The sequence below is a fragment of the Stenotrophomonas sp. genome, from assembly GCF_050737575.1.
GTDB lineage: Bacteria > Pseudomonadota > Gammaproteobacteria > Xanthomonadales > Xanthomonadaceae > Stenotrophomonas.
Window position 1 is genome coordinate 1 of the sequence record NZ_JBOHXW010000001.1, and the last position, 230,686, is coordinate 230,686.

Annotated in this window: 198 protein-coding genes, 1 tRNA gene and 3 pseudogenes (1 of these 202 cut by a window edge); 136 read left to right on the forward strand and 66 right to left on the reverse strand. The window is 63.6% G+C overall.

Annotation, left to right across the window (positions count from 1 at the left end):
• Positions 1–228 precede the first annotated feature (228 nt).
• From ACREP4_RS00005 to ACREP4_RS00085, 17 genes and pseudogenes are all read left to right on the forward strand, one after another.
• Positions 229–900: pseudogene (locus ACREP4_RS00005) on the forward strand (flagellin); the annotation flags it as partial.
• Positions 901–1,080: 180 nt separating this feature from the next.
• Entirely contained in the window at positions 1,081–1,809 is a 729-nt protein-coding gene (locus ACREP4_RS00010; RefSeq protein ID WP_431594751.1) for a flagellin, read from the forward strand.
• A 350-nt stretch (positions 1,810–2,159) separates the two neighbouring features.
• Positions 2,160–3,512, forward strand: a complete 1,353-nt coding sequence (gene fliD / locus ACREP4_RS00015) for a flagellar filament capping protein FliD (RefSeq protein ID WP_431594166.1) — start codon at positions 2,160–2,162, stop codon at positions 3,510–3,512.
• A 110-nt stretch (positions 3,513–3,622) separates the two neighbouring features.
• Positions 3,623–4,042: a flagellar export chaperone FliS gene (fliS, locus tag ACREP4_RS00020; protein WP_431594167.1), complete on the forward strand. Its 420-nt coding sequence runs from the start codon at positions 3,623–3,625 to the stop codon at positions 4,040–4,042.
• A gap of 1 nt (position 4,043) precedes the next feature.
• Positions 4,044–4,355 carry a hypothetical protein gene (locus ACREP4_RS00025; RefSeq protein ID WP_431594168.1) on the forward strand — a complete coding sequence of 104 codons (312 nt, stop codon included), beginning with the start codon at positions 4,044–4,046 and terminating at the stop codon, positions 4,353–4,355.
• Positions 4,352–4,921 (forward strand): PilZ domain-containing protein, encoded by a 570-nt coding sequence (locus ACREP4_RS00030; protein ID WP_431594169.1) that lies wholly within the window; start codon positions 4,352–4,354, stop codon positions 4,919–4,921. Before ACREP4_RS00025 ends, ACREP4_RS00030 begins: the two co-directional genes overlap by 4 nt.
• Positions 4,922–5,001: 80 nt before the next feature.
• The gene (locus ACREP4_RS00035; protein WP_431594170.1) at positions 5,002–5,634 is read left to right on the forward strand and encodes a response regulator; all 633 of its coding nucleotides are present in this window, start codon (positions 5,002–5,004) and stop codon (positions 5,632–5,634) included.
• Positions 5,635–5,897: 263 nt separating this feature from the next.
• Positions 5,898–7,307, forward strand: coding sequence for an RNA polymerase factor sigma-54 (gene rpoN, locus ACREP4_RS00040; protein WP_431594171.1), 1,410 nt, complete (start codon positions 5,898–5,900; stop codon positions 7,305–7,307).
• 14 nt (positions 7,308–7,321) lie between these two features.
• Positions 7,322–7,702, forward strand: coding sequence for a response regulator (locus ACREP4_RS00045; RefSeq protein ID WP_431594172.1), 381 nt, complete (start codon positions 7,322–7,324; stop codon positions 7,700–7,702).
• Positions 7,695–9,173: a sigma-54 dependent transcriptional regulator gene (locus tag ACREP4_RS00050; protein ID WP_431594173.1), complete on the forward strand. Its 1,479-nt coding sequence runs from the start codon at positions 7,695–7,697 to the stop codon at positions 9,171–9,173. The genes ACREP4_RS00045 and ACREP4_RS00050 overlap by 8 nt, the downstream gene beginning before the upstream one ends.
• A 449-nt stretch (positions 9,174–9,622) precedes the next feature.
• Positions 9,623–9,979, forward strand: coding sequence for a flagellar hook-basal body complex protein FliE (fliE, locus tag ACREP4_RS00055; RefSeq protein WP_431594174.1), 357 nt, complete (start codon positions 9,623–9,625; stop codon positions 9,977–9,979).
• 12 nt (positions 9,980–9,991) lie between these two features.
• Positions 9,992–11,641: a flagellar basal-body MS-ring/collar protein FliF gene (fliF, locus tag ACREP4_RS00060; protein WP_431594175.1), complete on the forward strand. Its 1,650-nt coding sequence runs from the start codon at positions 9,992–9,994 to the stop codon at positions 11,639–11,641.
• Between the two features lie 10 nt (positions 11,642–11,651).
• Positions 11,652–12,638, forward strand: a complete 987-nt coding sequence (fliG, locus tag ACREP4_RS00065) for a flagellar motor switch protein FliG (RefSeq protein ID WP_431594752.1) — start codon at positions 11,652–11,654, stop codon at positions 12,636–12,638.
• The gene (locus ACREP4_RS00070) at positions 12,635–13,285 is read left to right on the forward strand and encodes a FliH/SctL family protein (RefSeq protein ID WP_431594176.1); all 651 of its coding nucleotides are present in this window, start codon (positions 12,635–12,637) and stop codon (positions 13,283–13,285) included. Before fliG ends, ACREP4_RS00070 begins: the two co-directional genes overlap by 4 nt.
• A complete protein-coding gene (fliI, locus tag ACREP4_RS00075) occupies positions 13,282–14,673 on the forward strand; it encodes a flagellar protein export ATPase FliI (RefSeq protein ID WP_431594177.1) in 1,392 nt (463 codons plus the stop codon). Before ACREP4_RS00070 ends, fliI begins: the two co-directional genes overlap by 4 nt.
• A complete protein-coding gene (gene fliJ / locus ACREP4_RS00080; protein ID WP_431594178.1) occupies positions 14,670–15,128 on the forward strand; it encodes a flagellar export protein FliJ in 459 nt (152 codons plus the stop codon). Before fliI ends, fliJ begins: the two co-directional genes overlap by 4 nt.
• Entirely contained in the window at positions 15,125–16,189 is a 1,065-nt protein-coding gene (locus ACREP4_RS00085) for a flagellar hook-length control protein FliK (protein ID WP_431594179.1), read from the forward strand. The genes fliJ and ACREP4_RS00085 overlap by 4 nt, the downstream gene beginning before the upstream one ends.
• Positions 16,190–16,558: 369 nt before the next feature.
• Here the strand turns inward: ACREP4_RS00085 and ACREP4_RS00090 are convergent, their stop codons facing one another.
• The 4 genes from ACREP4_RS00090 to ACREP4_RS00105 all read right to left on the reverse strand — a co-directional run bounded on the left by ACREP4_RS00090 (position 16,559) and on the right by ACREP4_RS00105 (position 21,337).
• Positions 16,559–18,829, reverse strand: coding sequence for a thiamine pyrophosphate-dependent enzyme (locus ACREP4_RS00090; RefSeq protein ID WP_431594180.1), 2,271 nt, complete (start codon positions 18,827–18,829; stop codon positions 16,559–16,561).
• Positions 18,830–18,873: 44 nt separating this feature from the next.
• On the reverse strand, positions 18,874–19,533 hold the full coding sequence (locus ACREP4_RS00095; RefSeq protein WP_431594181.1) for a glutathione S-transferase family protein: 660 nt from the start codon (positions 19,531–19,533) through the stop codon (positions 18,874–18,876).
• A gap of 187 nt (positions 19,534–19,720) precedes the next feature.
• Positions 19,721–20,260: a GNAT family N-acetyltransferase gene (locus ACREP4_RS00100; RefSeq protein WP_431594182.1), complete on the reverse strand. Its 540-nt coding sequence runs from the start codon at positions 20,258–20,260 to the stop codon at positions 19,721–19,723.
• 249 nt (positions 20,261–20,509) lie between these two features.
• Positions 20,510–21,337, reverse strand: coding sequence for a glycine zipper 2TM domain-containing protein (locus ACREP4_RS00105; RefSeq protein ID WP_431594183.1), 828 nt, complete (start codon positions 21,335–21,337; stop codon positions 20,510–20,512).
• A 154-nt stretch (positions 21,338–21,491) separates the two neighbouring features.
• Here ACREP4_RS00105 and ACREP4_RS00110 point away from each other — a divergent pair, with 154 nt between their 5' ends.
• A complete protein-coding gene (locus tag ACREP4_RS00110) occupies positions 21,492–21,716 on the forward strand; it encodes a DUF6116 family protein (RefSeq protein WP_431594184.1) in 225 nt (74 codons plus the stop codon).
• A gap of 3 nt (positions 21,717–21,719) precedes the next feature.
• Entirely contained in the window at positions 21,720–22,490 is a 771-nt protein-coding gene (locus ACREP4_RS00115; RefSeq protein ID WP_431594185.1) for a TatD family hydrolase, read from the forward strand.
• A 154-nt stretch (positions 22,491–22,644) separates the two neighbouring features.
• On the opposite strand, the gene ACREP4_RS00120 is transcribed toward ACREP4_RS00115, so the two are convergent.
• Complete coding sequence (locus ACREP4_RS00120; RefSeq protein ID WP_431594186.1) at positions 22,645–23,451, reverse strand: tRNA threonylcarbamoyladenosine dehydratase; 807 nt, start codon at positions 23,449–23,451, stop codon at positions 22,645–22,647.
• Between the two features lie 76 nt (positions 23,452–23,527).
• Between ACREP4_RS00120 and ACREP4_RS00125 the strand changes: the two genes are divergently transcribed.
• Positions 23,528–23,959 (forward strand): hypothetical protein, encoded by a 432-nt coding sequence (locus tag ACREP4_RS00125; protein WP_431594187.1) that lies wholly within the window; start codon positions 23,528–23,530, stop codon positions 23,957–23,959.
• Positions 23,960–24,068: 109 nt separating this feature from the next.
• Positions 24,069–24,569 carry a glycine zipper 2TM domain-containing protein gene (locus ACREP4_RS00130; RefSeq protein ID WP_431594188.1) on the forward strand — a complete coding sequence of 167 codons (501 nt, stop codon included), beginning with the start codon at positions 24,069–24,071 and terminating at the stop codon, positions 24,567–24,569.
• A 75-nt stretch (positions 24,570–24,644) separates the two neighbouring features.
• On the opposite strand, the gene ACREP4_RS00135 is transcribed toward ACREP4_RS00130, so the two are convergent.
• Positions 24,645–24,854, reverse strand: a complete 210-nt coding sequence (locus ACREP4_RS00135) for a cold-shock protein (protein ID WP_431594189.1) — start codon at positions 24,852–24,854, stop codon at positions 24,645–24,647.
• 232 nt (positions 24,855–25,086) lie between these two features.
• Between ACREP4_RS00135 and ACREP4_RS00140 the strand changes: the two genes are divergently transcribed.
• From ACREP4_RS00140 to arsC, 3 genes are all read left to right on the forward strand, one after another.
• Complete coding sequence (locus ACREP4_RS00140; protein WP_431594190.1) at positions 25,087–25,572, forward strand: DUF456 domain-containing protein; 486 nt, start codon at positions 25,087–25,089, stop codon at positions 25,570–25,572.
• A 118-nt stretch (positions 25,573–25,690) separates the two neighbouring features.
• Positions 25,691–26,839: a phospholipase A gene (locus tag ACREP4_RS00145; protein WP_431594191.1), complete on the forward strand. Its 1,149-nt coding sequence runs from the start codon at positions 25,691–25,693 to the stop codon at positions 26,837–26,839.
• 4 nt (positions 26,840–26,843) lie between these two features.
• A complete protein-coding gene (gene arsC / locus ACREP4_RS00150; RefSeq protein ID WP_431594192.1) occupies positions 26,844–27,194 on the forward strand; it encodes an arsenate reductase (glutaredoxin) in 351 nt (116 codons plus the stop codon).
• Between the two features lie 40 nt (positions 27,195–27,234).
• Here the strand turns inward: arsC and ACREP4_RS00155 are convergent, their stop codons facing one another.
• Positions 27,235–27,768, reverse strand: coding sequence for a DsbA family protein (locus tag ACREP4_RS00155; protein WP_431594193.1), 534 nt, complete (start codon positions 27,766–27,768; stop codon positions 27,235–27,237).
• Positions 27,769–27,954: 186 nt separating this feature from the next.
• Between ACREP4_RS00155 and ACREP4_RS00160 the strand changes: the two genes are divergently transcribed.
• Positions 27,955–29,064: a sterol desaturase family protein gene (locus tag ACREP4_RS00160; RefSeq protein ID WP_431594194.1), complete on the forward strand. Its 1,110-nt coding sequence runs from the start codon at positions 27,955–27,957 to the stop codon at positions 29,062–29,064.
• Positions 29,065–29,302: 238 nt separating this feature from the next.
• Here the strand turns inward: ACREP4_RS00160 and ACREP4_RS00165 are convergent, their stop codons facing one another.
• From ACREP4_RS00165 to ACREP4_RS00175, 3 genes are all read right to left on the reverse strand, one after another.
• Positions 29,303–29,938 carry a glutathione S-transferase family protein gene (locus ACREP4_RS00165; RefSeq protein ID WP_431594195.1) on the reverse strand — a complete coding sequence of 212 codons (636 nt, stop codon included), beginning with the start codon at positions 29,936–29,938 and terminating at the stop codon, positions 29,303–29,305.
• 151 nt (positions 29,939–30,089) lie between these two features.
• Complete coding sequence (locus ACREP4_RS00170) at positions 30,090–30,410, reverse strand: hypothetical protein (protein WP_431594196.1); 321 nt, start codon at positions 30,408–30,410, stop codon at positions 30,090–30,092.
• A 70-nt stretch (positions 30,411–30,480) separates the two neighbouring features.
• The gene (locus ACREP4_RS00175; RefSeq protein WP_431594197.1) at positions 30,481–31,998 is read right to left on the reverse strand and encodes a fumarate hydratase; all 1,518 of its coding nucleotides are present in this window, start codon (positions 31,996–31,998) and stop codon (positions 30,481–30,483) included.
• Between the two features lie 224 nt (positions 31,999–32,222).
• On the opposite strand from ACREP4_RS00175, the gene sigJ reads away from it, so the two are divergent.
• The 8 genes from sigJ (at position 32,223) to ACREP4_RS00215 (ending at position 38,364) form a co-directional block, all read left to right on the forward strand.
• Positions 32,223–33,125, forward strand: a complete 903-nt coding sequence (gene sigJ, locus ACREP4_RS00180; RefSeq protein ID WP_431594198.1) for an RNA polymerase sigma factor SigJ — start codon at positions 32,223–32,225, stop codon at positions 33,123–33,125.
• A gap of 35 nt (positions 33,126–33,160) precedes the next feature.
• Positions 33,161–33,607, forward strand: a complete 447-nt coding sequence (locus tag ACREP4_RS00185; protein ID WP_431594199.1) for a carboxymuconolactone decarboxylase family protein — start codon at positions 33,161–33,163, stop codon at positions 33,605–33,607.
• 80 nt (positions 33,608–33,687) lie between these two features.
• Positions 33,688–34,332 (forward strand): trimeric intracellular cation channel family protein, encoded by a 645-nt coding sequence (locus ACREP4_RS00190; protein WP_431594200.1) that lies wholly within the window; start codon positions 33,688–33,690, stop codon positions 34,330–34,332.
• Positions 34,333–34,431: 99 nt separating this feature from the next.
• On the forward strand, positions 34,432–34,749 hold the full coding sequence (locus ACREP4_RS00195; protein WP_431594201.1) for a BON domain-containing protein: 318 nt from the start codon (positions 34,432–34,434) through the stop codon (positions 34,747–34,749).
• Positions 34,750–34,819: 70 nt separating this feature from the next.
• Positions 34,820–36,682, forward strand: coding sequence for an ABC transporter ATP-binding protein (locus ACREP4_RS00200; RefSeq protein ID WP_431594202.1), 1,863 nt, complete (start codon positions 34,820–34,822; stop codon positions 36,680–36,682).
• A gap of 156 nt (positions 36,683–36,838) precedes the next feature.
• Positions 36,839–37,621 carry a ferredoxin--NADP reductase gene (locus ACREP4_RS00205; protein ID WP_431594203.1) on the forward strand — a complete coding sequence of 261 codons (783 nt, stop codon included), beginning with the start codon at positions 36,839–36,841 and terminating at the stop codon, positions 37,619–37,621.
• A gap of 171 nt (positions 37,622–37,792) precedes the next feature.
• The gene (locus ACREP4_RS00210; RefSeq protein WP_431594204.1) at positions 37,793–38,071 is read left to right on the forward strand and encodes a type II toxin-antitoxin system RelE/ParE family toxin; all 279 of its coding nucleotides are present in this window, start codon (positions 37,793–37,795) and stop codon (positions 38,069–38,071) included.
• Positions 38,071–38,364 carry a HigA family addiction module antitoxin gene (locus tag ACREP4_RS00215; protein WP_431594205.1) on the forward strand — a complete coding sequence of 98 codons (294 nt, stop codon included), beginning with the start codon at positions 38,071–38,073 and terminating at the stop codon, positions 38,362–38,364. The genes ACREP4_RS00210 and ACREP4_RS00215 overlap by 1 nt, the downstream gene beginning before the upstream one ends.
• Before the next feature lie 145 nt (positions 38,365–38,509).
• On the opposite strand, the gene ACREP4_RS00220 is transcribed toward ACREP4_RS00215, so the two are convergent.
• Positions 38,510–38,995 carry a glutathione peroxidase gene (locus ACREP4_RS00220; protein WP_431594206.1) on the reverse strand — a complete coding sequence of 162 codons (486 nt, stop codon included), beginning with the start codon at positions 38,993–38,995 and terminating at the stop codon, positions 38,510–38,512.
• Between the two features lie 147 nt (positions 38,996–39,142).
• Here ACREP4_RS00220 and ACREP4_RS00225 point away from each other — a divergent pair, with 147 nt between their 5' ends.
• Positions 39,143–41,314, forward strand: a complete 2,172-nt coding sequence (locus ACREP4_RS00225; protein ID WP_431594207.1) for a M3 family metallopeptidase — start codon at positions 39,143–39,145, stop codon at positions 41,312–41,314.
• A gap of 363 nt (positions 41,315–41,677) precedes the next feature.
• Here ACREP4_RS00225 and ACREP4_RS00230 read toward each other — a convergent pair whose 3' ends face one another.
• From ACREP4_RS00230 to ACREP4_RS00245, 4 genes are read right to left on the reverse strand one after another with little or no spacing between them, the layout of a single operon-like run.
• Positions 41,678–42,679, reverse strand: a complete 1,002-nt coding sequence (locus tag ACREP4_RS00230) for a biotin/lipoyl-binding protein (RefSeq protein ID WP_431594208.1) — start codon at positions 42,677–42,679, stop codon at positions 41,678–41,680.
• A 9-nt stretch (positions 42,680–42,688) separates the two neighbouring features.
• Positions 42,689–42,886 carry a DUF1656 domain-containing protein gene (locus ACREP4_RS00235; protein ID WP_431594209.1) on the reverse strand — a complete coding sequence of 66 codons (198 nt, stop codon included), beginning with the start codon at positions 42,884–42,886 and terminating at the stop codon, positions 42,689–42,691.
• Entirely contained in the window at positions 42,876–45,029 is a 2,154-nt protein-coding gene (locus tag ACREP4_RS00240) for an FUSC family protein (RefSeq protein ID WP_431594210.1), read from the reverse strand. Before ACREP4_RS00240 ends, ACREP4_RS00235 begins: the two co-directional genes overlap by 11 nt.
• Positions 45,030–45,036: 7 nt before the next feature.
• Positions 45,037–45,531 carry a MarR family winged helix-turn-helix transcriptional regulator gene (locus ACREP4_RS00245; protein ID WP_431594211.1) on the reverse strand — a complete coding sequence of 165 codons (495 nt, stop codon included), beginning with the start codon at positions 45,529–45,531 and terminating at the stop codon, positions 45,037–45,039.
• 422 nt (positions 45,532–45,953) lie between these two features.
• Here ACREP4_RS00245 and ACREP4_RS00250 point away from each other — a divergent pair, with 422 nt between their 5' ends.
• The 8 genes from ACREP4_RS00250 to ACREP4_RS00285 all read left to right on the forward strand — a co-directional run bounded on the left by ACREP4_RS00250 (position 45,954) and on the right by ACREP4_RS00285 (position 52,580).
• The gene (locus ACREP4_RS00250) at positions 45,954–46,466 is read left to right on the forward strand and encodes a flagellar basal body-associated FliL family protein (RefSeq protein WP_431594212.1); all 513 of its coding nucleotides are present in this window, start codon (positions 45,954–45,956) and stop codon (positions 46,464–46,466) included.
• 9 nt (positions 46,467–46,475) lie between these two features.
• Positions 46,476–47,492 (forward strand): flagellar motor switch protein FliM, encoded by a 1,017-nt coding sequence (gene fliM, locus ACREP4_RS00255; protein ID WP_431594213.1) that lies wholly within the window; start codon positions 46,476–46,478, stop codon positions 47,490–47,492.
• Positions 47,485–47,832, forward strand: a complete 348-nt coding sequence (gene fliN, locus ACREP4_RS00260; protein ID WP_431594214.1) for a flagellar motor switch protein FliN — start codon at positions 47,485–47,487, stop codon at positions 47,830–47,832. The genes fliM and fliN overlap by 8 nt, the downstream gene beginning before the upstream one ends.
• The gene (gene fliO, locus ACREP4_RS00265; RefSeq protein ID WP_431594215.1) at positions 47,829–48,236 is read left to right on the forward strand and encodes a flagellar biosynthetic protein FliO; all 408 of its coding nucleotides are present in this window, start codon (positions 47,829–47,831) and stop codon (positions 48,234–48,236) included. Before fliN ends, fliO begins: the two co-directional genes overlap by 4 nt.
• Positions 48,237–48,295: 59 nt before the next feature.
• Positions 48,296–49,021, forward strand: a complete 726-nt coding sequence (gene fliP / locus ACREP4_RS00270; RefSeq protein ID WP_431594753.1) for a flagellar type III secretion system pore protein FliP — start codon at positions 48,296–48,298, stop codon at positions 49,019–49,021.
• Positions 49,022–49,223: 202 nt separating this feature from the next.
• On the forward strand, positions 49,224–49,493 hold the full coding sequence (locus tag ACREP4_RS00275; protein ID WP_431594216.1) for a flagellar biosynthetic protein FliQ: 270 nt from the start codon (positions 49,224–49,226) through the stop codon (positions 49,491–49,493).
• Positions 49,494–49,500: 7 nt separating this feature from the next.
• Positions 49,501–50,292 carry a flagellar biosynthetic protein FliR gene (gene fliR / locus ACREP4_RS00280; RefSeq protein ID WP_431594217.1) on the forward strand — a complete coding sequence of 264 codons (792 nt, stop codon included), beginning with the start codon at positions 49,501–49,503 and terminating at the stop codon, positions 50,290–50,292.
• Between the two features lie 167 nt (positions 50,293–50,459).
• On the forward strand, positions 50,460–52,580 hold the full coding sequence (locus tag ACREP4_RS00285) for a putative bifunctional diguanylate cyclase/phosphodiesterase (protein ID WP_431594218.1): 2,121 nt from the start codon (positions 50,460–50,462) through the stop codon (positions 52,578–52,580).
• Positions 52,581–52,861: 281 nt separating this feature from the next.
• Here the strand turns inward: ACREP4_RS00285 and ACREP4_RS00290 are convergent.
• The 3 genes from ACREP4_RS00290 to serS all read right to left on the reverse strand — a co-directional run bounded on the left by ACREP4_RS00290 (position 52,862) and on the right by serS (position 55,504).
• Positions 52,862–52,951 (reverse strand) — tRNA-Ser (locus tag ACREP4_RS00290).
• A 71-nt stretch (positions 52,952–53,022) separates the two neighbouring features.
• The gene (locus tag ACREP4_RS00295) at positions 53,023–54,015 is read right to left on the reverse strand and encodes a LysR substrate-binding domain-containing protein (protein WP_431594754.1); all 993 of its coding nucleotides are present in this window, start codon (positions 54,013–54,015) and stop codon (positions 53,023–53,025) included.
• A gap of 211 nt (positions 54,016–54,226) precedes the next feature.
• Positions 54,227–55,504 (reverse strand): serine--tRNA ligase, encoded by a 1,278-nt coding sequence (gene serS, locus ACREP4_RS00300; RefSeq protein WP_431594219.1) that lies wholly within the window; start codon positions 55,502–55,504, stop codon positions 54,227–54,229.
• A 110-nt stretch (positions 55,505–55,614) separates the two neighbouring features.
• Here serS and ACREP4_RS00305 point away from each other — a divergent pair, with 110 nt between their 5' ends.
• Positions 55,615–56,262 (forward strand): energy transducer TonB, encoded by a 648-nt coding sequence (locus ACREP4_RS00305; RefSeq protein ID WP_431594220.1) that lies wholly within the window; start codon positions 55,615–55,617, stop codon positions 56,260–56,262.
• A 99-nt stretch (positions 56,263–56,361) separates the two neighbouring features.
• On the forward strand, positions 56,362–56,877 hold the full coding sequence (locus ACREP4_RS00310; RefSeq protein WP_431594221.1) for an energy transducer TonB: 516 nt from the start codon (positions 56,362–56,364) through the stop codon (positions 56,875–56,877).
• Here ACREP4_RS00310 and aroA read toward each other — a convergent pair.
• From aroA to ACREP4_RS00330, 4 genes are all read right to left on the reverse strand, one after another.
• Complete coding sequence (gene aroA / locus ACREP4_RS00315; RefSeq protein WP_431594222.1) at positions 56,861–58,174, reverse strand: 3-phosphoshikimate 1-carboxyvinyltransferase; 1,314 nt, start codon at positions 58,172–58,174, stop codon at positions 56,861–56,863. The two genes, ACREP4_RS00310 and aroA, sit on opposite strands and share 17 nt — an antisense overlap.
• A gap of 181 nt (positions 58,175–58,355) precedes the next feature.
• Entirely contained in the window at positions 58,356–59,540 is a 1,185-nt protein-coding gene (pheA, locus tag ACREP4_RS00320) for a prephenate dehydratase (RefSeq protein ID WP_431594223.1), read from the reverse strand.
• A gap of 53 nt (positions 59,541–59,593) precedes the next feature.
• Positions 59,594–60,679: a 3-phosphoserine/phosphohydroxythreonine transaminase gene (gene serC / locus ACREP4_RS00325; RefSeq protein ID WP_431594224.1), complete on the reverse strand. Its 1,086-nt coding sequence runs from the start codon at positions 60,677–60,679 to the stop codon at positions 59,594–59,596.
• Positions 60,680–60,820: 141 nt separating this feature from the next.
• A complete protein-coding gene (locus ACREP4_RS00330; RefSeq protein ID WP_431594225.1) occupies positions 60,821–61,624 on the reverse strand; it encodes an FHA domain-containing protein in 804 nt (267 codons plus the stop codon).
• 118 nt (positions 61,625–61,742) lie between these two features.
• On the opposite strand from ACREP4_RS00330, the gene ACREP4_RS00335 reads away from it, so the two are divergent.
• The 4 genes from ACREP4_RS00335 to ACREP4_RS00350 all read left to right on the forward strand — a co-directional run bounded on the left by ACREP4_RS00335 (position 61,743) and on the right by ACREP4_RS00350 (position 64,615).
• The gene (locus ACREP4_RS00335; protein WP_431594226.1) at positions 61,743–62,018 is read left to right on the forward strand and encodes a polyhydroxyalkanoic acid system family protein; all 276 of its coding nucleotides are present in this window, start codon (positions 61,743–61,745) and stop codon (positions 62,016–62,018) included.
• A gap of 82 nt (positions 62,019–62,100) precedes the next feature.
• The gene (locus ACREP4_RS00340) at positions 62,101–62,568 is read left to right on the forward strand and encodes a phasin family protein (RefSeq protein WP_431594227.1); all 468 of its coding nucleotides are present in this window, start codon (positions 62,101–62,103) and stop codon (positions 62,566–62,568) included.
• A 139-nt stretch (positions 62,569–62,707) separates the two neighbouring features.
• The gene (locus ACREP4_RS00345) at positions 62,708–63,514 is read left to right on the forward strand and encodes a YggS family pyridoxal phosphate-dependent enzyme (protein ID WP_431594228.1); all 807 of its coding nucleotides are present in this window, start codon (positions 62,708–62,710) and stop codon (positions 63,512–63,514) included.
• A 99-nt stretch (positions 63,515–63,613) separates the two neighbouring features.
• Complete coding sequence (locus tag ACREP4_RS00350; RefSeq protein ID WP_431594229.1) at positions 63,614–64,615, forward strand: restriction endonuclease; 1,002 nt, start codon at positions 63,614–63,616, stop codon at positions 64,613–64,615.
• Between the two features lie 164 nt (positions 64,616–64,779).
• On the opposite strand, the gene hutC is transcribed toward ACREP4_RS00350, so the two are convergent.
• Both hutC and ACREP4_RS00360 read right to left on the reverse strand, forming a co-directional pair.
• On the reverse strand, positions 64,780–65,508 hold the full coding sequence (gene hutC / locus ACREP4_RS00355) for a histidine utilization repressor (protein WP_431594230.1): 729 nt from the start codon (positions 65,506–65,508) through the stop codon (positions 64,780–64,782).
• A gap of 41 nt (positions 65,509–65,549) precedes the next feature.
• Positions 65,550–66,920 (reverse strand): formimidoylglutamate deiminase, encoded by a 1,371-nt coding sequence (locus ACREP4_RS00360; RefSeq protein WP_431594231.1) that lies wholly within the window; start codon positions 66,918–66,920, stop codon positions 65,550–65,552.
• A gap of 60 nt (positions 66,921–66,980) precedes the next feature.
• Here ACREP4_RS00360 and hutI point away from each other — a divergent pair, with 60 nt between their 5' ends.
• The 30 genes from hutI (at position 66,981) to ACREP4_RS00510 (ending at position 104,023) form a co-directional block, all read left to right on the forward strand.
• Entirely contained in the window at positions 66,981–68,186 is a 1,206-nt protein-coding gene (gene hutI / locus ACREP4_RS00365) for an imidazolonepropionase (RefSeq protein WP_431594232.1), read from the forward strand.
• Positions 68,187–68,209: 23 nt separating this feature from the next.
• A complete protein-coding gene (gene hutH, locus ACREP4_RS00370) occupies positions 68,210–69,754 on the forward strand; it encodes a histidine ammonia-lyase (RefSeq protein WP_431594233.1) in 1,545 nt (514 codons plus the stop codon).
• Between the two features lie 395 nt (positions 69,755–70,149).
• Positions 70,150–71,004 (forward strand): N-formylglutamate deformylase, encoded by an 855-nt coding sequence (gene hutG, locus ACREP4_RS00375; RefSeq protein WP_431594234.1) that lies wholly within the window; start codon positions 70,150–70,152, stop codon positions 71,002–71,004.
• Positions 71,001–72,668, forward strand: a complete 1,668-nt coding sequence (hutU, locus tag ACREP4_RS00380) for a urocanate hydratase (RefSeq protein WP_431594235.1) — start codon at positions 71,001–71,003, stop codon at positions 72,666–72,668. Before hutG ends, hutU begins: the two co-directional genes overlap by 4 nt.
• Before the next feature lie 272 nt (positions 72,669–72,940).
• Positions 72,941–74,071: a flagellar biosynthesis protein FlhB gene (gene flhB / locus ACREP4_RS00385; protein ID WP_431594236.1), complete on the forward strand. Its 1,131-nt coding sequence runs from the start codon at positions 72,941–72,943 to the stop codon at positions 74,069–74,071.
• A complete protein-coding gene (gene flhA, locus ACREP4_RS00390) occupies positions 74,068–76,176 on the forward strand; it encodes a flagellar biosynthesis protein FlhA (RefSeq protein ID WP_431594237.1) in 2,109 nt (702 codons plus the stop codon). Before flhB ends, flhA begins: the two co-directional genes overlap by 4 nt.
• Before the next feature lie 160 nt (positions 76,177–76,336).
• Positions 76,337–78,019: a flagellar biosynthesis protein FlhF gene (flhF, locus tag ACREP4_RS00395; RefSeq protein ID WP_431594238.1), complete on the forward strand. Its 1,683-nt coding sequence runs from the start codon at positions 76,337–76,339 to the stop codon at positions 78,017–78,019.
• Positions 78,006–78,890 (forward strand): MinD/ParA family protein, encoded by an 885-nt coding sequence (locus ACREP4_RS00400; protein WP_431594239.1) that lies wholly within the window; start codon positions 78,006–78,008, stop codon positions 78,888–78,890. The genes flhF and ACREP4_RS00400 overlap by 14 nt, the downstream gene beginning before the upstream one ends.
• Entirely contained in the window at positions 78,887–79,639 is a 753-nt protein-coding gene (locus tag ACREP4_RS00405; protein WP_431594240.1) for an RNA polymerase sigma factor FliA, read from the forward strand. Before ACREP4_RS00400 ends, ACREP4_RS00405 begins: the two co-directional genes overlap by 4 nt.
• Before the next feature lie 13 nt (positions 79,640–79,652).
• On the forward strand, positions 79,653–80,045 hold the full coding sequence (cheY, locus tag ACREP4_RS00410) for a chemotaxis response regulator CheY (protein ID WP_431594241.1): 393 nt from the start codon (positions 79,653–79,655) through the stop codon (positions 80,043–80,045).
• Entirely contained in the window at positions 80,045–80,665 is a 621-nt protein-coding gene (locus ACREP4_RS00415; RefSeq protein ID WP_431594242.1) for a protein phosphatase CheZ, read from the forward strand. The genes cheY and ACREP4_RS00415 overlap by 1 nt, the downstream gene beginning before the upstream one ends.
• A gap of 3 nt (positions 80,666–80,668) precedes the next feature.
• Complete coding sequence (locus tag ACREP4_RS00420; RefSeq protein WP_431594243.1) at positions 80,669–82,495, forward strand: chemotaxis protein CheA; 1,827 nt, start codon at positions 80,669–80,671, stop codon at positions 82,493–82,495.
• Between the two features lie 235 nt (positions 82,496–82,730).
• Positions 82,731–83,471: a flagellar motor protein gene (locus ACREP4_RS00425; RefSeq protein ID WP_431594244.1), complete on the forward strand. Its 741-nt coding sequence runs from the start codon at positions 82,731–82,733 to the stop codon at positions 83,469–83,471.
• Positions 83,472–83,474: 3 nt separating this feature from the next.
• Positions 83,475–84,419: a flagellar motor protein MotD gene (gene motD / locus ACREP4_RS00430; RefSeq protein WP_431594245.1), complete on the forward strand. Its 945-nt coding sequence runs from the start codon at positions 83,475–83,477 to the stop codon at positions 84,417–84,419.
• Entirely contained in the window at positions 84,419–85,204 is a 786-nt protein-coding gene (locus tag ACREP4_RS00435) for a ParA family protein (RefSeq protein ID WP_431594246.1), read from the forward strand. The genes motD and ACREP4_RS00435 overlap by 1 nt, the downstream gene beginning before the upstream one ends.
• Entirely contained in the window at positions 85,201–86,181 is a 981-nt protein-coding gene (locus ACREP4_RS00440) for a chemotaxis protein CheW (protein WP_431594247.1), read from the forward strand. The genes ACREP4_RS00435 and ACREP4_RS00440 overlap by 4 nt, the downstream gene beginning before the upstream one ends.
• Before the next feature lie 186 nt (positions 86,182–86,367).
• Positions 86,368–86,676: an STAS domain-containing protein gene (locus ACREP4_RS00445; RefSeq protein ID WP_431594248.1), complete on the forward strand. Its 309-nt coding sequence runs from the start codon at positions 86,368–86,370 to the stop codon at positions 86,674–86,676.
• Positions 86,673–87,038, forward strand: coding sequence for a response regulator (locus tag ACREP4_RS00450; RefSeq protein ID WP_038688521.1), 366 nt, complete (start codon positions 86,673–86,675; stop codon positions 87,036–87,038). Before ACREP4_RS00445 ends, ACREP4_RS00450 begins: the two co-directional genes overlap by 4 nt.
• Before the next feature lie 36 nt (positions 87,039–87,074).
• Positions 87,075–89,057 carry a chemotaxis protein CheA gene (locus ACREP4_RS00455; protein WP_431594249.1) on the forward strand — a complete coding sequence of 661 codons (1,983 nt, stop codon included), beginning with the start codon at positions 87,075–87,077 and terminating at the stop codon, positions 89,055–89,057.
• Between the two features lie 275 nt (positions 89,058–89,332).
• Positions 89,333–89,572, forward strand: a complete 240-nt coding sequence (locus ACREP4_RS00460) for a hypothetical protein (protein ID WP_431594250.1) — start codon at positions 89,333–89,335, stop codon at positions 89,570–89,572.
• A 57-nt stretch (positions 89,573–89,629) separates the two neighbouring features.
• Positions 89,630–91,879, forward strand: coding sequence for a methyl-accepting chemotaxis protein (locus ACREP4_RS00465; protein ID WP_431594251.1), 2,250 nt, complete (start codon positions 89,630–89,632; stop codon positions 91,877–91,879).
• 388 nt (positions 91,880–92,267) lie between these two features.
• Positions 92,268–94,499 carry a methyl-accepting chemotaxis protein gene (locus tag ACREP4_RS00470; RefSeq protein ID WP_431594252.1) on the forward strand — a complete coding sequence of 744 codons (2,232 nt, stop codon included), beginning with the start codon at positions 92,268–92,270 and terminating at the stop codon, positions 94,497–94,499.
• A gap of 314 nt (positions 94,500–94,813) precedes the next feature.
• A complete protein-coding gene (locus ACREP4_RS00475) occupies positions 94,814–95,584 on the forward strand; it encodes a flagellar brake protein (protein ID WP_431594253.1) in 771 nt (256 codons plus the stop codon).
• A gap of 169 nt (positions 95,585–95,753) precedes the next feature.
• Positions 95,754–96,248, forward strand: coding sequence for a chemotaxis protein CheW (locus ACREP4_RS00480; protein ID WP_431594254.1), 495 nt, complete (start codon positions 95,754–95,756; stop codon positions 96,246–96,248).
• 120 nt (positions 96,249–96,368) lie between these two features.
• Positions 96,369–96,755: a hypothetical protein gene (locus ACREP4_RS00485; RefSeq protein WP_431594255.1), complete on the forward strand. Its 387-nt coding sequence runs from the start codon at positions 96,369–96,371 to the stop codon at positions 96,753–96,755.
• An 85-nt stretch (positions 96,756–96,840) separates the two neighbouring features.
• The gene (locus ACREP4_RS00490; protein WP_431594256.1) at positions 96,841–99,222 is read left to right on the forward strand and encodes a methyl-accepting chemotaxis protein; all 2,382 of its coding nucleotides are present in this window, start codon (positions 96,841–96,843) and stop codon (positions 99,220–99,222) included.
• A 124-nt stretch (positions 99,223–99,346) separates the two neighbouring features.
• Positions 99,347–101,512, forward strand: a complete 2,166-nt coding sequence (locus ACREP4_RS00495) for a methyl-accepting chemotaxis protein (protein WP_431594257.1) — start codon at positions 99,347–99,349, stop codon at positions 101,510–101,512.
• Positions 101,513–101,529: 17 nt separating this feature from the next.
• Positions 101,530–102,375 carry a CheR family methyltransferase gene (locus ACREP4_RS00500; protein WP_431594258.1) on the forward strand — a complete coding sequence of 282 codons (846 nt, stop codon included), beginning with the start codon at positions 101,530–101,532 and terminating at the stop codon, positions 102,373–102,375.
• Positions 102,372–102,971: a chemoreceptor glutamine deamidase CheD gene (gene cheD / locus ACREP4_RS00505; RefSeq protein WP_431594259.1), complete on the forward strand. Its 600-nt coding sequence runs from the start codon at positions 102,372–102,374 to the stop codon at positions 102,969–102,971. Before ACREP4_RS00500 ends, cheD begins: the two co-directional genes overlap by 4 nt.
• Positions 102,968–104,023, forward strand: a complete 1,056-nt coding sequence (locus ACREP4_RS00510; RefSeq protein ID WP_431594260.1) for a protein-glutamate methylesterase/protein-glutamine glutaminase — start codon at positions 102,968–102,970, stop codon at positions 104,021–104,023. Before cheD ends, ACREP4_RS00510 begins: the two co-directional genes overlap by 4 nt.
• A gap of 39 nt (positions 104,024–104,062) precedes the next feature.
• Here ACREP4_RS00510 and ACREP4_RS00515 read toward each other — a convergent pair whose 3' ends face one another.
• Entirely contained in the window at positions 104,063–108,100 is a 4,038-nt protein-coding gene (locus ACREP4_RS00515; protein ID WP_431594261.1) for an ATP-binding protein, read from the reverse strand.
• Positions 108,101–108,787: 687 nt separating this feature from the next.
• Between ACREP4_RS00515 and ACREP4_RS00520 the strand changes: the two genes are divergently transcribed.
• From ACREP4_RS00520 to ACREP4_RS00530, 3 genes are read left to right on the forward strand one after another with little or no spacing between them, the layout of a single operon-like run.
• On the forward strand, positions 108,788–110,536 hold the full coding sequence (locus tag ACREP4_RS00520) for a TolC family protein (RefSeq protein ID WP_431594262.1): 1,749 nt from the start codon (positions 108,788–108,790) through the stop codon (positions 110,534–110,536).
• Positions 110,436–111,458, forward strand: coding sequence for an ATP-binding cassette domain-containing protein (locus ACREP4_RS00525; RefSeq protein WP_431594755.1), 1,023 nt, complete (start codon positions 110,436–110,438; stop codon positions 111,456–111,458). Before ACREP4_RS00520 ends, ACREP4_RS00525 begins: the two co-directional genes overlap by 101 nt.
• Complete coding sequence (locus ACREP4_RS00530) at positions 111,458–112,699, forward strand: HlyD family type I secretion periplasmic adaptor subunit (RefSeq protein ID WP_431594263.1); 1,242 nt, start codon at positions 111,458–111,460, stop codon at positions 112,697–112,699. The genes ACREP4_RS00525 and ACREP4_RS00530 overlap by 1 nt, the downstream gene beginning before the upstream one ends.
• A 224-nt stretch (positions 112,700–112,923) precedes the next feature.
• Here ACREP4_RS00530 and acnB read toward each other — a convergent pair whose 3' ends face one another.
• The 3 genes from acnB to ACREP4_RS00545 are packed head-to-tail and all read right to left on the reverse strand — an operon-like array spanning position 112,924 to position 116,182.
• Positions 112,924–115,515: a bifunctional aconitate hydratase 2/2-methylisocitrate dehydratase gene (gene acnB / locus ACREP4_RS00535; RefSeq protein WP_431594264.1), complete on the reverse strand. Its 2,592-nt coding sequence runs from the start codon at positions 115,513–115,515 to the stop codon at positions 112,924–112,926.
• A gap of 38 nt (positions 115,516–115,553) precedes the next feature.
• Positions 115,554–115,952, reverse strand: a complete 399-nt coding sequence (locus ACREP4_RS00540; protein WP_431594265.1) for a type II toxin-antitoxin system VapC family toxin — start codon at positions 115,950–115,952, stop codon at positions 115,554–115,556.
• The gene (locus tag ACREP4_RS00545) at positions 115,949–116,182 is read right to left on the reverse strand and encodes an AbrB/MazE/SpoVT family DNA-binding domain-containing protein (protein WP_431594266.1); all 234 of its coding nucleotides are present in this window, start codon (positions 116,180–116,182) and stop codon (positions 115,949–115,951) included. The genes ACREP4_RS00540 and ACREP4_RS00545 overlap by 4 nt, the downstream gene beginning before the upstream one ends.
• A gap of 266 nt (positions 116,183–116,448) precedes the next feature.
• Here ACREP4_RS00545 and acnA point away from each other — a divergent pair, with 266 nt between their 5' ends.
• Positions 116,449–119,211, forward strand: coding sequence for an aconitate hydratase AcnA (gene acnA, locus ACREP4_RS00550; protein WP_431594267.1), 2,763 nt, complete (start codon positions 116,449–116,451; stop codon positions 119,209–119,211).
• Positions 119,212–119,271: 60 nt separating this feature from the next.
• Here acnA and ACREP4_RS00555 read toward each other — a convergent pair whose 3' ends face one another.
• The gene (locus ACREP4_RS00555; RefSeq protein ID WP_431594268.1) at positions 119,272–119,820 is read right to left on the reverse strand and encodes an NUDIX hydrolase; all 549 of its coding nucleotides are present in this window, start codon (positions 119,818–119,820) and stop codon (positions 119,272–119,274) included.
• Between the two features lie 189 nt (positions 119,821–120,009).
• Between ACREP4_RS00555 and ACREP4_RS00560 the strand changes: the two genes are divergently transcribed.
• From ACREP4_RS00560 to mtnC, 5 genes are all read left to right on the forward strand, one after another.
• Positions 120,010–121,485: an amino acid permease gene (locus ACREP4_RS00560; RefSeq protein ID WP_431594269.1), complete on the forward strand. Its 1,476-nt coding sequence runs from the start codon at positions 120,010–120,012 to the stop codon at positions 121,483–121,485.
• 80 nt (positions 121,486–121,565) lie between these two features.
• Entirely contained in the window at positions 121,566–123,011 is a 1,446-nt protein-coding gene (locus ACREP4_RS00565) for an amino acid permease (protein ID WP_431594270.1), read from the forward strand.
• 251 nt (positions 123,012–123,262) lie between these two features.
• Positions 123,263–123,910 (forward strand): methylthioribulose 1-phosphate dehydratase, encoded by a 648-nt coding sequence (locus ACREP4_RS00570; RefSeq protein ID WP_431594271.1) that lies wholly within the window; start codon positions 123,263–123,265, stop codon positions 123,908–123,910.
• A 73-nt stretch (positions 123,911–123,983) separates the two neighbouring features.
• Positions 123,984–124,538 (forward strand): 1,2-dihydroxy-3-keto-5-methylthiopentene dioxygenase, encoded by a 555-nt coding sequence (locus ACREP4_RS00575; RefSeq protein ID WP_431594272.1) that lies wholly within the window; start codon positions 123,984–123,986, stop codon positions 124,536–124,538.
• 144 nt (positions 124,539–124,682) lie between these two features.
• Positions 124,683–125,381: an acireductone synthase gene (gene mtnC / locus ACREP4_RS00580; RefSeq protein ID WP_431594273.1), complete on the forward strand. Its 699-nt coding sequence runs from the start codon at positions 124,683–124,685 to the stop codon at positions 125,379–125,381.
• Between the two features lie 90 nt (positions 125,382–125,471).
• On the opposite strand, the gene ACREP4_RS00585 is transcribed toward mtnC, so the two are convergent.
• Together ACREP4_RS00585 and ACREP4_RS00590 are read right to left on the reverse strand one after the other, a co-directional pair.
• Positions 125,472–126,638 (reverse strand): metallophosphoesterase, encoded by a 1,167-nt coding sequence (locus ACREP4_RS00585; protein WP_431594274.1) that lies wholly within the window; start codon positions 126,636–126,638, stop codon positions 125,472–125,474.
• A gap of 418 nt (positions 126,639–127,056) precedes the next feature.
• Positions 127,057–128,874: a DUF885 domain-containing protein gene (locus ACREP4_RS00590; protein WP_431594275.1), complete on the reverse strand. Its 1,818-nt coding sequence runs from the start codon at positions 128,872–128,874 to the stop codon at positions 127,057–127,059.
• 223 nt (positions 128,875–129,097) lie between these two features.
• On the opposite strand from ACREP4_RS00590, the gene ACREP4_RS00595 reads away from it, so the two are divergent.
• Complete coding sequence (locus tag ACREP4_RS00595; protein WP_431594276.1) at positions 129,098–130,366, forward strand: amino acid permease; 1,269 nt, start codon at positions 129,098–129,100, stop codon at positions 130,364–130,366.
• 149 nt (positions 130,367–130,515) lie between these two features.
• Entirely contained in the window at positions 130,516–130,995 is a 480-nt protein-coding gene (locus ACREP4_RS00600; protein ID WP_431594277.1) for a VOC family protein, read from the forward strand.
• An 80-nt stretch (positions 130,996–131,075) separates the two neighbouring features.
• Here the strand turns inward: ACREP4_RS00600 and ACREP4_RS00605 are convergent, their stop codons facing one another.
• Both ACREP4_RS00605 and ACREP4_RS00610 read right to left on the reverse strand, forming a co-directional pair.
• Positions 131,076–132,227 (reverse strand): fatty acid desaturase family protein, encoded by a 1,152-nt coding sequence (locus ACREP4_RS00605; protein ID WP_431594278.1) that lies wholly within the window; start codon positions 132,225–132,227, stop codon positions 131,076–131,078.
• Positions 132,228–132,230: 3 nt separating this feature from the next.
• The gene (locus ACREP4_RS00610; RefSeq protein WP_431594279.1) at positions 132,231–133,292 is read right to left on the reverse strand and encodes a ferredoxin reductase; all 1,062 of its coding nucleotides are present in this window, start codon (positions 133,290–133,292) and stop codon (positions 132,231–132,233) included.
• 94 nt (positions 133,293–133,386) lie between these two features.
• Here ACREP4_RS00610 and fabR point away from each other — a divergent pair, with 94 nt between their 5' ends.
• Complete coding sequence (gene fabR / locus ACREP4_RS00615) at positions 133,387–134,052, forward strand: HTH-type transcriptional repressor FabR (RefSeq protein ID WP_431594280.1); 666 nt, start codon at positions 133,387–133,389, stop codon at positions 134,050–134,052.
• 110 nt (positions 134,053–134,162) lie between these two features.
• Here the strand turns inward: fabR and ACREP4_RS00620 are convergent, their stop codons facing one another.
• A complete protein-coding gene (locus ACREP4_RS00620) occupies positions 134,163–135,251 on the reverse strand; it encodes a DUF1615 domain-containing protein (protein WP_431594756.1) in 1,089 nt (362 codons plus the stop codon).
• An 82-nt stretch (positions 135,252–135,333) separates the two neighbouring features.
• On the opposite strand from ACREP4_RS00620, the gene ACREP4_RS00625 reads away from it, so the two are divergent.
• The 4 genes from ACREP4_RS00625 to ACREP4_RS00640 all read left to right on the forward strand — a co-directional run bounded on the left by ACREP4_RS00625 (position 135,334) and on the right by ACREP4_RS00640 (position 138,376).
• The gene (locus tag ACREP4_RS00625; RefSeq protein WP_431594281.1) at positions 135,334–136,503 is read left to right on the forward strand and encodes a diguanylate cyclase domain-containing protein; all 1,170 of its coding nucleotides are present in this window, start codon (positions 135,334–135,336) and stop codon (positions 136,501–136,503) included.
• Positions 136,504–136,578: 75 nt separating this feature from the next.
• Positions 136,579–137,133 (forward strand): GNAT family N-acetyltransferase, encoded by a 555-nt coding sequence (locus ACREP4_RS00630; RefSeq protein ID WP_431594282.1) that lies wholly within the window; start codon positions 136,579–136,581, stop codon positions 137,131–137,133.
• Between the two features lie 96 nt (positions 137,134–137,229).
• On the forward strand, positions 137,230–138,006 hold the full coding sequence (locus tag ACREP4_RS00635) for a HipA family kinase (RefSeq protein ID WP_431594283.1): 777 nt from the start codon (positions 137,230–137,232) through the stop codon (positions 138,004–138,006).
• Complete coding sequence (locus tag ACREP4_RS00640) at positions 137,984–138,376, forward strand: DUF3037 domain-containing protein (protein WP_431594284.1); 393 nt, start codon at positions 137,984–137,986, stop codon at positions 138,374–138,376. Before ACREP4_RS00635 ends, ACREP4_RS00640 begins: the two co-directional genes overlap by 23 nt.
• A gap of 231 nt (positions 138,377–138,607) precedes the next feature.
• Here the strand turns inward: ACREP4_RS00640 and ACREP4_RS00645 are convergent, their stop codons facing one another.
• The 12 genes from ACREP4_RS00645 to rpsF all read right to left on the reverse strand — a co-directional run bounded on the left by ACREP4_RS00645 (position 138,608) and on the right by rpsF (position 155,461).
• Entirely contained in the window at positions 138,608–140,227 is a 1,620-nt protein-coding gene (locus ACREP4_RS00645; protein ID WP_431594285.1) for an acyl-CoA synthetase, read from the reverse strand.
• Between the two features lie 334 nt (positions 140,228–140,561).
• Positions 140,562–143,270 (reverse strand): DNA gyrase subunit A, encoded by a 2,709-nt coding sequence (gene gyrA, locus ACREP4_RS00650; protein WP_431594286.1) that lies wholly within the window; start codon positions 143,268–143,270, stop codon positions 140,562–140,564.
• Positions 143,271–143,568: 298 nt separating this feature from the next.
• On the reverse strand, positions 143,569–144,633 hold the full coding sequence (gene mtnA / locus ACREP4_RS00655) for an S-methyl-5-thioribose-1-phosphate isomerase (protein WP_431594757.1): 1,065 nt from the start codon (positions 144,631–144,633) through the stop codon (positions 143,569–143,571).
• Between the two features lie 34 nt (positions 144,634–144,667).
• Entirely contained in the window at positions 144,668–145,351 is a 684-nt protein-coding gene (locus ACREP4_RS00660; protein ID WP_431594287.1) for a DUF3011 domain-containing protein, read from the reverse strand.
• A 199-nt stretch (positions 145,352–145,550) separates the two neighbouring features.
• Positions 145,551–146,504: an EF-P lysine aminoacylase EpmA gene (gene epmA, locus ACREP4_RS00665; RefSeq protein WP_431594758.1), complete on the reverse strand. Its 954-nt coding sequence runs from the start codon at positions 146,502–146,504 to the stop codon at positions 145,551–145,553.
• Positions 146,492–146,974 carry an N-acetyltransferase family protein gene (locus tag ACREP4_RS00670; RefSeq protein WP_431594288.1) on the reverse strand — a complete coding sequence of 161 codons (483 nt, stop codon included), beginning with the start codon at positions 146,972–146,974 and terminating at the stop codon, positions 146,492–146,494. The genes epmA and ACREP4_RS00670 overlap by 13 nt, the downstream gene beginning before the upstream one ends.
• Positions 146,971–149,448, reverse strand: a complete 2,478-nt coding sequence (gene ligA / locus ACREP4_RS00675; protein WP_431594289.1) for an NAD-dependent DNA ligase LigA — start codon at positions 149,446–149,448, stop codon at positions 146,971–146,973. Before ligA ends, ACREP4_RS00670 begins: the two co-directional genes overlap by 4 nt.
• A gap of 243 nt (positions 149,449–149,691) precedes the next feature.
• Complete coding sequence (gene zipA, locus ACREP4_RS00680; protein WP_431594290.1) at positions 149,692–150,435, reverse strand: cell division protein ZipA; 744 nt, start codon at positions 150,433–150,435, stop codon at positions 149,692–149,694.
• 47 nt (positions 150,436–150,482) lie between these two features.
• On the reverse strand, positions 150,483–153,986 hold the full coding sequence (smc, locus tag ACREP4_RS00685; protein WP_431594291.1) for a chromosome segregation protein SMC: 3,504 nt from the start codon (positions 153,984–153,986) through the stop codon (positions 150,483–150,485).
• Positions 153,987–154,216: 230 nt separating this feature from the next.
• On the reverse strand, positions 154,217–154,666 hold the full coding sequence (gene rplI / locus ACREP4_RS00690; RefSeq protein ID WP_431594292.1) for a 50S ribosomal protein L9: 450 nt from the start codon (positions 154,664–154,666) through the stop codon (positions 154,217–154,219).
• A 121-nt stretch (positions 154,667–154,787) separates the two neighbouring features.
• A complete protein-coding gene (gene rpsR, locus ACREP4_RS00695; protein WP_002804494.1) occupies positions 154,788–155,018 on the reverse strand; it encodes a 30S ribosomal protein S18 in 231 nt (76 codons plus the stop codon).
• 11 nt (positions 155,019–155,029) lie between these two features.
• Entirely contained in the window at positions 155,030–155,461 is a 432-nt protein-coding gene (gene rpsF, locus ACREP4_RS00700; protein ID WP_431594293.1) for a 30S ribosomal protein S6, read from the reverse strand.
• A gap of 246 nt (positions 155,462–155,707) precedes the next feature.
• On the opposite strand from rpsF, the gene ACREP4_RS00705 reads away from it, so the two are divergent.
• On the forward strand, positions 155,708–156,922 hold the full coding sequence (locus ACREP4_RS00705; RefSeq protein WP_431594294.1) for an MFS transporter: 1,215 nt from the start codon (positions 155,708–155,710) through the stop codon (positions 156,920–156,922).
• Positions 156,923–157,265: 343 nt separating this feature from the next.
• Here the strand turns inward: ACREP4_RS00705 and ACREP4_RS00710 are convergent, their stop codons facing one another.
• Positions 157,266–157,604 carry a HesB/IscA family protein gene (locus ACREP4_RS00710; protein ID WP_431594295.1) on the reverse strand — a complete coding sequence of 113 codons (339 nt, stop codon included), beginning with the start codon at positions 157,602–157,604 and terminating at the stop codon, positions 157,266–157,268.
• 151 nt (positions 157,605–157,755) lie between these two features.
• On the opposite strand from ACREP4_RS00710, the gene asnS reads away from it, so the two are divergent.
• From asnS to ACREP4_RS00770, 12 genes and pseudogenes are all read left to right on the forward strand, one after another.
• Positions 157,756–159,150, forward strand: a complete 1,395-nt coding sequence (gene asnS, locus ACREP4_RS00715) for an asparagine--tRNA ligase (protein WP_431594296.1) — start codon at positions 157,756–157,758, stop codon at positions 159,148–159,150.
• 111 nt (positions 159,151–159,261) lie between these two features.
• The gene (locus tag ACREP4_RS00720) at positions 159,262–159,567 is read left to right on the forward strand and encodes a hypothetical protein (protein WP_431594297.1); all 306 of its coding nucleotides are present in this window, start codon (positions 159,262–159,264) and stop codon (positions 159,565–159,567) included.
• The gene (locus ACREP4_RS00725; protein ID WP_431594298.1) at positions 159,564–159,878 is read left to right on the forward strand and encodes a hypothetical protein; all 315 of its coding nucleotides are present in this window, start codon (positions 159,564–159,566) and stop codon (positions 159,876–159,878) included. The genes ACREP4_RS00720 and ACREP4_RS00725 overlap by 4 nt, the downstream gene beginning before the upstream one ends.
• Before the next feature lie 9 nt (positions 159,879–159,887).
• The gene (locus ACREP4_RS00730; protein ID WP_431594299.1) at positions 159,888–160,526 is read left to right on the forward strand and encodes an FMN-binding negative transcriptional regulator; all 639 of its coding nucleotides are present in this window, start codon (positions 159,888–159,890) and stop codon (positions 160,524–160,526) included.
• 74 nt (positions 160,527–160,600) lie between these two features.
• A complete protein-coding gene (can, locus tag ACREP4_RS00735; protein WP_431594300.1) occupies positions 160,601–161,263 on the forward strand; it encodes a carbonate dehydratase in 663 nt (220 codons plus the stop codon).
• Between the two features lie 332 nt (positions 161,264–161,595).
• Positions 161,596–162,123 carry a 3-hydroxyanthranilate 3,4-dioxygenase gene (locus ACREP4_RS00740; protein WP_431594301.1) on the forward strand — a complete coding sequence of 176 codons (528 nt, stop codon included), beginning with the start codon at positions 161,596–161,598 and terminating at the stop codon, positions 162,121–162,123.
• 64 nt (positions 162,124–162,187) lie between these two features.
• Entirely contained in the window at positions 162,188–163,465 is a 1,278-nt protein-coding gene (gene kynU / locus ACREP4_RS00745) for a kynureninase (protein WP_431594302.1), read from the forward strand.
• A gap of 19 nt (positions 163,466–163,484) precedes the next feature.
• Positions 163,485–164,855, forward strand: coding sequence for an FAD-dependent oxidoreductase (locus ACREP4_RS00750; protein WP_431594303.1), 1,371 nt, complete (start codon positions 163,485–163,487; stop codon positions 164,853–164,855).
• Positions 164,855–166,297 carry an exodeoxyribonuclease I gene (gene sbcB, locus ACREP4_RS00755; protein ID WP_431594304.1) on the forward strand — a complete coding sequence of 481 codons (1,443 nt, stop codon included), beginning with the start codon at positions 164,855–164,857 and terminating at the stop codon, positions 166,295–166,297. Before ACREP4_RS00750 ends, sbcB begins: the two co-directional genes overlap by 1 nt.
• Positions 166,294–166,980 (forward strand): DUF2461 domain-containing protein, encoded by a 687-nt coding sequence (locus ACREP4_RS00760; RefSeq protein WP_431594305.1) that lies wholly within the window; start codon positions 166,294–166,296, stop codon positions 166,978–166,980. The genes sbcB and ACREP4_RS00760 overlap by 4 nt, the downstream gene beginning before the upstream one ends.
• 216 nt (positions 166,981–167,196) lie before the next feature.
• Positions 167,197–167,670, forward strand: coding sequence for an SRPBCC family protein (locus ACREP4_RS00765; RefSeq protein ID WP_431594306.1), 474 nt, complete (start codon positions 167,197–167,199; stop codon positions 167,668–167,670).
• 18 nt (positions 167,671–167,688) lie between these two features.
• Positions 167,689–168,228 (forward strand): annotated as a pseudogene (locus tag ACREP4_RS00770) (DUF2939 domain-containing protein).
• Positions 168,229–168,405: 177 nt separating this feature from the next.
• Here ACREP4_RS00770 and ACREP4_RS00775 read toward each other — a convergent pair.
• The 4 genes from ACREP4_RS00775 to ACREP4_RS00790 all read right to left on the reverse strand — a co-directional run bounded on the left by ACREP4_RS00775 (position 168,406) and on the right by ACREP4_RS00790 (position 177,433).
• A complete protein-coding gene (locus tag ACREP4_RS00775; RefSeq protein WP_431594307.1) occupies positions 168,406–169,782 on the reverse strand; it encodes an NAD(P)-binding domain-containing protein in 1,377 nt (458 codons plus the stop codon).
• 456 nt (positions 169,783–170,238) lie between these two features.
• On the reverse strand, positions 170,239–171,183 hold the full coding sequence (locus ACREP4_RS00780) for a 5'-nucleotidase (RefSeq protein WP_431594308.1): 945 nt from the start codon (positions 171,181–171,183) through the stop codon (positions 170,239–170,241).
• A gap of 214 nt (positions 171,184–171,397) precedes the next feature.
• Positions 171,398–172,162 carry an NAD kinase gene (locus ACREP4_RS00785; RefSeq protein WP_431594309.1) on the reverse strand — a complete coding sequence of 255 codons (765 nt, stop codon included), beginning with the start codon at positions 172,160–172,162 and terminating at the stop codon, positions 171,398–171,400.
• A gap of 357 nt (positions 172,163–172,519) precedes the next feature.
• Positions 172,520–177,433: an NAD-glutamate dehydrogenase gene (locus ACREP4_RS00790; protein ID WP_431594759.1), complete on the reverse strand. Its 4,914-nt coding sequence runs from the start codon at positions 177,431–177,433 to the stop codon at positions 172,520–172,522.
• A 466-nt stretch (positions 177,434–177,899) separates the two neighbouring features.
• Here ACREP4_RS00790 and ACREP4_RS00795 point away from each other — a divergent pair, with 466 nt between their 5' ends.
• The 3 genes and pseudogenes from ACREP4_RS00795 (at position 177,900) to ACREP4_RS00805 (ending at position 182,869) form a co-directional block, all read left to right on the forward strand.
• Entirely contained in the window at positions 177,900–178,514 is a 615-nt protein-coding gene (locus ACREP4_RS00795) for a TetR/AcrR family transcriptional regulator C-terminal domain-containing protein (protein ID WP_431594310.1), read from the forward strand.
• Positions 178,514–179,677 (forward strand): annotated as a pseudogene (locus tag ACREP4_RS00800) (efflux RND transporter periplasmic adaptor subunit); the annotation flags it as partial. The gene ACREP4_RS00795 and the pseudogene ACREP4_RS00800, both read left to right, overlap by 1 nt.
• 27 nt (positions 179,678–179,704) lie before the next feature.
• Entirely contained in the window at positions 179,705–182,869 is a 3,165-nt protein-coding gene (locus tag ACREP4_RS00805; RefSeq protein ID WP_431594311.1) for a multidrug efflux RND transporter permease subunit, read from the forward strand.
• Positions 182,870–183,258: 389 nt separating this feature from the next.
• Here ACREP4_RS00805 and ACREP4_RS00810 read toward each other — a convergent pair whose 3' ends face one another.
• Positions 183,259–184,449 carry an acyl-CoA dehydrogenase family protein gene (locus ACREP4_RS00810; RefSeq protein ID WP_431594312.1) on the reverse strand — a complete coding sequence of 397 codons (1,191 nt, stop codon included), beginning with the start codon at positions 184,447–184,449 and terminating at the stop codon, positions 183,259–183,261.
• Positions 184,450–184,534: 85 nt separating this feature from the next.
• Between ACREP4_RS00810 and ACREP4_RS00815 the strand changes: the two genes are divergently transcribed.
• From ACREP4_RS00815 to ACREP4_RS00835, 5 genes are all read left to right on the forward strand, one after another.
• Entirely contained in the window at positions 184,535–185,464 is a 930-nt protein-coding gene (locus ACREP4_RS00815) for an ArsR/SmtB family transcription factor (protein WP_431594313.1), read from the forward strand.
• Between the two features lie 22 nt (positions 185,465–185,486).
• Entirely contained in the window at positions 185,487–186,566 is a 1,080-nt protein-coding gene (locus ACREP4_RS00820) for a homocysteine S-methyltransferase family protein (RefSeq protein WP_431594314.1), read from the forward strand.
• Between the two features lie 105 nt (positions 186,567–186,671).
• A complete protein-coding gene (gene metH / locus ACREP4_RS00825) occupies positions 186,672–189,485 on the forward strand; it encodes a methionine synthase (protein ID WP_431594315.1) in 2,814 nt (937 codons plus the stop codon).
• Between the two features lie 44 nt (positions 189,486–189,529).
• Entirely contained in the window at positions 189,530–190,213 is a 684-nt protein-coding gene (locus tag ACREP4_RS00830; protein WP_431594316.1) for a hypothetical protein, read from the forward strand.
• A gap of 4 nt (positions 190,214–190,217) precedes the next feature.
• A complete protein-coding gene (locus tag ACREP4_RS00835; RefSeq protein WP_431594317.1) occupies positions 190,218–191,399 on the forward strand; it encodes an MFS transporter in 1,182 nt (393 codons plus the stop codon).
• Between the two features lie 63 nt (positions 191,400–191,462).
• On the opposite strand, the gene ACREP4_RS00840 is transcribed toward ACREP4_RS00835, so the two are convergent.
• The 5 genes from ACREP4_RS00840 to ACREP4_RS00860 form a co-directional block, all read right to left on the reverse strand.
• Positions 191,463–192,134, reverse strand: a complete 672-nt coding sequence (locus ACREP4_RS00840; RefSeq protein ID WP_431594318.1) for a DUF2058 domain-containing protein — start codon at positions 192,132–192,134, stop codon at positions 191,463–191,465.
• 19 nt (positions 192,135–192,153) lie between these two features.
• Positions 192,154–192,396, reverse strand: coding sequence for a SlyX family protein (locus tag ACREP4_RS00845; protein ID WP_431594319.1), 243 nt, complete (start codon positions 192,394–192,396; stop codon positions 192,154–192,156).
• The gene (locus ACREP4_RS00850) at positions 192,389–193,738 is read right to left on the reverse strand and encodes a UDP-glucose dehydrogenase family protein (RefSeq protein ID WP_431594320.1); all 1,350 of its coding nucleotides are present in this window, start codon (positions 193,736–193,738) and stop codon (positions 192,389–192,391) included. Before ACREP4_RS00850 ends, ACREP4_RS00845 begins: the two co-directional genes overlap by 8 nt.
• 21 nt (positions 193,739–193,759) lie before the next feature.
• On the reverse strand, positions 193,760–194,740 hold the full coding sequence (locus ACREP4_RS00855; RefSeq protein WP_431594321.1) for an FKBP-type peptidyl-prolyl cis-trans isomerase N-terminal domain-containing protein: 981 nt from the start codon (positions 194,738–194,740) through the stop codon (positions 193,760–193,762).
• An 84-nt stretch (positions 194,741–194,824) separates the two neighbouring features.
• On the reverse strand, positions 194,825–195,361 hold the full coding sequence (locus ACREP4_RS00860; RefSeq protein WP_431594760.1) for a glutathione peroxidase: 537 nt from the start codon (positions 195,359–195,361) through the stop codon (positions 194,825–194,827).
• A gap of 408 nt (positions 195,362–195,769) precedes the next feature.
• On the opposite strand from ACREP4_RS00860, the gene ACREP4_RS00865 reads away from it, so the two are divergent.
• The 7 genes from ACREP4_RS00865 to ACREP4_RS00895 all read left to right on the forward strand — a co-directional run bounded on the left by ACREP4_RS00865 (position 195,770) and on the right by ACREP4_RS00895 (position 200,713).
• A complete protein-coding gene (locus tag ACREP4_RS00865) occupies positions 195,770–196,132 on the forward strand; it encodes a GntR family transcriptional regulator (RefSeq protein ID WP_431594322.1) in 363 nt (120 codons plus the stop codon).
• Positions 196,129–197,001, forward strand: coding sequence for an ABC transporter ATP-binding protein (locus ACREP4_RS00870; RefSeq protein ID WP_431594323.1), 873 nt, complete (start codon positions 196,129–196,131; stop codon positions 196,999–197,001). Before ACREP4_RS00865 ends, ACREP4_RS00870 begins: the two co-directional genes overlap by 4 nt.
• Complete coding sequence (locus ACREP4_RS00875) at positions 196,998–198,011, forward strand: hypothetical protein (RefSeq protein ID WP_431594324.1); 1,014 nt, start codon at positions 196,998–197,000, stop codon at positions 198,009–198,011. Before ACREP4_RS00870 ends, ACREP4_RS00875 begins: the two co-directional genes overlap by 4 nt.
• A 28-nt stretch (positions 198,012–198,039) precedes the next feature.
• Positions 198,040–198,870, forward strand: a complete 831-nt coding sequence (locus ACREP4_RS00880) for a DUF4097 family beta strand repeat-containing protein (RefSeq protein ID WP_431594325.1) — start codon at positions 198,040–198,042, stop codon at positions 198,868–198,870.
• Between the two features lie 36 nt (positions 198,871–198,906).
• Positions 198,907–199,563, forward strand: coding sequence for a hypothetical protein (locus ACREP4_RS00885; protein WP_431594326.1), 657 nt, complete (start codon positions 198,907–198,909; stop codon positions 199,561–199,563).
• 29 nt (positions 199,564–199,592) lie between these two features.
• Complete coding sequence (locus ACREP4_RS00890; protein WP_431594327.1) at positions 199,593–200,177, forward strand: DUF2884 family protein; 585 nt, start codon at positions 199,593–199,595, stop codon at positions 200,175–200,177.
• Positions 200,178–200,275: 98 nt separating this feature from the next.
• Complete coding sequence (locus ACREP4_RS00895; protein WP_431594328.1) at positions 200,276–200,713, forward strand: hypothetical protein; 438 nt, start codon at positions 200,276–200,278, stop codon at positions 200,711–200,713.
• 317 nt (positions 200,714–201,030) lie between these two features.
• Here ACREP4_RS00895 and ACREP4_RS00900 read toward each other — a convergent pair whose 3' ends face one another.
• Positions 201,031–202,440 (reverse strand): class II fumarate hydratase, encoded by a 1,410-nt coding sequence (locus ACREP4_RS00900; RefSeq protein WP_431594329.1) that lies wholly within the window; start codon positions 202,438–202,440, stop codon positions 201,031–201,033.
• A gap of 203 nt (positions 202,441–202,643) precedes the next feature.
• On the opposite strand from ACREP4_RS00900, the gene purB reads away from it, so the two are divergent.
• From purB to ACREP4_RS00935, 7 genes are all read left to right on the forward strand, one after another.
• Positions 202,644–204,011 carry an adenylosuccinate lyase gene (gene purB / locus ACREP4_RS00905; protein WP_431594330.1) on the forward strand — a complete coding sequence of 456 codons (1,368 nt, stop codon included), beginning with the start codon at positions 202,644–202,646 and terminating at the stop codon, positions 204,009–204,011.
• A gap of 351 nt (positions 204,012–204,362) precedes the next feature.
• Positions 204,363–205,832, forward strand: coding sequence for a JmjC domain-containing protein (locus tag ACREP4_RS00910; RefSeq protein ID WP_431594331.1), 1,470 nt, complete (start codon positions 204,363–204,365; stop codon positions 205,830–205,832).
• On the forward strand, positions 205,829–206,734 hold the full coding sequence (locus ACREP4_RS00915) for a GNAT family N-acetyltransferase (RefSeq protein WP_431594332.1): 906 nt from the start codon (positions 205,829–205,831) through the stop codon (positions 206,732–206,734). Before ACREP4_RS00910 ends, ACREP4_RS00915 begins: the two co-directional genes overlap by 4 nt.
• A gap of 179 nt (positions 206,735–206,913) precedes the next feature.
• Positions 206,914–209,745, forward strand: coding sequence for a 2-oxoglutarate dehydrogenase E1 component (locus ACREP4_RS00920; RefSeq protein ID WP_431594333.1), 2,832 nt, complete (start codon positions 206,914–206,916; stop codon positions 209,743–209,745).
• A gap of 42 nt (positions 209,746–209,787) precedes the next feature.
• Positions 209,788–210,987 (forward strand): dihydrolipoyllysine-residue succinyltransferase, encoded by a 1,200-nt coding sequence (gene sucB / locus ACREP4_RS00925; protein WP_431594334.1) that lies wholly within the window; start codon positions 209,788–209,790, stop codon positions 210,985–210,987.
• Positions 210,988–211,116: 129 nt separating this feature from the next.
• A complete protein-coding gene (gene lpdA, locus ACREP4_RS00930; RefSeq protein WP_431594335.1) occupies positions 211,117–212,550 on the forward strand; it encodes a dihydrolipoyl dehydrogenase in 1,434 nt (477 codons plus the stop codon).
• Positions 212,551–212,723: 173 nt separating this feature from the next.
• Positions 212,724–213,317: a TIGR00730 family Rossman fold protein gene (locus ACREP4_RS00935; RefSeq protein WP_431594336.1), complete on the forward strand. Its 594-nt coding sequence runs from the start codon at positions 212,724–212,726 to the stop codon at positions 213,315–213,317.
• 306 nt (positions 213,318–213,623) lie between these two features.
• On the opposite strand, the gene ACREP4_RS00940 is transcribed toward ACREP4_RS00935, so the two are convergent.
• Positions 213,624–216,527, reverse strand: coding sequence for a bifunctional diguanylate cyclase/phosphodiesterase (locus tag ACREP4_RS00940; protein ID WP_431594337.1), 2,904 nt, complete (start codon positions 216,525–216,527; stop codon positions 213,624–213,626).
• 223 nt (positions 216,528–216,750) lie between these two features.
• Between ACREP4_RS00940 and ACREP4_RS00945 the strand changes: the two genes are divergently transcribed.
• The 5 genes from ACREP4_RS00945 to ACREP4_RS00965 all read left to right on the forward strand — a co-directional run bounded on the left by ACREP4_RS00945 (position 216,751) and on the right by ACREP4_RS00965 (position 221,158).
• On the forward strand, positions 216,751–217,269 hold the full coding sequence (locus ACREP4_RS00945; RefSeq protein WP_431594761.1) for an RNA polymerase sigma factor: 519 nt from the start codon (positions 216,751–216,753) through the stop codon (positions 217,267–217,269).
• Positions 217,266–218,231: a hypothetical protein gene (locus ACREP4_RS00950; protein WP_431594338.1), complete on the forward strand. Its 966-nt coding sequence runs from the start codon at positions 217,266–217,268 to the stop codon at positions 218,229–218,231. The genes ACREP4_RS00945 and ACREP4_RS00950 overlap by 4 nt, the downstream gene beginning before the upstream one ends.
• 270 nt (positions 218,232–218,501) lie before the next feature.
• A complete protein-coding gene (locus ACREP4_RS00955; RefSeq protein ID WP_431594339.1) occupies positions 218,502–219,098 on the forward strand; it encodes an IMPACT family protein in 597 nt (198 codons plus the stop codon).
• Positions 219,091–220,863 (forward strand): ABC transporter transmembrane domain-containing protein, encoded by a 1,773-nt coding sequence (locus ACREP4_RS00960; protein WP_431594340.1) that lies wholly within the window; start codon positions 219,091–219,093, stop codon positions 220,861–220,863. Before ACREP4_RS00955 ends, ACREP4_RS00960 begins: the two co-directional genes overlap by 8 nt.
• Before the next feature lie 94 nt (positions 220,864–220,957).
• Positions 220,958–221,158: a hypothetical protein gene (locus ACREP4_RS00965; RefSeq protein ID WP_431594341.1), complete on the forward strand. Its 201-nt coding sequence runs from the start codon at positions 220,958–220,960 to the stop codon at positions 221,156–221,158.
• Positions 221,159–221,491: 333 nt separating this feature from the next.
• Here the strand turns inward: ACREP4_RS00965 and ACREP4_RS00970 are convergent, their stop codons facing one another.
• From ACREP4_RS00970 to grpE, 5 genes are all read right to left on the reverse strand, one after another.
• Positions 221,492–222,619: a prephenate dehydrogenase gene (locus tag ACREP4_RS00970; protein WP_431594342.1), complete on the reverse strand. Its 1,128-nt coding sequence runs from the start codon at positions 222,617–222,619 to the stop codon at positions 221,492–221,494.
• Complete coding sequence (gene pdxY, locus ACREP4_RS00975; protein ID WP_431594343.1) at positions 222,616–223,524, reverse strand: pyridoxal kinase; 909 nt, start codon at positions 223,522–223,524, stop codon at positions 222,616–222,618. Before pdxY ends, ACREP4_RS00970 begins: the two co-directional genes overlap by 4 nt.
• A 153-nt stretch (positions 223,525–223,677) precedes the next feature.
• Positions 223,678–224,805, reverse strand: coding sequence for a molecular chaperone DnaJ (dnaJ, locus tag ACREP4_RS00980; protein WP_431594344.1), 1,128 nt, complete (start codon positions 224,803–224,805; stop codon positions 223,678–223,680).
• A gap of 167 nt (positions 224,806–224,972) precedes the next feature.
• On the reverse strand, positions 224,973–226,895 hold the full coding sequence (gene dnaK, locus ACREP4_RS00985; RefSeq protein WP_431594345.1) for a molecular chaperone DnaK: 1,923 nt from the start codon (positions 226,893–226,895) through the stop codon (positions 224,973–224,975).
• A gap of 141 nt (positions 226,896–227,036) precedes the next feature.
• Positions 227,037–227,552 (reverse strand): nucleotide exchange factor GrpE, encoded by a 516-nt coding sequence (gene grpE / locus ACREP4_RS00990; RefSeq protein ID WP_431594346.1) that lies wholly within the window; start codon positions 227,550–227,552, stop codon positions 227,037–227,039.
• A 183-nt stretch (positions 227,553–227,735) separates the two neighbouring features.
• Here grpE and recN point away from each other — a divergent pair, with 183 nt between their 5' ends.
• The gene (recN, locus tag ACREP4_RS00995; protein WP_431594347.1) at positions 227,736–229,403 is read left to right on the forward strand and encodes a DNA repair protein RecN; all 1,668 of its coding nucleotides are present in this window, start codon (positions 227,736–227,738) and stop codon (positions 229,401–229,403) included.
• Between the two features lie 184 nt (positions 229,404–229,587).
• Here the strand turns inward: recN and fur are convergent, their stop codons facing one another.
• On the reverse strand, positions 229,588–229,995 hold the full coding sequence (fur, locus tag ACREP4_RS01000) for a ferric iron uptake transcriptional regulator (protein WP_431594762.1): 408 nt from the start codon (positions 229,993–229,995) through the stop codon (positions 229,588–229,590).
• Between the two features lie 105 nt (positions 229,996–230,100).
• Here fur and ACREP4_RS01005 point away from each other — a divergent pair, with 105 nt between their 5' ends.
• Positions 230,101–230,496 (forward strand): outer membrane protein assembly factor BamE, encoded by a 396-nt coding sequence (locus ACREP4_RS01005; protein WP_431594348.1) that lies wholly within the window; start codon positions 230,101–230,103, stop codon positions 230,494–230,496.
• Between the two features lie 21 nt (positions 230,497–230,517).
• Here ACREP4_RS01005 and ACREP4_RS01010 read toward each other — a convergent pair whose 3' ends face one another.
• A protein-coding gene (locus ACREP4_RS01010) for an RnfH family protein (RefSeq protein ID WP_431594349.1) crosses the window boundary here: on the reverse strand, positions 230,518–230,686 show its 3' portion. 89 nt of this gene lie beyond the right edge of the window; only the last 169 of its 258 coding nucleotides appear in the window; its start codon lies off the right edge, out of view; the stop codon is at positions 230,518–230,520.

Below are 230,686 nucleotides of genomic sequence, written 5' to 3' on the forward strand. Positions count from 1 at the left end.
GAGCATGGCTCGGCACTACAGGACTGCTTGAAACAGATAAGCCCCGGGAAACCGGGGCTTATCTGTTTCTGTGGCCTTGAAATCACTTTCCGGGAATGCGCTAAAGCTCCCCGAAAACCTGCCGTTATTGGTATCAGCAGCGGTGCTACGGCTCCTACACCCGCCCCACTGCACCCAGTACCGGCCAGGTGATGTGCCGGACCAAACGCAAAACAGGAAGCCCGAATCATGGCACAAGTCATCAACACCAACATCATGTCGCTCAACGCCCAGCGTAACCTGGGTACCAGCGGCTCCAGCCTGGCCACCTCGATCCAGCGCCTGTCCTCGGGCCTGCGCATCAACAGCGCCAAGGACGACGCCGCCGGTCTGGCAATCTCCGAGCGCTTCAGCACCCAGGTCCGCGGCATGGACCAGGCTGCCCGCAACGCCAACGACGGCATCTCGATGGCACAGACCGCCGAAGGCGCGCTGACCGAAATCGGCAGCAACCTGCAGCGTATCCGCGACCTGTCGGTGCAGTCGCGCAACGCCACCAACTCTGATTCCGACCGTCAGGCACTGAACGCCGAAGTTCAGCTGCTGAAGGCTGAAATCCAGCGCGTCTCCGAGCAGACCAACTTCAACGGCACCAAGCTGCTGGATGGTTCGTTCCAGGCACAGTCGTTCCAGATTGGCGCCGACCAGGGCCAGACCATCGATATCGCCCAGATCGCCAACGCCAGCATCAAGGACTTGGGCAACTGGAATAAGGTTGATACCGCAGCAACAATGAGCGCCTCGACGGTTCTGGGCACTGGCGGCGTGGCGGGCAGTGCAGATTACAAGCCAGCCGTAGCTACCACTTCAGGTGCTTCCGGCGCCTTCACCACGGTAACCGCAGACGCAGCTGCCCAAACGTTCACGTTGACAGTCGATGGCACCGCGGTCGTCAGCAAGACCCTTGCTGCTATCGGCGATACAGTTTCCGCTGCTGACATCGACACCGCCCTTGCAGCATCCACGATGCCAACCGGCGTCACCTACACGGGTAGCGCTGCCAAGGGCGACCTCACCTTCACGAAGGCCGACGGCAGTGCCATGACGGTCGCAGTGGCCGGCACTGCCCCCAACGCAGCGGACGCATTCGCGAATACTGCGTTCAAGACTCCCGTTACCGGCTCAGCCGTGGTAGGTACCGCACCCGTGGCTGGTACTTTCAGCGCGGGTAACTTCACCCTGACTGGCGAGAAGGGCACGACGACCATCGAGTTCGGCGCCGCCGGCAGCTCCGCACAGCGTGCCAGCGACCTGGTTAAGGCCATCAACAACCAGAGCTACAACACCGGCGTCACCGCCTCGCTGGATAAAAATGGCTCCCTCGCCCTGTCTTCGTCGCTCGGTGACATCACCGTTGGCGCAGGCACCGGCGTCCTGGCAGACCAGGTCGGTCTGACCGCAGGCACTACCAAAGCCGACGCTGCAGGCACCGCATGGAAGGCCGGCGAAGCCGCAACCGGCTTCAAGGATCTGGACATCTCCACCACCGCCGGTGCCGACAACGCACTGAACGCAATGGACGCTGCCCTGAACACCATCAACTCGGCCCGTGCCGATCTGGGTGCGGTGCAGAATCGCTTCACCTCGGTGGTTGCCAACCTGAACACCTCCTCGGAGAACATGTCGGCCGCACGTAGCCGTATCCGTGACACCGACTACGCCAAGGAAACGGCAGAACTGACCCGCACGCAGATCCTGCAGCAGGCCGGTACCGCCATGCTGGCCCAGGCCAACCAGACCAGCCAGAACGTGCTGAGCCTGCTGCGCTAATCCCGCAGGCAACATCCGGCGGCGCTGCGAAAGCATCGCCGCCAACACAAACCCCGCCCTCAACAGGCGGGGTTTGTTGTTATGAAGGACCAGAAACGCACCTGTAGGAGCAGCTTCAGCCGCGAAGCAGAACAACGCCCAGATCGCCGCGCCAAAGGCACTGCAGATCACGCGGCATCATTCGTACCACGCGTTTCGCGACCAAGGTCGCTCCTACCGACACTCCCCCTACTCTGCTGGCACGCCACTTGCAGCTCCCCGCGCGACCACCCGGCTAAAGCTGTCCTGCCGCGTGCCGATATCTGGGATGACTGCGGTGCAGCCGTCCCCTTGCCGCAAGAGGAATTCACATGTCTTTATCCGCCGTCGGCTCTGGCCTCGACATCCCGACCATCGTTGCGCAGCTGGTGGCCGCCGAACGTGCGCCTTCGGCCAACCGCATCAATACCCAGGGAACTGCTGCCACCGCCAAACTTTCGGCGCTGGGCAGCATCAAAAGCTCACTCAGCGGCCTGCAGACCGCGATGGAAGCCATGGGCAAGGCGGCAGACACCCGTGCGTTCAAAACGTCGGTGCCGGAAAAAAGTGGATTCAGCGCCACCATCGTTACCGATCCGGCAACCGGCAAAACACTGGCCGCTGCGGGCAGCTACAACATTGAAGTGGTCAGCCTGGCCCAGCCACAGAAACTCAGCTCGGGCGCCTATAAAGCGGACGACGTGGTCGGCGATGGCAAGCTGTCCATCGGCTGGGGCGAAGAATCCATCTCGGTCGATATCGCATCCGGCAGCACCCTGACCAGCATCGCGGCAGCCATCAACAGCGCTGCCGGCGGCAAGGGCGTGAACGCCACGGTCATTACGGCCAATGATGGTCAGCATCTGGTGCTCAACGCCGTCAACTCCGGCACCGATGGCGCCCTCACGGTGAGCGCCAGCGGCGGCGATGGCGGCCTTTCCGCGCTCAGCTGGGACGGCACCAGTGGCGGCCTGTCCCAGACCAGCGTTCCCACCAATGCTCACGTACGCGTGGACGGCTTTGACCGCGAATCCAGCAGCAACAGCATCAGCGACATCATTGCCGGGGTAACCCTGGACCTGACCAAGGCTGAGGCGGGCACCACAACAGCGCTGACCATTACGCAGAACAACGAGCCGCTGAAAACCGCGATGCAGGCGTTTGTCACCGCGTACAACGCCTCGATCAGCCTGTTGAAGACATCCAGCGCTTACGACGCGGAGAAAGACAAGGCCTCTGTCCTCACCGGTGACTCAATGGTGCGCGGCATGCAGCAGCAGCTGCGCGGCCAGCTAAGTGCCAATGTCATTGACCTCAAGGAACTGGGCCTGACCGTCACCAAGGACGGCACGTTATCCCTGGATGCCAGCACCTTCGACAAGGCAATTGCCAAGAACCCGGCAGCCGCAGAGAGGCTGGTCGGCAAGAGCGGCAACCTCTACGAAGGCATGAACAGCATTCTCAAGAGCAACCTGGACAGTGGCACCGGCACGCTGGTGCAACGCACCGACGCGCTCAACAAAGAGATAAAGACGCTGGAAAAGCAGCTGGATGATCTGGATGCACGCATGGAAAAGATCTCAGTGCGTTACACCGCACAGTTCACCGCAATGGACGCCATGGTCGCGCGGATGCAGAGCACCAGTGATTACTTGACCCAACAACTTGCCGGGATGGCCAAGTAATCACCACTGATCGCTCAAGCCAGCGACGTTGATGGCCGATAGAGAATCAAGCGACATACACGATGTATCGGCAGTCATCTTCACTGCGCGAACACCAGGAGATTGAGTACATGTACGGCACCAACCGCAATTTCGCCGAGCAATATCGCCAGATTGGCGTCTCCACGCGGGTGGTGGATGCCGATCCGCACAAGCTGGTTTCCCTGCTGCTGGAAGGTGCCAACGAGCGCATGCGTCGCGCCGAAGCCTTTCTGGCACAAGGGGATCAGGCCCTGAAAGGCAAAGCCATCGGTGAAGCCTGCGCCATCGTCGGCCACCTCAACGGCTCACTTGACCATGCCGCCGGCGGTGAAGTTGCTGGAAATCTGTCCGCGCTCTACGACTACATCGTGCAACGTTTGACCGAAGCCAATCTCAATAACGACGTCAACGCGCTGCAGGAATCGCTTTCTTTGCTGGGCGAGATTGAATCGGCATGGAACGCAATTCCGATTGAGCAGCGCAGCCATCCGGTCGCCAACGGAGCCTGAAATGCCCATTGACCACAACGCCATGCTGCAGGCCCTGCAGGCTGATCTGGAATCGCTCAAGAACGCCATCAGCAGTGAAGATCACCCGCTGGCCGAGCGCATCGTCAATGATCATGACGCACGCCTGCGTGCCTACATCCAGGCACATGATGTGGCAGAGCAACTGCCCGCCTTGCAGCAGCTGCAGGAACAGCAGCAGACCCTGATCGCTCGCATGCGGGAACTGCGCGATGAAGCCGCCACTCATCTGCGCCACGAGCGACAGTCGGCTCGCGCCGTCAACGCCTACCAACAAGCCGGCACCCTGCCATGACTCCGGCCAGCCTCTCGCATCCTGCCGAAGCGGAGTTGTTTGACGACACGCTGAGTTGTGACGTCACGCTGCCGGTGGTGTTTGAGGCCGGCGCCAGCGTGGTGCGCCCGGGCGCGTCGGAGATGCTCCTGCGCAGTGTTGCGTTGGTGGAGGATTCGCGTGGCGGTGACGATAGCGAGGAGCGCGCCGAGAGCAGCGCGCAGCTGCAGCGTCTGGAAGCACGCATGGATCTGACCCTGGTGCTGCTTGGTCGCCTGATGCAGCAATCCAACGCCGCATTGCCGATGCGGCCGTTGCGCTGGTCGCGACACGGTCTGCGTATTGATCTGGAACAGGCCAGCGACGTGTCACCGGGCACCGCCGGTGTGGTGAAGCTGCAGCCGGCCGAATGGCTGCCCGACAACATCGAACTGCCGGTCGTGGTACTCGCACAGACAGGTACAGCCGGCGGTTTTCATCTGTGGTTGCGGCTGCACAACCCCAGCGAAGCACTCGGTTCAGCACTGGAAAAGCACCTGTTCCGCCTGCATCGCCGTCAAATTGCCGACAGCCGACGTAATCGCTGAAACAACCGGTACTTTTGGCCTGCTGGCGCCTGCCCGCCCGCTCCGTTAAGGTGCTGCATTCCATCGAGTTAACTCATTCCGTGCGCGTTCTGATCGTTGACGACCACACATTGGTGCGGGCCGGTTTAACCCGGTTGCTGCAGTCGTTCGACGGTATCGAAGTCGTCGCCGAAGCCAGCAATGCCGAGCAGGCGCTGGAGATGGCGTTGTTCCATGTGCCGGACCTGATCTTGATGGATCTGTCGCTGCCGGGACGCAGCGGACTGGAAGCACTGAGCGACATCCGTGAGCGCATCCCGCACGCACGCGCGGTAATCATGTCCATGCACGACGACGCCGCACATGTGCGCGATGCACTGGATCGCGGTGCGGTTGGCTTTCTGGTCAAGGATGCGGCGCCAGCCGAGCTGGAACTGGCGCTGCGCGCGGCCCATGCCGGCCAATTGTTCCTGAGCCCGCAGATCTCGGCCAAGATGCTGGCCCCGCTGCTGACACGCGCCCGGCCGACCGGGATCGCCGCCCTGTCGCCGCGTCAACGGGAGATCCTGCGGTATCTGGGCAATGGCCGGACCACCAAGGAAATTGCCGCCGATCTGGGCATCAGCATCAAAACCGTGGAAACCCACCGCGCCCGAATGATGGAAGCACTGGGCTGCCGTCGCGCAAATGACCTGCTGTTGCTCGCGGTACGCCACGAAAAAGACCTGGCCTGAGCCGCAAGACGCCTCCAAAGCTGCCGGGCGTCACAAAAACGGATTTCCGTCGCTGCACCTGCAGCAATTGTTATAAATCAGTGACTTGCAATAAATATCGCTGACAATAGCGTCATATAACCGTCACCATGTAGGGAAAACCCCTACACGCCGTGGGCGCGCCAACTACATCCCTCAGGGCGCCACCTATTCCGACACTGACGGCGGCCACGCAAGATGCGTTCCACAACGCACCGGCACAGCGGTGCAATCGGGAATAACGCATGAAAACCACACTGTCCGCACAGCTGGGTCAGCAGCTCCACCTGACCCCTGCACTCCTCCAATCAATCCGCCTGTTGCAGCTCAACGGCATGCAGCTGGAGCTGGAGGTGCGACAGGCGCTGGAAAACAACCCACTGCTGGAACTGAGCGAGGAGCGCGAGGATGCCGCACCGACCACAGCCGCCGACGAAGCACAGGTTGAAACTGCCGCGTTCGACGAACTGCCCGAAAGCACCATGTGGGACATGCCCGCCGCCAGCTGGAATGGCGTAGACGACGACCACATGGCCCGCATCGCCGCCGGCGAATCCAGCGATCCGCAGCTGCGCATTCTCAACACGCTGGCACTGGAACTCGACGAAGCCGATCTCACCGTTGCCCGCTATTGGCTGGAGCAATGTGACGACGCCGGCTATCTGCAGGGCGCGCTGCCCGCCCTTACCCAGTTGGCCTGCGCGCGACTGGACCGCACCAGCGCCGATGTTGAAGCAGTCCGCCAGCGCCTGCTGCATGGCGAGCCAGCCGGCATGGCGGCGGTTGATCTGCGCGAATGCCTGCTCGCACAGTTGGTCGCGTTGCCGGGCCGCGTGCCCGCCCGTCATCTGGCGGTGCGCTTGCTGGATGCCGACGTCCAGCTGCTGGCCAACCACGACCTGCCGGCGTTGGCGCAGGCGCTGGATGCCGAAGTAGACGACGTCCGTGAAGCCTTCCGCCTGGTGTTGTCGCTGCAGCCGCGTCCGGGTGAAACCCTGTTGCCGCAGCAGGAAGTGGCGGTCATTCCTGACGTGGTTGCCTGGCACGCCGATGGCCTGTGGCGGGTGGCACTCAACCCGGCGACCACGCCGCGTATCGGCATCAACGCCAGCTACGAGCGCGTGGTCGCCGACAGCGCGGGTGAAGCCGCTCAGCCGCTGCGCGAACTGCTGCAGGAAGCGCGCTGGCTGACCCGGGGTTTGTCGATGCGCTACGACACCTTGCTGCGCACCGCGCGGGTCATCATCGAACGCCAGGCCGCATTTCTGGTCAACGGCGAAGAGGCAATGGCGCCGCTGACCCTGAAAGAAGTGGCCGACATCATCGGCATGCACGAATCCACCGTCTCGCGCATCACCTCGGGCAAATACCTGCAGACCCCGCGCGGCACCTTTGAGCTGAAGCACTTCTTCGCAGTAAGGCTGGAAGGCGCCAGCGTCTCCGGGCAGGCAGTCAAGGCGATGGTCAAGCGTTTGATCGATTCCGAACCGGCGGCGCGTCCGTTGGCCGACGAAGCCATCGCCGGCTTGCTCGCACGCCAAGGGGTGAACATTGCACGTCGCACCGTCGCAAAATACCGCGAACAGCTTGATATCGCCCCGGCCCGCGAACGCCGCCGTTGCAACGCCAAGCCCCAGCTGGCCCGTGTGGGCTGAAACCAAGGATTCCCATGAGCAAGCTCACTGTTTTGCTGGTCGACGACCATGAAGGCTTCATCAACGCGGCCATGCGCCATTTCCGCAAGATCGACTGGCTGCAGGTAGTTGGTAGCGCCGCCAACGGGCTGGAAGCGATCGAGCGTTCGGAATCGCTGCGCCCACAGGTGGTGTTGATGGACCTGGCCATGCCGGAAATGGGCGGGCTGCAGGCCACGCGCCTGATCAAGAGTCAGGACGATGCGCCCTATATCGTCATCGCCAGCCACTTCGACGATTCCGAACACCGCGAGCACGCATTGCGTGCCGGTGCCGACAACTTCGTCAGCAAACTGTCGTACATCCAGGAGGTCATGCCGATCCTGGAAACACTGAAGGACCCGAGTCATGAGTGAATCGCGCATTCTGGTCATCGATGCCGATGCCATACGTGCAGAGCGCACCATCGCGCTGCTGGAGTTCATGGATTTCAATCCGCGCTGGGTCAGCGAAGCACAGGACATCGACACCCGTCGCCATCGCGCCAACGATTGGATGGCGATCGTGGTCGGCGGACTGGAAGATGCCGACCGTGCCGCCGGCTTCTTCAACTGGCTGGCTGCCGCTTCGCTGCCGCCGCCGATTCTGCTGGCCGACAGCGATCCGCTGGCGTTCTCGCGCCACTACGGCCTGCACGAAGCCAATGTCTGGCCGCTGGAACAGCCCATGCGCCACACGCAGGTGGAAGCACTGCTGCGTCGCGCCAGCCTCAAGCGTCTGGATGCCGAGCACCAGGCCGGCAACAACGACGACACCGGCCCGACCGGCCACAGCCCGGCCGTCACCGAGCTGCGCCAGTTGATCGAGCAGGTCGCCAATTTCGACACCACCGTGCTGGTGCTGGGCGAATCGGGCACCGGCAAGGAAGTGGTGTCACGCGCCATCCACCAGCGTTCGCCGCGCCGCGATGGCGCGTTTGTGGCGATCAACTGCGGTGCGATTCCGCCTGATCTCCTCGAAAGCGAACTGTTTGGCCATGAGAAAGGCGCGTTCACCGGCGCACTGAGTGCACGCAAGGGCCGCTTTGAAATGGCTGAAGGCGGCACCCTGCTGCTGGACGAAATCGGCGACATGAGCCTGCCGATGCAGGTGAAGCTGCTGCGCGTGCTGCAGGAGCGCAGCTTTGAGCGCGTGGGCGGCAACCAGACCATCCGCTGCAATGTGCGCGTCATCGCCGCGACCCACCGCGATCTGGAAAGCCGCATCGCCGAGGGCAAATTCCGCGAGGATTTGTTCTACCGCCTCAATGTGTTTCCCATCGACGTGCCCGCCCTGCGCGAGCGCACCACCGACATCCCGGCGCTGGTGGAAACCATTGCCACGCAGCTGGCGCGCACCGGTCGTGGTGAAGTGCGCTTCACCCACGAAGCCCTGCAGGCGTTGGCCGGCTACGCATGGCCGGGCAACGTGCGCGAGCTGACCAATCTGGTCGAGCGTTTGGCCGTGCTGCATCCCAATGGTCTGGTGCGGGTGCAGGATCTACCCAGCCGCTATCGCGGAGATCAACAAGCCACGCAGGCCAGCAATGGCGACGATGAACGTCCGCTGCGGGCCATCTCGGCAAGTTCCATTTCCGCCAATTCGGTGCAGGCCAGCAACGATGCACAGGCTGCATCCACACCGGATCAAACCCACCTGCCCAGCGAAGGCCTGGACCTGCGCGATCACATGGCCAGCATCGAGCTGACCTTGATCAACGAAGCATTGGAACGTACCCAGGGCGTAGTCGCACATGCCGCTCAGCTGCTCGGTCTGCGCCGCACCACCCTGGTTGAAAAGCTGCGCAAGTACGGCATTGAACGCGAACAGCTCGACGCCACCGGTTGAGGTAGTTGTCGGCTTCTACAGGAACAGTGCAAACCGCAAGGTCGGCGCTGGTTGAGCAAACGCAGTACCCAACACGTAATGAAGCGGACGCGTGAACTTCCCCGTCCGCAGCACCGGCCCGCGCTTCAAGCGCGGCAGGTATCGCAAATCCCGATCACTGAATCCCACGGCCGGGGCGTTCGATTGAACCTCCGGCCGTCGATCCAGACCGGCATGCAGCGGCCAACACACCGCAACCGACGAACCTTCACCGCGTGGCGCCCTGCACCGGGGTCATGGCAGATACCCGCCACACGCACACACCGCCTTCCGGCCCAGAGACAGAATTCCGTCGGCACGCCGCTCTGCGGACGCCGAAACCACCGCAGTGCCGGATAAATGGCCCCGGATTCGTGGCACGCCACTTGCAAGTACGGGGATTGAAAGCTCTCTCTCTGGAATCCGTTTCGATGTCTCATTCCATTACCTCCGTTCTCTCCCAGATCCGAACCCTGCAGAGCCAGGCGTCCCAGGTTGGGCCGCTTGCCGATATGCCGCGCAGCAACGCGATCCAGGGACTGAGCGAAGGGCAGAACGTCAATGCGCCGTCGTTCAGCCAAACCCTGCAGGGCGCCATCAAGGGCGTGAACGAGGCCCAGCAGAAATCCGGGCAACTGGCCGCCGCTTTCGAGCGCGGCGAACCCGGTGCTGATCTGGCCAAGGTGATGGTCGCATCACAACAGTCCCAGCTGGCGTTCCGCGCCACCGTGGAAGTCCGCAACCGTCTCGTCCAGGCTTACCAGGACGTGATGAACATGCCGCTGTAAGGATAGAAACGCATGGCTCTCGCGCTTCCCAAAGATTCGTTGAACACCCAACAGGCCGGTGCCTGGTTCGACCGCCTGCAAAGTCTGCAGATCACCCGTCGCCTGGGCTTGATGGCGATGATTGCCGTTGCCGTTGCGGCGGGCCTGCTCGTGTTCTTCTGGGCGCAGAAGCCACCGATGATGCCGCTCTATACCGGGCTGGATCAGAAGGCGACCGCCGAGGCCACCGATCTGCTGCGCGCAGCGCAGATTCCGTTTGAACTCAATGCCAGCACCGGCGCCATCAGCGTGCCGGAAAAGAACGTGCACGACGCCCGCCTGAAGCTGGCCGGCTCCGGCCTGACCGAGAGCGGCCGCCTGGGCTTTGAAATGATGGAGCGCGACCCGGGCTTCGGCGTCAGCCAGTTCGTTGAAAGTGCGCGCTATCAGCACGCACTGGAAACCGAATTGGTGCGCACCATTTCCACCCTCCGCCCGGTGCGTGACGCCCGCGTGCATCTGGCCATTCCCAAGCCCAGTGCCTTCACTCGCCAGCGCGATGTTGCCAGCGCCTCGGTGGTGCTGGAACTGCGCGGCGGCCAGCAGTTGGAACGCAATCAGGTGGACGCCATCGTGCACATGGTCGCCTCCAGCATTCCCGACCTCGCCCCCGAGCGCGTGACGGTGGTCGACCAAAGCGGCCGCATGCTCACCATTGCCGACCCCAACAGCGACGCCGCACTCAACGCTGCGCAGTTCGATCAGGTGCGTCGTCTGGAAGGCTCGTACAACCAACGCATCCGCGAACTGCTGGAGCCGATGGCCGGCGCCGGCCGGGTCAATCCCGAAGTCAGCGTGGACATGGACTTCTCCGTCGTCGAGGAAGCACGCGAGCTGTACGGCGCCGAGCCGCAGAAAGTGCGCAGCGAGCAGATCAGCGAAAACTCCAGTAGCACCGCCGGCCCGCAGGGCATCCCCGGTGCGGCCAGCAACACCCCGCCCGGCCCGGCCGCAACGCCTGCGCCGGCCACCGCAGCAACGCCGACTGAGACGTCAAAGAACGCTACCCGCAACTACGAGCTGGACCGCACCCTGCAGCACACGCGTCAGCCGGCCGGCCGGGTCAAGCGTGTATCGGTTGCCGTGCTGGTCGATCACGTGCCGCGCGCCGGTGCCAACGGCAAGGTCAGCGATCAACCGTTGAGCGCGGCCGAACTGACCCGCGTCGAAGCCCTGGTCAAGCAGGCCGTGGGCTTCAGCGCCGAGCGTGGCGACACCGTGTCGGTGATGAACGCGCCGTTCGTGCGCGAATCCATTCCGGTGGAAGCCCCCAATTGGTGGGAAAACCCGCAGCTGCGCGATGCACTGCGTCTGGTGCTCGGCGCCATCGTGGTGTTGGCCTTGCTGTTTGGCGTGCTGCGCCCGGCGCTGCGCCAGATTTCCGGCCCGCCCAAGGCATTGCCGGGCACGAGCGACGACCCACTGAGCGCCGATGTTCAGGTGATGGACGACGGCACGCAGATGCCAGAGTTGGCCGCTGACCGCTTGCGTCTGGACAACGACGCCAAGCTCGCCCTGCCGGTCGATGCCTATGAAGAACGTCTGCGCATGGCGCGTGAAGCCGTGCGCACCGATTCCAAGCGCGTGGCACAGGTAGTGAAGGGTTGGGTGGCAAATGACTGATGCAGTTCCCATGACCGGCGTGCAGCGCGCCGCCGTGTTGTTGTTGTCGCTCGGCGAAACCGATGCGGCCGAAGTGCTGCGCCATATGGAACCCAAAGAGGTGCAGAAAATCGGCATCGCCATGGCCACGCTCAGCGATGTCACCCGCGAGCAGGTGCAGCAGGTGATGGACGAATTTGGCGCGCAGCTGGGCAACAAAACCTCGCTGAGTGTTGGCTCGGACGACTACATCCGCAACATGCTGGTGCAGGCGCTGGGCACGGAGAAAGCCGGCAATCTGATCGACCGCATCCTGCTCGGCCGCAACACCACCGGTCTGGATGCACTGAAGTGGATGGACCCGCGCGCCGTGGCCGATCTGGTCCGCAACGAACATCCGCAGATCATCGCCATCGTCATGGCGCATCTGGAAACCGATCAGGCAGCCGATGCGTTGAAGCTGCTGCCTGACCGCACCCGGGTTGATGTACTGCTGCGCATCGCCACGCTGGACGGCATTCCGCCCAATGCGTTGAACGAACTCAACGAGATCATGGAGCGCCAGTTCGCAGGCAACCAGAACCTCAAGTCGTCCAACATCGGTGGCGTGCAGTGCGCGGCCAACATCCTCAACTTCATGGACGGCGGCCAGGACCAGACCATCCTCAGTGAGATCGCGCGCATCGACGCGCCGCTGGGTAACCGCATCCAGGACCTGATGTTCGTGTTCGACGACTTGGTGGACCTGGACGACCGCGAAATGCAGCTGGTGCTGCGCGAAGTCAGCGGCGAGCGGCTCGGCCTTGCGTTGCGCGGGGCTGACATCAAGGTGCGCGACAAGATCACCCGTAACATGTCGCAGCGTGCGGCCGAAATTCTGCTCGAAGACATGGAAGCGCGCGGCCCGGTTCGCCTGTCCGACGTGGAAGGCGCACAGCGCGAAATCCTCGCCATCGTCAAACGCATGGCCGATGAAGGCACGGTCACCCTCAGCGGCAGCGCGGAGGCAATGCTGTGAACAATGCCGTCCGCTGGCATGCGCCGGATCTGAATGCAGTCGTGGCGCCGGTCGAACCGAGCGCATCCACGTTTGCATCGGACTTGATCGAAACCATCACGGCGGACGAGCCTGCCCCGCCGCCGGTGCAGTTGCCGACGCTGGAAGACGTACAGGCCATCCGCGACGCCGCGCAGGAAGAAGGCTTCCAGCAAGGTCACGCCGAAGGCTATGCGCAGGGACAAGCTGAAGTGCGCCGTCTTGTTGCGCAGATTGAGGGCATCCTCGACAACTTCAGCCGGCCGCTGGTGCGGCTGGAGAACGAAGTGGTCGGTGCACTGGGTGAGTTGTCGGTGCGCATCGCCGGCTCGCTGATTGGCCGCGCTTACGAGGCGGATCCTTCGTTGCTGTCCGAGCTGGTCAACGAAGCACTGGACACCGTCAGCGGCGCCAATCGCGACGTTGAAGTGCGCCTGCATCCGGACGACATTGCCGCACTCAGCGGCTTGCTCTCGTTGCCGGAGGGCCAGCGCCTTTCTCCCGACACCAGCTTGAGCCGGGGCGATCTGCGCGTGCACGCCGAAACCGTGCGCATCGACGGCACACTCGACGCACGCCTGCGCGCCGCCTTGAGCACGGTACTGCGTCGTGCCGGAGCCAACCCATGAGCACCGTTGAAACGCCCTCGCCCGCACCGGCCGAATGGGCCGATGCGCGCAACCTGCGCCTGGCTTCGCGGTTGGATGGAATATCGCTGGATGCCTCCGGCGGTCACGGGCTCGTCCGCGAAGGCATTCTGCGCCGCGCGGTCGGCCTGACCCTGGAAGCGGTCGGCTGCGAAGCGCCGATGGGGGCCACCTGCAAAGTCGAAATCATCGACGGTGGCTGGGTGGATGCGGAAGTCGTCGGCTTCTCCGGCGACCGCTCGTATCTGATGCCCAGCGCCGAGCTGCACGGCCTGCTGCCGAATGCGCGCGTGGTGCCGTCGTACCGGCGCAGCGGTGTGGAAGTGGGCGAAGGCCTCCTTGGCCGCGTCATCGACAGCGACGGCGTGCCGCTGGATGGCAAGGGGCCGATCCGCGCTGAGGGCAACGTCAGCATGGCTGGCGTGTCGATCAATCCGCTGGCCCGCGAGCCCATCATCCAGCCACTGGATGTCGGCGTGCGCGCGATCAACGCCTTGCTGCCGATTGGTCGCGGCCAGCGTGTCGGCTTGTTCGCTGGCTCCGGTGTCGGTAAATCAACGCTGCTCGGCATGATGACCCGCTACACCTCCGCTGACGTGATCGTGGTGGGCTTGATCGGTGAACGTGGCCGCGAAGTGCGCGACTTTGTCGAAACCACGCTGGGCGAGGAAGGCCTGCGCCGCGCGGTCGTCGTCGCCAGCCCGGCCGATCGGCCGCCGCTTGCGCGTTTGCATGGTGCGTACCGCGCCACCGCCATCGCCGAGTGGTTCCGCGACCAGGGCTTGAACGTATTGCTGCTGATGGACTCGCTGACCCGCTTCGCCCAGGCCCAGCGTGAGATCGGCCTGTCCGTTGGCGAGCCGCCAACCACGCGCGGCTACCCGCCGTCGGTATTTGCCAAGCTGCCGGCCTTGGTGGAGCGCGCTGGCAACGGCGCAAAAGGCCGCGGTTCGATCACTGCGTTCTATACGGTGCTGACCGAAGGTGACGATCCGCAGGATCCCATCGCCGATGCCGCCCGCGCCATTCTTGACGGCCACATCCTGTTGTCGCGTCGTGTCGCCGACAGCGGCTTGTATCCCGCTATCGACGTGGAATCGTCGGTCAGCCGTGTGGTGCAGGACATCGCCGATGACGTGTGGCGTGCGCGCATCCGGAAACTCAAGCGCCTGGTATCGGCCTACACCGCCAACCGCGACCTGATCGCCATCGGCGCGTATCAGCGCGGCAATGACCCGGTCACCGATGAAGCGCTGGACCGTTGGCCGGAGATCATGGAATTCCTCGGTCAAGACGTACACGCCGCCGCCGACCTGGGTCACAGCCTCAACGCATTGCAACAGCTGGTAGATAAAGAGAGCGCCGCATGAGCCCTTCACGCCGCATGGATCCGCTGCTGCGCCACGCGCAGGACCGGGAAGACGAAGTTGCCAAGGAGCTGGCCGAACGCCAGCGGGCACTGGACGTTCACCAATCGCGCCTGTCCGAATTGCGCCAGTACGCCGAGGAATATGCCAACGCGCAGATGTCCACCACCAGCGCCGCGCAACTGCTCAACCGCCGCGCGTTCCTGGACCGCCTGGACAACGCCGTGGAAGCGCAGAGCAAGACCGTGGACAGCAACCGCGAACGCGTGGACGCCGAGCGCGCCCGCCTGCTGCTGGCCAGCCGCGACAAGCAGGTGCTGGAGCAGCTCGCTGCCAGCTACCGCGCCCAGGAAAAGAAAGCCGAAGACCGCCGCGACCAGCGCGAGATGGACGAGATCGGCGCCCGTCGCGTGCGGCAGGCGCAGGTGGCTGCGGCGGCAGAAGGAGACGAGGCATGAATGTGCTGAGCTCCGGCCTGTCGGTTGCTGGCAATTCCGAGGCCGGCAACGCGCCGCGTAGAAGCGGCGCCGACAGCAAGGCAAACGCCGGCTTCGACGCGCTGCTGCAGGACAAACCAGCCACGCAAAAGACCGATTCGCAGACGCAGGCAACCAACAAGGATGCGCGGCCGCCCCGCTCTTCTTCTGGCCAAAAGGAAGCCAGTCGCAGCGAGAGCGACGAGACTGCGCCGGTCGCAACAGCGAGTACGGATGAAGCAAAGCGCGTCGTTGCGGAACCGTCCGACGAAGCACCGTGGCCGCCGCTGGGTTTGTCGGCAATGCTGACGCCCGCACCGGAAGCCGCACCCACGAAGCCCACCGTGACCGCACAAGCAGCACCACAGCAGGCCAACGCCAATCTGCCAGTAGTGGGCGCCGCACTGCCGGCTTCCGCCGCCATCGCTGCGGCCAGCGAGAACGCCGAAACGGCAGCGTTGGCGTTGCCGATAGCCATCGCCCAAGCCGCCGATGAGCAGATCGGCAGCAAGCTCGATGTCGCTGAAGCACTGTCACCCAGCAACTTCGGCGCGCTGCTGCAGAACCAGACCGTACAGGATCTGCGCGCCACCGCAGCGGGCGGCAGCGCACAGGCACCGACCGCCACACCGGATATCAACAGCGGTGATTTTGACGAAACGTTTGGCGCCCGCGTCGGCTGGCTGGCAGACCAGAAGATCGGTCACGCCCACATCCGCATCACCCCGCATGACCTCGGTCTGGTGGAAGTGAAGCTGCAGTTGGACGGTGACCGCGTGCATGCCAGCTTCAGCAGCGCCAACGCCGATGTGCGCCAAGCACTGGAAAGCAGCCTGCCGCGCCTGCGCGAAATGCTGGGCGAGCAAGGCCTGCAACTGGCGCAGGCCGACGTCGGCCAGCAGCCTTCGTCGCAACAACAGAGTGGCGATGGCCAATCCACCGCTGGCAGCGGGTTCGGCAACGGCCAGGAATCCGGCGTCGATATGCCGACACCCAGCAGCCAGACCCTGCGCATGCGCGGGCTGCTGGATGCGTACGCCTGAGCGGAAGACATCCCCCTCTTCCGCCCTTCGGGCACCTTCTCCCGCAAGGGGAGAAGGGAAAGGCTCGACTGCTGCGTTGATGTAAGGCGCTCAGCCTCTGCATCGCCACATAGCGTCTTCGGTCGATCAGATGCGTGCGTCGCAAGGAAATGCGCGCTCTACCACGAAGAACAAAGCACCTCCTCTTTAGCCTTTATGGCGCTTTCTCTCGCAAAGGAAGATGCGAAGATCCGGACGCTTCATGACAGCGCCGGTCCCGAGAGCGGCTTGCGATCCAATCGCTCCTCTGCCCGCTGCCCTCTGCCCTCACTGTCCTCCTTGGGTCCTGCGAAGGCCGGCGCAAAACGGAAGAAGGGAAGCGATGAGATGTCACCCCAACTCCACCGCCGCAGCCACCACATCCGCATCTCCCGGCAGCACCAGCAACGCCGCACCGGCCAGCGGTGTGTAGGTATCGGCACCGGTCACGCGGCGCAGCGGCAGGTTACCCAGCCCGGCTTCGACCAAGGCGGTGATCACGCCCTCGCCCACGCCTGCACTGTGCCGGCCTTCGTCCACCACGATGATCCGCTTGGCGCCCTTGGCCTGTTCTGCAATCCAGGCATCGTTGAGCGGCACCAGCCAACGCAGGTCGATCACGCGCACCTTCCAGCCCTGCGTCTGCTCGATGCTGCGTGCAGCACGCAGGCTCATCGGCACGCCGTTGCCGTAGCTGAAGATCACCAGATCATCATTGCCCTCGCCGTACACGCGACCTTCGCCCAGCGCGATGCTCTGCCCGGGCGCCGGATACGGGAACAGCCATTGGCCATCACCGGCTTCATGCAGATCCTTGGTCATGTACAGCGCGATGGGCTCCAGAAAAATGCACACGCGCCCGTCCACCTTGGCCAACGCCGCAAGGGTACGCAGCATCGCTGCTGCGTCATCACCGCGCGTTGGGCAGCCGACTACCAGCCCCGGAATATCGCGGATGGCGGTGATCGAGTTGTCGTTGTGGAAGTGCCCGCCAAAGCCCTTCTGGTAACCCAGCCCGGCAATGCGGATCAGCATCGGGTTGCGGTACTGATCGTTGGAGAAGAACTGCAGTGAGCAGGCCTCGCCGCGCACCTGATCCACCGCGTTGTGCAGGTAGGCCAGATACTGGATCTCCGGCAGCGGCAGCAGGCCCATGTTGGCGAAGCCCTGGGCCATGCCGAGGATCATCGTTTCATCCAACAAGGTGTTGAACACCCGGCGCGGGCCGAACGCTTTCTGCAGGCCCTTGGTCACCGTGTAGACGCCGCCCTTCTGCGCCACGTCCTCGCCAAACAGCAACGACTCCGGGTACTTGCAGAACAGTTCGTGCAGGCCTTGGTTGATCTGGACGGCCAGATGCTTGGGCGGTTGGTTCTCTGGCAAGGCCGCTTCGCTGCCGAACACCTGCAGACGACGCTCTCTGTAGTCCGCACGATTGGCTTCGGCCTGCACCTTCTCCGGTGTGTAGGGCGCCAGCGGCGTCATCACGTCCTGCAGGCTGGTCAGACGCGGACGCTGGTCAGCCGCTTCGGCCGCCTCGAAGCATCGCTTACGCGTGTGTTCGTACAGCGCCAGCACTTCTTCGCTGTCCATCAAGCCGGATTCCACCGCAATCTGCGCCGAGCGCAGCAACGGATCGCCCGCTTCCACCGCGCACAGTTCTTCCAGTGCGCGCCATTCAATTTCGAAATCGGTGCCGGCGTGGCCCATCAAACGCGTGGTGCGCAGATGCAGAAACGTTGGCCGGCGGGTGCGACGGCAATGCTCGACGGCGCGTTGCACGTCGGCATAGCCATTGGCCAGGTCCAGGCCGTCCGCATGGAAGTAGTCCAGACCGGGACGATGGCGGAAGCTCTCGGCGATCCAACCTTCCGGCGTTTTCACCGAAATGCCGATGCCGTTGTCCTCGCACACGAACAACACCGGCGCCGGCAGTTTCTGGAAGCTGCTCCACGCGGCGGCATTGAACGCGGTCTGCGCGGTGGCGTGATTGGCCGAGGCGTCGCCAAACGAGCAGATTGCGATGCTGTCATCGGGAATCGGCAAGCCATGACCCAGCCGCTTGCCCGCTTCCACCGCCATCGCCGTGCCCAGCGCCTTGGGCAGGTGCGAGGCGATGGTCGAAGTCTGCGGCAACACCCACAACGGCTTGCTGCCCCACACCTTGTGGCGGCCGCCGCTGGCCGGGTCGTCCTTGCTGGCGGCAAACGACAGCGCCGAATCCATCACCGGGTCCATGCCCGGCAGCTTGCGGAAACGCTCGGCCATGAAACCGCCGGAGCGGTAATGCAGGAATGCCGGATCGGTATGCCGGGTGGCGCGGGCCACCATCGCATTGCCTTCGTGACCGGACGAACCAATCGTGTAGAAAACCTTGTTCTGTACCCGCAGCACGCGCGCCATCAAATCCAGGTGGCGGCTGATCAACTGCGACTCGAACAACTCACGGAACCCCTTCGCATCCAGCGCGCTACCGGGCAATACCGGCGCGGAATCCTGCGGGCCTGCATCTGGCCCCCGCCCCAAACTTTTAACGTGATCAATGAAATTGGTATCGCAGATCTCAGCGCGGTTCAGGCCTTTCATGCGGGCCGGAATGGGATGGGGTACACGAGCAAACATGCAGACAGACTCCACAAGGCAAGCGGTGATTTCAGGGATGGGATTCAGCGTGAAGCAGCAAGGCGGGCCTGCACCTCCGCAGTGGGCGTGGGCATCGGCGTATAGCCGGCCTGCTCACGCACGCGCTGCAACCAGCGCTGCAACGCGGGATAGCCCGACAACGCCAAACCTGCGTCTTCGGCCACGGCGGTATAGGCATGGAGCGCGATATCGGCGATGCCGTAATGCGGCCCGGTAAACCAGTCGTGCGCGGTCAGATGCTGTTCCATGACCGCCAATGCTTGATGGCCGCGTTCGCGCAGCCGCGGCAGCTCATCGCGACGTGGCGAATCCATCGGCGTCCAACCGCAGATGAAGCGCGCCACCGCGATATACGGCTCATGGCTGTATTGCTCGAAGAACATCCACGACAGCGCTTGCGCACGCTGCCAGCCATCAGTCGGCAGGAACGGCGTGCCTTCGGCCAGCCAGAACAGGATTGCATTGGATTCGGTGAGCACGCGGCCGTCGTTCCGCCGCACCAACGGCACCTTGCCGTTGGGATTCATCGCAAGGAATTCCGGCGTGTGGGTCTGTCCGGCGGCGCTATCTACCTCACACCATTCGTAGCGCGTGCCCAGTTGTTCCAGCAGCAATCGCACCTTGTGGCAATTGCCCGACGTGGACATGCCATACACCGTCAACGCAGCCCCAGAGTTACTCACTGAACCGGTTCTCCCGTCTGCCGCGATGGCAGATGACGGCGCCCATTTGACCGGAATCCAAGCGACGGGGTAAAGCTGCAATCGCAGCAAAACTGCGCGCTGTTACGCCGGCCCGAGGCGGTGTTCGACGGTGGCTTTCCGAGTAAAGCCATTTGCCGAGCATGGCTCGGCACTACTTATGCAGCGCTTAGCGCCGACTGGCCTGCCATTGCGCACGCGATTGCCCCCAGACATCCACCAGCACTTCATTCGGTGGCGGCAGATGCGTGCTGCGCAGGATGCTCGAACCCAACTTGCGTGCGACCACCTGTGAGTTGCCGTTATCCGGCGCGATGGTGTGAATGACCTCGTTCCAGCCCAGCGTATCGAACGCCCAGTCGATGGTTGCGCGCGCCGCCTCCGGTGCATAACCCCGGCCCCAGAATTCCGAGGCGATGCTCCAACCCACCTCGGTGCCCGGCCAACCGTAGGGCTGCCACGGACCAACGCGCCCTATCCAGCGACCGCTGCTTTTTTCGATCACCGAAAACATCGAATAGCCCAGCAGCTGCCAGCTGCCCACCAACCCGGCCAGGCTTCGCCACGCCACCGGCTTGGCCTGCACACCGCCCAGATGCTGCATCGTGACGGGATCGGCACAAAACGCCGCGAAGGCATCGAAATCCTGCAGTGCAGGCGGACGCAGCAGCAGACGTTCGGTTTCCAGCCGCAGGTCGAAGATGCTCATACGTTGCGTGCTCCGTTGTTGGGGGAAGTAACGCTAGCACTTACCGTCCAAAGCTCTACCCCTCCCCAACCCTCTCCTCCGCTGCGCGCAAGGGAGGGGGTGATTCCTGCCACCTGATAATTGGCAGCGGATGCCGCTTTCGCCCCCTCCCTTTGGCAAAGCCAAGGGGAGGCGTGCTTCTAAACACACGCCCAAAACGCAGAAGACCGGCTTTCGCCGGCCTTCCACTTACCCACCAAACACCACCAGTTACTGGCGGTTGCTATTCCCTGCAGCCGAAGCCGTCTGGGTCACGATCTGGCCGTCCAACACCGGCAGGCGATCACTGGCCGGACGGTTGTCCATGCGTACGGTCTTTTCCTGGCCGTCATAACGGTAGGTCACGTCGTAACCAATGGTCTGGTCCGCATTGCCCAACGACACACGCTCGCCCGGCTTGCTGTCCATGCGCATGGTGCCGGTGCTGCCGTCGGGCTTGCGATAGGTGACGTTGTAGCCGGTGATGCGGCTGGATTCAGCGGTGCGCTGCTCGGTATGGCATTGGCGCTCGGTACGGTTGACCACACGGCCACCGACGTGACGCTTGTCGACCTGGTTACCGATCACACCACCCGCTGCGGCACCAATGGCGGTCGCCGCCTTCTTGCCGTTGCCGCCGCCCACCTGGTTGCCCAGCAGGCCACCGATCACCGCACCGGCCACCGTGCCGCCGACGTTGCCGTCGCGCTCGGGCAGACGCTCCTGCACCACCACGTCTTCGCAGACTTCATGCGGGGTGCTGGTGCTGGAGCTTTCGCGAATCGGATCGCTGCTGGTCACGGTGCCGTAAATGCGCTCCTTCTGGGTCACGGGAGCAACCTTGAGCACGTCGGCATATTCCAGCTTGTTGCCGGTGGCCACGACCGCATCGGTCGCCGCATCGTCGGCCTGCAGCGCGCCGTCCACGACCGGCATCGGCGTATCCGTCGCTGGCAGCGTGGTGGCCTTGTCACGGCCCTGCATGAAGGCGGCAGTGGCGATACCGCCGACCAGCAATGCGCCGGTGGCCACCAAAATGGTTGTTGTTGTGCTCTTCATAAGGGGCTCCCAGCGGCCTGACCGCGTTCTGATATGGGGCGATTCCAGCACGAACAAGCTGAACAGAGGCCAGTATCTCTGGCGTACATCTATCGAAAATGGCTCGGCCGTCGCAATATCAGCGCTGTTGCTCCTCCCTTCCACAGGATTTGCCATGTCCCTGATGCTGACTCCGCTCCTGGATTGGGCTCGCAAGCTGCGCTACCCCACCTTGTTCAAGATCACTGCAGCCTTGTTTGTTATCAGCATGGTTGTTTTCCCAGATCCCGTCCCGTTCATAGACGAACTCCTGTTCGGCCTTGGCACCGTACTGCTGGCCAACTGGAAGCGTCGCAAAGACCCCATCACCGCGCCGCCCGCCCTACCCCGCAAGCGCTGATCCGTGCAGCTGGTAGACAGCCATTGCCACCTCGATGCCGACGCGTTCGACATCGACCGTGACGCAGTAGTCGCCCGTGCCCATGCGGCCGGCGTACAGCAGCAGGTCGTCCCGGCTATCACCGCGGCCAGCTGGCCCAAGCTGCAGCAGGTGTGTGCCGCCAGCCCAGGCTTGTTCCCGGCCTATGGCCTGCACCCGATGTTTCTCTCCGAACACCGCGACGAACATCTGCCGTTGCTGCGGGAATGGATCGAACGCGAGTCACCGGCCGCCATCGGTGAATGCGGGCTGGATTTCTTTGTCGAAGACCTCGACCCCGAACGGCAACGTTTCTTCTTCCAGGGCCAGCTGGATCTGGCGCGCGAGTTCCAGTTGCCACTGGTCGTGCATGCGCGTCGCGCGGTGGACGAGGTGATTCTGCGCATCCGCCAGACCGGCCAATTGCGCGGCGTGGTGCACAGTTTTTCCGGCAGCCCGGAGCAGGCCCAGCAGCTATGGAAACTGGGTTTCATGATTGGCCTGGGCGGGCCACTGACCTACCCGCGCGCCAATCGCCTGCGCACCTTGGTCGCACAGATGCCACTGGAATATCTGCTGCTGGAAACCGATGCGCCGGATCAACCCGATGCCGGCATTCGCGGTCAACGCAACGAACCCGCACGACTGGCCGCCATTCTGGAAACCGTGGCCGAGCTGCGCGGGGAAACCCCTGTCGCCATCGCCGCACAGACCAGTGCCAATGCGCGGCGCCTGTTTGGTATGCCCGCAACGTAGGGAGCGACCTTGGTCGCGAAGCCCGCAGCGCCACGGGCACCGACGCTGCAAGCAATGACACAATGCAGGCCGGCGTTGTGCATGGCCCGCTTCGCGGCTGGAGCCGCTCCTGCAGAAGCACGCAGGCAGGAACGGCGGCGCTACGCCAACAACCTCAGCCAGCCGGCGTGGTCTCGCGCTTCTTGAGCAGCATTTCCAGCGCCTTGCCAACCGCCACGAATGCAAACGCGCCGGTGATGTGCGTGGCGGCGCCCAGACCTGCGCCGCAATCGAGTTTCATCGCTTCGTCCGGGCCCAGGTTCGGCCGCACGCCGCAGACGCTGCCATCGGCCTGCGGATACTTCACGTTCTCCAGCGAGTACACCGCCGGCACGCCGAAATAGCGCGATGCGTTCTTGGGGAAATTGAACTCGCTGCGCAGCTTGCGGCGGATCAACGCCATCATCGCGTCGTGCTCGGTGCGCGATACGTCGCGCACGCGCACCAAGGTCGGGTCGGTACGGCCGCCGGCCGCGCCCACGGTGATCAAGGGCAGCTTGCGGCGGCGGCACCAAGCGATGGTTTCCACCTTCACCCGGAAGCTGTCGCAGGCGTCGATCACCAGATCGAAACCGCGATCCAGCAATTGCTCCATGTTGGACATGGTGAGGAACGACTCCACCGCGTCCACCTCCACATCCGGATTGATGGCCAAGCAGCGCTCGGCCATCGCCAGCGCCTTGTTGCGGCCGTACTGGCCGGTCATCGCCGGCAACTGGCGGTTGCTGTTGGACACACAGATATCGTCGGCATCAATCAGGGTGAGGTGGCCCACGGCCGAACGCACCAGCGCCTCGACCACCCACGAGCCCACCCCGCCCATGCCGACCACGGCCACCTTGCAGTTGGACAGGTGCTCGATGGTGCCCGCCCCGTACAGCCGGTCCACGCCGGCAAATCGCTCACGCAGTTGTTCTTTCATCGGCACATTTTAGCCTTGGCGGCATAATGCGCGAACATCATCCCCTCACTGCCACGTAGCCGCTGGAGCCAACGCAATGACCGATCCCGTCCGTCCGCCGTCCAAAGCATCCCGTTACCTGTTCGTCCTCATCGCCGGGCTGTTGATCGGCGTGGTCACCACGGTAATGGGCATGCGCGCCCTGCAGGCCCGCCAGGACCACTTCCCGAGCAGCTTGATGACCGTGATGGCCAAGCAGGCACAGTTGCTCAGCGACAGCCAGAAGCAGAACCGCTGCACCATCAACGACACCACCCCGCGCCTGCAGACCCTGCGTTCCCTGTCCAACGATCTGGAAGCCGCCTTCCCCAGTCTGCGCGATGACCAGCGCTTCCAGCTGCATGCCAGCCGCTTCCGCGCGACCTTGAATGACGCGCTCGCCAATCCGCCGGCAGACTGCGCAGCGCTGGCCGTGGTGGCGCAGAAGATCGGCACCGACTGCAAGGCCTGCCACCAGGATTTCAAGTAAGTACAGTTTTTGAACATGTGGTTGGCCCTCCATTCACATGGGAAACGACACGATCTTCGCGACGGGTATGTCCTCATACCCGCATCCTCATCTGGCAAGGACAAACACCATGAAGATTCGACTGATCGCCGTAGGCGCAATTGCCAGCCTGGCCCTGGCCGGTTGTGCCACCTCCCCGGGTTACAGCAACGGCGGCAACTATGGCGGTAATTACGGCGGCAACAGCGGCGGCAATTACGACAACGGCTACAACCAGAACCGTTGCAACGATTGCGGCATCGTCACCCGCATCAACGCCGTGGCGTCCGGCCGCACCGCACCAACGGCGACCGGCGCCATCCTCGGCGGCCTGGTGGGCGCAGTTGCCGGCCATGAAATTTCCGACCACACCGGCGGCAGCAAGGGCAACCAGAACATCGCTGCCGTGGCAGGCGCTGTTGGTGGCGCGCTGGCCGGCAACAAGATCCAGCAGAACGTGACCGGCAATTCGTACGACATCCAGGTGCGCATGGACGACGGCCGCGTGATCATGGTCAACCAGAAGGATCTGGGCGGCATCCGCGAGAACACCTACGTTCGCGTGGTGAACGGCCGCGTTGTGCTGCGCTGAGTTGGCAACCCAGCCCTCCGGCAATAAGAAAGGCCCGCTTGCGCGGGCCTTTCTTTGTTCTGCGTGCGGCAGGTCTCAGACCGGCTGCACTGCGTCGGCCTGCAGGCCCTTCTGGCCCTGGACGACGGTGAAGGTGACCTGCTGGCCTTCCTTCAGGCTCTTGAAGCCATCGGACTGGATGGCGCGGAAGTGCACAAACACGTCCTCGCCGGTTTCACGACTGATGAAGCCGAAGCCCTTGGCATCATTGAACCACTTGACGGTACCGGTTTCGCGATCAGACATCTCACTAACTCCCTGGTGCTCTCTCTCGTTTGATGGAACGCCCCTTAAGGCGGCTGATTGCAAGGAGGAAGCGAGGTGCAACGATGCAGCAAATCATGCGATCTACCGATCAGGCCACGATTCACGGTGACCTTGCCAAGCTCAGCGGCTGCAACTTAACCCGGGGCTAACCAAATTGCAATCCTGACCCGGCAACAAAGTCAACCCCTATTCGACCCTCTTCAGAGTCAACATGGACTATTCATTCATCTTCTATCTGATCGCAGCGCTGCTGGTTCTTGTCGGTATCGCCGGCATCATCCTGCCCGCCCTGCCCGGCGTGCCGCTGGTGTTCCTTGGCCTGCTGGTCGCGGCGTGGACCGAGGGGTTTGAACGGGTCGGCTGGCTGCCGCTGGTGGTGCTGGGCGTATTGACCGTCATCTCCATCGTGGTCGATATCCTGTCCACGGTAATTGGCGCGCAAAAGGTGGGCGCCAGCAAGATGGCCCTGCTCGGCGCCGCCATCGGCACCGTGGCCGGGTTGTTTTTCATGCCGATCGGCTTGTTTGTGGGTCCGTTCGCCGGCGCACTGCTCGGCGAATACCTGCACGGGCGCAAGCTGGGCCAGGCCACCAAGGTCGGTCTGGGCACGTGGTTGGGCATCGTGCTGGGCGTGGCGCTCAAGCTGGGCCTGGCGATGGCGATGATCGGCCTGTTCGCGGCGGCCTGGTTCATGTAGCCGACACCGCCACGATTTCCCCCTCTGCAGGACAATCGCCGACAATCCCCCACAGCCACTCTCGCCGCCCCTTGGCTATTCCTGCCAAGGAACCGGCCCGGCCCCTTGTAGCGACCGGATGCACACCATGCGAAACACACCCCTGCACTACGCCCTGCTGATCGCCCTGAGCGGCACCAGCGGCTCCCTTCTGGCCCAGGAATTCGTTGCCGAGGCCGCATCGCCGCAGGCCTGCTTTGCGCTGGAAACCGACGCCGCCCGCCTGGCCTGTTACGACAGTGCGCTGGGCCGCAGCACCATCGACACCCGCGCAGCCGATGCGGCTGCCAACGCCGCGCTGATGGCGCGCAAGGAAGCCAAGGCCACCGCCAAGGCACTGGACGAACAGAACCCGCGCCGCAATGAGCTGTTCGCGCATGACGAGCTGGAATCGCTGGCCGCCAACGCCGGCCGCGGCTCGCTGCTGGACAGCCGCTGGGAACTGGCCAAGGACTCCAAACTGGGTTTGTTCCAACTACGCGCTTACAAGCCGGTGTACCTGCTGCCCGCGTTCTGGAGCAGCAAGCCCAATGAGATGCCGCATTCGCCCAACCCCAACAACACCGTCACCGAGTCGGAAGAACTGGAGAGTACCGAGCTGAAGTTCCAGCTCAGCTTCAAGACCAAGGTGGCCGAGAACCTGTTCGGCGACAACGGCGACATCTGGGTTGGTTACACCCAGAGCTCGCGCTGGCAGGCGTACAACAGCGAGCTGTCGCGGCCGTTCCGTGAAACCAACTACGAACCCGAAGTGATGCTGACCTTCCGCAACGGCTATTCGCTGTTCGGCTGGAACGGACGCATGATGGGCGTCAGCCTCAACCACCAGTCCAACGGCCGCAGCGATCCGCTGTCGCGTAGCTGGAACCGGGTGATCTTCAACGTGGGCTTGGACCGCGAGAACTGGGCGATCATGCTGCGCCCTTGGTACCGCATTCCCGAAAGCCGCGGCGAAGACAACAACCCGGACATCGAGGATTACATCGGCCGTGGCGACGCCACCCTGGTCTACAACCGCAACGGCCACGAGCTGGCACTGACCGGCCGCCATTCGCTGCGCAGCGGCGACCGTGCGCACGGCTCAGTACAACTGGACTACGGTTTCCCGATCAACAACCTGCTGCGCGGCCATGTGCAGGTGTTCGATGGCTATGGCGAAAGCATGATCGACTACAACCACCGCGCCACCTACATTGGTGTCGGCGTCTCCCTGTTGGAATGGTTCTGACGCAATGAAAGCAACGATCTGGCACAACAACCGCTGCTCCAATTCACGCGGCGCCCTGGCCCTGCTGCAGGAAGCCGGCGCCGACATCGAGGTCATCAACTACCTCGACACCCCGCCCTCTGCCGCACAGCTGCGCACGCTGCTGAGCGAAATGGGCATGCCGGCCCGCGATCTGCTGCGCAGCAAGGAAGCGGCTTATGCCGAGCTTGAGCTGGCCAATCAGCTCGACGACGACGCAGCCCTGATCGCCGCAATGGCCGCGCACCCGGCATTGATCAACCGCCCGATCGTGCGCACCGCCAAAGGCACGGCACTGTGCCGCCCGCCTGAAACCGTGCTCGCACTGCTGGATTGAGAACCAGCATAGGGCGCGTCATTGGCGCGCCCTGCGTTTTTCAGCCGGCCGGAATCACGGCGGCATTGATCAACTCGTACAGCTCCTCGAAGCTGCGTTGCGGCACGAAAATCTGATCGTTGACGAAGAACGTCGGCGTGCCTTTGACGCCACTGCGCATGCCGCCCTCGATATCGTCCTGGATACGCTGCATATACACCGGCGTTTCCATCGCGATCATCATCCCGTCCTCGGACAAACCCAGCTCGCGCATCAGCTCCCGGTAAACCACTTCGCCCAACTGCTGCTGGCTGCGGAACAGCGCATCGTGTGCAGGCCAGAACTGGCCATGCGCGGCGGCATACTCGGCCACGATGGCCGCCGGCAACGCCTGCGGATGGGACTGCACCAGCGGGAAATTCCGGAATACCACGCACAGCGCATCGCCAAACCGCTGCTGCAGCCGCTGCACCAGCGAGAACGCCTCGTCGCAATGCGGGCATTGGTAGTCGGCGTATTCGACCAGCACGACCGGGGCGTCCAAGCGCCCCTGGATGTGGTCATTCTTGCTTGCAGCGACACTCAACACGGCCATCTGAACACCTCGAACGACGCGTTTCACCAGCGGTTGCAGCCACAACACGGGCGCACTCCAGCCAGTGAAACGCTACGCCGATAACCGCACAGCCAGCGTGAAGTGCCGCAAACCCGAGGCTCCCAGGGCTTTCCGCTGGCCCGCCCAGCGGGCAGAATCCGCCAGTCACCGACAGGAAGTCCTTGCATGCCCCGACAACATCGTTCGTTTTTCGCCTATGGCTCGGCATTACTCGGCCTGTTGAGCCTGATGGCGGTGGCTTGCTTCCACTTCCCGGAACTACTGACCAGCCGCGAGTTCCGCGCGGTCTACAACGAACACTTCGCCCGCCACCTGCTGCTGATCGGCCTGGCCGCGGCGTTCATCATGGGCACGATGGCCATCCTGCGCGACCGCAACAAGCGCATCGCCACGCTCGGCGTCGGCAGTGCCACCGTGGCGGTGCTGCTGGGCGGCACCAATGTGCAGTTCGACGCCGTCGGACAGACGCCTTATTCGCTGGGCCTGGATTGGTTCGTGCTGTCGCTGTTCTTCTCGGCACTGGTATTCGTGCCGCTTGAGCGCTACCTGGGCAAGCGTGAGCTGTCGCCGCTGCGGCCCGGCTGGCGGACCGACGTGGGCTACTTCTTCATGAGCCACGTGCTGGTGCAGTTCATTCTGATTCTGGTGACGGCCTCCACCTCGACCGTCGCCAGCCTTGCGGCATTTCCGTCGCTCAAGGCTGCCATCCAATCGCTGCCGGTGTGGGCGCAATTTCTGATCGCCGTGTTTGTCGCCGACATGGCGCAAGCGCTGCTGCATCGCGCGTACCACAACATCCCGTGGCTCTGGCGTTTCCACGCCGTGCACCATTCCAGCCGTCATATGGATTGGCTCGCCGGCTCGCGCATCCATCTTGTCGAGATTGTGCTGACCCGCAGCGCGGTGTTGCTGCCGCTGCTGATCCTGGGTTTCTCAACGCCAGCAGTGAACGCTTACGTGATCCTGGTCGGCCTGCAGGCAGTGCTGGCACATGCCAACCTCGGCATTCGTTTTGGCTGGCTGGAATACCTGCTGGTGCTGCCGCGCTATCACCACTGGCACCACGCAAGGCAGCAGGAATTTGTGGACGTGAACTACGCCATCCACTTGCCATTGGTGGACATGCTGATGGGCACGTTCAAGTTGCCGCGCGATCAAGCGCAATGGCCACAGGAATACGGCGTGATGAAGCTGGAGACGGTGCCGAACGGCATCATCAAACAGCACCTGATGCCATTCCAGGGCGGGCGCAAGTTTGAGGATCATGTGGATTGAGGGGAGGCTGGGTGTTGGGGCTCGGCTCGGCTGCGGAACCCAAAATGCCTGACCTCCTCCCTTCTCCCGCCTGCGGGAGAAGGTGCCCCGGAGGGGCGGATGAGGGGGCGCCTTTGATGTTGCTTTGATATCCGACGCCTACTTCGGACTGGCCGACGATCTTTCATTAGAGCTGACTTCGATATCCCCTCACCCCAACCCCTCTCCCGCTTGCGGGAGAGGGGCTTAGCCATCCGCATCACACCCAATCCGTGATGCCTTCCCGCCGATAGACCTCGGCAAACGCCGGCCGCGCTTTCATCCTCGCTGCATGTGCAGCCAATGCCGGCCAGCTGTCGCTCCGGCGCGGCATATTGCGGCTCCAGCGCATCAACATGGTCAGCATGAAATCCACCACTGACAGCTGCTCGCCGAGTACATACGGACCGTGCATTTCGAGGTGGTCTGCCATCTGCTGCCAGGCTGTTTCCAGCTGCACGCGGGCGCGCTGTTTGACCTCGTTGGCATTGTCCTGCCCAGCAGGTTCGTCCGGATAGAACCAACTGCGATACGCCGGCATCAACGTGTACACGCAGAAGCAGATCCAACGGTAGTAATCGCCACGTGCAGGTGTTCCGGTTGCGGGTGCGAAACCGACATGTGGATGCAGGTCGGCCAGATGCATTGCGATGGCGGCGGACTCGGTCAACACCTGTCCATCCATCAACAGCGTTGGCACACGACCGGCCGGATTGATCGCCAGATACGCGGCGGACTTCTGCTCGTTGCGCTCGAAATCCAGTTGATGCAGTTCATGCTCGATGCCGAGTTCAAGCAGCAGCCAATGCACGACGAACGAGGCAGTGCTTTGTGATCCATACAGGACAACGGACATGAGCAACTTCCAGATTGGGCTGGCCGGCATTCTAGCTTCCGTAGGAGCGGCCTTGGCCGCGAGGCTGACCCGCCTGACGATTGCCAGCTTCGCGCCTGAAGGCGCTCCTGCCGAGCAGCGCTGCCGAGCATGGCTCGGCACTATCGGCGGCTTAGTTGCAGCTGGCCATGCAGTTGCTCAGGCGCTCGCCACAGACTGCCGCCGCCGAGCGGTTCTGGCAGAAGGCCTGCGAGGTTTGGCAGGCACCGCGCAGCTCTGGGTTGGTGATCTTGTCACACTGATTGTTGCGGCTCGCTTCGCCGCAATCACCGTAGCTGTTTGGGTTGGCGCTGCAGGATTGATATTGGCTCTGGCAGTAATTGACGCAGGCGGCCGGGTCATTTCGCGGTGCATCGCGCCAGCCGCCGTTGCTGCAACCGGCGAGCAGCAAGCCGAGTATCGAAGCCATCATCCACTGCAATGTGCGCATCATCGACCCCTGAAAACGGCAACGGCCCGAGCATAGCCCGGGCCGTCGCGCTGTCACCAGTGACGCGTGTGACTTACTCGACGACCACCGGAATCTTGCCGATGCGAGCCTGCCATTCGCGCGGGCCGGTGGTGTGGACCGACTCGCCGGTGGAATCCACCGCCACGGTCACCGGCATGTCCTGCACGGTGAACTCGTAGATCGCTTCCATGCCCAGGTCGGCAAAGCCGACCACCTTGGAGGCCTTGATCGCCTTGGACACCAGGTAGGCCGAACCGCCCACCGCCATCAGGTAGGCCGACTTGTTGTCACGAATGGCTTCAATTGCCGCCGGGCCGCGTTCCGCCTTGCCGACCATGCCCAGCAGGCCGGTCTGCTCCAGAATCTGGCGGGTGAACTTGTCCATGCGGGTCGCGGTGGTCGGGCCAGCCGGGCCCACCACTTCGTCGCGCACCGGATCAACCGGGCCGACGTAATAGATGAAGCGGCCCTTCAGGTCCACCGGCAGCTGCTCACCCTTGTTGAGCATCTCGACCATGCGCTTGTGCGCGGCGTCGCGGCCGGTCAGCAGCTTGCCGTTGAGCAGCAGGGTCTGTCCCGGCTTCCATGCAGCCACTTCTTCCGGGGTGATGTTGTCCAGATCGACGCGGGTGCCCTTGGACGAGTCGTAGGTCAGCTTCGGCCAATCTTCCAGCGACGGTGGATCCAGCATCACCGGGCCGCTGCCATCCAGGGTGAAGTGCGCGTGGCGGGTCGCGGCGCAGTTCGGAATCATCGCCACCGGCAGGTTGGCGGCGTGGGTCGGGAAATCCTTGACCTTGATGTCCAGCACCGTGGTCAGGCCGCCCAGGCCCTGTGCGCCAATACCCAGCGCGTTGACCTTCTCGTACAGCTCCAGGCGCAGCTCTTCGGCACGATTGGAGGCGCCACGCGCCTGCAGATCGGCGATGTCGATCGGCTCCATCAGCGATTCCTTGGCCAGCAGCATCGCCTTCTCGGCGGTGCCACCGATGCCGATGCCGAGCATGCCCGGCGGGCACCAGCCCGCGCCCATGGTCGGCACGGTCTTGAGCACCCAGTCAACGATGGAATCGGACGGATTGAGCATGGCGAACTTGCTCTTGGCTTCCGAACCACCGCCCTTGGCGGCGACGATCACGTCGACCGTGTTGCCCGGCACGACCTTTACGTTGACCACACCCGGCGTGTTGTCCTTGGTGTTGGTGCGCTTGCCGGCCGGGTCAGCCAGCACCGAGGCGCGCAGCTTGTTGTCCGGGTAAGCGTAGGCGCGGCGGATGCCTTCGTTGGCCATGTCTTCCACGCCCATCGTGGCGTCGTCCCAACGCACGTTCATGCCGATTTCGAGGAACACGGTGACGATGCCGGTGTCCTGGCAGATCGGCCGATGGCCCTCGGCGCACATGCGCGAATTGATCAGGATCTGCGCGATGGCCTCTTTGGCCGCCGGCGACTCTTCGCGCTCGTAGGCGGCGGAAAGATTCTTGATGTAGTCGACCGGGTGGTAGTACGAGATGTACTGCAGTGCGTCGGCGACGGACTGGATGAGGTCTTCCTGCTTGATCGATGTCACGGCTTGCTCGCTTGCTGAAGGCTGGCGGGGGTTCAGCCGGGCATTTTACGCCTTGGCGCCGATACATGCTCCCCGGCCCACCGCGACCTTGGTAGTAGCGGCCTCGGCCGCGAAACCCGGGCTTCCCTGCCCAGAACAGCCCTGCAACCCGAAACAACCCGTGCATCGCGCCTGACGGCACTCCTACACTGTCACGCTGATTCACTGTGCTGCATCCTTGCCACATGAACGCTGAAACCCTCTTCCAGACCCACCGCCCGCGCCTGCTGGCCCTCTCCTACCGCCTGCTCGGCAGCCGCGCCGATGCCGAAGACGTGGTCCAGGACGCCTGGCTGCGCTGGGCCAATGCCGACACGAGCACCATCCGCGACGCCGAAGCGTGGCTGGTCACCGCTACCACCCGACTGGGCCTGGACCGGCTGCGCGCGCTCAAACGGGAACGATTGCACTACGTCGGGCCCTGGCTGCCGGAGCCGCTGAACGTCAGCTTGGACCAGCCCGATACCAGCCCGGATCCGGCATACGCATTCGCCTTGGCCGATGAAGTCTCCGTCGCCTTCCTGTCATTGCTTGAGCAACTGGGCCCGGAAGAACGCGCCGCTTTTCTGCTCAAAGAGGCGTTCGATCACAGCTACCAGCAGATCGGGGAGCTGATCGGCCACAGCGAGGCCAATAGCCGGCAATTGGTACACCGGGCCAAGCAACGACTGCAGGCCGGACGCCCGCGCTTCCACGCCGCCCCTGATCAGCACAAAAAGTTGCTCGCGCGCTTCATGGACGCAGCCCAGCGCGGCGATAGCGCGGCCATCCAGGCCCTGCTGCACGCCAATGCCACCTTGGTCTCCGATGGCGGTGGCGTGGTCACCGCCGCGATCCGGCCACTGCTCGGTGCCGAGCGCATCGGTCGCCTGTACTGGGCCATCGCGCGCCGGGGTGCGGCATTGCCGGCGCAGCTGGGATACGTCAATAGCGAACCAGCGATCCTGCGCTTTGCCGAGGGCAGGCTGGCCTCGTTCACCACCATCGAAATCGCTGATGGCCGCATCATCGCGCTGTCCAGCGTGCTCAATCCACATAAATTGCCCTTGCTTGTCACGCCGGCCGACGCTGGCGCGTCCTTGTCTTGAAAGGCAGCCACTCCGGCCGCCACAGGAGATCCACGATGTCAGCCACTTCTCCCCGCGTCGCCTACACCCGCCTGGCGGCCGATGCCTTCAAGGGCCTGCTGGCCACCAGCAAGGCGGTCCATGACAGTTCAATCGACCACGACTTGATGGAACTGGTGTTCCTGCGCGTGTCGCAGATCAACGGCTGCGGTTACTGCATGGACATGCACGCCACCACGCTGCGCAAGGGCGGCATTGAACCGCGCAAGCTCGACACGCTGCCGGCATGGCATGAAAGCCGCTTCTTCGATGCGCGCGAGCGCGCGGCACTGGGCTGGGCCGAAGCGCTCACCCGGCTACCCGATGGCGCCCCGTCCGATGCCGCCTTCGACGCGCTGGCACCGCATTTCGACGAAAAAGGCATCAGCGACCTGAGCATGGGCGTGGCCGTCATCAATGCGTGGAACCGCCTCGGCGCAGGTTTGCTGCCGCCGCTGCCGTAAGCGGACCCGTCCGGCCCGGCCGCACCCAGGCCGGACCGGGCCGATGGCCGCAGCCCGCGCCACACCGCACAATACGGCGCATGGCAACCCTCGTACTGATCCTCGACCTTATCGGCACCTTCGTCTTCGCCCTGTCCGGGGCGACGATGGGGGTGCGCCGTCGGCTGGATATCTTCGGCGTGCTGGTGCTGTCGTTCGCGGCGGCACTGGCTGGCGGCATCACCCGCGACCTGCTGATCGGCGCCACCCCGGTGGCGGCAATCAGCGACTGGCGCTACCCGGCGATTACCTTGGCCGCAGGCACCGTCACCTTCTTCTGGGCGCCGCTGATCGAACGCATGCAGTACCCGGTGCGGATGTTCGATGCGATGGGGCTGGCGGTGTTCGCCGTGGCCGGTACCCAGAAAGCGCTGTCCTACGGCATCGATCCGCCAATGGCCGCCGCGCTGGGCATGCTGACCGGCGTCGGCGGCGGCATTGCCCGCGACGTGTTGCTGGCGCAGGTGCCACTGGTGTTGCAGGCCGAGTTGTACGCCGTCGCCGCACTGGCTGGCGCGGCAATCGTCGCCATCGGTTACTGGCTGGGCCTGCCGCCCGTGCCCTGCGCCTTGGCTGGTGCCGGGCTGTGCTTCGGCCTGCGGATGATGGCGATGCATTTTGGCTGGCACCTGCCGGTGGCATTGCAGTCCTCCGATCCATCACCGCCGGAAGGTCCGCGCTCGTAAGCCCGGCGAACTGTCTGCAACGCAGCGTCATGCCGCGGGTAACACCACGCTCACGGCGTTTGCGCCATCGTGCAGGCACCGCTTTCGCTGGAGATTGCAATGGCCGTAGAACGCCCCGACACCCTGATCGCCGACGAAGTCGTGCATACCCTGGGACAACACAGCCAGTCCTCTCAGGTGCTGGTGCAGGTGAAGGACGGCCAAGTGACGCTGTCCGGCGACGTGCCCGATGCCGCTGCCAAGCGCGACATCGAAAAACTCATCGCCGGTATTCAAGGCGTGCACAGCGTGCGCAGTTATCTGCATGTCGATTCGGGGAATAGTTCGTTCGGTTCACCCGGCGAAGCCGTGCGTGACAACCCCGATGGCCTTGACGATGCGCAGCTGGGCAACATCGATCTGGACAAGGACGGCTGAGCCCGTTTGGATGACGAAGCGCCACGCTTTGCAGGTACCCTGAACACGCATCCTGCCGTTTGAGCCACCCATGCCGCACGCCTCCGCCTCGCCCGCCAAACCGCAACCCAGCCTTCGCGAACGCATGAACGCCATGCGCAACCTGCCGCCATTCCTGCGGCAGGTCTGGCAAACCAGCCGCGTGCTGACGATGACCAGCCTGGGCCTGCGCCTGATCCGCGCGGTGATGCCGGTGGCGATGTTGTACGTGGGCAAATTGATCATCGACGAAGCGGTGCGCCTGGCCGGTGCCGGCGGCATGCCGCCACTGGGCGAAGCGCTGTCCAGCGGCCACCTCAACACCCTGCTCGAACTGTTGTTGTTGGAACTGAGCATCGCCATCGGCTCGGACCTGCTCGGGCGCATGGTCAATTACGCCGACGCACTGCTGTCGGAATTGTTCACCAACGCCACCAGCGTGCGCCTGATGGAACACGCCGCCGAGCTGGATCTGGAAGATTTCGAGGACCCGGAACTTCAGGACAAACTCGACCGCGCGCGTCGCCAGACGATGGGCCGCATGAGCTTGATGAGCCAGCTGTTCGGCCAAGCGCAGGACATCATCACCGTCATCAGTTTTGCCGCCGGCCTGGTGATGTACGCACCGTGGCTGATGCTGCTGCTGGCGGTGGCGTTGATCCCCGCATTCGTCGGCGAATCGCACTTCAACACCTTGGGCTACACGCTCAATTTCAGCTGGACGCCCGAGCGCCGCCAGCTCGATTACCTGCGCCAGGTGGGCGCCAGTGTGGAAACGGCCAAGGAGGTGAAGATCTTCAACCTCCACCGCTTCCTGATCGACCGGTACAAGCTGCTGTCCGAGCGCTTCTATCGCGCCAATCGCGCACTGGCGCGCAAGCGCGCGGTGTGGGGCACGATGCTGGCCGCACTCGGCACGCTGGGTTATTACGCGGCCTACGCCTACATCGCATGGCGCACCATTCGCGGCGATTTCAGCATCGGCGACCTGACGTTCTTGTCGGGCAGCTTCATGCGCCTGCGGCAATTGCTGGAAGGCCTGCTGACCGGCTTTTCGCAGGTAGCGAGCCAAGCCTTGTATCTGGACGACCTGTTCTCATTCTTTGCGATCAAGCCGGAAATTCATTCGCGCGAGAATGCAGTGGCGATCCCGCGCCCCATTCGCGAAGGCTTCGTGTTCGAGAACGTCGGCTTCCGCTATCCCGATGCCGAACGCTGGGCGGTACGGCATCTCGATTTCCATCTGCAAGCCGGCGAAGTGATTGCGCTGGTCGGCGAGAACGGCGCCGGCAAAACCACGTTGGTCAAGCTGCTGGCGCGGCTGTACGACCCCGACGAAGGCCGCATCCTGCTCGATGGCCGCGACCTGCGTGATTACGATCTTGATGATCTACGCGCCAACCTCGGCGTCATCTTCCAGGACTTCGTGCGCTACCACCTGACCGCTGGCGAGAACATCGGCGTTGGTCTGGTGGAGTCGATGCAGGACAAAACCCGCATCCAGCATGCGGCCCGCCGCGCGTTGGCCGACGAAGTCATCGACGGCCTGCCCGGCGGTTACGACCAGCTGATCGGCCGCCGTTTCAAAACCGGCGTGGATCTGTCCGGCGGTCAATGGCAGAAGATCGCCATCGCCCGTGCCTACATGCGCGATGCGCAGGTGATGATCCTGGACGAGCCCACCGCCGCCTTGGACGCCCGCGCCGAGTTCGAGGTGTTCCAGCGCTTCAAGGAGCTGTCCGACAACCGCACCGCCGTGCTCATTTCGCACCGCTTCTCCTCGGTGCGCATGGCCGACCGCATCCTGGTGCTGGCCGACGGTCGCATCGAAGCCAGCGGCACGCATGAGGAACTGATGATCGGAGGCGGTCGCTACGCCGAATTGTTCGAGCTGCAGGCAGCCGGTTACCGATAAGTCACCCGTAGTGCCGAGCCACGCTCGGCAGATACCCTCCCCTACAAAGCCCCTGCCGAGCACGGCTCGGCACTACGTCAGCCCGTCAAATGCGATTCATTCCCATTTAAATGGAATCGGCTAGAATGGCGCGGTCACCCCCAATCGAATCACGGCATGTCTTCCGCTTTTGGCGCCGAAACGGTGCTTGAAGTCCGTCACTGGACGGACGCCTACTTCAGCTTCTCGACCACCCGCGACAGCGGCTTCCGCTTCGACAATGGCCAGTTCGTGATGATCGGCCTGGAAAACGAAGGCAGCCGTCCGTTGCTGCGTGCCTATTCCATCGCCAGCGCCAACTGGGAAGAAGAACTGCACTTCTTCAGCATCAAGGTGCAGGACGGTGCGCTCACCTCGCGCCTGCAGCACCTCAAGCCCGGCGACAAGGTACTCATCGGCAAGAAGCCCACCGGCACGCTGCTGATCAGCGACCTGCACCCGGGCAAGCACCTCTACCTGCTGGGCACCGGCACCGGCCTGGCGCCGTGGCTGAGCATCGTCAAAGACCCGGAAACCTACGAGCGTTTCGAGAAGGTCATCGTCTGCCACGGTGTGCGTTTCCAGAAGGACCTCGCCTACCGCGATTACTTCGAGAAGGAATTGCCGGAAGACGAAATCCTCGGCGATATCGTCCGTGACAAGCTGCTGTACTACCCGGCCGTCACCCGCGAACCGTTCCCGAACCAGGGCCGCCTGACCACGCTGATGGAAACCGGCCTGATGCAGCAGAGCCTCGGCCTGCCGCCGTTGGACCCGGCCAACGACCGCTTCATGATCTGCGGCAGCCCGCAGATGCTGGCCGACCTGCGCAGCGTGCTGGACGCCCGCGGTTTCCAGGCCTCCACACGCATCGGCACCCCCGGCCACTATGTGTTCGAGCGGGCGTTCGTCGAGAAGTAAAGCGGTTGCCCCGTGTATCGGGGCATTCGAGCAGCGTCGCATCCAACAACGGCTGGACCTCAAGGTCCGGCCGTTGTCATTGATGGGCAGCGTGCATGCACTCGAAAACTGATATTGCACCGGCCGATTTGACTAAGTGTTGCGCAATGCGCAACATGCAACACTCAGTGCATGATCAAGTCTTTTCGACACAAAGGGCTGTGCAGGCTGTTTGAGACCGGACGAACGTCGGGCATCCAGTCCAACCATGCAAAACGGCTGCGACTACAACTGTCCGCACTCGATACTGCTCACGTCATTGAAGACATGAATATTCCCGGATTTCGCCTGCATGCACTGAAAGGTGCAATGAAGAACCGCTGGTCCATTGCCGTCAGCGGCAACTGGCGCATCACATTCGAGTTCAAGGACGGCAACGCTTACGTGTTGGACTATGAGGATTATCACTAATGAAAATGCACGCTCCCCCGCATCCGGGCGAGTTCATCACCGGCATCTACCTTGAGCCAAACAACATCAGTGGGCGCGAGCTGGCGCAGAAGCTTGGCGTCGCGGCATCCACGCTCAGCCGGGTACTCAACGGCAGCAGCCGGGTCACTCCCGAAATGGCATTGCGCTTGGCCAAGTCGCTGGGCCGGAGCCCCGAAAGCTGGTTGGCCATGCAGGACACCCACGACCTGTGGGTCGCGCGCCAGCATGTCGATCTGGACAACGTCCGCAAGCTCGATTTGAAAGCTGCCTGAGCCAAGTTGGGACGCGTACCCAAGTAGCCCGGGTAAGCAAAGCGCAACCGAGGGCGCTTCGAGGTCAAACCGTGCCGCGAAGCAATTCGATTGCGCCTGTTCTGTGCGCTTCGCGGCTGAAGCCGCTCCTACGGCGGCGGCTTGATCAGCGCGCCAGCGCCGCGCGGATATCGTCTTCAATCGATTCCGGCTTTGCCGTTGGTGCGTAGCGGTCGATTACCTGCCCATCGCGGCCGATCAGGAATTTGCTGAAATTCCATTTGATCGCGCCGATGCCCAAGGCGCCCCGCTTCTGCTGCTTCAGCCACTTCCAGAGCGGATGCGCGGCGTCGCCGTTGACCTCAACCTTGGCCGACATCGGGAAACTCACCCCGTAGTTGAGCGCGCAGAACGACTGGATGTCAGCCGCCTCGCCCGGTTCCTGATGGCCGAACTGGTCGCAGGGGAAGCCAATCACCACCAGCCCTTGCGGACCCAGCTCCCGCCAGAGCCGCTCCAGCCCTTCGTATTGCGGGGTGAAACCGCACTTGGAGGCGGTATTGACCACCAGCAGCACCTTGCCGGAATAGGCCGCCAGATCCAGCGGCTGGCCATCCAGCGCTGAGGTCTTGAAGTCGAATGCAGTGGTCATGGCTGGCTCCGGAAGCAAGGTCGCAAGCGTACGCCATCAACCCGGTCGGTACGGTGTTTTCCGTTGCAACCATGCCGTTCGACACACCCGGAAGCCGGCGCGCGCGGGTTAATCTTCGCGATCAGTATTTTTTACGGAGCTTCCGTCTTGAACACCCGCCTCGCCCTTGCCCTTGCCGCGACCCTGGGCCTCGCCCTGCCGGCTTACAGCGTGACCGCAAACGCCGCTGTCACCCAGTCGGCCGAACAGGCCAACCCGTTCTTCGCCGAAAGCACCCTGCCCCTGCATTACCCGCAGTTCGACAAGATCAAGGACGCTGACTTCGCGCCGGCCTTCGACGCAGGCATGGCGCAGCAGTTGCAGGAAGTGGAAGCCATTGCCAACAACCCCGCCGCGCCGACCTTTGAAAACACCCTGATCGCGCTGGAAAACAGCGGCGCCGTGCTGGATCGCGCCACCACGGTGTTCTTCGCGCTGATCGGCGCGGACACCAACGATACGCGCAAGAAGCTGCAGGCCGACTACTCGGCCAAGTTCGCCGCGCACAGCGATGCGATCAACCTCAACGGCAAGCTGTTCTCGCGCATCGAGACGCTCTACAACAACCGCGCCAAGCTGGGCCTGGATGCCGAAGGCCTGCGTCTGGTTGAGAAGTACCATGACAACTTCGTGCGCTCCGGCGCCAAGCTGTCCGACGCCGACAAGGCCAAGCTCAAGGCGATGAATGCCGAGCTGGCCAACCTGGGCACCAAGTTCAGCCAGAACGTGCTGGCCGAGGTCAACGCTTCTTACATCGTCGTCGACGACGTCAAGCAGCTGGACGGCCTGTCCGCCGAGCAGATCGCCGCCGCTTCGGAAGCCGCCAAGGCCCGCAAGCTGGACGGCAAGTACGTCATCGCCCTGCTCAACACCACCGGCCAGCCGCCGCTGACCAACCTGACCAACCGCGAGCTGCGCCAGAAGATCTACGAGACTTCGGTTGCCCGTGGCAGCCACGGCGGTGAGTACGACAACACCGCGCTGGTCTCGCGCATCATGACCCTGCGCGCCGAGAAGGCCGCACTGATGGGCTTCCCGAATTTTGCCGCGTACTCGCTGGGCAACCAGACCGCCAAGACCCCGGAAGCGGTCAACGCCATGCTGGGCCAGCTGGCGCCGGCAGCCGTCACCAATGCCAAGCGCGAAGCTGCCGACCTGCAGGCCATGATCGACGCCGAGCAGAAGGCCGCCGGCAAGCCGACCTTCGAGCTGCAGCCGTGGGATTGGGCGTTCTACAGCGAGAAGGTCCGCCAGGCCAAGTACAACTTCGACGAGTCGCAGCTCAAGCCGTACTTCGAGCTGAAGAACGTGCTGGAGAACGGCGTGTTCTTTGCCGCCGGCAAGGAATTCGGCCTGACCTTCAAGCAGCGCACCGACCTGCCGGTCTACCACGAAGACGTCACCGTCTATGACGTGTTCGACGCCGACGGCAGCCAGCTGGCGATCTTCCTGTTCGACCCGTATGCCCGCGAGTCCAAGCGCGGTGGCGCCTGGATGAACTCGTATGTGTCGCAGTCGGAACTGACCGGTGACAAGCCGGTGGTGGCCAACCACCTCAACATTCCCAAGCCGCCGGCCGGCAAGCCGACCCTGCTGACCTGGGACGAAGTGACCACCACGTTCCATGAGTTCGGTCACGCACTGCACGGCATGTTCTCCGACGTGAAGTACCCGTACTTCTCCGGTACCGCAGTGCCGCGTGACTTCGTCGAGTTCCCGTCACAGGTCAACGAGATGTGGTCCGACGAGCCGACCATCCTGGCCAACTACGCCAAGCACTACCAGAACGGCTCGGCAATGCCGCAGGCGCTGCTGGACAAGGTGATTGCCGCAGCCAAGTTCAACCAGGGTTTCGCCACCACCGAATACCTGGGTGCGGCGATGCTGGACCAGAACTGGCACCAGATCGGTGTCAAGGACGTGCCGGCTCCGGCCGACGTGCTCAAGTTTGAACGCGCTGCACTTGAGAAGGACGGCATCTACTACGCGCCGGTTCCGCCGCGTTACCGCACCACCTACTTCAGCCACATCATGGGCGGCTACTCGGCCGGCTACTACGCCTACATCTGGTCAGAAGTGCTGGACGCCAACACCCAGAAGTGGTTCCGCGAACACGGTGGCCTGTCGCGCGCCAACGGTGATCGCTTCCGCGAGACTCTGCTGTCCAAGGGCGGCAGCGTTGATGCGATGGAGCTGTTCCGCAACTTCGCCGGTCACGAGCCGCAGATCGAACCGCTGCTGGAAAAGCGTGGTTTGACCACCGGCGACGCTGCCAAGTAAGCGTTCGCGCTGACTTGGTTTGAACGAAAACGCCCGGCAATGCCGGGCGTTTTCTTTTGCTTGTGGTGGGGCGAAACAAAGGCCCCTCATCCGCCCTGCGGGCACCTTCTCCCGCAGGCGGGAGAAGGGAATTGCACACTGCACCGGGGAACTGAAACATTGCTTGCGCTCATGCATTGCGCAGCCAACCATCAGCCCAAGCAACACCCTGCAGTCCCTTCTCCCGCCTGCGGGAGAAGGTGCCCGGAGGGCGGATGAGGGGGCTTTGCGCTTCTGGCTTTGCGCTTCTGGCTTTGCGCTTTCAGCTCTGTGCTCCGGACTTCGTACAACCAGCACCAGTCGCCAGGCATACCCAGCGCAATCCTATCGTCCACGCTCCACGATCACCGTCGCGGTCATGCCGTTGGCCAACACCACACCTTTCGTCAGCGAAGCCGCATCGAGTTTGATCCGCACCGGAATCCGCTGCGCCAGGCGCACCCAGTTGTAGGTCGGGTTGACGTTGGCCAGCAGGTCGCTGCCGGTCGGGCTGTCGGCGTCGGTAATGCCGTGCGAAATGCTTTCGATGTGGCCATGCAATTCCTGGCCGCTCATCAACTGCACCTTCACGCCATCGCCGAGGTGCAGCTTCGAGAGCTTGGTTTCCTCGAAGTAGCCGTACACCCAGAACGAGGCCGTATCGATCAATGCCAAGCGTGCCGCGCCTGCACTGGCGTAGTCGCCGGTGCGCACTTCCAGGTTGGTCACGTAGCCGTCCACGGGTGCGCGTACCTGCGTGCGCTCCAGATTCAGTTCGGCGGTATCCAGCGCGGCTTGTGCCTGCTCCACCGACGCCAATGCCTGTTGTTGCGAGGCACTGGCCTGCTGCCGATTGGCCTGCGCTTGAGCAACCCCAGCGCGTGCAGCCTGCGCGGCACTCAGTGCATCGCTGCGCGCTTCTTCGGAGATCAAGGTGCCCGAAATCCGCTGACGTCGCTCGTACTGCAATTCGTAACGACTGGCATTGACGCCCTGCTGCGTGGCACCCGCTGCCGCCGCCTGAATGCTGGCACCGGCGGCGCGTGCGGCGGCACGGGCAGCGTCAAGATTCGCGCGCGCCTGCGCCACGGCATTGCGGTAGCGCAGCGGGTCGATGGCGAACAACAGCTCACCGCGCTTGACCAGCTGGTTGTCGTGCACGGCCACGTCGGTCACCGGCCCGGACACATCCGGCGCCACGCGCACCACTTCGGCGCGCAGGCGCCCTTCGCGCGTCCACGGCGAGTACATGTAATGCCGCCACATCGCCACGGCGATCAGTGCGGCAGCCACCACGACAACCGCGGTGAGCGTGAAACGGAGCAATGATTGGGTTTTGGGGGTCATGGGAATATCTCAGAACAGCAGCAGGCCGAGCCCGCCGAACAGGCAAACGAATACCGCGATGCGGAACAACGACGGGTGCCACACGTAGCGGTACCAACCGCGCCGCCCGGCCACCACGTCCAATGCCCACAACAGCGCGCAGACCACACAGAACAACACCAGCAAACCCGGGAACAGGCTGCCGCCAAACGCGATTTCAATGGGCATGGGCCATCCCCTCATTTGATGCATCGGGCGCGACGATGTACGCCGCCATTACCGAGTGGTCATCCACCATCGCCAAGCGCACCAGCCGCAGGTGATGCAGCACCTGCCGCGCGATATCCGGCGCTTCGGTATCGGCACGCGCGGCATCACTGGCGCGACGTAGCGCGGCATCGGCACGCTGCCAGGCCGGCCGGCTGGGCTGGCCAAAGAACGCGGCAAGTGCATCCACCGCCGCTTCCACTTCACCGTGCAAGGACGCAGGCAACGGTTGCCGTGCAATGTCATGGCGCAGATGTATCAATGCGCGCCCGGTTTCATTGACCGCCAGCGCCCACGCCAACTGCGTGCGCGAATCCTCACTGCCCGGCGCGGTATGCGCCACGATCTGATGCACCAGATCGCTATTGATGCTCTCGAAACGGTGACGAAGCCCCGGCAATGGCGCCTGTGCGGCCAAGCGCACCTGCGCACGCAACGCCGCCATCTGTCGCCGTCGCAACCAGGCGCTGCCCACTGCCGACGGCAGCAGTACAAAGCCCAGCGTCGCCGCGCCCAAGCCAATCACCTGCGACAACCCATCATTGAAAAAGTGTTGCGGGTCGAACGCCATCGGATTGGTGAGCCCAATGATGTTGACCAGCCCTATCGCGTAGCCGAGGCCGAAACTTGAAAGTTTGGGCCGCGTGGTCAGGTACGGCCCGATGATGAAGAACGGCAGCACGCCCGCCACCAACATCGCGTAGCCGTCCATTTTTGTCAGCACCACAAACTCGCAGACATAGCCGGCAAGCATGCCAACGATGTAACCGGTCAACACTTTGCTGGTCAGCCGCGCGGCGTTCGGTGCGGTTGCGAACAGACAGGAAAAAATCGTCGCCAACAACATCACATTGGCGCCCATCGGCCAGCCCGAGCCCACCCAGAACACGCCCAGCAACAGCATCGTCAGCGTTGTGCGGACAAAGGCCAACAGCGCGCCAGCATGGTCGTTGCCACGCACAAAGCGCACCCGCTCCACACCCTTGGAAGGCGCCACCCGATGCAGCAATTGGCCGCGCGCGTGGATATAGGATTCCAGCTCCCGGCTGAAGCGACGCAGCAATCCCGCACCGACTTCAAAGTCCTCTGCCTGCGTGCTGCTTCCAAGCGCAGCACGCAGCGCCTTGCCACGCGCCGGAAGTTCCAGCCGCACTTGGCGGATGCGCGCAGCCAGTTCCTCGGCCGGCATATCCTGCGGCGATGACTGCATGACTTCACCCAAGGGGCGATACAGCGTCAGCAGCGACTGCGCAGCGGCCGGTGATTCCTGTCGCATCAAGCGATTGATCAAATGGTGCAGCGACTGGAAGCTGGTCGAGGCGGCCATGAAATTCTGGTTGAACTGCAGCAGGTGCATGCTGCGCGCACGCGCTTCGGCGTCTTCAAAAATGACCGAGCTGCGCAGGTCTTCCAACGCAACCGCATCGCGCACCATGCGCAAGTGTTCCTGTTCCATGCGCTCACGCGGCAACTGGCCCAGCAACGCCTCCCTGACGAACCCCAGGAAGTTCGCATATTGATTACGCACCGCACTGCGCAGGTTGTCGCGCAGGCGAACCGGCAGCACCGTGTCGCTGATGACGGCGCTGACCACCAGCCCCAACATCACCTCGGAAATGCGCGCCACCGCCGAGTCAAAAACATTGCCCGGATGTGTGGTGATGATCGGCAAGGCGATGATCGCCGCCGTATAGCCAGCCAGTACGAACGCATACGATTTGAAATTGCGATGCAAGGTGGCACCGGCCGCACAACCACCAATCCACAACGCCATCACCAGCAGGAACGGCTCACGCTGTTGCGGGAACAAGGCAACTACCGCCAGCGCCGCCGCAGCACCAGCAAACGTGCCCAGCACGCGGTAAAAGCTCTTCGCCAGCACCATGCCGCTCTGCCGGTGCATGACGATGACCGTAGTCAGCATCGCAGTGCCAGGCAATGGCAATTGCATGCGCATAGCCAGCCAACCGGTGATGAAGAACGACAGCGTGACCCGCAGTACGAACAGCCAGGCACCGGCCTCGCCTTTCAGAAAACCACGGAAACCCGAAAACCAAGGGTCGGCCCCGGCGTTCGGCGTGGCGGATATGGACACAGTAGACATGGGGGTTTCAGATCGGGTGGAGGCCGTCGAGCATCTTCTTCAACAGCGCTTCCAGCTGATGCTGTTCATCGCCGTTCAAGCCCTTCATTTCCGTCACCAGCAGCGCCGACATGCTCGGCAACAAGCGCTCCACGCAGGCCACGCCTTCGGGCGTCAATCGCAGTTCCAGCTTGCGCCGGTCTTCGGCATGCGGGATGCGCTCGATCAGCCCCTTGCGGTGCAGCAGGTCGGTGAGTCGGGTGATGTTGGCGGATTTTTCAGTCGCCGCACCGGCAAGCTCGGATGGGCTCAGCAAACGATCCGGCGTGCTGTACAGCATCATCAGCGCGTTGTATTCGCCGTGGCACAAGTCGAAATCGCGCAGGACCGCGTTGGCGTGGTCATGCACGTTCTTGTAAAGCGCCTTGATCAGCCGCACCAGCACCGCCGGCTCGCGCGGGAACCCGGGCCACCGTTGGCAGGTGGCATCGATGCGGGCTTCGGTTGGATCGAAACGGCTCATGGCAGGCGTCATGGTCGGGGGACGCCGATATAGTACAGAACTGAAATATAAATAAGTGAGTAAAATTTTTGCCGAGGTACAAAGAAACCCGGCTGCGCTTAAGTCTCACTGTGGCTTGAGCCTGAGTGGTGAAGTGCGGCCCCCTCTCCCCAACCCCTCTCCCGCAAGGGGAGAGGGGCTTTACAGCTGCAGTTGCAGACAGCACCTCAGTTCGCGGCGCTCTAAGTCGCCCTCACCTCGCCGGACGACGACGATCGTTTGCGCCCCCCCCCGGTTCACGATCCGATGAGTAGCCGCGCATCAGCGCAAGGGTAGGGTTTGGAAAGGAGGTCAGCCCCCCGTCAACAATCCGCCACCACCCTCACCTACTCCTCCGGCACGGCGCTTGCATGTGAACGGGCAGTAATTTTGAGGAGCACACCGTGGCTGTTGCCGCCGACAAATCCCGTAAACCCGAACCGACCCAGGAGGCGACGGGCAAGTCGCGGCGTCCGCTGTTGGTAACTGCATTGATCGCGTTGATTGCTGCCGGCGGTGCCGGTGGCGCGGTCTGGTACTTCACCCAGGGCGAAGGCACTGCCAAGGCTGAAAAGCCTGCCGCGGCGACGCCTGCACCGGCGCAGTATTTCGCGCTGGATCCCTCCTTCGTGGTCAACCTCAGCGGCCCCATCGATGGCCCGCGCTATCTGCAGGTGGATGTGCAGTTGATGACCCGTGATCCGATGGCGCTGCAGGCCATGCAAACCCATGCACCGGCCATCCGCGCCAAGTTGTTGATGCTGTTCTCGCAGGTCGAGCCGGCGCAGATCGCCGACCGTGCCGGCAAGGAAGCCCTGCAGGCGTCGGCGCTGGCCGAAGTGCAGAAGCTGATGAAGGCCGAGACCGGCAAGAAGTCGGCCGATGACCTGCTGTTCACCAGCTTTGTCACCCAATAAGGGATCACGATGAGCATCAACGACCTGCTGTCACAGGACGAAATCGATGCCCTGCTGCATGGTGTCGATACCGGCAATGTCAGCACTGCCGAGCCGGGCCCGGCACCGGGCGAAGCGCGCTCCTACGACTTCGCCAGCCAGGACCGCATCATCCGTGGGCGTATGCCGACGCTGGAAATGGTCAACGAACGGTTTGCGCGCCTGTGGCGCATCGGCTTGTTCAACCTGATCCGTCGTTCGGCCGAGTTGTCGGTGCGCGGTATTGAACTGATCAAGTTCGGCGACTACCTGCATTCGCTGTACGTGCCGACCAACCTCAACCTGATCCGCTTCAAGCCGCTGCGCGGCACCGGGCTGATCGTGTTTGAGCCGACGCTGGTGTTCGCCATCGTTGACAACTTCTTCGGCGGCGACGGCCGTTATCCCACCCGCATCGAAGGCCGCGAATTCACCGCCACCGAGATGCGCGTGATCCAGCTGATGCTCAAGCAGACCTTCGCCGACATGCGCGAAGCGTGGGGCCCGGTGATGAACGTCGATTTCGACTACATCAACTCCGAGATCAACCCGCACTTCGCCAACATCGTCAGTCCGCGCGAGTACGTGGTGGTCAGCCGCTTCCATGTCGAACTCGACGGCGGTGGCGGCGACATCCACATCACCTTGCCGTACTCGATGCTGGAACCCATCCGCGAGCTGCTAGACGCCGGCATTCAAAGCGATCGCAACGACCGCGATGAGAGCTGGGCAATCATGTTGCGCGAACAGCTCAACACCGCCGAAGTCGAACTCTCCAGCGTGCTCGCGCACCGCCGCATGAGCCTGCGTGAACTCACCAAGCTGAAGATCGGCGACATCCTGCCCATCGACATGTCCAAGGAAGTGCCGCTGTGCGTGGAAGGCATTCCAGTGTTCACCGGCCAGTTCGGCGTCGCCAACGAGCGCAACGCCATCAAGATCACCGCAACCCATCCGCCGGGCAAGCGTCCCACCGTTCCCGTGATCCAGGAAACATCCAATGAATGACACCGAAGCCCCAGAATCCGTCGCCGCACCCGCGCCGGCCCAGTTCGCCAATCTGCAGGCCGATGCGGCCAGCGGCACCGACCTCGACCTGGACGTGATCCTCGACGTTCCGGTGACCCTGTCACTGGAAGTCGGCCGCGCGCGACTGCCCATCCGCAACCTGCTGCAGCTCAACCAGGGCTCGGTCGTGGAACTGGAACGCGGCGCCGGCGAATCGCTGGACGTGTTCGTCAACGGCACGCTGATCGCACACGGCGAAGTGGTGGTCATCAATGATCGCTTCGGCGTGCGCCTGACCGATGTGGTCAGCCCCAGCGAGCGGATCCGGAGACTGCGTTGATCGCATTGCTCGCTCTCGCCGCGCCTGCCGTCAAGGCGGCAACACCGGTCGGCCAACATGCGGCAAGCACGCCCAGCATGTTCGGCGCGGTGTTCATGCTGCTGGTGGTGCTGGGTTTGATCATCGGCCTCGGGTGGGTGCTCAAGCGCCTGCCCGGCGGCGCGTTCCGCCCGGCTGAAGGGTTGAAGGTGATTGCGAGCATCAACGTCGGCGCCAAAGAGCGCGTGGTGGTGGTGGACGTCAACGGCCAGCAGCTGCTGCTGGGCGTGACGGCCGGCGGCATCAGCGCCCTGCACACGCTGCCCGAGCCGCTGCCGCAAACGCCGCCTCCGGCGCTGCCCAACCTCAAACAACTACCGAATTTCGCGCAACTGCTGTCGCAGAAGCTGCGCAAGGATTCCTGATCATGTCCGGCCTTCGTTTCAACCACCGCCACTGCTGGCAGCTTCTCCTGCTGCTGACCATGCTGGCCCTGCCGCTGTTCGCGTTCGCCGCACCGGGTGCACCGCAGATGCCGGCGTTGCCGGATGTGAATGTCGGCAAGATCGGCAGCCAACCGGTGAGCCTGCCGCTGCAGACCTTGCTGCTGATGACAGCAATCACCCTGCTGCCATCGATGCTGCTGGTGCTCACCGCCTTCACCCGCATCATCATCGTGCTGGGCTTGTTGCGTCAGGCATTGGGCACCGGGCAGACCCCGTCAAACCAGATCCTGCTCGGGTTGGCACTGTTCCTGACTGCGATGGTGATGATGCCGGTGTGGGACAAGGCGTGGTCCACCGGCATGGCGCCGTATCTGGACGGGCAGATTGATTTCCAGACCGCCTGGAAGCTGACCACCGAGCCGCTGCGCGCCTTCATGCTGGCGCAGGTACGCGAAACCGATCTGATGACCTTCGCCGGTCTCGCCGGACATGGCGCTTACGCAAACCCGGACGCAGTGCCGTTCCCGGTGCTGGTTGCCTCGTTTGTCACCAGCGAATTGAAGACCGCATTTGAGATTGGATTTTTGATCTTCATCCCGTTCGTGATCATCGACCTGGTGGTCGCCAGCGTGTTGATGTCGATGGGCATGATGATGCTGTCACCGATGCTGGTGTCGGCCCCGTTCAAGATTCTGTTGTTCGTACTGGTCGATGGCTGGGTGCTGGTGGTCGGCACACTGGCAGCGAGTTTCAACGCAGTGTGAGCAACCGCGCATGGATGCTTTGTACGAAGCCGCGATCAACTCGCGGCTTCGTTGTTTCTGCGCCAACCGTCATCGGTCGATTCTTTGGCTTTGGCCACTGCAACAACCAACGCGCTGCACCCACGCTTCGCGCGAGGGAGGGACGGACCCACCGCCGTAATCCCGTCACCGCTCTGGCACCAAGCTTGCATCCAACACCCGCATGAGCCCCGAACTTGCCCTTACTGAACTGCGTGGCGGCCTTGTCGCTACCCTCTGGGTCGCTGGCCCCTTGCTGCTTACCGTTCTCGTCGTTGGCGTGGTGGTGGGCGTGATCCAAGCGGCGACCCAGCTCAACGAGCCCACCATCGCCTTTGTCGCCAAAGCCGCCGCCCTCACCGCTGCCCTGTTCGCGCTGGGCAGCCTGCTGATCGGCCATCTGGTCGAATTCACCACCCAGCTGTTCCAGCGCATACCGCATCTGATCGGGTAGCGCAGCGATGGATTCCGCCACCCAGATGGTCGTCGATGGCCAACAGGCCTTCGCCATCATCGGCAACACCTTGTGGATCATGTTGCGCATCGGCGCGATGTTGATGGCCATGCCGATGATCGGCAGCCGCGCGGTGCCCGGCCGCATCCGCGGATTGCTGGCGGTCACGCTGTCGGTCGCGCTTGCGCCGGTGTTGCCGCCGGTGCCGCTGTTCTATGGTTTCGATTCCATCACGGTGATCACCATCATCCGCGAGCTGGCCGTCGGCATCTGCATGGGCTTTCTCTTACGGTTGATCTTTGAAGCTGGCGCGATGGCCGGTGAAATGGTCGCGCAGAGCACCGGCCTGGCCTTTGCGCAGATGAGCGACCCGCTGCGCGGCGGCAGTTCCGGCGTCATCGGCCAATGGTTTTATCTGCTGTTCGGCCTGCTGTTTTTCACCAGCAACGGCCATCTGGCGGTGATCGCACTGCTGGTAGACAGCTACAAAGCGTTGCCAATCGGCACCGCCCTGCCCGATCCGCATGCCGTTGCCAGCATCGCGCCGACCTTGGCGCTGCAGATATTCCGTGGTGCCGTGTCACTGGCCTTGCCGCTGGTGGTGGCCATGCTGGCCATCAACCTGGCCTTCGGCGTGCTGGCCCGCGCCGCACCAGCGCTGAATCCCATCCAGCTGGGCCTGCCGGTCGCGTTGTTGGTGGGCTTGCTGTTGCTGGTGTTGCTGTCTGGCGAAATGGGGCCACCGGTGCAACGTTTGTTCGACACGACGTTTGATGCGGCACGCCAAGTGACAATGTGATGTACTCCACACCTCGCGCGTCTGGTTTTCCTATTGTGTTCTAGCGCTATTGCCGGCATCGCGGTTGCTGGCGATAGTCTGCAGCGGTAGGCCAGCGCGGATTGATTGGCCATTCGTCATGCGGGGGCATGGCGCCATGCGGTACGGACACTAAAGGGAGGGGTTTGATGCTCGTCGGCAGCTACAACCCGTTGTTCGTGGTGCTTTCCATTCTGGTTGCCATCCTGGCGTCGTTCACCGCGCTGGACATGGCTTCACGCGTGTCCGCAACCCAGCCCCGGCGCACGGCCGCCCGCTGGCTGCTTGCTGGCGGTGTGGCGATGGGCGCCGGCATCTGGTCCATGCACTTTGTCGGCATGCTGGCCTTCCGGCTGCCCATCCCGCTGGGTTACGACTTGTGGCTCACGCTGGAATCGCTGTTGGTCGCGGTGGCTGCATCGCTCTTCGCATTGTGGCTGGTGTCCCGGCCGACCTTGCCGCACCTCCGGCTCGCCCTCGGCGCGTTGTTGATGGGCCTGGGCATCGCCTGGATGCATTACGTCGGTATGTCGGCACTGCGCATGCAGCCGGCCATCGACTACGACCGTCTCTGGTTCGTGCTTTCCATCGTGATCGCGGTGGGCGCATCGTGGAGCGCGCTGTACATAGCGTTCCGGCTGCGCACTGTCGAGCACCCGTTGCTGCCGCGTCTGGTCGCTTCCGTGGTGATGGGCCTGGCCATCGTCGGCATGCACTACACCGGCATGGCGGCGGCCCAATTTCCGGCCGATGCGGTCTGTGGCGCGGCCGCCAATGGCGGCGTCCCGACTGAATGGCTGGCCGCCTGCGTGGTGCTGCTGACCGTCGGCGTGATGGCGATCGTATTGATCTTCTCGCTGCAGGAACAGCGCATGCAGGCGCGCTTGCTGCACCTACGCAATTCGATGCTGGCCGCGTCGCTGGACGATGCCCGGAAGGAGCTGTTCCACGCCAGCCAGCACGACGCACTGACCCGCCTGCCCAACCGGCAGTTGTCACACGAGCGCATCGAGCAACTGCTGCAGGAGGGCAACGCCTTTGCGGTGATGTCGATTGACATGGACGGCTTCCGTCACATCAACGGTGCCTTCGGTGCGCCGGTGGGTGATGCGGTGTTGATGGACATCGCCACGCGGCTGCGGCAGATGCTGCCGCCTGAAGACCTGGTCGGCCGACTGGGCGGCGACCAGTTCGTCATTGCCACCGCATCAAAAACCGCTACCGAAATCGACGCCTATGCCGAGCGCATCATTCTGGCGGTGAATTCCGCGCGAGCGGGTGGTCGCGACATGCGCATTACCGGCAGTTTGGGCATGGCGCTGCATCCGGACCACGGCAGCTCCGCCGCGCAGTTGATTGCCATGGCCGAAACCGCCATGCGCTACGCCAAACAGGCAAGTCACAACACGCACACGGTGTTTGCCGATTGGATGAATGACAACGTCGAGCAGGATCGCCACCTACTCGAAGACCTGCGCGCAGCGATCGGCACGCCGCAGCTGTCGCTGCACTACCAGCCGCGCGTGCATGCCGAGCACGGCCATGTCAGCGGTGCCGAAGCCCTCATTCGCTGGCGCCATCCCGAGCACGGTTATGTTCCCAGCGAGCGGATCATCCGCCTGGCCGAACAGAACGCGCTGATGAGCGTGCTGGGCACTTGGATATTGAACGAAGCCTGCCGGCAGATGCGTAGCTGGCAAGACGCCGGTCACAACGACTGGATCATTTCGGTAAACGTCTCCGACCGCCAGCTCGGTTCACAGCAGTTGCTGGACGATGTCCGCAGCGCGCTGGAACGCAACGAGCTGGAGCCGACGCGCTTGATTCTGGAGATCAGCGAAAGCGCGATGATGCGCGACACCGAAAGCACCATCGCGGTATTGCGCAACGTTGCCGCGCTAGGCGTCGGTATTTGCATCGACAACTTCGGCACCGGCGTGTCCAGCCTGCTGCATCTCAAACGGCTGCCTGCCAGCGAGATCAAGATCGACCGCGCCTTCGTGCTGACCCTGGAAGACAGCGACGAGGACGTGGTGATCGTCTCGGCCATCGTTGCGCTTGGCCACGCATTGAACTTGTCGGTGGTCGCCGCCGGCATCGAAAACCCGGCCCAGCGCGCCTACGTCGAGCGCCTGGGCTGCGACCAACTGCAAGGCGCCCTGCTCGGCCGCGCGGTCAGCGCCGAAAGCTTCATCCGCCTGCACGGTGGCGACGCCCGCCAAGCCGCGCTGGACGCACGACTGTCCTCGTTCCACAACACGCCGGAGTGAGTGCCTGCGGCATGCCCTCCCGGCTTGCAGGAGGGAATGTCACGCTGACATGCGATACACGAACACCTGTGGCGGCTGCACGTGGAAACTCGGCACCCCGGAAAAGTGACAACACTCCCCCGCCCGCTCACCACGCTGAAAGCGCAACAGCCCGGTGGCGACACTGGCCTATGCTTGGCCAGCTCAGCCGCCTTGGCAGCAGATCAGTTCACCGAATCTGCCGGCATGCACCTGCCAGACAACAAAAAGCCGCTGAGATCAGCGGCTTTTTGTTTGCAACATGGCGGACAGAGTGGGATTCGAACCCACGGAAGGTTTAACCCTTCGCCGGTTTTCAAGACCGGTGCCTTCAACCGCTCGGCCATCTGTCCTTGCTGTGCTTGAACCCGGCGACGACGTGCGTGGCCGGGCGCGCATTCTCGCATGCTTGCCGGGGTTTTGCTCAACCGGTCTCAATGGCCAGTGCACCGACAGTCGAGGCGCGGATCTTCTCCTTGGCCCGTTCGCAGGCGCCGCCGCAATCCAGGCGCGAGGCTTCCAGTTCCGGCGGCAGGTGCTCAGCCAGGAAATCGATGAACACGCGCACCGCTGGCAACAGGCCGCGACGGGAGGCAAATACCGCATGACAAATGCCCTGCGGCAGCGACCAGTCGGGCAACACCACTTCCAGTTCGCCGTTACGCACCGCCTCGGCACAGATGGTTTCCGGCAGCATGGTGATGCCGAAACCGTCCTTGACCATCGACTGCAGCAAGGGAAAATCCGAACCTGCCACACGCGGCTGCAGCTCGACGCGATGCACTTCACCGCCGGGACCGTGCAGCTCCCAGCGCTGGCGGGCTTCGTCTTCGCTGATGCTCAGCGTGACGTGATTGGAGATGTCCTGCGGCGATGCCGGGCGGCCGGCGCGGTCCAGATAGCCCGGGCTGGCGACCAGCAATTCCTGCACCTGGCCGAAGCTGCGCATCACCAGGCTGCCGTCATCATCCAGCCGCGAACGCACCCTCAGGGCAACGTCGTAGCCTTCATTGATGATGTCCACGCGGCGATTGGTGATGGCCAACTGCAGGCGCACCTTCGGGTACTGCGCCAGAAACTTCGGCAGCAGCTTGGACAACTGCATCTGCGCCAGCGACACCGGAACGCTGGCCCGGACCAGGCCGCGCGGCTCCGCGCTCAGCCGGTCAACCACTTCACGCGCCGCCTGCGCCTCGGACAACATCGTCTGCGCATGTCGGTGCACGCTCATGCCCACGTCGGTTACTGCGAAGCGGCGGGTGGAACGCTGCAGCAGGCGCACGCCCAGCTCGGTTTCCAGCTGGCTGATACGTCGGCTCAGGCGCGACTTTGGGATGCCCAGTGCGCGTTCAGCGGCGGCAAAACCGCCGTGGTCTACCACCATCGCAAAGTAGTAGAGGTCGTTGAGGTCCTGCATGGATTGATCCCAGAAATGGAACGAACTGGCGAATTCAACCACTTGCGTTCCGATTTTGCAAATCAGGCTGCAAACAGTCCTATTTAAGAACAATGCGCGCTCAGGCTCCCTGAACAAAAAAATCTTACGGTTCAATCGCTTCAACAAACGGCCACGAAAAAGCCCGCATCGCTGCGGGCTTTCTGTTTTCCATCCAACTGCGCGGATTGGCTCAGCCGATCCGTTCGAGGCCGCCCATGTACGGCCGCAGCACGTCCGGGATGGTGATCGAGCCGTCGGCGTTCTGGTAATTCTCCATCACCGCGATCATTGCCCGGCCCACCGCCACGCCCGAGCCGTTGAGCGTGTGCAGCAGCTCCGGCTTGCCGCCCGGATGACGCCAGCGGGCCTGCATGCGGCGCGCCTGGAAGTCGCCACAGTTCGAGCACGAGGAAATCTCGCGGTAGGTCTGCTGCGACGGCAACCACACTTCCAGGTCGTAGGTCTTGATCGCGGCAAAGCCCATGTCGCCGGTGCACAGCAGCACCTTGCGGTACGGCAGGCCCAGCTTCTGCAGCACGGCTTCGGCGCAGCCGGTCATGCGCTGGTGTTCGGCCTCGCTGTCTTCAGCCGCACACACGCTGACCAGTTCCACCTTCTCGAACTGATGCTGGCGGATCATGCCGCGCACATCGCGGCCGCCGCTGCCAGCTTCGGAACGGAAGCACATCGAATGGGCGGTCATGCGCAGCGGCAGGCGCTCGGCGTCGATGATCTCGTCGCGCACGATGTTGGTCAGCGGCACTTCGGAGGTCGGAATCAGGTAACGCGTGGATTCACCCAACGCGGTCTTGAACAGGTCTTCCTCGAACTTCGGCAGCTGGCCGGTGCCACGCAGCGAATCGGCGTTGACCAGCACCGGCACGTTGGTTTCTTCGTAGCCGTGCTCGCCGCTGTGGAGGTTGAGCATGAACTGGCCCAACGCACGGTGCAGACGCGCGACCTGGCCACGCAGCACGGTGAAACGTGCGCCGGACAATTTGGCTGCAGTTTCAGCATCCAGCCCGCCATTGCGCGCGCCCAGCTCAACGTGATCGAGCACCGCGAAGTCGAATTCGCGCGGCGTGCCCCAACGCAACTGCTCGACGTTCTCGCTTTCGTCCTTGCCGGCCGGCACATCGGCCGACGGCAGGTTCGGAATGCCCATCGACAGCGCGTCGATTTTTTCGCGCAGCACGTCCAACTGGATTTCCGAGGCCTTCAGCTCATCGGCAAACGCAGCCACTTCGGCCATGATCGCCGACACGTCCTCGCCCTTTGCCTTGGCAAAGCCAATCGCCTTGGAACGGCTGTTGCGCAGACTCTGCAATTCCTGGGTACGCACCTGGATGCGCTTGCGATCGGCCTCAAGGGATTCGAAGGCGGCCACGTCAAGCACATAACCGCGTGTTTCACGCAGGCGTTCGGCGAGTTCGGCGGGCTGCTGGCGAAGAAGGGCTGGATCAAGCATGGGCTGGCACTGTGTACGGAGTTGAACAGCGATTATCGCGCGAACCGCGACTTTCTGCCGCGTATGGGTATTGTTGTGCAAGAATCGCCTCGTTCAATCCGGTCCAGCCCATGTCCGCATCACGCTCCCGCTCTGACCAGAACATCACTTTCCATCTGCCCCGCAACACGCTGAAAATCGCCGGCATCGCCTTTGGCGTGGGCGTGTTGCTGTTTGGCCTGGTGTGGCTTAACGCACGCCGCAACAACGACTTCTACCGTGCAGGGCCGGCTCAGCCGCAAGCCGAAGTGGCCGAAATCACGCCCTTGCCTGCTCCGCTTCCGGCCAGCGCCGGTGCCAGCGACATGCCCGATGCGCGCCCGGAAGTGGTCGAGGAAGAGCCGGAGCTGGTGGAAACAACGCCTCCACCGCCGGCCCCCATCGCTGAACAGCCCGCACCGGTTCCGGCCCCGGCACCCGCGCCGGTCGCTGCCGCACCGACTGATCGCCCGGTTCCCCTGCCCGGCCAGAGCCCTGCCCCCGATTACCCGCCAGCCGCGCTGCGCCGTGGCGAAAGCGGCACGGTCGTGGTGCAGGTGGAAGTGGACGCCAAAGGCCAACCGTTGGATGCCAAGGTGATCCAGCGCAGCGGTTCGCGCGAGTTGGATCGCGCCGCACTGGATGCAGTGCGTGGCTGGCGTTTCCAGCCTGCACAGAGCAACGGTCAGCCGATGCAGGGCACGCTCGAAATTCCGTTCGATTTCAAGCCCGCTCAGTAAGCTGAACCTTCCACGTTGGGTGCCTGCCGGGTTTAGCCGCAGGTCACCCCGCGCTGGCCAAACTTGCCGCATTGCAGAACGTGCAAGGCAGCCAAGTCCATGTCCAGCATTCCCCACGATCAAGCCAGCGCCAGTACCACCACGTCACATTCGGGCGCGGTGGCCGGCTGGCTGTGGGTGCTGCTGGCCGCGTCGCTGGTGATCGGCATGTTGCTGTTTGCGCGCCATCGGGCGCAGCCGCTTGCTGAGGACACCGCTGCGCCGGTTTCTGCAGCCGCCGCGCCGGCTGCCACGGTGATCAAACCCGCGCCAGTTGCAGCTGCGCCGATCGCCGATGGTGATGCCGAGCCGCTGGCGGGCAATCCGCTGCCGGACTATCCCGCCGAGGTATTGCGGGCTGGCATCGAAGGTGACGTGTTCGCGCGGTTGCAGATCGACAGCAACGGGCACGTTGTGGAACTGAGTATCGTGGCGCGCCAAGGCGCTTCCGATCCGCGCCTGGATGATGCTGCCACGGACGCGCTGCGTCAGTGGCGCTTCCGCCCGGCCATGCGGGATGGCCAGGCGGTGTCGAGCGTGGTGCAGGTGCCGGTGGAGTTCAGGACCGGGCGCTGAGCCCGAAACCTGCACCGTTGGCCAGCGTATCGAAGCCGGGGAACGAGGTCGCCACGTTGGCCACGTCATTGATGCGCACTTCACCCGTGCTCAGCTGGCCGGCAATGGCGAACGCCATCGAGATGCGGTGATCGCCGTGGCTTTCAATCGTGCCGCTGCCCAGCGGACCGCCAAAGATGGTCGCGCCATCCTCGGTTTCGTCGACGCGCAGACCGAGCGTGCGCAGACCGGTGGCCATCGCTGCGAGACGGTCTGATTCCTTGACCCGCAACTCGGCTGCGCCGCGTACCACGGTCTGCCCTTGCGCTGCGGCCGCCGCGACGAACAACGCCGGGAACTCATCGATCATGTCCGGCACCACGTGCTCGGGGATCTCCGCGCCCTTGAGCGGCGCGTAACGCACGACCAGGTCGGCGACTGCTTCGCCACCGTGTTCGGCATGGTTCTCTTCGGTAATGTCCGCGCCCATCAGCCGCAGCGCCGTGAGCAAGCCGGTGCGGCGCGGGTTCAAGCCGACCGAGCGCAGGCGCACTTCCGAGCCCGGAATGACGCTGGCCGCAACGATGAAGAAGGCCGAAGACGAGAAATCCGCCGGCACCGAAATGTCCGTCGCGCGCAGGCGCTGGCCGCCACGCAGCCGTGCCTTGCCCGGCTCGAAATCAATCTCAACGCCGAACGCACGCAGCATGCGCTCGGTGTAATCGCGGGTGGGGTGCGGCTCGACCACGGTGGTTTCGCCCTGCGCGTACAAGCCAGCCAGCAACACCGCCGACTTCACCTGCGCGCTGGCCACCGGCAGTTCGTAATGAATGCCCTGCAGCGGCTGACCACCGTGGATATGCAGCGGCGGCGTGCCATCTTCCTGCGTGTCGATACGGGCGCCCATCTGTGCCAGCGGGCCGGTGACGCGGCGCATCGGGCGCTTGGTCAACGACTCGTCGCCGACCAGCGTGGTGTCGAACGGCTGCGCTGCCAGCAAGCCGGCCAGCAAGCGCATGCCGGTGCCGGCATTGCCGCAATCCAGTTCGCCCTGCGGCGGCTTCAAGCCGTCCACGCCGACGCCATGCACGATGCGCTGCGACGACGATGGCGTTTCAAAACGCACGCCCATCTTGGCGAAGATGTTTGCGGTGGCGCGGGTGTCTTCGCCTTCCAGGAAGCCATCGATATGCGACACGCCATCGGCCAAGGCGGCAAACATCACCGCGCGGTGCGAGACCGACTTGTCGCCGGGAATGGCCAACGTGCCCTGCAGGGCGGAACCTTTGTGTGCGATCCAGTAGGGCTGGGCGGTCATGCGAATTCTCTCTGGTATTCAGTGCGCGTGGCGCAGTCAGCAGTTCCTTCTCCCTGCGGGAGAAGGTGCCCGGAGGGCGGATGAGGGTGCGGTCAAAACGTGCCTGCAACGATTTGAATAGCGCGCGTCCCGCCTCTCACCCCAACCCCTCTCCCGTATACGAGAGAGGGGCTCAAGAAACTCAGGGCACGGCGACCGGGTAGGAACCCAGCACCTTGATTTCCGCCGAGTGCGCTTTGAGTTCAGCCAGTGCGGCCTGCATCGATTCGTCTTCAATGTGACCGGCGAGGTCGATGAAGAAACCGTATTCCCACTTGGCCTGGTGCGACGGACGCGACTCGATGCGGTTCATGCTGATGCCGTGGCGCGCGAACGGGCTGAGCACGTCGAACAATGCGCCTGGCTTGTCGTGGATGAACACCAGCACCGAGGTGCGGTCGTGGCCGGACGACGGGAAGAACTGGCGGCCGATCACCAGGAAGCGCGTGGTGTTGTCGGCGTCGTTCTGGATCGGCTTGGTGACGACCTTCTTCAACCCGTAAACATGGCCGGCACTCTCGCCACCAATCGCTGCAGCATCGTCAGCATTGCGCGCGCGGCGCGCACCTTCGGCGTTGCTGGAAACCGGGATCTTCTCGGCCTTCGGCAAGTTGGCGCGCAGCCAGGCCGAGGTCTGCATGAACGATTGCGGATGCGCATAAATGCGCTCGATATCGTCGATGCGGCCGCTGCGCGACATCAGGAACTGCTGCACGCGCAGCTCCACTTCGCCGCAGATCTTGAGGTTGGACGTGAGGAACATATCCAGCGTGATCTGGATGGTGCCCTGCCCCGAATTCTCCACCGGCACCACACCGAAATCAGCGTTGCCCGCTTCCACTTCCTGGAACACTTCTTCGATGCTGGCCATCGGCAGGCCCATCGCCGAGCGGCCAAAATGCTTGAGCACGGCCTGCTGGCTGAAGGTGCCTTCCGGGCCGAGGTAACCGATCTTCAGCGGCTCCTGCTGGGCCAGACATGCGGACATGATCTCGCGGTACACATGCACCAGCACTTCGTCGCTGAGCGGGCCTTCGTTGCGATCCACCACCATGCGCAGCACCTGCGCCTCGCGCTCGGGCCGGTAGTAATCCACTGCGGCGGCCAACTTGCCCTTGGCCTTGCCGACCTGATGGGCGAAGTTGGCCCGTTCGGCGATCAGCGCCTGGATGCTGCGATCAATGTGGTCGATCTTGGCGCGCACGTCGGCCAGCACCGGCTTGGCGACGGCGACGGCGACGTCCTTCTTCGCAGCCGTCTTCTTGACGGCCTTTTTTGCCGGCGCGGGCTTTGCCTTGGCGGCGGGTTTGGGTGGCTTGGATGCCATGGAATCATCTACCTGTTGCAGGCCGGCGCCAGGCGCGCGGCGTAAAGAATGGATCAGCCGTTGCGTTGCTGGAAATCACGCATGAACGCGGCCAGCGCCTGCGCGCCTTCCAGCGGCATGGCGTTGTACAGCGAGGCACGGATGCCGCCGACCGCCTTGTGGCCCTTCAGTGCCAGCAGGCCGGCATTTTTGGACTCACTGACAAAGCGCGCGTTGAGCGTGTCGTCGGGCAGGAAGAACGGGATGTTCATGCGCGAGCGCACGGCCGGCACTACCTCGTTGCGATAGAAACCGCCGGAGCCGTCGATGGCGTCATAGACCAGCGCCGACTTGGCCTGGCTCAGCTTGGCAAATGCTTCCACGCCGCCCTGCGCCAACATCCACTTGAACATCAACCCGGCCAGATACCAGTTCCAGGTCGGCGGCGTGTTGAGCATCGAATCACGCGCGACATGCGAGCGGTAATCGAAGATATCGGCACGCGGCTGGCCCGCACGTTCCAGCAGATCGCGGCGGATGATGACCACCGCGATGCCGACCGGGCCAAGGTTCTTCTGCGCGCCGGCATAAATCACACCGTAGCGGGAAACATCAATCGGCTCGGAGGCAATCGACGAGCTGAAGTCCGCGATCAGCGGCACATTCCCGACCTCCGGTACATCGCGGAATTCGATGCCGTGGATGGTTTCGTTGGCGGTGATGTGCACATAGGCCGCGTCCCTGGACAGCTGCCACTGCGCGACCGGCGGAATGTCATGGAAGCCACCGGCCTCGCCGCTGGCGGCGATGTGTGCATCCACATAGGGTTGCGCCTGCTTGACCGCGGTCTTGCCCCAGTGGCCGCTGACCACGTAATCGGCACGTTGGCCGGGGCTGGCAAAGTTCAGCGGCAGCAGCGCTTGCTGGGTGGTGGCACCACCGCCCAGGAACAGCACCGCGTAGTCGTCCGGAATGCCGATCAAGCGGCGCAGGTCAGCTTCGGCCTGGGCGGCAACGGCCATGAAATCGGCGCTGCGGTGGCTTATCTCGACAATGGACGCGCCAACGCCATTCCATTCCAACATTTCCTCCTGCGCCTGGCGGAGAACTTGCTCCGGCAGCGTTGCAGGGCCGGCACTGAAATTGAATGCGCGCGTCATGTCACACCTTTAAGGCAGAACGCCTAGTATGCCGCAGCGCAACAGCCTTTGGGGACACGGAAAAGGTTGCATCTGCACCCAATCAGCGGGGCAGTTTGCCCGCCAGCCGCGGCATTGCGTGCAGCGGTGCTCGCTACCGAATCAGCGGGCGCCGAACATCAACAGGGCGCTGATCGCTGCGCCCAGCAACAAGGCGCTGAGCAGCAGCCACGGCCAGCGCCGCGAACGGGGCGGCTTGGGCGGCAGGATCTCCGGCTCCGGGATCAAGGGGGCTTCGTCGGCGACAAAGGCCTGATTTGGCACGCCCTGCCCCAGCGGCATTTCCAGCACAAAACGGTGGCTGCCCTCGAATACGACCTGGTCGCCGGCCTGCAACCAACAATGCCGGACGAGGACGCCGTTGACCAACGTACCTTCGGCCGAGCCCAGGTCGCGCAGCAGCACCTTTTCGCCATGCCGCTCGAAGCGCGCATGGGCACCGGCAAACGCGGGATCGTCGATGATGATGTCGCTGCCCGGCTCGCTGCCGACCGTGCGCGGGCGCTCCAAGGTGAAGCTGCGCCCGTGATGACGGCCGCCGACACCGCGCAGCAACACGCGCAGGTCTTCGATCTGCTCAGTGGCCGCTTCAGGCGGATGCGGCAATTGCTCGCAGCTGCCGCGCAGCAGCATCTCGGCACCATCGGCATACACCGAATCGCCGGCCCGCAGCAGCGCCATGCGCCGCACCGGCCGGCCGTTCACATGGATGCCGCGCACGCCGCTGGCAACCTGCAACCAGACGCCGCGCTGATCCGAACAAAACTGGGCCAGCAGCATCGGGCCGACGCTGTCGTCGCCCAGCCGAACCTGACCCGATGCATGACGCACGATGCGCTGAACGCCCGGCGTTATCGGCTGGTCGGGCTGTTGTCGATTGCTGAAATGGACTTGCAAAGTTCGCACGGGAGGCAGACTAGCAGGTCACCGGGGCATTCAGAAGATGGCCGCAGGGCTTGGAGTGCACGGCGAACGTCCGCACAATGCCGCACCTCTTCATCAAGCAGCACGCAGGAACCGCCCCATGTCCAACATCGACATCCAGCACGCCCATTCCCTGTCCGACGACAAGGCCCGCAGCGCCATCGGCGAAGTCGCCGAAAAACTGCAGGAGCGCTTTGATGTCGCCACGCGCTGGGAAGGCCAGGTGCTGCATTTCACCCGCTCCGGGGTGGAGGGCGCCATCGAGCTGCTGCCGGGCGCGGTGCGGGTGAAGGCACAGCTGGGCTTTCTGCTGTCGGCGATGAAGGGCATGGTCGAGTCTGAAATTCAACGCGTGCTGACTGAAAAGCTGGGCTGAACCGGCCCCCGTCACGCGGCGCTGGCAAGCCGCCGGTTACGGTGTTCCTGGGTGGTGATTACCCAGACTCAGGAGCACCGAAATGAACTCACATGAACATCGCACCGGGGACGAAAATGGCGGCGGTCCCCGCTTGCAGGACCAGGCCGAGCGCTTGGGTCGCAAGGTGACTCATTCCGCTCAACAGGTCTGGCTTGCAGGATTGGGCGCGCTGGCCCGCGCGCAGAACGAAGGCAGCCGGCTGTTCGATTCACTGGTGAAAGAAGGCGAGACCGCCGAAGCGCGTACGCGTGAGGAATCCAGCGAAGGCGCCAGCCTGCGCGACACCGTGGAAAGCACGCTCAGTCAGGCCCGCGACCGCGCGGCCGGCACTTGGGACCGTGTCGAGAAAAGCATTGATGACAGCGTGCACCGCGTCCTGCGGCGGATGGACATCCCCAGCCGCTCGGATATCGAGGCCTTGAACGAGCGTTTGGACGCACTCAACCGGCGCTTGAGCCGGGCCGAAAGCCGCAGTTCGCATGCCCCGCCGAAGCCTGAAGAACACTGATGTTGCAAAGCAGCAAAAGCTGAGTGAGAATCCCTACACCCGCCAGCAGTACCGCGCCGTTTGTCTCCCTCCCCTCACGGCATCGGATGGCGGGTTTTTCATGTCTGGCGTTTAATAGTCCGCCGGATAGAGCACTGCCATGTCCCTCGCATCTTCTGAAACCGCCACCCGTCACGACCAGCACGGGCGCTATCCGCGTGCCGAAACGGTCGCTGATTTCGCCAACAACCTGGCGGTTGTGCAGCAGCGCATTGCGGCGGCGTGCACGCGCGCCGGGCGCGATCCGGCGCAGGTCCGGCTGCTGCCGGTCAGCAAAACCATGGACGAAGCCCACATTCGCCTGGCCTATCAGGCCGGCTGTCGATTGCTGGGCGAGAACAAGGTGCAGGAAGCCCATCACAAGTGGGAAGCAATGCAGGATCTGGGCGATCTGCAGTGGTCGGTGATCGGCCATCTACAGACCAACAAAGCCAAGCTGGTGGCGCGCTTTGCCAGTGAATTCCAAGCCTTGGACAGCCTGCGCCTGGCCGAAGCACTGGACCGCCGCCTGCAGCACGAAGGCCGCTCGCTGGACGTGTTTGTGCAGGTCAACAGTTCCGACGAAGACAGCAAGTTCGGCCTGCCGCCGAGCGAAGTCGCGGCGTTCCTGCAGGCGATGCCGCAGTTTTCGGCGCTGCGCGTGCGCGGGTTGATGACGCTGGCGCTGTTTTCAGCCGAAGCGGACCGGGTGCGCGCCTGTTTCGTGCGCATGCGCGAGCTGCGCGACCGGCTGCGCCAGGACGTTCCGGCAAACGTCAGCCTGGATGCGCTGTCGATGGGCATGTCCGGTGATTTCGAAATCGCCATCGAGGAAGGCGCCAGCGTGGTCCGCGTTGGCCAGGCCATCTTCGGCGCCCGCGCCCTGCCGGACAGCCATTACTGGCCCGGTCTGGCAGCGGCTGGCTGAACCGCCAACCCGGTCTCACTAATCGGCCGGGGCAGGACGACCTTTCGCACACACCAACAACGATAAACTTCCGCTCCGACTCTTCTTTGGGTGCTGTTGATGTTTTCCTGGATTTTGGCTTTGGCGCTCGCGCTGGTTCTGTGGGGCCTGGCCGCGGCCTATTTATGGCTGGTCAAACGCAGGAAAACCGAAACCCGCCATGGTTTGGCCGCATTGGCGGGACTGCGCTGGCGGGAGTTCTCGCAGATTGTGCGGCAGGCCATGGCCGACCAGCGCCAGCTGCTGCCGCTGACCGACAACGAGGACGCCGACCGCGGCACCAGCAGCGATTTCCTGCTGCAGCAGGGTGATCAGCGTTGGCTGGTGTCCTGCAAACACGGCCGCGCTTACCGGTTTGACGCCACCGCCGTCAACGAGCTGGCTTCGGCCATGCGCTTGACCGGCGCGGTGGGCGGACTGCTCATCACCGAAGGCCACGTCGACCGTGACGGCCTGAATGAAGCACAGAAGCAGTCCATCGAAGTATTTGACGAACGCAACCTGTGGCAGCTGCTCAAGCCTTATGTCTCCAGCGAGATGCAGCAGACCGTCACCGGCTTCGCCCAGCGCGAGGCCGCGCGCCAGACCGGCATTGCCGGATTGGCGGCGTTGACCATCGGCCTGCTGGCCGGCATGGGCTACCTCACGATGCAGAGCGAGGAAGCCGCCTCGTCCGCAGCAAGCGTTGCATCGACGCCGGCAAACGTGAGCGCCGCCGATGCCAGTGGTGAGGAAGTGACGGCCGCTGTCGGTGCTGAAACCCCGACTGCAGAAGCGCCGCTGGACGCCGACAAGCAGATCGCCGATCCAGATCCGGCCACCTTGCTGCGTTACCAGCAGGCGGTTTCCAAAACGCTGGCGCGCACGCCGGGCGTGGTCAGCGGCATCTGGCTGACGCGTTCGACGTTGTCGGTTGAGCGCAGCGGCAGCGACGCCGAAGTGTGGCCGCTGATCTGCAGGGAACTTGAGGGTTACGCGGCGCTGCGCACCGTGCGCGTGCAGCTCAATCCGCGCCCCGGTGTTGATGAGCCGGTGCGCTGGCGGCAGTGCCGGACGTATTGAGTTGGTTTTTGTAGGTGTTTGACGTCGAATTTCGGCTAAAAGCTAGAGCTTGAAAAGCTGCCCTCATCCGCCCCTTCGGGGCACCTTCTCCCGCGTGCGGGAGAAGGGATGAACCAAGAGCTTTGGCATCCCGCCTCACTCCACATCAGCACACCGCACGCTCCTCAGCGCGAGCCCGGTGCAAATCGGGCGATAAGGTCGTAGGCATCGCCAAGAAATTTCTGCCGCACCCAGGTGATCTGCTGATCGCCGCGCCAGGTCTGGCGGTCGATCACCAGGCACGCAGTGCCAGCGGGCACTTTCAGGATGGCTGCTTCGTCTGCGGTGACGGCCACGGCGCTGATGCGGTGTTCGCCGCGCGTCCATGACACGTTCTGCAGCAGCCAGCTGCCCGGCGCATGAACCGTGAAATCCACTTTCAAGGTTTCCGGCACGGCGTCGGGGTTGATCAAGCGCCGCTCCAGCGCCAGCGGCTTGCCGTCTGCCAGATGCAGGCAGCGCATCGCCAGCAGCTTGCCCTCGCCCACCAACAGCAGCTCTTCGGTGACATCGGCCTTGGCTTTGCGGTGCGCGTGATCGAGCAACTGATAGCCGTATTCGTGGCCGCGCTCGGTGACTGCGACTTCGATATCAGGGATTTCCAGCGCCACCTGTTCCAGATGCGGCGGCTGCCGGGCAACGAACGAACCGGCGCGACGCCGGCGCTCGATCATGCCGCTCTCGGCCAGCGTGGTCAGCACCTTGTTCACCGTCATCCGTGAACAGTCGTACTGCGCCATCAGTTCGTGCTCGAACGGGATGCGGTAACCCGGCGCCCATTCGCCACTGAGAATGCGGCTTTCGATTTCGTCGCGGATGCGTTGATTGAGGGTGGGAGCTTTCTTGCTCTTCACTCGGAGTCCCTGGAATGGATGGCGCGCGGCGGTTGCGTGCGTCAGGCCAGTATCCGGCTCAACGCGGCGCGGTAGCGCATGGTGATCGCTTCGCGATTCACGTGGCGACCAGCGCGCACCCATTCGCGGCCATTACGCCAAACGCTGCGGAGGGCGCCATTACGTGCGGCGAACAGCCAGCTGTCAAGCAACGCATCGCCCTGCCTGCCATGCAGCGAAGGATGATCGGTGTCCAGTTCAAGCAGATCGGCAGGCGCGCCGACTGCCAATCCCGCAGCAACACCAAGCACCTGCGCGGCGCCCTCGCCTGCCTGCTGATACAGCCAGCGGCCGCTGGAAAGCGGGCCCGGCGAGATCACGTTGCGGCCCTGCAGCGTCAGCCGCTGGCCGTATTCGAGCAGGCGCAGTTCTTCGGCGGCGTCGATCAACACATTGGAATCGGAGCCAACACCAAAGCGGCCACCGGCGGCGACAAATTCGCGCATCGGGAACACGCCGTCGCCCAGATTGGCTTCGGTGATCGGACACAGGCCGACCACCGCGCCGCTGTCGGCCATCGACTTCACTTCCTGCGCGGTGACATGCGTGGCATGCACCAGGCACCAGCGCGCATCGACATCGACATTCGCATACAGCCATTCCACCGGGCGTTGTCCGCTCCAGGCCAGGCAGGCATCAACTTCACGGGTCTGTTCCGCGATGTGGATGTGGATCGGGCCCGGCGCCATTGCCGCCAATGCCTGCAGTTCCTGCGGGGTGCAGGCGCGCAGGCTGTGCGGCGCGAGCCCCAGCACCGCGTCGGGCGTGTTCGACAGCGCGCTGCGACAGCCATCAAGTAGCGATGCAAAGCCGTCGATGTCGTGCAGGAAACGACGCTGACCGTGCGTGGGCGCGGCACCACCGAAATCCGAGTGGGCGTAGAACACCGGCAGCAGCGTCAAGCCTAGGCCCGACTCATTCGCCGCGGCGGCGACGCGACCAGCCATTTCGGCGTGATCGGCATAGCGGCTGCCATCGGCGGCGTGGTGCAGGTAGTGGAACTCGCCGACGCGGGTGAAGCCGCTTTCCAGCATTTCCATGTAGGCCTGCGCAGCGATGGCCTGGAAGTCGTCCGGAGTGATGCGGTCCAGGAAGCGGTACATCAGCTCGCGCCAGCTCCAGAAGCTGTCGCCCGAGCGCCCGCCCACTTCGGTCAAACCGGCCATGGCGCGCTGGAAGGCGTGGCTGTGCAGGTTGCCCAGCCCGGCAACGACAACGCCCAAGGCCTGATCGCCCGCTTCCCGGGTAACGCCCGTGGTCACCGCCGTGATCCGCCCGTCCGCACTTTCAATGCGCACATCCTGCGCCCAGCCGTCGGGCAACAGGGCGTGGGCGGCGTGGAAATGGACTGATTTGCTGGCGTTGTCAGGCATCACTGGACACTCTCCGTTTTCCGTCGTTATTGTATATACAAATTGACGGGATGAGTGCACATGCGCTGCGACACACTCTGGCACAACGCCAACCTGATGACACTGGACGATGCCAGCGGCGGCCTGGGCATTGTCCGCGATGGCGTGATCGCCGCGCGCGATGGCCACATCGTCCACGTCGGCCCCGCCGATGCGGCGCCCGCCTTCGATGCCGCGCTGCGCGTGGATTGCGAAGGCCGCTGGATCAGCCCGGGCCTGATCGACTGCCACACCCATCTGGTCTACGCCGGCAACCGTGCGGGCGAATTCGAGCAGCGCCTGCGCGGCGTGAGCTATGCCGATATCGCCCGCGCGGGCGGCGGTATTGTCTCCACTGTGCGTGCCACCCGCGCTGCCGACGACGACGCGCTGATCAAGGCCACCCTGCCCCGGCTCGACGCGATGCTGGCCGAAGGCGTCACCACCATCGAGATCAAATCCGGCTACGGCTTGAGCCTGATGGACGAACGCAAGCAGCTGCGCGTCGCCCGTGAGCTGGGCACGCTGCGCAAGGTCGAAGTGGTGCCGACCTTCCTCGGCGCACACGCGGTGTCGCCGGGCCACGAAGCCCAGGCCTACATCAACGAAGTGTGCGCGGTGATGATCCCCGCCATCGCCGCCGAAGGGCTGGCCGAGGCGGTTGATGTGTTCTGCGAAAACATCGCCTTCTCCCCGGCGCAGGCGCAGCAGGTATTTGAAGCAGCCAGGCAACATGGGCTGGCGATCAAGATCCACGCCGAACAGCTGTCCAACCAGCACGGCGCCGAGCTGGCTGCCCAGCACGGCGCGCTGTCGGCCGACCATATCGAACATCTGGATGACGCCGGCATTGCCGCCATGCGCGCGGCCGGCACTGTCGCGGTGCTGCTGCCCGGCGCGTACTACTTCACCCGCGAAACCGTGCTGCCGCCGATCCAGCAATTGCGCGACGCCGGTGTGCCCATTGCCTTGGCCACCGACAGCAATCCCGGCACCTCGCCGCTGACCAGCCCGCTGCTGACCATGAACATGGGCGCGACCTTGTTCCGCCTGACCGTGGACGAATGCATCGCCGGTTTCACCCGCGAAGCCGCGCGTGCACTGGGCCGCAGCGAGCGCCTCGGCCGACTTGCCGCCGGGCTGGAATGCGACCTCGCCATCTGGGACATCGACGCACCGGCCGACCTGGTTTACCGCATCGGCTTCAACCCTCTGCATGCCCGCATCTGGCGCGGGCAGCCCGCCTGAAACATCGCACTACTGGAGTCCACATGAGCACCACCCTCACCCTTCTCCCCGGCCATGTTCCGTTGTCGCAGTGGCGGCAGATCTACCGTGGCGCCGATGTGCGCCTGGATGCTTCCGCGCAGGCCGCCGTGCAGCGCAGCGCGCAGGTGGTGGCCGACATCGTCGCCAAGGGCGAGCCGGTGTATGGCATCAACACCGGCTTCGGCAAGCTGGCCAGCGTCCGTATCGAACGCGAGGACCTGGAAACCCTGCAGCGCAATATCGTGCTGTCGCATGCCGCTGGCGTTGGCGAGCCGATGCCGGCCAACGTGGTGCGGCTGATGATGGCGCTCAAGTTGACCAGCCTTGCGCAGGGCGCCTCGGGCATCCGCCCGCAGACGCTTGCGCTGCTGGAAGCGCTGCTGCAAAAGCAGGTGGTGCCGGTGATTCCGTGCCAAGGCTCGGTCGGTGCGTCGGGCGACCTCGCCCCGCTGTCGCACCTGGCGAGCGTGATGATCGGCGTCGGCGAAGCCTTCGTCGGCGGCGTGCGCATGCCCGCCGAGCAGGCGCTGCAGCAGACCGGTCTGGCACCGCTGGTGCTGGGCGCGAAGGAAGGCCTGGCGCTGCTCAACGGCACTCAGTATTCCACCGCTTATGCGCTGGCCGGTTTGTTTGAGATCGAAACCGTGTTCCAGGCCGCGCTGGTTACCGGCGCCTTGTCCGTGGAAGCGGCCAAGGGCTCGGATACACCGTTCGATCCGCGCATCCACAGCATCCGTGGCCAGCGCGGGCAGATCGCCACCGCCGCCGTACTGCGCGAGCTGATGCAGGGTTCGGCCATCCGCGAATCGCACCGCGACAACGACGTGCGCGTGCAGGACCCGTACTGCCTGCGCTGCCAGCCGCAGGTGATGGGCGCCGCATTGGACATCATGCGCCAGGCCGCGACCACGCTGGAGATCGAAGCCAACGGCGTCTCTGATAACCCGCTGGTGTTCACCGATACCGGCGAAGCCTTGAGCGGCGGCAACTTCCACGCCGAGCCGGTGGCCTTTGCCGCCGACATGCTGGCCATGGCGATCTGCGAGATCGGATCGATCAGCGAGCGCCGCACCGCAATGCTGGTGGACCCGGCGCTGAGCGGCCTGCCTGCATTCCTGACGCCGAAGCCGGGCCTGAACTCGGGCTTCATGATTCCGCAGGTCACCGCGGCGGCGCTGGTCTCGGAGAACAAGCAGCGTGCCTACCCGGCGAGCGTGGATTCGATTCCGACCTCGGCCAACCAGGAAGACCATGTCTCGATGGCCGCGCACGGCGCGCGTCGTTTGATGGCGATGGCCGAGAACGCGGCCAACGTGATCGGCATTGAATTGCTGGCGGCTGGTCAAGGCTGCGATTTCCACACGCCGCTGCGGTCGAGTGCTGCGCTGGAGAGTGTTCGCGCGACGCTGCGTGCGCAGGTGCCTACCTTGGTGGACGACCGTTACTTCCACCCGGACATGGTTGCCGCGACCGAGCTGGTGCGCAGTGGTGCGCTGGCTGCGGGCTTGGGTGTGGAATTGCCGGGTGTGGATGTGGTGGGTAGCTGATTCGACAACGCAGGCACGGCTGGATGCCCGCAGTTGCTCAATCCCTTCTCCCGCCTGCGGGACGACAACTCGGCAGGATTGCCGAGTTGTACGGCGAAGCCGCCCGAAGGGTGAGGTACATGGATGTACCGAATACAGGTGGCGCGCAGCGCCGGATGAGGGGGCTTTTGAAGCTTTACGCGAACAGCTCCCCTCATCTGCCCTTCGGGCATCTCGCTCCGCGCCCCGGCCCCGCGCAGAGCGCGGTGCGTTCGGACATGCACGAGCCCAGTGGCTCGTATGCCGCATGTCCTCACCCCGCTCGCGGGAGAAGAGACAGCAACGAGCTTCACCAACCTGCGCAGCGCCCTCACCCACCTACCTGCTTCTCCCCCGTCTAGCCCCAGGAATTCACCATGACCACCCACCCTGACTGGCTGCAGATCCACCAAGGGCAAGCGCCACTCATCGTCAGCTTCCCGCACACCGGCACCGAGCTGCCCGATGAACTCGTCGGCCATTTCGTTTCCCCCTGGTTGGCGCGTCGTGATGCCGATTGGTGGGTGCATGAACTTTATGCCTTCGCCGCCAAGGAGCTGGGCGCCACCACCGTGCGCACAGCGATCTCGCGCTCGGTGATCGACGTCAATCGTGACCCTTCCGGCGTATCGCTGTATCCGGGCCAGAACACCACCGGCCTGTGCCCGACCACCACGTTCGACAACCAGCCGCTGTACCGCGATGGCCACGCGCCCGATGACGCCGAAATCCTGCGCCGCCGGCAGACCTGGTTCGACCCGTACCATGCCGCGCTTGCCGAGCAGATTGCCCGTCTACGCGCGCAGCACGACACCGTCGTCGTCTATGACGCGCACTCGATCCGTTCGTTGATTCCGCATCTGTTCGAGGGCGAGCTGCCGCAGTTCAACATCGGCAGCGCAGGCCCCAGCGGCGCGCCCGATACGTCCTGTGACAACGCGCTGACCGACGTGGTGGAAAACCTGTGCGCGATGAGCGGCATGAGCCATGTGCGCAACGGCCGCTTCAAGGGCGGCTGGATTACCCGCCATTACAGCGACACCGCCGGTGGCGTGCACACCCTGCAGATGGAACTGGGCTGCCGTGGCTATATGCACGAGCCGGCCCCGGCCGATGTGGACGAACACCGCTGGCCCACACCTTACGACCCCGAACACGCCGCGCCCGTGCGCAACACCTTGCAGCAAGTGCTCGGCGCCTGTCTGGAATTTGCTACCCGGAGAAACGCATGACCCGTCACGACCCGTCCCGCAGCCCGCGTGCACCGCGTGGCAACACGCTCAACTGCAAATCCTGGCAGACCGAAGCGCCGTTCCGCATGTTGCAGAACAACCTCGATGCCGAAGTCGCCGAAGACCCGACGTCGCTGGTCGTGTACGGCGGCATCGGCCGCGCCGCGCGCGACTGGGAGAGCTACGACAAGATTCTTGAAACGCTCAAGCGACTGGACGACAACCAGACCCTGCTGGTGCAGTCGGGCAAGCCGGTTGGCGTGTTCCCCACGCATCCGGATGCACCGCGCGTGCTGATCGCCAACTCCAACCTGGTGCCGCACTGGGCCAACTGGGAGCACTTCAACGAGCTCGATAAGAAGGGCTTGATGATGTACGGGCAGATGACGGCCGGCAGCTGGATCTACATCGGCAGCCAGGGCATCGTCCAAGGCACCTACGAAACCTTCGTCGAAATGGGCCGCCAGCATTACGGCGGCAGTTTGAGCGGCAAGTGGATTCTCACTGCCGGCCTTGGTGGCATGGGCGGCGCACAGCCGCTGGCCGCGTCGCTGGCCGGCGCCAGCAGCCTGACCATCGAATGCCGCCAGACCAGCATCGATTTCCGCCTGCGTACCCGCTACGTGGACGAGCAGGCCACCGACATCGACGATGCACTCGCACGCATCGCCAAGTACACCGCCAGCGGCGAAGCCAAGTCGATCGCCCTGCTCGGCAACGCCGCTGAGATCCTGCCCGAGCTGGTGCGCCGTGGCGTGCGCCCGGACTGCGTCACCGACCAGACCAGCGCCCACGATCCGGTACACGGCTACCTGCCGCTGGGCTGGACCGTGGAGCAATGGCTGGCCGAACAGCAGGCCAATCCGGAGAAGGTGCGCGATGCATCCAAAGCCGCGATGCGCGTGCATGTGGAAGCGATGCTGGCCTTCCACGCGGCCGGCATTCCGACCGTGGATTACGGCAACAACATCCGCCAGATGGCCTTCGACGAAGGCCTGAAGAACGCGTTCGACTTCCCCGGTTTTGTGCCGGCGTATGTGCGACCGCTGTTCTGCCGCGGTATCGGCCCGTTCCGCTGGGTGGCACTGAGTGGCGACCCGGAAGATATCTACAAGACCGATGCCAAGGTAAAGGAGATCATCGCTGACGATCCCAACCTGCACCGCTGGCTGGACATGGCGCGCGAGCGCATTGCGTTCCAGGGCCTGCCGGCGCGCATCTGCTGGGTCGGCCTGGGCCTGCGCCACAAACTAGGCCTGGCGTTCAATGAAATGGTCCGCAACGGCGAACTGAGTGCGCCGGTGGTGATCGGCCGCGATCACCTGGACAGCGGCAGCGTGGCTTCGCCAAACCGCGAGACCGAGTCGATGAAGGACGGTTCGGATGCCGTGTCCGATTGGCCGCTGCTCAACGCCATGTTGAACGTTGCCGGCGGTGCCACCTGGGTGAGCCTGCACCACGGCGGTGGTGTCGGCATGGGGTATTCGCAGCATTCGGGCGTGGTCATCGTCTGCGATGGCAGCGAAGCCGCCGACCAGCGCATCGCCCGCGTGTTGTGGAACGACCCGGGCACCGGCGTGATGCGCCATGCCGATGCGGGTTATGACATCGCCATTGATTGCGCCAGGGAGAAGGGCTTGGATCTGCCGGGGATTCTTGGCTGATTCGTAATCTTTGGGCTTGATGACGACGGGCAGGTCTTTGACCTGCCCGTTTTTGTTCTTGGCGAGCCTTCTTCCCCCTCTCCCCAACCCCTCTCCCGCTAGGGGAGAGGGGCTCAGGGCGCCGCGAGCTGAGGAATTGCTGGCAACTGCAGCTTTAAAGCCCCTCTCCCCTCGCGGGAGAGGGGTTGGGGAGAGGGGGACGCACTTCGCAGCACCTCATTCCGGAACACTTCTTGCACCACCCCGGATGACCTCCTTATCCGCGCCGTGCCATGTCCGAGAACGAACAGGCCGGGGAAAAAACCGAACTCCCCACCGAAAAACGTCTGCGTGATGCGCAGGAACAAGGCAACATCCCGCGCTCCAAGGAGTTGGCCACGGCTGCTGTGTTCACCGCCGCGGTGGTGGCGCTGACCACGCTGTCCGGCTCCGTCGCCAATAGTTCGCGCGAATGGATGAAGACCGCGCTGCGCCCGGATCCTTCCCTGCTGGACACCCCGCAAGCGCTGTTCGGCCACGCCGGTTGGCTGCTGTTGAAGCTGATGCTGGCCGTCAGCCCGCTGATCCTGGTGTGCCTGCTCGCCGGCTTCATCGCGCCGGTGTTGATGGGTGGCCTGCGGTTCTCCAACAAGGCACTGATGCCCGACTTCAAGCGCATGAATCCGATGACCGGGCTCAAGCGCCTGTACGGTGGCGAGGCGGTAGCCGAGTTGATCAAGTCGATGCTGCGCGTGGCCTTCATTGGCGGCGCGGCGGGCCTGTGCATATGGCACAGCATGGATGCGCTGCGCGGGCTGCTGCACCAACCGCTGGAAATCGCCATCCGCAACGGGCTGGGCTTCACCTTGAAGCTGCTGTTGGCCACTGGCGGCGCGCTGGCGCTGCTGGCGGCCATCGACGCGCCGTACCAGAAGTGGAACTGGCTGCGAAAACTGAAGATGACCCGCGAAGAGCTCAAGCGGGAAATGAAAGAGAGCGAAGGCAGCCCCGAGGTCAAGGGCCGCATCCGCCAGATGCAGATGCAGATGTCGCAGCGCCGGATGATGGAAGCGGTGCCCACCGCCGATGTGGTGGTGGTCAACCCGACCCATTACGCCGTCGCGCTGAAGTACGAAAGCGGCCGCATGAGCGCCCCCACCGTGGTCGCCCGGGGCGTGGACGAAGTGGCCCTGAACATCCGCAAGGTGGCCGAAGGCAACAAGGTCGCGATTGTCTCTGCGCCGCCTTTGGCACGGGCCTTGTATCGGGAGAGTCAACTTGGCAAGGAAATCCCCGTGAGACTGTATTCGGCCGTCGCCCAGATCCTGTCCTACGTCTACCAGCTGCGCCAATGGCGCAGCGGCCCGATGCCGCCGCAACCGGCGCTCGACGTTGACGAATTCGGCACAGGAGCCAAGCCATGAGTGCGCAAGCCTCGGGCTTCAATGCCCGCCGCGCGCTGGACATGCTGCGCCAAGGACTTGGCGCGCCGCTGATCGTGCTGGCCCTGCTGGCGATGGTGGTGGTGCCGTTGGCCGCGCCGGTGCTGGATGCGCTGTTCACCCTGAACATCGCCATCTCGCTGATGGTGCTGCTGGCCGTGGTCTATGTGAAACGGCCGCTGGATTTCACCATTTTCCCGATCGTGCTGTTGATCACCACGATGCTGCGTTTGGCCCTGAACGTGGCCTCCACCCGCGTGATTCTGCTCAATGGCCAGAACGGCCACGAAGCCGCCGGCAAGGTGATTGCCTCCTTCGGCGAGTTCGTCATCGGCGGCAATTACGCGGTCGGTATCGTGGTCTTCGCGATCCTGACCATCATCAATTTCGTGGTCATCACCAAGGGTGCCGGGCGTGTGTCGGAAGTGACCGCACGCTTCATTCTTGACGCCATGCCCGGCAAGCAGATGGCCATCGATGCCGACCTCAACGCCGGTTTGCTGACGCGCGAAGAAGCCAAGGCCCGGCGCGAAGAAGTCCGCGAAGAAGCCGACTTCTACGGTGCAATGGACGGTGCCAGCAAGTTCATCCGTGGCGACGCCATCGCCGGCATCCTGATCCTGTTCATCAACCTGCTCGGTGGCCTGGCCGTGGGCGTGCTCCAGCACGGCATGCCGTTCGGCGACGCCGCGGCCACCTACACCCTGCTTTCCATCGGTGACGGCCTGGTGGCGCAGTTGCCGGCATTGCTGGTTTCCAGCGCCGTGGCGATGCTGGTCACCCGCGCCTCGCGCTCGCAGGACATGGCCCAGGCCATGATGGGCCAGGTGTTCGGCCAGTACCGTGCGCTGGCCATCGCGGCCGGCATCATCGGCCTGGTTGGCTTGGTGCCGGGCATGCCGAACCTGGCCTTCCTGACGCTGGCTGCCATCCTGGCGTTCCTGGCCTGGAAGTTCTGGAAGCGCGAAACCGCTGCCGCCGCCAATCCACAGGCAGCCGCCACAGCAAACGCCGACACCGGCGGCATCCCGGGCCTGTCGCCACCCGCCTCGCCCACCGCCGAGCTGAGCTGGGACGAACTGCGCCCGGTCGATCCGCTGGGCCTTGAAGTGGGTTACCGGCTGATTCCATTGGTGGACAAAACCCAAGGCGGCGAGCTGATGGCGCGCATCAAGGGCGTGCGCCGCAAGCTCACCCAGGACCTGGGTTTCCTGATTCCGCCTGTCCATATCCGCGACAACCTGGAACTGCCGGCCACCGCGTATCGGCTGCTGATTCACGGCGTGCCAGTGGCCACCGCCGACATCCACCCGGACCGCGAACTGGCATTGGACCCGGGCAGCGCCATGGGCAAGCTGGAAGGCATTGCCGGCAAGGATCCGGCGTTCGGTCTGGATGCCACCTGGATCCAGCCGCATCAGCGCGCTCATGCCGAATCGCTGGGCTACACCGTGGTCGATCCGGCCACCGTGGTCGCCACGCATCTGTCGCACCTCATCCGCGAACACGCCCCGGAACTGCTCGGCCACGAGGAAGTGCAGCAGCTGCTGGCGAACCTGGCCAAGAGCGCGCCCAAGCTGGCCGAGGACCTGTCGCCGAAGGCATTGCCGCTGTCCACCGTGGCGCGCGTGCTGCAGAACCTGTTGATCGAACGCATCCCGGTGCGGCAGCTGCGCAAGATCGCCGAAGCCCTGCTGGAAACCGCGCCGGTCACCCAGGACCCGGCCGCGCTCACCGCCGCCGTACGCAACGCGCTGGGCCGTTTCATCGTGCAGGAGATCGCCGGAATGGCGCCGGAGCTGCCGGTGTTCACCCTCAACCCGCAACTGGAACGGGTCTTGCAGGAGTCAACACAAGGCAATGGTGCCGCACTGGAACCCGGTCTCGCCGAACGCCTCCACCAAAGCCTTGCCGATTGTGTCGGCAAGCAGGAGGCCCGCAACGAGCCCGCGGTTGTGCTGGTACCGGCGCCGGTCCGCGCCGCGCTGGCGCGCCTGGTCCGCCACAGCGTTCCCTCGCTGTCGGTCCTGGCCTACAGCGAGGTGCCGGAAGACAAGCGGCTGAAGCTGGTCGGCACGATCAGCTGAAGCACCCCGGAAACCAACGCCGACCTTGGCGCTGGCGACGGAAAACAGACACCCGTTCCACCACCAGACATCCCGCCACGAAGGAGCACGCCACGCCATGCAGGACACCGCCATCGCCAACGCCGCTGCTTCGGGCCAGCCCCACTCCCGGTACCAGAACATGAAGATCAAACGTTTCGTCGCCGCCGACATGCGCACCGCCATGAACCTGGTACGCAAGGAACACGGGCCGGATGCCGTCATCCTTTCCAACCGCCGCATTGAAGAAGGCGTGGAGATCGTGGCGGCCGCCCATTACGACGAAACCGCCGTGCAGCATGCCTTGGAAGCGAACCGCCCGGCCGCGCCGGCAGCGTCCAAGCCGCGCAGCGCCGCCGAGGCCATCATGGCCGCCGTCACCCGCCGCCGGGCACCGGAGCCCGAGCCGGTCAGCGTCACTACCTCGGCCGTCGCCGCACTGGCGCGTTCGGCCGTCGGCGCCACCGGTCGTTCCATCGACAGCAGCATCGAACTGGCACCGGGCAGCCGCTTTGCCTCGTTGCTCAAGCGCCCCTCGGCCGACGATGTGCAGCTGCAGCCGCAGATGGAAGCGCAGCGCTACGCCACCCTGCCCGCCAGCGCCGACGAACCGCCGGTGGTGCCGGTTTTCCGTCCCGCTGCCAGCGCAGCGGTCAACATCGCCCCGCCGCAGTTGCCGGAAGTCGCCAACGAGCGCCCGGTGGAACGCGCACGCTTCTTCATTGATCCACCGCAGCAGGACGACGCACCGATCGCAGCGGTTGTTCCTCAGGCCGTGTTCGACGCAGCTCCGGTAGTTGCTGCACCGGCACAGGAACCCGCTCCGGTGGCTGCTGCCACCATCGCACCGGCCGCCGCCGCCGAAGCAGCCGCCGTCGCTGCTCCCAGCATCGCCCAGACCATCGCCGACGCCGGCAACGAGCGCGAGCTCAGCCAGCTGCGCCAAGAAGTGGTCGGCATGCGCCAGATGATCGAGCGCGAGATGAACCGCTTCACCGACGAACGCCTGCGTGGCAGCGCAGTGCGCGGCAATGCGCTGGACCTGATGGACGAATACGGCTTCGACGCCGGGCTGTCGCGCGATGTGGTGATGCAGATCCCCGCCGACACCGATCCACACCGCGCCCGTGGCCTGATGCTCGGCCTGATCTCGCGCAAGCTGCCGATCGCGCCCATCGATCCGATCGAAGCCGGCGGCGTGATCGCCCTGGTCGGCCCCACCGGCGCCGGCAAGACCACCACCATCGCCAAGCTGGCCTCGCGCTTTGCCGACACCCACGCCGCCCGCGACGTGGCATTGGTGACCACCGACACCCAGCGCATCGGCGCCCGCGAGCAGCTGTACGGCTTCGGCCGCCAGCTCGGCATTGCCGTGCACGAGGCCAACAGCAGCACCAACCTCAACCAGCTACTGGAGCGCCTGGCCGACTACAAGCTGGTGCTGATCGACACCGCCGGCCTGGGCCAGCGCGACCGCGCGCTCACCGCCCAGCTGCAGTGGCTGCGCGCCGCCGGCCAGATCCGCACCCTGCTGGTGTTGCCGGCCAACACCTCGTTCCAGGACATGGACGAAGTGGTGCGCCGCTTCAGCGCCGCCAATCCGCAAGGCTTGGTGCTGACCAAGCTGGACGAAACCGGCCGCTTCGGTTCGGCCCTGTCGGTGGCCGTCGATCACCGCCTGCCGATCACCTGGGTGACCGACGGACAGGACGTGCCGCAGGACCTGCACCGGGCCTCGGCCGCCAATCTTGTACTTCGCCTTGAAGATTTGCGCCGCGCGGCCGATATGCCCTGCAATCCGGAGTTGAACAATGCAGTCGCGTGAGTACGCCAAGCTGACCCACACCTTCCCGCTATCGGCCACCCGGCGCGATCCGGCGGGCCCGGTGCGTACCATCGCCGTCACCGGCGGCAAGGGTGGCGTGGGCAAAACGAATGTCTCGGCCAACCTGGCCGTGGCACTGGCGGGCATGGGCAAACGCACGCTGTTGCTGGACGCCGACCTGGGCCTGGCCAACATCGACGTGGTGCTCGGCCTGCATCCCAAGCACACCCTGGCCGACCTGGTCGCCGGGCGCTGCACGCTGGAAGAAGTGATCATCGAAGGCCCCAACGGCGTGCTGGTGGTTCCAGCCGCGTCGGGCCGCCGGCACATGGCCGAGCTGCAACCGGCCGAACACGTGGGCCTGGTCAATGTGTTCTCCGAGCTGGAACGCGACCTCGACGTGATGATCATCGACACCGCTGCCGGCATCACCGACAGCGTGTTGACGTTCTGCCAGGCCGCGCAGGACACCGTGGTCGTAGTCTGCGATGAACCGGCCTCCATCACCGACGCCTATGCACTGATCAAGGTGCTGTCGCGCGAACGCGGCGTGGACCGCGTCCAGGTCGTGGCCAACATGGCCCGCGATCCCAATGAAGGCCGCGCCCTGTACGAAAAGCTGGTGCGGGTCTGCGAGAAGTTCCTGATCGATGTCTCGCTCAACTACCTGGGCTGCGTCCCGCAGGACGACTGGCTGCGCCTGTCGGTGCAGCGCCAGCAGCCGGTGGTGAAGCTGTATCCGTCGGCACCGGCGTCGCTGGCGATCCAGGAGATCGCCCGTCGCACCGCCCGTTGGCAGGCGCCTACCGCACCGCGCGGCGGCGTTGAATTCTTCCTGGAACGCATCCTCCAGCAGAAGGTGAGCGCATGAACGCCGCAGCCCATGCCCAATACCGCGAAGTCCAACGCACTGCCGCCAATGAATGCATTGCCCGTCATTCCGACCTGGTGCGTCGCATTGCCCACCATCTGGCCGCGCGCTTGCCGGCAAGCGTGGAAGTCGATGACCTGATCCAGGCCGGCATGATGGGGTTGATCGAAGCCTCGCGCAGCTACGACGCCGAACAAGGCGCCTCGTTCGAGACCTATGCCTCCATCCGCATCCGTGGCTCGATGATCGACGAGATCCGTCGTGGCGACTGGGTGCCGCGCTCGGTACACCGCCGCGCCCGCGATGCCGCCGCCACCATCCGGCGCCTGGAACAAGCCAGCGGCCGTACCGCCAGCGCCAGCGAAGTGGCCGAGGCGATGGAAATCCCACTGCCCGAATACATGCGTTTGATCGAGGACGCGTCGCGCGGCCAGGTGTTGAGCCTGGAATCGCGCATTGAAGACCACGGTGAGCTGGACACGCCATCCACTGGCGGCCCGACCCCGCAACAAATGCTCGAACGCAGCCAATTCGGCGCCGAGCTGGGCAAGGCCATCGCGCTGCTGCCCGAACGCGAACAACTGGTGCTCTCGCTCTACTACGAGCAGGAATTGAACCTGAAAGAAATCGGCGCGGTACTCGGCGTAAGCGAGTCACGCGTCTGCCAGATCCACGGCCAGGCCACGCTGCGTCTGCGCGGCCGGCTGAAGAGTTTCGAGTCCGCTGACGCCGGCCTTGGGGACCCATGAAGAGGAACATCCTTTGAACAAGAACATGCGCATCCTGATCGTTGACGACTTCTCGACCATGCGTCGCATCGTCAAGAACCTGCTCGGCGATCTGGGCTTCACCAACACCGCCGAAGCCGAGGACGGGCATGCCGCGCTGTCACTGCTGCAAAGCCAGCCGTTTGATTTCGTGGTCACCGACTGGAACATGCCGGTGATGACCGGCATCGAGTTGCTCAAGGCCATCCGCGCCGACGCCAAGCTCAAGACCCTGCCGGTGTTGATGGTCACCGCCGAAGCCAAGCGCGAGCAGATCATCGAGGCCGCGCAGTGCGGCGTGAACGGTTACATCATCAAGCCGTTCACCGCGCAGACGCTGGAAGAAAAACTCGGCAAGATTTTTGAACGCCTGGCAGCGAGCGCCTGATGGACCTGCACGCCGAAGCACTGAGCGACAAATCGGCCCTGGTGCAGCGCCTGCAGGATGCGTTGGCGGCACTGGAAAACGGGGATGAAGCCAGCTGGCGCCGGGAAATCGACGCGCTGGCTGCACTGCGTACCCAGCCGATGATGGCCGGCCTGGGCCGTTTGGCCCGCGAGCTGGGCCAGGCGCTGGGCGAACTGCCGAGCGTACCGTCCGAAGCCGGCGAACTGGACGATGCCTGCGCGCGTCTGGATCACGTCGTGCAGATGACCGAACAGGCCACGCATCGCACGCTGGATCTGGCCGAGGAATGCCGCGAGCTGACCGAACGTCTGCGCGCCGGCGGCCTCAACCCAGATCAGGATCAGCTGCTCGACCGCATCCGCCACAACCTCACCGAAGTGGCGCTCACCCAGAGCTACCAGGACCTCACCGGGCAGATCATCCGCCGCGTGGTTGGCATCGTGCGCCGCGTGCATGAAGGTTTTGGCGCACTCGGCCTGCCGCCGACCGAAGAAGAAGCCAGCTCCCCGGGCTTGGCCGGCCCGGCACTCAAGGGCCTGGATCGCCATGCGGTATCCCAACATGACGCCGACGATCTGTTGTCGGACCTGGGGCTGTAAACCATGAGCGCCTTTGCCGACGACATCGCCGCCGATTTCATCCTCGAAGCGCAGGAGATCCTCGATCGGCTGGGCGAGCAACTGGTGGCGCTGGAACAGGCGCCGCAGGACAGCGACCAGCTCAACGCCGTGTTCCGTGGTTTCCACACGCTCAAGGGCGGTGCTGGCTTTCTGGCGATCCACCCGATGGTCGAGCTGTGCCACGCCGCTGAGGAAACCCTCGGCATGGCCCGCGCCGGCAAGGCCGAACTGCTGGCCCATCACTTTGATGCCGCCCAGCAATCGCTGGATTGGCTGCAATCGATGCTTGATGCCGTGTCCAACGGCACCGATCCGGAACATGCGCCGGCCACGCTGATCGCACAGTTCGATGTCAGCGCCGCACCGGTTGCGGTGGCTGCACAGGTCAACGCCGACAGTGACCTGATCAGCGAAGACGAGTTTGAAGCCCTGCTCGACCAGCTGCATGGCGGCACCGTGCCCGGCGCTGTGATTACCAAGGCCGATGACGCACTGATCAGCGAGGACGAATTCGAGGCCCTGCTTGATCAGCTGCACGGCGGCGCCGCACCGGGTGCGGTAGTTGCTGCGCCAGTCGCCGTAGCCGTTGCACCGGCCAAGCCGGTTGCGCCACGCCCTGCGGCTGCACCCAAGGCGGCAGCCGCAAAGACCGCCGAACCCGAACAAACCGTCCGCGTGGACACCAAGCGCCTGGATGCCATCGTCAACCTGATCGGCGAGCTGGTGCTGTCGCGCAATCGTCTCAAGACGCTGCGCACGCGCCTGAAGGACGAAGAACTCGACCGCGCCGTCTCCACGCTGGATATCGCCACCGCCCGCCTGCAATCGGCGGTGATGCGCACGCGCATGCAGCCGGTCGGCAAGGTGTTCTCGCGCTTCCCGAAAGTCGCCCGCGACGTCGCCCGCTCGCTGCAGAAAGAAGTGGACCTGGAGCTGATCGGCGCAGACACCGAGCTGGACCGCAACCTCGTTGAAGCACTGGCCGACCCGTTGGTGCACCTGGTGCGCAATGCCATCGACCACGGCGTGGAAAAACCCGACCTGCGCGAAGCCCAGGGCAAGCCACGCATGGGCCGCGTGCGGCTTTCGGCGCAGCAGGAGGGCGACTACGTCAGCATCGAGGTGCAGGACGACGGCGCCGGTATCGACCCCGAACGCCTGCGCGCCAAGGCCCGCGAAAAAGGCTTGATCGATCCCGAAGCGGCGGCCCGCCTGACCAGCGAAGAATGCCTGCATCTGGTGTTCCTGCCCGGCTTCTCGACCAAGCAGCAGGTCACCGACATTTCCGGCCGTGGCGTTGGCATGGATGTGGTGCAGTCGCGCATCCGCGAACTCAGCGGGCAGATTCAAATCCAGTCCGAACTGGGCCGAGGCAGCCGCTTCCTGATCCGCGTGCCACTGACGCTGGCGATCCTGCCGACGTTGTTGGTGCAAGCAGGCGAAGACGTTTACGCGTTGCCGCTGGCCCGCGTGATGGAAGTGCTGCATGCACCGGCCACCTCGCTGGGCTGGTTTGATGGCCGCGCCGTACTTGATCGCAAAACCCACACGCTGGCATTGCTGGACCTGCGCCAATGGCTGGGCGTCACGCCGATGCCGACCACGCTGCTGACCATCGTGGTGCTGCAGATGGGCGAAACCCGTTTCGGATTGGTGGTGGATCAAGTGCGCGGCCGCGAGGAAGTCGTCATCAAGCCACTGCCCCGCGCGTTGCGCGGCCTCAAGGGCTATGCCGGCGCCACCTTGATCGGCGACGGCCGCATGGCACTGATTCTCGACGTGGATGGCTTGCGTGGAGTGCAGGGGTAAGTGGCGTACGCGAGCACGCAATGTGGCGGACCGTACATGAAGGCTGCAATCCAACCTCCCCTCTCCCGCTTGCGGGAGAGGGTGCCCGAAGGGCGGGTGAGGGGCTTTTGAGCTAGAAGCCTCCCTCACCCCACCCCCTCTCCCGCACGCGGGAGAGGGGCTCAAGCACCAGCCAACACATCCGCTCCCGCCTCACCAACTCAAGACCGCATTCACCAGGCCGATATCCAACACCATGGACCGACTCAGCATCATTGGACTTTTCCTCGCCCTGCTCTCACTGGTGGGCGGCAGCATCCTCAAAGGTGCCGGCCTGTCCTCGTTGTGGTCGCCCGCAGCCTTTGTGATCGTCATCGTCGGCACGCTTGCCGCGATCCTGCTGCATACCTCGCCGGCCGTGTTCAAGCACGCTTTCAAGATCGTGCGCTGGGTGATCAAGCCGCCGGCAACGGATCGTCGCGCCCTGATCCAGCAGATCGTGGACTGGAGCAACATCGCTCGCCGTCAGGGCCTGCTCGGTCTGGAGCCACAAGTGGACATGCAGGACGACGCCTTCATCCGCAAAGGCCTGCAGTTGGTGGTGGATGGCGTGGAGCCGGACACCATCCGCCACATGATGGAGATCGAACTGGGCAGCCAGGAGCAGCAGGATCTGGCCGCCACCAAAGTATTCGAGGGCATGGGCATCTACGCACCGACGCTGGGCATCATCGGTGCCGTACTGGGCCTGATCGCAGTGATGAAGAACCTGGCCGACCCGAGCAAGCTCGGCCACGGCATCGCGGCTGCGTTCACCGCCACCATCTACGGCATCGCCTCGGCCAACCTGCTGTTTCTGCCGGTGTCGGCCAAGCTCAAGGGCGTGATCGCGCACACCACCCGCGAACGCGAAATGGTCATCGAAGGCCTGATCGCCATCGCCCAGGGCGAGAACCCGCGCAACATCGAAAACAGCCTTGCCGGGTTCGTGAACTGAGCCATGGCACGTCGCAAGCGCCACGAAGAGCACGGCAATCACGAAGCCTGGGCCATTCCCTACGCCGACTTGATGACCCTGTTGCTCGCTTTTTTCGTGGTGATGTACGCCATCTCCTCGCTCAACGAGGGCAAGTACCGGGTGATGGCCGACTCGCTGTCCACTGCATTTGGCGGCGCGCCGCGCACCATCACCCAGGTGCAGGTCGGCAACATGCAGATCCAGGGCGGCGGCCATGACACGCCATCGGTGATCCGCTCGCCGAGCATGACCGGCGGCGCCATGCCTGATCCCACCCAACTGCCATCGATGGCATCGCATATGCGACTGCCTGTGTCCGCGCACAACCAGGAACAACTCAAGCGCGCCGAACGCCAGTTGAACCAGATCGCCGACCGCTTGAGCTCGACGCTGGCGCCACTGGTCAAACAGGGCGTGATTACCGTGCGTCGCACCGAGTTGTGGCTGGAAGTAGAAATCAACAGCGACATTCTTTTCAGCACCGGCTCGGCCGCACTGGATGTCAGCGCCCGCGACACCTTGGGCAAACTCGCCGACGTGCTGCTCGACGCACCCAACGGCGTGCGCGTGGAAGGCCACACCGACAACCTGCCCATCGCCACCGCGCAGTTCCCCTCCAACTGGGAATTGTCCGCCGGTCGTGCCGCCAGCGTGGTCCATCTGTTCGCCGACCACGGCGTGCAACCGGCACGGCTGGCGATGGTCGGCTATGGCGAATTCCGTCCGCGCGAAAGCAACGATCAAGCCGCAGGCCGCAACCGCAATCGGCGGGTGATGGTCATCATTTTGGCCGACTCCGCAGCGGCCGCCGATCTGCCAGGCGCTGGCAACACCACCGCCAGCACCCGCACCGACACCGCAGCACCGGCAGGCAGCGCATCCGCCGCCACGGGCGCGGTGCCTGCTGTTATCGAAGGAGTTCAATGATGCGTATCTGGGCCATTGCCAACCAGAAAGGTGGCGTCGGCAAGACCACCACCACGCTGTCACTCGGCCGAGGCCTGGCCGCGCGCGGCCACAAGGTGCTGCTGATCGACCTGGACCCGCATTCCTCGCTCACCCGTGCCTTCGGCGTACCGCTTGAGCCGGTGCCGCAGGGCGTACAGGAACTGTTCGCGACGCCGCCGCATGAAATTTCCGAACTGGCCCGGGCCAGCAGCATTCCGGGGCTGGACTACCTGTGCGCGCAAGCCTCGCTGGCCACGCTGGAACGGCGCAGCGCCAACCAGCCCGGTCTCGGTCTGGCCTTGCAGCAGGCGCTTGCGCGCCACGGCGAACGCCATGACTACATCCTGCTCGACTGCGCGCCCACGCTCGGCTTGCTGATGATCAATGCATTGGCTGCTGCCGATCGCCTGATCATCCCCACCCAGGCCGAGCCGCTGGCCTTGCACGGACTCGACGGCATGGTCCGCACCGGCGAAATGGTGCAGCGTTCACGCAAACGCGCACTGCCGATTTCGGTGCTGCCGACGCTGTTCGACCGCCGCACCCGCACCGGTAACGAAACCCTCAAGCAGATGCAGGACCGCCACGGCGCCCGCGTCTGGGAAGACGCCATTCCGGTGGACACCCGCATCAGCCAAGCGGCCGCGCTGACCCTGCCGCTGCAGGGCGACGACTATCCGGGCCGTGGTCACGCTGCGTACCGTCGCGCGTTGGAGTGGATCCTCAGCGAAGACGGCCGCGCACTGGAACAGGAGGCGGCATGAGCACCGCTGGCGCCTTGGACGACTACCTCGACGAGCTGTTGGCCGAAGCCATTCCGGTTGCAGTGGAAGCGCCGGCTGTGGCCGTCGCAGCAACACCTCTGCCAACGCCCAGAACGGCCGCTGCCATACCCGGCGACAGCGCTGACTTGGAAGCCGCTTTCGAGGAAGCACTGGCGGCGATGCAGGCCAAGCCGCCAGCTTCGGAAGAACCCACGTGGGATGACGTGCCTCCTGAACCCCCGCAAGCGCCCACAGATGTCGCTGCAGACAACGCCGCCAAGCCGACCTGGGACGACCTGCCCGACGAAGTCATCTACGAAACCGGCCCGGCAGAGAGCGCCAAACTGGCGCATGCCGACAGCCCGGCATTGCAGAACGCCTTCGACACCGCAGCCGGTGTAAGCGCAGCAACCGCGGCGCCGATGCCAACGCCAACGCGTGCCCCCATCGCACGCGCGCAACCGGCCCCGGAATCCGCTCGCCCCAACAGTTGGCAGGAGCTGCAGGCGCAGGCGCGCCACCCGGCCAACGGCCCAAACAACCGCCGCGCCAGCGAGCGCGCCTCACGCTGGTTGCGCCTGCGCTGCGGTCAACAGACTTACGCGCTGGAGCTGCTCAAGGTGCAGGAAGTGGTGCTGCCCGTGCCGTTGCTGGCGCTGCGCGGTACCGACAGCTCCATGCTCGGCATCATGAACCTGCGCGGCCAAGTCGTACCGGTGATGGACATGTGCCTGCACCTGGGCATCGCCGCCATGCCGGATGATCCACAGACCCGCATCGTGGTGCTGGAAGAAAACGGCGAAGTGCTGGGCCTGCGCGTCTCCGCGGTAGAGGACGTCGCCAGCCTCACCGACTCCCAGATCGAACCACCCGATACCGCCCGCATCTGCCAGATTTCCAACGAACTGTTCCGTGGCATCGCCCGCGTCGGCAGTCAGCCGATGATCCTGCTGGATGCCACACGTCTGCTGCAGTGAGCTCGGCTGCGCGCGGTTTGGCGCAGGAAAGCCCCCCACCCCAGCCCTCTCCTTTGCCCCGAAAAGGGGAGGGGCGAGTGCCGAAACGTGCGTCCGTTAACACTCTCTGTCGCATTGCCCTACCCGCCCTAAAGATTCCCGGCCCAACGCCGCTAAACCTCCCAGTAACGTTTGTCCGGAGCGACGATGAGCACTGTGGCGCTGTTGCAGGATCTCGGTATCGAGACCACCAGCGAGTTGAAACAGCAATTGGCCCAGCACCTTGGCCAAGGCGGTGAACTGCGTGTGGACGCCAGCCAGGTTTCGCGGGTACATACCGCAGCCATGCAGGTGCTCTGCGCGTTTGTGCTGGCCCGGCAACAGGCCGGCCACGCAACCGTTTTTGACAACGCAACCGGAACATTCCATGACGCCGCGCGCTTGCTCGGCGTCCTCCGGACCCTCGGTCTGGAAGCAACCCCTGACACAACGAAATCTGTGGAGAACGCCGCATGAGCGCACGAATTCTGGTGGTAGATGACTCGGCGTCCATGCGCCAAATGGTCTCCTTTGCCCTTACCTCGGCCGGCTTCTCGGTTGAAGAAGCCGAGGACGGCGCCGTCGCCCTGGGCCGCGCCAAGGGCCAGCGCTTCAACGCGGTGGTGACCGACGTGAACATGCCGAACATGGACGGCATCTCGCTGATCCGTGAGCTGCGCCAGCTGCCGGACTACAAGTTCACGCCGATGCTGATGCTCACCACCGAGTCGGCTGCCGACAAAAAGTCCGAGGGCAAAGCCGCCGGTGCCACCGGCTGGCTGGTCAAGCCGTTCAACCCCGAACAGCTTGTCGCCACCGTCCAGAAAGTCCTGGGCTGATCAGCCTCACCTGCCTTACCAACGGATACCGCGCCGATGAGCATGGACCTGCAACGCTTCCACGCCACCTTCTTTGAAGAAAGCCGCGAAGGGCTGGATGCGATGGAAGCCGGCCTGCTTGCCCTGGAAGATGGCGCGCAGGACCCGGAGATCATCAATTCCGTGTTCCGCGCTGCACACTCGATCAAAGGCGGCGCCGGCACCTTTGGCTTCGACGCCATCGCAAGCCTGACCCACGTGCTCGAAACCTTGCTGGACGAACTGCGTTCGGGCAAGCGTGCGCTGGCCAGCAACGCCGTCGATGCGATGCTCGCTTCGGTCGACGTGCTTCGCGCGCTGCTGCGCGAAGCCGAGCACGGCCAAGCGGCGGATCCGGCCGCAGTGAAAGCCGTTACGGACCGCCTGCAGGCCGTACTTAGTGGTGAAGCACCGGCGCCGGCTGCGGCTGCGGCAGTCGCCAAGCAGGACGACACGCCGGACGCGTGGCAGATCGGCTTCGTGCCGGCGCCATCGTTGTTCATGAGCGGCAACGATCCGCTGCGCATCATTCGCGAACTGGAAACACTCGGCTCGCTGCACGTCGAACCGCGCATGCAGCGCCTGCCCGGCTTCGAGCAGCTGGATCCGTTGGAAGCCTATCTGGCGTGGGATCTTGGCCTGGTTGGCAAGGTGCCGCGCAGCCGTATCGAAGACACCTTTGCCTGGGTCGTGGACGACTGCGAGCTGGACATCCGTCCTGCCGCACCGCCGAGCCTTGCGATCGAAGCCGCACCGGCCGAGCCGGTGCTTGCTGTCGCAGCGGCTGCCGAAGCAGCCAAGCCGGCCGCCAATGGCGCCCACGCGCATGAAGCCGAATCCTCCATCCGCGTCAGCGTCGACAAGGTCGATGCGTTGATCAATCTGGTCGGCGAACTGGTCATTACCCAGGCCATGCTCAAGCAGGTGTCGGGCGGCCTGGATCCGGCGCACGCCGAACAACTGCTCGCCGGGCTCGACCTGCTGGAGCGCAACACGCGCGACCTGCAGGAAGCGGTCATCGGCGTGCGCATGCTGCCGGTGGATGCGGTGTTCCGCCGCTTCCCGCGGCTGGTTCGCGACCTCTCCAGCCGCCTCGGCAAGCAGGTGCGCCTGCGCACCATTGGCGAAGGCACCGAGCTGGACAAGGGGCTGATCGAAAAGATCGCCGATCCGTTGGTGCATCTGGTCCGCAACTCCATCGACCACGGTCTGGAAATGCCGGACGTACGCCGCGACGCCGGCAAGGAAGAAACCGGCACGATCACGTTGGCGGCATCGCATCAGGGCGGTCACATCGTGATCGAAGTCAGCGACGACGGTCGCGGCCTGAACCGAGACAAGATTCTCGCCAAGGCCTTGGAACGCGGCCTCAACGTGCCCGACAACCCCACCGATTCACAGGTGTGGGACCTGATCTTCCAGCCCGGCTTCTCCACTGCCGATGCGGTCACCGATCTGTCGGGCCGCGGCGTCGGCATGGACGTGGTCCGCCGCAACATCCAGGCGCTCGGCGGCGAAGTGCAGCTTGAAAGCCGCGAAGGTGCCGGCACGCGCGTATTGATTCGCCTGCCGCTGACCTTGGCCATCCTCGACGGCATGACCGTCTCGGTCGCCGGCGAAACACTGATCCTGCCGTTGGCCTACGTGCTTGAAGCACTGCAGCCGCAGCCGGAAGACATCCGCACCATGGGCGGCGAAGGCCGCGTGCTGCGCGTGCGTGGCGAATACCTGCCAATTCTGGCGCTGGGCCAGCACTACGGCTATCGCGACAACAGTCACGCTGACCCACTGGTTGTCGTGGTCGAAAGCGATGGCCAGAAGATCGCGCTGGAAGTGGACGAACTGCTGGGCCAGCAGCAGGTGGTGGTCAAGAACATCGAGAACAACTACCGCCGCATTGGCGGTGTGTCCGGCGCCACCATCCTCGGCGATGGCCGCGTCGCCTTGATCGTCGATATCGGCGGGCTGGTGCGCTCGTTGCGTATGCCGCAAGCGGCATAAAGCACCTCCGTCGGCCCAAACGCCATACGCCCGCCTTCCTTCTCACGCGTGCCGGGCATCCTCCCCTCTTCCCGGGGAAGGTGCCCCGCTAGAGAGGATTGCGGGCGCTTGCGCACACCACCATCCACGGCATTTCGGCTGTGCCATTGCGCCACTGAATACGTCGCAAAGCGTTGCCGGTTCCTGCCGCCGCCCAGCACCACCGACACAACGTTGAATGTGTAGCGTTGCACTGACTTTCGAGCTGCCGCCGGCCTCGCGATCTGCAGATCTGCATGTCCACCGCACTAAACGTGCAGCAGAAACTATGCCCATCCCATCCCGCAACGGGTAAGGGAAAACGCTTCATCCGCGCTGAATTTTCGCGCCTGCACGCCCGCTTCCATCACGCGCCTGAACACCGTTCAGCAGCGTTTCTCTCGGTCACTCAAGAACCCTCACCGGTCGCCGATACCTCAGCACGTCATGGTTTCAGCCCCCCACAGGCGCCCGCCGCCTCGCTCAATCAACCGTAAGTTCCGTCAGCCCCTCAAGGCCTGCGCGCAACGCTCAATGCAATGGAGACGCCCCCAATGAAATGGTTCCAGAACCTGTCTATCACTCGAAAGCTGCTGGTTGCCTTTTGCAGCACCGGGCTTCTCACCTTGCTGCTGGGTACGTTTGGCGCCTGGCGCCTGAGCGTTACCGACCAGCAGCTCGGGAAAATCAACGACAACTGGGTGCCTTCCGTGCAAACCCTGAGCGAAATGCGCGCTCAGCTGGGTGAGTACCGCAACTTCGAGCAGGCACAGCTGGGCTACCAGGGCAATCTCGAAGAGCTTGCTTACTACGAAGAGCGCATCGCCGAATCACGCGCACTGATCGACGCCGCCGAGAAAGCCTACGATGACATCGATGCAGAAAGCTCGGCGGAGGAAATGGCACTCTACGAAAAGGTAAAGGCTGCACGTGCCGCCTATTTCGCATCCCGTGAACAGATTGCAGCAGCCATCGCACAAGATGACTTTGAAACGGCTCGCAGCATCTCTGGCGGTCAATCGCGCCAAACGCGCCTGGACTTTGCCGAGCAGCTCAAGCTGCTGACGAACTACAATCAGACCGCGTCGATCAAACAAGGTGTCGAATCCAAGCAGGCCTACAAGAATTCCTTGATCATCATGATCAGCGTCCTGGCATTCTCCCTGTTGCTGTCTGCCGTGCTGGCCTGGGCGATCATCCGCTCAATCATGGTCCCGCTCGAAGAAGCCGTCCGCGTCGCTGACGACGTGTCCGCCGGCAAGCTTGACCGCCGTATCGACACCTCGCGTCGTGACGAAATCGGCAAGCTGTTGTCGTCGATGCAACGCATGCAGACGCAGTTGCAGTCGGTGATTTCCGCGCAGAACGAAATGGCACAGCAGCACGACGCCGGCAGCCTCAGTTACCGCATGGATGAGCGCGCTTTCCCCGGCGAATACGGTCAGATGGTGCGCGCCACCAACGGCCTGGTCGCTGCCAATGTGGGCACCATCAAGGACACGCTGGACATCCTCAAGCGCTACTCCATCGGCGACATGAGCGTGGACATTGATCGCCTGCCGGGCGAAAAAGCCGCCATCACCGAAACCGTGGACAGCATCAAGGCCAACCTGTCGGCGATCAACACCGAGATCAAGCGCCTGGCCAGTGCCGCTGCTGCGGGTGACTTCACCCAGCGCGGTGATCTGGATCGCTATCAGTACGACTTCCGCGACATGGTCGACGGCCTGAATCACCTGATGGAAACCGCCGACGGCAACCTGGCCAAGGTCTCGCAGGTACTGCAGGCACTGGCACAGGGCGACCTCACCGTGCGCATGGACGGCCAGTTCAATGGCGTGTTCGCGCTGATGCGTGACGACGCCAACGCCACCGTTGACCAACTCGCCAGCATTGTCGGCCGCATCCAGAACGCGGCCTCCAGCATCAACCTGGCCGCGACCGAAATCGCCACGGGTAACAACGACCTGTCGCGTCGTACCGAACAGCAGGCCGCCAACCTGGAAGAAACCGCCGCTTCGATGGAGGAATTGACCTCCACCGTGCGTCAGAACGCCGAGCACGCCCGTCAGGCCAACCAGTTGGCCATCGGCGCGCACGGCGTCGCCAGCCAAGGCGGCAATGTGGTGCAGCAGGTGGTCACCACCATGAGCGGCATCGAAGCCTCGTCCAAGAAGATTGCCGAGATCATTTCCGTGATCGATGGCATCGCTTTCCAGACCAACATCCTGGCGCTGAATGCCGCCGTGGAAGCTGCCCGTGCCGGCGAACAAGGCCGCGGCTTTGCCGTGGTTGCTTCGGAAGTACGCACGCTGGCACAGCGCTCAGCTGGTGCGGCAAAAGAGATCAAGGGCCTGATCGAAGACTCGGTCAGCAAGGTTGGCGAAGGCTCGGCATTGGTGAATGAGGCCGGCACCACCATGGGCGAGATTGTCGCCTCGGTGCAGCGCGTCACCGACATCATGGCCGAGATTTCCGCAGCCTCACAGGAACAGTCCGCCGGCATTGAGCAGGTCAACCAGACCGTGGTGCAGATGGACGAAACCACCCAGCAGAATGCCGCGCTGGTGGAAGAAGCCACCGCTGCGGCGCGGGCGATGGAAGAACAGGCCGTGCTTCTCACCGAAGCGGTTGCCGCGTTCCGCGTGAGCGCCACATCGCGCCCGGCGGCCGTGGTCACTGCCGCAAAGCCGGCGCCGGCCGTCGCTGCACCGTCGAGCGGCTATCGTCCTGCACGCATGGCCTCGGCACCGCGCCGCATGGAACCGATGGTCGCCAACGGTGAGGACTGGCAGGAGTTCTGATCAGCCTGCCTTCAAGCGCAGTTCAACGGCCCCGTCTGACAACGACGGGGCCGTTTTCGTTTTGGCCGATGAACGTTGGCGGTGGCGCCCTATCTCGCAGTTTCTGCGAATTAAGTGACGCGTAACAATAACGCTTACGGCGACCTATCACGTTTCAGCACTGACCTGTGCGCTCGCGTCAGTTATGTGAAGTTCGCGTGAGGCTCTGTGATGAACGTTTCAGAATCTTCTCATAGGATTTCCTACAGCCAGACACGCTGGACGCCGATACCTGCTCTGAACACACCGCTTCAACGCGGTGATGTGCACGCCTCACGGCGGTACGTCCATGAAAGGACGCGGCCGCCCCATCGCACGACCACTCAGCAGCCGATCCGGAGAGCAAGAGATGGAGTTCTTTCGCAACCTCACGATCACCCGAAAGCTCGCAGTCGCTTTCACCCTCACCACCATCGCCACGCTCGCCATGGGCGGCTTTGCCGTGGTTCGACTCAAGCAGGCCAGCGTGCAGCTCGACGCTGTCAGTACGCGCTACATGCCGGCCGTTCAATATCTGGATCGCATCCGCGCCGATCTCGCCGAGATCCGCATCGCCGAGCTCTCCCAGCTTTCGCATCTGCAGGAACCGGAGTTCGTTGCCGAGTACAACCAGCGCATCGCCGACCAGCGCCAGAAGCTGGTCGAGCACAGCCGGCAGTACGAAGCACTGCCCGCCAGCGAAGAACAGAAGGCGCTGTACGCCAAGATGCAGCAGACCTCCAAGGTCTATCTTGACGCCCATGACGTAATGTCCAAGGCCATCGCCAATGGCGAGTTCGATGTGGCTCAGGCTGTCTCCAACGACCAGTCGCGCATCGCCCGCCGCGACCTGTTCCAGGATGTCGAAAAGCTCAGTGGCTACGTCGTTTCCGCGCTGGACCGCGAGACCGCAAGCGCCACCGCAACGCAGGCCGCCAGCATCACCGCCATTCTTGTTTTCATGCTGTTGCTGGGCGTGTCGTCCGCCGTGATGGCGGTGATCATCGTCCGCTCCATCGTCGGCCCGATCCGCAGTGCGTTGCGCACCGCAGATGATGTTGCCAGCGGCCGTCTGGATGGCGTCATCGACAGCACCCGCAAAGATGAAGTGGGCCAGCTGCTCAGTTCCATGCAACACATGCAACGCCAACTCAAGGCCGTCAACACCGCATTGGTGGAACTGACACGCGAACACGACGAAGGGCAGATCAGCTTCCGCATTGATGAAGCCAACTTCCCCGGCGAATACGGGCGCATGGTGCGTGAAGTCAACGCCGTGGTGGCGCAGCACATCGGCGTAAAAATGCGCGTTGTCGAAGTGATGCGTCACTACGCACGCGGCGATCTGTCGGTCGACATGGACCGCCTGCCCGGCGAGAAAGCCGTCATCACCGATGCCATGGACAGCACCAAGGCCAGCCTGTCGGCCATCAACAACGAGATCAAGCGCCTGGCCGGTGCTGCCGCCATCGGCGACTTCAGCCAGCGCGGCGACGCCGGGCAGTTCGAACACGATTTCCGCGACATGGTCGGCGGCCTCAACTCGCTGATGGAGACCACCGAAACCAATCTCGGCCATCTCTCGCAGCTGCTGCAGGCCATCGCCCAAGGCGACCTGACCCAGCGTATGGAAGGCAACTTCCACGGCGTGTTCGCCCGCATGCGCGATGACGGCAATGCCAGCATCGACCAGCTCGCCGTGATTGTGTCGCGCATTCAAGCATCGAGCGGCAGCATCAGCCTGTCGGCCAGCGAAATTGCCACCGGCAACAACGACCTTTCACGCCGCACCGAACAGCAGGCCGCCAATCTCGAAGAAACCGCGGCATCGATGGAAGAACTGACCTCCACCGTGCGGCAGAACGCCGAACATGCACGTCAGGCCGATCAGCTCGCTCGCGGCGCCGCCGAAGTCGCCGCCAAGGGCGGCGATGTGGTCGGCCAGGTCGTCACCACCATGACGTCCATCGAGCAATCCTCGCAACGCATCGCCGACATCATCAGCGTCATCGATGGCATCGCGTTCCAGACCAATATCCTTGCCCTCAACGCTGCGGTGGAAGCCGCCCGCGCAGGTGACCAAGGCCGAGGCTTTGCGGTGGTCGCAACGGAAGTACGCACGCTGGCGCAGCGCTCGGCATCGGCCGCCAAGGAAATCAAAACGCTGATCGACGACTCCGTGGACAAGGTGTCCGAGGGTTCGCAGCTTGTGCGGCGCGCTGGCACCACCATGGATGACATCGTTGCCTCGGTGCAGCGCGTGACCACGATCATGGCCGACATCTCCGGCGCATCGCAGGAGCAGACCGCCGGCATCGAACAGGTCAACCAGACGGTCATGCAGATGGACGAAAGCACCCAGCAGAACGCCGCATTGGTGGAAGAAGCCACCGCCGCCGCACGCTCCATGGAAGAACAGGCGCAGCACCTCACCGACGCAGTGGCGCAGTTCCGCCTCTCCGATTCGCTCAGCGCGTCCTTGGCTCGCGTTGCCGCCAGCGTCGCCAAGCCCGCGCAGCGGCCGCGACCGACCCTGCGCGCCATTCCCAGCCAGCCGTCACGCGCACCGGTAACCACCGGCAACGACTGGCAGGAGTTCTAAGGGCCTTGTCCGCGGCGGGCGGGAAACTCTCCGGCCTGCCTGCCGCCGACTTCTTGGATACGACCTGGAAGGCACGACTTCATCGCAGCAGTGATGACATGCGCGTCCCGGTCAGGCCAATGGTGGCGGCGATCATGCTGCCGGCTTGGCCAAGTCAGCGTGTCGCTGTTCGTGTCCGGGCTGGCGCGGATTGTCGCGCGGAGCCTACGGGGTCGTAATAGCCGGGCTAAAGATGTAAAAAGGGCGGCCGCTATCACAGTTTCCAGTGGCTTGTTTTTCGCCCACTGGTCTTTCGGCCCATCGCAAGCGTACCCATGTCCGTAAACGAACCCTTCGAGCCGACTCCTTCCAGCGCCGCCGGCAAGCTGTATGCCGACGACCGTTACATGGTGCGTAACCGGCATCAGATCCGGCATTTGCTGCAGTCGATGATCGACCAGCGTTCGCTGATCAACGCGCATCCCGATGGCCGTGACCAGTCCTTCCCCAGCGCCGTACTGGAAGTGGACGAACACGGCCTGCTGCTCGACGCCAGCCCGCAACCTTCGCTCAACCGCGCCACTGAAAGCGCAGCCACCCTGCTCTGCTTCGGGCTGGTGGACAAAGTCACCGTCCGCTTCCAGCTGCAGCAGCCGCGCCGCATTGAGCGTGACGGCCGCATCGCTTTCCAGGTGCCGCTGCCGGACGAGGTCTACCACCTGCAACGGCGTGAGTTCTATCGGCTGGAAACGCCGGTCGGCGACTCGCCGTATTGCCTGCTGCCCGACCCCGACGGCGGCGAACCCAGCCGTTGGCGGGTGCTGGATATCAGCGCCGGCGGGCTCGCATTGATGCTGCCCGCACCGCAGGGCCTGCTCAGCCTGCAAAGCCGCTACCACGGCTGTGTCCTGCAGATTCCCGATTCACCGCCGATCACCACCGCCATGGTCGCCTGCAACCTTCGTCTGCAAAAACAGGCCAACAGTGTGGAAATGACCCGCGTCGGCCTGCGCTTTGATGATTTGCCGCGCGGCGCCGATACCCTGATCCAGCGCTACATCTTCCGTATCGACCGCCTGCGCAAGGCGCGTGCAAATGGTGAGTGAGGCCCGGACATCGCCCGCGCTGAGCATGTAACGCATGCATGCAACGACGAAAGCAGGCGCTGACGCTCACCACGGGCCGGGACACTTACCGCTCCCGTCCTAAAGTCCCTGCCCCTGGCGCCGATACCGGTGCAACAGCCACCGGCCCACGCCAGGATCAGGAAACGCCATGAATGACACGCGCAGCACCTCCGCCGAAGGCACCGCCGGCGAGTACCTCAGCTTTACCCTCGGCAACGAGCACTACGGCGTGGATATCCTCAAAGTGCAGGAAATCCGCGGCTATGACGCCGTCACCCGCGTTCCCGATGCGCCGGATTACATCAAGGGCGTGATCAACCTGCGCGGCACCATCGTGCCGGTGATCGACCTGCGCCTGAAACTGCGCCTGGACGAAGCGCGCTATGACGCGTTCACCGTGATGATCGTGCTCAACGTGGAAGACCGCGTGGTCGGCATCGTCGTGGACAGCGTCTCCGACGTGATCCCGCTCACCGCCGAGCAGATCCGCCCGACCCCGGAATTTGGCGCCGCCGTGGATACCCGCTTCATCTCCGGCATCGGCACCCAGGACGACCGCATGTTGATCCTGCTCGACATCGAAACCCTGCTCGACATCGCCGATCTGGGCCAGTCCGCTGCCGTCGAAGACGTCGCCGCCTGAGTGAAAGTGATATTCAAGTCACATTTTTGAATTTGTGACTTAAATCACTGGCGACGACTGCCGATAGCCAATGTATGCCCGCCTCCCCGCGGGCCATACATATCCTCTCGGAGATTACAGATGTACAAGCACCTGCTTCCGCTGTTCTCGGCAGCCGTCCTGGCTACTTTCACTTTCAATGCCGCCGCCGATACCGCGGAAATGATCCCGCCGGAGAACGCCGCACGCTTCGCCGGCAAAGACGGCATGGTTTGCGGCAAGGTCGAAAAGGCGCGCTACGCCGAAGGCTCCGAGGGCCAGCCGACCTTCCTGCACATGGGCGGCATGTTCCCGCGCCACACCTTCTCGGCTCGCATCGCCGGCGCCAACCGCGGCAAGTTCGGCTTCCCGCTGGAAACGCTGGAAGGCAAGACGGTCTGTGTGATCGGCAAGATCCAGCGCGATTCCTCGCGCGCCGAAATCGAAGTCAGCTCCCCGGCTGGCCTGAAGTTGGCAAACATCAAGTAATCCAGCCCGCCAATGCGCCGGCCCAGCCGGCGTACAGCGCAGCGCCGCGCCCGTCGCCCGGGCGGCCATCGGAGATGTAGCAAAGATGCAGTGGATCAATTCGCTCAAACTGAAGCCCAAGCTGTTGCTTACCTTCGGCGTCGTGTTGTTCGTGATGCTGTTGCAGGGCGTTGTCGCCTATCGCGGCCTGTACTCGCTCAACAATGTCACCACCGACCTGGCCAGCAGCCGCCTGCCCAGCCTGCGCGCCACTGGCGAGCTCAGCGGCATGGTCAGCGAGTACCGCAACACGTCGTACCAGGGCTTGATACGAGCCAGCGATGACGTCAAAGCGGACGCCAAAACGCGCTCTGCCGAACTGCGTGCCAACATCGCTGCGACCATCGCCGCCTATCCCAAGCTGATCGACAACCCGGAACAGAAGAAACTGTTCGAGACGTTTGTCCACGACTGGGAAGCGGCGCTTGGCTCCTACGACGCGGTCGCCGAGATGCTGGAACTGGATCTCCCCGACGACGCCATCGACACCTTCGTCGGCGAAACCCGCACCCTGCATCGCAAGGCTTATGCCGCGCTGCAGGCATTGGCTGCCAACGACAACGTTCGTGCCCAGGCCTCGGCCAAACAGGCCGGCGAGACCTATTCCACCTCCGCCGTGCTGATCATCATCGCCGTGCTGGTCGGCGTGGGCGCCGGTCTGCTGCTGGTGTGGCTGTTCGCGCGCTCGCTGGTCAATTCCATGCGCGGTGCGGTGAACGTCGCCAACGAAGTTGCCAGCGGCAAGCTGGACGGCCAGATCGACGTCACCCGTGCCGATGAAGTGGGCGACCTGTTGCGTTCCATGCAGCGCATGCAGCGCGACCTGCGCGAGCGCAACGAAACCGAACAGATCGTGGCCAACGAGAACCTGCGCATTCGCACCGCGCTGGATTACTCGTCCACCGGCGTCTATCTGACCGATTCGCAGTTGGAGATTGTCTACGCCAACCGCGCGCTGCTCGACACACTGGACCACTACAGCGAAGACCTGACCGCCACGCTCACGCACTACGATGCCAGCAAGCCGCTGGTCGGCCAGCAAGTCACCGCGTTGGAATACAACGGCGAAAATTCGCCGAAGGTTCTGGAAACGCTGGAAAAGACCGGCGTATTCAAGCGCGACATGCGTTTTGGCAACGCCGAGTTCGCGCAGATCATCTCGATGATCCGCGACGATCAAGGCGTCGCCGTGGGCTATGTGGTCGAATGGCGCGATCGCACCACCGAGGCATTGGTGGAAAGAGAAGTGGCGCAGGTGATCGAAGCGGCAGCCGTCGGCGATCTGAGCGGCCGTGTCGACACCGATGGCAAGGATGGCTTCTTCCTGCAGCTGGCCGGCCAGATCAACACCTTGCTCGACGCCAACGCGAGCAGCCTGGAACAGATTTCGGCGCTGCTATCGGCCCTGTCGCGCGGCGATCTGACCGTGCGCATGCATGGCGATTATCAGGGTGTATTCGCCACCATGCGTGACGATGCCAATGCCACCGCCGATCAGCTGACCGACATTGTCGGCCGCATCAAGCACTCCTCGACGGCCATCAACTCGGCGGCCAGCGAAATAGCCAGCGGTAACAACGACCTGTCACAACGCACCGAGCAGCAGGCCGCCAACCTGGAAGAAACTGCCGCATCGATGGAGGAATTGACCTCCACCGTGCGCCAGAACGCCGAATCGGCACGCCAGGCCAACCAGCTCGCCATCGGCGCGGCGTCGGTCGCTTCGCAGGGCGGCGACGTGGTGCAGCAGGTCGTGTTGACCATGACCGGCATCGAGCAGTCGTCCAAAAAGATCGCCGAGATCATTTCGGTCATCGACGGCATCGCCTTCCAGACCAACATCCTGGCACTGAACGCTGCCGTGGAAGCCGCACGTGCAGGCGAACAGGGCCGCGGCTTCGCCGTGGTTGCCTCGGAAGTCCGCACGCTGGCACAGCGTTCGGCCGGCGCCGCCAAGGAGATCAAGGGACTGATCGACGATTCGGTCAGCAAGGTCACCGATGGCTCGGCACTGGTGAAGAAGGCCGGCAGCACCATGGGCGAAATCGTCGCCTCGGTGCAGCGCGTTACCGACATCATGGCCGAGATTTCCGCTGCGTCGCAGGAGCAATCCGCCGGCATCGAACAGGTCAACCAGACCGTCGTGCAGATGGACGAAACCACGCAGCAGAATGCGGCGTTGGTCGAAGAAGCCACCGCCGCTGCACGCGCGATGGAAGAACAGGCCGGCCACCTGGCACAGGCAGTTTCGGTGTTCCTGCTCGACGACGCAGCGCCAGAGATTGCTCCCAGCCGTGCACCTGCTCCAGTGATGCGCGCACCCGCACCGCGCACGGCAGCTGAACCGCCCGCACCGGCACCGCGCCGACGCAACCCAGGCAGGGTTGCGGTAGCCGAAATCGCGGACTCTGATTGGCAGGAGTTCTGATCCACCCACAACCCCGGCTTCGGCCGGGGTTGTGCTTTATGGGCCTCAACTTGGCGCCGCGGCGGCCGATACAGGCGTAACCCTCCTCGTCCAGCGCCCTTGCGGCGTCAAAGCTCGCCTCTCGATGAATATCTATCGTCTCTGGTTGAACTACATCTCCAACATCTCTGTCCGTCGCAAGCTCAACCTGCTGACGATCCTGATTGCGTTGGGCGTGATCGCGCTGTCGGTGATTGCGGCGCGCATGCAGTACGTGGATCTCTATGAGACCCGCAAGGACGCCTTGAGCACCCAGGTCGAACTCAGCTACGGCGTGCTCGATCACTACGTGAAGCGCGCCCAATCCGGCGAACTGAGCCTGCACGACGCGCAGACGCAGGCATTGGCTGCGGTGCAGGCCATGCGCTCGGATGGCGACGTCAACTATTTCAACATCTACAACACCGACTACGTGTTGTTGATGCACCCATTCCGCGTGGATCTTGTCGGCAAAGACATGAAGGACTTCCGCGGCGACGACGGTGTACGCATCTACTACGACCAGGTACAGGCCGCACGAAATGGCGGCGGGTATGTCGGCTACGAATGGCCCAAACCGGGCAGCGAAGCGCCGGTGGAAAAACTGGCTTACGCCGGCCTGTTTGGCCCGTGGAACTGGGTGGTGTCCAGCGGCGTCTACATGGACGACGTGCAGGCGCAAGCACTGAAGTTCACTGCGGTCATGGCCGTTTCCGGCGGCGTGCTGGTGCTGCTGGTGGTCGCCCTGAGCTGGATAATCGGCAACCGCATCGTGCTGCCGCTGCGCAATGCCACCGCCGTGGCAACCGCCATTGCGCAAGGCCGCATGAACAACCGCATTGACACCCCAAGCCGTGACGAAACCGGTCAATTGCTGGGCAGCATGCAGCACATGCAGGAGCAGCTGCGCGCGGTCATCAGCGCCCAGAATGAAATGGCCCGTCAGCACGATGCCGGCATCATCAGCTACCGCATTGATGACAGCGCATTCCCCGGCGACTACGGCGTGATGGTGGCCGAGACCAATACGCTGGTCGCCAACCACATCGACGTGAAGATGCAGGTGATTGCCATTGCGCAGCGCTATGCCGTGGGCGACCTCAGCCCGGACATGCCGCTACTGCCGGGCGAAAAGCGTGTCATCACCGACACCATGGCCGCGATCAAGCAGAACCTGGCCGCAATCAACGGCGAGATCACCCGCTTGGGCGTGGCCGCTGCGGCCGGCGACTTCAGCCAGCGCGGCGATGAAGTCCGCTTTGAACATGATTTCCTGGAAATGGTGCGTGCGCTGAACGCAATGATGCGCACCAGCGACGACAACCTCGGGCAGATCTCCGGCCTGCTGCGCGCACTGGCTGACGGCGACCTCACCGTAACCATGCGCGGCGAATTCCAGGGCGTATTCGCACTGATGCGTGACGATGCCAACAGCACCATCGCGCAGCTGTCGAGCATCGTCTCGCGCATCCAGCAATCGGCTGACAGCATCAATATGGCGGCGGGCGAGATTGCCACCGGCAATAGCGACTTGTCGCGTCGCACTGAAATGCAGGCCGCCAATCTGGAAGAGACCGCCGCCTCGATGGAAGAGCTCACCTCCACCGTGCGCCAGAACGCCGACTCCGCCCGCCAAGCCAACCAGCTCGCAATCGGTGCAGCCAGCGTCGCCTCGCGCGGTGGCACCGTAGTGGATGAAGTGGTCACTACCATGAACCAGATTTCGCTTTCCTCGCGCCGCATCGCCGACATCATTTCGGTGATCGACGGCATTGCGTTCCAGACCAACATCCTGGCGCTGAACGCGGCGGTGGAAGCGGCGCGCGCCGGCGAGCAGGGCCGTGGTTTCGCAGTGGTGGCGTCGGAAGTACGCACGCTGGCGCAGCGTTCGGCCAGCGCAGCCAAAGAGATCAAGGGGCTGATCGAAGACTCGGCCGGCAAGGTCGCCGAAGGCTCGCAGTTGGTGCAGCAGGCAGGCACCACCATGGGCGAGATTGTCGCGTCCGTGCAGCGGGTCACCGACATCATGGCCGAAATCTCCGCTGCCTCGCAGGAACAGTCGGCCGGCATTGAGCAGGTCAACCAGACCGTCATGCAGATGGACGAAACCACCCAACAGAACGCCGCGTTGGTGGAAGAAGCTACTGCCGCCGCGCGTTCGCTGGAAGAACAAGCCAACCAGCTCGATCAAGCCGTCGCAGTGTTCCGCCTGGATCAAGGCCATGCCTCAGGTGCCACCAACACGCCTGCCATCTACGCGCTGGCCAGCTGAGCGGAGCCCAGATCATCATGTCCAGCATCGGCCACGGCGAGCGTGACTTCGAGTTCAATGACCGCGACTTCAAACGCGTCTGCGAACTCATCCATACCCGCGCCGGCATCGCGCTGGTGCCGGCCAAGCGCGACATGGTCTACGGCCGTCTGTCACGCCGGCTGCGCACGCTTGGCCTGCGCAGCTTCAAGGACTACCTCGACCAGCTGGAGCAGCACGGTGGTGAGGAGTGGCAGGCATTCACCAACGCCCTGACCACCAACCTCACCTCCTTCTTCCGCGAGCCGCACCACTTCGACAAGCTGCATGAAGAGCTGCTGTTGCGCGCGCACAAGGCACCGCTGAAGCTGTGGTCGTGTGCAGCGTCCACTGGCGAAGAGCCCTACTCGCTGGCGATTACTGCCTGTGAGACCTTCGGCACGATGACGCCGCCGGTGCGTATTCTCGCTACCGACGTGGATACCCAGGTACTGGCGACCGCCAGCCAGGGCGTCTATTCGATGGAGCGCATCAACGGACTGGACAACGAACTCAAGCGCCGTTACTTCCAGCGCGGCACCGGCCCCAACGAAGGCAAATGTCGCGTGGTTCCGGCATTGCGTTCGCTCATCGAGTTCCGTCCGCTCAACCTTTTGGCCAATCGTTACGACGTCAGCGGCCCGTTCGATGCCCTGTTTTGCCGCAACGTGATGATCTATTTCGACAAGCCGACCCAACGCGGCATCCTGTCGCGGCTGGTCGAGCACATGGGCGATGACGGCCTGCTGTATACCGGCCATTCCGAAAACTATCTGCACGCCGCTGACCTGATTCAACCCTGCGGCCGCACCTTGTACCGTCGCACCCGCCGGAGCGGCGCATGAAACCCACCCAGCGATATCCCGATGAGGTGATGCGCTACCACGACAGTCGTTTCCAGACGACTGCCGCCAAGCTGCTACCCACTCAATATCTGGTGATCGACGACGACACCGCGCTGACCACCACGCTCGGCTCCTGCGTGGCCGCCTGTATCCGCGACCCCATTCTCGGCATCGGTGGCATGAACCACTTCCTGCTGCCGGAAGGCAATGTCGGCGACGGCGCGCCCGCGCGCTACGGCAGCTACGCGATGGAACTGCTGATCAACGACCTGCTCAAGCGCGGCGCCAACCGCAAGCGTCTGGAAGCCAAGGTGTTTGGCGGGGCCAATGTACTCAAGGGCTTTACCAGCAATCCCGTGGGCACGCGCAATGCCGAGTTCGTGCGGCAGTACCTGCAGGCCGAACATATCCCGGTGGTGGCCGAAGACTTGTGCGGTATCCATCCACGCAAGATCTGGTTCTTCCCGATCACCGGGCGCGTGGTGGTGCAGCGCCTGCCGCATGCACACGATGCCGAAGTTGTGGCGGCCGAGTCGGCCGTGCGTGCCAAGCTGTCACGCACGCCGGTCAGTGGCGGCGTGGAGTTGTTTGAATGATGTTGCAGCCGCCCTGCCGGGTGCTGGTAATCGACGACTCGGCCTTGGTGCGCCAGGTGCTGAGCGAACTACTGGCTGCCGATCCCGGCATCGAAGTAGTAGGCACTGCCGCCGATCCATTGCTGGCCCGCGAAAAAATCAAGCGCCTCAATCCAGACGTACTGACGCTGGATGTGGAAATGCCGCGCATGGACGGCCTGGCGTTTCTCGAAAACCTGATGCGGCTACATCCGCTGCCGGTGGTGATGGTGTCCTCGCTGACCGAGCGCGGTGCCGATACCACGCTGCAAGCCTTGGCGCTGGGCGCGGTGGACTTCGTCGCCAAGCCAAAGCTGGATGTCGTACGCGGGCTGGAAGCCTACGCCGAGGAAATCCGCAGCAAGGTCAAGATGGCCGCCCGCTCGCGGGTACGTGCGTCGGCATCGTTGCAACGCCGCCCATTGGCCACGTCCAGCGCATCGCCGGGTTTCGGCTTCCGCACCACGGATCGATTGATCGCCATCGGCGCGTCGGCCGGCGGCACCGAGGCGCTGCGCGTGGTGTTGGAAACCATGCCTGCCGATGCACCTGCGGTAGTGTTGACCCAGCATCTGCCTGCCAGCTTCAGCACCGCGTTCGCCGAGCGCCTGGACAAGCATTCAGCGATGTCGGTGCGTGAGGCCAGCGATGGTGAAGCTATCCTGCCCGGTCACGCCTACCTGCCGGCCGGTGGCCGCCATCTGCGCATCATCCGCGATGGTGCCCGCTGGCGTTGCCGCGTGGATGACACCGCGCCGGTCAACCTGCATAAGCCTGCGGTCGATGTGTTGTTCAACTCGGTTGCACAGAACGCTGGCGCCAACGCGATTGGCGCCATCCTCACCGGCATGGGCGAGGACGGTGCGCGCGGCCTGTTGGCGTTGAAGCAAGCCGGCGCCCCAACGTTGGCTCAGGATGAAGCCAGCAGCGTGGTCTGGGGCATGCCCGGCAGCGCCGTGCGACTCGGGGCTGTCGACGAGATCGTGCCACTGGAGCGGATCGCCGAGCGGCTGTTGGCGTTGGCCCGGAGCTGAACGACGCTGCCCCTGACCGAAGCGCAGGGCAAACGTGATTCAGGCCACCGCGCGTTCAGAAGCACGGAACGCCGCAACCTCATCGATCAGCCGTTCCAGATCCCGCTCAACCTGCTGCATCAGGGTGAGGATTGCTTCGCTATCAGGGTGCTGCGCTTCACACAGGCGCTCCAGCTGCGCGCAGCCGGCCACGATGTCCTGTGCCTGCAGAATGCGGGCGCCGCCTTTGATGCGGTGTGCCAGCCGCGCCAGTGTCGCCGGATCGAGTTGCTGTCGCTGTGCGCCGAGTTCGGTCAAATCGTCGATGTAACTCTGGTGCGCTTCTTCCAGCAGCATCGCCCCCATCGCGGGATCGCCGCCGGTCAGTTCACGCAGAATCGAAGTGATCGTGCTTTCGGTTACTTCGCTGGGCAGCGGCCGTACCACCTGCGGCATACCCGCCAACGACATCAGCAGCTGCGAGACCGTCGCCAGGCTCACCGGCTTGAACAAACAATCATCCATTCCCGCCTGTACGCACTTGGCCTTCTCTTCCGGCTGCGCGTTGGCGGTGAAGCCGATGATCGCGCACGGCGCCATGCCGTTCTGCTCTTCTTCCTTGCGAATGGCGCGCGCCATCTCGTAACCGTTCATCACCGGCATATTGCAGTCGGTGATGATCACGTCCACTGGTTGCTCCTGCCACACGCGCAAACCTTCTTCGCCGTTCTCGGCGCTGAACACCACTTGCCCGAACAGCGTCAGCTGCTGGGTCAGCAGCACACGGTTGGCTTGTTGGTCGTCAATCACCAGGATGCGCATTACTGGATGCTCGGTGCCCTGCACTTCTTCCTGCACGACTGCCGCGACCTCCAACGCCGGCAACACGTTGAACGGAATCTCCAGCGTCATTCGGGTGCCCTTGCCCTTTACGCTGCGGGCGGTGATATGACCTCCCATCAGTTCGCACAACGATTTACAGATGGGCAAGCCCAAGCCGGTTCCGCCGCGCGAGGTGTGGCCGTGGTTGGCCTGTGCAAACGGCTCGAACAGCCCGGCCAGTTCGTCTTCGGCAATACCAATGCCGGTGTCCTCCACACGCACGCTGACCAGCAGACGCTCGTCGGCCAGCGGCTTGCCGTCGATGATGATCTTCACCTCGCCGCTGTCAGTGAACTTGATCGCGTTACCGACCAGGTTGGACAACACCTGTTTCAGCCGCATCGGGTCGACCAACACATCGCGGTTGACGATAGCGTCCATCTGCAGCGTCAACGTGATCGCCTTTTGCCGGGCAAGCCCGTCGAATACGCGGACCACTGATTCGACGACTTCGCGCAGATTGCCGCGGCGCGGACACAGGCTGGCGTGACCGGATTCAATCCGCACCACATCCAGAATGTCGCCGATCAACTCCAACAAGCCACGCGCCGAGTCGTAAGCGACTTCAATGGCCGGCTTGTCGAAGCGGCCCTGCTCGGCATGCATCATTGCCAGTTCCAGCATGCCGATCACCGCACTCATCGGGGTGCGGATTTCATGGCTCATCGTGGCCAGGAAGGTGGTCTTTGCGCGGCTTGATTGATCGGCAGCATCGAGCGCGGTGCGCAGATCCTCCATCAGCTCGCGGCGATCGCTGACGTCGATCCAACCGCAGATAACGCCTTTCAGTTGCCCTTGCGAATCGCTATACGGGTGGATCCAGTGATACACGCTCAGAATGCGCCCCGGCAGGTGCAAGGTGCGGTCCATTTCCAGCGGCATCCCGTTTTCAACGACCCACAGGTAATCGTTGTGGAACTGCCGGGCTTCTTCGACATCCAGCTTCACGCCTTCCAGCGATGTCTTGCCAACCACCGCCTCGCGCGTGGCGCCAAACACTTCCAGATAATTGCTGTTGCAGGTCACCAAGCGACCGTCACAGTCGCGCACGTACATCGGGTGCGGCGTGCCGTTGATCAGCGACTCGGTGAAACTGAGCTGCTCACTCAATGCGTTCTCCGCCTGCTGTCGGCGTTTGTACTGCTTGCGGATGTGCAGGTTCCACACCAGCGAAAGCAGGATCAGCAGGAACGCTGCTCCGCCCACTTTGTAGATCAGGCTGCGGTAATCCACCCACGCGGTCCTCGCCAACTCGGGCTTCGGCCGCCAGCGGTTCTGGAAGATATCAATCTCGTCCGGCGGGATCTGCAGCAGCGCCTTCTCAAGGATGGATGCCAGCTCGGTGTCGCCCTTGCGCGTGGCGAACGACAAGCCGGTCGGCATGTCCTGGACAATGCCGGCAACTTTCAGCGCGCCTTCGTGCTGGCTGGTGGTGTAGTACTGGGCAATGGGCAACAGCGCCATTGTTGCGTCGGCCTGACCGCTGGCCACCATCTGCAGTGACGCCGTCATGCTCTCGGAATCAACAAATCGATATGCCCATGCTGGCTGCAGCAGCTCACGCAGTGCATGACCAGCCGGCAACGCAATGCGCTTGCCGCTGCCGATACGGCCGAGAATAGCGATGCGTTCGCCCGGCTTGATGGTCATGTTGATGGCGGTCAGCACCGGCGGATTGGGCTGCATCGGCGGAGCAGGGTAGCTGAAGCCGACTGCTTTCAAAGTCAGCTGGCCGGTCAGTACCGGGCTGGGCAAATAGTCGCAATTGGCATCGCGGTCCACCGGCAGTTCCATCAACTTGTTCAACGAGGTCAGCGCGGCCTTGGCTTGCTGGAAGCGCACGGCCAGACCAATCACCTGGCCCAGCGGCGCGGTGGCGCGACCGGCCAGCATCACGGTGCCGATCAGGGCGCCCATCGTCAGGGTGCCGTCGGTGATCAGATAGACGCCGGTGATCACCAGCGCCACGGTCTGCAGCTGCTGCAGCAACGTCACTACGCCGGTCGCGGCACTGGAGAGCTTGCGTGACTTCATCGAGGTCGCTGACTGCAGCGCGCTGAAGTGCTCCCAGCGGCGTTGCATGTAAGCGTAGCCGCCGGTGGCCTTCAGTGTTTCCAAGCCTTCAACCGACTCAACCAGCACGCCCTGCTTGAGCGAGGACTCGCGCAGGTTCTCCTGCATTACGCGAGCCAGTGGCCATTGGATGCAGATGGAGATGATCAGGATCAGCGGCAGGATCAACAGCGGCACCCAGCCCAATGGCCCGCCGATGAAGAAGATCACGCCGACAAAAAGCAGTACGAACGGTAGATCGGAGATCGCCGCCAACGTCGCCGACGATGCGAAATCGCGCACCGATTCAAACTCACGCAACTGGTTGGCGAAGCTGCCGGAAGAGGCGGGCTTGTGTTCCATTCGCACCGACAGGGCTTGCCGGAACAGCATCGCGCCGAGCACCAGATCCGCTTTCTTGCCGGCGACGTCCAGCAGATGCGCGCGCACGAAGCGGATCATGGCTTCAAACAGCATCGCCACGATCACGCCGATGCCGAGCGACCACAACGTGACGAACGCCTGGTTCGGCACCACGCGGTCATACACGTTCATGGTGAAGAAAATACTGGCCAGCGCCAGCACGTTGGCGACCACGGAAGCAATGGCGGCACTTCGGTAGTAGCGGCGATAGCGCCACAACGTGCTGAGCAGCCAATGACCGTCGGGCGTGGGCAGGGTTTCGCCAGCACGGTTATCGACCTGGGCGCGTGGCTTCACCAAAATGGCGTAGCCGGCGTACATCGCATCCATCTCTTCCTGCGACAGCTCCACGGCTTCGTTGGAGACTTCCGGCAGGATCACCGAATAACGCAGATGACGTTTGTTCTCTTCGTCACGAACTTCGGTGCGGGCCAGCAGGATGCAGCCGCCTTGTTCCTTGCGCAGCAGAACCATCGGCATGACTTGCGCGGGCAGCGAGCGCACGTTGCGCTTGACCACGCCGCCGGTCATGCCCGCGTTGCTCAGCGCGGACAATGCCAACGATGGTGTAAGCATTCCGGCATAAGGCAATCCGGCGAGCAGTGCATCGGTGCTGCGATGCGTTTCGTAGTGATTGCAGATCCAGGACACGCTCTGTAGCAGCGTGTCATTGATACTTGTGGCGTTGTTTGCCAGCAACACAGCGTCGTCGACGTTGGTCGACGTATTGGAGGTGGTCATTGCAGGTTCCTGTGGTGACCGCCTTTTGATGTGCGCGGCTGTCGATTGCGCGATAGGACGTGCTCCGTGAGTCATCCTGCACGGCAGTCGGGGATTTTGATTGGGAAACCCGGTAGAGAAAATAAGATTTGTCTCAAAACGCTACATGTATTAATCGTCCGAATCCTAGTTAAAGTCATGTGTCTATTAACTTGAGCGGATCGTTTGATACCTGCGTCTGATCGTGGGATGAAAGGAAGTCTGGATTGGCGCGGATTTAGGACATGTCCCATGTACATTGAATTGCGCGGCTCTTAGCCTTCGCCATCGCTGATGCATGCGATGGCTGATATGTAGCGCGTAAATGCGCATGGGGTCAGCTTGATCTTTCTGCCAAGCGAATGGTTGCGAGCATTCATTGGAATCTACTTGGGCGTACTGCTTCGGCCGCATGCCCAATGCGTGGTCACGATCATATGGCGCTGGAATGCGCAGCCACCGCAGGGTGATGCATCGCTTCAGCGATTCAGTTGTCGATACGTTATTGCTTGCGTGGCCAGTGCCGCGCGGCAATCTGAAATTTCCGTGCCACCGCAGGTGGTGCATTCAGAGGTGAGTATGCGCAGTTCACGGCCGGGTAACCGACGTCATCAATTTGCTTCGGCGAGGAAGTCGTTGCTTCCGGCATCCGCACTTGCCTTGGCATGCATGGCGCTGTTGAGTTCGCAGGCGTATGCCGATGACGAACTGCTGCAGTTCGAGAAAGTAGCGCCGGAGAAACCAGACAAGGCTGCTGCGGCTGCAAAAATGACGGATGCAGAAGTAGAGAAAGTGGCTGCACAGCTGATCGATTCGCGCCGCTCATCTTCTCTTCAAGTGATTCAGGCTGTGCGTCAAAGTCTGGCGCCGTTGGCCACGCCGCAGCCGGAAACGCCGGCCTTGGAATTCGAGAAAATCGAACGCACGGATACGCTGGTTAAGGGCGCCCGCTATGCGCCGGATGTGCCGACGGCCAAGCTGGGAATGTCGGTGGCAGCGCCAACGTTCGAATCGGCTCCGGCAACGGCGCTCGTGCCAGGCTTGATCGAAACGCCGAAGTTGGATCGCACGGTGCCGGCAGCGTTGCTGTCAGCGACGGGCGCGTCGGTGCCGGGCGAGCGCCAGCTGCGCGATCTGTTCCTGCATGTGGTGGAAGCCGCCGCTGGCCGAAGCCCTACGGTGGCGCGTGCGCTGGCCGAGCGCTCGGCGTCGGAAGCGGATATCGCTGAAGCCAAGGGTCAGCGCTACCCGCAGGTGAACGTGGGCGGCAGTAACTCGGTTGAATTCGGCTCCGGTGGACGCGGCAACAGCAGCGACCCGCGGCTGAGCATTGATGTGACCACGCCCGTGTTTGACTGGGGACGCATCAACAAAACCATCCAGGCGCGTTCGCAGTTGGCGAATGCGGCAGATTGGGCGTTCGAGGCGGAACTGGAATCGTCTGCCTATGAGGTGACATCCAGCCTGGTGGAACTGGGCAAGCAGCGCATCATCGTGGACATCAGCCAGCAGTACGTGGATCGCATGAGCGATCTGGTGAAAATGCTGGAAGGCATTGTTGCGGTGGATGCGGGGCGGGTAAGTGAGTTGACGCAGGCGCGTGCCCGCTTGCTGCAGGCTGAGGCATCGCGGAGCACGGCCGATACGCGTGCGCGCGATATCGAGATCAATCTGCGGCGGATGATAGGGGATCGCCCGCTGCCATCGCTGCCGACCGCGTTGTACTGGGATATCCGGTTGCCGGAACTGCAATGGCTGTTGGCCGAAGCAGTTAATCACCCGGTGATTCGTCAGGCGCAGGCGCAGGCATCGTCGGCGGACCTGCAGGCGGACGTGGTGCGTTCGGCTGCATTGCCCCAGGTCAATTGGGTGGTGGGAAAGGTAACCGGTGAAGACTCAAGCGGGCGCGAGCCGGCATGGAACACTGGCCTGACGTTCTCCTGGGGCGCATTCCGGGGCGGGTCTGCTCGTGCGTCCGAGCGTGCTGCGCGGCAGCGCGCCGAAGCGGGCTGGAAGGCCGCAGAACAGCAGGCGTTGGACTTGGAATACCGCATCCGCGCTGCCAATCATGACGCACGCGCCTTGATCGACCGCTCCGAGTTGTATCGCGGCCTGACGGTGGAAACCAACAAGGTGCGCGAAGCGTTCTACGAGCAGTGGTACCACCTGGGTCGTCGCACCTTGTTGGACGTACTGAGCTCGGAGAGTGAGCACTACAACAACCAGGTGGGCGAGGTGACCAGTCGCTTCGATGGATACCAGGCGGTCATGCGGCAACCCGGTGGTTCGCTTTGCGGTGAGCAACGACACAGCGCCGCTGTCGTACTTCGATTCCGATGGCCGCTTCAGCGGTATCACTGCGGATGTGCTCAAGGCGATCTCGGCCCGCACCGGCCTGGAGTTCAAACAGGACCGTGAAGCGCACATTGGTGGGCAGGTCAATGCATTGGAGCGTGGCGGCGCCGATGTGACGATGCTGATCCCGACGCTGGGCCGCGAGGACCGATTCCGCTTCTCGCGTCCGTTTGTGCAGACCGCCTTTGCGATCATCACCCGTGACAAGCCGGGTGAGCCAGACAGCGCGCTGGCGCTGCGTGGCAAGTCCACGCTGCTGCGCGTCATGTCACGGCTATATGCCCCGGTTGAAGGGCAGATGTTCAGCGACGGCCTGGACGTCAACCAGATCGATCCCGCCGATTGGCGCAAGACCGTGGGCTTTGTCTCGCAGGAAGCGCGGTTGTTCTACGGCTCGCTGCGCGAGAACGTGATGATCGGCAAGCCCGAGGCCACCGCTGAAGAATTCCTGCGCGTACTGCGACTCACCGGCCTGGATCACATTGCCGGCGCGCACCCGCGCGGCATCAACCTGCCCATCGGCGAAATGGGCGAAGGCGTTTCCGGTGGTCAGCGCCAGCTGATCTCACTGGCACGCACGCTGTTGAGCCGACCCAAGTTGCTGCTGATGGACGAACCCACCAGTGCGATGGATTCGCAGACCGAAGCGCTGTTTCTGGATCACCTCAAGCGCGCGATGGAAGGCCAGACTTTGGTCGTGGTCACCCATCGCCCGTCCGTACTCAGTCTGGTGGACCGCATCATCGTGGTGGACGGCGGCAAAATCGTGGCCGACGGCCCGAAGGCGAACGTGATGGCGGCACTGGCGAACACAGCGAATGCCGCGGAAGCCGCACCCGCAGCCCGCTCCAACGACGCTCACGCCGCGCCGACCACCGAATCGGCCAGCGCTCACGCTGTTCCGGCCACACCGGCCGAGCGTAAGCTTCCGCCGCCCAGCATGCGCGTGCAACGCACCAATGTTGCCGCCAAGGAGGCACCGTAATGTTTTCCTGGTTCAAGCGAAACAAAGACACCGGCAACATCAGCAGCAGCGATGCGGCCTTCATGAATGACGTGCAGGAATCGCTGCTCGCGCAAACCACGCCCGGCTCGCGATTGGTGTTGTACATGGTGGTCGCGGTGCTCGTCTCCGGCTTGATCTGGGCGTCCATCGCGCGCGTGGAAGAGATCACGCAGGGCGAGGCCAAGGTCATTTCCAAGAGCCGTGAGCAGGTCATCCAAAGTCTGGAAGGCGGCATTCTGGCCGAGATGAACGTGCGCGAAGGCGACATCGTCAACGCCGGCCAGGTGCTGCTGAAGATCGACCCGACCCGCGCCAATGCCAGCTACCGCGAAGCATTAAGCAAGGTCGTTTCGCTGAAGGCCACCTTGGCGCGCCTTCGCGCCGAAGCCTATGGACAGCCGCTGGAATTTGACGAGCAGGTGCGCGCCGCGCCGGACGAAGTGCTCAACGAGACCCGCGCCTTCAATGCACGGCGTCGTGCGTTGGTCGAAAGCGTCGCCGCGATGGAACGCAGCTACGCGCTGTCCATGCGTGAGATCAGCCTGGCCGAGCCGTTGGCAGCCAAGGGCTTGTTGTCGGATGTCGAACTGCTTCGCATGCGCCGCCAGGCCAATGACATCAAGTCACAGGTAGTCGAACGCCAGAACCGTTATCGCGCCGATGCCAACTCCGAGCTGTTGAAGTTGGAGATGGAGTTGTCGCAGACCAACGAAAATCTGGTCGGCCGCGCCGATGTGGTCGAGCGCACCACCATCGCTGCGCCGGTGCACGGCACGGTGAAGAACGTGCGGGTCAACACCATTGGCGGCGTGATCCAACCTGGCGAGCACATTCTTGAAATCGTGCCACTGGAAGACCAGCTGTTGGTCGAAGGCAAGATCCGGCCCAAGGACGTCGCGTTCCTGCGTCCCGGTTTACCGGCCACGGTCAAAATCACCGCCTATGATTACGCCATCTACGGCGGCTTGACCGGCAAGGTTGAACACATCAGTCCGGATACCTTGAAGGACGATCAGAAGGCCGCCGCAGGGCGCGCCGACGACACCTATTACCGGGTGTTGGTGCTGACCGAGAAGAGTGCGTTGCAGGCTGGCGGCAAGGAACTGCCGATCATCCCCGGCATGGTCGCCTCGGTCGAAATCCGTACCGGTGAAAAAACCGTACTGGAGTACCTGCTCAAGCCGATCCTCAAAACCCGGGAAGCATTCCGCGAACGTTGATTGGGTCACGGGAGCGACCTCGGTCGCGAGGCACGTGATGACGGCAACCCGAACGGCATGCAATTGCAGAATGCCTGCAGCCAATCACGAATGGTCAGCTTCGCGGCTGAAGCCGCTCCTGCAAAAATACGTTCCGTACCAGCTGTTTCCACATCATTACTCACAACAAAAAACCCCCGGCTTTCACCGGGGGTTTTTCGTTCAACACTTATCGCAGATCAAACTCAGGCGTTGACCGAATCGGCCACGTCCTTGTAATCGCTGATCTGGTCGAAGTTCATGTAGCGGTAGATCTCGCTACCGGCTGCATCCAGCACGCCGACGTCAGCCATGTACTCTTCCTTGGTCGGGATGCGACCCAGACGCGAGCAGATCGCAGCCAGTTCGGCCGAACCCAGGTACACGTTGGTGTTGCGGCCCAGACGGTTCGGGAAGTTGCGGGTCGAGGTCGACATCGCGGTGGAGCCTTCGCGGATCTGCGCCTGGTTGCCCATGCACAGCGAGCAGCCCGGCATTTCCATGCGTGCGCCAGCGGCGCCGAAGGTACCGTACACGCCTTCCTTGGTCAGCTCGGAGGCATCCATCTTGGTCGGCGGTGCAACCCACAAACGGGTCGGGATATCGCGCTTGCCTTCCAGCAACTTCGCGGCCGCACGGAAGTGACCGATGTTGGTCATGCACGAACCGATGAACACTTCGTCGATCTTGGCACCAGCCACTTCAGACAGCGTCTTCACGTCGTCCGGGTCGTTCGGGCAAGCCACGATCGGCTCGTGGATGTCGGCCAGGTCGATCTCGATGACGGCGGCGTACTCGGCGTCGGCATCCGGCTCCAGCAGCTGCGGATCAGCCAACCAGGCTTCCATCTTTTCGACGCGACGGGCCAGCGAACGGGCGTCGGCATAACCTTCGGCGATCATCCACTTCAGCAGCGTGATGTTGCTGTTGAGGTACTCGATGATCGGCTCCTTGTTCAGGTGCACCGAGCAGCCAGCGGCCGAACGCTCGGCAGAAGCATCGGACAGCTCGAACGCCTGCTCGACCTTCAGGTCCGGCAGACCTTCGATTTCCAGGATGCGGCCGGAGAAGATGTTCTTCTTGCCCGCCTTGGCCACGGTCAGCAGACCGGACTTGATCGCATACAGCGGGATCGCGTTGACCAGGTCACGCAGGGTCACGCCGGGCTGCATCTTGCCCTTGAAGCGCACCAGCACCGACTCCGGCATGTCCAGCGGCATGACGCCGGTGGCAGCGGCGAAGGCGACCAGGCCCGAACCGGCCGGGAACGAGATGCCGACCGGGAAACGGGTGTGCGAGTCACCACCGGTGCCGACGGTATCCGGCAGCAGCATGCGGTTGAGCCAGCTGTGGATCACGCCGTCGCCCGGACGCAGCGAGACGCCGCCACGGGTGGAGATGAACTCCGGCAGCGTGTGGTGGGTCTTCACGTCCACCGGCTTCGGGTAGGCCGCGGTGTGGCAGAACGACTGCATCACCAGGTCGGCCGAGAAGCCCAGGCAGGCCAGGTCCTTCAGCTCGTCACGGGTCATCGGGCCGGTGGTGTCCTGCGAGCCCACCGAGGTCATCTTCGGTTCGCAATAGGTGCCCGGGCGCATGCCCTGGCCTTCCGGCAGACCACAGGCGCGGCCAACCATCTTCTGCGCCAGCGAGTAGCCCTTGCCGGTATCGGCCGGCTGCACCGGCAGACGGAACAGGTCAGTGACCGGCAGGCCCAGCGCTTCGCGCGCCTTGGCGGTCAGGCCACGGCCGATGATCAACGGAATGCGGCCACCGGCGCGCACTTCGTCAAACAGCACGTCGCTCTTGACCTGGAATTCGGCGATCACTTCACCGTTCTTCAGTGCCTTGCCGTCGTACGGACGCAGCTCGACGACATCGCCGTGCTCCATCTTCGACACGTCCAGCTCGATCGGCAGTGCGCCGGCGTCTTCCATGGTGTTGTAGAAGATCGGGGCGATCTTGGAACCCAGGCACACGCCGCCGAAGCGCTTGTTCGGGATGAAGGGGATGTCTTCACCGGTGAACCACAACACCGAGTTGGTGGCGGACTTGCGGCTGGAACCGGTGCCGACCACGTCGCCGACGTAGGCAACCAGGTGACCCTTGTCCTTCAGCGACAGGATTTCCTGGATCGGGCCGCGCTTGCCGTCTTCTTCCGGCACGAACGGTGCGTCGGGACGCTTGTTCTTCAGCATCGCCAGCGCGTGCATCGGGATGTCAGGACGGGTGGTGGCGTCCGGTGCCGGCGACAGGTCGTCGGTGTTGGTCTCGCCCGGCACCTTGAACACGGTGATGGTCAGGCTCTGCGGCACTTCCGGCTTGGAGGTGAACCACTCGGCATCGGCCCAGCTCTGCAGCACGCCCTGTGCATGGGCGTTGCCGGCCTTGGCCTTTTCCTGCACGTCATGGAACGCATCAAACACCAGCAGCGTGTGCTTCAGGCCTTCCGCGGCGATGGCGCCGACTTCGGCGTCGTCCAGCAGCTGGATCAGCGGCGCGACGTTGTAACCGCCGAGCATGGTGCCCAGCAGTTCGGTGGCGCGCGCACGGCTGATCAGCGCGTTCTTTTCGGTGCCGAAGGCGATGGCGGCCAGATACGAAGCCTTGACCTTGGCCGCGTCATCGACGCCGGCCGGCACGCGGTGGGTGATCAGGTCGAGCAGGAACTCGGCCTCGCCTGCGGGCGGGTTCTTCAGCAGCTCGATGACGTCGGCCGTCTGCTGTGCAGTCAGCGGCAACGGCGGGATGCCAAGCGCGGCGCGCTCGGCTACGTGGTGGCGGTAGGCTTCCAACATGACAACTCCCGGGTATTACGGTTAAAGAATGGATGGGCTCAGGCTTGCGGCACGATCAGCTTCAGGCCCTTGAAGTAGTCGCGATAAAACGTGTCGTTCCAGGTGATCAACCCGTCGCACTGCAGCAGCGCGTGGGCGCCCACCATGAAATCGTCGATGCGGCGGGTTTCGCCGCTGCGCTGGCGGTGGCGGCGATGCATCTCGCCAGCGCGCAATGCGGATTTGGCTTCCAGCGGGCTGAAGTGGACGCCCATTTCTTCCAGTGCTTCCTGCACCTCGGCACCACCGCGCAGCGAGGCGCAGACCTCGGCCAGCGTGGTGCCACAGACGACCACCCGGCCACCGACCAGCGCCTGCCGCAGGCAGGCTTCCACCGCGTCGGCACGCGAGCCATCGCTGAGCAGTTCAATCAGGATCGGAGAGTCGACCGCGATCATGCCTCGCTGGCCTCGTCGCGAACGGTACGCATGGCCTGTTCGGCCGACTCAAACCCGTCCAGCGCGAACTTGCCGCGCGCGCGGGAAATGGCGTCGTCCACACTTTTGCGCAGGATGATGCGGCTGCCGTCCAGCTCAACCTTGAGCTGGGTGCCCTTGGTCAGGCCCAGCGCGTCACGAACCGCCTTGGGCAGGGTGATCTGCCCGCGTTCAGCTACGGTGGCTTCCATGGGACCTCCAATGAAGTATGTACGAATTATACATACTTGCCCCGGCATACCCCAGCCCGCAGCTGACCGCCCAGCCTGCCCCGCAGGCCCGCCACCGTTACATCGGCGCAACAAGCCGTTGCCTAGAATGGCCGCTGCAGCCGCGCCCCGACCGTGAACGCTTCGTCCATACTCGACGGGCATTCATGCAAGGGGCGCAGGCCCCGGAAAGCCCGCGCGGCACCCCAGCCGCGGCAAGCCATCTGTATGTAAAGGAGCAAAGCCGTATGAGCGATTCCTTCTCCACCCGCAGCCAACTGGAGGTTGGCGGCCAGCAGTACACCTACTGCAGCCTTCCCAAGCTCGGCCAGAAATACGACATCTCCCACCTGCCCTACTCGATGAAGATCCTGCTGGAGAACCTGCTCCGGCATGAGGACGGCGGCCAGACCGTCGGCCCCGAGCACATCGAGGCGGTGGCACGTTGGAACCCAAAGGCAGAGCCCGACATCGAAATCGCCTTCATGCCGGCGCGCGTGGTGCTGCAGGATTTCACCGGGGTGCCCTGTGTGGTTGACCTTGCCGCGATGCGCGACGCGGTGGCCAAGCTCGGCGGCAAGGCCGAGCAGATCAACCCACTGATCCCTTCTGAGCTGGTCATCGATCACTCGGTGCAGGTGGATGTCTTCGGACGCGCCGACGCGCTGGACATCAACGGCAAGATTGAGTTTGAACGCAACCGCGAGCGCTACAGCTTCCTGCGCTGGGGCCAGAAGGCGTTCGAGAACTTCAAGGTGGTGCCACCCAACACCGGCATCGTCCACCAGGTGAACCTGGAAAACCTCGCCCGTGTGGTGATGGAGCGGCAGATCGACGGCACCAACTGGGCGTTCCCGGATACCGTGTTCGGCACCGACTCGCACACCACCATGATCAACGGCATCGGCGTGCTGGGCTGGGGCGTGGGTGGTATCGAGGCCGAAGCCGCCATGCTGGGCCAGCCGTCTTCGATGCTGATCCCGCAGGTGGTCGGCTTCAAGCTCAGCGGCAAGATGCCCGAGGGCACCACCGCCACCGACCTGGTGCTGACTGTCACCCAGATGCTGCGCACGCTGGGTGTGGTGGGCAAGTTCGTCGAGTTCTATGGCGAAGGCCTGCAGCACCTGCCGCTGGCCGACCGCGCCACCATCGCCAACATGGCACCGGAATACGGCGCAACCTGCGGCATCTTCCCGATTGACGCCGAGTCGCTGACCTACCTGCGCCTGTCCGGCCGCAGTGAAGCGCAGATCGCGCTGGTCGAAGCCTATGCCAAGGCGCAGGGTCTGTGGCACGAACCGGGCAGCTCGCAGGCGCAGTACAGCGCCACGCTGGAACTGGACATGGGTGACGTCAAGCCGTCGCTGGCCGGGCCCAAGCGCCCGCAGGACCGCGTGCTGCTGGAAGACATGCACGGCAACTTCACCGACGCACTCAAGGGGCTCACTTCCCACCGCGAGCAGCGCAACGGCGACGTTGCCGACTTCATCAATGAAGGTGGCGGTGCAGCCGTCGGCAACGAGCAGTTGGCCAAGGGCCATGCCGACATCGTCATCGGCGACCAACGGCTGCGCTTGAAGGACGGCGCGGTGGTCATCGCCGCCATCACCTCCTGCACCAACACCTCCAACCCGGCGGTAATGCTGGGTGCCGGCCTGCTGGCACGCAATGCGGCGCGCTTGGGCTTGAAGGCCAAGCCGTGGGTGAAGACCTCACTCGGGCCGGGCTCGCGCGTGGTCACCGACTATCTGGAAAAAGCCGGCGTGCTGACCGAGCTGGAGAAGCTGGGCTTCTTCGTGGTGGGCTACGGCTGCACCACCTGCATCGGCAATTCCGGCCCGTTGCCGACTGAAGTCAGCGCCGGTATCGCTGCGGGCGATCTGGTGGTTGCCTCGGTGCTGTCGGGCAACCGCAACTTTGAAGGTCGCGTGCATCCGGAAGTGAAGGCCAACTACCTGGCCTCGCCGCCGCTGGTCGTGGCCTATGCCATCGCCGGCACCGTGCGTATCGACCTGACCAGCGAACCCTTGGGCCAGGACAGCACCGGCAAGGACGTCTACCTGCGTGACATCTGGCCGAGCAACAAGGAAATCGGCGACATGATCGCCGCTACCGTCGGCCCGGAAATGTTCAAGCAGAATTACGCTGACGTGTTCAAGGGCGACACCCGCTGGGCGCAGATTGAATCCCCGGAAGGCCAAGCCTACGAGTGGAACAGCGATTCGACCTACATCAAGAATCCGCCCTACTTCGATGGCATGACCATGGACGTCGGCAGCATCAACGATGTGCACGGTGCGCGCGTGCTGGGCCTGTTTGGTGACTCAATCACCACCGACCACATTTCTCCGGCAGGCAACATCAAGAAGGATTCGCCGGCGGGCCGCTTCCTGCAGTCGCGCGGCGTGCAGCCAGCGGACTTCAACAGCTACGGCAGCCGCCGCGGCAATGACGACGTGATGGTGCGCGGCACCTTTGCCAACATCCGCATCAAGAACCTGATGTTTGGCGGCGAAGAAGGCGGCAATACGTTGTATTACGCCCCAGGCAGCACCACTGGCGAGAAGTTGGCGATCTACGACGCGGCGATGAAGTACAAGGCCGACGGGATGCCGTTGGTGGTACTGGCCGGCAAGGAGTACGGCACCGGCTCATCGCGTGACTGGGCGGCCAAGGGCACCAACCTGCTCGGCGTCAAAGCGGTCATCGCCGAAAGCTTCGAGCGCATCCACCGCTCCAACCTGGTCGGCATGGGCGTGCTGCCGCTGCAGTTCCAGGAAGGCGAGAACGCCGCAACGCTGGGGCTGGATGGCTCGGAAACCTTCGACATCACCGGACTGGACGATGGCCAGGCCAAGAGCGCCACGGTCACCGCGACCAAGGCCGGTGGCATTCAAAAGCGCTTCCAGGCCAAGGTGCTGCTGCTGACGCCGAAGGAAGTGGTGTATTTCCGCAACGGCGGTTTGCTGCAGTACGTGCTGCGGCAGCTAGCGGCGAAGACAACGGCTTGAGTTGTCGTGTCGTAGGTTGAAGCGAAGAACGCCCCTCACGGGGCGTTCTTTTTTCTTACATCAACCCCGAGCCAACCAGCGCGCAGCCATCCGCTGCATGGATTCGTCTTCCTGCAGGGCGATATCCGTCACCAGGCACCACGCCAGATCCAGCGACTCCTCACTGACCGCAAAACGCTCGTCGGCGCCGGCGACCACCACATAGCGCACGTCGTAGTGCCAATGACCCGGCACCTCACGCCGCTCTGGAATCCAGTGCCGGTCCAGATCAAAAATTTCCCGCGACGCCAGCGCCAACCCCGGCAGACCGGATTCCTCGTCGGCCTCGCGCAGCGCCACCGCCGGCAGGTCATGGTCGCCATCGGCGTGCCCGCCCAGCTGTAGCCAGCGCCCAAGCTTGCGGTGATGGGTCAGCAGGGCCCGCTCGCCATCCGCGCTGACCAGCCACGCGCTGCCGGTGAAGTGGCCCTCCAGCCGCTCGCGGGTGAACGGATCCGGCCCCGGCGCGTCCAGCAACGCCAGAAATTCCTGCGCCACATCGCCCTGCGCGGGAACCGCCCGTGCATACTCTTCCAGCGCCAGGCGCAGACTCTGATCCTGTTCAAGCATGACTGTCAGCACATCCCATTGATTTGAGGCAGCGGCCATTATCGCTGTCGATGCTGCACCTGCGCTTGTCGAGTTTGGCCGCCTTTGGCAAGGTAGGACCGTTGCCAGCCGTTCAGTTTCTGGCGCCATCCATTCGCCCCGTCGTTTCCATGCGCCCGGGTGCATTACACAAGTTCGGGAATTAGCGGAATGCTCAAAACACTGTTGAGGGTCAAACCAATCGAACCCACCGCGCACATCGATGCCGGGGAGCCGATTGAAGGCAGCCTGCAAGGCGAAGCCACGCTCAAGCGCACCCTCACAGCCAAGCACCTCATCCTGCTCGGCATGGGCGCGGTGATCGGCGCCGGCATCTTCGTCGTTACCGGCCAGGCGGCCGCCAACCATGCCGGCCCGGCCATCATGCTGTCCTTCGTTCTGGCCGGCCTGGCCTGTGCGTTTGCCGGCCTGTGCTATGCCGAATTCGCGGCGATGATGCCGGTCTCCGGCAGCGCCTACTCCTATTCCTACGCCACCCTCGGCGAAGGCATGGCTTGGTTCATCGGTTGGTGTCTGGTGCTGGAGTACCTGTTCGCTTCGGCATCGGTGGCGGTGGGTTGGTCGGCCTACCTGATCAGCTTCATTACCACCACGTTGCACCTGCCCTTCCCGGATGCGCTGAGCGCCGCGCCCATCAGTTGGGAAAACGGCGAGTTTGTCGCCTCGGGCAAGCTGTTCAACCTGCCGGCCGTGCTGATCATTGGCGCCATCTCCGCCCTGCTCTACGTCGGCGTCACCCAGTCCACCTTCGTCAACGCGGTCATCGTGGCGATCAAGGTCGGCGTGATCTGCCTGTTCGTCGGCTTTGGCGTGATGTATGTCGATCCGGCCAACTGGACCCCGTTCATTCCGGCCAACACCGGCACCTTTGGTGAATTCGGCTGGAGTGGTGTGCTGCGTGCCGCCTCCATCGTGTTCTTTGCCTACATCGGCTTTGATGCGGTCTCCACCGCCGCCGGTGAAACCAAGGACCCGCAGCGGAACATGCCGATCGGCCTGCTCGGCTCGCTGGCCGTGTGCACGCTGATCTACATCATTGTCTGCGCCGTGCTGACCGGCCTGCTGCCGTACAACCTGCTGGGCACCGACAAGCCGGTAGCCACCGCACTGGAACCGTATGTTCAACTAGCATGGCTGAAGACCTGGGTTGAGATCGGCGCCATCGCCGGCCTGTCCTCGGTAGTGCTGGTGATGATGATGGGCCAGACCCGCATCGCCTACACCATCTCCCGCGATGGCCTGCTGCCGCCAGTGTTCGGCAAGGTCCACCCGAAGTTCCGTACGCCCTACCTGAGCACCATTGTCGTTGGCGTGATCGCCGCCGCGCTGGCTGGCTTGGTGCCGCTTGCGGTGTTGGGTGAACTGGTCGCGATGGGCACCCTGCTCGCCTTCGCTACGGTCTGCATCGGCGTGCTGGTGCTGCGCCGGACCAAGCCGGATCTGCCGCGCGCCTTCCGTGTTCCGGCCGTGTGGTTGATCGCTCCGGCTGGCGCGCTGATCTGCCTGGGCCTGTTCGCCATGGCATTTGCCGCGCACTGGCTGGTGTTCGTGCTGTGGACGCTGCTGGGCCTGTGCATCTACTTCGGCTACGGCATCCGCCACAGCAAGCTCAACAAGAGCCCCTGATTCCACTCCATCGCCGGCGCCTAGCGCGCCGGCTTTTTTTTTGCGCCTGCATCGCGCAACGACGAGCGAAGACCCGAATCATGTTCAAGCAACTCTGGGCCACCAAACACCCGCACGCCGCGCATGAAGAGGCCAACGGCCTGAGCCTGCGCCGCACTCTCGGCCCTTGGGGCCTGACCGCACTGGGCATCGGCGCAGTCATCGGCGGCGGCATCTTCGTCATCACCGGCCAGGCCGCGGCCAACCATGCCGGCCCGGCGATCATGCTGTCCTTTGTACTGGCGGCCATCTGCTGCGCCTTCTGCGCCATGGCCTACGCCGAGTTCGCCTCGATGGTGCCGGTGGCCGGCAGCGCCTATACCTATACCTACGCCACCTTCGGCGAGTTGTCGGCCTGGTTCATCGGCTGGATGCTGGTGCTGGAGTACGGCGTGTCCGCGTCCGCCGTGGCGGTGAGCTGGACCGGTTACTTCCTCAGTTTCCTCAACCATTTCGACATCCATCTGCCGGCCGCGCTGGTGAATGCACCGCTGGACGCCCAGCTCAAGCCGACCGGTGCCATCGCCAACCTGCCGGCCGCCGCGCTGGTGCTGTTGCTGACCTGGCTGTGTTACGTCGGCATCAGTAAGTCCTCGGCGATGAACATGGCGATGGTGATCCTCAAGACCGGCCTGATCGTGCTGGTGATTGTTGCCGGCTGGAAGTATGTGGACACCAGCAACTGGACGCCCTTCATCCCCGCCAATGAAGGCCCGGGCAAGTACGGCTTTGACGGCGTGCTGCGCGGCGCGGCGATGGTGTTCTTCGCTTATATCGGCTTTGAAGCGGTGTCGGTGGCCGCACAGGAATCGCACCGGCCGCAACGCGACCTGCCGATCGGCATGCTGCTGTCGCTGATCATCTGCACCGTGCTGTACATCGCCATGGCGGCGGTGATGACCGGTCTGGTGCCGTATCAGCTGCTTGGCACGGCCGAGCCGGTGGTCACGGCGGTGGCAGCGCATCCGCAGCTCGATTGGCTGCGCATCATCGTTGAGATCGGCGCGCTGATTGGTTTGGCGTCGGTGGTGCTGGTGATGGTGATCGGCCAGCCGCGTATCTTCATGATCATGGGCCGCGACGGGCTGTTGCCGCCGGTGTTCACCAAGATCCACCCCAAGTACCGCACGCCGCACATCAACACCGTGATCACCGGCATCGGCATCGCCCTGCTGGCAGCGCTGTTCCCGCTGGATATCCTGGGTGAGCTGACCTCGATGGGCACGCTGATCGCCTTCGCGGCGGTCTGCGCCGGCGTGCTGGTGCTACGCCGCACCCAGCCGGACCTGCCGCGCCCGTTCCGCATCCCGATGGCCTGGCTGATCTGCAGCCTGGGCGTGCTGAGCTGCATCGCGCTGCTGACCGCCATGACCCTGCACAACTGGATGCTGATGGGCGTGTGGACGGCCACCGGCTTCCTCATCTATTTCACCTACAGCATCCGCCACAGCAAGCTCAACGCCGCCAACAAGGCCAAGCGCAGCTGAGCTTCCAGCGGTTGAATGACCACAGCCCGGGCGCCTGACGCCCGGGCTTTTTTGATGGCTCAGGCAAACCCTGGGAAACTCCGTCTGCCCGCCCGCCAGCGGAAACCCTGCGCGATCTGCGCTGTCTTCGATGGCCGGAAGCTGCAGCGCCATATGAAACACCTCCCGGCCCGCAGGCGCCCGGCTTCAGCAAACTCGGGCTTGTTGCCGGGCGCGAGGAACTGGCGGGCGTTCTTAGTAGAATGCCCGGCATGAACGCGCCTTCCGTCCCCTATGACATTGAGCGGCTGAGCCAGCTGGCCCAGTTGCTGATCGACAACATCCGCGACCTTGCCCAATCGGGCTGGACGCCGGCCACCAGCAGTAATTTCTCGCATCGACTGGACGACCAGCACGCAGCCATCACTGTGTCCGGCAAGGACAAGGGGCGGCTGATCGAGAGCGACATCATGGTGGTGGACTTTGACGGCAAGGCCGTCGGCCGCCCGCTGCGTCCGTCCGCCGAAACCCTGCTGCACACCCAGCTGTACGCCCGCTTCCCGGACGTGGGCTGCGTGCTGCATACCCATTCGCCGGTGCAGACCATTGCCTCGCGCCTGTTCGGCGGCCAGGGTCACATCCGCCTGGAAGGCTACGAACTGCTCAAGGCCCTGCACGGCAATGCCACCCACGAAACCGCCGTCGACCTGAAGGTGTTTCCCAACACCCAGGACATGGACGTGCTCGCGGCGCAGGTGGAAGCCGAGCTCGACAAGGGCCCGATGTGGGGCTATCTGATCGACGGTCACGGCCTGTATGCCTGGGGCCGCGACATGGCCGAGGCGCGCCGCCACCTGGAAGCGTTCGAGTTCCTGCTCCATTGCGAGCTGGAACTGCTCAAACTGCGCGCCATTTCCTGATTCCGAATCGGCGCGGGCCTTGCTCGGCCCGTGCCTGATACGCTCCCCTCCCCTACCCATGGAGTCCATCGCCATGAGCCGACTGCGCATCTTCAACGACACCGCTCCGGACGCCCCGCTGCTCGACAGCCGTGACGGCGACGTCATCGCTGCCGAACTGAAAAAAATTGGTGTCACGTTTGAACGCTGGCAGGCAAAACACCCAGTTACTCCGGGCGCCAGTCAGGAAGAAGTCTTCTCGGCCTATCGCGAAGACATCGACCGCTTGGTCGCTGCGCATGGCTTCAAGAGTGTTGACGTGGCCTCGATTGCCCCGGACAACCCCAACCGCGCCGAGATCCGCAAGAAATTCCTCGACGAGCATTACCACAAGGAAGACGAAGTACGTTTCTTCGTCGCCGGCTCAGGCCTGTTCACCCTGCATGTGGATGACAAGGTTTACGAAGTGGAATGCGTGAAGGACGATCTGATCTCGGTGCCGGACGGTGTCACCCATTGGTTCGACATGGGCGAAGCGCCCAACTTCGCCGCCATCCGCTTCTTTACCGAGCCGGACGGCTGGGTCGGCCACTTCACCGGCACCGACATCGCACTGCGCTTCCCGCGCTACGAGCCTAGCGCCAGCTGATGCCAAGCTGAGCTGCTCCAGGCTTAAGCCCCTCTCCCGTTCACGGGAGAGGGGTTGGGGTGAGGGCCGCTTCCAGCTACTGCACCCCAACGCTCGCCAACCAAGCATTCGTGCCCTTAGACGCACCGCGCAGGAATCCCCCGCATGACCATCAAAGCCATCCTCACCGACATCGAGGGCACCACCTCCAGCATCTCCTTCGTCAAGGAAGTGCTGTTCCCGTATGCCCGCAATGCGTTGCCCGGTTTCGTGCGCGACCACGGCAATGAGCCGCAGGTGCGTCAGTGGCTGGATGCGGTCGCCACCGAAATCGCCGCCAGTGCCTGCCAGGACGACGTCATCGTCGAAACCCTGCAGGGCTGGATCGACCAGGATCGCAAGCACACGGCGCTGAAAGCGCTGCAGGGCATGATCTGGGACGTGGGTTATCGCAACGGCGACTACACCGCGCATATGTACCCGGAAGTTGCCGACGTGCTGCGCGGCTGGCATGCCAACGGTTTGCCGCTGTATGTGTATTCCTCCGGCTCGGTGCCGGCGCAGAAGCTGTTCTTCGGCTTCAGTGATGCCGGTGATCTCAACGGTTTGTTCTCCGGCAACTTCGACACCGAAGTAGGCGGTAAGCGCGAAGCCGCCAGCTACGCGCACATTGCCCAGGCCATCGGCATTGCGCCGCAGGAGATTCTGTTCCTGTCCGACATTGTCGAAGAGCTGGACGCCGCACGCGACGCTGGCCTGCAGACCGTGCTGTTGGATCGTATCAACGACTACCCGCAGCCCCGCACCGGCGACGCTACCCACGGGCATACGCGGGTGGAGAATTTCGAGCAGATCACGCTCTGAATCCACGAAGCAGGTTTCACAGATGACGGCCCCGAAAGGGGCCGTTGTTGTTCCAGCTGCCGATGAAGCCAGGCGTGTTCCATCAGAAACTCAACGGCCGTCAGCGACTCCGCGCTTCAACACCAGCACGTCAATGCTGGAGGGCACGCCAAGGCGCGCGGTGAAGCCGTCCCACTGCCCGGCACCACTGCTGACGAACAGCCTCATGTCTTTGACCATGTACTCGCCCCGCACGTAGCCGTGATTGGCCGGCGCCACCACCCAGCGGTCGAAGCCCCACATGTGGCCGCCGTGGGTATGGCCTGAAATCTGCAGGTTGAACGCACCGGTTCCGGCCGCCTCGCGCGCCTGCTTGGGCTGGTGTGCCAGCAGGATGTGTGCATCCCCGCCCCTGCCCGCGGCGATCACCGCCGGCAGGTCCGGCGCCATCCCGCCACGCATGTAGGCGCTGGGCCGCAGGGCCGCCAGGTCGCCCACGCCGGACACCGCCAGCTTGCTGCCGTTGATCGACAGCATGGCGGTCTGGTTTTCCAGCACGCCCAAGCCCATGTCGCGGAAATGCGCCATCCATTGTTTGTAGCCGTGGTAATACTCGTGATTGCCCGGTGCCAGCCACACGCCGTGCGGCGCGCTCAACTTGGCCAAAGGCTCGACGAACACGGCGGTATCCGCCACCTCGCCGTCCACCATGTCACCCGGCAACACGATGATGTCGGGCTTGACCGCCATCACCGCATCGACGATGCGCTGCGTGCGCCACGTGCGCTTGACCGGACTGATATGCAGGTCGGCGAGCACCGCCACGCGCACGCCGTCGAGTTCCGCAGGCAGACGCGGCACGACCACGTCGCGCTCATGCACCTGCGGTGGCTTCAGACCATTCCAGATACCCAGCGTGGCCAGCAGCACAATCAACACCGACGCTGTTTGGTTCATGCGTTTGCCGTGCCACAGCGTCGCCAGCCGCGACTCGCGCGATGCGAAACGTGATAACAACCAACCCAGCGTGCGCAGGATCAAGAACACCAGCAGGATGATGAACATCGCCAGCACCCAGCCGAATACCAGCTGGATCCAGGCTTCCACTGCGTACTCAAACACGTTCATCCGCCACAACGTGGCGAAGCTCAAACCGATCAACGCAAGCGCGAGCGTGGTGCCGATGTGCCAACGGCGCTCGCGCTTGCTCAGAGAAGTGACGGGCCACCACAGCCAAAGGCCGAGCAGCGGCAGGATCAGCGATACGAGTAGGGTCATTTTCGGTAACAGCGGTTGATGCGACGCAGGCGTTGACTGCCGGCGGGCCGCTGGGAGGTTCTCAAGGAATGCCACGTACTTTGACACAGGCATGTTGCTGCGCAGGTGCTGCCGGCTGAATCAGTGCGTTCTTTTTGCGGGTGGATTTTGTTGCTTGCTTCGGTAGCAATTGGTGGTTTCGTGGCTCAAGGGCTGCGGTTCTGCCCTCACCCCAACCCCTCTCCCGCTTGCGGGAGAGGGGCTCGCTGCAATGCAGGCGGACGCGGTTCGAGCAACTGCAGCTTCAAGCCCCTCTCCCGCAAGCGGGAGAGGGGTTGGGGTGAGGGCAAGCGCTTCGCTTTCACTCCATGAACCACAAACCCCAAAAACCAAAGAGGCACCGCTTTCGCGGTGCCTCTCCAAACCCACCTAATGCCAATTACTTGCTCTTGGCAGCAATCCAGCCATCCACCTTCTCTTCCAGCACATCCAGCGGCACCGAGCCGTCCTTCAGCACTTCGGCGTGGAACTCGCGGATGTCGAACGTGTCGCCCAGCTTTTCCTGCGCGCGCTTGCGCAGTTCCTGGATCTTCAACTCGCCGGTTTTGTAAGCCAGCGCCTGGCCCGGCCATGCGATGTAACGTTCGGCTTCGGCAATGGCGTCCGGCTCGCTCACCGAGGAGTTGGCGAACATGTAGTCCAGCACCTGCTGACGGGTCCAGCTCTTGGAATGCAGGCCGGTGTCCACGACCAGACGCACTGCGCGCCACAGCTCACCCTGCAGGCGGCCGAAGTAGCTGTATGGATCGGTGTATACGCCCAGGTCCTTGCCCAGACTTTCCGCGTACAGACCCCAGCCTTCAATGAAGGCCGTCTCGCCACCGAAGCGACGGAACGCCGGCACGCCCTGCAGCTCCTGCTGCAACGCCAGCTGGAAGTGGTGGCCCGGGATGGCTTCGTGCAGGAACAGGTCTTCGGCATCCCACGTCTTGCGCGTCGGCAGGTCGTAGGTGTTGACGTAGAAAATGCCCGGACGGGTGCCGTCTTCGCTCGGCTGCATGTACTCGCCGCCAGCCGCCGACTTGGCACGGAAGGCCTCGATCGGACGGATTTCAAACGCCGCCTTCGGGGTCAGCGAGAACAGCTTCGGCACGCTGGCGTTGACCTTGGCTTCCAGGCCGCGGTAATGCTCCAGCAGCTCCGGCTCGGACTTGAACTCGAACTGCTTGTCGGTCTGCATGAACTTGAAGAAGTCCTGCAGCGATCCCTTGAAACCCACCTGCTCCATCACCGTGCGGATTTCGCCGTGGATGCGTTCCACTTCCTTCAGGCCGATCTCGTGGATCTGCGCCGGCGTCTGCGCGGTGGTGGTGCTTTCCTTGGCGTTGAAGGCGTACCACGCCTGGCCATTGGGCAGCGAATCCAAGCCCACGGTTTCGCGGGTAGCCGGCAGGTATTCGTTGGCGATGAAGTCACGCTGCTTCTTGATCGCCGGCATCAGTTGCTCAGCAATCAGCGTGCGATAGGCGGCGGTCAGACGGTCCTTGTCAGCCTGCGCGAAGTCCGCCGGCATCGACTTGATCGGGCCCCAGAACTGGCTGTCCTCGGCCTTGGCTGCCAGGATGTCGTCAAACTGCGGCACCACTTTTTCCATCAGCACGCGCGGCTGCACCACACCGGCCTTGATGCCTTCGCGCATGTTGCTGATTTCGGTATCCAGCAGCACCGGCATGCGGGCGGCACGCGCCAACCAGTTGTCGTAGTCCTTCACCGTCTTGAACGGCTGCGCCACCTGGCCCGAGCCCAGCATCACCGCATAACTCACGGTCGAGCCCATCTGGTTCACCGGCATCATCCAACCCGGGAATTTCTCGCCTTCCAGCGACTGCTTCTGCTCTTCCACGAAGATGCGGTAGCTGAGCAGGTCCTGCCCGGTCAGGCCGGCGTCGCCGATTTTCTCGACCTTGCCCAGCCACTCGGTGGTGAAGTCGTGACTCTGCTTGCGGAACTCAGCCGAGCCGAAATCCGGCAGCTGGTCGTTGTAGCGGTTGTCGCCCTGGAAGGTCGCCTGCAGCGGGTTCAGCTTGAGCACGCCTTCCCAATAGTCGGCGTACAGCTGGGTCAGCTGCGCGGCCTTGTCGGCTTGTGGGGCCTGGCTTGCCGCATCACCACTGGCCGGCGGCGCAGATGGCGTACAGGCGCCCAGCACGGTGGCCAGGGACAATGAAACGGCAAATGCCAGCGGACGAAGGGTCATGAACGCTTTCCATAAGGGAGAACAAGGCCGCCAGCGTTACTTCGCGTCCGCCAGACGGAAAGGGCCAAAGGTCATTACTCGCGCCCGGGATCGCCGCCGGGCCGGCAAACCGTCATAATTCGCCGCATTCCGCAGCCGTCCATTCAGGCCAGCTGCCGCCCCCACTCCCGTTCCGCCCGGCCCGACCTGCGCCGCCGCGTGACCCTTGCCGTTGCTGTAACTCATGACTAATTCACGCCGCCCGCTGGGCTTCTGGTCCGCCACCGCCCTGGTGGTGGGCAGCATGATCGGCTCAGGCACCTTCCTGTTGCCGGCCACCCTCGCCCCCTATGGCGCCGCCACCCTGATCGGCTGGGGCATCACGCTATGCGGCGCGCTGCTGCTGGCGGTCACTTTCGCCCAGTTGGCCAAACGCTGGCCGCAGACCGGTGGTCCGTATGTGTTCGCGCGCAACGCCTTTGGCGAGTTGCCCGGTTTTCTGGTGGCCTGGAGTTACTGGATTTCGATGTGGTGCGCCATCGCCGCCATTGCCGTGGCGTTCGCTGGCAGCATCGGTGCCATCTTTCCCGCACTCACCGCCACGCCGGTCAGCGCCGCCGCCTGTGGGCTGGTCGCGCTGTGGTTGTGTGCGGGCGTCAACCTGATCGGCGTGCGCGAAGCCGGCCGCCTGCAGTTGCTGACCACCGTGCTCAAAGTGGTGCCGTTGCTGTTGTTCGGGCTGGTGGCGCTGTGGTTCATCGATACCAGCCACTACGTGCCGTTCAACCCCAGCGGCGAATCGTTGGGTAGCGTGGCCGCCGCCACCGTGGCGCTGACGCTGTGGGCGATGATCGGGCTGGAAGCGGCCACCGTTCCAGCGGAATCCGTTGACGATGCGCCGCGCACCATTGCCCGCGCCACCGTGGCGGGCACTGCCATTGCCGGCATCGCCACGGTGCTGGCCTGCACCACCGTGCTCGGCCTGCTGCCGGCCGATGTACTGTCCAATTCCGGCGCGCCGATGGCCGACGCCGCCGCTGCGTTGTGGGGCCCCACTGCTGGCAAACTGCTGGCAGTGGTGATGGCCATTTCCTGCGTGGGCGCGCTGAACGGCTGGACCTTGTTGTCGGCGCAACTGCCGATGGCGGCCGCGCGTGATGGCGTATTGCCGCGCGCATTCGCCCGCATCAACAAGCGCGGCGCACCGGCGTTCGGCGTCATCATCAGCTGCCTGCTGGCCACCGTGCTGGTGATCTGCAACTACAACCGCTCGCTGGTGGACCTGTTCAAGTTCTCGGTGCTGCTGTCCACCGCTGCCACCTTGCTGCCCTATCTGGCCGGCGCAGCGGCGTGGTTGTGGCGCGGTAGCGGTATCCCGTCGCGTATTGCCGCAGCGGGCGCATTGGCTTTCAGCGTGTACGCCATTGGCGGCATTGGCACCGAGGCCTTGCTGTGGGGCGTGGGCCTGATCATCGCCGGCCTGCCGATTTATTTCTGGTTGCGCCGCGCCTGACCTGCCGACGCTGCAACGCCACGCGCCGCATTGAATTCAGTCAACTGAATCCGGGCGGCGTGAACGCGGGCAGCTGAAACAACCGCGCAATGACCACGATGACTGAATGTTCGGCGTGCTATGCAGGCCGTCCATTCGGGAGAAACGTCATGGTCAGCAAGAACACGATCTGCCTGTGGTTCGACGGCACTGCGCTGGAAGCAGCGACCTTCTACGCCGCCACGTTTCCAGACAGCACGGTACAGGCCGAGCACCGCGCGCCCAGCGATTTCCCGTCAGGCAAACAAGGTGACGTATTGACCGTGGAATTCACGGTGATGGGCATCCCCTGCCTGGGTTTGAACGGCGGCCCGGCCTTCAAACACTCCGAGGCGTTCTCGTTCCAGGTCGCGACCGACGATCAAGCCGAAACCGACCGCCTGTGGAATGCCATCGTCGGCAACGGCGGACAGGCAAGCGACTGCGGCTGGTGCAAGGACAAATGGGGGCTGTCGTGGCAGATCACGCCACGCGTGCTGACCGAAGCCTTCAACAGTCCGGATCCCGGCGTGGCCAAGCGCGCCTTTGAAGCGATGATGACCATGAGCAAGATTGATGTCGCCGCAATAGAGGCCGCAGTACGCGGCTAGCTAAATCGTAGGAGCGAGCTTGGTCGCGAAGCGCATGCATCTCCAGCCTCGCGACCAAGATCGCTCCTACAACAGCCGGCTCAGCTCGCCGTCTGCCCTTGCATCGACTCGGTACCGTCATCGCTTTCGGTCACCAACGGGCGCGCCGGAGCCGGCTTGCTCGGGAATGCATGCCGCACGATGCGCCACATCACCTGGCCGAACTGGCGCGGCAATGAACCGGTGTTGTAGTGCTGGCCGTAGCGGGCGCAGATCCCGCGCACCTCCACCGCCATCGCCGCATAGCGATTGGCAGGAATGTCCGGGTAGAAATGGTGCTCGATCTGATGACTGAGGTTGCCGGTCATCACATCCATCCACTTGCCGCCGGTGATGTTCGAGGAACCGCGCAACTGCCGCAGATACCAATGGCCGCGACTTTCGTTGCGGATGCAGTCCTTGGGGAAGGTTTCCGCATCAGCGGTGAAGTGCCCGCAGAAGATCACCACATACGTCCACACGTTGCGGATCATGTTGGCCACGACATTACCCAGCAGCACCGGCAGGAAGAACGGGCCGGCCAGCGCAGGGAACAACACGTAATCCTTCAACACCTGCTTGAGCGCCTTGCGGCGCACCGGCCTGGCCTGCTTCCACAACTGCCGCAGCGTGACCTTGCCGGCGAGCACGCGGCCCACACGCAGATCCTGTATCGCGATGCCCCACTCAAACAGCAGCGCAAAAATCACCGCCACCAGCGGCTGGGTCAGGTAGAACGGCTGCCAGCGTTGCTCGGGGAAAATGCGCAGCAGGCCGTAGCCGATATCGTCATCCAGCCCGCGCACATTGGTGTAGGTGTGGTGGCGGAAGTTGTGGGTCTTGCGCCAGTTCTCCGACGTACCGGCAATATCCCATTCGTAATTTTTACCCTGCAGGCTCGGGTCGCCCATCCAGTCGTACTGGCCGTGGATGACGTTGTGCGCCAGCTCCATGTTTTCCAGAATCTTGGACAACGCCAGCAGCAGCACGCCGGCAATCCACGCCGGCGCCAGCACGCTGTGCACGAACGCACCGAGGAACAGCAAGCCGCGACCTGCAACACCGCACCAACGCACGGCTGCGACGACCTTGCGGATGTAACGCGCGTCGTTCGCCCCCAGCGTGGCCTGATGACGCGCGCGCACGCCATCCAGCTCATCGCCAAAGGCCTGCAGTTGGGCGGGCGACAACGCCCGGTTATGCACGGAAGACATCGGTTACAGCTCCAGGGCGAGATCGGTACTGGCGCTGTTGACGCACAGCTTCAGCAGAGTGGAGGGTTCATCGGCGTACTCGCCGGTCAATGTGTGCCGGGTAATGCCGGAGACCTTGCCGCACACGCAGGTGTTGCAGATGCCCATGCGGCAGCCACTGGCCGGTTGAATGCCTTCGGCTTCCAGCGCCTGCAACAACGCGGTGCCGCGCGGCACCGTCAGCGTGCGGCCGCTGCGCAGCAGTTGAACCTGCACGCTGCCGGCTTCCTGCGCGGGCAGCAGCGGCTGGCTGAAGGCCTCGCTTTGAAAGCTGGCCACCTGCCCCTGCAAACGCTGGCGTGCTGCCTCAACAAAACCGCCGGGGCCACAGGCGAGCACGCGCGCGTTTTTCAATGCAGTGATGTCTGAAAAATCATGCGCATCAACACGCGCGTTCGGTGCATTCGGATCGCGGGTCAACAGCAGCTGCAGGCGGAAATTCGGTTGACGGCTTGCCAGCGCATTCAACTCCTCGACGAAGCAGAGTTCTTCGCGACAACGCGCCCAATACCGCAGCTCCACCGGCGCCAGCATGCCTTGCGCATCCAGCTGCCGCAGCAGCGCCCGCATCGGCGTGATCCCGCTACCGGCGGCCAACAGCAACAGGCATTGCGGCGCATCGGCCGGCAACGTCATCTCGCCGAAGGCCTGACCCAGCGCAAATACCTCGCCAATAGCCGCATCGCGCGCCAGATGATTGCTGATCTTGCCGCCCGCAATCGCCTTGACCGTGATCGCCAAGTGGCCGTTCGGCAGCACCGTCGGGCTGTAGCTGCGGGTCGTCAGACGACCTTCCACTTCCACCCCAAGATTGATGTGCTGGCCCGCCAGCATTCCCTTGAAATGGCGATTTGGCTGTAATTCCAGCGTTACCGCGTCCGAGCTGGCGGCATTGCGCGCAACCAGACGCGCCAACGGCCGCCGCAACGTCCACAGCGGATGCACCCGGGAAGACCAGAAATCGAAGAAGCCCTCGCTCAGCCAAGGAATCGTTGGCGGCGTGGCATTGCGGTAGACGGAGCTCATGGGGACGCACTATACGGGCGAGCATACGACTGTGTATACAGCTGTATATACGCAACACAGGCTATGATTCATCGACCTGACCGCCCGAGCCGTGATGAGCACCCACGACCAGCCCACCGCCGCACCAGACGACCTGCATCCCGCGCGCAAGGCCTCGATCTCGCGTGACGACCTGTTGGCCGCTGCGCTCGCCCTCATCGGTCCCCACCGCAGCGTCTCCACGTTGAGCCTGCGCGAAGTGGCGCGTGAAGCCGGCATCGCGCCCAATTCGTTCTATCGCCAGTTCCGCGACATGGATGAGCTGACCGTCGCGCTGATTGATCTGGCCGGGCGTTCGCTACGCACCATCATCGGCCAGGCACGGCTGCGCGCTGCTGACAGCAATCGCGGCGTGATTCGTTTGTCCGTTGAAACATTCATGGAACAGCTGCGCGCTGACGACCGCCTGATGCATGTGCTGTTGCGCGAAGGCACCGCCGGCTCTGACGCGTTCAAGGAAGCCGTGGACCGCGAGCTGGTGTACTTCGAGGACGAGTTGAAGATGGACCTCGTACGGCTGGCCGCGATAGACGGCGCCACCCTGCACGAGCCGGCGCTGGCCGCCAAGGCCATCACCCGCCTGATCTTCGCGATGGGCGGAATGGCGATGGATCTGCCGGAAGAGCGCGACCCGGAACTGATCGAAGAAATGTCGCAGATGATCCGCATGATCATCACCGGCTCGCGCGCATTGGCACGGCATCCGCAACGCGCGGAATGAGTGTTCAGCCAGCGTCGCAACACCGACGCAGGCTGGGATGAGGTCCCAGCACTCCCGCTTTCAACAAAGCCTTGTACAACGCGAAAACGGCCACCGCCTTCGCAGGGAAATCAGCGCGCCAGACATTCCCGGTATCGACCATCCACCCGGTTGGCAAACCACTCGGTGGTCAGCTCGCGGGTGATCTTGGGGCTGTCCAAGCGAATGCCCGGAATCACCGCGCGCGGCAGCGCATGCCCTGCCCGCGCCTCGGCAATGGCGAACACCTTCCCGTGTAGTTCGCTTTCACTGAAGGCCAGCGTGTCCGCCTGTTCCAACCCGCGGCGAATCGCACGCTCATCCATCGACAACTGTGCGCCTAACGAACGCACCGCCCGCTCGGTCTGCCCCGGTTTATCCAGCGCGGCACCCGGCACCAGCAGGTCGCCGTCCAACGCCAAGGTACTGCCGCTCGCCAGGGCCACCGCGCTCTGGAACGCGGCATTGCGGCTGGCGTACCAACCCGCATTGTAGTCAGCGAAGCGGTGCACCTTGCGCGTGTACGGCGTCTGGTAACCCAGCAAGTGCATCGTGCCGAAGTAAACGCCGCCGCGGCGACTGAACACTTCATCGCGGATGCTGCTCTCCACCGGATACGGATAGCCCTGCGCATGCGCCTGCGCGAACGGAATACCCACCTGCATCGCACCGCCGGTCTGCACCGGATTCTTGCCGGCAAACAGACGCTTGCCCATAGGCACGCGATCGATGATTTCTTCGTACAACCGGCTCAGGTCGCGCTCGGTACGCACGCGTGCGAGCTTGTCGCCGTAACTTCTGCCGTCCGCCGCCTGGATCTTCAAACCAGCATCCACCAAGAGGCCCGGAATACGCATGTCCGAGGCGCGACGTCGAATCTCCCGCCGTGCGATCTGCGGCAAGTCTGCGACCGCAGGATCAGCCTGATAACCCGACTCCTGCTCGATCACCGCCAACACCGCGCAGATGTTCTCGACAGTGGGTTCGATACGTTGCGCAGCGAACGCAGATTCGATATCCGCCGCCCAGCCGTCCCGGTCGGAGGTCTTGGCCGGAATGCGCCGCTCAATGTCCGCCCGCACATCCTGCACCGGCGTAACAGGCGCCTGCGGCACCGTATTGCAGCCGGCCAGCATCATCAGCATCACGATGAACATTGGCCCGCGCAGCGGCTGCACAATGCGTTCCATCTGGTCCAGCCCGCTGTCACTGCCCATATACTTCACGCCCTTCTCCTGAACCACCTGACGTGGCTTGATTGCCTTGAGCGCCACTGCAGAACAGTATTTCGCCCTCGTTGTACCCGCCACTTCGCTGTTGCTTGGCCTGTCACTGGTGGCAGGCTGGAACTCACTGCGTGAGCAACGTTACCTGTTGTGGATGGCCGCAGGCTACATCCTGGTGGGATTACCACTGGCCGCGCAAAGTCTGATGACCAATGCGCAGATGGCGCAGTGGGCAGTGGTCACAGGTGCGTCGTATTGCCTGGGCTCTCTGGGCAGCGCCCAGGGCTTTGCGGCACGCAGCGGCGGCCGCGTGTCCACGGCGGCGGCAATATTCATCATCGCGCTGACCTTGGGCGGCCTGTTCTATTTCTCCCGCATCACCGACCAGCTCGGTGCGCGCGTGATCGTGATCAACGCCGGCATGGCCTTGCTGCTCGCGTTGCCGGTGCCGCACCTGTTGCGCAACGGCCGCCCCGCGCGCGCATTCGAGCGGCTGCTGCTCTATTCCTATCTGGTGCTGGTGGCGTACTCGCTGCTCCGCCCGTTGACGGCATTCACCTTCGCGTTTCAGGCAAACAGTGCCGTGTTGTCGCGCTCCGGGCTTTGGCTGTGGATGCTGGCCATCAACCTGATGCTCAACCTCTGGTTTGTCTTTCTGTTGCTCGGCAGCGTGATTTACGGCTTGATGAGCCGCCTGCGCCACGAACGCAATCACGATCCACTCACCGCCCTGCTCAACCGCCGCGCATTCTTCGAGATCGCCAACAAGCGGCTGAAGAACGAGCGGCGCGCGCGCTGGGCATTGGTGGGCTGCGATGTGGACCACTTCAAACGCATCAACGACACCTGGGGCCACGCCGCCGGCGACCATGTGCTGCGTGAAGTGGGCGCCCTGCTGACCCGCATGGTGCGCCAGAACGACGTGGTTGCCCGCTTCGGCGGCGAGGAGTTTGTGTTGCTGCTTCGCTGCCAGGATCTTGGCACCGCGTTCGATATCACCGAACGCATCCGTGCAACCTTGTCGCGCACGCCCTACTCGCCCATCAAGGAAGCGCTGACTGCCAGTTTCGGAGTGACGATGGTCGAAGGTGCGGAAGATCTTTCCGACGCACTGCAACGCGCGGATATCGCGGTGTACGAGGCCAAGCGCGGCGGGCGCAATCAGGTGATCCGCGCAGGTCCGCAGCCATCACACGCTCGGCCCTGACGCGCCACGCCATTCACACCTCCGCTTCCGGTATGCGCTACGTTTGCCGCGGCACAACTCAAGGAACGCGTGACCATGCCCCAGCCGACCATGCCGTCATCCAACAACACCGGCGCGCACCACACCGAACTGCATATCCGCGATGAACGTCCCGATGACATCGAAGCCATCGACCGGATCACCCAAGCCGCATTCGCAGAACAGCCATATTCCAGCCATACCGAGCAGTTCATCGTCGCCGCGTTACGCAACGCCGGCCAACTGACACTCTCGCTGGTCGCAGTGAAGGGCGACAAAGTAATCGGCCATGTCGCGGTATCGCCGGTGACGCTTTCTTCCGGCGACAACGGCTGGCACGGATTGGGGCCGATTTCGGTAGCGCCTGCGCATCAGCAGCAGGGGGTTGGTTCGGCATTGATGCAGACCGCAATTGCACGCCTGCAAGCAGCGGGAAGCGCGGGCTGCGTGCTATTGGGCGAACCGGCCTACTACGCGCGCTTTGGCTTCAAGGCCAACCCCGCACTGGAGCTACCCGGCGTACCGGCCGAGTACTTCCAGACGCTGTCGTTCAGCGGTGAACCGCCTGTTGCACACGTGCAATACCACGCTGCATTCGACGCGACGGCCTGAGCAGCACACATCGCTGACTTGCCCCGTGATCGCAGGACGCCCGCGTTCACGGCTTTACGCTAGGCTTGTCACCTTTCCCGTACCGGCTCGCCAACCGTGAAGACCGTACACGCAACCCGCTACATCACGCCGCTACGCGAAGGCGGCTCGCTGCCTGCGGTCATCGAGGCCGATGACGACGGCATGTACGTGCTCAAGTTTCGCGGCGCCGGTCAAGGCCCGAAGGCACTGATCGCCGAATTGGTGGTCGGCAAGCTGGCGCAGGCACTTGAACTGCCGATGCCGGACATGGCGCTGGTCGAGCTGGACCGCGAGTTCGCGCGCACCGAGCCCGACCCGGAAATCCAGGACCTGATCCGCGCCAGCGAGGGCACCAATGTCGGCAGCGATTACCTGCCCGGCGCCATCAACTACGATCCCGCCGCGATGCAGCCCGATGCCGAACTGGCCTCGCGCATCGTCTGGTTCGACGCCTTCACCAGCAACGTCGACCGCACCGCACGCAACCCCAACCTGATGGTCTGGCACCGCAAGCTGTACCTGATCGACCACGGCGCTGCGCTGTACTTCCACCACGACTGGGAGAACGCCGGCGAAGCCTGCGGCAAGCCGTTCAAGCTGATCCGCGACCATGTATTACTGCCTTTCGCCAACGCAATTGCCGACGCCGATGCAACACTGGCGCCGATGCTCACCGATGCAGTGATCGATGCCGCAGTAGCCGACATCCCCGAGAGCTGGCTGCAGAATGAGCCTGCGTTCACCGATGCCACCGTCTATCGCCGAGCGTATTCCGACTACCTCAAGCGCCGCCTGCAACTGCGCGAAGCCTTCGTACAGGAGGCCATCCGTGCCCACACTGCACACCTATGATTACGCGATCATCCGCGTTGTACCGCGGGTGGAACGCGAGGAATTCATCAACGTCGGGGTGATCGTCTCCTGCCCTGGCGCGGGCCATCTGCAGGCCGCCATCGAGATCGACACGGCTCGTCTGCAAGCATTCGCGCCTCAGTTGGATATTGAATCGGTGATGCCGTGGCTGGATGCCATCGTCGCCATCTGCGAAGGCCAGGCAAATGCCGGCCCCATTGCACAATTGCCGCCACGCGCCCGCTTCCATTTCCTCACCGCAAAGCGCAGCTCGGTGGTGCAGACCTCGGTGACGCATGTCGGGCGAACGACCAATCCCGCCGGCATCGTCGAGCACCTGCTCGAACGCATGGTGCGCACGCCGCAGTGACCGGAACGTAGGCTGGGATGAAATCCCAGCATCCAGGTTATTCAACACAGTCACCGTAATGCGGAATCATGCTCCGCTCAGGCATTAACGGCAAAGCATCTGCCGAGCATGGCTCGGCATTACGAGGTTTCTTCCTGCAGACATGGTTTTGCGCACTGCGCTGGGATTGCGCTGCGCTTCATCCCAACCTACGGATGAAGCGCAGATTCACTGAACGCTTGCCGCTTCACGTCACTTGCCTCCGGCCAACTCCTTGGCCCGGTCGCGCAGATTGAACTTCTGCACCTTGCCAGTGGCGGTGCGCGGCAGCGGGCCGAATACAAAACTGCGGGGTACTTTGTAACCGGCCATGTGTTGCCGGCAATGCGCCAGCGCAGCTTCATCGCTCAGCTCACCCTGCTCTTTCAGCTCGATGAAGGCGCAAGGCGTTTCGCCCCACTTCGCGTCCGGCCGCGCAACCACCGCTGCGGCCATCACCGCAGGATGCCGGCACAACACATCTTCCACTTCGAGCGAGGAAATGTTCTCGCCACCGGAAATGATCACATCCTTGGAGCGGTCGCGGATTTTGACGTTGCCATCGGCATACACCACCGCCAGATCGCCCGTGTGGAACCAGCCGCCAGCGAAAGCTTCTTCGGTCGCACGCGGGTTCTTCAGATAGCCCTTCATGGTGATGTTGCCGCGGAACATGATTTCGCCAATCGTGGCGCCGTCCCACGGCACCGGCTGCAGGGACTCCGGATCCAGCACCTGCATGTCTTCCTGCAACAGGCAGGCCACACCTTGGCGGCTGTTCAACTCGGCACGGGCATCAATCGGCAGTTCCGCCCACTCCACTCTTGGCTGGCAGATCGAGGCGGGACCGTACACTTCCGTGAGGCCGTAGACGTGGGTGATCTCCACACCCATCCGCTCCATCTCCTCCAGCACCACCGCCGTCGGCGCGGCCCCCGCAACTTGCCCTTTCAGACCACCAAGCCCTTGTTTGCAGGCTTCCGGCGCGGCAGCCAACGCTGCATGCACCACCGGCGCACCGCAGTAATGGCTGACGCCGTGCTCACGCATCAGGTCCAGCACTTCCTTCGGATCAAAGCGACGTAAACAAACCTGAGTACCGGCCACTGCCGCCATCGTCCACGGAAAACACCAACCGTTGCAGTGGAACATCGGCAGCGTCCATAGATACACCGGATGCTGCGGCATGCCCCAATCGATGATGTTTGCCACCGCATTCAAATAAGCGCCGCGATGGTGATACACCACGCCCTTCGGGTCGCCTGTCGTGCCCGACGTGTAGTTCAGCGCGATGGCATTCCATTCGTCAGCAGGCAGCGTGAACTCGAAATCGGGATTGCCGGTATCCAGCAACGCTTCGTATTCGATCTCACCCAGCAACTCGCCCTGCACAACGGCAGCATCATCCACATCGATCACCCGCGGCGGGTTTTTGCACAGGGCCAAAGCACGTTGCATTACGGGGGAAAATTCGCGATCGGTGAACACGACCTTGGCTTCACCGTGGTCCAGCATGAAAGCCAGAGTTTCCGCATCCAGACGGGTATTGAGCGTATTGAGCACCGCGCCCAGCATCGCTGGACCGTAGTGCAATTCAATCATTGCCGGGATGTTGGGCAACATGGCGGCAACGGTGTCGCCCTCCACGATGCCCATGCCACGCAGCGCCGACGCCAGTCGTCGGCAGCGTTCGTACACCTGCGCCCAGTTCAAGCGGCGTTGACCGTGGATCACCGCCAGTCGCTGCGGATGCACGGCTGCCGCTTTGCGCAGCAGACCCAGCGGCGACAACGGCGTGTAGTTGGCCTGATTTCGGCTCAGATTCTGGTACATGGTCTTGCCCTCACTCAATCCCAAATATGCCGGAGAGGGTCGTGCACCACGAGTCATTCTGTCGCTGCGACCTTAGTCGCAGGACTGAGCGCAGCGTTGGGAATTGTCTGGAGCAATCACTATTCGTCGCTGAATCGGTGAAGCAGAAGCGCCCTCACCCCAACCCCTCTCCCGCATGCGGGAGAGGGACTCGGTACTTTGCGACCTACTGTATTGCGACTCCCCGTGCGACCAACCCCTCTCCCGCACGCGGGAGAGGGGCTGGGGTGAGGGCGCTCTCCAAAAAAAAAACGCCGGCATTGCCGGCGTTTTCTCTTTTCTACCGCAGCAGCAATCAGGCGTCGGGCGTTGCCGGGGCCTGCGTTGCATCCTGCGTGATCACTTCGGACTCATCCTCAACATCGTCACCAGAATCCAGCGAGGCATCCAGGCGCTCAACGGCCTGCAGCTTCTCGCCCTTGGACAGACGAATCAGGGTGACGCCCTGCGTGTTGCGGCCGACGCGCGAGATTTCCGAACCGCGGGTACGCACCAGCGTGCCGCCGTCGGAGATCAACATCACTTCGTCCTCGTTGCTCACCAGCACCGCGCTGACCAGCTTGCCGTTGCGCTCGCTGGTCTGGATGCCGATCACACCCTGCGTGCCACGACCCTTGCGCGGGTAATCGGCCAGCGGGGTGCGCTTGCCGTAGCCGTTCTCGGTCGCGGTGAGGATGTACTGGGCACCTGCGTCGTCGGCGCCGTTGTCGGCGATTTCGCCGCCTTCGGTCACCACTTCCTCGACGACATTACCCTCTTCTTCACTCTCGTCCTCAACGCCACCGGCGCTTTCGGCCACGATCAGGCTGACAACTTCCTCGCCCTTTGCCATCTTGATGCCGCGCACGCCGGTCGCGGTGCGGCCCATCGAGCGGACCTTGTCTTCACCGAAGCGCACGGTCTTGCCGTTGGACGCGAACAGCAGTACATCGCGCTCACCATCGGTGAGGCCAACGCCAACCAGCGCATCGCCTTCGTCGAGGTTGATGGCGATCTTGCCACGCGCCAGACGGAACGCGAACTCGCTCAGCGGCGTCTTCTTGACCGTACCGTTGCGGGTGGCAAAGAACACGAAGTGGCTGTCGTCGTACTCACGCACCGGCAGCACAGCCTGCACGCGCTCGCCATTTTCCAGCGCGATCCAGTTGATGATCGGACGACCACGCGCATTGGAGCCGGCTTCCGGCAGCTGATGCACCGGCAGCCAGAACACCTTGCCCGAGCTGGTGAAGGTCAACAGCGTGTCGTGCGTGTTGACCAGCCACAGCTGTTCGATCGAATCCTCGTCCTTGGTCGCCGCCGCACTGCGGCCACGACCACCGCGACGCTGCGCACGATACGCACTGGCCGGCTGACGCTTGACGTAGCCGGCACGCGACAGCGTGACCACCACGTCTTCCGGTGCGATCAGGTCGAGGATGTCGAGATCTTCTTCGCTGTGACGGATTTCGGTACGGCGCGGATCGCCGAATTCCGAACGCACGTTCTCCAGCTCTTCGCGGATGACCTGCAGCAGCACGTCCGGGTTTTCCAGAATGCGGATCAGGCCGGCGATGACTTCCAGCAGTACCTTGTATTCCTCGGTCAGCCTGTCCTGCTCCAGCCCGGTGAGGCGGTGCAGGCGCATTTCGAGGATCTGCGTCGCCTGGACGTCGCTGAGCTGGTAGTTGCCGCTGACCAGGCCGATGTTCTTGGGCAGGTCTTCCGGGCGCGATGCTTCCGCCCCCGAGGCCGCCAGCAACGAACCCACCAGGCCCGGTGCCCACACCTTGGCAAGCATGCGCTCCTTGGCTTCGGCGGGGTTGGCCGACGTTTTGATCAGTTCGATCATCTCGTCGATGTTGGCCAACGCAACGGTCAGGCCTTCCAATACGTGCGCACGCGCACGCGCCTTGCGCAGTTCAAAGATGGTGCGGCGGGTGACCACTTCACGGCGATGGCGGAGGAACGCCTCCAGCATCTCCTTGAGGTTCATCAACTTCGGGCGGCCATCGATCAGCGCCACCATGTTGATGCCGAACACCGACTCCATCTGGGTCTGCTGGTACAGGTTGTTGAGCACAACCTCGGCCGACTCGCCACGCTTGATTTCGATGTAGATGCGCATGCCGTCCTTGTCGGACTCATCGCGCAGCTCGCTGATGCCTTCGAGCTTCTTTTCCTTGACCAGCTCGGCGATCTTCTCGATCAACCGCGCCTTGTTCACCTGGTACGGAATCTCGGTGACGATGATCGATTCGCGGCCGTTGTCGGCCACTTCGATATCCGCCTTGGAACGGATGCGCACACGGCCACGGCCGGTGCGATAACCGGCGATGATGCCGGCCGTGCCGTTGATGATGCCGGCAGTCGGGAAATCCGGGCCCGGAATGAATTCCATCAAGCCATCCACGTCCATCGACGGATCGTCGATCAGCGCGATGCAGGCATTGATGGCTTCGGTGAGGTTGTGCGGCGGAATGTTGGTCGCCATGCCCACCGCGATACCGGCCGAACCGTTGACCAGCAGGTTCGGGAACCGGGTCGGCATGACCGTCGGCTCCATTTCCTTTTCGTCATAGTTGGGCTGGAAATTGACGGTTTCCTTGTCAAGATCGGCCATCAGCTCATGCGCGAGCCGCGACATGCGCGCCTCGGTGTAACGCATCGCTGCGGCGGAGTCACCATCGACCGAACCGAAGTTACCCTGGCCGTCCACCAGCATGTAACGCAACGAGAACGGCTGCGCCAAACGCACCAGCGTGTCGTAGACCGACTGATCGCCATGCGGGTGGTACTTACCGATGACGTCACCGACGATACGTGCCGACTTGTAGTACGGCTTGTTGCTGTGCGCACCCAGCTCGCTCATGGCGAACAGGACACGGCGATGGACTGGCTTGAGGCCATCGCGAGCATCGGGGAGTGCGCGCCCCACGATCACGCTCATGGCGTAATCGAGGTAGCTCTTGCGCATCTCGTCTTCCAGGTTGACCTGGATGATTTCCTTGGCGTTTTCTGCCATTCGGGTTCCGTTGTCTGGTAGCGATCCAGCCCGACGAAGGTGCCTGCTTGGCCACCTCTGTCGGAATCGAGAATCAACCGATGGACTCTACCACAAATGGGCATTTTTCGCCGCATATTGCGGGACTTTTACCGGAATAAATCAGGAACTTAGGTCCTTGACGGCGACCTTGGCCGGGTTTCTTCCCAGCTGAAGCGAGGCGCCGCCCGGCGTTGCCGGATCGAAGCCGCAGAGCGGCGCCATGTTCCGCCTCGGAATTATCGGCAGAGCCTCCGCCGAGCATGGCTCGGCATTACGCTCAGGCGTTGCCGAATGCGGCGGTCATCGCGGCCAGATCCGGCTTCAGGATCACGCCACGCTCGGTGACGATGGCGTCGATCAGTTCGCCCGGAGTGACGTCGAACACCGGGTTCCAGGCGGCAATGCCCTCGGCCACGGTACGCACGCCACCCACGCCGTACAGCTCACCCGGGTCACGCTGCTCGATCTCGATCTCATCGCCATGGACGGTGCCCATGTCCACCGTGGAGGACGGCGCCACCACCATGAACTTGACGCCGTGGTGACGGGCGGCAATGGCCAACTGGTAGGTGCCGATCTTGTTGGCGGTGTCGCCATTGGCACAGATGCGGTCGGCGCCAACAATCACCCATTGCACCGCGCCGGTCTTCATCAGGTGCGAGGCGGCCGAATCCGCAATCAAGGTGGCGTCGATGCCGTCCTGCTGCAGTTCCCACACGGTCAGACGTGCGCCCTGCAACCACGGCCGGGTTTCACCGGCAAACACGCGCGCGATGCTGCCCTGCGCCTTGCCGGCACGGATCACGCCCAGCGCGGTGCCGAAGCCAGCGGTCGCCAGCGAACCGGTATTGCAATGGGTCAGCACGCCGCTGCCGTCGGCAATCAGCGCGGCGCCCAGCGCCCCCATGTGGCGATTGGCAGCCAGGTCTTCGTCGGCAATGGCCTGCGCTTCGAGCGCCAGCACCTGCTTCCAATCCGCGCCGGCTGCGGCCAGTACGCGGCGCATGCGCGCCAGCGCCCAAGCCAGATTCACTGCGGTGGGGCGCGAGGCATTCAGCCGGACCAGCGCCGGCTCCAGCAGTTCCAACGCAGCGGCGCCGTTTTCGGCCTGCACTTCGGCAGCGGCCAGCACCACGCCCCAGGCGGCGGCGATGCCGATGGCCGGGGCGCCACGCACGGTCAATGCATGAATGGCTTCGGCCACGGCGTCACTGTCCTGGCACAACACATGCTCGACCACGAACGGGAGCTTGCGCTGATCCAGCAATTCAAGGGCGTCGCCGGTCCAGCGGATCGGGCGGATATGGTCGTAGCGAGCGTAATCGATGGCGGTGTCGTTCATGCCGCCATTGTAATCGGCCACACCGATGCGTCGTTCAATCGGCGGAGAATTCGCCGCGACAGCCCTTGTCCACCCAGATACCGTTGCGGTCCCAGCCCCAGGTTTCGCCTTCGCGGCACTGTGCATTGGACAGTTGTTCGATCAGCGTCACCCGCCGCTCGACGCTCACCCCGCACTCGCGGCGCAGGTTGCTCTTGGATTCGCAGACCACCTTGCGCGGCGTCTGCACGAAACCCGAGCCGTCCTCGGCGCCCACTTCAAACACGCCCTGGCAGCCACGGCTCGCCCAGATCTCGTTGCGGTCATACCCCCAGCTGCGCCCTTCCCGGCACGGCAGCACCGATTGCTGGCGCAGCAATCGCACCGGCGCACCGCGCAGCACCACCGGGCAGATTTCAACCCGGCCGCGCGACTCGCAGCGCACCACTCGCCGGCTCTTACGCGTACTTGGCTGGCGCTTTGCGAACTCGGCACGGCAGTTGTTGCTGACCCAGACCGCGTCGCCCTCCATACCCCAACTGGTTTCGCGGATGCAGTTTTGTTCGGACAACTGCCGCACAAGTTCCACACCCTTGCCCACGTCCATCTCGCAGAACACACGCAGCATGTCTTTGGATTCACAGCGCACCACTTGTGCGGACGCCGCCACAGGCTCACCGGCCTTCGCCGTGAAAAGCGCAGGGACCAACAGCAATACAACGGCGCAAACTGCCTTCATCCGAAATTTCCGCTCATGGCCTGGATGGACTCCGGTACTGCATACCCTGCACAAGTGGCTGTGATCAAAGCATCATCACCGTGAAGGCGGCAAGGCCCATTCACGACATGAACCGGTTGATCGTCACCGATACCTGCCGGGTTTGACCGGCGCATGACCGCGCCATGTCTGGGCACGCCGAAGAAATCAGCCGCAGCCTTCAGGCATTTCTGAAATCGAATGCCAGCACTTCGGCGATGCGCGGCGTGCCTGCCAGCGCCATCAACAGCCGATCCACACCCACCGCAACTCCAGCGCACGCCGGCATGGCAGGCAACGCGGCCAACAGGGCTTCGTCCAAAGGCGGCAATTCGCTGCCACGCGTCGCCCGCACCGCTAGATCACGCTCGAAACGCTGCCGCTGCTCGTCCGCATCGGTCAGCTCGTGATAACCGTTGGCCAGTTCCACCGCGCCCAGGTAAAGCTCGAAGCGCTCGGCGACAGGCGGTTCGCCCGGCCGAATGCGTGCCAGCGCAGCCTGCGTGGCCGGCCAGTCGTGAATGACGGTGATGCAATCGGGGGAAAACTGCGACTGGATACGGTGGGTCATCAGCAGGTCCAGCCAATCATCGCGGGTCAGCCCCTCCGGCTGGATATCCACCTCGCCGAGTCCCGCGCGCAGCTGCGCGATATCGGCTACAAACGGATCCAACGCCACGGCTTCGATGAACAACTCGCGGTAGGTGAGCACGCGCAAGGTCGCCTCTCGCCCCACCATCGCCAAGGCCTGTCGCACCAGCGCGACGGTTTCATCAATCAAACGGTGGTGATCCCAGCCCACGCGGTACCACTCGAGCATGGTGAACTCGGGGTTGTGGCGGCCACCGGCCTCACCGTTGCGGAATACGCGCCCCAGTTCGTAGCAATCACCCACACCGGCGGCGAGCAGACGCTTGAGCGGATACTCCGGCGAGGTTCGCAACCAGCGCAGCGGCGCGCCCGCGTCAGAATGACCGGTGAAATACGTGTGGAAACTTTCGATATTCGGCTCGGTGTTGCCGGCGGCCGACAGGATCGGCGTCTCCACTTCCAGCACCTGCCGTTGCGCGAAAAATTCACGGATCAGCGCATTCAAGCGTGAGCGCTGGTGCAATGCGGCGATCACGAATGCAATCCTCCCGATTGGCCGTTCAACGACAACGTCAGAATGTCGCGCTCGTCATCGCGATAACCGGCCGATAGATACAGGCGCTTGGCCTTGGCGTTGTGATGATTGACTTCCAGCCGGATGACCGCCGCGCCCTGCCCTGCAGCCCAGTCGCGGGCCAAAGCGAGCGCCTGCCGTCCCCAGCCACGGCCACGCGCAGCCGGCCCCAAGTACAACTCGTCCAGCAACACGAATCGCCCGCCCTGCTCCACGCTGAAACACCAACCCAGCGTGACGTAACCCACTTCGGCCACGTCCTCACTGGACAGCATCAACACCGCGCCCAAGGACGGATTACCCAATACCGACTGCAGGCCCGGCTCGACCAGCTCGGCCTGATACAGGATGCAATCTTCGACGTAGAAATCGCGCACCATCGCGATCAGCCGCTCGAAATCTTCTGGCCCGGCAACGCGGGCGGTGATGCTGTTGCTCATGCGCTTTGTCCGTTATCGGCGAGGAAGCTCAACAGACGTGCTTCATCCCACACTTCCACGCCCAACTCGTTGGCCTTGTCCAGTTTGGAGCCGGCCTCGGTGCCAGCCACCACAAAGCTGGTCTTCTTCGACACGCTGCCGGACACCTTTGCGCCCAACGCCTCCAAGCGGGCCTTGGCCTCGTCGCGGCTCATCTGCGCCAGCGTGCCGGTCAATACGGCAGTCTTGCCGTCCAAGGGGCCGGCGACCTGCTGCGAGGCTTCCGGCGTGCGCTGCAGCAGCGCCTGCATCTGCACACCGGCCGCGGAGAACAATGCGGCATTGGCATCATCATCCAACCACGCCACCAGCGCATTGGCAGTTTCCGCGGGCAGGCCCGCGGTCACGAAGTTGTGCGCGCTTTCATCGCGGATGGCATCCACCGACGGGAACGCCTCGGCCAATTGTTTGGCGCGCACCGGGGTGACCTTCGGGATCTCCATGTCCTGCAGCAGATTGGCCAGGGTGAGTTCGCCACGCAGCTTCGCACTGGGCGGATGGCTGTCGGTGATCTGCACGCCGCGCGCCAACAGCTCATCGATGGCCTGCTGGTTGCCTGGCTGCGTCATGAAGTGACCGATGGAACGCGCCACCTCGCCACCGATATCCGGCACGCGCTTGAACAGCGGCCACGGCAGATGGCGAATCAATTCCAGATCACCAAACCACACCGACAGTGCCTTGGCAGTGCTCTCACCCACATGTTCGATACCCAGTGCGAACAGCAGCCGCTCCAACGTCGTATTGCGGCTGTTGGCGATGGCGGCGATCAGATTGTCGGCCCACTTGGTGGCGATCTTCTTGGTGTTCCATTGGAACTGCGCCGGCACGGCCAGCACCTGCGCACGCCAGCTGGCGTCGTCGCCACTCAACGTCAGAATCTGCTTGAGCGTGTCACCGCTCCCTTCCGGCACAAGGTGCAAGCTCAGTTGCGAAGCCAGCGCTTCAGGAGAATCCGCGTCCAGCGCCAGCTTCAGCAGCAGCAACTGATCGCGGTTCAATGCATACAGATCGGCGACGCCACGCACGATGCCAGCATCCACCAGCGTTTCGATGTACTTGTCACCCAGCCCATCAATGTCCATCGCCTTGCGCGAAGCGAAGTGCGCAATGGCTTCCTTGCGCTGCGCCGGGCAGCTCAGCTCGCCGGAGCAACGCCACGCGGCCTCGCCTTCTTCGCGCACAATCTCCGAACCGCAGACCGGGCATACGCGCGGCATCTGCCACGGCGTGGTGTCATCGGGGCGCTTGTCGGCGATGACGCTGACCACTTCCGGGATCACGTCACCGGCACGGCGCACGATCACCGTATCGCCCACGCGCACATCCAGGCGCGCGATCTGATCGGCGTTGTGCAGCGTGGCATTGGTCACCACCACGCCGGCTACATGCACCGGCTTGAGACGTGCGACCGGCGTTGCGGCACCGGTGCGGCCGATCTGGATCTCGATGGCCTCGACCGTGGTGGTCTGCTCCTGCGCCGGGAATTTATGCGCAATGGCCCAGCGCGGCGCACGCGCGACAAAACCCATTTCCTGCTGACCCTGCCGGTCATCCAGTTTGTAGACCACGCCATCGATGTCGAACGCCAGGGCATCACGGCGCTCGCCGATATCGCGGTAGTACGCCAACAAGCCATCAGCACCTTCGACCACCTGGCACAGGTCGCTGACCGGGAAACCCCACTGCGCCAATTGCGCCAGCGTGGCCGAATGCGTCGCCGGCAACTCGCCGCCAGACACTTCGCCCAAGCCATAGGCAAAGAAACTCAAGGGACGCTGCGCGCTGATTTTTGGATCGAGCTGCCGCAGGGAGCCAGCCGCACCATTGCGCGGATTGGCCAGTACCTTGCCGCCATGCAGGCGCGCCTGTTCGTTGTAGCGTTCAAAGTCCGCACGCGGCATGTACACCTCACCACGGACTTCGAGCACGTCCGGCCATCCCTGGCCATCCAGTTGTTGCGGTATCACTTTGATCTTCCGCAGATTGGCCGATACGTCTTCGCCGGTCGCACCATCACCGCGCGTGGCGCCCTGCACAAAACGGCCGTGCTCGTAACGCAGGTTGATCGCAAGGCCATCCAACTTGGGCTCAGCCGAAAACAGCAGTTGCGTGCGGCGCAGACGCTCATCAATGCGGCGGACGAAGTCACGCACTTCTTCATCACTGAAGGCATTGCCCAGCGACAACATCGGCACCGCATGGGCCACCTCAGGAAAGCGTGATGATGCTTTTCCACCTACCTGGTGACTGGGCGAATCCGCACTGTCCAGCTCGGGATTCGCAGCCTCCAGCGCTTCCAGCTCCCGCATCAGCCGATCGTATTCGGCGTCGGGAATGATCTGCTCGTCGAGCTCATGGTAGGCGCGCGAAGCGTCGGCCAGTTGTGCCCGGAGCGCGGCGATGCGCTGGGCGGCTTGGATATTGGAATTCATGCGGCGATTTTACCCGCGTGCGCGTGTAGACGCCGGGGTGTTCGCTTTGGTTTTGGATCACAAGCGAATTGCTTACCCCTCCCCGGCCCTCCCCTTGGCTTTGCCTAAGGGAGGGGGAGGTGCATGCCTTCGATCAGCTTGCCGAGTTCCGTTTTCGCCCCCTCCCTTAGGCAAAGCCAAGGGGAGGGTTTGGGAGGGGGGCTTCTGCAGCGAAAATTCAGCTGAAAGAAGCCCCCAGCAAACTTACCAGCGCGGTGACTTGGTCAGCGGCGGCGCTTGATGTTGACGGTCGTAGGCACGCAGGTCATCGCGGATATGCGCGATGCGCTGGCGACCCAGCGCATTGCGGCTGTCGTCCAGCACTACGCCATCCAGCAACTCACCCATCCGCTGCACGGTCGGCAGCATCTTTTCCCAGGCATCGAGGGCGGTCATCGGCGCTGGCAGGGTCAGGAAGAACGCGATGGCCGGCGTTTCCATGTCGCGGATGCTGGCCATGTCGAAACTGCCCGGCTTCATGATGCTGGCCATCGAGAAGATCGGGCCGCGCTCGGGGTGGCCTTCCACCAGACGGTGGAACACATTCATATAGCCAAATACCAAACCGGTCTTCTCGGCGGCAACGACGATGTCCTCACCGCGCAGCACTTCGCCGGAACGTGCCGCCACATACAGCGACACGATCTTGTCGAAATCCTGGCTTGGGCGCTTGCCCAACTCGCTGTTGGCAGCCGGATCGGTATCGGCCAAACCAAGCTCGGCTTGGCTGACGCCTTCGCCGTCTGCCGTATTGGCGGTCGCTTCAGCGCCCTGCGTTTCGTCGGCAGCGCCCAGCACCGGCTCGCGACGCTCAGCCGTTTCGGTCGAAGGCGATTCCTTGCGCTTGCCCTGAGCAGGCCTGCGGGAACGCCCGAACAGAAAAATCGCTGCAACCAGCAGCAGTCCGGCAAACAGAATGCCGATGCGCAACAGTGCCATGTCGGACATGCGTTGGAATCTCCGGAGGTTCGTTCAGGTGGTTAAAGGATGGCACGTCACGCCGCGCCCGCCAATCGCGCAGCCTCTTCCAGGTCCACACTGACCAAGCGGCTGACACCCGGCTCACGCATGGTCACGCCGGACAGCTGCTGCGCCGCCTCCATCGTGGCCTTGTTGTGGCTGACGAACAGGAACTGCACCTTCTCGCTCATTTCCTTGACCATGTTGGCCAAGCGGCCGACGTTGGCTTCGTCCAGCGGCGCGTCCACCTCGTCCAGCAAACAGAACGGGGCCGGATTGAGCTGGAAGATGGCGAACACCAGCGCAACCGCGGTCATCGCCTTTTCACCACCGGACAACAGCGAAATGTTGGACACGCGCTTGCCCGGCGGGCGCGCCATGATGGTCACGCCGGTATCGAGCAGGTCTTCGCCGGTCAGCTCCAGATAGGCATGACCGCCACCGAACAGACGCGGGTACAGCGCCTGCACCCCGGCATTGACCCGGTCGAAGGTGTCCTTGAAGCGACCACGGGTTTCGCGGTCGATCTTGCGGATGGCGTCTTCCAGGGTTTCCAGCGCAGTGGTCAGATCGATGTTCTGTGCTTCCAGATATTCCGAGCGCTGCGACGCCTCGCCGTACTCATGGATGGCGGCCAGATTCACCGGCTCCAACCGGCGCATGCGCCCGTCGATCTGGTGCACCGCCTGCTCCCAATCGGACAGACGTGCGTCTTCGGCCAGCGTGTTGATCACGTCCTGCAGCACGAAGCCGGCCTTCTCGACCGCGCCAGCCAACTGCTCGGCACTGAGCACCAGCGCCTGCTGATCCAACTTGCGCTGGGAGATACGCTCGCGCTGCGCCAGCGCCTGCTCGTCACGCTGATGCCGGGTCTGTTCGGCACCGCGAAGGTCGGCGTCTATGCCTTCCAACTGCGCACGCGCTTCACCAAGCACGCGCTCAACGCGCACACGTTCACCCAGCGCGTTTTGATGATCCGATTCCAGCGTCAGCACCGGCGTATCGCCGTCGTCGAGCTGTGAATGCAATTCACCGAGGCGTGAATCCAGCTGCCCGCGCTGATTGCTCATGCGCTCCAGTGCGTGGCTGAGCGAGGTGATCTGGGTGCGCTGCGATTCCAGCGTCAATGCCAGCGCGTGCATGCTCTCGCGAACGTTGCGTGCGGCATCGCGGGACAGATCACGCGCTTCGGTCAGCTGCCGGCGCTCACCTTCCAACGCATGCCGTGATGACTCCAGGTCACCCATGCTGGAAACGGCATCATCCAACCGTATCCGCGCTTCGCTGGCCTGCTCGCGACTGACCTCCAGCGTTTCCAGCAGCTGTGCCAACTCGCTTTCAATGCGTTCGATGCGAGCGCGCGAAGACTCCAGCCGGCCTTGCTGACTCTGCAATTGTCCTGCCAATTCCGAGGCGCTGCGATGCGACTGATACAACGCACGCTGCGCTTCTTCGCGGTGCTGTTCGGCCGCCAGCAACTGCTCGCGCAGGCTGGACAGTCGCTGTTCCAGTTCGCTTTCGCGCGCCTGCAGCGTTTCAATCTGTTCGCGCAAGGTGACGATTTCGCGCTCGCGCAACAACGCGCCCTGCTGTGCCGCGCCAGAGCGCGACAAGCGCACCCAACCCTCGCCCAGACGTTCACCATCGCGGGTGATGACCGAGTCACCGTCCGGCAGTTTCGCCTGCAACGCACGCGCCTGCGCCAGATCATCTGCCGCATGCAGTCGCGCCAACAGCCGGCGGATCGCCAGCGGCCCCTGCACCTTGGCGGCCAACGAGGTCGGCGCGAAATCCGCCTTGCCCTCGGCATCCGACACCAAGGCGATGCGGCCTTCACCCAACTCACCGAGTGCATCGACCAGCGTTTCCGGCGCATCCACCAGCACGCCTTCGATCAGCTGACCGAGCGCGCTTTCAACCGCGTTCTCCCAGCCAGTTTCCACGGTGATGCGTTCGCCGACGCGCAAGGCAGAATCCAGCCCGCGTGCTTTCAGCCACGCCACCGCAGCTCCCTGCTCCTGCCCCAGGGCCGCCTGCTGCAAGGCTTCCAATGACGACAAGCGACCGCGCGCCGACTGCGCCTGCTTGCGCACTTCGGCCAGTTCCGACTGACTGGTGCGCTGTTGTTCCTGCAGCGTCGCCGCCGATTCCTTGCGCGCCTCGACCTGCTCGGTCAGCGAATCGACGCTGGCCTTCTGTGTTTCGTGCTGCTGCTGCAGTTGCTCGAACGCTTCGGCCAGCGCGTCCATATCCAATCCGGCGCGCTCGGCCGCCAACGTCTCGCGACGGCGATCCGCCTCGAGCACCTGCTTGTCCAGGTAATCCACGCGGGTGCGCTCCACTTCACCCGAGCGCGTGGCTTCAGAGGTGTTGCGGTTGTGCGCTTCCCAGCGGTGCTGCCAATCGCTCAGCTTGGTTTCGGCTTCGCGCAGCGCGTCCTGACGCAGTTCGTTTTCTTCCTGCAACTGTTCCAGTTGCGGCTCGGCAGCTTCCACCGTTTCGCGCAGCAAGATCAGCTTGGCTTCGTCGCCGCTGATGTGCTGACCGAGTTCGGCCAATGCCTGACGGGTTTCATCGCGCGCCTTGTTCAAGCGCTGCGACATCTCACGTTGATGTTGAATCTGCTGTTCCAGGCGCGCCAGCGTGCTGCCTACCTGGTAAACATCGGCCTGTGCGCGGTTCAAGGTTTCGGCGGCTTCTTCGCGGCGCACGCGACCGGTTTCGATGCGGCTTTCGGCTTCGCGCTGCTCGGCGATCAACTGCTGCAACTTGGTTTCTTCGCGCGACAAGGCTTCACGCAGGCCGCTCAGGCGACCGTCCAGCCCGCGATATTCCAGCGCCTTCCACTCCGCATCCTTGATCCGGCGCTCTTCCTGCAAGGCCTGATATTGCTCAGCCTGCTTTGCCTGCCGCTTGAGGTGTTCCAGCTGCTTGCCGATTTCCTCGCGTAGATCGTTGAGGCGATCCAGATTCTCGCGGGTGTGGCGAATGCGGGTTTCAGTTTCCTTGCGGCGCTCCTTGTACTTGGAGATGCCGGCAGCTTCTTCCAGGTACACGCGCAGGTCTTCCGGGCGCGCCTCGATGATCTGGCTGATCATGCCCTGCTCGATGATCGAGTAGCTGCGCGGGCCAAGCCCGGTGCCCAGGAACAGATCGGTAATATCGCGGCGCCGGCACTTGGTGCCGTTCAAATAATAATTGCTGCTGCCGTCACGGCTGACCGTGCGCTTGACCGAAATTTCATTGAACGCGGCATATTCACCGGAAATCGCGTGGTCGGTGTTGTCGAAGATCAGCTCGACCGTGGCCTGCGACACCGGCTTGCGCCCGGCCGAGCCGGAGAAGATCACATCGGTCAGCGAATCACCACGCAGGCGGCTGGCCGAGCTTTCGCCCATCACCCAGCGCACCGCATCGATGATGTTCGACTTGCCACAGCCGTTCGGGCCGACCACGCCGGTCATGTTGGTCGGCAGGTGCAGCGTCGTGGGATCGACGAAGGACTTGAAACCGGAAAGCTTGATCGTGGATAGACGCATGGACTCGGGCTATTGGCGGAGCCCGGCGCTGGCCTGCCGGCACTCCGGGGGAAATTCCGGAAGTTCCTTTCCCGCCCCCAAACCATTGATATCCGTAAAGATTCAAAGCCTGAAGCACGGCACTGGGGAACGAGTATAGCGACACCCGCAGCCCCCGGCTGCATGGCCCGGCGGCCCAAAAGAAACGGGCGCCTTGCGGCGCCCGTTCCACTACATCTACAACGGCAGGATCAGGCGTCGGCTTGGACGATGACCTTGACGGTGGCTTCCACGTCGGCGTGCAGCTTGACGATGACGTCGAACTCACCCACGTTGCGGAAAGCACCTTCGCCGAGGATGACTTCGCTCTTGTTCAGCTCTAGGCCGATTGCGGTGAAGGCTTCGGCGATATCGCGCGGGCCAACCGAACCGTACAGCTTGCCTTCGGTCGAAGCGTGCGCACCGATGGTGACGCTGGCGCCTTCGAACTTGGCAGCGCGGGCTTCAGCACCGGCATGCTGGGCCGAAGCCTTGGCTTCGTACTCGGCACGCTTGGCTTCGAACTCGGCAACGTTGCTCTCGGTGGCCGGAACGGCCTTGCCCTGCGGCACGAGGAAGTTGCGGCCGTAGCCCGGCTTCACGTCAACCAGGTCGCCCAGGCCGCCGAGGTTGGTCACTTTCTGCAGAAGAATCAGCTTCATTGGTATTGCTCCGTTATTCGTTAGCGGCACCCTGTGGGCATCGCAACGCTTGCTGTCCGAATAGGACGGGATAGGCTTGCGCTGAAAGCCCGGCGAACCGGGCTTTCAAGGCGACCGCGACTTAGACGTCGTGGTTGTCCGTGTACGGGATCAGGGCCAGGAAACGGGCGCGCTTGACGGCCGTTGCCAGCTGGCGCTGGTACTTGGACTTGGTGCCGGTGACGCGGCTCGGAACGATCTTGCCGTTCTCGGTCAGGTACTGGCGCAGGGTGTTGAGATCCTTGTAATCGATCTCTTTCACGCCTTCAGCGGTGAACTTGCAGAACTTACGGCGACGGAAGAACTTGGACATGAAAGTGCTCCTTATTCAGCAGAAGCGGCGTCGTCGCCGGCTTCGTCATTGTTGGAAGTGGCACCTTCTTCGTCGTCACGACGACGACGTTCGCCACGCTCGGGCTTGTCACCCTTCTCGTCCTTGCTCTTCATGATCAGCGACTGCTCGGTGTCAGCCTCGTCACGCTTCATGACCAGGTTGCGCAGCACGGCGTCGTTGAAGCGGAAGCTCTCGGTCAGTTCATTCAGAACTGCCTGGTCGGCTTCAATGTTCATCAGAACATAGTGGGCCTTGACCAGGTTCTGGATCGGGTAAGCCAGCTGGCGGCGACCCCAATCTTCCAGACGGTGGATGGTGCCGTTACCGGCTTCGACCAGCGCCTTGTAGCGCTCGATCATGGCGGGAACCTGTTCGCTCTGGTCCGGGTGGACCAGGAACACGACTTCGTAATGACGACTCATGTTTTCATACCTTTCGGATGTGGCCCCTGCGGGCCGGACAGCCCCCCGCTGTGAACGCGGTGGGGCAAGGGTTCCAACGCTGGAAGCGAAGGAAGCCGCGCATTATCCAACGAGCGGCCGCTACAGGCAAGTCGCCCTCATTCAAACTGAACACAGCGTCCGATGGCCGGCACCTTGGCCGGCGGGCGCCTGCTGCGGCGCAACAGTACAATCTGCAACCGTTTCCACGCCGCTCCAGGTTTCGACGTGAACAACCCAGCTTCTCTGGCCGCCAGCCTCAGCGCCGGCCAACGCACCCTCATTCTATTGGCGCTGTCGCTGGGCGGCTTTGCGATTGGCACCAGCGAATTCGCCAGTATGGGCCTGATGCTGGAAATCAGCCGCGGGCTGGGGATCAGCGAGGCCCAGGTTGGGCATTTGATCAGCGCCTACGCGGTCGGCGTCGTGGTTGGCGCTCCTGTGCTGGCGTTTGCCGGCGCTAGCCTGAGCCGTCGCACCTTGCTGCTGTGCCTGATGGGCTTCTACGCAGCCGGCAATCTGGCCAGCGCGCTGGCCCCGAATTACCACACGATGTTGCTGGCGCGCTTCGTCGCCGGCCTGCCGCATGGCGCCTATTTCGGTGTGGCAATGCTGGTGGCCGCTTCGATCAGCCCACCCGAGCAACGCGGCGCTGCAGTGTCCAAAGTGCTGCTGGGCCTTTCGATTGCCATCCTGGTCGGCAATCCGCTAACTACCTGGATGGGCCAGCAACTCACCTGGCGCACCGCATTCGCATTGGTCAGCCTGCTCGCGCTGGCAACGGTGCTGATGGTGGCTCGTCACCTTCGCCCGGACCCGAACGAAGTCCGCACGTCGCCAATGCGCGAACTGCGGGCCTTCAACACGACCCAGGTGTGGCTGGCGCTAGCCATTGGCTCGATCGGCTTTGCCGGCATGTTCTGCGTATTCACCTATCTGGCGCCCACCCTGGTCAACGTAACCGGTATCAATGAGCGCTGGATGCCGGTGGCCGTGGGCCTGTTCGGGGTCGGCGCGATCATCGGCAACATCGCCGGCGGCAAACTGGTCGACCGCCTGCAGTTCCGCGCCGCTGGCGTGCTGCTGACATGGTCGGTTGTGGTTTTGCTGCTGTTCCCGCTGGCCGCACAGTCGGCCTGGGCGATGGTGCCGGCGATCATTGCCGTAGGCACGATGGGCGCCCTCGCCGTCGCGCTGCAGACCCGCCTGATGGACGCCGCCGGCGAAGCGCAGACCCTGGCCGCTGCTTCCAACCATGCTGCGTTCAATACGGCCAATGCATTGGGCCCGTGGCTGGGCGGCATGGCGATCAACGCCGGTTTCGGCCATGCAAGCACCGGTTATGTAGGTGCGGCGACGGCGGCGGCCGGGTTGTTGCTGTGGTTTGCGGCGGTTGCACTGGAGCGTCGTAGTGCGGGGCGTGAGGCGATTTGTAGCCAGTAATCGCGGCCGCGGCGAAGGCCCTGCTTAAGCCCCTCTCCCGTTTGCGGGGTGAGAGGGGCAGTTTGCGAACCACTGGTTCGCTGCCCCACGAACGCCCTTGCGCCAGCGCAAGGGCCGGGGCGCGGAGCGGGGGTTGGGGTGAGGGGAAGCTTCTAGCAAGCAAAAGCTCAAAAGCTCCCTCATCCGCCCCTTCGGGGCACCTTCTCCCGTATACGGGAGAAGGGATAAGCGGGTCTTTGCGCGCTGGAAGCTCCGCCCGAGAACCTACCCCACCCACCCAAACAAAAGGCCGACACCCCAAGGGCGCCGGCCTTCTTTGTTCCACCTCAACCGCCAGAAACATTCAGCGATGCATGTCTTCCGTGGTGAAGCTCTCGCCACAACCACATTCCGCCGCTGCGTTCGGGTTCTTGAAGGTGAACGTCTCGCTCAGGCCTTGCTTGCCGAAGTCGATCTCGGTGCCGTCGACCAGCGCCAAGCTATCGGCATCTACATAGATGCGCACGCCGTCCTGCTCGAACACGGCATCGCCCTCGCGCACGTCCTTGGCTAGGTCGGTGATATGACCCCAGCCGGAGCAGCCGGTGCGGGTAACGCCGAAACGCAAGCCCAAGGCACCGGGCGTGGAAGCAACAAAACGCTGCACACGGGCATGGGCGATGGGGGTCAGATGAACAGCCATGATGGGGCGACTCCAGCAGAATTACGGGCCAATTATAGGTGGAGTCGGCCATCGGGTACTGCAAGCGCTGATAAATGCCTCGCCTGCCCGGGCTTACAGCCGCTAAAATCTCGCATTCACAGATCGAGTCGATCAACAGAGGATTCATGTCATGACGGTGGTCAGCGTTGCACACGCCCTTGCCGGGAAGTTCCCGGAAGGCGGAGAAGTCACGGTTCGCGGATGGGTGCGCACAGTGCGCGGCTCGGCAGGACTGGCCTTCGTCAACGTCAGCGATGGCTCGGGCTTTGCGCCGATCCAGGTCGTGGCTACCGAGGCGCTGGGCAATTTTGAAGACATCAAGCGACTGACCCCGGGCTGCTCGGTGATCGCCACCGGCACGCTGGTCAAGTCGCAGGGCAAGGGCCAGAGCTTCGAGATCCAGGGCCAGAGCCTTGAGATCGTCGGCTGGGTCGAAGACCCACTCACCTACCCGATCCAACCCAAGCCGATGTCGCCGGAGTTCCTGCGCGAAGTGGCGCATCTGCGCCCGCGCACCAACCTGTTCGGTGCGGTCACCCGCATCCGCGACTGCCTGTCCAAGGCCGTGCACCGTTATTTCCACGAAAACGGCTTCTACTGGATCAGCACGCCGATCGTCACCACCTCCGACGCCGAAGGCGCTGGCCAGATGTTCCGCGTCTCCACGCTGGACATGGCCAACCTGCCGCGCACGGGCAATGGTGAAATCGACTTCAGCCGCGACTTCTTCGGCAAGGAAACCTTCCTGACCGTGTCCGGCCAGCTCAACGTCGAGGCCTACTGCCTGGCGCTGAGCAAGGTCTACACGTTCGGCCCGACCTTCCGCGCCGAAAACAGCCACACCACGCGCCACCTGGCTGAGTTCTGGATGGTGGAGCCTGAAATCGCCTTCGCCGATCTGGCCGAAGACGCGCGTGTGGCCGAGGAATTCCTCAAGTACCTGTTCCGTGCGGTGCTCGATGAGCGCGGCGACGACATGGCCTTCATCGCCGAGCGCGTGCAGAAGGACGCGATCACCCGCCTGGAATCGTTCGTCAACGCGCCGTTCGAGCGCATCGAGTATTCCGATGCGATCACGCTGCTGCAGAAGTCCGGCAAGAAGTTCGACTACCCGGTGGAATGGGGCCTGGACCTGCAGACCGAACACGAGCGCTGGCTGACCGAAGAACACGTCGGTCGCCCGGTGGTGGTCACCAATTACCCCGAGCACATCAAGGCGTTCTACATGCGCTTGAACGACGACGGCAAGACCGTCGCCGCGATGGACGTACTGGCCCCGGGCATCGGCGAGATCATCGGCGGCAGCCAGCGCGAAGAGCGCCTGGATGTGCTGGACGCACGCATGGCGCAGTTCGGCCTGGATCGCGAGCATTACCAGTGGTATCGCGATTTCCGTCGCTATGGTTCGGTGCCGCATGCGGGTTTCGGCCTGGGCTTCGAGCGTCTGGTGGTTTACGTCTGCGGCCTGTCCAACATCCGCGATGCAATCCCCTACCCGCGCGCACCGGGTTCGGCGGAGTTCTAAGGAGCACACGAGTGAGGAGTCGGACATGAGAAGGCAGCGCAACGCACACCCAAACGCGGCGAGCAGCTTCTGCTGTCTCTCACTTCTGACTCCTCTTCACTCCCGGCCGCTATGACGCTCTTCTTCGCGCTGTGCTTTGTAGGTATCGCCATCGCCGGCCTCAGCGCGTTTTTGATCTTCTGGCCGTTGACGCTGGTGCACATCCGCGACCGGCATCCGGTGCTGGCTGATGAATTCGGCAATGGCGCCTTTCTCAAACCCGATTGCCTGCGCTGGCTGCTGACACGCGGCTACACCGGCATCAGCGACCGCTCGCTGTCCGGGCTTGCCACGCCGGCACGCATCGCCTTGTTGGTGATGCTGGGCGGGCTGGCCATGGCCGGGCTGCTCGGCCTTTATTCCCAGGTATTGAAATGAACAACCACGACACTCCCATCGACCAGTGGTGGCTGGCGCAGCTCGGCGGCACCTTGATCTGGGCACGCCTGCGCGTCCGCCCGGCCGGCACCGCCGAAGTGCTGGACAGCGACGGCAACACGCTCAGCTACGACAGCGAGGACACCGCCCGCGCGCAGCTGTTTGACGCCGAATTCGTGGCATTTGATGGGCTGGATGAAGAAGACGCACTGGCACGCGGCTTCTCGCTGCATGAAGTGCAGCCGCCGGTTGGCGACGACGATGACGCGCTGCGCGACCGCATGGTGCAACTGCTCGGCACCCGGGTCTGACCCACGCTGATGTTCAGCCCGCGCGCCTTCAGCGAGAACGACCTGCACTGGCTGGATCGCCTGATGGCGCGCGATCCATTCGTCACGGTGCTGACCACCGGCGACGACGGCCTGCCCGAACTCACCCGCATGCCGGTGCTGTATCGGCGTGACGGCCAACACATCGAGCTGCTCGGGCATTGGGCCCGGCCCAATCCGCAGGCGCGGCGAACCGGCACGGCCAAAGTGCTGGTCGATGGTCCGCATGGCTATGTTTCGGCCAGCTGGTATCCAGACAAGGATCAAGCCGCGCGCGTGCCGACGTGGAATTACGCCACCGCCGAACTACGCGGCCAGCTGCAGCCATTCGACGACACCGACGCGCTGGCCGAACTGGTCAGCGCGGTGAGTGATCGTTTTGAAGCCAGCGTTGGCCAGGCTTGGCGTTTTGAGCCCGAGCGCCATGACCACCGCCGCCAGCTGCGCGGGATCGTTGGCTTCCGTTTCACGGTCGAGCAGGTACAGATCACGCTGAAGCTCAGCCAGAATCACCCCGAAGCCAACCAGCTTTCGGTCATTGACCAGCTGAAACAGCTGGCTACGCCCACGTCCGACGAGCTGGCGCAATGGATGCGCTGGCGCCGTGACGAAGTTTTCGCTGGCCACTGACACCCCCCGTTTCCCGCGACAACGTGGCCCCAACCGCCACGTCTTGCCCCCACCCGACGTCAGGGACAACCACCATGCAAGACATTCACAAGCTGCTGCAGAACAACCGCGACTGGGCCGACCGGATCGAAAAAGAAGATCCGGAGTTCTTCCATCAACTGGCCACCCAGCAGCATCCCGAGTATCTGTGGATCGGTTGCTCCGACTCGCGCGTGCCGGCCAACCAGATCATCGGCATGGCCCCTGGCGAAGTGTTCGTGCACCGCAACGTGGCCAACGTGGTGGTGCACACCGATCTGAACTGCCTGAGCGTGGTGCAGTACGCGGTGGACCAGCTGAAGGTGAAGCACATTCTGATCGTTGGCCATTACGGCTGCGGCGGCGTGCACGCCAGCTTGAACAACACCCGCGTCGGCCTGGCCGACAACTGGCTGCGCCATGTAGGTGATGTCGCGCAGAAGCACGCCGCGATTATGGATGCGATTGAAGAGCCCGAGCTCAAGCACGCACGCCTGTGCGAACTGAACGTGATCGAGCAGGTGGTCAATGCCTGCCGCTCGACCATCGTGCAGGATGCCTGGGCCCGCGGACAGAAGCTGATGGTTCACGGCTGGGTGTACAGCCTGCGCGACGGCCGCGTGCGTGAAATGGGCATCGATGTCGGCAGCCCGGATGACCTGCAGCCGGCGTATGAGAAAGCGCTGTCGTATGTGCCGCGCAAGGGCAAGCGCGACTGAGTTTGGCGGTGCTCGCTTGAGCACTGCTCTTGCATCTGAGCACTGCTCTTGTATTTGAGCCCCTCTCCCGTTGGCGGGGTGAAAGAGGGGCGCTTACGAACCACCGGTTCGTGCCCCGTTGAACGCCCTTGCGCCAGCGCAAGGGCCGGGGCGCGGAGCGGGGGTTGGGGTGAGGGCGCTCTGGGACGTTTTCTAAAAGCTCCCCTCATCCGCCCCTCTGGGGCACCTTCTCCCGCTTGCGGGAGAAGGGTTGAATCAAGATCAAGTTCAAGCAAGATCAAGTTCAAACAAGAGCAAGATCAACAGCAAGATCAACTTCAAAGGCGTCCTGCATGCTCGCAATGCCCCTGAATCTCCACGGCTGGATCGAAGCACACCGTCATTTTCTGAAGCCGCCGGTCGGCAACAAGATGATCGAGAACGGTGACTTCATCGTGATGGTCGTGGGCGGCCCTAACAACCGCAGCGATTTCCATTGGGACGAAGGCCCGGAGTGGTTCTACCAGCTCGAAGGCGAGATGGTGTTGCGGGTACAGGAAGACGGCGCGGTGCGTGACATCCCGATCCGGGCCGGCGAGATCTTTCTGCTGCCACCGCGCGTGCCGCATTCACCGCAACGCATGCCCGGCTCGGTTGGTCTGGTGGTGGAACGCAAGCGGCTTGAACACGAACTGGACGGTCTGATGTGGTTCTGCCCGCAGTGCAACCACAAGCTCTACGAAGAGTTCTTCGCATTGAAGAACATCGAGACCGATCTGCCCAAGGTTTTCGACCGTTTCCATTCGTCGCTGCAACACCGCACCTGCAGCCAATGCGGCAATGTGCATCCGCTGCCACAACCGGTCACCAGCGACGCCTGAGCACACCCGCCAGCCTCGTAGGGGCAGGTACACTGCGGCTACATTTGCCACGCGTCCTGTCCCGATGAACGACTTGCTGTCCACCGCCCATGCCGCCGCACTGGATGCCGCCGATCCACTGCGCCATCTGCGCGAGCAGTTCCTGATCCCACAACATCACGGTGCCGACCAGATCTACTTCGTCGGCAACTCGCTCGGTCTGCAGCCCAAGGGTGCCCGGGCGATGGTGCAGGAAGTGCTGGATCTGTGGGCCAGCATCGCCGTCGAAGGCCACTTCACCGGCCCCACGCATTGGATGAGCTACCACCGCCTGGTCCGCGATTCGCTGGCCCGCGTCGTCGGCGCCAAGCCCGAAGAAGTGGTGGCGATGAACACGCTGAGCGTGAACCTGCATCTGATGATGGTCAGCTTCTATCGGCCCACCGTGCAGCGACCGGCCATCCTGATGGAAGCCGGGGCCTTCCCCACCGACCGTCACGCGGTGGAAGCACAGGTCCGCTTCCACGGGTTCAATCCTGAAACCGATCTGATCGAAGTACAGCCCGACGAGCCCAACGGCACCATTTCGATGGCCGCCATCGAGCGCGCCTTGAGCGAGCACGGACAGCGCGTCGCCCTGGTGCTGTGGCCGGGCGTTCAGTACCGCACCGGGCAGGTGTTCGACCTGGATGCGATCACCCGTTTGGCCCGCGCGCAAGGCGCCAACGTCGGTTTCGATCTGGCCCATTCGGTCGGCAACGTGCCGTTGGCGCTGCACGACGTCGCACCGGATTTCGCGGTGTGGTGCCACTACAAATATCTCAATGCCGGCCCGGGCGCGGTGGCTGGTTGCTTCGTGCACGAACGTCATGCACGCGACACCACCCTGCCCCGCTTTGCCGGTTGGTGGGGCCACGAACAAGCCACGCGATTCCAGATGGCGCCAGAATTCGTGCCCGAACTCGGCGCCGAAGGCTGGCAGCTGAGCAACCCGCCGGTGCTGGGCCTGGCGCCACTGCGCGCATCACTGGCGCTGTTTGATGAAGCCGGTGGCGAGGCATTGCGCAGCAAGTCGCTGCAGCTCACCGGCTATCTGGAAACAATGGTGCGCGCGCGCCTTTCCGATGTGCTGCAGATCATCACCCCCAGCGAACCGGAACGTCGCGGCTGCCAGCTGTCGTTGCGCGTCAACGGCGGTCGCCCACAGGGCCGCGCATTGTTTGAGTACCTGCAAGCCGCTGGCGTGTTGGGCGACTGGCGCGAACCCGATGTGATCCGCATCTCGCCGACGCCGATGTACAACCGCTACCAGGACATTCACCGCTTCGTTGAAGAAGTGGAGAACTGGGCCCGCAGCAGCTGATTCCCACGGAACCCTCGAGTTGACCACTTCCCCCCCACGCAGTCTCACCATCATCGGCGCCGGCTTGGCCGGTTCACTTCTGGCCATCCTGCTGTCACGTCAGGGCTGGCAGATCACGCTCTACGAGCGCCGCGGTGATCCGCGCATTGCCGACTACGAGTCCGGCCGCTCCATCAATCTGGCGCTGGCCGAACGCGGCCGCAATGCGCTGCGCCAAGCCGGCGTGGAAGACGCGGTCATGGCGCGCACGGTGATGATGCGCGGGCGCATGGTGCACCCACGCATCGGCGAGCCGGAGTTGCAGCGCTATGGCCGCGACGACAGTGAAGTGATCTGGTCGGTGCACCGCAAGGACCTCAACACCACCTTGCTGCAACTGGCCGAGGAAGCCGGTGCACGCATCCATTTCCATCGCCGCCTGCACACGGTGGATTTCGATGCTGGGTATGCGCGTTTCATCGATGATCGCGACGACCAGGCGCACGACATTCATTTCACCACGCCGCTGATCGGTGCCGATGGTGCGGGCTCGGCGCTGCGTGCGGCGATGAACCGCAAGTCTCCGCTGGGTGAGCGCACCGAATTCCTCGACCATTCGTACAAGGAACTGGAAATTCCGCCCGGCGCGGACGGCCGCTTTCTGATTGAAGGCAACGCGCTGCATATCTGGCCGCGCGGCAACTACATGTGCATTGCATTGCCGAACGACGAAGGCACGTTCACCGTGACCTTGTTCCTGCCCAATCAGGGCAAGCCGAGTTTTGCCAACGTGCGCACCGGCGCTGAGGCCGAAGCGCTGTTCCAACGCGAATTCCCCGACGCAATGGCGCTGATTCCCGACCTGCGTAGCGATTGGGAGCAGCATCCGCCCGGCCTGCTCGGCACGCTGTATCTGGACCGCTGGCATCAAGGCAACAACGCGGTGCTGCTGGGCGACGCCGCACACGCGATGGTGCCGTTCCACGGCCAAGGCATGAACTGCGCATTTGAGGATTGCGTGGTGCTGGCCCGCACATTGGCCGAGCATGCCGACACCGAACAGGCATTTGCCGCGTTCGAGCGCGAGCGCCAACCCAATGCCGCCGCCATCCAGCAGATGGCGTTGGATAATTATCTGGAGATGCGCGACCGCGTCGCTGATCCCGCGTTCCTGCTGCAACGCGAACTGGAACACGCGCTGCAGGCGCGCTGGCCCACGCGTTTCGTGCCGCACTACACGATGGTCACCTTCCTGCACACGCCGTATGCCGTCGCGCTGGAGCGCACGCAACTCCAGCAACGCATTCTTGCTGATGCCACGGCGGGCCAGCAGACGCTGGAACACATTGACTGGTCGGCGCTGGAGAAAATCGTGCACGCACAGTTGCCCATTCTGGAAGGAGCACACTGATGGCCGAGAGCTTTCTGTTTTACGACCTGGAAACCTTCGGTCAGGATCCGCGCCGCACCCGCATCGCGCAGTTCGCCGCAATCCGCACCGACGAACAATTGCGGCAGATCGACGAGCCGGTGAGTTTCTACGTCAAACCCGCCGATGACCTGCTGCCCTCGCCCATCGCCACCTTGATCACCGGCATCACGCCGCAGCATGCGCTGGCCGAAGGCGTGAGCGAGGCTGAGGCGTTCTCACGCATCCAGGAGCTGATGGCGCGCCCGCAGACCTGTTCGCTGGGCTACAACACGCTGCGTTTCGATGACGAGTTTGTCCGCTACGGCTTGTTCCGCAATTTCCACGATCCGTACGAACGGGAATGGCGCGGCGGCAACTCGCGCTGGGATCTGCTGGACATGCTGCGCCTGGTGCACGCGTTGCGCCCGGACGGTATCAACTGGCCGCAGCGCGAAGACGGCGCCACCTCGTTCAAGCTCGAACATCTCGCCATCGCCAACGATGTCCGCCAGGGCGACGCGCACGAAGCCTTGTCCGACGTGCACGCCACCATCGGCATGGCGCGCCGCTTCCGCGACAGCCAGCCACGTATGTGGGACTACGCGCTGCGCCTGCGCGACAAACGCTATGTGAGCACCCTGCTGGATGTCGTGGCGATGCAACCGGTGTTGCATATCTCCTCGCGCTACCCGGCCAACCGCCTGTGCGCCGCGCCGGTGCTGCCGCTGGCGCGTCACCCGCATATCAACAACCGGGTGATCGTGTTTGATCTGGAAGGTGATGTTGATGCGTTGCTGGATCTGTCGGTGGAAGAAATCGCCAGCCGTCTGTATACCCGCGCCGCTGATCTGCCTGAAGGCCAACAACGGGTGCCGCTGAAGGAAGTGCACTTGAACAAAGTGCCTGCGCTGGCGGCATGGAATCATCTGCGCGACGCCGATTTCGAGCGCCTTGGCATCAATCCCACCGAGGTCGAAGCCAAGGCCGAGAAGCTGCGCGCGATTGGCCCGCAACTCGCGGAAAAAGCGCGCCAGGTGTTCGCCCGTGAACGAAAAATCGACGGGCCGATCGATGCCGACGCATCGCTCTATGACGGCTTCCTGGCCGAAGGCGACAAGGGCCTGCTGAGCAAGGTGCGTACCGCACCGCCGGAAGCACTGGCCGATCTGGAACAGCGTTTCCGCGACCCGCGCCTGCCCGAGTTGCTGTTCCGTTATCGCGCCCGCAACCATCCTGACACCCTGGATGCCGCCGCACGCACGCGCTGGAATGCGTACCGTCGCGCGCGCCTGCTGGAAACGCCTGGCCTCGGCGAACAGCTGCTGCCGGACTACGTCGCGCAGATCACCGCCCTGCGCGAAGAACACCACGACAATCCCACCACATTGGCGCTGCTCGATGCCTTGGACCAATGGGGTAACGACCTGCAGGGTTCGCTATGACCACGTACTTCAGCGACGCCAGTTTCAAATTCCTGCGCGGGCTGGCCCGCCACAATGACAAAACCTGGTTTGCCGAGCACAAGCAGCAGTACGAAGATCATGTGCGGCAGCCGTTCCTGCGCCTGATCACCGACCTGCAGCCGGATCTGAGTGCGGTCAGCACGCATTTCCAGGCCGACCCGCGCACCGTCGGCGGCTCGCTGTTCCGCATCTATCGAGACTCGCGCTTCTCCAGCGACAAGACGCCCTACAAAACCTGGCAGGGCGCGCGGCTGTTCCATGAACGGCGCAAGCAGGTTCCCGCGCCGTCGTATTACATCCATCTGGCACCGGGCGAGAGCTTCGTTGGCGCCGGCATCTGGCACCCGGAACCGGACGTACAACGCCGCCTGCGACAGTTCATCTTCGACAACCCCGGCAGCTGGAAGGCCGCTGCGCACGCGCCCGCCACCCGTCGCCGCTATGAGTTCGAGACCAGTGAAAAGCTGGTGCGCTCGCCGCGCGGTTTCCCGGCGGACTTTGAGTTCATCGACGACCTTAAACACCGCAACTGGGTGCTGTGGCGCTCACTGGACGACGCCACCATGACCGGCCCTCGCCTGCGCCAGACCGTGGCCAAGGATCTGGCCGCACTCGGCCCGTTTGTCGATTACCTGTGCGCCGCGCTGGATCTGGAGTTCTGATCACCGGCTGGCAGCACAAGCCACTCCAACGCAGGAGCGGCCTTGGCCGCGAAGCCGAAGCCGAGGCTGCGGTTGCGGGGCTCCTCGTAACCGAAAGGATGTTGCGGTTTCGCGGCCGAGGCCGCTCCTCCGGCTCAGCGACAGGCTGAAGACTTCACACGGCCACACACGGTTTGCGGCAACCTTGGCAGCATCACCGACGCGGAAGCCGATGCCATGTCCACCATCCATCACCAGATCTGGATCGACGCTCCGCTGAGTACCGTCTACGACGCGCTGGCCAGCGCGGCAGGGCTCAGTCGTTGGTGGGTGCCACATCAGCAAACGGTACGCGACGGCGACACCTTGATCAGCCACAACCCCGGTGCAGGTCACGGCCCGGTGGTGATGAAAGTGCTGGAGACCAATCCAGGCCATTGCGTGCGCTGGGAGGTCATCAGTCACCATCCGCCGCAAAGCCCCGCCTCTGCCTGGCCGGGCACCGAAGTCCGCTTTGATCTGTCGCGCCGCGCCAGCCCGGGCGCGTGGCGCGGCTTGGCGCATGAAGGCGAACCGATGACCGTGCTGGAATTCCAGCAACGCGGCTGGGACCCGTTAAGCGAGTACTACGGTTTCTGCAGTCAGGCTTGGGCCGAAACCCTGGTGCTGCTACGACGCTGGGCCGAGTCGCAGACCACGCACCGCCACTGACCCATACGGACACACGCAATGAAGAAATGGATCATCGCCGCCGTTGTACTCGTTGCGCTCGCCATCGGCGGCTACGTGATCAGCGGGCCTTACCTGACCATTCGCGGCATCAGCAATGCCATCGAGCAACGCGACACCGGCAAGCTGCAGCGTTACGTAGATTTCCCGGCGCTGCGGGTCAATCTCAAAGCGCAGGTCAATGACTATCTGGTTCGACAGGCCGGCAGCCAGGTGCAGTCCAGCCTGTTCGGCGCGGTGGTTGCCGGTGTGCTTGGCAACGTGACCGGCGCCGGCGTCGATACGCTGGTCACGCCCATCGGCGTTGCCGCGCTGCTGCAGGGCGACAGCGCATGAAAGCGCGCCACCGGCGACACCGTGGGCGGTGACACCTGGGGCGCGCCATCGCCGGCCAAACCATTGGCCAACACGCATGGCCGCTACGAATCGCTGTCGCGCTTCACCGCCACCACGCAGCTGCAGGATGGCCGCGAGCTGGTGTTCGTGCTCAGCCGGCAGGGCCTGCGCTGGCGGCTGACCAACATCATCCTGCCCACATAACAACACCGGCAGGAGCGCCTTCAGGCGCAAATGCCCTGAGCCTCCCGCAGAAGGAAGGCCTGCAATCCCGCAATGCTGGATTAAAGGCCTTCCTCACACGGATATGACGCCGGCTTCGCGCCTTAAGGCGCTCCTGCGAGATGGATTGGCGCCGATATGTATCGGCGCCTGTGAGTCTCAGGCAATGCGTCGTGCAGGCTCTTCTTCGACGATGCTGTCTGCAAGAAACGCTTCCAGCGAATCATCCATCGCCTGCATCCACGGCGTGTGATGCGGCGGCGCCATCGTGCCGGTCAGCACCGAACGGTAGCTGCAGTTGCGATAACCCAGAATGTCGTCGTGCTTGTCGTGCTTCCACTGTTTGAACAGGTCCGCCACGGCTTCCACGTTGAAGGCTGGATAGTCGGTGACGTCGAGCAGATCACGCACGTAGGCAGTCTGGAAATCGATGTCCTGCTCGGCCGATTGCGTGGCTTCCTCGCGCGCAACCCAGGCTTCGCTGTCGGCGCGCATCGCAGCGCTGTCCGGCAATGCAATGCGGCCAAGGATCACATCGCGCGCGTACCACGCCTGTGCGTCGAACATGTTGAAGGTGTAGTACTGATCCTGCATGCCCAGGTACATCAGCTTGGGATTGTCGATCCAGAACACGCCCTTGTAGATATCACCCGGGTACAGGCGGTTGCGGGTGCGCAGGGTCAGCTCGTCCGGCAGGAACGGGAAGTGATGCTGGTAGCCGGTGCACAGCACGATCGCATCCACGTCCTTTGACGTCCCGTCGACAAAGTGCGCGGTGTTGCCTTCCACACGCAGCAACAGCGGCTTCTCATCGAACGCGGCCGGCCAGTCGTGCCCCATCGGCGCGCTGCGATAGCTGAAGGTCACCGACTTCGCACCGTATTTGTAGCACTGCGTGCCAATGTCCTCGGCCGAATAGCTGCTGCCGACCAACAAGATGTCCTTGTCGGTGAACTCGCAGGCGTCGCGGAAATCATGTGCGTGCAGCACGCGGCCGGGAAAGCGCTCCAGCCCTTCAAAGAACGGCGCATTCGGCGTGGAGAAATGCCCCGTCGCCACGATCACGCGATCGAATTCCTCCGTCACCAGTTCGTCTTTCTTCAAGTCGCGCACGCTGACGGTGAAGCGGCCGGTTTCTTCCGAATAGTCCACCCACTGCACGGCCATGTTGAAGCGGATCTGATCACGCACACCGCTCTTTTCGATGCGGCCCATGATGTAGTCGCGCAGCACTGCACGCGGCGGATAAGAAGCAATTGGCCGACCGAAATGCTCTTCAAAACTGTAGTCGGCAAACTCCAGCGCTTCCTTCGGCCCGTTGGACCAGAGGTAGCGGTACATGCTGCCGTGAACCGGCTCGCCGTAGGCATCCAACCCCGTACGCCACGTGTAGTTCCACATTCCACCGAGATCAGACTGTTTTTCATAACAGACGATCTCCGGCACTTCAGCGCCACCTCGGCGGGCGGATTCAAAAGCACGAAGTTGCGCCAGGCCGCTGGGGCCGGCACCAAGAATGGCGATACGCATGGTCATTGGGGTTGTTTCTCCGGTGTAGCTGCTGCCGCGCAAAACACGACAACACTGCGCAAAGGCGCGTGATGCGCAGCGCAGGAGAGACAATGCGTCCAGTCCCGCGCGGCGCGCGAAACACCCGGTAGCCGCCTGAAGGCAGCACTGGCAAGGAGCGGCAACTGAAACGCTACCGGCCGGAGCGACGCTCCGTCCCTATATCACCGGGTGGTTGCTGTGCGGGCGGAGGGATCTGCCGCAGTTGTGCAGATCAAGGACGCGGCAGGATTGCCGCTGGGCGTGAATGAGCCCGCGAAAGCGTGTTCATCCTAGCATGCAAGGCGCAACGGGCAATAACCCGCAACCGTGCTGCGCCAAGAAAACCAAGCGAAAACCACAGCAAAACGCCTGCGATTGCAGGCGTTTTGCAAAAAAATGACCAAGACCGGCGCTTGCATCGCACCGGCAAATACAGCGTGTTCAGTCTGGATTGGCAACGCCATGCGGCACATGACCCGCGGCGACATGCTGTCGAGCGCTGTCGATGTTGTGCTGCGAATCGTCGAAGAAAATATCAGCGCCGAAGGCTTCCAGGAACGGCCCTTTGTGGCGGCCACCGAGGAACAGCGCTTCATCCAGACGCACGCCCCACTCGCGCAATGTGCGGATCACACGCTCATGTGCCGGTGCCGAACGCGCCGTCACCAAAGCCGTGCGGATCGGTGCGGCCTCGCCTGCCGGGAATGCGGCCTGCAGTGCATGCAATGCCGACAGGAAGTTGCGGAACGGACCGCCACTGAGCGGCTCATGCGCACGTTCGCGCTCGTGCCGACCAAACGCTTCCACACCTTGCTCGCGGGAGATGCGTTCGCTTTCATCGCCAAAGATCACCGCGTCACCATCGAAAGCAATGCGCAGCTGTGATGCCGGGCGTCCGGTAACAGTTGCGGCAGCATTTGCAGCGCTGACATCCGCGACACTGTGCGGCAGGATCGTCGCCGCAGCGATGCCATTCACCAAAGCGCGCCGCACCGATTCCGGGTTGGCGGAGAGAAACAGATCGGTGCCGAACGGTTTTACATACGGCCAGGTCGGCTCACCGGCGGTGAAGGTCGCGCGGATGATGCCGAGGTCGTAATGCTGGATGGAGTTGAAGATGCGCAGGCCGGTGTCGGCCGAGTTGCGCGACAGCAGGATCACTTCCACACGCGGCGTTTCGCCCGGCGTGCCGTCATTGAGCGCCAGCAGCTTGCGCACCACCGGGAAGGCGACCCCCGGCTTGAGCACATCGTCTTCGTGTTCGCGTTGATACGCCGCGTAGGCCTCCAGGCCGTCGCGCTCAAACAGCGCGTGCCCTTCCTCCAGATCGAACAAGGCGCGCGAGGTCACCGCGACAGTGAGAAGCCGGGGAGTGTTGTCACCCATGAGCGATGAACCCAATGACTATCAAGGAACGGAGCCCAGTCTACCCGGAACCTGCAGTGCCCTCCGTCATATTGCGCCGCAAGCCCTCGGCCGCTGGCGGCGCGCCTGCCCAGCCGCCGTCTTCAGTCGGCGCAACTGCTACGGTTTTGTGGAATGCAGGCGTTTCTCACCGGCCGGCAGAAACCCGTCAAACACCACTCCCGGCTCCCCGCCCTCAAACCAGAAACTGCTCGCTGAGCATGCGCTCTTCAAGGTTGTGCTCGGGATCGAACAACAGCGTGACCTGGCGTTCGCGCGATTCGCGGATGGTCACTTCCACCACATCGCGGGTTTCGTGCGAGTCAGCGGTGACGCTGACCGGGCGTTTGTAGGGATCGAGCACGCGGAAGCGCACTTCCGTCTCCGCCTTGAGGATCGCACCGCGCCAGCGGCGCGGGCGGTAAGGCGCCAGCGGCGTGAGCGCGATGGTGTTCGAGCCCAGCGGCAGAATCGGCCCGTGCGCGGAATAGTTGTACGCGGTGCTGCCAGCCGGCGTTGAGACCAGCACGCCATCGCAGATCAGCTCTTCAACCCGTGGCTGGCCATTGAGATCAATACCGATATGCGCAGCCTGCCGCGTCTGCCGCAGCATCGAGACATCGTTGTAGGCCAGCGAACCGGTGCTGGTGCCCGACTCGGTCAGCGCAATCATCTCCAGCGGCCGCAGGTGTGCCGGCTCGGCCAGCGCCAGCCGCTCGATCAGATCCTCTTCGCGATGATGGTTCATCAGAAAACCGACGGTGCCCAGCTTCATGCCGAACACCGGCTTGCCCTTGCTGCCGTGGCGATGCAAGGTCTGCAGCATGAAGCCGTCCCCGCCCAGCGGGCAGATGACGTCGGCTTCTTCGGGGTCGTGGTTACCGTAGCGCGCGACCAACAGCGCGCGGGCCTGCTGCGCGGCCTCGACGGTGCTTGCGAGAAATGCGATTCGGGGGGACACGGGCGTCTTCGGGTTCGGCTCAGGTGCCGAGGATAACCTGCCGGTGCTGGGGCCACAGCTTTCCCGGCTTTTCCCCCTCTCCCCAACCCCTCTCCCGCCAAGGGAGAGGGGCTTGAAGCTGCAGTTGCAAGCAACCCTTCAACTTGCGAGATATCGAGCCCCTCTCCCCTGGCGGGGTAAGAGGGGCAGCTTGCGAACCACTGGTTCGCTGCCCCTCGCACGCCCTTGCGCCAGCGCAAGGGCCGGGGCGCGGAGCGGGGGTTGGGGAGAGGGAGAAAAGCCTCCCACCTCACAAAAAAACCGGGCCTGCAATGCAGACCCGGCTTCTTGAAGCTACTTACTTGAACGCTTGGACGCTTAAACCCCGTGCGCCGCCAACTGACCCAGGCGCTGCACCGCGACCGAAACGGTCGGATAGTCCAGCGTCTTCTGCTCGGCCAGTTCGGCCAGCATTGCCAGGGTGAAGCGCAGGCTGCTGTCGTCACGCTTCAACCATGCGGCCACCTTGGCTTCGGCCGAGGTGCCACGCATCGACAACACCTGACCAGCCAGGTTGCGCTGGTGTGCGGCCAGTTCGTCACGCAGCACGCCACGGGCAACCGCGTGCCAACGGCCGTTGACCTCCAAACCGTCGATCTGCTCGAACAACCACGGCATCTGCAGCGCTTCGCCCAGGCGGAAGTGGACCTTGGAGACATCCACCGGCTTCAGCTTGCGGGTACGTGCCAGTTCGATGATGTCGAACGCCGGTTCCAGGAACTGCAATTCCGAGAGCTGCTGCGACAACGCGGCCGGCAGGCCCTTTTCCTTCCATGCCTTGACGCTGGCCTCGTAGGCCGGACGCTGCGAATCGGACAGCACGCCCGAGGCGACACGGATGTCGTTGAACGGGCCCTGATAACGCTCGACTGCGGCGGTGATGCCCGGCATCGCGCCCGGACGGTTCAACAGCCAACGCACGAACGAACGCTGCAGCTTCCAGATCACTTCCAGCGCGTCCACCTGCACCGCTTCGGGCAAGGTGCCGTCGAGGGCGTCGATCTGCGTCCACAGCGCGCGGGCATCCAGCGTTTCACGGCTGATGGTGTAGGCCTTGGCGACCTCGGCCACGGTACGGCCGGTGTCTTCCTGCATACGCATCAGGAAGGTGGCGCCCATGCGGTTGATGGTCTGGTTGGTCACGGCCGTGGCGATGATTTCGCGCTTCAGGCGGTGACGGTCCATCGCATCGGCGTACTTCTTCTGCAGCGGCTGCGGGAAGTAACGCAGCAGTTCCTTGGACAGGTACGGATCTTCCGGGATGTCCGATTCCAGCAGCTGCTGGAAGGCGACGATCTTGGAGTACGACAGCAGCACCGCCAGCTCCGGACGGGTCAAACCCTGGCCGCGCAGCTTGCGTGCCGACAGCTCGGCGTCGGACGGCAGGAACTCGATCTGGCGATCCAGCAGACCCTGCTTTTCCAGCGTGCGGATGAAGTGCTGCTTGGAACCCAGACGGGTCGCACTCATGCGCTCCATCAGGCTCAGCGCCTGGTTCTGACGGTAGTTGTCCATCAGCACCAGACCACCCACCTCATCGGTCATCGAGGCCAGCAGCTTGTTGCGCTGCTCAACGGTGAGCTTCTTGGCGCGCACCACGTCATTGAGCAGGATCTTGATGTTGACTTCGTGGTCGGAGGTATCCACACCGGCCGAGTTGTCGATGAAGTCGGTGTTGAGCAGCACGCCCACCTGTGCAGCTTCGATACGGCCGAGCTGGGTCATGCCCAGGTTGCCGCCCTCGCCCACGATCTTGCAGCGCAGCTCGCCGCCGTTGACGCGCAGCGCGTTGTTGGCGCGGTCGCCCACATCGGCATGGGTCTCGCTGGCGGCCTTGACGTAGGTGCCGATGCCGCCGTTCCACAGCAGATCCACCGGCGCCTTCAGTGCGGCGTTGATCAGGTCGGTCGGGGTCATCGCCTTGATGCTGGCGTCGATGCCCAGGGCTTCACGCACCTGCGGGGTGATTTCAATGGACTTCAGCGAACGGGCATAGATACCGCCACCCTTGCTGATCAGCTTGGCGTCGTAATCGGCCCAGCTCGAACGCGGCACCTTGAACATGCGCGCGCGCTCCTTGAACGCGCTGGCAGCTACCGGCGTCGGGTCAAGGAAGATATGGCGGTGATCGAACGCGCAGACCAGGCGGATGTGTTCGGACAGCAACATGCCGTTGCCGAACACGTCGCCGGACATGTCGCCGACGCCAACCACGGTGAAGTCCTGCTTCTGGCAATCCTGGCCCAGCGCACGGAAGTGGCGCTTGACCGACTCCCACGCACCGCGTGCAGTGATGCCCATGCCCTTGTGGTCGTAACCGACCGAGCCACCCGAGGCGAACGCGTCGTCCAGCCAGAAACCGTGCGCACGGGCAATGCCGTTGGCGGTGTCGGAGAACGTCGCGGTGCCCTTGTCGGCAGCCACCACCAGGTACGGGTCGTCCATGTCATGACGCACCACGCCCTGCGGCGGCACGATCTTGTCATTGACGATGTTGTCGGTGATGTCGAGCAAGCCGTTGATGAAGCGCTTGTAGCAGGCCACGCCCTCGGCAAACCATGCATCGCGGTCCACCGACGGATCCGGCAGCTGCTTGGCGAAGAAACCGCCCTTGGAGCCGACCGGCACGATCACGGTGTTCTTCACCATCTGCGCCTTGACCAGGCCCAGCACTTCGGTACGGAAGTCTTCGCGACGGTCCGACCAACGCAGGCCGCCACGCGCCACCGGGCCGAAGCGCAGGTGGGTGCCCTCCACACGCGGGCCGCACACGAAGATTTCGCGGTACGGACGCGGCTTGGGCAGGTCCGGCACCTTGGCGGCGTCGAACTTGAAGCTGATGTAGTCGGCCGGGCCGCCATCGGCACGCAGGCCGTCCTTGCGCTGCATGTAGTAGCTGGTGCGCAGGGTGGCTTCGATCACGCCGATGAAGCTGCGCAGGATGCGGTCTTCGTCCAGGCTGGAAACGCGGTCAAGCAACTTGACCAGCGCGTCGTGGACAACGGCCATGCGCGTATCACGGGCGTTCTTGCGGGCCTTGACCACGCCGTCCAGCACCTTGAGCGTGGCTGCGTCATCGCCGACCAGCGGCTTGAACTGGGCCAGCTGTGCGTCCATCGCGGCCTTGTCGGCGCTCGGATTCGGATCGAAGCGGGCCTCGAACAGTTCCACGATCATGCGCGCCAGCAGCGGGTAGCGGTTGAAGGTGCCTTCCACATACGCCTGCGAGAACGGCACGCCGATCTGCAGCAGGTACTTGCAGTATCCACGCAGCATCGACACCTGGCGCCAATCCAGGCCGGCACCAAGCACCAGGCGGTTGAAGCCGTCGTTCTCGGCGTCGCCGTGCCAGATGTGGGCAAAGGCTTCGCTGAAACCGGCATTGGCACTGGCCGGGTCAATCGCACCAATGGTGGATTCGACCTCGAAGTCCTGCACGTACACCGGCGCGTCATCGACCATCAGACGGTACGGACGCTCGGCGACCACGCGCAGGCCCATGTTTTCCATCATCGGCAGCACGTCGGACAACGGAATGTCGTCCAGCTGGCGATACAGCTTCAGGCGCAGGCCTTCGATACCGTCGCGATTGCTCGATTGCAGGCTCAGGCGCAGGTCGTCCGGGCCGGTGAGTGCGTCGAGCTGTGCCACGTCGGCCGCAGCGATTTCGGCGCTGGAGTCTTCGATGTAACCGGCCGGCAAGGCCTTGCCGATGCGCGAGGCGATACGCAGGCCTTCGCTCTCACCGTGGCTGTTGACCAGCGCTTCACGCAGATCGTCCTGCCAGTTGCGCAGCACGTTGGCCAGGCGCTTCTCCAGACCTTCGGTATCCAGTTCCAGGCTCTGCCCGGCCTTCGGACGCACGATCAGGTGCACCTGGGCCAGCGGCGAGTCACCCAGCACCACGCTGGAATCGACGTATTCGCCCTGCAGTGCATCCTTGAGCATGCTTTCGACGCGCAGACGCACGTCGGTGTTGAAACGTTCGCGCGGCAGGATCACCAGCGCGGAGATGAAACGGCTGAACTTGTCGCGGCGCAGGAACAGGCGGCTACGCACGCGCTCCTGCAGGCCCAGCACGCCCATGGCGGTGCGGAACAGTTCGTCCTCGCTGGACTGGAACAGCTCCTCGCGCGGCAGCGATTCCAGAATGTGGCGCAGTGCCTTGCCGCTGTGGCTGGACAGGCTCAAGCCCGAACGCTGCATCACGTTTTCATAGCGCTGACGCACCAGCGGGATTTCCCACGGGCGGCGGTTGTACGCACTAGAGGTGAACAAGCCGAGGAAGCGCTGCTCGCCGATGATCTTGCCCTTGGCGTCGAATTCCAGCACGCCGATGTAGTCCATGTAGCCGCTGCGATGCACGCGCGAGCGGGCATTGGTCTTGGTCAGGATCAGGGCGTCGTGCAGGCTGCTGGTGGCGTTCAAACCTTCAGCCGCCAGGCCCTTGACCGGGCGCGCGACCATGGTGTCCTTGCCGCGCATCAGGCCCAGACCGGTGCCGTTCTGGGCGACCAGCACTTCTTCCTTACCCTTCTTCTCCACCTTGTATTCGCGGTAGCCGAAGAAGGTGAAATGGTTGTCCGCGGCCCAGCGCAGGAATTCCTGTGCTTCCAGTCGCGACGCCTTGCTGACCGGCAATACACGCTTGCCCAGGTCGTCGGCCAGCGCCAATGCCTTGTCGGTCATCGGCTGCCAGTCCTTGACGATGGCACGCACGTCGTCCAATGCATCGCTCACGCGCTTGGCAACGGCGTCCAACTCAGCGGCGGGCTGGCGGTCGATCTCCAGCAGCATCACCGATTCCAGCGTGCCATTGCCCACGCCCGTCAGCTTGCCGGCCTTGTCACGCGCAAGGCTGATGACCGGGTGGCCCAGCACGTGCACGCCAATGCCCTGCTCGGACAATGCCAGCGTCACCGTGTCCACCAGGAACGGCATGTCGTCGTTGACGATCTGCAGTACGGTGTGGCCGGATTCCCAGCCATCGGCCTTCAACGTCGGGTTGAACACGCGCACGTTCGCCTTGCCCGCCTTGCGGGTACGTGCGAACTCCAGCATGCCGGCAGCCAGCACCGCCCAATCATCCGCCGAGTGCTGCTTGAATTCGTCCGCTTCCATGCGCTTGTAGAACGCAGTGGCAAATGCAACCGCCTGCGTCTGCGCCGCAGCTGCGGAATAACGCTTCCGCAAAGCTGCAAAAACCGGTTCGAGCGAGAGGCCGGCCTCCACGGTGTTCTTCTTGATGACAGCCGGTTTGGGTTTGGTTTTTGCAGTCTTGGGAGCGTTGTTTTGCGATTTCATGACAGAGCTGGGGTGCTGCTCGTTGGAGAAAGCGCGATTGTATCCCTCGCAACAAAAAGTGCCTTGCTGCAGGGCCGCAATATCGCAACGGCATGCACCCAAAAAACCAATGTATTGCGCGGAAAGCGGCACAGATCGGCGCGGCTGCATGTCTGCCACCTGAATCTCGGATGCTCTCCTTCCATCAGCCTCGTTCTTGGATACACCGCATCACTCGCCCACGCCTCACGCATCGACGCGCCGTCCCACACCTGCACAGCCACTGACCGGAAACGATTGTCAGCGCGAAATCAGAATTACATTGCAGCGATTCTGTACTGGACGGTATAGTCCACTTCCTGTGCAAACCTCCCCCTCCCCGACCCTCGCTCCTTTGGACGCGCGCGATGAGCGCGTGTTTGAAGCAGTACGCGAATTGCTGGCAACCCAGGGCATGCGCTTGAGCATGGATGCCGTGGCGACGTTGGCTGGCTGCTCCAAACAGACGCTCTACAGCCGTTATGGCTGCAAGCGCGAGCTGCTGCGTCAGGCCATGCGCCTGCATGTGAGCAACGCGACCTCCGCGCTGTCCACCTGCGACCGCAAACCTCTGCGTCAGACCTTGCTTGATTTTGCCATTGGCTATCTGGACCACCGCAACAAGCCGAAGGTGCAGCAGACCGCGCAGTTGCTGGGCGCCAGCGCCCATGAATTCCGCGACGAAGCACGCTTCATGTACCACGGCAGCGCCGAGGCACTGCGCGACCACGTAGCTGAATGGATGCAGACCGAAATAGCCCGCGAACGCCTCAACCATGACGACTCGCAGTTCATGGCCGAGTTGCTACTGAGCATGATCGCGGGCCAGGACTTTGAACGACAGCGCTTTCACGCCCCTCACCGCGATGATGCACAACAGCGTCACCGGTGGGCCGAGTTCGCCATTGATGCTTTCCTGCGCGCCTTTGCAGACGCGCCGGCAGTTGGCATGGCCCCAGAAAATAAAAACAACCCCCGGAGTTTCTCCTGATGACCGCCCCGCTCCGTCTCCTCGCCCTCACCTGCGCAGCGACACTCACCCTGGTTGGCTGCAAGAAGCCGCAGGAACAGGCCGCTCCGCCTCCGCCAGACGTGGGCGTGGTTGACGCCAAACCGCAGACGTTGCCGTTGCAGCGCGAGCTCGTCGGCCGCCTGTCGCCTTACCGTTCTGCCGACGTCCGTGCCCGTGTGGCCGGCGTGCTGCAGAAGCGCGTTTACGAGGAAGGCAGCAACGTCAAACAAGGCCAAGTGCTGTTCCTGATCGACCCGGCACAGCTGCAGGCCGCCTTGAACCAGGCCGAAGGTGCATTGGCCGCCGCCCGTGCGAGCTACGCAAACGCCCGCGCCACGGCCAGCCGCGCCCGCAGCCTGGCACCGCAGAAGTATGTGTCGCAGTCGGACCTGGACAACGCCGTGGCTGCCGAACGCAGTGGCGCGGCCGCCGTCCAGCAGGCCGAAGCCGCCGTCGCCAATGCCCGCATCAACCTGGGCTATGCGCGCGTCACCGCACCGATCGCCGGCCTGGCCGGCAAACAGCAGGTGACCGAAGGCGCGTTGGTTGGCCAGGGCGATGTCACCCTGCTCACCACCATCGACCAGATCGACCCGCTGTACGTGAACTTCTCGATGACCGCCGACGAACTGAGCGCGCTGCGTGCGGCCCAGGACAAGGGCGCGTTGGCACTGGCCGGCGACGGCAAGACCACCGTGCAGGTCAACCTGCCGGACGGCACGCCGTACGCGCATGAGGGCACGCTGGATTTCTCCTCGCCCACGGTCGACCCGGCCACCGGCGCGGTGTCGCTGCGTGCGCAGCTGCCGAACCCGGACCACCTGTTGTTGCCGGGCAGCTTCGTCAACTTCAAGGCCAACCTGGGCGAGCGCCACAACGCCTTCCTGATTCCCCAGCAGGCCGTGCAGCGTGACACCCAGGGCGGTTATGTCCTGGTCGTCGGCGCGGACGGCAATGTCGTGCGCAAGAACGTGGTGCTGGACAACCAGCAAGGCGCCAACTGGCTGATCTCCTCGGGCCTGGAAGGCGGTGACAAGGTCATTGTGTCGGGCATCCAGAAGGTCAAGGCCGGCGCCCCGGCCAAGCCCTCGCCGTGGCAGCCGCAGGCCGCCGCCAAGCCCGGTGCCGCCGCGCCGGCGCCGGAAAAGAAGGAATAACGGAACTCCGTCATGCCTAAATTCTTTATTGATCACCCGGTATTTGCCTGGGTGGTGGCCATCCTGATCTCGCTTGGCGGCGTGATCTCGATCCTCAACCTGGGCGTGGAGTCCTACCCCAGCGTGGCACCGCCACAGGTCACCGTCACCGCCAACTACCCGGGCGCCAGCGCCGCCACGGCTGAAAAGTCGGTCACCCAGGTGATCGAGCAACAGCTGACCGGCATCGACAACCTGATGTATTTCAGCTCGTCGTCCTCGTCCAGTGGCCGCGTCACCATCACCTTGACCTTCGACAGCGGCACCGACGCGGATATCGCGCAGGTGCAGGTGCAGAACAAGGTGTCACTGGCCACGCCGCGCCTGCCTTCGGAAGTCACCCAGCAGGGTGTGGTGGTGGCCAAGGCCAACGCCGGCTTCCTGATGGCGCTGGGTGTGCGTTCGGACGACGGCAGCGTCGACCGCGATGCCTTGAACGACATCGTCGGTGCCCGCGTGCTGGAACAGATTTCCCGTGTCCCGGGCGTCGGCAGCACCCAGCAGTTCGGTTCCGAATACGCCATGCGCATCTGGTTGAACCCGGAAAAGCTGCAGGGTTATCACCTCTCCCCGCGTGACGTGTACAACGCCATCGGCACCCAGAACCTGCAGTTCGCTGCCGGCTCGGTGGGCGGCGATCCGACCCCGGACGGCCAGGCGTTCACCGCCACCGTTGCCGCCGAAGGCCGCTTCAGCTCGCCGGAGGATTTCGAGAACGTCATCCTGCGGGCAAATGCCGACGGCAGCGTGGTCAAGCTGAAGGATGTCGCCCGCGTCGCCTTTGGTGCCACCAACTACGGCTTTGACACCAAGTACAACGGCAAGCCGGTGGCCGTGTTCGCGATCCAGCTGCTGCCCGGTGCCAACGCGCTGGACGTGTCCAAGGCCGTGCGCTCGAAGATGGATGAGCTGGCGCCCAGCTTCCCGCAGGGCGTGAGTTGGTTCACCCCGTACGACAGCACCACCTTCGTCACCATTTCCATCGAGGAAGTGATCCACACCCTGATCGAGGCCATCATCCTCGTGTTCCTGGTGATGCTGATCTTCCTGCAGAACTTCCGCGCAACGATCATCCCCACCCTGGTCATCCCGGTTGCCCTGCTCGGCACCTTCATGGGCATGCTGGCCATCGGCTTCACCATCAACCAGCTGACGCTGTTTGCGATGGTGCTGGCCATCGGCATCGTGGTCGATGACGCCATCGTCGTCATCGAAAACGTCGAACGCATCATGAGCGAGGAGAAGCTCGACCCGAAGCCAGCCACGCAGAAAGCCATGGGCCAGATCACCGGCGCCGTGGTGGCCATCACCGTGGTGTTGGCAGCGGTGTTCATTCCCAGTGCGATGCAGCCGGGCGCCTCGGGCGAGATCTACAAGCAGTTCGCGTTGACCATCGCCATGGCGATGGGCTTCTCCGCCCTGCTGGCGCTGACCTTTACCCCGGCGTTGTGTGCGGCCTTCCTCAAGCCGACCCACAACGACAAGCCGAACTGGGTCTATCGCACCTTCAACAAGTACTACGGCAAGCTGGAAAAGAGCTACGTCGGCACCGTTGGCGGCGTCATCAAGCACAGCCCGCGCTGGCTGGTGGTGTTCGCGCTGCTGGTGGTGCTGTGTGGCTTCCTGTTCACCCGCCTGCCGGGCAGCTTCCTGCCGGAAGAAGATCAGGGCTACGCACTGGCCATCGTGCAGTTGCCACCGGGCGCCACCAAGAGCCGCACCAGTGCCGTGTTCGACCAGTTGCTCGGCACCCTGCAGAAGGAAGAAGCCTTTGAAGGCCTGATGCAGATCACCGGTTTCAGCTTCATCGGTTCCGGCGAAAACGTGGGCATGGCCTTCGTCCGCCTCAAGGACTGGGACGAGCGCAAGGAAACCGCGCCTGAGTTCATCCAGAAAATGAACAAGAAGGCGTATGGCATCAAGGACGCCCAGATCTTCTTCGTCAACCTGCCCACCGTGCAGGGCCTGGGCCAGTTCGGCGGCTTCGACATGTGGCTGCAGGACCGTGCAGGCGCGGGCCAGGATGCGTTGATGGACGCCCGCAACACCTTGCTTGGCGCTGCCTCGCAGGACACCTCGCTGACGGCCGTGCGTCCCAATACGCTGGAAAACGCACCGCAGCTGCAGCTGCATGTGGACCGCGTGCAGGCCCAGACCATGGGCGTGTCGGTCAATGATGTGTACTCGTCGATCCAGATGATGCTGGCGCCGGTCTACATCAATGACTTCTTCTACGCCGGCCGCATCAAGCGGGTGAACATGCAGGCTGACGCGGCCTACCGCACCGGCCCGGAGTCGCTGCGCAGCTATTACGTCCCCAGCTCGCTGAGCAAGGATGCTGACGGCCAGGCCGCGATGATCCCGCTCAGCACCGTGGTCAAGTCGGAGTGGATCTACGCCCCGCCAGCCCTGAGCCGCTACAACGGCTATTCGGCGGTCAACATCGTCGGTTCGCCGGCACCGGGTGGCAGCTCGGGCCAGGCCATGTCGACGATGGAACGGCTGGTACATGACGACCTGCCGGCCGGCTTCGGCTTCGACTGGAGCGGCATGTCCTACCAGGAAATCCTGGCCGGCAACGCGGCGACACTGCTGATGGTGTTGTCGATCGTGGTGGTGTTCCTGTGCCTGGCCGCCTTGTACGAAAGCTGGTCGATCCCGGTCGCAGTGCTGCTGGTGGTGCCGATCGGCATCCTCGGCGCGGTGGTGTTCTCGCTGATGCGCGGCCTGCCGAACGATCTGTACTTCAAGATCGGCATGGTGACGGTGATTGGTCTGGCGGCGAAGAACGCGATCCTGATCGTGGAATTCGCAGTCGAACAGCGCGCCCTGGGCAAGACCCTGCGCGAGGCCACCATCGAAGCGGCGCATCTGCGTTTCCGCCCGATCCTGATGACCTCGTTCGCCTTCATCCTCGGCGTGCTGCCGATGGCGATCTCCACCGGCGCCGGCGCCAATGCCCGTCACTCACTGGGTACGGGCGTGATCGGCGGCATGTTGTTCGCCACCGTGATCGGCGTGCTGCTGATCCCGCTGTTCTTCGTCTGCGTGCGCCGCGTGCTGGGCGACAAGCTGGATGAGCCGTCGAAGGAATACGTGGCACAGCACCAGGTTCGCTCGGTGCAGCAGGATCGTTGATCGAACATCCGCGGGCAGCAATGCCCGCAGATGCTGCAAAGGAAAAGCCCCGGCAATGCCGGGGCTTTTTGCTATCGGCGGTTTTTTGCTGGGGCTTTTTGCTATCGGCGGTTTTTTTGCTTCTGCTCAAAGCCCCTCTCCCTTTACGGGAGAGGGGTTGGGGAGAGGGTGCTTTTCAACAAGCGCGTCCTCCTCATCCGCCCCTCCGGCGCACCTTCCCCGAAAAAGGGGCTGCAGTCCCGCATACGGCAGAAGGGATCGCGCGGAAAATCCGTTCGACCTCTCCCTTGCGCCTACCCTCACTCCAACCCCTCTCCCATTGGGAGAGGGGCTATAAACAAAAACCCCGGCAATGCCGGGGCTCTTGCATCAATCACCAAGCACAGAGCTCAGCGCAACCCGGTCTCATTGCGCGCAATCACCATGCGCTGGATCTCCGAGGTGCCTTCGTAGATTTCGGTGATCTTGGCGTCGCGGAAATAACGCTCCAGCGGCATTTCCTTCGAGTAACCCATGCCGCCGTGAATCTGCACGGCTTGGTGTGCGATCCACATCGCCGCTTCCGACGCGGTCAGCTTGGCAACGGCCGCTTCCGTTGAGAACTTCTTGCCCTGCGATTTCAGCCACGCCGCGCGCAAAGTCAGCAGCATCGCGGCGTCCAACTTGCACTTCATGTCGGCCACCTTGGCCTGGATCATCTGGAACGTGCCGATCGGCGCACCGAACGACTTGCGCTCCTTCACATACGCCACCGACGCTTCATAGGCCGCGCGGGCAATACCTACCGCCTGCGAGGCAATGCCGATGCGGCCGGAATCCAGCAGGCTCATCGCGATCTTGAAGCCCTCGCCTTCCTTGCCGATCACATCGTCCGCGCTGGCCACGTAATCCTGGAACTCGATCTCACAGGTAGCCGATGCACGCACACCGAGCTTGGGCTCGGTCTTGCCACGGTCGTAGCCCGGCTTGTTGGCGTCGATCATGAAAGCGGTGATGCCGCGCGAGCCCTTGCTCGGATCGGTCATCGCGAACAACACCACGTAACGCGCGACTGGGCCGGAGGTGATCCAGCTCTTTTGGCCGTTGATCAGATACGAACCATCGTCCTGCTTCACCGCACGGCAACGCATCGCCGTGGCGTCGGAACCGGACTGCGATTCAGTCAGCGCAAACGCGCCAATCTCACGACCTTCGGCAATCGCGCGCACGTAGGTCTGCTTCTGCGTCTCGCTGCCATAGGCCAGCACCGCATTGCAGAACAGCGAATTGTTGACCGACATGATGGTGGCGTGCGCGGCATCGGCAGCCGACACCTCGATGATCGCCAGCACGCTGGAAATCGGATCCATGCCCGAACCGCCGTACTGCTCCGGCACTTCGATGGCCATCAGGCCGTTCTCACCCAGCAGCTGAATGTTCTCCAGCGGGTACTCGCCGGTGGCATCGAAATGCTCGGCACTCGGGGCGATTTTTTCTTTGGCGATACGGCGGGCGACGTCCTGCAGCATCAGCTGCTCGTCGGAAAAACTGAAGTCCACGACAACCCCTCCCAGGGTTAAGCAAGTTGCGATTGTAACCATCTCAACCCGGTTCAGCCTATGTCTTGCCTTGACCCGACGTGGCGGCAAGGGGAGAATATCTCTATATCGCGATAGGTAGATATTTATGGATCTGGAAGACTGGTCAACCCGTCTGAAAGTGTTCGCTGATGCAACGCGGGTGCGCCTGCTGACGCTGCTGGAACAAGAAGAACTCACCGTGGCCGAGCTGTCGGCCATCACCACGCTGGCGCAGCCACGCGTGTCCACCCACTTGGCCAGGCTGAAAGAAGCCGGCCTGGTGCGCGACCGCCGTGCAGGCGTGTCGGCGTATTACCGCTTTGACGACGCCGCGCTGGACGCCGCGCAGCGCGCATTGTGGCACGCACTCAGTTCCGGCAGCGACGATCCGCTGCTGCGTCAGGACGCCGAACGCGTGCCGTCGGTGCTGGCCATGCGTGCCGCCGACCAGAACTGGGCCGACAGCGTCGCCGGCGACATGGAACGCCATTACTCGCCCGGCCGTACCTGGGAAGCCCTCGCCCGCAGCGCGCTGCCGCTACTGGAAACCGGCGACGTGCTCGATATCGCCTCCGGCGACGGCGTGTTGGCCGAACTGTTGGCACCGCATGCGCAGCGTTATGTCTGCATCGACACCAGCGCCCGCGTGGTCGCCGCCGCCAGCGAGCGCCTGCGCAAGCTGCCCAATGTCGAAGTGCGCGAAGGCGACATGCACAAGCTGCCCTTCGATGACGGCAGCTTTGATCTGGTTGTGCTGATGCACGCACTCACTTACGCCAGTCACCCGGCCAAAGCCGTGGCCGAGTGCGCACGCGTGGTACGCCCCGGCGGTCGCCTGATGCTGTGCAGCCTGGCCCGCCATGAACACAAAGCGGCGGTCGAGGCCTACGGCCACGTCAACCTTGGCTTCACCGGCAAGGAACTGCGCAAGTTCGTGGAGAAGGCCGGGCTGGAAGTGTCCAGCCTGGAAACCGTGACCCGCGAAAAACGCCCGCCCCATTTTGAAGTGATCTCACTGATCGCCCATCGCTCCTGATCCACGAGAACTGGCCCGCCTTATGCAAGCCCTGCCCTGGCTCCACCCCGAACGCGTCGCCAAGCTACTCGGCGCGCTTGAACACCGCATCCTGATCATCGACGGCGCCATGGGCACGATGATCCAGCGTCATCGCCTGGAAGAAGGCGATTACCGCGGTGAGCGCTTCGCGGGTGGCTTCGACAGCCAACACGCGCACAGCCCGGGCTGCGAGCATGACCTCAAGGGCAACAATGATCTGTTGCTGTTGAGCCGGCCAGATGTGATTGCCGGCATCCACACCGCCTACCTGGAAGCCGGTGCGGACCTACTGGAAACCAACACCTTCAACGCCACCTCGGTAAGTCAGGCCGATTACCACCTTGAGCATCTGGTCTACGAGCTCAACAAGGCCGGTGCGCAGGTGGCGCGGCAGTGCTGTGATGCGGTCGAAGCCAAGACGCCGGACAAGCCGCGTTTCGTGATCGGCGTGCTCGGCCCGACCAGCCGCACCGCGTCGATCAGCCCGGACGTCAACGATCCCGGCTTCCGCAACACCAGCTTCGATGAACTGCGTGGCACTTACCGCGAAGCCATCGAAGGCTTGATCGACGGCGGCGCCGACACGCTGATGGTGGAAACCATCTTCGACACGCTCAATGCCAAGGCGGCGTTGTTCGCCATCGAAGAAGTGTTCGATGCACGCGGCGGGCGCTTGCCGGTGATGATCTCCGGGACCATCACCGATGCGTCCGGGCGCACCCTATCCGGGCAGACGGCCGAGGCCTTCTACGCGTCGGTGTCGCACAGCCAACCGTTGTCGATTGGCTTCAACTGCGCACTCGGCGCCACCGACATGCGTCCGCATGTGGAAACGCTGTCGCAGGTGTCCACCGGCTATGTCAGCGCGCACCCCAATGCCGGTCTGCCCAATGCCTTCGGCGAATACGACGAAACGCCCGAGGAGATGGCCACCACGTTGAAGGAATTCGCGCAGTCGGGCCTGCTCAATCTGGTCGGCGGTTGCTGCGGCACATCGCCTGACCACATTCGCGCCATCGCCGAAGCGGTCGCCGGACTGCCGCCACGCGCGCTGCCGCTGCCCACTGCCAACGCCGCCTGAGGAGCTCGCGATGAACACTATCCCGAAGGCATGGAACAGCCATGCCGATTTTCCCCCGCGCAGCATCGACCGCATCGCCAATGGTCAGGTGTTCAAGGTCTGGTGATGAGCAACGAATCGACTACTGAAATCCGCCACACCCGCCTGTCGGGCCTGGAACCGCTGGTCATCACGCCGGACCTGTTGTTCATCAACGTCGGCGAGCGCACCAACGTCACCGGCAGCGCGCAGTTCCGCAAGCTGATCAAGGAAGAACGCTACGAGGAAGCCGTGGACGTGGCCCGCCAGCAGGTCGCCAACGGCGCGCAGATCCTCGACGTCAACATGGACGAGGGCCTGATCGATTCCGAGAAGGCGATGACCCGCTTCCTCAACCTGATCATGTCCGAGCCGGACATCGCGCGCATTCCAGTGATGGTCGATTCGTCCAAGTGGACGGTGATCGAAGCGGGTTTGAAGTGCCTGCAGGGCAAGAGCGTCGTCAACTCGATCTCGCTGAAGGAAGGCGAAGCCGCATTCATTGAGCACGCCCGCTTGGTACGCCGTTATGGCGCCGCGGCGGTGGTGATGGCGTTCGATGAAGAAGGCCAGGCAGATACGTGTGCGCGCAAGGTGGAAATCTGCACCCGCGCCTACCGCATCCTCACCGAGCAGGTCGGTTTCCCGCCGGAAGACATCATCTTCGACCCCAATATCTTTGCCGTGGCCACCGGCATCGAGGAGCACGATAACTACGCGGTGGACTTCATCGAAGCCACGCGCATCATCAAGCGCACGCTGCCGCATTGCCATGTGTCCGGCGGCGTGTCGAACGTTTCGTTCTCGTTCCGTGGCAATGAAACGGTGCGTCAGGCGATCCACTCGGTGTTCCTGTTCCACGCCATCAAGGCCGGCATGGACATGGGCATCGTCAACGCCGGTGGCATGCCGATCTACGACCAGCTCGACCCGGAACTGCGCGACGCGGTGGAGGACGTGATCCTCAACCGCCGCCGTGACAGCACCGAACGTCTGCTGGAACTTGCCGAGCGTTACAAGGGCAAGAAGGGCGAGAAGAAAGTAGAAGACCTGGCCTGGCGCCTGCGCCCGGTGCGCGAGCGTCTGGCGCATGCACTGGTGCAGGGGCTGGATGCCTGGGTGGAGGAAGACACCGAAGAAGCGCGCCAGCAATCCAGCCGCCCGCTGGATGTGATCGAAGGCGCGTTGATGGACGGCATGAACGTGGTCGGCGACTTGTTTGGCGCCGGCAAGATGTTCCTGCCGCAGGTGGTCAAATCCGCGCGCGTGATGAAGAAGGCGGTGGCGTACCTGCTGCCCTTCATCGAAGAAGAAAAAGCCCGCACCGGCGAGGTTGGCAAGTCCAACGGCAAGATCATCATGGCCACGGTCAAGGGTGATGTGCACGACATCGGCAAGAACATCGTCGGCGTAGTGCTTGCCTGCAACAACTTCGAGGTGGTCGATCTGGGCGTGATGGTGTCAGCGCAGAAGATCCTGGACGCCGCCCGCGCCGAGAAAGCCGACATCATCGGCCTGTCCGGCTTGATCACGCCGTCGCTGGAAGAAATGAGCCACGTCGCCAAGGAAATGCAGCGGCAGGGCTTCGAGATGCCGCTGATGATCGGCGGCGCGACCACGTCGCGCGCGCATACCGCGTTGAAGATCGACCCGTTCTACAGCGCGCCCACCGTGTGGGTGAAGGACGCCTCGCGCGCAGTAGGCGTAGCGCAATCGCTGATATCCCGCGACCTGCGCGCCGCGTTCGTCGCTGCCAACGACGCCGATTACGCCGACATCCGCAATCGCCACAAGAACCGCGGCGACGCCAAGCGACTGGTGTCGCTGGAACACGCACGTGGCCAGCGCTTCACCTGCGACTGGAGCCAGTACACACCACCGATTCCGGCGTCGCCCGGACTGCATGTGTTCGACAACTACCCGCTGGAGGACTTGCTGCCGGTCATCGACTGGACACCGTTCTTCCAGGCCTGGGAACTGGCGGGCAAGTACCCGGCGATTCTGACTGACGAGATCGTTGGCCCGCAGGCCAGCGACCTGTTCAAGGATGCGCAGGCGATGCTGAAGCGGATCGTTGATGAGAAGTGGCTGACGGCGAGAGCTGTGTTTGGGATTTGGCCGGCGAATAGTAGCGGTGACGATGTGCAGGTTTCCCTTCTCCCGCTTGCGGGGGAAGGTGCCCGAAGGGCGGATGGGGGCAGCGCTGGCTCTACGGGCCTTGAGAGCGCCCTCACCCCAACCCCTCTCCCGCATGCGGGAGAGGGGCTTGGTTCGCTTGGTTCTCAGCACACCCTCCACTTCCTGCGCCAGCAGGTCGACAAGCCCGCCGAGCGGCCGGACTTCTGTCTGGCTGATTTCATCGCGCCCGCTGACAGCGGCAAGCAGGATTGGATCGGCGCCTTCGCGGTCACCGCCGGTATCGGCATCGATGAACACGTCGCCCGCTTTGAAGCCGAGCACGACGACTACAACGCCATACTGCTCAAGGCGCTGGCCGACCGCCTGGCCGAAGCCATGGCCGAGCGCCTGCATCAGCGTGTGCGTACCGAGTTCTGGGGCTATGCGCGTGATGAGCAACTGGACAACGAGGCGCTGATCGCCGAGAAGTACAGCGGCATCCGCCCTGCCCCCGGTTATCCGGCCTGCCCGGAGCACAGCGAGAAACAAACCCTGTTCGCGATGCTCGGTGCTGAAGACATCGGCATGTCGCTGACCGAGAGCTTCGCCATGCTGCCGACGGCAGCGGTGTCCGGCTATTACTTCAGCCATCCGCAGAGCCAGTATTTCGTGGTCGGTCGCGTCTCGCGCGAGCAGGTCAGCGATTACGCCAAGCGCAAGGGCGTGGACCGCGCACAAGTGGAACGCTGGCTGGCCTCCAATCTGGACTACGATCCGGAGTGAGCCCCGCTCACTCCGATTTCCCTTCCTTCGTATCGCGACCCGTCATGGAAAGCCGCAACGCCGAATTGATTCGCAAGCACGCCAAACCGGGCTGCATCGGCCTGTGCGGCACCTCGGACTGGATCGGAAAAACAATCCGCAAGGCGCAGGCGCCACTTACCGATGACGGTCACCGCAGCCTGTGGTCCCACGCGTTTGTGTTCAGCGAACAGCGCCTGGACGGCCACTGGTGGGTGCTGGAATCGGACCTGGATCTGCGCAACCGCCAGCTGCGATTGGGCGCCCAGGAGAATCGCGCCGATCGCTACTTCGACGATGAGGCCTTTCCCAACCTGGCCATTCTCGATTTCGACCTGGATGCCGAACAAACCCGCAAGGTGCAGATCGCCGCGTTGGATCTGCTCGCCGGCTTGTCCAGTTACTCGCTGAGCGAGCTGGTCGGCACGCTGTTTGCGATGCACAGTACCCGCCTGCGTCGGCGCGGCAACCTGCTGTCCAAGGAAGGCGCGCTGTACTGCTCGGCGATGGTGCAACACTGCTACAGCGCGGCCGGCATTGACCTGATGCCCGGCGTGCACGGCAAGAACGTCGCCCCGCAGGACCTGTACGATTCGGCCCTGCCGCACCGCAACCACTCCATCATCCGCGACCTCGGCATTTCCAGCCTGCGGCGCCTCACGCACAGCACGGTTGAGTTGTTGACCACGCCGGTCGAAGATTTTTTCTGAGTCCATGAACACCTCAAACCCGCAACCGACCGTCGTGCCTACCGCGCGACTGTCCAGCTTTTACTTTTTCTACTACGCAGCGCTGGGTGCATTCACCCCGTACTGGAGCCTGTACCTGCAGTCGCGCGGCATGACCGTCACCGCCATCAGCGTGATGATGAGCCTGTGGTACGCCACCCGCGTGATTGCGCCCAGCACCTGGACCTCGCTGGCAGCGGTGTCACCCAAGCCGATCCGCTGGCTGCGCATCGGCTGTGTACTGACCATCATCAGCTTCGTAGGCTTTCTGGTGCCTGCACCGCCGTGGACGCTGTACGCGGTGATGATCGCGTTCTGCTTCTTCTACAACGCGGTGATGCCGCAGTTTGAATCCATCACCCTCACCCACCTGGGCAGCGACAGCCACCGCTACGGCATGATCCGCGTCTGGGGCTCGCTGGGCTTCATTCTGGTGGTGACGCTGTTTGGTTGGCTGATCGAGCGCAACGGCGCCGGCACGCTGCCGTGGATGATGCTGCCGCTGTTCGTACTGTTGGCCGGCTCGGCGTTCTTCAATCGCTATGCGCGCAACATCGGCACGCACAGCCATCACAGCAGCGGCTTCTGGGACATCGTGCGACAGAAGCCGGTGATCGCGTTCTTCATCGCTGCGTTTCTGGAGCAGCTCTCGTTCGGCCCGTATTACACGTTCTTCTCGCTGTACATGGATCACCACGGCTACAGCACCTCGCTGCTGGGGCTGATGTGGACGGTAGGCGTGATCTTCGAGGTGGCGGTGTTCTTCTTCATCGCCCGCTTCTTCCGTCGTTGGGATGCAAGCTGGCTGCTGATCATCTCCATGGCCAGCGCCGCGCTGCGCTGGTGGGCGACCGCGATGTGGCCGGAAAACCTCCCGGTGATGCTGGTCGCGCAGACCACGCATTGCCTCGGCTTTGCGGCGTTTTTTGCGTCGGCCATGCAACTGCTGGCGCGTTACTTCCCCGGCAACCTCAATGGCCACGGCCAAGGGCTGTTCTACGGATTCTCGTCCGGGCTGGGCGGCGTGCTCGGCGCCTTGATTGCCGGCCAGTTGTGGCAGTTCGGCGACGGCAAGGTGGCTTTCATCGTCGGCGGCTTCTTTGCGCTGGCCGGCTCACTGATCGCCTGGTATTGGCTGCCGCCGTCGCGGCAAGCGCGCCGCCAATAAAAAACGGCAGGCTTTTCAGCCTGCCGTTTTTCTTCACGCATCTGGATCAGTGGCGCTTGCCGCTCACCAGACCAGATCGTCCGGCACCTGGAACTGCGGATCGGCATACGGGTCATCGGCAGCCGGCGCGTTCGGGTCCACCTTCAAGGCAACACTCGGCGCGAACAACGCTTCGGCTTCGGCCAGCAGTGCCGCGGTCACCAACAGGTAGCGGCCGTTCTGCTGCAGCACACCCAGCTCGCCGGCGTTGAGCCCCTTGAGCTGCTCGGCGGTGACATAGATGCGTTTGATCTTGCCGCCGTACTCAAAGTGACGCGCGATCTCGGCATTGGCGTCGTTCAACGCCTTGTCCTTGACCAACTCGTCCACCTTGGCGCGCGCTTCACGACGCAGGCGTGCTTCTTCCTGCTTCAGTCGCTCCGCTTCCAGACGCTCGTCCTTCTCACGCTGGGCGCGGATGGCATAGGCCTTGGCCAGATCGATGTCTTCCTGCGAGCGCGGCTTGCGCGGGCCCTGATTCTGCTGAGGCTTACCCGCCTGCGGTCTGCCCGGCTGTTGCGGGCGACCCGCGTGCGGTCGGCCCGGTGCGGGCTTGCCGCCCTGGTCGTGCTTGGCAGCGGTGGGGTTTGGCTTGCCGTGCGGACGGCCATCACGGCGGGTGTCGGGCTTGCGCTCCGGCTTGGGCAAGGTTTTGAAACCCAGCCCAAGGAGCTGGTCACGAAGAGTGTCACTCATGGCGTGCAGTGCTTCTGTATCAGTAGTGCGGGGGTGGTGGTTCGGTGGTCGGATCAGCGGCGTACAACGCCGTGCGCACCTTACCCAGATCATCCAGCAGATGGCGCAGCACATTGCTGTTGCGCGCACCTTCGATGCGAGCGTCAGCCAAGGCTTCGCTCAATTCAGCCAGCGCTTGTTCCTGGAAGGAAACGCGCATCTCCAACTCGACCAGGCGTGCTTCCAGCACCTGTTCGCGTTCGCTCGGAATAGATTCATGCATGCAGGGAACGTCCCCGGCCAATGCCGTAGTAAGCCAGACCAGCCGCTTCGATTTCCTGCGGCTCGTAGATGTTGCGGCCGTCAAAGACGACCGCGTCGCCCAGTGCTTTGCGCATGCGCTCAAAGTCCGGGCTGCGGAATTGTTTCCATTCGGTCACCACGACCAGCGCATCGGCGTTTTCCAACGCGTCATAGGCCGAATCGCAGAACACCAGATCCTGCCGCTCGCCGAAAATACGGCGCGCTTCCGTCATTGCTTCCGGGTCGAACACGCGCACGCTGGCGCCACCTTCCCAGAGCTGTTCCAACAGGCGACGGCTCGGTGCGGCGCGCATATCATCGGTGTTCGGCTTGAACGCCAAACCCCACACCGCAAACGTCTTGCCGCGCACACCCTCATCTTCACCGCGGTCGTAGTGCCGCTGGATCAGGGCAAACAAATGTCCCTTCTGCACGTTGTTGACCGCTTCCACCGCGTCCAGCAAGTGCGGCTGGTGGCCGTACTGCAGCGCGGTGCGGGCCAGTGCCTGCACATCCTTGGGGAAGCACGAGCCACCATAGCCGGCGCCGGGATAGATGAAGTGCCAACCGATGCGCGGGTCCGAACCAATACCCTGACGCACCTGCTCGATATCAGCTCCAACACGTTCGGCGATGTTGGCCATCTCGTTCATGAAACTGATCTTGGTGGCCAGCATTGCGTTGGCCGCGTACTTGGTCAGCTCGGCCGAGCGCACGTCCATTTCCACGACGCGATCACGGTTGCGATTGAACGGCGCATACAGGCGACGCAGCACCGTCACCGCTTCCGGATTGGACGCACCAATCACGATGCGATCCGGACGCATGCAGTCGGCAACCGCATCGCCTTCCTTGAGAAATTCGGGATTGGAAACCACGTCGAACGCGATCTCCTCGCCACGCGCCGCCAGCGCTTCAGCAATGGCGGCACGGACTTTGTCGGCGGTGCCCACCGGCACCGTGGACTTGTTGACCACCACCATCGGCTGCGTCATATGACGGCCAATGGTGCGGGCCACGGCCAGCACGTATTGCAGATCGGCACTGCCATCTTCATCCGGCGGCGTGCCGACCGCGATGAAAACCACTTGCCCATGCGCGATACCGGCAGCGGCATCGGTGGTGAAGGCCAGACGCCCTGCGGCGTGGTTGGCCTTCACCATCGGCTCAAGCCCGGGCTCGTAGATCGGAATGATCCCGCGCCCAAGGCCATCGACCTTGGCCTGGTCGATATCCACGCAGACCACGTCGTGCCCGACTTCGGCCAGGCAGGTCCCGGTAACGAGACCCACATAACCTGTACCGAAAATCGCTACACGCATGACTGCGATTGCTCCGTTCTATTACGGCAGGACGCCCAACAGCTCAACATCGAAGGTGAGCGTGGCGTTCGGGCCGATCGGGCCACCGGGGGTGCCGGCGTCGCCATAGGCCAGTTCGCCCGGAATCCAGAAGCGGTACTTGGAACCCACCGGCATCAGGCCCACGCCTTCGGTCCAGCCCTTGATCACCTGGCTCAGACCGAAATCAATCGGCTCGCCACGCTTGTAGCTGCTGTCGAACACGGTGCCGTCCAGCAGCTTGCCTTCGTAGTTCACACGAACGCGGCTGGTGGCGGTCGGGCGCTCACCGGCGCCGGCACGCAGCACCTGGTACTGCAGGCCCGAAGCGGTGGTCACCACGCCCGGCTGGGTCTTGTTCTTGGCGAGGAAGGCATTGCCCTGCTCACGGTTTGCCTGCGCGGCCTGGCCCTGCTGCGCCTGCGATTCGGCCTGCTTGGTGGCACTGAATGCCTGCAGCACGGCCTGCGATTCTTCGCGGTTCATCAGCGGCGTGCCCTTGGCGAACACGGTGGTGATGGCCTGGAAGACCGAATTCAGGTCGATCTCTTTCTGGATCGGCGCCAGCGACGGGCCCACTGCATAGCTGCCCAGCATCAGGCCGACCTTCTTGCGGTCAACCGCAGGCGGCTGGCTGCCCGGTGCCATGCCCGGCACCTGCTGACCCGAACGGGCCATCATCACGGTGCGCAGCGCCTGGTCGGTCTGCTGTGCTTCTTCCTGCGACATCAGCGGCTGGCCACCGGCAAATGCGTTCTCAACGGCGCGGCGCATTTCGGCCACATCCACTTCAGAAGCAATGGGCTCAAACGAGCTGGCCACATCAACGCCAATGGCGTAACCAATCTTTTCACGATCCGAGGTCAAAACAGACTTCTCCTTGCTGGCTGCCGGCGCGGCAGGTTGTTGCGAAAACACGACCCCGGGGGCCGCCATCGCCAGAATCAGAAGCGACGCTGCTGCGCCGCGCGTTCCCATCTTCATTCGCTGCATTCCTGGAAGTGAACTGACGCCGCCGTGGGCGCGAGGGGCGGTATTGTCGCATGCACACCGCATATGTCGAGGCGATCAGCGCTGCGGAGCAGGTGTGGCCAGTTCACGTTCGATGGCCGCACGCAGCGCCGGGTCATCCGGACGCACCTTGCTGGGGAACTGCGCCACTACCCGGCCATCGCGCGAAACCAGGTATTTGTGGAAATTCCATGCCGGCGCAACGCCGGTGGCACTGGTCAGATCGCGGTACAGCGGCGTGGCCTCCGGGCCGATCACGTGCACCTTCTGGAACATTGGAAACTTGACTCCGTAAGTCAGCGTGCAGAACTCCTGAATCTGCGCCTCGCTGCCCGGCTCCTGTCCCTTGAAGTCATTGGAGGGGAAACCCAGCACGGCGAAGCCACGCCCCGACAGTTCCTGATTGAGAGCCTCCAGGCCTTCGTACTGCGGCGTGAACCCGCACTTGGAGGCCGTATTGACGATCAGCAGCACCTTGCCGCCGTAGGCTTGATTCAGGTTTACATCACCGGCACCGGCCAACGGGCGGAATGCGCGGTCCAACAACGGCCCGGCCATCACACCGGTCGCCGCACCAATGCCCGCCACAAACATCATTCCAATCAGCAACTTGCGAACTTTCATCTTCTTTCTCCGGAGGGGCTTTGCGCATAAATGCGGCATAGGCCATCAGTTGGGTAACTTGGGAGTTGCATGCCGGCGTGTCGGTGTTATAGTTGCATACAACACCAGCCACCCTGCACAGGGGCCGCGATGAGCACACAGCATGGCAAGCACGTTTTTCAGGCAATGGTCGCCTCCGGCGCCCTGCTTCTGCTCGGTTGCGCAGCATCACCGCAAGTCGGTGCTGCCAGCGAGCGGAATTATGCCGCCGAGGTGGCTGGTACTGAGCAGGATGCTACCGCCCAACCCAATGCGAAACGACCGGCACGGCGGATGCGGACAAGTCTGTCCATGCCGTACTTCTCGTTCGCACAGTCGCTGAACCCGCGGAGCTGACCCATGAGCGATATCCAGTGGAGCGATGGCGCTCCCATCTACCGCCAGCTGAAGGATCGCGTGATCGCGATGATGCTGGACGGCATTCTCAAGCCGGGCGATGCCCTGCCCTCGGTCCGGCAGGTTGCCGCCGAATATCAACTCAACCCGATCACCGTCTCGCGTGCCTATCAAGAGCTGGCCGACGAGAATCTGGTCGAGAAGCGCCGTGGCCTTGGCATGTTCATGACCGAGGAGGCTGCGCTGAAACTGCGCGGCAACGAGCGCGAACGTTTTCTCAACGATGAGTGGCCCAACGTGCTGGAGCGCATCCAGCGTCTGGGCTTGACCATGAAAGATCTGCTGCCACCGGGGACCACGCTATGAATGCCGCCGTCGAAGCCGTTATTTCCGCCAAGGGCCTGCGCAAGGTCTACCGGCAGAAGCCGGCGCTGGACAACACCAACTTCACCATCGAGCCGGGCCGCATCGTTGGCCTGATCGGCCCCAACGGCGCCGGCAAGACCACCGCGCTCAAGGCCCTGCTCGGCCTGACCGCGTTTGAAGGCGACCTGCAGGTGCTGGGCATGGACCCGCGCAGCCAGCGCAACGCCCTGATGAATGATGTGTGCTTCATCGCCGACGTGGCGGTGCTGCCGCGCTGGATCCGGGTGAAGGAAGCCATCGACTTCGTCGCCGGCGTGCATCCGCGCTTTGACCGCGCCCGCTGCGAGCGCTTCCTGGCCAACACCAAGCTGCACCCGAAGCAACGCGTGCGTGAAATGTCCAAGGGCATGGTGGTGCAGCTGCATCTGGCGTTGGTGATGGCCATCGACGCCAAGGTGCTGGTGCTGGACGAACCGACCCTGGGCCTGGACATCCTCTACCGCAAGGAGTTCTACCAGCGCCTGCTGGAAGACTACTTCGACGAGCAGAAGACCATCATCGTCACCACCCACCAGGTGGAAGAGATCGAGCACATCCTCACCGACGTGCTGTTCATCCGCGACGGCAAGATCGTGCTGTCGGCCGACATGGAAACCATGTCCGAGCGCTACACCGAAGTCCTGGCCTCGGCCGAAACGCTGGAAGCAGCGCGCGCCCTTGGCCCAATCGACGAACGCAGCCTGCCGTTCGGCAAGACCGTACTGTTGTTCGACGGTGTGGACCGCAACCGCCTGGTCGCTTTGGGCGAAACCCGCAACCCCGGCCTGGCCGACATGTTCGTGGCCATCATGAAGGGAACCTACGCATGAACGCCGCCCACTCCATCTCCCCGCTCAATAAATTCAAGTGGCTGCTCAAGCGCGAGTACTGGGAAAACAAGGGCGGCTTTTTCTGGGCGCCCGTGATTGCCAGCGCCATCTCGCTGACCTTGGCCGTGCTGGCAATCGTGGCCGGGCTGTTCGCAGTGCGCCGTGCCGCCAACCAAGGCGACCTCCACGTCAACGGTGTCAACGTCAACGGTCTCGACGTGAAGATGTTGACCGCACAGATGACGCCGCATGACATGGTGCAATGGGCCAACGGCATGGATTTCACCTTGGTGGTGAGCTCCGCATGGCCGTTCCTGGTGTTGGGCTTCGTGGCGTTTTTCTACTGCCTGGGCGCCCTGTATGACGACCGCCGCGATCGCAGCGTGCTGTTCTGGAAGTCGATGCCGGTGTCCGATGCACAAACCGTACTTTCCAAGGTATTCAGCGCCTTGATCGTGGCGCCGGTGTTCGCGATGTTGATCGGCATCGTGGCGATGTTCACCTTTGCCATCATCATCAGCCTGGTATTGCTGGCCCACGGCGGCAGCCCGATGCAACTGATCTGGGGCCCTGCCAGCCCGATGATCATCGTCGCCGGCCTGATCTGCTGGGTTCCGGTCTATGCCTTGTGGGCACTGCCGACCGCCGGCTGGTTGCTGATGTGCTCGGCCTGGGCCAAGACCAAGCCGTTCCTCTGGGCAGTGATGGTGCCGCTGTTCGCCGGCATCATCGTCAGCTCGATCCAGTTCACCAAGATCGCCGCCATCGATGGCAGTTGGTTCTGGGCGAATGTGGTGGGACGCCTGCTGCTGGGCTTCGTGCCGGGCATCGAGATGGCCTACAAGGCTGACGCCCCGCGTGATGAATCGCTGCAATCGGTGCTGAGCGGGCTGACCCCGGCCGATCAATTCGCCTCGCTGGCCGATCCGCAGTTGTGGATTGGTGCTGTCGTCGGCGTAGTGTTCATCGCTGCCGCCATCTGGCTGCGCAAGCGTCGCGACGAAATCTGACTTTCTTCCGTCATCGCAAGGAAACGAGATGAATATCAAACCCCTTCTGCTCGCCCTTACCCTGCTGCCGATCAGCGCATTCGCCGCTGAGGAGCATTGCAAGTTCAGCCAGCCGCGCGCATTGGACCTGGATCTGAGCGGCGCCAAGGCGGTGGTGTTCGAGGTGAACAGCCACGATCTGCGCTTGCAGGCGACGCAGGGCGCCAAGCCTGCGGTGTCGGGCCGTGCCTGCGCCTCCACCCAGGATCTGCTTGAGCGGCTGACGGTCACGCAGGAGAAGGTGGGCGACAAGCTGGTCGTGAAACTGGCGCGCGACCACCAGGGGCTGAATTTCAACTTCGGCGGCAGCACCTACTCGTATCTGGATCTGTCCGGCACCTTGCCGGACGACATCCTGGTCCAGCTGAAGGTCGGCTCCGGTGATGCGTCCTTGACCGGCGCCCGCTCCATGAGCGCCGATGTCGGTTCCGGTGACGTGGTGGCCCGCGACATCAAGGAGCTGGCTACCACGGCGGTGGGTTCAGGCGATGCGGAGTTCTACAACGTCGGCTCGCTGTATGTGTTGTCGGTGGGCTCGGGCGACGTCAAGGCGCGCGAGGTACGCGGTGATGTACGGGTCGGCACGGTCGGTTCCGGCGATGTCGAGCTGCGTGGCGTGCAGGGCGCGGTCAGCATCGAGAGCATCGGCTCCGGCGATGTGGATGTCAGTGATGCACACGGCGCGGTGACGCTAGGTGAGGTGGGCTCGGGCGATCTGGAAGTGCGCAACGCGGCCAGCCTCAGCGTGCAGCGCGTGGGCAGCGGTTCGGTCAATCACTCCGGCATTACCGGTGCGGTCAGCCTGCCCAAGAAGCGTTGATTCCTCATCTTTATTGATCTGCAACGGAAGCTGCCCATGAACAAGATCAAGACGCCGCTCATCGCACTGCTGCTGTGTCTGCCGCTGGCAGCGCAAGCCAACCCACCATCGGCGGGCGTAAACGCCGAGATCAAACGTGAAATGGCCAACAGTCGCGATGAAGTGCGCGCGGAAATGGCCACCGCCCGCGCCGAACTGGAAACCGAAAACCTTTCCTTGGGCAACAGCTTCAATATCGGCAAGCGCTCGCAGGCCAAGTCGTCGAATAAGGACCTGCCCGACGCGCACATCACGCCGGCCGGGGAACTCGTCATCGACGGCAAGACAGTGGCCACCAACGCCCAACAGCGCCAGTTGTTGCTGGACTATCGCGGCCAGGTGCTGGGCATCGCGAAAGCCGGTATCGACGTCGGCGAGAAAGCCGCCATGGCGGCGTTGCAGGCCACCGACGTCTCGATATTCAGCCTGATCGTCGGCGGGCTCACTGGCGGACTGGAACGTCGCGTCGAAACGCTGGTGAAGGAGCACATCGAACCGATGGTGTCGCAGATCTGCCAGCGCCTGCCGGCGGTATTGGTATCGCAGCAGGCACTGGCCACCAGCATCCCCCAGTTCCAGCCCTACGCGAACCTGGACCAGGAAGACATCGACAGCTGCGACAGCGAACTCCGCCACACCATCGCGCAGCACTAAGCCCACCGCCATCTAGAGGAGCCTTTGCCATGAACCTGCGCACACCTTTGTTGACCGCCCTGCTCTGCCTGCCGCTGATGGCCTGCGGCGAGCGCCCGCAAGCCAACTCTGCCGGCGCGGACACCACGCTCGGCCAGAAGGTGCGCGAAGCCACCAACGACGCCCGCAAGGAACTGGCGGAAAGCAACATCAGCATATCCGGCACCGGCGACACCAAGGTGGAAATCTCACCCAAGGGCGATCTGCTGATCAACAGCACGCCGGTGGTCTTGAATGACAGCCAGCGCGCGCTGGCACTGCAGTACCGCCAGCAAGTGCTGAGCGTGGCTGAAGCCGGCATTGAAGTTGGCATTCAGGGCGCAAACCTGGGCGCGCGTGCCGCCGGTGAAGCACTGAAGGGCATTTTCTCTGGCGATGCAGAAAAAATTGAAGCACGCATCAACGCCGAAGCCGCCAAGCTCGAAGCCAGCGCCTCGAAAATCTGCGATCAGCTGCCGGCCATGCTGGCCACCCAGCAGCAATTGGCCGCCGCGATCCCGGAGTTCAAGCCGTACGCAAAGATGGATCAAAGCGACATCACCGACTGCCGCGACGGCCACGTCACCGTGCGCTGACCCGCAAATGACTGCTCCGGCTCGCACAGCGCGCGCCGGAGCAGCCTGCACGGCGGGGGCGGTAGAATGCGGCCTCCGCCGTTGATGTCTGTACCGTCATGAAAAAACTGCTTCTGCTCGTTCTGGTTGCTTTCGCCGTGCTGGCTACCAGCTGTGACCGTGAGAAGTACGCTGCGCACCGCAGTGAACGCAGCAAGCCCAAGACCGAAGTCGCAACGGACCGCGTCGCCATCCGCCGCGCGCCGTATCCGAACCTGGACATCCTGCCCAGCGGCCAGCTGCGTGTGGACGACATCGAAATCCCGATGAACGACGAGCAGCGCGCGCTGCTGCAGACCAGCTTCGTCAGGCTGCAGATCCTGCGCCAGAACACGCTGACCGATGCAGCCAGCGCACCGCAACCCGCAGCAAAAGAACGCAGCCTGCCAATCGTGATTCCCAAGGGCCAAGAGCCGTTCCCGGCCGATCTGGCGCAGCGCATTCCCGAGTTCAAGGAATACAGCGAAGCGTTGGCTAATCCGCGGGCGTTGTATTGAGGCTAAGCCTGCATTTGTACGCGCGCTGATGCTGGAAGACATTTGCAGGCGGACTGGTGCCGAAAGACACGAGCGGCCAACCGCTACTCCCTTCTCCCTTTTGAGGGGTGAAGGCATGCGGCTTACGAGCCACTGGCTCGTGCATGACTGAACGCCTCGCACGCTGTGCGAGGCCGGGGCGCGGAGCGAGGTGCCCCGAAGGGGCGGATGAGGGGAGCTTTTTGCTCTACATGCTTTAAGAGCGCCCCTCACCCCAACCCCTCTCCCGTAAACGGAAGAGGGGCTTTTAGAGCGAAGCCAAAGCTCTTGCTACCTACTCACTGCTCGTGAATACCACCCAGCGTCAGTGCCGCCGGGTCCAGCAGCCGCTTCAGTTCGGCCTCGGACAACCCACTGTCCTCCAGCGCCACTTCCAGCACCGGCCGCTGTTCCTTGTAGGCGCGCTTGGCGATGGCCGCCGCCTTCTCATACCCAATGATCGGGTTGAGCGCCGTCACCAGGATGGGATTGCGCGCCAGTGTTTCGCGAACGCGGTCCTGTTTGACCACCAAGCCAACGAACACCTTGTCGGCCAGCAGGTTCATCACGCTGGACAGCAGCTGGATCGAATCCAGCAGGTTGGCGGCGATCAGCGGCAGCGTCACGTTCAACTGGAAATTGCCGGTCTGCCCGGCCACGGTGATCGCGGTGTGGTGGCCAATCACCTGCGCCGCCGCCATGACCGTGGCTTCCGGAATCACCGGGTTGACCTTGCCCGGCATGATCGAGCTGCCCGGCTGCAGTGCCGGCAGTTCCACTTCGCCCAATCCGGCCAGCGGACCGGCATTCATCCAGCGCAGGTCGTTGGCGATCTTGATCAGCGCCACCGCCAAGGCATTGAGCTGACCTGAAACCTCCACCGCGTCGTCCTGCGCGGCCAGCCCCTCGAACTTGTTTTCTGCGCTGTCGAACTTCACCCCGGTGGTGGTCGACAACACCTTGGCGACCTTGCCGCCAAAACGCGGATCGGCATTGATACCGGTGCCGATGGCGGTGCCGCCAAGCGGCAACCGGCGCAGGCGCTTGAGTGAATCTTCAATGCGCGCCTGCGCCGATTCCAGCTGCGCCGACCACGCGCCAAACTCCTGCGCGAAGGTCAGCGGCATCGCGTCCATCAAATGGGTGCGGCCGGTCTTGACCACTTTGCCGAGCGTGCGCGCGCGTTTGTCGATGGTCTTGCGCAGGTGCTTGAGCGCCGGCAACAGGTCTTCCACCGTGGCCAGCTGTGCCGAGACGCGGATGGCGGTGGGGATCACGTCATTGGAGCTCTGCCCCAGATTGACGTGGTCATTCGGGTGCACGGCGGTCTTGCCGGCCTTGCCGCCCTGATTGGCCAAGGTCGCGATGACCTCGTTGGCATTCATGTTCGACGAGGTGCCCGAGCCGGTCTGGTAGACGTCAATCGGGAAATGCGCGTCGTGGGCGCCGTCGGCCACTTCCTGCGCGGCGGCCTGGATGGCCTTGCCCACGCCCTTGGGCAGCAGGCCCAGACCGGTGTTCACCTCGGCGGCGGCACCTTTGATCAGACCCAGCGCGCGGATGAAGGCCCGGGGCATGCGTTGCCCGGACACCGGGAAATTCTGTACCGCGCGCTGGGTCTGCGCGCCCCACAGGGCATCGGCGGGCACCTGCAGCTCGCCCATGCTGTCGTGTTCCGTCCGGAACCCTTTGTTGGAACCTTTGCTCATCATCAACTCCGCACTACTTTCGTTGGGGAAAGGGAAGCTACGGCTGGCATTGGGCAGACTTCCCCGGCTGGCGGCTGCCGTCACGATACGCCCCGGGCTGGGCGAAGGCACCTGCGACGGCCGGGATTCTGCGACCCACCGGCGGTGACCTCGCCGGGCAGCGTAGAATGTGCGCCCCCGCCACTGCCCCAATGCCCGCCGACATGACGGAATCCACGTTGCTCGCCCTGTCCCCGCTTGATGGCCGCTACGCCAGCAAGGTTGACGCCCTGCGCCCGATCTTCTCCGAGTACGGCCTGATCAAGGCCCGCGTGAAGGTGGAAATTGAATGGCTGCTGGCGCTGGCTGCCGAGCCGGGCATCAGCGAACTGGCCGACTTCACTGCCGCTGGCAAAGCCAAGCTGCGCGCACTGGCCGAGGGCTTCTCGGTCGACAACGCCGCCCGCGTCAAGGAAATCGAGCGCACCACCAACCACGACGTCAAAGCCGTGGAGTACTTCATCAAGGAACAGCTCAAGGACGATGCCGAGCTGGCCCCGGCGCTGGAATTCGTGCATTTCGCCTGCACCAGCGAGGACATCAACAACCTGTCCTACGGCCTGATGCTGAGCCAGGCACGCAGCCAGGTGCTGCTGCCCACCTACACCGGCATTGCCGCCTCGCTGCGCAAGCTGGCCCACGAGCAGGCCGAGCAGCCGATGCTGTCGCGCACCCACGGCCAGACCGCCTCGCCGACTACGCTGGGCAAGGAACTGGCCAACGTCGTCGCCCGCCTGGAGCGTCAGATCCGCCAGATTGGCGCGGTCGAGCTGACCGGCAAGATCAACGGCGCGGTCGGCAACTACAACGCCCACGTCGTCTCCTACCCGGCGGTGGACTGGCCGGCCTTCGCCGAGCGCTTCGTCACCTCGCTGGGCCTGGTGTTCAACCCATACACCACGCAGATCGAGCCGCACGACAACGTGGCCGAAATCGGCGATGCCGCCCGTCGCGCCAACACCATTCTGGTGGACCTGTCGCGCGACATCTGGGGCTACATCTCGCTGGGCTACTTCAAGCAGAAGCTCAAGGAAGGCGAAGTCGGTTCCTCGACCATGCCGCACAAGGTCAACCCGATCGACTTTGAGAACGCCGAAGGCAATTTCGGCATCGCCAATGCGCTGTTCGAGCACTTCAGCGCCAAGTTGCCGATCAGCCGCTGGCAGCGCGACCTCACCGACTCCACTGTGCTGCGCGCCGTGGGCACCGCCTTCGGCCACGGCCAGGTCGGCCTGGAATCGCTGGCCAAGGGCCTGGGCAAGCTGACCGTGAATCCGGAGCGCCTCAATGCCGATCTGGATGCTGCCTGGGAAGTGCTGGCAGAAGCCGTGCAGACGGTGATGCGCCGCCACGGCCTGCCGAACCCGTACGAGCAATTGAAAGCCCTGACCCGCGGTCACGGCATCACCGCCGATTCGATGCGGGAGTTCATCGAATCGCTGGACCTGCCGGCGGACGCCAAACAGCGCCTGCGCGAGCTGACCCCGGGTGGTTATGTGGGTTTGGCAGCGGAACTGGCCAAGGCCATCTAAGTTTTAAGTTTCAAGCGACTTGAGTACCTCCAGAAGAGCCGGCATTGCCGGCTCTTCTGCGTTTTGAGCATCGCTGTTGCTAGCTGAAGCTTCCCCTCACCCCAACCCCTCTCCCGCTCGCGGGAGAGGGGCTCGGAATGCGTCGGCTCGTAGTGCATTAGCCCCTCTCCCGCCTGCGGGAGAGGGGTTGGGGTGAGGGGAAGCTCCTGGCTCACACACCCCGAACACACCCCCAACGCCAATTGATCCAGATCAGCCCCCCGCCGTGCGGTTTGCGCCCAACAAGGGGACAATGGCGACCTCTTCGCGCGCAAGCGCCTGATTCTGTTTTCCCGCTGCAAGGACTCCCCCATGGCTGCACGCAAGCAAAAGACCTATCCGATCGAAGTCCAGGCCCGCGCCGGCCTGCCGCTGGGCATGGCCCCGGCAACCTTCCTGCGCGACTACTGGCAGAAGCGCCCGCTGCTGATCCGCGGCGCCTTCCCGGATTTCGAAACCCCGCTGATGCCCGAAGACCTCGCCGGGCTGGCCTGCGAAGAAGGTGCGCTGGCACGCATGGTCATCCATGACCGCGCCACCGATGGCTGGACCCTGCGCACTGGCCCGTTCCAGGAAGACGACTTCCCCGGCATGCCCGACCACGACTGGACCCTGCTGGTGCAGGACGTCGACAAGTGGGATCCGGACGTGCGCGCACTGGTGCCGAACTTCTCGTTCCTGCCGCGCTGGCGCATGGACGACGTGATGATCAGCTTCGCCGCCACCGGCGGTTCGGTTGGTGCACACGTCGACCAGTACGACGTGTTCCTGCTGCAGGGCTACGGCGAACGCCGCTGGCAGATTGACGCCAGCGAGTCGATCAAGGGCAAGCGCCCGTCGCTGGACTTCCGCCCCGATGTCGAGCTGAAGCTGCTCAAGAAGTTCAAGAAGACCCACGAATGGGTCCTCGGCCCGGGCGACATGTTGTACCTGCCGCCGAACGTGCCGCACAACGGCGTGGCTGAAAACCCCTGCCTGACCTTCTCCTTCGGCATGCGCGCACCGTCCTCGGCCGAGCTGATCAGCGACTACCTGGACGACCTGGTCGCCGGTGCCGATGAGTCCATCCGCTACCAGGATGCGGATCTGAAGGTGCCGGAAGACACCAACGAGATCGACGATGCCGCCATGCGTCGCGTGGTCACCGCGCTCAACGCGCTGCGCATGAACGACCCCGATCGCCTCGGCAACTGGTTCGGCCGCTTCATCACCACCTACCGCTCGGCCGGCGACATCCTGCCCTCGCAGGCCCCGCGTTCGCCGGAGGAAGTGGAAGCCGAACTGGCCAATGGCGGCCTGCTTGAGCGTCACCCGTGGGCCCGCACCGCTTGGCGCCGTGCCACCCGTGGCGCTTCGCTGTACTGCTCCGGCCACGACTTCGCCCTGCCGATCAAGGATGCCCAGCTGCTGGCAGGCACCGAACGTCTGGACGCGGCGACCTACCGCAAGCTGTCGGCCAAGGGCCGCAATGCGGTGCTGGAGCTGATGGCCGGTGGTTTCTATCAGTTGCTGGATCAGGACATGCTGGCTGCCGAAGCCGCGTGGGCGGACGAGGACGAGCTGGAAGAAAGCGCGCTCGTCGTGGCCGAAGAAATCGACTTCGACGATGAAGACGAGGACGAAGACGGCTCCCCGGACGTTGAAATCGAAGTGTTCGAGTACACCCAGGCCGGAGAAGGCGAACCGGCCAGCGCCCAGATCGACACCGTGCAGGTGAGCGAGGAAGGCGTCGAAGTGGTGGTCATCTGCGAAGACGAGGACGAAGACGGCCCGACCGCATGATCCCCGCCGTCGGTTTCCAGGTTGAAATCGCCGACTACGCCGTGCAGCGCGAGCTGCTGCACAGCGTGCGTCATGCCGTGTTCGTTGACGAACAGCGGGTGCCGGCGGAACTGGAAATCGACGATCTGGATCCCCTCAGCGTCCACGCACTTGCCGTGGACGCTGAAGGACATGCCATCGGCGCCGGCCGGCTCACTCCCGACCGGCGCATCGGCCGCATGGCCGTACTTGCCGACTGGCGCAGCCGCGGCGTCGGCGATGCGCTGTTACAGACACTGGTCAACGCCGCCAAACAACGCGACTGGGGCGAGGTCAGCCTGCATGCCCAACTGCATGCCCGCGACTTCTATGCCCGCAACGGGTTTCTGACCGAAGGTGCGCCCTTCGAGGAAGCCGGCATCGGCCACCAGACCATGCGCATGCGTTTGGATGGCGCCATGCGCATCGAAGAACGTGCCCACGCCATCGCGGCCACCGCCACGGTGATCCATCACGCCCGACGTGCCCTGCACGTGCAGCTTCGCGGCACCGATGACCTGTTGGCCCAGCCACTGATATTGAGTGCACTGCGTCGCTTTGCCACCGCGCGCCATGACAAAACCGTGCAACTGCTCGTCCACGAAACAGACCTCCCGGCCCTGCCCGAGGCCCTGCTCGCATTGGCGCAACGCCTGCCCAGCGTGTTCCAGCTGCGCGAACCGGTAGACCCTATGGACTGCCAGGTGGTTTCCGCAGCCATCAGCAACGACAAAGGCGACTGCTACTTTCGTCCAATGGGTGCACGCATCGAAGGCGAGCTTTGGCTCGATGCATCGGCACGCACGCGTATGCAGGAAGAACTGTTCCAGCGCATATGGCAGCGTTCACGCGTCTGTAGCGCACTGCGCGCACTGGGCATTTGAGCCGCTGACCGCATAGGACAAGGTGTGGCCAGGTATTAATACTGGGGACAGTGTCTGCGCCCCTTCCTGTCCCGTGAGGGGTATAATTCGCAAGTTGAATCACGCCCGCGCGGCGTCCTGCGACTCAGGCTCCGCCGGTTCCCAAAGCCACACCCCACAAGCGAATCCGACACTCCATCGTGGACAATCTACTGAAGCAGTTTGCGCAGACCTCGCAACTCGCCGGCGGCAACGCCTCCTATGTCGAGGACCTGTACGAGCAGTACCTCGTCTCCCCGGACAGTGTGGACCCCAAATGGAAGTCCTACTTTGACGGCTTCAAGGGCCGCGAAGCTGGCGATGTGCCGCACTCTGCCGCCATCGCACACATCACCGAAGCCGCAAAGAACGCCGGCAAGGTCGGCGGCAACGCCGGTTCCGGCGACGAGCGCGAGCGCAACGTCGGCCGTCTGATCACGGCCTACCGTTCGCGCGGCCACCTCGGCGCCAATCTCGATCCGCTCGGCCTGATCCCGCCGGTCAACCCGCCGGATCTGAGCCTGCCCTTCCACCACCTCAGCGATGCCGATCTCAACGACGAGTTCAGCACCGGTGGCGTGGGCGGCCAGCCGCGGATGAAGCTGCGTGACCTGCTTGCGCGCCTGAAGGCGACCTATGCCGGCTCGATCGGCGCAGAGTTCATGTATATCGCCGAAGTCGAGCAGCGCCAGTGGCTCTACCAGCGCCTCGAAACCGCCGGTGGCAACTACAACCTGGATGCCGACACCAAGCGTCGCACCCTGGAGCGCCTGACCGCGGCCGAAGGCCTTGAGCGTTATCTGCACACCAAGTACGTCGGCCAGAAGCGCTTCTCGCTGGAAGGCGGCGACTCGCTGATCCCGATGATGGACACCATCATCCGTGACGCCGGCAAGGAAGGCGTCAAGGACGTGATCATCGGCATGGCCCACCGCGGCCGTCTGAACGTGCTGGTCAACACCCTCGGCAAGAACCCGCGCAAGTTGTTCGACGAATTCGAAGGCAAGTTCGAGCACGACGACCGCGCCGTTGCCGGTGACGTGAAGTACCACATGGGCTTCTCGGCCGACGTCGCCAGCGATGGCGGCCCGGTGCATCTGGCCCTGGCGTTCAATCCGTCCCACCTCGAAATCGCCGATCCGGTGGTTGTCGGCTCGGTGCGTTCGCGCCAGGAACGCCGCAACGACACCGCGCGCAAGCAGGTGATGCCGGTCCTGATCCACGGCGACGCTGCATTCGCCGGCCAGGGCGTGGTGATGGAACTGTTCCAGATGTCGCAGGCCCGCGGTTTCGCGGTCGGCGGCACCGTGCACATCGTCATCAACAACCAGGTGGGCTTCACCACCTCCAACCGCGACGACTCGCGCTCGACCCTGTACTGCACCGACATCGCCAAGATGGTCGCTGCCCCGGTCCTGCACGTGAACGGCGACGATCCCGAAGCGGTGGTGTTCGCCGCCAAGCTGGCTTATGACTTCCGCCAGCAGTTCAACAAGGACGTCGTGATCGACCTGGTCTGCTACCGCCGCTGGGGTCACAACGAAGCCGATGAACCGGCGATCACTCAGCCGCTGATGTACCAGGTGATCCGCAAGCACAAGACCACCCGCGAGCTCTACGCAGAGCAGCTGGAAGCCGCAGGCGTCATTGCTGCCGGCGCCGGCAAGGACATGGTCGACGCATACCGCAACAAGCTGGACTCCGGTGAAGTCACCACCGAGCTGGCCAAGGTCGAAAAGACCCCGGCCACCAGCAAGATGTACGTGGATTGGTCGAAGTACCTGTCGGGCAAGCTGTCCGATCCGGTCAGCACCAAGGTCGAGATGGGCAAGCTGACCCAGCTGGCCACCCTGATCAACACCATTCCGGAAGGCGTGGAAGTGCATTCGCGCGTGGCCAAGGTGTACGACGACCGTCGCAAGATGGCCGCCGGTGAAGTGCTGGGCGACTGGGGCTTTGCTGAAAACCTGGCCTACGCGACGCTGCTGGACGAAGGCAATGCGCTGCGCCTGGTGGGTCAGGACGTGGGCCGCGGCACCTTCACCCACCGCCACGCGATCCTGCACGACCAGAAGACCGACGACTACTACCTGCCGCTGCGTCAGCTGGTCGAGTCGCCGGAACAGGCCACCATCATCGATTCGCTGCTCAGCGAAGAAGCCGTGATGGCGTTCGAATACGGTTTCTCCACCACCGATCCGAACACCCTGTGCATCTGGGAAGGCCAGTTCGGCGACTTCGCCAACGGCGCCCAGGTGGTGATCGACCAGTTCATCGCCTCCGGCGAAGCAAAGTGGGGCCGTATCTCCGGCCTGACCCTGCTGCTGCCGCACGGTTATGAAGGCCAAGGTCCGGAACACAGCTCGGCGCGCCTTGAGCGCTTCCTGCAGCTGTGCGCCCTGGAGAACATGCTGGTCTGCGTACCGTCGACCCCGGCGCAGGCATTCCACATGCTGCGTCGCCAGATGCGTATGGCTACCCGCAAGCCGCTGGTCGTCATGTCGCCCAAGTCGCTGCTGCGTCACAAGCTGGCCGTGTCCAGCATGGACGAACTGGCCAATGGTGAGTTCCAGCACCTGATTGGCGATGCCAAGGCCGACGTGAGGAAGGTCAAGCGCGTGGTCGTGTGTTCGGGCAAGGTCTACTACGACCTGCTGGAAGACGTGACCAAGCGCGGCCAGGATGACGTTGCACTGGTGCGTGTCGAACAGCTCTACCCGTTCCCGCGCCCGGCGCTGGCTGCCGAACTGAAGAAGTACGGCAAGGCCACCGACGTCGTGTGGTGCCAGGAAGAGCCGATGAACCAGGGTGCGTGGTACCAGATCAAGCACCACCTGCAGGCATGCGTGGCCGATGGCCAGGCGCTGCACTATGCCGGTCGTCCGCGTTCTCCGTCGCCTGCTGTTGGCCACATGTCCGATCACCTGCGCGAACTCGCACAGTTGCTCGCCGACGCGCTGGTCAACAAGATCGACGACAACTACGCCGAATAAGCCCCCCTTTACCCAAGAATCTGCAACCAGGAAATTCACCACATGGCCACCGAAGTCAAAGTACCGGTACTGCCCGAATCCGTCTCCGACGCCACCATCGCCTCCTGGCACAAGAAGGTGGGTGAAGCGGTCAAGCGTGACGAAAACCTGCTCGACCTGGAAACCGACAAGGTTGTGCTGGAAGTGCCGGCGCCGGTTGATGGCGTGTTGAAGGAAATCAAGTTCCAGGAAGGCGACACCGTCACCTCCAACCAGATCCTGGCCATCATCGAAGAAGGCGCCGTGGCTGCTGCCCCGGCTCCGGCTGCTGCTGAAGCACCGAAGGCCGCTGCCCCGGCAGCTGCCGCTCCGGCCGCTGCTGCTGCGCCGGCTCCGGCTGCCAAGTCCGCTGCCGACACCCTGCCCCCGGGCGCTCGCTTCTCGGCCATCACCGAAGGCGTGAACCCGGCTGACGTGTCCGGCACTGGCCGTCATGGCGCGGTGACCAAGGAAGACATCGTCAACTTCGCCCGCAACGGCGGCGTCGGCAAGGCCGGTGGCGCACGTCCGGAAGAACGCGTGCCGATGACCCGCATGCGCAAGCGCATCGCCGAGCGTCTGATGCAGTCGAAGAACTCGACCGCCATGCTGACCACCTTCAACGAGGTCAACCTGTCCAAGGTGTCGGCCGCGCGCAAGGAGCTGCAGGAAGAGTTCGTCAAGGCCCACGGCATCAAGCTGGGCTTCATGAGCTTCTTCGTGAAGGCTGCCGCCAACGCACTGCAGCGCTTCCCGCTGGTCAATGCCTCGATCGATGGTGACGACATCATCTATCACGGCTACTCGGACATCTCGATTGCCGTGTCCACCGAGAAGGGTCTGGTGACCCCGGTGCTGCGCAACGTCGAGCGCATGTCCTTTGCCGACATCGAGCGCACCATCGCCGACTACGCCAAGAAGGCCCGTGACGGCAAGCTGTCGCTGGAAGAACTGCAGGGCGGCACCTTCACCGTGACCAACGGCGGCACCTTCGGCTCGCTGCTGTCGACGCCGATCATCAACCCGCCGCAGAGCGCCATCCTGGGCATGCACGCCATCAAGGATCGTCCGATCGCCGAAAACGGCCAGGTCGTGATCGCGCCGATGATGTACCTGGCCATGTCCTATGACCATCGCATCATCGACGGCAAGGATTCGGTGCAGTTCCTGGTGGACATCAAGAACCAGCTGGAAAACCCGGGCCGCATGTTGTTCGGTCTGTAACAGCTCTGAGCCCCTCTCCCGCTCGCGGGAGAGGGGTTGGGGTGAGGGCTAGCCTCACCCGCACCCTCATCCGGCGCTACGCGCCACCTTCTCCCGGCGGGAGAAGGGACAGGCAACAAGGAATCTCAAATGGCTGAACAATTCGACGTCGTCGTCATCGGTGCTGGCCCGGCCGGCTACCACGCGGCCATCCGTGCCGCACAGCTGGGCCTGAAGACCGCCTGCATCGATGCAGCGCTGGGCAAGGACGGCAAGCCGGCACTGGGCGGCACCTGCCTGCGCGTGGGCTGCATCCCGTCCAAGGCGCTACTGGACTCCTCGCGCCAGTACTGGAACATGAGCCACATGTTCGACCAGCACGGCATCAGCTTCAACGACGCCAAGATGGACGTGAGCAAGATGGTCGGCCGCAAGGACGCCATCGTGAAGCAGTTCACCGGCGGCATCGCGCAGCTGTTCAAAGCCAACAAGGTCACCGCGTACTACGGCTTCGGCCAGCTCCAGGCCGGCAACATCGTCACCGTCAAGCAGCATGACGGCAGCGAAGTCGAGCTGAAGGGCACCAACGTCATCATCGCGGCCGGTTCCGATTCCATCGAGCTGCCGTTCGCCAAGTTCGACGGCGACGCCATTGTCGACAACGTCGGCGGTCTGGACTTCACCGAAGTTCCCAAGCGCCTGGCCGTGATCGGCGCTGGCGTGATCGGTCTGGAACTGGGCAGCGTCTGGAAGCGTCTGGGTTCGGACGTCACCATCCTGGAAGCACTGCCGGAATTCCTGGCCGCCGCCGACGCCGAAGTGGCCAAGGTTGCTGCACGCGAATTCAAGAAGCAGGGCCTGGACATCAAGCTCGGCGCCAAGGTCTCCAAGACCGAAATCACCGGCAAGAAGACCAAGGAAGTGGTCGTCACCTACACCGACGGTGAAGGCGAAAAGACCCTGACCGTGGACAAGCTGCTGGTGGCCGTGGGCCGTCGCGCTGCAACCAAGGGCCTGCTGGCCGACGGCACCGGCGTCAAGGTCAACGAGCGCGGCCAGATCGAAGTGGACGACCATTGCCACACCGGCGTCGATGGCGTCTGGGCGGTTGGCGACTGCGTGCGCGGCCCGATGCTGGCCCACAAGGGCTTTGAGGAAGGCGTGGCCGTGGCCGAGCTGATTGCTGGCCTGCCGGGTCACGTCAACTTCGACACCATTCCGTGGGTCATCTACACCGAGCCGGAACTGGCATGGGTCGGCAAGACCGAAGCCCAGCTTAAGGCCGAAGGCATTCCGTACAAGGCCGGCAGCTTCCCGTTCGCCGCCAACGGCCGTGCCGTGGCGATGATCGAGCCGGCTGGCTTCGTCAAGGTGCTGGCACATGCTGAAACCGACCGCGTGCTGGGTATGCACATGGTTGGCGCCAACGTCTCCGAGCTGGTGCACGAAGGTGTGCTGACCATGGAGTTCAGCGGCTCGGCCGATGACCTGGCCCGTATCTGCCACGCCCACCCGTCGCTGTCGGAAGTGATTCACGACGCGGCGATGGCGGTCAGCAAGCGCGCCATCCATAAGGCGAACTAAGAGCAGGGAACGTGGGAGTGGGGAGCAGGGAATGCCCCCTCTCCCGGCTCTCAAAAAACGCCGACAGCGATGTCGGCGTTTTTGCTTCACATGCTGCGGCCTTATCGCGGTGTTCCTCGCCCCCGCCCTCCCTCATTCCCTGTTCCCCACTCCCCAATCCCGGCCCCAAATCCATGAAATCCATCTGCGTCTATTGCGGCTCCAATCCCGGCGCCAAGCCCATCTATGTCGAACGCGCCACCGAGCTGGGCACGCGCATCGCCAATGAAGGTCTGCGACTGGTATACGGCGGCGGCCGCACTGGCTTGATGGGTGCAGTGGCCGATGGCGTGCTTGCTGCAGGCGGCGAAGTCACCGGCGTGATTCCGCAGCACCTGGTGGATATGGAAGTCGCCCACAAAGGCGTGACCACGCTGGAAGTGGTCGGTTCGATGCACGAGCGCAAGTCGCGCATGTTCGACCTGTCCGACGCCTTCGTCGCCCTGCCCGGTGGCTTCGGCACCGCCGAGGAAATCTTCGAGATGCTGACCTGGCGCCAGCTGGGCATCGGCAAGAAGCCGTGCGCGTTCCTGGATATCGAAGATTTCTACAAGCCGTTGATCAGCATGATCGACACCATGGTCAGCGAACGCTTCCTGCACCCGGAACAGCGCGATGACCTGTGGTACGGCGATGACCAGACGCAGATGTTGGAGTGGATGCGGAATTATTCGCCGGCGCAGGCGGACAAGTGGTTCGACGAAAAGAAGCGCAGCGCATTGCGGTAAGACCCTGGCGCGTGGCGACGCGGCAAGCAATCCGGCGCCTTGCTGCTCCTGAGGCGCGGTTCGACGAAAAGAAGCGCAGCGCGTTGCGGTAAGACTCTGGCGCGTGGCGACGCGGCAAGCAATCCGGCGCCTTGCTGCTCCTGAGGCGCGGCTCGACGAAAAGAAGCGCAGCGCGTTGCGGTAAGACCCTGGCGCGTGATGAAACGATAGGCAGCCAAGCGCCTCGATCTCATCGAGGTGCGGCTCAACGGGAAAGAGCGCAGCGCTGGTGAAGGAACCCAGCGCATGGCGTGCTGCATGCGGAGGCTATCGCATCCGCAGCAGGGTTTCTTCGCGCGGTGCCGGGTAACCCAGCAGGTAGCCCTGACCGAAGTTGCATCCAAGGTCCTGCAAGGTCTGCAGTTGGCGCTGCGTTTCCACGCCTTCGCCAATGGTTTCGATCCCCAGCGTGCGGGCCAGCGACAACACGCCTTCGACCAGCGCCAGCGTGTTGTTGCCGTCTTCGGCATGCAGGCCGGCGACGAAGCTGCGATCCACCTTCAATGCGTTGATCGGGAACCGGTGCAGATAGGACAGCGCCGAGTAACCGGTACCGAAATCATCCAACTGCACCACGATGCCGCGCTCGCGCAACTGATGCAGTGTGCGCAGGGTTCGCGGCGCATCGTCCAGCAGCGCCATTTCGGTGATTTCCACGCGCAGACGATCCGGCGCAGCGCCGACCGCATCCATCAAACCGAGCAGGCGTGAGGAGAACTCGGCAGAACGGAAATGTCGCGGCGACACGTTCACCGAAATGTAGCCGTGCGCCGAGCCGGCAAGGTCCGTCATCACCTGCTCGTAGATCAGCCAGTCGACTTCTTCGATCAGGCCGCTTTCCTCGCCCAGCTCCAGGAAATCGCCCGGCAACAACATGCCGCGCTGCTCGTGCTTCCAGCGCAGCAGCGCTTCGTGCCCGACCACTTTCCGATCCTGCAGCGAGACGATGGGCTGATAGAACGGCACGAAGTCCTGCTTCTTGATCGCACGCCGAAGGTCGGCCTCCAACTCCAGGCTGCGCATTGCCTCTTCGTGCATCGCGCCATCGAACATCACGCAGCGATCCTGTCCCTTGAGCTTGGCGCGGTACATCGCCGCATCCGCGTCGCGCAGCAGATCCGCGCCAGAGGTGTAGCGCGGGTCCCACAACGCGATGCCGATGCTGCCGGAGGGGAACAACTCGCGCCCGTCCACCCACATCGATGCTTCCAGCGCTTTCAACAGCCGGCGCCCCAACTCCATCGCCGTGTCCGCGCCGCGCTCGCAATTGACCAGCAACGCAAATTCGTCACCGCCCAAGCGCGCAACCACGTCTTCCGGCCCTGCAAGGCCCACCAAGCGACGCGCCACCTCCACCAGCATGCGGTCACCGGCGGCGTGTCCAATACTGTCGTTGACCCATTTGAAGCGGTCCAGGTCGAGGAACATCAAGGCGAAGTCGGAGTTGATGCCCTGCTCCGCATTGGCGATGGCCCGCTCCAGCCGATCCTGCAGATGCAGGCGATTGGGCAAACCGGTCAGCACGTCGTGCATCGCAAGGTGAGTCAAACGTTGCTCGGCGCGCATGCGCTCGCCGATCTGTCCGCGCAGCTTGCGATTCAACTCGCCCAGTTCCTGGGTGCGCTCGCTCACCCGCTGCTCCAGATCGGCATGGGCCTGCACCAGCCGCTGCCGATCACGCTGGCGTGCGAGCGCATTGCCGATAGTGCGTGCGACGAACACCAGCAGGCGCTGGTCGTCAGCGGTGAACGCCACATTCGGGCTGTAACTCTGCACCGCGATCACACCTGCCACTTCATCGTCATTGAACAGCGGCACGCCCAACCAGCACTGCGATTTCGCGCCGAATTCATGCAGCTCACCGGCGGCGATCAACACGTCGATATCTGCACGCGAAGCCAGCACCGGTTCGCGGCGTTGCAGCGTGTATTCGGTCAATCCATTGCTGAAAGGACGCGGCGCGCGTTCCCGGTTGAAGCGGTCCACCGAGTAAACGAACTCGATACCGTGGCCGTCCGGCGTCACCATCGCCACGTAGAAATTGCTGGCATCCAACAAGCCGCCGATGATCTCGTGCACCTCAGCGTGGAACTCGCCCTCGCCGTGGCCGGTCATCGCCAATTCGGAAATATTGAACAACGCGGCCTGCAACTGCTCGGCACGGCGGCGTTCAATGATCTCCGCCTGCAAGTGGTCGTTGATGCGCTCCAGATCCTGGGTGCGCTGCGACACGCGTTCTTCCAGTTGCAGGTGCGCCTGCAAGCGGTCCATCGCGGTCAGGATGTGCTTGGCGACGAAGTTCAGTACCGCGCGTTCTTCGGCGCCGTAACTGGCCTCGGCCACATAGCTCTGCACGACGATGGCGCCGCAGACCCGGTTGTCGCGCCACATCGGCACGCCCAGCCAATCAGCGCTTTCCAGGCCTTCCATCTGGTCGGCCGGGTGCTCCAGGAACTGCACCAGATCACGCGACGGCCCGCTGATCACCCGGCCATGCCGCAGCACCGCGAACGTCAGGCTGCCGGGCATTTCCTCGTAGCGATAGCTGCGCCCTGTCTCGGGCACGAAGCTGTCCTGGGTATCAATGAAGTAGAGAAACTCCAGACTGCTCTGCTGCTCGTCGCAGACGACGATGTAGCAGTTTTCCGCATACATCAACGAGCGCAGGATGCGATGGAAGTAGGACAGCATCTCCGGCATTGCCAGATCGGAGCCGGCCAGGTCGGCAATTTCGAACAGCGCCTTCTGCAGTTGCTTGGAACGTTGCAGCTCCTCGATCTGCAGGCGCTGGCTCATCGACTCCAGCGCGCACCCAATCTGCACCCGCGCCGCGTTCTGCCATGCCTGCAACTGCGCGGGTTCCAGCGCAGTCTCGGCCCGCAGCAACAGCACCAGGCGCGCGCCGTTTTCGTGTTCCCATGCAAATGACCCCGCGGCCAACGCCGCATCGGTCAATCCCTCATGCAACGCCAGCTCAGCATGCCCGCGCAGGGCATCCGCAGTGGAGGGCAAGCAGTAACTTCCCTGCCCCAAGGTGATGTCATGCCACGCCAGCGCAACCGCCGTGCCGACAGGAAGCAGCCCCTGCAATGTCGCCACCACGTCGGTGATGGGCGTTCGTACTTCTACGCGTGGTGTTCCGGAACGCGCCTCAAGCTCGCTATGCGACATCTATATCCGCTCTCTCTGGACCCCAATCACTTGGAGTTCCCCCTGCCGCGCAGCATACCGTCCCGGCCGCCCTGCGGAGGGTTCGCCGACATCAGAATTTTCGCTTCACTTACATGAATGAGCGGGCGCCGCAGCCTGACTGCCGGCTAGGCAGAAACCGCGCCAGCACTTAGGCTTGCGCCCCGTGGATACCGCCGTGCACGCCCCGACTGACGAAACGCTGATGCTGGCCTACGCAGGCGGCGATACCGAGGCGTTTACGCAGCTGTACGCGCGTCACCGCGCCCGGCTTTTTCATTATCTGTTGGGCCAACTGCGCGACCGGCCACTGGCCGAGGAGCTGTTTCAGGACGTCTGGCAGAAGATGATCCATGCCCGCACGGGCTGGAAACCGGACGCCGCGTTCACCACCTGGCTGTTCCGCATTGCCCACAACCGGCTCAACGATCATTGGCGCGCGTCCCGTCATCGCCCGGTAGCGCCGGACGACGCAGAAGAACGCACCGCACGCTTGGCCGACACCTGCACCCCCGAACTACTGGCCGACGAGCAAGCCCAGCGCCTACAGCTTCATCAGGCATTGGCCGAGCTGCCGCCGGAACAGCAGGAAGTGGTGCTGCTGCGACTGGAGCAGGAACTGAGCCTGGACGAGATCGGGCAGATCACCGGCGTTGGCCGGGAAACCGTCAAGTCGCGACTGCGTTACGCGATGGACAAGCTGCGCGCGAGGTTGAGTGAATGAACATCTCCGACGACAGGCTGACCCCGGAAGAACGCGAGCTGGCGCGCCTGCTCGGCCGTCCCGACCCCGCCGCCGGCCCCAGCGCCCGTCTCGATGCCGACATTCTGGCAATGGCACGCACGGCGCAGAGCGCCGCACCGGCCCAGTCACACGCTTCATCGACCACGACTACGCCAGTGCAGCGCGTTCACAGTGGCAACTGGGCACGTCGCCGCCGCGTGTTTTCGTCGCTGGCAGCGGCCGCCTCGCTGGTGTTGGTGGTTGGCCTGGCCTGGCAGTTGCGGCCGGTGACGCCTCCGCCGCCTGCCTTACAGGAGTCCGCTGCCGCTTCCGCCGCAGCCAGTGCTCCTTTTTCGGAACCTGCGGCTGAAGCCGCCGCCGATACCGTGCCGAACGCAATGACGCCGGCGACAGCGCCTGCGCCGCCTCCAGCACCACGCGTGGTGGCGACCACTCCTGCAAAGCCCGAGCGCCCGCCAGCTCCCGTTCCCGCGCCAGTTATCGCAAGCGATGTCGCAGCGAGCCAGACCGATCAGGAAGCATCGGATGCGTCGTACTCGGCAGACCTGCCCGCAGCAGCGCCTGCGTATGCGCCAGCACCACCAGCACCGGCAGCCGCCCCGCTGGCCAAATCCATCGGTGTCGAACAGGCCGCGAAAAGGACCGCAATATCGTCCGCCGAATCCGGCGAGCGTGCGATGCAGTTCCGCATCCCCGCACCATCGCCGCCGACCGATCCGGCTGCCGACAACGGAAACCTCGTCGCCGAACGCGCGCAGTTGCAGCAGTTGATCGACGTCAGCGCCGATGCCTCGCTGTCGCGCCAGAGGTGGCTGCACAAAATCCGCGAACGCCACGACAGCGGTGACATCGAAGGCGCCCGCGCCAGCCTGCGCCGCTTCGTGCAGGACTATCCCGAAGCACGCATCCCGCGCGACCTGCGGCCTCTGCTCAAGGATTGAGGCCAGCCGCGCTGCAGGTATGGAAGCTCACCGCAGACCGGGTAAGCGTAAGCGCGCACAGCACCGGGATGCGATGCGCATGCCAACTGCTCCGGGTGAATTGCCGCACATTCGCCGCTTCCCATCGCGCACCTGCCCCCGGGTGCGCCTGCGCTCACCCGACTACAAGGGCTGCGGCGCTGAATCACTCGTTGGGCGTATGAAGCCGTTCCAGCCCGGTACGGCCCGCACACCGGACAGCCTCATCGCCAGCCACTAGAATGGCGAGCAATGCTCGACACCCTTGCCGCGCCCGCCAGCCACGAGTTGGAAATCAAGCACAGCCGCTTCATCGCGCACGCCGCACCCATCGGCAATGCGGCCGATGCGCTGAGCTTTGTCGATGCGGTGTCCGTGGCCGATGCAACACACAACTGCTGGGCCTACCGGCACGGCAACGAGTACCGTTCCAGCGATGACGGCGAACCTTCCGGCACCGCAGGACGGCCGATCCTCGCCGCGATTGATGGTCAGGGTTACGACCGCGTCGTGGTGGTGGTGACGCGCTGGTACGGCGGCATCAAACTTGGCGCCGGCGGCCTGGTCCGCGCCTATGGCGGCACCGCTGCCGAATGCCTGCGACTGGCCCCGCGCAGCCCGCTGGTGCCCATGGCCGAACGCATCCTGCAGTGCGGTTTCGAGGACATGGGTATCGTCCATACCTTGCTGGGCAGCGCCGGTGCCGAAAAACTGGACGAACAATTTCTGCCTGAAGGTCTACGCCTGCATGTACGCCTTCCGGCCGACCGCCTCGACGCGCTGGCGATCCGCCTGCGTGATGCCACCCGTGACCGCCTGCGCCTGAGCGAGCCTGACCGCAATGACTGACACACCGCGTACCGACACTCCCCCGCCGCGCCTGCAGAAGCTGGGCAGCCTGCGCACGCTCTGGCCATTCGTGCGCCGTCACGGCGGCTTGTTCAGTGCGTGGTTGATCGCGCTGGCGGTGTCGTCGACGGCCACCTTGAGCCTGCCGATGGCGGTCAAGCAGATGATCGACCACGGCTTCTCCGGCGGCGGCGAAATCAACCGCGCCTTCAGCCTGTTGTTTGTGGTCGCCGTGGTGTTGGCGCTGGCAACGGCGGCGCGCTTCTTCTTCGTATCGTTGCTGGGCGAAAAAGTAGTGGCCGACCTGCGCGGCCGGTTGTACGCGCACCTGATCGGCCTGGACGCCGGCTTCCACGACCGCAACCGCAGCGGCGAACTGGTGTCGCGCCTGTCCGCCGACAGCGAACTACTGCGCAGCGTGATCGGCTCCACCATGTCGGTTGCGTTGCGCAGCGTGGTCACCGTCATCGGCAGCATGGTGATGTTGTTCATCACCAGCCCGCAGTTGGCGCTGTATTCGCTGATCGGCATTCCGCTGGCCGTGCTGCCCATCGTGCTGGGTTCGCGTCGCCTGCAGAAAATCTCCCGCGCCAGCCAGGACCGTGTTGCCGATGCCAATGCACTCGCTGCCGAAACGCTCGGGGCGGTCCGCACGGTGCAGGCGCACGCGCGTGAACCCTACGAACGTGGCCGCTTTGAGAGCGCGCTGAAAATCTCCGTCGCTACCGCGCGGCGGCGTATCGGCACGCAGGCGTTCGTGACGGCCATCGCCATCGTGCTGGTGTTCGGCGCCATCGTTGCGGTGTTGTGGTCCGGCGCGCACGACGTGGTCGACGGCAACATGACCGCCGGCACGCTCGGCCAGTTCGTGCTGTACGCGTTGATCGGCGGCGGCTCGGTCGGTGCGCTGGCCGAAGTCTGGAACGAGCTGCAACGTGCCAGCGGTGGCATGGGCCGCATCGCAGAGTTGCTGGAAGAGAGTTCGCAGATCATCGCGCCGGCCACTCCTGCGCCGCTGCCAAGCCCGCTGCGCGGCGAGATCCGTTTCGATCAGGTGTCGTTCCACTATCCGCAGCGGCCGGATCGTCCCGCGCTGGAGAATTTCGATCTGGTCGTGGCACCCGGCGAGACCGTGGCACTGGTCGGGCCTTCCGGCGCCGGCAAGAGCACGGTGTTGTCGCTGCTGCTGCGCTTCCATGACCCGGACGCCGGCAGCGTGCGTCTGGACGGCGTGGACCTGCGCCAGCTCGACCCGTCGCAACTGCGCCAGAAGATTGCGCTGGTGCCGCAGCAACCCGCGTTGTTCGGCGCCAGTGCGATGGACAACATCCGCTATGGCCGGCTGGAAGCCAGCGATGACGAAGTGCGCGCTGCCGCGCGCTCGGCCGAAGCCGATGAATTCCTCAGCCAGTTGCCGGAAGGCTACGCCAGCGACCTCGGCGAACGCGGCGCGCGCCTGTCCGGTGGCCAGCAACAACGCATCGCCATCGCCCGTGCGCTGCTCAAGGACGCACCGGTGCTGCTGCTGGACGAAGCCACCAGCGCGTTGGACGCACAAAGCGAACGCGCGGTGCAGCAGGCGCTGGAGCGGTTGATGACCGGCCGCACCACATTGGTCATCGCCCACCGCCTGGCCACCGTACTCAAGGCCGACCGCATCGTGGTGATGGACCACGGCCGCATCGTCGCGCAGGGCACGCATGCCGAACTGTTGGCGCAGGACGGCCTGTACGCCGAGCTGGCGCGACTGCAGTTCATTGATTGAGAACGCGCAGGTAACACCGGCATAACGCGGCCAGCGGCAAGCTCGTCCTGCGGTGCGGCGACCTGCACCGCGTCCCCGCACAGGAGGCAGCACCATGGCGTTCAGACAATTTCCGGCAACCACTGACGATGGCGAAAGCTGGATCGTCATCGAGTTCAAAGATGAAGACGGCGGCGCGGCGCATTCAACGCGCTATGAACTGGCCGACGGCCGCGCCTTGGTGCGCGAAGGCGGCCGCCTTTCCACCTCTGATGGCGAGGTCACGCTGTCACTAAGCCAGCCGTATCGCGCCTGAAAATGAATGGGCTTTGCCGATATGGCCGTCTATTGGTCAAAAATTAGGCAACTGTCTTGACAGCCTTATGCCCCAAGGCCTGCCGACGATTATCCACATGGTTGTGAACACCTCATCCACACCCGCTGTGGATTACTGCACACCTGCATCTCACTGATTGAGACTGCCGCGCGACGCGATCGGGCTGATCGCGTCGCCCAAACTCCCCGACAGACTTCGTGTTGTCCCGCGCTCCCGGCGCGTTGCGCTTCTCCGGGTCATGAGCGCGGGAGCAACGCCTCCTTCACCCGGCACGATGCGGGAAATACGCGCGTCACCTCGCCCCGCCGATGCTCAGCGCTCCAACACGCGGCCGATGCCGCTGCGATTGATCTCTTCGACAGCGGCTGCCAACACGTCCGCCGCGTAGGCCTGCACGAAGCCCATACGGAAATGCACTTCACCGCTGGGCGTACGTGAGGAATGGATCGACGCAAGACTGATGCCGTGGCGCTCGAAGATATGCAGCAACTCGCGCAATGAACCCGGGCGGTCCTCCGGCAGATGCACACTCATCGCGCGCGTATCGGTCAGGTCGGCCAGCAGATAACCCACGCGCTCAAAGCTGTAGTTGCCATCGCGCAGCGTCTGCTCGCCCAGCGCTTGGCGGTTGTCGCCCAGGAACTGCTGGCGGAACGCAGCGCGAGCCGTGTCGTCGCCGTCGGCCAATAGCGCGCGCAGGCGCGTGAGTTGATCGAGCAGATGGTCCAGCACTTCGCCCGCATGCGGATTGCCGAACTGGATGTCTTCGTAGATGGCCGGATTCAAGGTCAGGATGCGCGAGATGATCGCCGCGTCCAGTTCAAACGCGGCCGAGCGGTAGGGCATCAATTCCTGCAACTGACCGAGCAACGGTGCGTACTCGCGCAGCACGCCGGCCTGCGCCAGGTGTGTGGCATGCACCATTGCCTGCACCAGCGCCATCACCCGGTCGTGGTGCTCGGCGGTGCCGCGCACGCATTCGGCCTGCAGGGCGATGCACAGTTCGTCCAGCCAGGTCTGCCAACGCGCATCCAGCCGCGCTTCGCAGACCACCATCACCCGGCCCTTGAGCGTCGGCGCTTTGGGCGGTGCGGTCATCGGGTGCAGGCCTGCGACCGACGCCTGCGATTCCAACATCGCCGCTACCGGCTCGGCTTTCACCGAGGTGACATCCAACCAGAGCCGCCCGCGCTCGCGACCGGCCGATTGCTGCACGTACTCGCGGATCAATGCGGGCGTGCAGCGGATCGGTGCGGAGAACAACAGCACATCGGCCTGCGCCAGCAACTCTTCCGGCGTCTGCGATGCCGGATCAACCGGATCGTGGCCGATGACCTCCAAGCCCATGCGTGCCTCGAAAAAACCACGCAACCAGCGGCCGTACGCACCGCCGCTACCCACAATGCCGATCAACGGGCGCGCCACCGAATGCCGGCTCACTTCAGGCGCTCGGCACGGAAGCGATGCGGTGTCGCCAACGCCGCCGGCACTGCGGCCAGCACGTCGAACTCTTCGACGCCATCGCTGAGCGTGACTTCCAGCGCCGCGTGCACACCGGCAATCGCACGCCCGACAGAATCCTCAAACGTGTGGCCCTTGATCAGGAACGCCACCAGCAGCGACATCAACACGTCGCCGGTACCAGCCACATCCACCGGCAGATGCGGCGAGGTCCAGCGCCAGATTTCATCGCGACCGATGGCCAGCGTCACCAACTCGCCGGGATCACCGGACACCGAATGCGCGATCACCCATTCCGGGCCACGCTCCAGCAACATGCGCGATGCGGCGATGGCGTCGTCCTGTTCCAGCGACGGCATGCCAGTCAGCCGACCCAGCTCGAACGCATTCGGCGTCACCAACCACGAATGCGGCAACAGACGTTCGGCAAACACGCGCTCCAAACCCGGCTCCACATAAGGGCCGGTGTGAGTGTCACCAATCACCGGATCCAGGCAGTAACGCAGGCCCGGCGATTGCGGCAACACCTCGTCCAGCCAATCGGCGAACGCAGTGCCGTTGCCAACGCTGCCGAAGTAACCGGACACCAGCATGCTGGCGCGTTGCGGCAAGCCACGCTCCTGGGTGCCGAGCAGCAGATCGGCAAACCAATCGGCAGGCAATACACGCCCGCGCAGCGTCGAATAGAACGGCGCGTTGCTCAACAACGTGGTGGGAATCTCAGCGACGCGCAGGCCCAGCGCGCGCAACGGTGGCACCGCCGCACTATTGCCTGCATGGCCGTATACCAGCTGCGATTGGACGGAAATCACGTCCACCGGCAACGGCCCATCCGGGCGTTGCCGACGACCGTGCACGAGATGGCTGGGGTCGACTTCATTCATGGCTGCATTCTACTTCCGCACACCGGCATGCGGCGGTGGACGATTGCGCGCGCAACCAATACCGAACGTCATGACAAAAAAAAGCCGCAGCACGCTGCGACTTTTTTATGCACCAGGTGGTGCCGAGCAAAGCTCGGCAATGCAAGTGAAGCCTTAGGACTTCATGCGTTCCCAGAAGCCTTTGACGCCATCGAGGAACGTCGCCGACTTCGGCGAGTGCTTGCGCGCGTCCTCACCACTGAAGCTCGCCTCGAACTGCTCCAGCAGCTTGCGCTGATCAGCAGTGAGGTTGACCGGCGTTTCCACCACAATGCGGCAGTACAGATCGCCTTCGGTGCGGCTGCGCACCGACTTGACGCCCTTGCCACGCAGACGGAACAGCTTGCCGGTCTGGGTTTCGGCCGGGATGCGGATTTCCGCCTCGCCGCCCAGCGTGCCCACGCGGATCGCATCGCCCAACGCCGCCTGCGAAATGCGGATCGGCACTTCGCAGTGCAGGTCGTCGCCGTCGCGGGTGAAGATGGGATGGTCGCGCACGCGCACTTCCACATACAGATCGCCTGCCGGCGTGCCCGCCGGGCCAGCTTCGCCTTCGCCCTGCAGGCGGATACGGTCACCGGTATCGACGCCGGCCGGCACCTTCACCGACAGCACCTTGTCTTCCTCGACACGGCCATTGCCGTGGCAGGTGTGACAGGGCTTGGCGATGATCTGGCCGCGTCCGTCGCAGTTGTGGCATGCCTGCTGCATCGCGAAGATGCCGCGCTGCACACGCACCTGGCCGCGACCACCGCAGACGTTGCAGGTGTCCACCTTGCCGTCTTCCGAGCCGCTGCCATCGCAGTCGCCACACTCAGCCAGGGTCGGGATTTCGATGCGACGTTCGACGCCGGCCACCGCTTCTTCCAGATCCAGCTCCATCACGTAGCCGATGTCGGCACCGCGACGCGGCTGGCGTGGACCACCGCCACCGCCGCCAAAAATATTGCCGAAGATATCGCCAAAGATATCGTTCATGTCCGGGCCGCCCGGGCCGCCGCCACCACCCATGCCGTGCTCGAAAGCTGCATGGCCGTGTGCGTCGTACATGCGCCGCTTGTTGCCGTCGGACAGGGTTTCGTAGGCTTCCTTGCACTCCTTGAAGGAGGCTTCGGCGCCAGCATCACCCGGGTTGCGATCCGGGTGGAATTTCATCGCGCAGCGACGGTAGGACTTCTTCAGCTCCTCGTCGGTGGCGGTGCGGGCTACGCCCAGAACTTCGTAATAGTCGCGCTTGCTCATTTCGGGAATCGGGTTCCGTGGCTCGGGATTCGTCAAAACAAAGGAGCGGAACCGCTTCCGCCCCTCTGCTGGGCGCCCCGACGTCGGCTTGCCCGTTTGTCAGGACCAGGTGTTGCAGGACAGGAAAGGGGCGATGGCCGAAGCCATCACCCCCGTTTCCTGTTGGATCAGGACTTCTTGTCGTCCTTGACCTCGGTGAACTCAGCGTCCACCACGTCATCGGCGGCCTGGCCGGCAGCGGCGGCATCCGGTGCCGCACCACCCTGCTCGCCTGCCGAAGCGGCGGCGTACAGTGCCTGGCCCGCTTCTTCCAGCGCCTTGGCGCGGGCTTCGATCTGGGCCTTGTCGTCGCCCTTCATCGCCGTTTCCAGGTCGGCCAATGCGGCTTCAACCTTGCCGATCACATCGCCGCCCACCTTGCTGCCGTGCTCGGTGATCGCGCTACGGGTAGCGTGGATCAAGCCATCAGCCTGGTTGCGGGTCTGCACCAGCTCCTGGAACTTCTTGTCTTCTTCGCGGTTGGCTTCCGCGTCGGCGACCATGCGTGCGATCTCGTCCTCGGACAGACCCGAACCGGCCTTGATCTCGACCTTCTGTTCCTTGTTGGTCTTCTTGTCCTTGGCCGACACATGCAGGATGCCGTTGGCGTCGATGTCGAAGGACACCTCGACCTGCGGCATGCCGCGCGGTGCCGGCTCGATGCCGGACAGGTCGAACTTGGCCAGCGACTTGTTGTAGCGGGCCTGCTCGCGCTCACCCTGCAGCACGTGCACGGTCACGGCCGACTGGTTGTCTTCAGCCGTCGAGAACGTCTGCGATGCCTTGGTCGGAATCGTGGTGTTCTTCTCGATGATCTTGGTGAACACGCCGCCCATGGTTTCGATACCCAGCGACAGCGGGGTCACGTCCAGCAGCAGCACGTCCTTGACGTCGCCGCCCAGCACGCCGCCCTGGATCGCAGCACCCAGTGCCACGGCTTCGTCCGGGTTGACGTCCTTGCGCGGTTCCTTGCCGAAGAACTCGGTCACGGCCTGCTGCACCTTCGGCATGCGGGTCTGACCACCGACCAGGATCACTTCGCTGATGTCGCTCGAACGCAGGCCGGCGTCATTCAACGCAACGCGGCACGGCTCGATCGAGCGCTTGATCAGCTCTTCAACCAAAGCTTCCAGCTTGGCGCGGGTCAACTTGATGTTCAGGTGCTTCGGGCCCGACGCGTCAGCGGTGACGTACGGCAGGTTCACTTCGGTCTGCTGCGCGGTCGACAGCTCGATCTTGGCGCGCTCAGCGGCGTCCTTCAGGCGCTGCAGAGCCAACGGATCCTTGCGCAGGTCGATGCCCTGGTCCTTCTGGAACTCTTCAACCAGGTACTCGATGACGCGGTTGTCGAAATCTTCGCCGCCCAGGAAGGTGTCACCGTTGGTGGCCAGCACTTCAAACTGCTTCTCACCGTCGACGTTGGCGATCTCGATGATCGACACGTCGAAGGTGCCGCCGCCCAGGTCGTATACAACGATCTTGCGGTCCTTGTTGTCGCCCTTGTCCAGGCCATAAGCCAGGGCAGCCGCGGTCGGCTCGTTGATGATGCGCTTGACGTCCAGACCGGCGATGCGGCCAGCGTCCTTGGTCGCCTGACGCTGGCTGTCGTTGAAGTAAGCCGGCACGGTGATGACCGCTTCGGTGACCTTTTCACCGAGGAAGTCTTCGGCGGTCTTCTTCATCTTTTCCAGCACGCGGGCAGAGATTTCCTGCGGCGCCATCTTCTTGGCATCGCTGGTCTGTACCCAGGCGTCGCCGTTGTCATGCGCCAGGATGCCGTACGGCACGTGCGCGATGTCCTTCTGCACTTCGGCGTCAGTGAACTTGCGGCCGATCAGGCGCTTCACTGCGTAGAAGGTGTTCTTCGGGTTGGTGACGGCCTGGCGCTTGGCCGAGGCGCCCACCAGCACTTCGCCGTCCTTGGTGTAGGCGACGATGGAAGGCGTGGTGCGATCGCCTTCCGCGTTTTCGATGACGCGGGCTTTGCCGCCGTCCATGATCGCCACGCACGAGTTGGTGGTGCCGAGGTCGATACCAATGATCTTGCCCATGGGAGGACTCCTGAGAATTCGGGTGCCGGCAACTGCCGGGGATGAATGGGATGTGGGGGGCGGCGCGGTGACATTCAAGCCATCCCCAGAACACTGATTGCTGTTGGCCGGCGCCGTTTAACCGGCGGCCAGCCAAGTGGGTCAGTCGACCCGGGCCACCACCACCAACGCCGGCCGCAGCAGGCGCTCGTTGAGCAGATAGCCCTTTTGGAACACCTGGACCACGCTGCCGGGGGCTGCGCCGTTGGCATCAACCTGGCTGATGGCCTGGTGGTGTTCCGGGTTGAAGGCCTCGCCCACCGGGTTCAGCAGGGCCAGGCCGTTATCGGCAGCCACTTTCAGCAGCTGCTTGTAGGTCAGCTCCATGCCTTCGTGCAGCGGATTCGGCTCGGCGCCCGCAGCAGCAAGGCCGGCATCCAGGCTGTCGAATACCGGCAGCAGCTCGCCCAGCAGCTTTTCGTTGGCGAACTTGCGGGCCTGCTCAACATCGCGGGCTACGCGCCGACGCTGGTTTTCCAGATCGGCGCGCTCGCGCAACACATCTTCCTTGACCTGCTCCAGTTCGGCACGCAGGGCTTGGATCTGCGCTTCGTGCTGATCGGCCAACACGCCATCAGCACCGGTTTCAAGATTGGTTTCGGGGTGATCTTGGTTCATTTCCGGTTCCTTGGCGGAGGTTCTGCCCGCCTACCCCGCCCCGTATGTGGGCGTTGCCAGCGGTTTCAAGGTTCTGGCTCATGTTTTGAGACAGTGCGTCGCTATCCTGCGCCGGCTAGCGCTCTCTGCATTGACCTGTCCGGCGCACATGCTAGCTTTGCCCGGCCCCACTAGCTGCCCGCCATGCTCAAACATCTTTCGATCAAGGATTTTGCTGTTGTCCGTGCCACCGAGCTGGAGTTTGGGCCGGGCATGACCGTGGTTTCAGGCGAAACCGGCGCGGGTAAATCGCTGATGGTCGACGCGCTGGGCTTTCTGTCCGGCCTGCGCGCCGACTCCGGCGTGGTTCGCCACGGCGCCAGCCGCGCCGAGCTTTCGGCCGAATTCAGCCTCGACAGCGATACGCCAGCCCGCCAATGGCTGCGCGACAACGAGCTGGACGATGAAGACCAATGCCAGCTGCGCCGGGTGATCCGCGCCGACGGCGGCTCACGCGCCTTCATCAACGGCCGCCCGGTGCCGGTGTCGCAGCTGTCCGAGCTTGCGGCCTTCCTGGTCGAAATCCACGGCCAGCACGACCAGCAAGCGCTGCTTTCGCGCCCCAGCCAGTTGTCGCTACTGGACGCATATGCCCGCAACGACGCAGAACGCGCCGCCGTGCGTGCCGCCACGACCGGCTGGCAAGCGCTACTGGATGAGCGCGACGCGCTGTCCCAGCAAGGCGATGTCACTGACCGCATCGGCTTCCTTGAGCACCAACAAGGTGAGCTGCAGCGCGAGGAACTGGAACCGGCTGCGATCACCAACCTGACCAGCAGCCACCGCCGCCAAGCTCATTCCACCGCCTTGATCGAAGCCTGTCAGCGCGCCGGCAGCCTGCTCAATGGCGATGACGACTCACCGTCGCTGCTGTCACTGCTGCAGCAGGTGCGCAACGAACTCTCCCGCGTCAGCCAGCACGAAAGCCGCCTGGGTGAGGTCGACAGCATGCTCGACGCCGCCGGCATCCAACTGCATGAAGCGCTGGCGCAGCTGGACCGCGTCCAGGACGACCTGGAGAGCGACCCGGATGCGTTTGAGGAAATCGAACGCCGCCTGGGCCGCCTGCACGATCTGGCGCGCAAGCACCGCGTGCCAATGGAAGAACTCGGCAACACCCGTGACCGCATCGAAACCGAGCTGGAACAGCTGCGCGGCGCCGACGAGCGCCTGGCCAAGCTGGCCGGTGAAATCGACAAGGCCAGCAACCACTGGCAAACGCAGGCCGCACAGCTGAGCCAAAGCCGCGAAGCCGCCGCCAAGGCGCTTTCGGACACCACCACCGCACTGATCAGCGAACTGGGCATGGGTGGTGGCCAATTCCTGATCGCGCTGGAACCACAGACACAGCTACGCCCGGACCCCAACGGCGCCGAGCGGGTCGAATTCCTGGTCGCCGCCAACGCCGGCCAGCCGCCACGCGCCCTGCGCAAGGTCGCCTCGGGCGGTGAGCTGTCGCGCATCTCCCTGGCCATCGAAGTGGCCGCCCTCGGGCTGGACGCCGTGCCAACCATGGTCTTCGACGAAGTGGATTCCGGCATCGGCGGCGCCATCGCCGACATCGTCGGCAAGAAACTGCGCGCCCTCGGCGAGCACCGCCAAGTGCTGTGCGTTACCCACCTACCGCAGGTCGCCTCCAAGGGCCACGCGCACTACCGCGTCAGCAAGGCCCCGGTCGAAGGCATGACCCAAAGCGCGGTGGAACTGCTCGACACCAAGGGCCGCGAAGAAGAACTGGCCCGCATGCTGGGCGGCGCCGAAGTCAGCAAGGAAGCCCGCGCCGCCGCCCGAAAGCTCCTGACAGAAGCCTGACAGTAGCCCCGAAACCGCTTGAAGCCCCTCTCCCGTTTACGGGAGAGGGGTTGGGGTGAGGGCACTCTTTACGCTGTGAGCTCCAAAAGCCCCGCCCCACCATCCCAATCCCAAACAAAAAACACCGGCACAAGGCCGGTGTTTTTGTTCACATCCAAAGCAGCACCAAAGCGCTACCTCAAGCTCAACGCCGCTTTTTACGCACGTACAGCACCAGCGAATGCTCTTCCAGATCGTAGCCATGATCGGCTGCGATCTTGCGCTGCAGCTGCTCGATCTCGTGGCTCTCGAACTCGATGATCTTGCCGGTGTCCATGTCCACCATGTGGTCGTGGTGGGCACCGCGGTCCAACTCGTAAACCGCTTGGCCGCCTTCAAAATTGTGCTTGAGCACCAAACCGGCTGCTTCAAACTGGGTGAGCACACGGTAAACCGTGGCCAGGCCAATCTCGTCGCCGCAATCAAGCAGCTGCCGATAGATATCTTCGGCGGTGAGGTGGTGGTGGGGGGTATTTTGCTCAAGCAGGGCAAGGATGCGCATCCGCGGATGCGTCACCTTCAGGCCGACTTTGCGCAGGTCATTGGATTCCATGGCCATCGTATTCATTGGCGGTTTTAGCGCCAGTTGTCTCCGGTCAGATCGCGCTGGGTGCCGGGGAGTGTATCATCGGCCCGATATCCTAAATCGCCCTACCCAATGCGCAACCTCCTGTTGATCGCCGTAGTCGCCCTGTCCACCACCGGCTGCGGCATCATCTACAAGCAGCCCATTTACCAGGGCAACCTCATTCGCGAGCAGTCCGTGGCCCAGCTGCAGGCTGGCCAGAGCAAGCAGCAGGTCAATGCGCTGCTGGGCACGCCGTCCATTCCCGACCCCTTCCACGCCCAGCGCTGGGATTACACCGCCAGCCAGCGCGTGGACCGCCTCGGCCGCACCGAAGTGAAAAACTTCACGGTGTTCTTCGAGAACGATCAGGTGGCGCGCTGGGAGGGTGACTACTTCCCGACCCAGGACGCCGAGCTCGCCCGCAAGAGCGTGCGCCAGTTCGGCCGCAACCTGGCCAAGGACAAGAAAAAGCGCGGCGGCCGCTAAGCGTCAACGCCGCTTGAAAACTCAATCGCCGCCGCGCGCACGCCGGCGGCGATTTTCTTTGGGGTCGGCCAACAACGGCCGCAGCAATTCGATGCGATCACCGTCCAACAACACCTGTTGTGGCCGCGCCAATAGCCCGTGGATGGCGAACGCCACAACCTCGCCCTGCGTATCCAACGCGGCCGCTTCC

Coding starts and splice junctions, on each gene's coding strand:
- ACREP4_RS00010 (WP_431594751.1), top strand. CDS start 1,081: ATGACGGTCGCAGTGGCCGGCACTGCCCCCAACGCAGCGGACGCATTC.
- fliD (WP_431594166.1), top strand. CDS start 2,160: ATGTCTTTATCCGCCGTCGGCTCTGGCCTCGACATCCCGACCATCGTT.
- fliS (WP_431594167.1), top strand. CDS start 3,623: ATGTACGGCACCAACCGCAATTTCGCCGAGCAATATCGCCAGATTGGC.
- ACREP4_RS00025 (WP_431594168.1), top strand. CDS start 4,044: ATGCCCATTGACCACAACGCCATGCTGCAGGCCCTGCAGGCTGATCTG.
- ACREP4_RS00030 (WP_431594169.1), top strand. CDS start 4,352: ATGACTCCGGCCAGCCTCTCGCATCCTGCCGAAGCGGAGTTGTTTGAC.
- rpoN (WP_431594171.1), top strand. CDS start 5,898: ATGAAAACCACACTGTCCGCACAGCTGGGTCAGCAGCTCCACCTGACC.
- ACREP4_RS00045 (WP_431594172.1), top strand. CDS start 7,322: ATGAGCAAGCTCACTGTTTTGCTGGTCGACGACCATGAAGGCTTCATC.
- ACREP4_RS00050 (WP_431594173.1), top strand. CDS start 7,695: ATGAGTGAATCGCGCATTCTGGTCATCGATGCCGATGCCATACGTGCA.
- fliE (WP_431594174.1), top strand. CDS start 9,623: ATGTCTCATTCCATTACCTCCGTTCTCTCCCAGATCCGAACCCTGCAG.
- fliF (WP_431594175.1), top strand. CDS start 9,992: ATGGCTCTCGCGCTTCCCAAAGATTCGTTGAACACCCAACAGGCCGGT.
- fliG (WP_431594752.1), top strand. CDS start 11,652: ATGACCGGCGTGCAGCGCGCCGCCGTGTTGTTGTTGTCGCTCGGCGAA.
- fliI (WP_431594177.1), top strand. CDS start 13,282: ATGAGCACCGTTGAAACGCCCTCGCCCGCACCGGCCGAATGGGCCGAT.
- fliJ (WP_431594178.1), top strand. CDS start 14,670: ATGAGCCCTTCACGCCGCATGGATCCGCTGCTGCGCCACGCGCAGGAC.
- ACREP4_RS00085 (WP_431594179.1), top strand. CDS start 15,125: ATGAATGTGCTGAGCTCCGGCCTGTCGGTTGCTGGCAATTCCGAGGCC.
- ACREP4_RS00090 (WP_431594180.1), bottom strand. CDS start 18,829: ATGTTTGCTCGTGTACCCCATCCCATTCCGGCCCGCATGAAAGGCCTG.
- ACREP4_RS00100 (WP_431594182.1), bottom strand. CDS start 20,260: ATGAGCATCTTCGACCTGCGGCTGGAAACCGAACGTCTGCTGCTGCGT.
- ACREP4_RS00105 (WP_431594183.1), bottom strand. CDS start 21,337: ATGAAGAGCACAACAACAACCATTTTGGTGGCCACCGGCGCATTGCTG.
- ACREP4_RS00110 (WP_431594184.1), top strand. CDS start 21,492: ATGTCCCTGATGCTGACTCCGCTCCTGGATTGGGCTCGCAAGCTGCGC.
- ACREP4_RS00120 (WP_431594186.1), bottom strand. CDS start 23,451: ATGAAAGAACAACTGCGTGAGCGATTTGCCGGCGTGGACCGGCTGTAC.
- ACREP4_RS00125 (WP_431594187.1), top strand. CDS start 23,528: ATGACCGATCCCGTCCGTCCGCCGTCCAAAGCATCCCGTTACCTGTTC.
- ACREP4_RS00130 (WP_431594188.1), top strand. CDS start 24,069: ATGAAGATTCGACTGATCGCCGTAGGCGCAATTGCCAGCCTGGCCCTG.
- ACREP4_RS00135 (WP_431594189.1), bottom strand. CDS start 24,854: ATGTCTGATCGCGAAACCGGTACCGTCAAGTGGTTCAATGATGCCAAG.
- ACREP4_RS00140 (WP_431594190.1), top strand. CDS start 25,087: ATGGACTATTCATTCATCTTCTATCTGATCGCAGCGCTGCTGGTTCTT.
- ACREP4_RS00145 (WP_431594191.1), top strand. CDS start 25,691: ATGCACACCATGCGAAACACACCCCTGCACTACGCCCTGCTGATCGCC.
- arsC (WP_431594192.1), top strand. CDS start 26,844: ATGAAAGCAACGATCTGGCACAACAACCGCTGCTCCAATTCACGCGGC.
- ACREP4_RS00155 (WP_431594193.1), bottom strand. CDS start 27,768: ATGGCCGTGTTGAGTGTCGCTGCAAGCAAGAATGACCACATCCAGGGG.
- ACREP4_RS00160 (WP_431594194.1), top strand. CDS start 27,955: ATGCCCCGACAACATCGTTCGTTTTTCGCCTATGGCTCGGCATTACTC.
- ACREP4_RS00165 (WP_431594195.1), bottom strand. CDS start 29,938: ATGTCCGTTGTCCTGTATGGATCACAAAGCACTGCCTCGTTCGTCGTG.
- ACREP4_RS00170 (WP_431594196.1), bottom strand. CDS start 30,410: ATGATGCGCACATTGCAGTGGATGATGGCTTCGATACTCGGCTTGCTG.
- sigJ (WP_431594198.1), top strand. CDS start 32,223: ATGAACGCTGAAACCCTCTTCCAGACCCACCGCCCGCGCCTGCTGGCC.
- ACREP4_RS00185 (WP_431594199.1), top strand. CDS start 33,161: ATGTCAGCCACTTCTCCCCGCGTCGCCTACACCCGCCTGGCGGCCGAT.
- ACREP4_RS00190 (WP_431594200.1), top strand. CDS start 33,688: ATGGCAACCCTCGTACTGATCCTCGACCTTATCGGCACCTTCGTCTTC.
- ACREP4_RS00195 (WP_431594201.1), top strand. CDS start 34,432: ATGGCCGTAGAACGCCCCGACACCCTGATCGCCGACGAAGTCGTGCAT.
- ACREP4_RS00200 (WP_431594202.1), top strand. CDS start 34,820: ATGCCGCACGCCTCCGCCTCGCCCGCCAAACCGCAACCCAGCCTTCGC.
- ACREP4_RS00205 (WP_431594203.1), top strand. CDS start 36,839: ATGTCTTCCGCTTTTGGCGCCGAAACGGTGCTTGAAGTCCGTCACTGG.
- ACREP4_RS00210 (WP_431594204.1), top strand. CDS start 37,793: ATGATCAAGTCTTTTCGACACAAAGGGCTGTGCAGGCTGTTTGAGACC.
- ACREP4_RS00215 (WP_431594205.1), top strand. CDS start 38,071: ATGAAAATGCACGCTCCCCCGCATCCGGGCGAGTTCATCACCGGCATC.
- ACREP4_RS00220 (WP_431594206.1), bottom strand. CDS start 38,995: ATGACCACTGCATTCGACTTCAAGACCTCAGCGCTGGATGGCCAGCCG.
- ACREP4_RS00230 (WP_431594208.1), bottom strand. CDS start 42,679: ATGACCCCCAAAACCCAATCATTGCTCCGTTTCACGCTCACCGCGGTT.
- ACREP4_RS00235 (WP_431594209.1), bottom strand. CDS start 42,886: ATGCCCATTGAAATCGCGTTTGGCGGCAGCCTGTTCCCGGGTTTGCTG.
- ACREP4_RS00240 (WP_431594210.1), bottom strand. CDS start 45,029: ATGTCTACTGTGTCCATATCCGCCACGCCGAACGCCGGGGCCGACCCT.
- ACREP4_RS00245 (WP_431594211.1), bottom strand. CDS start 45,531: ATGAGCCGTTTCGATCCAACCGAAGCCCGCATCGATGCCACCTGCCAA.
- fliM (WP_431594213.1), top strand. CDS start 46,476: ATGAGCATCAACGACCTGCTGTCACAGGACGAAATCGATGCCCTGCTG.
- fliN (WP_431594214.1), top strand. CDS start 47,485: ATGAATGACACCGAAGCCCCAGAATCCGTCGCCGCACCCGCGCCGGCC.
- fliP (WP_431594753.1), top strand. CDS start 48,296: ATGCTGGCCCTGCCGCTGTTCGCGTTCGCCGCACCGGGTGCACCGCAG.
- ACREP4_RS00275 (WP_431594216.1), top strand. CDS start 49,224: ATGAGCCCCGAACTTGCCCTTACTGAACTGCGTGGCGGCCTTGTCGCT.
- fliR (WP_431594217.1), top strand. CDS start 49,501: ATGGATTCCGCCACCCAGATGGTCGTCGATGGCCAACAGGCCTTCGCC.
- ACREP4_RS00285 (WP_431594218.1), top strand. CDS start 50,460: ATGCTCGTCGGCAGCTACAACCCGTTGTTCGTGGTGCTTTCCATTCTG.
- ACREP4_RS00295 (WP_431594754.1), bottom strand. CDS start 54,015: ATGCAGGACCTCAACGACCTCTACTACTTTGCGATGGTGGTAGACCAC.
- serS (WP_431594219.1), bottom strand. CDS start 55,504: ATGCTTGATCCAGCCCTTCTTCGCCAGCAGCCCGCCGAACTCGCCGAA.
- ACREP4_RS00305 (WP_431594220.1), top strand. CDS start 55,615: ATGTCCGCATCACGCTCCCGCTCTGACCAGAACATCACTTTCCATCTG.
- ACREP4_RS00310 (WP_431594221.1), top strand. CDS start 56,362: ATGTCCAGCATTCCCCACGATCAAGCCAGCGCCAGTACCACCACGTCA.
- aroA (WP_431594222.1), bottom strand. CDS start 58,174: ATGACCGCCCAGCCCTACTGGATCGCACACAAAGGTTCCGCCCTGCAG.
- pheA (WP_431594223.1), bottom strand. CDS start 59,540: ATGGCATCCAAGCCACCCAAACCCGCCGCCAAGGCAAAGCCCGCGCCG.
- serC (WP_431594224.1), bottom strand. CDS start 60,679: ATGACGCGCGCATTCAATTTCAGTGCCGGCCCTGCAACGCTGCCGGAG.
- ACREP4_RS00335 (WP_431594226.1), top strand. CDS start 61,743: ATGTCCAACATCGACATCCAGCACGCCCATTCCCTGTCCGACGACAAG.
- ACREP4_RS00340 (WP_431594227.1), top strand. CDS start 62,101: ATGAACTCACATGAACATCGCACCGGGGACGAAAATGGCGGCGGTCCC.
- ACREP4_RS00345 (WP_431594228.1), top strand. CDS start 62,708: ATGTCCCTCGCATCTTCTGAAACCGCCACCCGTCACGACCAGCACGGG.
- ACREP4_RS00350 (WP_431594229.1), top strand. CDS start 63,614: ATGTTTTCCTGGATTTTGGCTTTGGCGCTCGCGCTGGTTCTGTGGGGC.
- ACREP4_RS00360 (WP_431594231.1), bottom strand. CDS start 66,920: ATGCCTGACAACGCCAGCAAATCAGTCCATTTCCACGCCGCCCACGCC.
- hutI (WP_431594232.1), top strand. CDS start 66,981: ATGCGCTGCGACACACTCTGGCACAACGCCAACCTGATGACACTGGAC.
- hutH (WP_431594233.1), top strand. CDS start 68,210: ATGAGCACCACCCTCACCCTTCTCCCCGGCCATGTTCCGTTGTCGCAG.
- hutG (WP_431594234.1), top strand. CDS start 70,150: ATGACCACCCACCCTGACTGGCTGCAGATCCACCAAGGGCAAGCGCCA.
- hutU (WP_431594235.1), top strand. CDS start 71,001: ATGACCCGTCACGACCCGTCCCGCAGCCCGCGTGCACCGCGTGGCAAC.
- flhB (WP_431594236.1), top strand. CDS start 72,941: ATGTCCGAGAACGAACAGGCCGGGGAAAAAACCGAACTCCCCACCGAA.
- flhA (WP_431594237.1), top strand. CDS start 74,068: ATGAGTGCGCAAGCCTCGGGCTTCAATGCCCGCCGCGCGCTGGACATG.
- flhF (WP_431594238.1), top strand. CDS start 76,337: ATGAAGATCAAACGTTTCGTCGCCGCCGACATGCGCACCGCCATGAAC.
- ACREP4_RS00400 (WP_431594239.1), top strand. CDS start 78,006: ATGCAGTCGCGTGAGTACGCCAAGCTGACCCACACCTTCCCGCTATCG.
- ACREP4_RS00405 (WP_431594240.1), top strand. CDS start 78,887: ATGAACGCCGCAGCCCATGCCCAATACCGCGAAGTCCAACGCACTGCC.
- ACREP4_RS00415 (WP_431594242.1), top strand. CDS start 80,045: ATGGACCTGCACGCCGAAGCACTGAGCGACAAATCGGCCCTGGTGCAG.
- ACREP4_RS00420 (WP_431594243.1), top strand. CDS start 80,669: ATGAGCGCCTTTGCCGACGACATCGCCGCCGATTTCATCCTCGAAGCG.
- ACREP4_RS00425 (WP_431594244.1), top strand. CDS start 82,731: ATGGACCGACTCAGCATCATTGGACTTTTCCTCGCCCTGCTCTCACTG.
- motD (WP_431594245.1), top strand. CDS start 83,475: ATGGCACGTCGCAAGCGCCACGAAGAGCACGGCAATCACGAAGCCTGG.
- ACREP4_RS00435 (WP_431594246.1), top strand. CDS start 84,419: ATGCGTATCTGGGCCATTGCCAACCAGAAAGGTGGCGTCGGCAAGACC.
- ACREP4_RS00440 (WP_431594247.1), top strand. CDS start 85,201: ATGAGCACCGCTGGCGCCTTGGACGACTACCTCGACGAGCTGTTGGCC.
- ACREP4_RS00445 (WP_431594248.1), top strand. CDS start 86,368: ATGAGCACTGTGGCGCTGTTGCAGGATCTCGGTATCGAGACCACCAGC.
- ACREP4_RS00450 (WP_038688521.1), top strand. CDS start 86,673: ATGAGCGCACGAATTCTGGTGGTAGATGACTCGGCGTCCATGCGCCAA.
- ACREP4_RS00455 (WP_431594249.1), top strand. CDS start 87,075: ATGAGCATGGACCTGCAACGCTTCCACGCCACCTTCTTTGAAGAAAGC.
- ACREP4_RS00460 (WP_431594250.1), top strand. CDS start 89,333: ATGTCCACCGCACTAAACGTGCAGCAGAAACTATGCCCATCCCATCCC.
- ACREP4_RS00465 (WP_431594251.1), top strand. CDS start 89,630: ATGAAATGGTTCCAGAACCTGTCTATCACTCGAAAGCTGCTGGTTGCC.
- ACREP4_RS00470 (WP_431594252.1), top strand. CDS start 92,268: ATGGAGTTCTTTCGCAACCTCACGATCACCCGAAAGCTCGCAGTCGCT.
- ACREP4_RS00475 (WP_431594253.1), top strand. CDS start 94,814: ATGTCCGTAAACGAACCCTTCGAGCCGACTCCTTCCAGCGCCGCCGGC.
- ACREP4_RS00480 (WP_431594254.1), top strand. CDS start 95,754: ATGAATGACACGCGCAGCACCTCCGCCGAAGGCACCGCCGGCGAGTAC.
- ACREP4_RS00485 (WP_431594255.1), top strand. CDS start 96,369: ATGTACAAGCACCTGCTTCCGCTGTTCTCGGCAGCCGTCCTGGCTACT.
- ACREP4_RS00490 (WP_431594256.1), top strand. CDS start 96,841: ATGCAGTGGATCAATTCGCTCAAACTGAAGCCCAAGCTGTTGCTTACC.
- ACREP4_RS00495 (WP_431594257.1), top strand. CDS start 99,347: ATGAATATCTATCGTCTCTGGTTGAACTACATCTCCAACATCTCTGTC.
- ACREP4_RS00500 (WP_431594258.1), top strand. CDS start 101,530: ATGTCCAGCATCGGCCACGGCGAGCGTGACTTCGAGTTCAATGACCGC.
- cheD (WP_431594259.1), top strand. CDS start 102,372: ATGAAACCCACCCAGCGATATCCCGATGAGGTGATGCGCTACCACGAC.
- ACREP4_RS00510 (WP_431594260.1), top strand. CDS start 102,968: ATGATGTTGCAGCCGCCCTGCCGGGTGCTGGTAATCGACGACTCGGCC.
- ACREP4_RS00515 (WP_431594261.1), bottom strand. CDS start 108,100: ATGACCACCTCCAATACGTCGACCAACGTCGACGACGCTGTGTTGCTG.
- ACREP4_RS00520 (WP_431594262.1), top strand. CDS start 108,788: ATGGCGCTGTTGAGTTCGCAGGCGTATGCCGATGACGAACTGCTGCAG.
- ACREP4_RS00530 (WP_431594263.1), top strand. CDS start 111,458: ATGTTTTCCTGGTTCAAGCGAAACAAAGACACCGGCAACATCAGCAGC.
- acnB (WP_431594264.1), bottom strand. CDS start 115,515: ATGTTGGAAGCCTACCGCCACCACGTAGCCGAGCGCGCCGCGCTTGGC.
- ACREP4_RS00540 (WP_431594265.1), bottom strand. CDS start 115,952: ATGATCGCGGTCGACTCTCCGATCCTGATTGAACTGCTCAGCGATGGC.
- ACREP4_RS00545 (WP_431594266.1), bottom strand. CDS start 116,182: ATGGAAGCCACCGTAGCTGAACGCGGGCAGATCACCCTGCCCAAGGCG.
- acnA (WP_431594267.1), top strand. CDS start 116,449: ATGAGCGATTCCTTCTCCACCCGCAGCCAACTGGAGGTTGGCGGCCAG.
- ACREP4_RS00555 (WP_431594268.1), bottom strand. CDS start 119,820: ATGCTTGAACAGGATCAGAGTCTGCGCCTGGCGCTGGAAGAGTATGCA.
- ACREP4_RS00560 (WP_431594269.1), top strand. CDS start 120,010: ATGCTCAAAACACTGTTGAGGGTCAAACCAATCGAACCCACCGCGCAC.
- ACREP4_RS00565 (WP_431594270.1), top strand. CDS start 121,566: ATGTTCAAGCAACTCTGGGCCACCAAACACCCGCACGCCGCGCATGAA.
- ACREP4_RS00570 (WP_431594271.1), top strand. CDS start 123,263: ATGAACGCGCCTTCCGTCCCCTATGACATTGAGCGGCTGAGCCAGCTG.
- ACREP4_RS00575 (WP_431594272.1), top strand. CDS start 123,984: ATGAGCCGACTGCGCATCTTCAACGACACCGCTCCGGACGCCCCGCTG.
- mtnC (WP_431594273.1), top strand. CDS start 124,683: ATGACCATCAAAGCCATCCTCACCGACATCGAGGGCACCACCTCCAGC.
- ACREP4_RS00585 (WP_431594274.1), bottom strand. CDS start 126,638: ATGACCCTACTCGTATCGCTGATCCTGCCGCTGCTCGGCCTTTGGCTG.
- ACREP4_RS00590 (WP_431594275.1), bottom strand. CDS start 128,874: ATGACCCTTCGTCCGCTGGCATTTGCCGTTTCATTGTCCCTGGCCACC.
- ACREP4_RS00595 (WP_431594276.1), top strand. CDS start 129,098: ATGACTAATTCACGCCGCCCGCTGGGCTTCTGGTCCGCCACCGCCCTG.
- ACREP4_RS00600 (WP_431594277.1), top strand. CDS start 130,516: ATGGTCAGCAAGAACACGATCTGCCTGTGGTTCGACGGCACTGCGCTG.
- ACREP4_RS00605 (WP_431594278.1), bottom strand. CDS start 132,227: ATGTCTTCCGTGCATAACCGGGCGTTGTCGCCCGCCCAACTGCAGGCC.
- ACREP4_RS00610 (WP_431594279.1), bottom strand. CDS start 133,292: ATGAGCTCCGTCTACCGCAATGCCACGCCGCCAACGATTCCTTGGCTG.
- fabR (WP_431594280.1), top strand. CDS start 133,387: ATGAGCACCCACGACCAGCCCACCGCCGCACCAGACGACCTGCATCCC.
- ACREP4_RS00630 (WP_431594282.1), top strand. CDS start 136,579: ATGCCCCAGCCGACCATGCCGTCATCCAACAACACCGGCGCGCACCAC.
- ACREP4_RS00645 (WP_431594285.1), bottom strand. CDS start 140,227: ATGTACCAGAATCTGAGCCGAAATCAGGCCAACTACACGCCGTTGTCG.
- gyrA (WP_431594286.1), bottom strand. CDS start 143,270: ATGGCAGAAAACGCCAAGGAAATCATCCAGGTCAACCTGGAAGACGAG.
- mtnA (WP_431594757.1), bottom strand. CDS start 144,633: ATGAACGACACCGCCATCGATTACGCTCGCTACGACCATATCCGCCCG.
- ACREP4_RS00660 (WP_431594287.1), bottom strand. CDS start 145,351: ATGAAGGCAGTTTGCGCCGTTGTATTGCTGTTGGTCCCTGCGCTTTTC.
- ACREP4_RS00670 (WP_431594288.1), bottom strand. CDS start 146,974: ATGAGCAACAGCATCACCGCCCGCGTTGCCGGGCCAGAAGATTTCGAG.
- ligA (WP_431594289.1), bottom strand. CDS start 149,448: ATGAATTCCAATATCCAAGCCGCCCAGCGCATCGCCGCGCTCCGGGCA.
- zipA (WP_431594290.1), bottom strand. CDS start 150,435: ATGTCCGACATGGCACTGTTGCGCATCGGCATTCTGTTTGCCGGACTG.
- smc (WP_431594291.1), bottom strand. CDS start 153,986: ATGCGTCTATCCACGATCAAGCTTTCCGGTTTCAAGTCCTTCGTCGAT.
- rplI (WP_431594292.1), bottom strand. CDS start 154,666: ATGAAGCTGATTCTTCTGCAGAAAGTGACCAACCTCGGCGGCCTGGGC.
- rpsR (WP_002804494.1), bottom strand. CDS start 155,018: ATGTCCAAGTTCTTCCGTCGCCGTAAGTTCTGCAAGTTCACCGCTGAA.
- rpsF (WP_431594293.1), bottom strand. CDS start 155,461: ATGAGTCGTCATTACGAAGTCGTGTTCCTGGTCCACCCGGACCAGAGC.
- ACREP4_RS00710 (WP_431594295.1), bottom strand. CDS start 157,604: ATGGCTGTTCATCTGACCCCCATCGCCCATGCCCGTGTGCAGCGTTTT.
- asnS (WP_431594296.1), top strand. CDS start 157,756: ATGACGGTGGTCAGCGTTGCACACGCCCTTGCCGGGAAGTTCCCGGAA.
- ACREP4_RS00720 (WP_431594297.1), top strand. CDS start 159,262: ATGACGCTCTTCTTCGCGCTGTGCTTTGTAGGTATCGCCATCGCCGGC.
- ACREP4_RS00725 (WP_431594298.1), top strand. CDS start 159,564: ATGAACAACCACGACACTCCCATCGACCAGTGGTGGCTGGCGCAGCTC.
- ACREP4_RS00730 (WP_431594299.1), top strand. CDS start 159,888: ATGTTCAGCCCGCGCGCCTTCAGCGAGAACGACCTGCACTGGCTGGAT.
- can (WP_431594300.1), top strand. CDS start 160,601: ATGCAAGACATTCACAAGCTGCTGCAGAACAACCGCGACTGGGCCGAC.
- ACREP4_RS00740 (WP_431594301.1), top strand. CDS start 161,596: ATGCTCGCAATGCCCCTGAATCTCCACGGCTGGATCGAAGCACACCGT.
- kynU (WP_431594302.1), top strand. CDS start 162,188: ATGAACGACTTGCTGTCCACCGCCCATGCCGCCGCACTGGATGCCGCC.
- sbcB (WP_431594304.1), top strand. CDS start 164,855: ATGGCCGAGAGCTTTCTGTTTTACGACCTGGAAACCTTCGGTCAGGAT.
- ACREP4_RS00760 (WP_431594305.1), top strand. CDS start 166,294: ATGACCACGTACTTCAGCGACGCCAGTTTCAAATTCCTGCGCGGGCTG.
- ACREP4_RS00765 (WP_431594306.1), top strand. CDS start 167,197: ATGTCCACCATCCATCACCAGATCTGGATCGACGCTCCGCTGAGTACC.
- ACREP4_RS00775 (WP_431594307.1), bottom strand. CDS start 169,782: ATGACCATGCGTATCGCCATTCTTGGTGCCGGCCCCAGCGGCCTGGCG.
- ACREP4_RS00780 (WP_431594308.1), bottom strand. CDS start 171,183: ATGGGTGACAACACTCCCCGGCTTCTCACTGTCGCGGTGACCTCGCGC.
- ACREP4_RS00805 (WP_431594311.1), top strand. CDS start 179,705: ATGCCTAAATTCTTTATTGATCACCCGGTATTTGCCTGGGTGGTGGCC.
- ACREP4_RS00810 (WP_431594312.1), bottom strand. CDS start 184,449: ATGGTTACAATCGCAACTTGCTTAACCCTGGGAGGGGTTGTCGTGGAC.
- ACREP4_RS00815 (WP_431594313.1), top strand. CDS start 184,535: ATGGATCTGGAAGACTGGTCAACCCGTCTGAAAGTGTTCGCTGATGCA.
- ACREP4_RS00820 (WP_431594314.1), top strand. CDS start 185,487: ATGCAAGCCCTGCCCTGGCTCCACCCCGAACGCGTCGCCAAGCTACTC.
- metH (WP_431594315.1), top strand. CDS start 186,672: ATGAGCAACGAATCGACTACTGAAATCCGCCACACCCGCCTGTCGGGC.
- ACREP4_RS00830 (WP_431594316.1), top strand. CDS start 189,530: ATGGAAAGCCGCAACGCCGAATTGATTCGCAAGCACGCCAAACCGGGC.
- ACREP4_RS00835 (WP_431594317.1), top strand. CDS start 190,218: ATGAACACCTCAAACCCGCAACCGACCGTCGTGCCTACCGCGCGACTG.
- ACREP4_RS00840 (WP_431594318.1), bottom strand. CDS start 192,134: ATGAGTGACACTCTTCGTGACCAGCTCCTTGGGCTGGGTTTCAAAACC.
- ACREP4_RS00845 (WP_431594319.1), bottom strand. CDS start 192,396: ATGCATGAATCTATTCCGAGCGAACGCGAACAGGTGCTGGAAGCACGC.
- ACREP4_RS00850 (WP_431594320.1), bottom strand. CDS start 193,738: ATGCGTGTAGCGATTTTCGGTACAGGTTATGTGGGTCTCGTTACCGGG.
- ACREP4_RS00855 (WP_431594321.1), bottom strand. CDS start 194,740: ATGAAGATGGGAACGCGCGGCGCAGCAGCGTCGCTTCTGATTCTGGCG.
- ACREP4_RS00860 (WP_431594760.1), bottom strand. CDS start 195,361: ATGTTTGTGGCGGGCATTGGTGCGGCGACCGGTGTGATGGCCGGGCCG.
- ACREP4_RS00865 (WP_431594322.1), top strand. CDS start 195,770: ATGAGCGATATCCAGTGGAGCGATGGCGCTCCCATCTACCGCCAGCTG.
- ACREP4_RS00870 (WP_431594323.1), top strand. CDS start 196,129: ATGAATGCCGCCGTCGAAGCCGTTATTTCCGCCAAGGGCCTGCGCAAG.
- ACREP4_RS00875 (WP_431594324.1), top strand. CDS start 196,998: ATGAACGCCGCCCACTCCATCTCCCCGCTCAATAAATTCAAGTGGCTG.
- ACREP4_RS00880 (WP_431594325.1), top strand. CDS start 198,040: ATGAATATCAAACCCCTTCTGCTCGCCCTTACCCTGCTGCCGATCAGC.
- ACREP4_RS00885 (WP_431594326.1), top strand. CDS start 198,907: ATGAACAAGATCAAGACGCCGCTCATCGCACTGCTGCTGTGTCTGCCG.
- ACREP4_RS00890 (WP_431594327.1), top strand. CDS start 199,593: ATGAACCTGCGCACACCTTTGTTGACCGCCCTGCTCTGCCTGCCGCTG.
- ACREP4_RS00895 (WP_431594328.1), top strand. CDS start 200,276: ATGAAAAAACTGCTTCTGCTCGTTCTGGTTGCTTTCGCCGTGCTGGCT.
- ACREP4_RS00900 (WP_431594329.1), bottom strand. CDS start 202,440: ATGAGCAAAGGTTCCAACAAAGGGTTCCGGACGGAACACGACAGCATG.
- purB (WP_431594330.1), top strand. CDS start 202,644: ATGACGGAATCCACGTTGCTCGCCCTGTCCCCGCTTGATGGCCGCTAC.
- ACREP4_RS00910 (WP_431594331.1), top strand. CDS start 204,363: ATGGCTGCACGCAAGCAAAAGACCTATCCGATCGAAGTCCAGGCCCGC.
- ACREP4_RS00915 (WP_431594332.1), top strand. CDS start 205,829: ATGATCCCCGCCGTCGGTTTCCAGGTTGAAATCGCCGACTACGCCGTG.
- sucB (WP_431594334.1), top strand. CDS start 209,788: ATGGCCACCGAAGTCAAAGTACCGGTACTGCCCGAATCCGTCTCCGAC.
- lpdA (WP_431594335.1), top strand. CDS start 211,117: ATGGCTGAACAATTCGACGTCGTCGTCATCGGTGCTGGCCCGGCCGGC.
- ACREP4_RS00935 (WP_431594336.1), top strand. CDS start 212,724: ATGAAATCCATCTGCGTCTATTGCGGCTCCAATCCCGGCGCCAAGCCC.
- ACREP4_RS00940 (WP_431594337.1), bottom strand. CDS start 216,527: ATGTCGCATAGCGAGCTTGAGGCGCGTTCCGGAACACCACGCGTAGAA.
- ACREP4_RS00945 (WP_431594761.1), top strand. CDS start 216,751: ATGCTGGCCTACGCAGGCGGCGATACCGAGGCGTTTACGCAGCTGTAC.
- ACREP4_RS00950 (WP_431594338.1), top strand. CDS start 217,266: ATGAACATCTCCGACGACAGGCTGACCCCGGAAGAACGCGAGCTGGCG.
- ACREP4_RS00955 (WP_431594339.1), top strand. CDS start 218,502: ATGCTCGACACCCTTGCCGCGCCCGCCAGCCACGAGTTGGAAATCAAG.
- ACREP4_RS00960 (WP_431594340.1), top strand. CDS start 219,091: ATGACTGACACACCGCGTACCGACACTCCCCCGCCGCGCCTGCAGAAG.
- ACREP4_RS00965 (WP_431594341.1), top strand. CDS start 220,958: ATGGCGTTCAGACAATTTCCGGCAACCACTGACGATGGCGAAAGCTGG.
- pdxY (WP_431594343.1), bottom strand. CDS start 223,524: ATGAATGAAGTCGACCCCAGCCATCTCGTGCACGGTCGTCGGCAACGC.
- dnaJ (WP_431594344.1), bottom strand. CDS start 224,805: ATGAGCAAGCGCGACTATTACGAAGTTCTGGGCGTAGCCCGCACCGCC.
- dnaK (WP_431594345.1), bottom strand. CDS start 226,895: ATGGGCAAGATCATTGGTATCGACCTCGGCACCACCAACTCGTGCGTG.
- grpE (WP_431594346.1), bottom strand. CDS start 227,552: ATGAACCAAGATCACCCCGAAACCAATCTTGAAACCGGTGCTGATGGC.
- recN (WP_431594347.1), top strand. CDS start 227,736: ATGCTCAAACATCTTTCGATCAAGGATTTTGCTGTTGTCCGTGCCACC.
- fur (WP_431594762.1), bottom strand. CDS start 229,995: ATGGAATCCAATGACCTGCGCAAAGTCGGCCTGAAGGTGACGCATCCG.
- ACREP4_RS01005 (WP_431594348.1), top strand. CDS start 230,101: ATGCGCAACCTCCTGTTGATCGCCGTAGTCGCCCTGTCCACCACCGGC.